The sequence below is a fragment of the Streptomyces sirii genome (assembly GCF_045690365.1).
GTDB classification, from domain to species: Bacteria; Actinomycetota; Actinomycetes; order Streptomycetales; family Streptomycetaceae; genus Streptomyces; species Streptomyces sirii.
The window spans coordinates 2,733,894-2,959,864 of record NZ_CP147982.1 but is presented as its reverse complement, the minus strand read 5'-3'; the positions used below and the strand labels follow the sequence as shown (position 1 = coordinate 2,959,864).

The following is a 225,971-nucleotide window of genomic DNA, read 5'->3' as shown; positions in this document are numbered from 1 at the left end:
GCGGCGCGCCGGGCGTCGTCGCCGGTCAGGACGGCGCCCGCGCCGAGCCAGGCGGCATCGCCGAGTTCGCTACGGGCCCGCCGGATCACGCTCAGCGCGTCCTTGCCGCTGAGGGAGACCTCGATCAACGGAAGATCTGCCTCCGCAAGTGCCATGACCGTACGGAAGGACGCCTCCGCATCCCTGCCCCGGATGATGGCGACCAGCCGGTCGGTCCGGAGCGCTTCGCTGAAGTCCATGGCGTTTCCTGCTTTCTCCGCTCCCCGCTGCGCGTGTGACGCGCGGGCGGGTCGTTCGGGCGCGCGGGTGGTGCCTTTGATTATTCCGGCCCGGTCGCCTGGGCGGACCGCTTCGGTCGGCACCTTGTCACCATTCCGCAAAAGCCCCGTCCTCGTCGCGCCACACCGGGTTCCGCCAGGCGTGCCCCCGCTCGTCCGCCGCCCGTACGGCGGCCTCGTCGACCTCCACGCCGAGCCCGGGGCGTTCGGTCCGCAGCAGCGACCCGCCGTGGAAGCGGAACGGCTCCGGATCCGCGACGTAGTCCAGCAGCTCGGCGCCCCGGTTGTAGTGGATCCCGATGGACTGCTCCTGGATGAGGAAGTTCGGTGTGGTGAAGGCGACTTGGAGGCAGGCGGCCAGTGCCACCGGGCCGAGCGGGCAGTGCGGGGCGAGCTGCGCCCCGTAGGCCTCCGCCAGCGCACCGATCCGGCGCAGCTCGGAGATCCCGCCCGCATGCGAGACATCGGGCTGGAGAATCGCGACGCCGGACTGCAGCGGAGCCAGGAACTCTCGCCTGGTGTAAAGACGTTCACCCAGTGCGAGGGGGATGTTGGAGGCATTGACGAGATCAGGGAGGGCCTGCATGTAGTCACCGAGCACCGGCTCCTCGACGAACATCGGTGCGGTATCGGCCAGCAGGGGGAGGAGCCTGCGGGCGTTGGCGGGGGAGACCCGGCCATGGAAGTCGAGGCCGAAGTCCCGTTCCTCACCGAGGACTTCGCGTGCGGTCTCGGCGCGCAGCAGGCATGCGCGCACCTCGGAGCGGGTCGCCACTGGGCTCATCCGGCCGCAGCCGTTCATCTTGACGGCCGTGAAGCCCGCCTCGATCTGCGCGGTGATCGCCTCCCGGACGGCCTGCGGTTCGTCGCCGCCGACCCATGCGTAGGCGCGGATCCGCTCCCGGACCGGCCCGCCCAGCAGCTGGTGGACGGGCACGCCGTGGCGCTTGCCCTTGATGTCCCACAGTGCCTGGTCCAGACCGGCGACGGCGGACGACAGCACCGGCCCGCCCCGATAGAAGCCGCCCTTGGTCATGACCTGCCAGTGGTCCTCGATACGCGCCGGATCCTGCCCCAGGAGGTACTCGGCCAGCACCTCCACGGCCGCGCGGACCGGCTCCGCCCGCCCCTCGACCACCGGCTCGCCCCAGCCGACGACGCCCTCATCGGTCTCCACCCGTACGAACATCCAGCGCGGCGGGGCGAGGAACGTCTCGATGCGGCTGATCTTCATGGACCGGACCGTCCTTTCGGCGTGCACGGCGTACGGCGGGACGTGGGTCCACGGCGGGCCCGTGCGCGATCTACTGCCCGCAGGGGGCGTCGCCGTAACGGGGAGGGTGCCCCGAGGGACTCCGGCGCGATCGCGGCGGCGACGCCACGCCCGGCCGGCCCTACGGATGCTCCCGCGCCGACTTGTCCAGCAGTTCGAGCATCGCCATGTACGCGCCGTCGACGTCCCGGTTCCGCACGGCTTCGACGACCGCGGCGTGCACCGCATGCGGATGCTCGAAGGCGCGATCGGCGGCCAACACCGCCCGGTCGCGCTCGACGAGCACGGGCACGATCACCCGGTGCATCTGCGCGTAGAAGCGATTGTTCGACGCGATCAGCATCGCCGTGTGGAAGGAGGCGTCGGCGCGTACGAGCAGCACCGGATCGTCGTCGGTCGCGGCCATCGCGCTCAGTGCGGCGTCCAGCGCGGCCAGATCGTCGTCGGTACGGCGCTCGGCGGCGAGCGCGGCCGCGGCGGGCTCGATGGAGCGGCGCAGTTCGAGCACGTCGGCGAAGAAGTCCGAGGACACCCCGGCAGCCAGCTTCCAGCGCAGCACGTCCGTGTCCAGGAGATTCCACTCCTCCCGGGGGCGGACGAAGGTGCCCCGTTCCTGATGGGTGCCGAGGAGCCCCTTGGTGGTCAGCACCTTGACCGCCTCACGCAGTACGGTCTGGCTGACGTCCAACTCCGCCATCAGCTCCGGCATGACCAGGGTCTCCCCCTCGCCGTAGGTGCCCTTGAGGATCCGCCCGGCGAGCGCCTCGACCGTCGCGCCGTGCGCTCCGTGGCCCGCGGCGGAGGCGGCCCGCTCCGACCGGCTCATGGTGCTGCTCCCTGCTCCCCCTGCCCCTGGTCGCGTGACCCCGCCTCCCCCCTGCCCCGAACCACCCGCCGCTGTCCCCCGACACCGGTCGTCAGGGCGTACCGAGCACCCCAATCCCACCTCGGTACGCCCTGACGTGTCCCGCGCCCCGGCTCAGGTCCCCCTGCCGCCGGAGTCGCCCGCGCCGGTGCCCGTGCTCCCGGAGCCGGCACCGGGGCTCCTTCGGGTGATGCTGGAGCTGGTACCGGGGCCGAACGAGCCGCGCCCGGCATGCGGGGCGCCCTGCATCCTCCGGCGTGCCACCAGCCGGCCGGCTGTCATGCCCGCTACCGGGTGCGCCTGCCCGCGGGCGAACTGTTCCGCTTCCTCCGGGTGCCGGGCGCGCCAGTACGGGTTGTCCTCCGGGAGACCGCCGCTGACCCGTCCGTACATCCCGAAGACCAGCAGCATCAGCCCGACCACGAAGCTGAACAGGACGTTCTGGATGCGGAAGGCGAGGAAGTTCGCGCCGGTGTCCAGCAGCGCCAGGTTCACGAACCCGCTCAGCAGGAAGAGGCCGCCGAGGACGATGTTGAGGGTCGAGGCGAAGTTCCCGCCGATCACCATGCCGGCGAAGAGGATCGCACCGACGACGATCGACAGCACGCTCAGGGAACCGTTGGTGTTCAGCCCCGAGACGGTGTCGCCGCCGGTGTCGAAGAAGCCGATGTGGTGGGTCAGCCCGAGGATGCCGAATGCGACCAGTACCAGGCCCATCAGCCCGGCGCCGATGCGGTAGACCTTGCTGAGCCCGTGATCCACGGGCAGATGCTCGTCGAGCCGGGCACGACGGTGCCCCTTGGCCCGGTGGAAGTGCCCCATGGGCCCGTGCAGGGTCTGGCCAGTAGCCCCAGTAGCCATGTCCGGCCTCCTTCGCGCAGATGTGCCGCCCTGGGCCGTACTCAATCTCCAGGATCCGCCCAAGGGCCGCTTCACGCCATCGCGCCTGGACGAACGCCTCCAGGCCGGGGCCACTCCTGGGCCGTACGACGGCACCCTCCGGGAGAGGCCGGCAGCCTCAGCCGCCGGTCCCTGTCGCGCCCCTGGTGTCCCGGATCTCCTGCACCACCCGGGCCGCCGTCTGCCGTACGGCTTCCGTCTCCGTCAGGAAGTGCCACCAGTCCGGGTGCCGCCCCTCCAGACCCGCGACCGCGCGATCGAGCCGGGCCACCGCGTCGTCCAGGGGGCGGGCATGCCGCGGGTCGGGCGTGCTCCGCCCGGCCATCGCCAGCCGCTGCGCGTCCCGGATGGCGAAGCGGGTCCGTTCGACCTCCTTCTGCCGGTCGAACGAGACCGCATCGAGCCGCTGCAGCCGGTCACCGGCCGCCGACACCGCCTCGTCGGTGGAGTCCAGCAGCGCCCGTACGGTCGCCAGCCGGCTCGTGGCGTCCGCCCAGCGCTGCTCGTCCCGCGCCTGCTGCGCCTCCCGCAGCTTGACCTCGGCCTGCTGTACGGCCTGCGTCGCCTGCTCCGGTACGTGCTGCAGGTCCTGCCAGCATGCCGCGCTGTAGCGCCGCCGCAGCTCGCTGAGGACCGGATCGACCTTCCCGGCGCGGGTGGTGATCGCCTGCGCCCGGGTCCGCAGCGACACCAGCCGTTTGTCGATCTCCGCGGCCTTCCCCGGCAACCGCTCGGCCTCGGCCCGTATGCCCTCGGACTTGCGCAGCACGTCGTCGGCGCGCCGGATGGTCTCCTGGACGCCATGCTGCCCGGCGCCCTGATTGAGCTTGGTCAGCTCCGGCCCGAGCGCCGCCAGCCGGGCCGCGAGATCGTCCGCACGCATGCCCTGGGCCCGGACCGCGTCCAGCGCATCGCTCGCCGCCAGCAGCGCCTGCCGCGCCCGCTCCACCGCGGGGGCCAGCTGCGCGAGCTGCGTCTCGGCGGACTGCAGCAGCGGCCCCAACCCCTGCGCGAACCGGTCGAGCTCGCCCTTGACCCGGTCCAGCTCCTCCTTGGCCCGCGTCAGATCGGCCCGCGCGCGTGCCATCGCGGCGCCGTCCAGATCATCACGGTCGAGATCATGGGAGTCGACCGCGGTGATATAGCCGTGGCTCACCTCGTCGATCCGCCGCCCGAAACCCTCGTAGTCCGCCGCGGCCCGCTGCGCCTGCGGGGAACTGTCCACCGCGGTGATCGTCTCTATGGAGATCCGCAGATCCCGGTGTGCGGTGTCCAGCTCGTAGAACGCCGACGCCGCGGCATCCTTCGCGGCCTGCGCATCGGCCCGCTGACTCTCCCCGCGCCCGAACCAGCGACGAGTCCCCCCGCCGGCGAACGCCATCGGAGCCATCGCGATCAACAACGGCAACGGCAGCAACGCGAGTGCCACCGCATCCCGGACCGGGCCCCCACGCGCGCGACGGCGTTCTCGCTGCTCATGCGGCTGCGTGTGTGTCGCCGTCACTTCCCTCTCCCGATCGGATCGCCCCAGGACGGATGCCATTCTCCCACTCACCGGAAACGAACACACCGGCCGGTAAGTTCGCACTTCGCGCACTGGTTTGCAGTTCAGCCCCGATGGCAAGGTAGTCTGTCGGCTCGGCCAGGGCGCATAGCTCAGCGGTAGAGCGCTGCTCTTACAAAGCAGATGTCGGCGGTTCAAATCCGTCTGTGCCCACTCCTTGCGTAGAACGACAAAGGCCCAGGTCATCCGGTGTGAAATCGGATTCCTGGGCCTTGATCATTTTCTGCTGCGGACGGGCCGCCTCCGGGTTACTCGAGGCTGGTCGAAGGCGGCCAAGGTCGACGGACAGGGGGCGCTGAGGGACCGCGCTGTCGGCCGTCACCGAGGTCGATCTGCGAGACTGGTAGCAGCATGCCGGCACCGCAGGGCTGATAGCGGCGGTTGGCATCAGCGTCGCCGCTCGTCGTGAACCGGGCCAGCCGGACGAGGACCGGGCGCCGCCTACGAGCGCTGTTCCGGCAGGCCATGAGAAGCAGTGAAGCGGTGCGTCTTCGCTGGCGAAACCCCACCGCATTCGGCCCTGGTATCCAGAGCGGCAAGACGGCTCGATCTCGCCATCATGTGGGAGGCATCCGATGCCATTCATCGACATCAAGGTGATCGCAGGAGTGTTCACGCCCGAAGAGAAGCAGAAGATGGTCGAAGGTGTCTCCGAGGCGTTGATCGCCATCGAGGGCGAGGCGCTGCGGCCGGTGACGCACGTCGTGATCACCGAGACACCCAGCGGCGAATGGGCAGTCGGCGGTAAGGCTCTGACGGCCGAAGACGTTAAGGCCAAGAGGGTCGGCTAGCCCAGCCGGCACGAGTCTTCGAGCTCCTGTCGATTGCCGGGCAGTAGTACATCCGTGACCTGGAGTGCCTACTCGGCGACATCACAGGCGACGACCGGCATGCTCAGCACCGACTCCTCCCTTCGGCCCGGCCGACACCACCAGCGACAGGTTCGAAGCCTGTTGTGCCCACAGTGGTGACCGTGAGGTCGGTGGCCCCCGACTCGTTTGAGTCGGGGGTCTCTTTCGTACCCGGGGGCGGTGGGGTGGTGGGGGCGGGGTGCTCCGGGGGCTGTTGATTGTGGTGTGGGGGTGTGTATCGTTCCCGGTATCTTGAAGTTTCAAGTAAGTGGTCACGTGGTGTCGTGGCGGGAGAACGGGAGCGGGTTCATGGCTGTACGGCGGCTCAATCACGCGGTGCTGTATGTCCGGGATGTGGCGAGGGCTGTTGATTTTTACGGTGGGGCGCTGGGGCTCACCGTGGATGTGGAGATACCGGGGCGGGCGGCCTTCCTCAGTGCGCCCGGCTCGCTCAACGATCACGACCTGGGGCTGTTCGCGGTGGGGGCGGATGCTCCGGGGCCGGAGGCTGGGCGGGTCGGGCTGTACCACCTGGCCTGGGAGGTCGGCACGCTCGGCGAACTGGCCGCGGCCGAGGCACGGCTGGGTGAGCGCGGTGCGCTGGTCGGCGCCACCGACCACCTCGTCTCCAAGTCCCTTTACGCCAAGGACCCGGACGGCAACGAGTTCGAGGTGATGTGGCGGGTTCCGCGGGAGGACTGGCCGGGGCCGGAGCAGGCGGACCGGCTGCGGCCGCTGGATCTGGCGGTGGCGCTGAAGCGCTGGGGGCCGGATCTGGTGACGGGCGCCGCGGCCGGCTCGGCCACGTGAGACGAGGAGGCGCGGCCCGCGCGCCGTGCCTCAGGAGCCCGGCGCCGGTGCCGGCTGCTCTGCCGCCTTCGCCCGGTCCGCCGCCTCCGCTCGCTGCGCCCAGCGCTTCTCCACGCCGCTCAGTCGCCAGTACGCCAGCGCCGCGGCCCACACCACGACGAACAGGCCGACGATGATGAAGCCGACGTTGTCGAGGTCGAGGGTGGAGATCCAGCCGGTCAGCGGGTCGTTGAGGGCGAGTTTGTCGTGCAGCACGGTCACCAGCTCGATCGTGCCGATGAAGAAGGCGACGGCGATCGACAGGCCGGTGATGGTGAGGTTGTAGTAGACCTTGCGCACCGGGTTGGAGAACGCCCACTGGTAGGCGAAGTTCATGAACGTGCCGTCGAGGGTGTCGAACAGGCTCATCCCGGCGGCGAACAGCAGCGGCAGGCACAGGATCGCGTACCACGGCAGGCCGGCCGCGGCGCCGCTGCCCGCCATCACCATCAGGGTCACCTCGGTCGCGGTGTCGAAGCCGAGCCCGAAGAGGAAGCCGAGCGGGAACATCTGGCCGGGGCGGGAGATCGACCGGGTGAAGCGCCCCAGGAAGCGGTTCATGAAGCCGCGTGAATCCAGGCGCTGCTCCAGCTCGGCCTCGTCGTACCGGCCGTCGCGCATACCGCGGAAGACCCGCCAGATCCCGGCCAGTGCGATGAGGTTGAGGGCCGCGATGAGGTAGAGGAACGTCCCCGAGACCGTGGTGCCGATGGTGCCGAGGATCTGGTGGGTGCCGGATTCGTCGTTGAGCAGGGTGCCGGCGAGCTGGGCGCCGCCGGCCACGAGGGCGGCCATCACGACCACCACGCTGGAGTGGCCGAGCGCGAACCAGAAGCCCACCGAGACCGGCCGCTTGCCGTCGGCCATCAGCTTGCGGGTGGTGTTGTCGATCGCGGCGATGTGGTCGGCGTCGAAGGCGTGCCGCATACCGAGGGTGTATGCGGTGACGCCGAGTCCGGCGCCGAAGACCTGGCTTCCGACGGAGTAGTGGTGCGGGACGACGAGCAGGAAGAGCACGCCGAAGGCGACGACGTGCAGACCGGCTATGACGGCCATCAGGCCGGCGGTACGGACGGTGTCCTGCCGGCGCCAGCGGAACGCGGCGGGGGCAGGGGTGTTCGGGGTATCGGTGGACAGGGCCATCCGGCGGTCACGCTCCAGCACCTCGTGGATCAGTTCGTGAGATGCCGTGGCCGGTCTCCTGGCTTACGGGTGCACGCGTCCGTCCCCGCCTTCCCGGCCGCGGGCTGCGGTCAGTGGCGCCGTACACGCCGTGCGCATACGGAAAGGGCTGGAAACTCCCCGATCACAGTGGCGAGGGCCGCTCCGGCCTGGGACCACAAGGTCCGGCACCGGTCTTCCCGATCACCACGGCTCGATCACTCTATCTGCCGAGGAGGACGGGCGGGGGTGCGGACCAGCGGCAGCGGCGGTCTCATGGGCGGTGGCCGCAGGGAGAGTCGGAGTGCCGGCAGGCCGGTATACGGGGGCGCCGGGTCATCACGGGGGTAGTCCGAGGATGGTCAGTAGTCCAAGGACGAGAGGAAGGCGTGCAGTTCGCGGTCGAAGAGCGCGGTGTTCTCCAGATTGACCATATGGGCAGCGCCCGGTATGCGGACTCTTCGGGCGCCGGGGACGGTCAGCGCTATGGCATGGGCGTTGGCGGAGATGTCCGTACTGTCGAGGTCGCCGTCGAAGACGACCGTCGGCACCCGGACCTCGCCCAGGCGGTCCGCGGCCCCGACCTCAAGGGGCATTCCGGCGCCCAGCCCGTCGGCATGCACCTCCACATTGGCCTCGGCCGAGGCGCGCATCCGCTCGCGGAACCCCGGGTGCACGGTGGATGGTTCGCGATGCGGACCGTCCACCCACATCCGCAGGAAGTGCTCGACATAGCGCTCCGCGCCGTCCGGTGCGCCGATGGCCGCCACCTGCTCCTTGATGTGCGCCAGGACGAAGGGGTCGGTGAAGGCGCGGCCGCTGATGCCGGGGGAGGCGAGCGCGAGGGCCGTCACCCGGTCCGGGTGGGCTATCGCGGCGTCGAGGGCGACCCGCGCACCGTGTGAGAGACCGACGAGTACGGCGCTGGGGGCGTCGAGCACGTCCAGGAGGGTGCACAGGTCGTCGTGGTTGGCGTAGTCCCCCTCCACCGTGGAGGACAGGCCGTGGCCGCGGAAGTCGTAGCGGATCGCGCGAAGGCCGGAGTTCACCAGCCAGGTGAACTGTTCGTCCCACATGTGCTGGTCGAGCATGCCGCCGTGCAGCAGTACCACCGCGGGGCCCGAGCCGGCCGTCTCGTAGAACAGCTCGCCGTCGTCGACCGGCACGAGGCCGTTGTCGACCTCGGACCAGTCGGTGATTGCTCGGGTCATGCTCCGGACCGTCCTTTGCGCGTGAGGTGCATGGAGTGGGTGGGGATTGGGATGGATTGGGCGGAGTGGGTGGGGTTGGTCGGGTGGGTGGAGTTTGCGTTGTGGGTGGTAGTAGTTGCGTGCTTGTTGCTTATGGATGCGGTGTCGCCGTCATTGTTACTTGTCGTTGATGTCGGCATTCTCCGATGGAACGTGTGAGCCGTTCGCCAGGTGCCGGAATTCCTCGCCGAGTCGGTCGAGTACGTGCAGGGTCGTGCGGACGTCCTCGGTGGGCAGGTCGGCCAGTCGTCGCCGCAGCTCCGTCGCCTCGAACTCCTGGATCCCGTGTATCGCCGCCGCGCCCTCGGCGGTGAGCTCGATCAGGGAGGAGCGGCGGTGTGCCGGGTTGGGTGCCGTCACGACCAGGCCCAGCTCCGCGGCGTGGTTCACCCAGCGCTGCACCGGCTGTCTGTCGAGCCCCATCGAGCGGGCCAACTGCGGCACGGTCCGGGGGCCTTCGCTGCGCAGGGCGTCCAGCAGTGCGTGTTCGCCGGCGGTCATGCCCGTGCCCGTCAGCTCGCGTTCCACCGCGCGGACGACCGTCCGATGCAGCGGCCAAAGGCGTCTGATGACGCCGTACAGCAGGTCTTCGGTCAGTGTGGGTCCGTCGGTGCCCTCCCTGTCGGCGTCCTGTGCGGCGGAACTGTGTGCTCCAGCGCCGTTTTCGCCGGTGCCAGGCGCTGCGACATCCCCCTCATTGACACTCATGATGTCATGATGACATCGATGATGTCGTTTGGGAAGGGGCTTGATGCGGAAAGGAGTTGATGGGAAGCAGGCAGTGATGGCGGAAGGCGTCGGCGAGGGAGAGCGGGAGAGCGGATGAAGGTCGGTCTGTTGCGTGCGGTCGGGGTGGCCACGGCGGTGTACGGGGTGGCGGTGACGGCGGTGCCCGATCTGCTGGCGCGGCCTTCGGGGCTGGTCGACGACGAGGGGAGGGTCGAGCGGGCCACCCGGATCTCGCTGCGTCCGCTGGCCTGGCGGGAGGTGGCGAGCGGGCTCTCCCTCGCGCTGGCGCCCGAGGGCCCGGCGCTGCGCACCGCCGCGTATATAAGGATCGCGGCGGATCTCGGGGACGCCGTCCTGGTCGGTGCGACGCTGCCGGGCCGGGATCGGAGAGTGAAGGCGGCCGCGGTGTCCGTGGGGTGGGGCGCGCTGTCGGTAGTCGGGCTGCTGGCCGGCGGGCGGCGGCAGGGGGTCAGTCGCCGGACGGGAGTGGGGCCTCTTCGGGGGCGAAGGAGATGAGGAGATCGGCGCGGTCGCGAGTGGCCGCCACGACACGGGCGTTCGTCTCGTCCGAGGAGTGCACGAACCGTACGGCATCGGTGCGTGGGCGCCCGAAGCGCTCATGGCGGTCGATCAGCCGGCGGATCCGCTCCGGGGTGTCCAGCTCCACGTACCAGACCTCGTCGAGCAGCGCGCGGACCCGTGGCCAGGGCGCGGAGTCGAGGAGGAGGTAGTTGCCCTCGGTGACGACGAGCGGGATATGCGGTGCCACGGCGATGCTGCCGGCGACCGGCTCCTCGATGTGGCGGTCGAAGGCCGGGGCGTAGACGGTGGTGTCCGCGTCCGGTGAGCGCAGGCGCGCCAGCAGTGCCTCGTACCCGGCGGGGTCGAAGGTGTCGGGCGCGCCCTTGCGGTCCGTGCGGCCGAGGCGGCGCAACTCCGCCTCGGCGAGATGGAAGCCGTCCATCGGGACGAGCGCCGCCTGCCCGGTCAGCTCCGCCACCAGATGGGCGGCGAGGGTGGACTTGCCGGCGCCCGGTGGGCCGGTGATGCCGAGGAGCCGGCGTCGTGCGGGCGTCGCAGAACCGGCGAGGCGGCGGGCGCGGGAGAGAAGGTGCCGGGGATCCATGATGGGTCCATCGTGCCTGATCGGCGTCCGGATGGCGGTGGATCGGCCCGGTTCCCTCCGCCTCTCAGTCGTGGTGCTCCATGTCGTTCAGTCGTAGTACTCCATGCCGTACTTCGCGCCGATCGCGTTGAGGCGGTCGAGATCGGGGTGGCCGTCCTTCATGACGACCGGCCCGGCCTCGAACATGTCCTCCACGAACTCCTCCCAGCCGCCCGGTGACGAGATCTGCAGGCAGCGGGCGGGCGGCTGGGAGGCGTTGCGCATGGCGTGCGGGACGCCGTGGGGGAGCAGGACGCACATGCCCGGGGTCAGGCGGTGTGTGGTGCCGTCGAAGTCGACCTCCATCTCGCCTTCGAGGACGTAGACGAACTCATCGGCGTGGTGGTGGACATGTGGCGGAATGTCGACGTCGAGCTGGTTCTCCAGGACGGCGAGCCGGCCCTCGGTGTCGCTCGTACGGGCCTTGACGCCGAATCCGGGAGGCAGGGGCACGCGGCCCGGGCGCCGTTCGCCGGGCTGCAGGACGAAGAATCGCTCCTTGGGCATGGTGATCGCCGGTCCTCTCCTGGTCGTTGCACAAGCAGTAAAACGGAATCGGAATCCGATTCCGTTTGAGGAGCGTAGCAGTAGCATCGACGATGTGGCAGCCTCTTCGACCTCCCCCACCCCGCAGCGCAGGCCGCGCGCCGATGCCGAGCGCAACCGCACCCGTGTGCTGGACGCCGCGCGGGAGGTGTTCCGCGTGCGCGGCGACGAGGCGCAGATGCCCGAGGTCGCCCGGGCGGCGGGGGTGGGTGTCGGAACGGTGTACCGGCACTTCCCCAGCAGGGCGGCCCTGATCGCCGCCGTGGGGGAGCAACGGCAGGCGGAGATCGTGGAGTTCGGGCGCACCCGGTGTCTGCCCAGCGCCGCGGCCGCCGAAGGGCTGGCCGCCTATGTCGAGCACATCGGGGAGGTGTTGGACGCCGAGCGGGGGCTGTCCGCGTCGATCGAGGCGGCGTTCGGTTCCACCGAGCCGACCGGGGAGGGCCGGACGCAGGCAGAGACGGTCGCGGGCCAACTGCTCGCCCGTGCCAAGGAAGAGGGCGCGGTGCGCGCGGACGCCGAGGTGGGCGACGTGGTGATGATCGTGTGCGGACTGGCTGCGGTGATCCGCCACGACGCCGGTGACTGGCGCCGCTACGTCCGCAACGCGTGTGCCGGGCTACGGCCCCAGGGCGCGCCCGGTGGAGCGGGGGCGGACCGGGTCTGAGGCCGGGCCGGGGCCGGGCGGGCTACCCGTCCGCGACGCCCAGCCGCCACAGCGAGGTGACCTCCGCCGCGCGGGCCTCATGGAGCGGATCGGAGGTGTCGCGGGCACGCGGATGGCGCGGGGCGATGTCGAGCCGGCCCAGGACCGTGAGGCCGGCCTCGGCGAAGGCGTCGAGGAGCTCGGCGTGCGGGCGCAGGCCGAGGTGTTCGGCCAGGTCGGAGAGGATCAGCCAGCCCTCGCCGTCCGGGGTCAGATGGTCGGCGAGGCCGTTGAGGAAGCCGTGCAGCATCGCGTTGCCGGGGTCGTACACCGCGCGCTCCACCGGGGAGGTCGGTTTCGCGGGCACCCACGGGGGGTTGCAGACGACCAGCGGGGCGCGGCCGGCCGGGAACAGGTCCGCCTCGACCACCTCCACCTGGCCGGCGACACCCAGGCGCTCGGTGTTCTCGCGGGCGCAGGCCAGCGCGCGCGGGTCCTGGTCGGTGGCCACCACACTGCGCACGCCGCGCCGGGCGAGCACCGCGGCCAGCACGCCGGTGCCGGTGCCGATGTCGAACGCCAGGTCCTGCGAGGGCAGTGGAGCCTCGGCGACCAGATCGACGTACTCACCGCGGGCCGGTGAGAAGACGCCGTAGTGCGGGTGGATGCGGTCGCCGCCGAGCGCCGGGACCTGCACGCCCTTCCTGCGCCATTCGTTGGCGCCGATCAGGGCGAGGAGTTCACGCAGCGACACCAGCGAGGCGGCGGGGGCCGGGCCCTCGGCGTCATCGGCGTCGGAGGCCGGCCCGGGAGCGGGCTCTCCGGGGCCGTATGCCCTGGTGCAGGCCTCGCGGACATCGGGGGCGCGGTGCAGCGGGACGGCGTGGCCGGCGTCGAGCGGGACCAGCAGCATGCCCAGGATGCGGGCGCGTTGGTTCTGCGCGGCGCGGTGCAGATGGAACGCCTGGGTGGCATCGGCGGGCGGCGCCTTGCGCGGGCGGCGGTCGATGCGGCGGGCCATCGCCGTCAGCAGCTGGCGGGCGTTGTGGAAGTCGCCCCGCCACAGCAGCGCGGTCCCCTCGCAGGCGAGTTTGTAGGCGTCGTCGGCCCGCGTCCGGTCGTCCGCGATGACGATCCGGCGGGGCGGCGGGGAGCCGTTCTCGGAACGCCAACGGGCGGAGCGGGGCCGGTCGGCCTCGGTCCATTCGACGACCGGTGGTGCGTTCACCGAAGTGTGCCTCGTGTGTGTGGTTCGGCCCGTCCCGTGGGGTGCCGCTGCGGCGCGGCGTCCGGCACGCTCCCGTGGAGGGCGCGGTGCGCGCGGGTGGCGGCGGGCGGGTGGTGTGACGGTCGACTTTACTCCGTATCGCCATCGGGCCTGGTCGCGCCCGTGCGTGGCACCCGGCACGAGGCCGGCGGCGCGGGCCGGGGTCAGTCGATGCCGAAGGCCTTCGCATAGCGCACCGTGCCGCGCGGGGGTATGGAGCCGTCCAGGGAGAGCGCCATGAAGGCCTCGTCCGGCCAGGGCTGCGGGGGCAGGATGCCGAAGCGCGCGGTGGCGGACACGAACCCGAAGCGCGGGTAGTACGGCGGGTGGCCCAGCACGATCGCGGTGCGCTCGCCGGCGGCCCGCGCGGCCTCCAGCAGGGCGCGGATCACCGCACTGCCCGCACCGCTCTTCTGATACCCGGGCAGCACCGCGCACGGGGCGAGCGCGACGGCGGGGACGGCGTCGATATGGCAGCGCGTCAGCAGGGCATGGGCGGCCGGGGTGCCGTCCGGCGCGTCGGCGACGTACGAGAGCCCGGGCAGCCAGGCGGCGGGGTCGCGGCGCAGGGCGTCGACGAGATCCGACTCCGCCGCCGTGTCGAAGGCGGCGAGATTGATCCGGCGGACGGACGGTATGTCCGCGGCGGTCTCGGGGCGGGGCTGCCAGGGGCGGACCGCGGCGGGCGCGGGCGCCGTCGTCCCCGCGCCGTTGCCGGGTGCGGCGCCGGAAGCGGGTGTCCCGCCGGAGCCCTCCGAGCCGCCGGAGCTCTTCGTGTCGTCGGTGTCGTTCGTACCGCTCATGTCGCCATGGTCGCAGCCGGGTCTGACATCCGGCCACGGCATTTCGGTACCGGCCCGTGCCTCCGCGCGCGGCGTTGGGTCAGTGCGCGGTACGCCGCTCCGGCCGCCGCATCAGGAACACCGCGGCCGACCCGGCGGCGAAGAGGGCGACGACGGAGAGCGCGGTGCTCACCCAGGACGTGCCGAGCCAGTGGCCGCCGAAGTAGCCGAGGCTCACGCTGTACGCCGCCCAGGCGAAGCCGGCCAGCGCGGACCAGGGGAGGAACTCGCGGACCGTACGGTGCGCGACGCCGGCGCCCAGGCTGACCACGGACCGGCCGGCGGGGGCGAAGCGGGCCAGTACGACGATGCCGCCCCCGCCCCGCGTCAGCGCCGTGCCGAGGCGCTTCTGCGCCGCCGTCAGACGGCGCGAGCGGCCGATGGCCCGGTCGAAGCGGTCGCCGCCGCGCCAGGCGAGCCGGTAGGCCACCATGTCGCCCAGTACCGAGGCGGTGGCCGCGCACAGCACCAGGGCGAGCAGCTCGGCCAGATGGGAGCCGCCGTGGACGGACGAGGCGACATCGACCGCGTCGGCCGCGGTTTCGGTGCCGGCGGCCGTGGTGGCCGCGGCGATCACCAGGACTCCGCTGGGCAGGATCGGGACGAAGACGTCGAGGACGATCGAGAGGCTGACGATCACGTACACCCAGGGGGTGCCGCTGAGCGACCCCAGGCTTTCCAACAACGTGCTTCTCCCGCTCCGGACCCCGCCGCGACGTCGCTCGGTGCGGCAGGGGCGGCTCTAGCGCCATACAGCGTACGCCCGGCCCTTCCGCCGGGCGGTGCGGGGTGGCGGTGCCGGCCCCCGCGAAGACGGCACGGCCCGTACGGCGCAGATGCCGTACGGGCCGTGCGGGACACGCCGAAATCAGGCGGCGGAAGGCTCCCGCTGAGCGCTCGGGGCCGCCTCCTGCTCGCGCCCGCCGAAGAAGACGCGGTCCAGCGCCCAGGCGCCGGGGCCGGTGAAGACGATCAGCAGGAAGGCCCAGCTGTACATCGCGGCGGACTCGCCGCCGTTCTGTATCGGCCACAGCGCGGTGGCCTGGTGGACGGAGAAGTACGCGTACGCCATCGAGCCGGAGCTGACCAGCGCCGCGGCGCGGGTGCCGAGGCCCAGCATCACCAGGATGCCGCCGGCCAGCTGTATGGCGGCGGCGTACCAGCCCGGCCAGGAGCCGGTGGGCACGGTGCCGCCCTGCCCCATCGCGCCGCCGAGAACGCCGAAGAGCGAGGACGCGCCGTGGCAGGCGAAGAGCAGCCCGGTGACGACGCGGAAGAGCGCGAGGGCGTGCGGTGTCGCTCTCTGGGTGAACGAGTTCATCGGTGCGGACATGTGGGGACTCCTACGGGTTCTGGGGACGAAGTGAACCGTGGAGGCAAAGGTTAGGGAACCCTAAAGGTACTTGCAAGTTCAAGCTTTGCTCATATGGGACCTTTGGACCGAAGCAGCCCTCTCCAAAACCGCCGCGTCCGATCCCGCGGGGCCGCCCCCGACCGCGGTCCGCAGCGCCGCCCGTGCCACCGCGTCCGTATCGGCCAAGGTGACCGAGCCCACCCCGGGGCGCGCCCCCGCGGCCGTCACCCAGTGCACGCCCTCCGTCGGCACCCCGATCGCGAACCGCCGCGGATGGCGCCGTCCATCGGCCTCGATCAGGTGGTACGGGCTCGGCGACACATCGAGCCCTCCGGTCTCGTAGCCGTCCGCGGAGTGCGGCCGGCAGCCGCCGTCGACCAGTAGCCGGGCCAGCAGCTCATCCGCGGTACGCCGCACGTCCGGCTCCGGCAGCCGTGCCTCGATCAGCGCCGCCGCCGTCACCTGCGACCCCGGGACGTCCGGGGAGTGTGCCGTGAAACCGGGCCCGTGGCCGTCCGCGGCGCCGGGCCTGACCACCATTCGGGGGCCGACCACCTCCAGCACCCCGGCCTCGATCAGTGCCGCCATCTCCGCTATCCGGCGCCGCGGCGGCCCGATGGACAGGAAGGCGTTGAGCGGGGTGTACCAGCGGTCCAGGTGGTCGCGGCGGGACGCGCCGGCCAGCCCGCCGTGGTCGACGATCTGCCGCAGCTCGTTGCGCAGATCCCGCAGCACGTCGAGGGCCGCCTTGACCGGCCCGGACACATTGTCCAGCCGGGCGTGTGCGACGTCCGCGTGCAGATGGTCCACCAGCCACTCCCGGAAGGCGGCCCGGTCGGCGAACGACCGCCCCGCGTGCGGCCGGGAGACCCGTTCCCAGTCCCAGCGCTCGGCGGGCGCGATACCGAAGGCGTCCAGCGCGGCGGCCTCCTCGGGGCTGCGGTGGGCGCTCCCCAGGAAGCGCTCCCGGAAGCGGTCGTGGAACGCGTCGTCCAACGGGCCGGCCGCCTCCCCCCGCGCCAGCAGCGCCTCGTAGTAGACCGTCTCCACTTCCTTGGCCACCAGGGGCCAGACCTCCGCCAGGAAGTCGGGCAGATCGCCGGACCCGGCGCGTTTGCGGAAGGCGGCGATCACGTCCGCGGTGAGCAGCAGCGGCAGATGGCGGCCGTGCGCGCCCTTCGCGTTGTCGCCGCGCGCGTGGTACGGAATGCCGCGCCGGGAGCCCGCGTACAGCCTGGGCTCGCGCCCGGACGGCAGATACCTCAGCGTGCCGTTCGCGCCCCGCGTGAACCGGCCGCCGCGCGCCGTCGTCAGCAGCGCCATGTGGTCGAAGAAGTTGAGCCCGAGACCGCGCAGCAGCACCGGGCGGCCCGGTACCAGCGCCGCCAGATCGGCGGTGAGGTCGGCGGGGTTGGCCGGCGGCAGATAGTGCAGGCCGTGCCCGGCGGCGTAGTCGGCGAGGTGCCGCTGTTCGGTGTCCGGGGCGGTCGGCAGATGGCCCTGGGTGAGCACGACGGCCCCCAGGCCGGCCAGTTCCCGGCCGTCGTCGAGGGTGAGGGACTGCGTGCCGTCGGCGGCCTCGGCCAGCCGCACCGCGCGGGCGGTGTGCGGCACGACGGTCACCTCCTCGGGTGCGGTGCGCACCGTGTGCCGGAACACCCACTCCAGATAACGGCCGTACAGCGCGCGCCCCGGATAGTCGTCCGGGCCGACCTCGCACCCCTCCCAGGCGTGCAGGCTCGGCCCCGTACGTATCGGACCCGCGCACTCGACGCTCTCGTCGGTGAACAGCGTCACCTGCGACGCCACGGTGTTCATCAGCAGCTCGGGCGGCTGGGCGGTGCGCCACACCTGGCCGGCGCCGGGCGGGGCGGGGTCGATCACATGGACGGTCAGGCGGGCGCCCGGGGCCAGTTCGGCGGCCGAGGCGCAGATCCGTTCCAGCACGCTCGTTCCGCGCGGCCCCGCGCCGACGATGGCGATGGCGGGGCGGTGGCGGTCGGCGATGCGGTCGGCGGCCAAGTGGGGTTCTCCCTGGGGCGGCGGGCGGCCGGCGCGCGGGCGCGGCCGCCCAGAAGTGCGGGCGACGAGCAGAGGTGCGCACCATCATCACCGCCCGACCCGCCGGCGCAGCACCCAGGTGGGCAGAGAATTCGGCCACATCAGCAGACCGGACGGCGGCCGGCTGACGGCCGATCAACCGGCTGCGGGTGCCGGGCCGCCCGGGTCATCCATGATTCGGGCGATCGGTACCGGGGACGGACCCGCCCGCATCACCGCTTTCTCCGCCGACGCGGGCATCGGCCGCCACCTCACGCCACACCGTGACCAGCCGGACGCTTCCACTGCGCTTCTCCCGGCGGGCCTGATCCAGCGCGATCCGCGCCGTTCGGCCGGCCAGCGTCAGCGTCATCAGCTGATTGCCGAACCAAGGGCCGCCCGTACGCCGCCATTTCACCGGCGGCCGCCCCAGCCGGCCGTGCCGGGCCACCAGCTTCCCCAGCCACCGGCCGGCCCGGCTCCAGCCGAACCGGAAGCCGGCCTGCAGCGAACCGGGGATGCTGTTGTGGACGGGGGAGCAGGTCAGCTGCAGCACCCGGCTCGTGGGCCGCCGCCCGGCCCCGCGCCAGTGCGGCTCCGCCACGTACGCGTGGTGCACGTCCCCGGACAGCACGCAGACCGTCGCCGGGGCGTGCGCGCCGGAGCCCGCCTCGGCGATCAGATCGGTGAGCGCGGCGAACGAACCGGGGAACGCCGCCCAGTGCTCCAGATCGGCCCGCTGGCGCAGGGACTCGCCGGCCCGGGCCCAGCGGGGCCCGCGTTCGCCGGCGCACAGCGCGGCGTTCCAGCCCTCCGCGGCGTGGATGAGATGCGGCAGCAGCCAGGGCAGTGAACTGCCCAGCAGCAGGTGGTCGTAGCCGCCGCGCCCGTCCAGCACCGCCTGGCGCAGCCATTCGCCCTCGGCCTTGTCGAGCATCGCGCGGCCGCCCTCGTCCAGGACGCGGGTGGCGCGGGTGTCGATCATGACCAGGCGCACCCGGCCGAAGTCGCGGCGGTAGCTCCAGCGGGCGCCCGCCGGATCGGCGTCCGCGCCGGCCGCGAACTCCCGCACCAGGTCCGTGCCGTCGTCCGCCGCCCGCACCCGGGCGTACAGCTCGTCGGCGGCCAGCTCCGCGGGCGGGAGATTGCCCAGATGCTGGTACACCCAGTACGACATCAGGCCGCCCAGGATGCGCTCGTGCCACCAGGAGGTCGCCCGCATCCGGCTCAGCCACGCGGCGGAGGTGTTCCAGTCGTCGATCACATCGTGATCGTCGAAGATCATGCAGCTGGGGACGGTGGACAGCAGCCAGCGCACCTCCGGGGCGAGCCAGGACTCGTAGTAGAGGTGGGTGTACTCCTCGTAGTCGGCGACCTGTTTCCACGGCGGCAGGCTGATGTCTCGGTGCTCGGCCAGCTTCCGCGCGGTCGCCTCGGAGGTCTGGTCGGCGTAGACCTGGTCGCCCAACAGCAGCAGCACGTCCGGGCGTTCGCGGGCGGGCTCGGCGGCCAGAGTGGCGGCGAGGGTGTCGAGCGCGTCCGGGCCGACCGGGTCGTGGGCGGCGGCGGGGGTCGCGGACCAGCGGCACGAGCCGAAGGCGAGGCTCAGCGGAGCCTGCCCGGAGGCCGAAAGGGTACGGATCGTGCTCGGCGGGAACCGGTCGTCGGGCAGCGGCCAGACCTGCCGCTCGTCCAGCAGGACCTGGTAGGGCGTCTCGCTGCCGGGCGTGAGGCCGGTCACCGGGACCAGCGCGTAGTGGTGGCCGGCCACCTGCCAGGTGCACTGCGCACCGGACGCCCCGCTGTTGCAGCGCACGTGCACCACGCACGGCCGGTCGGTCTCCACCCACACCGTCGCGCTGTCCGCGTCGACGTAGCGCAGCAGCGGCCCCAAGCGCAGTCCGGCCATCGGTGCCCTCCCGGTTGTCGTGGCTCAGAGGATAAGAGCACAACCGGGGCGGCGGTCCACCGGTACGGCGGCGCGCCCGCCGGCCGGCGGATTCCGGCCTGCGGACGCGCCGGGGCCTGCCGCCGGACGCCGCGGGGTCGGGAGTCCGGCGGCAGGCCCCGGACGATCGCTCTAGCGGGGGCGGCGGCTGGTCAGCAGCCGTCCAGGATCTTCTTCAGCGCGGCCTTCTCGGCGGAGTCCGCGGTCATGCCGTACTCGTGCTTGACCCACACCCACATCCGGGCGTACTCGCAGTGGTACGAGGCCTTCGGCGGCAGCCACTTCGCCGGGTCCTTGTCGCCCTTCTCCTGGTTGACGTTGTCGGTGACGGCTATCAGCTGGGAGTGCGTCAGGTCGTTGGCGAGCTCCTTGCGGCGCTCGGTGGTCCACTGCGCGGCGCCCGACTTCCAGGCCTCCGACAGCGGGACGACGTGATCGATGTCGAGGTCGGCCGGCTGGGTCCAGGTCGCGCCGTCGTAGGCCGAGACCCACTTGCCGCTCACCGCCGCACAGCCGCCGTCCTGCTGTACGTCCGTGCCGTCGCGCTTGAGCACCACCTCGCGGGTGTTGCAGTTGTTCCCCTGGTCGATCCAGTGCGGGAACTTGTCGCGGCTGTAGCCGTCCTGCGGGCCCTCGGCCTGCTCCTTGATCTGGGTGAGGTACGTCCGTGCGGTGGCCGCGTCCGGCGGGCTGGGCGGCGCGGCCTGGGCGGACTGGCAGCTCAGCGCCAGCGTGCAGACCAGAGCCGCGGCCGAACCCGCGGCGATGGTGACGCGACGCGCGTAGACCTTTGCCATCGAAACTCCCTTGAAGTGGGGGGAAGTTGCCGTGCGGTGCGGGCCCATGGTGGCGATGTGGGGTTTCCATGGGGTGGGCACCAGGTAACAGGGTGACGACATGCCCACGTCAGTTCAAGGGTTGACAGGGCGCCAGAAGTGCTCTCCGGCACTCCGGTTGACCCGCTCACGGGGGCCGCGAACCCCGTCGCCGTCTTACAGTGAGCGCGTGCTGATGCCGGTCAACATCACGCTCGGGGTGGTCCTCGCCGTCCTGCTGGTCGCCGCGGTGGCCGTCGCCGCGGTGGCGCACCTCGGCCATGCCCGGGCCATCGCCGTCGCCGGCCTGCGCGCGGCCGCCCAACTCGCCGCGGTCTCCGCCCTCATCGGCGTCGTGGTGCGCGCGCTTCCGTGGCTGCTGTGCTTCCTGGCGCTGATGTTCGCGGTAGCGGTACGGACCGCCGGCCGCCGGATCACCCGGAACCGCACCTGGTGGTGGGCCGCCGCGCCGATCGCCACCGGGGTCGCACCGGTCGTCGGTCTGCTGCTGGCGACCGGCCTGCTACCGCCGCGCGGCATCACCCTCATCCCCGTCACCGGCATCCTCATCGGCGGCGCGCTGACCGCCACCGTCCTGGGCGGGCGGCGGGCGCTGGACGAGCTGGAGACGCGGCGCGGGGAGTTCGAGGCCGGGCTCGCGCTCGGACTGCCGGACCGGGACGCGCGGATGGAGGTCGCCCGCCCGGCCGCATCCGACGCGCTGCTGCCGGGGCTCGACCAGACCCGGACCGTGGGATTGGTCACGCTCCCGGGCGCCTTCGTCGGCATGCTGCTGGGCGGCGCCTCCCCCGTCCAGGCGGGCGCGGTACAGCTGTTCGTGCTGGTGGCCCTGCTGGCGGTGCAGGCGGCGGCGTGCGCGGTGGTGCTGGAGCTGGTCGCGCGCGGACGCCTGCACCGCGTACCCTCGTCGGCAGCAGAAGGGGAGTAGCTCTCTGCCGGACCGTCGACATACTGCCCGCCCGTCGCCCGACGACGAGGTGAGCCGGCGCCCGGAGCGCGGTACGCATGCGTACGGCGCCAGCGAGACCTTCGGCCGCAGTGTTCGACGCTGCCGTGCCGAAGCGACCCCTTTCCCGGGCCCTCTGGCACGGCCCGACCGATAGAGGTATCCCACCCCGTGTTCAGTTTCGCCATCGCCGCCGTCGTCTTCGGCGTGATCTTCCTCGCCGAGCTGCCCGACAAGACCGCTCTGGCCGGCCTGATGCTCGGCACCCGCTACCGCGCCTCGTACGTCTTCGTCGGCGTCGCGGCCGCCTTCCTCGTTCATGTCGCACTCGCGATCGCCGCTGGCAGCGTGCTGACGCTGCTCCCGCACCGTGTGGTCCAGGCCGTGGTCGGGGTGCTCTTCCTGGCGGGCGCCGCCGTGCTGCTGTTCAAGAAGGACGACGGCGAGGAGGAGGTGAAGAAGCCCGCCGACCAGAGCTTCTGGAAGGTCGCCGGGGCGGGCTTCACCATGATCCTGGTCGCCGAGTTCGGCGATCTGACCCAGATCATGACCGCCAACCTCGCGGCCCGTTACGACGACCCCGTCTCGGTCGGCGTCGGCGCCGTACTCGCCCTGTGGACGGTGGCCGGTCTGGGCATCCTGGGTGGCCGCACCCTCATGAAGCACGTCCCGCTCAAGCTCATCACCAAGATCGCGGCGGCCGTGATGGCACTGCTGGCGGGGTTCAGCCTGTATGAGGCGATTGTGGGGTGAGGGGAGGGGGCTTCGCTGGTGAGGGGCCCTATTCCCGGGGTGGGGGCTTCCCCCGGGTGGGGGCTTCTCCCTGGGGTGGGGCGCTTTTCCGCGGGGGTCTTTTCCTGGGGGCTTTTCCCCGCCGCCCACCCCCCTTACGGGGGGTGGGCGGGTGTAGAGGAGAGGTCCGGGCGAGGCCCCGGCCAGGTTCGGGCGCGGGTCGTTCAGGCCAGGTCCGGGCGGGGTGGCCCGGGGCGCGTGGCGCTGTCCTGCGGGGCCGGGGACGTGACACCGCCCCCAGGGGGCGGCCTCGGCAGTGCTCAGCCCCCGATGTGTACCGCGATCACGCCGTCCGGCCCCGCCTCGACCCGGACCCGGGTGAGGTCGGGCACCTGCGCCGTGGGGGCGAACGCGGCGGCGCGCTCGCCGATGCCGATCACCCGCATACCGGCCGCCCGGCCGGCCTCGATGCCGGCCTCGGAGTCCTCGAAGACCAGGCAGTCCTCAGGGGCGAAGCCCAGCTCCGCGGCGCCCTTGAGGAACCCCTCCGGGTCGGGCTTGCTGGCGCTCACGCTCTCCGCCGTGATCCGCACGGCGGGCATGGGCAGCCCTGCCGCACCCATCCGGGCGTCGGAGAGCGGTATGTCGGCGGAGGTCACCAGGGCGTGCGGAAGCCCGGCCAGGGAGGCCATGAAGGCGGGTGCGCCGGGGACCGGCACCACGCCGTCCACGTCGGACGTCTCCTGGGCCAGCATCCGGCGGTTGTCCGCGAGGTTGAGCTCCATGGGGCGGTCCGGCAGCAGCGCCGCCATCGTGGCCCAGCCCTGCCTGCCGTGGACGACCTTGAGGACCTCGTCCGCGTCCAACCCCTGCTCGGCCGCCCAGCGGCGCCAGCAGCGCTCGACGACGGCCTCGGAGTTCACGATCGTGCTGTCCATGTCCAGCAGGAGGGCGCGGGCGGTGAGCGTGGTGGTTGCCGTCATCGGCGGGCTCCTGTGCGCAACGGGCGAACGGACGGTACGGGCCGTACGAACGAGAAGGGCAGACAAGAAGGACAAGTGGCCCCGCCCGCTGGTCAGGGAGTGCGGGCAGGACCACTTTGTTCTCCTACGATACAAAACGTTTCCGGGTGCCGACAACCGGCCCTGGTCAAAGACCGGTCAGGGCTGGTCAGAGCCCGGCCGGCACGGGGCGGCGCCCGGTGGCAGGCCGGGGCAGGGGCGCGGAGCCGGGGGCGGGGCGGGGCACGGCGCCTGGGTGGGTTCGAAGAGCCCCGCCCGGTCTACGGCTCCTGGGTGCGCGACTCCAGGGACGCCCGGGTCTGCGGGCCGTAGACGCCGTCCGGATCGCCTGCCACCTGGTACGTCTGCTGATAGCGCGACACGGCGTCCCGTACCTCCGCGTCGTACTCGCCGTCCTCCGGCCCCGAGTAGAAGGCCAGCTGCCGCAGCCGCCCCTGGAGCTCCGTCACTTCCGGGCCGCTGGAACCCTCGCGCAGTGCGATCGGCCCGGTGGGCGCCGGGCTGGGGGCGTGACTGTCGGGGGACTCCGTGACACTTCCGGAGGCCCGGGTGGGGGCGGGCGGAGGCGCTGTCGCGGTCCGGTGGCGCTGCACGGTGGCCTCCGGGGTGCCGGCGCCGGTCGCGCCCGATGAGGGAGAGGGGTGCGCGGCGGGCGAAGACGGGGTGCCGCTCGGCGTGCGGGTGGCTTCGCCGCCGGTGGGTAAGGCGGCGGTGGCGGAGGCCCGACCGCCGTCGGGGGGTGTCGCCCGGTCCCGGGTGCCGCCGGACAGTGCGTCGGAGCCGATCAGGACGGCGGTGGCGGCCGCTGCCGCGCCGGCGGTCATCAGTACGGCCGGCAGGGCGCGCCTGCGGCGGGGCGGGGCGGGGGCGGAGCGCCCGGAGGTGCTGTTCCCCGGTTCCTCGGGGGCCGAGCCGACCGTCCGGGACGACGGCCCGTGGCCGTGGCCCGCCCGGGGGGTCGGGAGCGCGGAGACGGGGTCGGCCGCGGACACCGGGGCGGGGGCGGCGGCGGGGAACCGTAGCGGGCTTCCGGCTATGTGGACGGCCGCGTCCTCGCCGGGTAAGCCGTCCAGGTGGTCGCCCCGGCCGCCCCAAGGGGCGCCGCCCCGGTCGTCGTGGCCCCCGGGGCCGCCGCCGTCCCCATGATCGCCGTCTTCCCCGTGGCAGTCATCGCCTCCGTCGTCCCCGTCCCCGTCCCTGTCGGGCAGTGACACGTACGGCCGTATGCGCAGCGGATCAAAGTCCTCCGCGTCGACCGCCGCGCACAGACAGGTCGGTCGGCCGTCGCTGCGTACCGGGGCGAAGCAGTGCGGGCACGTCGGTAATGCCGTCACGAGCGGTCCCCTCCCTGGAGGCCTCGAACCGGCAGCGATTATCCAGACGCCGCACCCGCCCGCGCAGGCGCTCGCGGACATCCGTCCGGCATGCCCCAGGCGTTCACCGTCGACGCCCCAGGTGGCCGCCGCCTCACACGGCACCGCGCGATCGCGGATGGTGATCACCGCTCGGCGGGCCATATCCGGCGGAAACACCCAGGATGGAATAAGCCCGACGGCGGCCCGCAACGGGCGCGGTCGCCGACGGCCGGGACGGCGTGGTCGCCGACGGCCCGGACGGGCGTGGGCGGCCCGCAACGGCCGTCCGGCACCGCGCCCCGCACTCCCGGTGCCGCACTGGAACCCCGGAACAGGAGGAGACGCCCCATGGCGCAGGACACCAGCGCGCCTGCCGTCCCCGGCGAGGGCCGGTCCCAGCGCACGATCCTCGTCGCGATCGGCGCGCTGTTGCTCGGCATGCTCATCGCGGCGCTCGACCAGACCATCGTCGCCACCGCGCTGCCCACGATCGTCAGCGACCTCGGCGGCCTGAACCACCTCTCCTGGGTGGTCACCGCCTACCTGCTGGCCTCGACGGCCGCCACGCCTCTGTGGGGCAAGCTCGGTGACCAGTACGGCCGCAAGAAGCTGTTCCAGACCGCCATCGTGATCTTCTTGATCGGCTCGGTGCTCTGCGGCATCGCCCAGAACATGGGCGAGCTGATCGCCTTCCGCGCGGTCCAGGGACTGGGCGGCGGTGGCTTGATCGTGCTGTCGATGGCGATCGTCGGGGACATCGTGCCGCCCCGCGAACGCGGCAAGTACCAGGGCCTGTTCGGTGCGGTCTTCGGCGGTACCAGCGTCCTCGGGCCGCTGCTCGGTGGGCTGTTCGTGGACCATCTCAGCTGGCGCTGGGTGTTCTACATCAACGTCCCCGTCGGCATCATCGCGCTCGCCGTGATCGCCGCCGTGCTGCACATCCCGCGCCACCGCACCCCGCACCGGATCGACTACCTGGGCACCGCCCTGATCGCCGCGGTCGCCGCCTGCTTCGTCCTGATGACCTCGCTCGGCGGCGTCACCTACCCCTGGGGCTCCTGGCAGATCATCGGCTTCGGCGTCCTCGGCGCCGTCCTCCTGGGGGCGTTCGTCCTCGTCGAGCGCCGGGCCGCCGAACCCGTGATCCCACTGCGCCTGTTCCGGCTCCGCACCTTCACGCTCACCGCGGTCATCGGCTTCGTCATCGGCTTCGCGATGTTCGGATCGATGACGTACCTGCCGACGTTCCTCCAGGTCGTACACGGTGTCTCACCGACCATGTCCGGTGTGCACATGCTGCCGATGGTGCTCGGGATGCTGCTGGCCTCCACCGGCTCCGGGCAGATCGTCAGCCGCACCGGCCGCTACAAGGTCTTCCCGATCGCCGGCACCGGCGTCGTGGCGATCGGCCTGCTGCTTCTGCACCAGCTCGACCCGGCCAGCAGCGACGCCGAGATGAGCGCCTGCTTCTTCGTCTTCGGCTTCGGGCTCGGCCTGGTCATGCAGGTGCTGGTGCTCATCGTGCAGAACGCCGTCCCGTACCAGGACCTGGGCGTCGCCACCTCCGGCGCCACGTTCTTCCGCTCCATCGGCGCCGCGTTCGGAGTCTCCATTTTCGGCTCGATCTTCGCCAACAACCTGGGGCCGCGGATCGCCGACGCCCTCGCCGGGCAGCAACTGCCGCCCGGCATGGACCCGTCGACCGTCGCCGCGGACCCGCGGACCGTCGCCCGGCTGCCGGCCGGCCAGGCGGCCGGTGTCCTGAACGCCTACTCCGTCTCGATCACCGACGTCTTCCTCTACGCGGTCCCGGTCGTCCTGGTGGCGTTCGCCCTGGCCTGGTTCCTCCGGGAGGAGCCGCTGCGCAGCAGCGTGACCGCCCCCGACACCAGCGAGGTGCTCTCCTCCAACCCCGTCGAGCGTTCCTCCCGCGACGAGTGCGCCCGCGCACTGTCCAAACTCGGCAGCATGGAGGGCCGCAAGGACGTCTACGAGAAGATCACCGCACGCGCCGGCCTGGACCTCAAACCGGCCGCGAGTTGGCTGCTCCTGCGCATCCACCGCTACGGATCGGTGGAACCGGGGCTGCTCGCCGAGCGCAGCACCGTCCCGCTCGGCGTGATCTCCGAGAGCGTCCGCCAGGTCGAGGGGCGCGGACTCGCCACCCGCGAAGGGCTGTTGCTGCTGCTCACCGACAGCGGACGGGACGTCGCCGACCGGCTTTCTGCGGCCCGTCAGGAGTCGCTCGCGCAGATGCTCGGCGACTGGTGGACCAGGGACCGGCCGACCGACCTCACCGAACTCGTCCAGGAGCTGACGGCGGAGCTGTGCGGCTCGGACGCGGAGGAGCCGCGCGACGGCGATGCCCGTGAGCCGGTGCCGCGTACGCCACCGCGCACACCGCGGCCACCGCGACCGCCGGACCTCGCGAGATAAGCCCGGTCCGGCGGCGCTCCGGCCGGCGGTCGACGCCTGGGGTCGACGCCTGGGGTGTCTTGGCGTGGCGGGCTCTAGTCCGCCGACGGGTCGCCGTCCAGCCGCTTCTCGAAGAAGATCTCCGCGTAGACGTCGTCGTGGTGGTACGGCGGGATCTCGGTGAAGCCGTGCCGCCGGTAGAGCGCGATGGCCTCGACCAGATCCAGCCGGGTGTCCAGCCGGATCCGCTCGGCGCCCAGCCGCGTCGCGGCCGTCTCGGCGGCCGTGAGCAGCCCGCCCGCGCCGCCCAGGCCGCGCGACGCGGGCCGTACGTACATCTGCTTGAGCTCCGCCGTGCGCGCGTCCAGCAGCCGCACCCCGGCGCAGCCCACCACCGCCCCGCCACGGCGGGCCACCAGCAGCACGCCGTGCGGCGGCATCAGATCGGCGCTGGGGTACTCCGCCAGCCCCTCCGCTATCTCCTCCGGCGTCGAGCGGCGGCCCTCGTGCAACTCGAAGTAGCGGTCCGCCACCTCGGTGTAGTACTCGCGCAGCAGCGCCGCGGCGGCCGGCGAGTCGACCGGCTCCGCGGCGACGGCCAAGGGGAGACGGAGGGCGGCGGCGTCACTCATGGCGCCATTGTGGCGGCCGGCGCGACCCGGCACGCAACGGATTTGCGGGACGCCGGGCCGCAGCCGACCCTCAGCCCTGCCTCAGGGCCGTAGCGATTGCTCGGCCCTTCCTCGGGCTTTCGTCGGCGCTCAGCCCTTCCTCGGCCCGGCCTGCTGCACCACCTCGAAGGACCACAGCGTGGAACCGGACGCGGCGGGCTTGGGCCGCTCGCCGCCCTCGGAGCCGCCGCCCTGGTGCGCGGCCTTCATCGGGCCCTCCATCCAGGCCTGGAAGGACTCCTCGTCCCGCCACCGGGTGTAGACGAGGTACTGGTCGGTGCCCTCTACGGGGCGCAGCAGCTCGAACCACTCGAAGCCGTCCGAGGAGTCCACCGTGCCCGCCCGCGACGCGAAGCGCTTCTCCAGGACCTCACGCTGCTCGGTGGGGACGGTCAGAACGTTGATCTTTACCACGCTAGGCACATGACACCTCTCACAAACCGGACGCCCAACTGGCGTCGTAATCTGGACCAAGTGCGTGCAGTCTCCTACATCAGACAGTCAAAGCGTCGTGAGGACGATTCCCAGGCCAGCCCCGAGGCCCAGCGGGAGAAGTGCGAGGCGCTGATCACGGCGAAGGGCTGGGACCTGGCGGGAAGCTTCGCGGACGTGGGCCGCTCCGGCTGGGATCCGAACGTGGAGCGCCCGGAGTTCGAAGAACTGATGACAGCCGTCCGGGCGGGGCACGTGGACGCCGTCGTGGTGTTCGCCCTCTCCCGGCTCACGCGTCAAGGCGCCTTCGAAAGCTACTTGTCACTTTTCACTGCCTCCAGCGGCATCTCCGGCATCACCCCTGACGACTACGGCCCGCTGATTGTCCAGCCGGTGGAGCGGGAAAGCGTCGCCCTCCAGGAGCCGGCAAGCTCAAAACGAGCAGCACCAAGGTGCACATCCCCATCGTCCAGACCGACGCCGGCGCATCATTCGTGGCCGAGGGCGAAGAGATCGCCCCGACGGACGCGACTCTGGGCGAACTGGATATCACCCCCGCCAAATGCGCGGGCCTGTCCATCGTCTCAAACGAACTCGCGGAGGACAGCGACCCGGACGCCCAGAAGCTTGTAGGCGACGGCCTGGCACGGTCCATCGCCCGCGTCCTGGACCGCTCGTTCTTCAACAGCCTGCCCGCGCCTGCGCCCAAGGGGTTGGAGGCTGTAGACGGCGTGGGCTATGTGGACGCCGGAACCAAGTTCACCAACCTGGACGCGTTCCAGGAGGCCATCAACCGCGCGGAGGACGTAGGAGCCACGATTACGGCGTTCGCAGCGAACCCCGTGGATGCGCTGACCCTGGCCCAACTCAAGCAGGCCAAGGACAGCAATGTCCCGCTTCTGGGCTCCGACCCGACCACGCCGACCCGGCGAACGGTCCTTGGCGTCCCGCTGTACGTCTCCAACGCCGTAACTGCCGGAACTGTGTGGGGCATCCCGCGTGACCGCGTGATGGTCGTGATGCGCCGGGACGTGACCCTGGACGTGTCCAAGCACGCCCGGTTCACCAGCGATCAGGTGGCCATCAAGGCCACCGTGCGCGTGGCGCACGCGTTCCCGCATCCGGCGGCGATCCAGCGAATCAGTCTCAGCAAGGCTTAATCGACTGACCCAGAGCACGGATTCTTCGTGCCTGCACGACTGTTAAGAGAGGGCGTCGAAGCCGCTACGGCTTCGACGCCCTCTCTTTTTATGGCTCGTGAACAGATGGTGACACCTGAGGGCGCAAAACCGTCCACTTGAGGCGCTGACCGAGGAAGCGGCGCTGTGAGAGCCATCTCGCATCCGCATCTCTTCAGAGGGAGTCGGCCCCGCCACGGGTTCGGCTCCCTCTCGCGTTGAGTTAGTGCCGACCGAGCGGAGAGTGACTAAGTGGAGGGCTTCGGGGCGGGAAAACTGTCCTGGAGTCCTTCTTTCTTATACCCGCGCATAAGAGAGAAGGAGCGGAGAGCAGTCTTTCCGCCCTCTGTGGCGGTGCGGGGCCGAGTCCTCTTAGCCGTCTTGTCACGGCCCCCAGTTAATGGATATGTAGGCGGGGCCACGGCCCCACTCTTCAGCGTTTGACGTGGAGGTGGGTGCGGTCCCTCGCCGTTGGCTCCTCCCGCGCGCGCCGTGTTCTCCTCCGGGAAGACGCGCGGGAGTTGAGCCGTGGTCCCGTAGCTCAGTGGGAGAGCGTCCGCCTGTCGAGCGGAGGGGTGCCGGTTCAATTCCGGCCGGGACCGCTTACCACAAAGGTCAGCAGTCCAGGTAGGCGACGTGAATCCAGACTCCGGTGGTGCCGCCCCAGGGGTCGCCCATGACCCATGAGCCTTCCTGGCCGTGGGCGTTGAGCTTCTGGCCCTTGTTGACGGTCCCCATCACCGGGTACTGAGGACCAGGCCCTGAGCGGTAGTTAACGCCGTTGTCATTGACGGTGCAGACAACAGCCTTGACTGCTACGGGCGCGGCAGTCGGCGCTGCTGTCGCGTTTGCGCTGCCGGCGAGCGTGAGCGTAGTGGCCATGACGGCGCTGACCGCCATGGCGGCAACGGTCCGGAACATCGACTTCTCCTCATAGAAGGACGGTAAGAGCATGGCAATCGCTCGGTGTCTGTCCGGTGAGAAGGAGTGTTAATGCGAACACCGCTAAGACGGGTGACGTCAGCGCTGACGTGTCCGAGTCTGCCGTTCGAGAGTCGGGGCAAGTCCGATCGATCCGCCATCGGAGCACGCTTCTAGGAGGGGCGATGGCCTGGTACAGCAGCGACCGGCGGTCCAGGCTTCCAAGTAACTGGCCCGTTGTACGTCTGTCGGTCCTGAAGCGGGACGGCTTCCAGTGCGTGGCCATCCTGCGGGACACCGGGGCGCGCTGTACGGCGCCGGCCACGGACGTGGACCACATCGTGCCGGGTGACGACCACGACCCGTCGAACCTTCAGTCTCTGTGCCGGTGGCATCACGCGCGGAAGTCCAGTGCGGAGGGCGCGGCGGCTCGGCGGAGGTGGGTATCCAGGCGGAGGCCAGAGCGTCCGCACCCTGGCGAGTTGTGACACGCCCGTTAGGCCCGGTTGAACGCCGGCCCCAACGGGCGGTAGTTCGGGGTTCGAGTTCCCCCGTTCTGGTTGTGCTATCTCAGCGCCGTTCAGGTCAAGGGGCGAGACAGGCGGCGCCCGGGATTTCGGAGGGGACACCGGGGCTGGCGGGGTCCACCAGGGACGTGACGTCACCCGCGGATTGAGTCACGCAGGTGATGAGGCCGACCGGGTCCGGAACAGCGCTGGCGGGTGACGCGAGCACGCCGAGGAAAGCGAGAGTGCCAAGTGTGACGGTGATGATTCGACGCATGAACTACCTTCCGGTGCAAGGGCGTTGACACGTTCTGGTTGCCCCCAACGTGGGCGCTGATGCGTGGTGTCACTCATGTGGGTTTAGCGGAACGCCTCAGTGCGCCGCCGTCATGGGCGAGAGGTCAAGCGCCTGTCAGACCTGGGGGTGGCCCCTCCGGTACTGCCGGAAGACCGAAGCGTGATAGCGGCTCGGATTCTGTACGGGTTCCAAGGTCCATCAAAACCACCTCATCGACACTTGGTAGCCGCCTGACCTGTGCAAACGCGCTTAAGGGGCTCTACAGAAGTCGACCTTAAGGTCCCCTAACGCGAGTTTCAGCCTGGCAGTCACGGCACTTGGCGGCGTCGGAGCCTGTACAGGGCTAGGCGCTTCCTCCTAAGCCGCCTCTACCTCAGCCATGAGAAGCCGCAATGTCAGGGAGTGCTTCTCGGGCGGCAATGCGTCCAGCGCACTCCTTGCGTACGCCGTACCGCCTGCCTTATCTCCAGATCGGGCGAGCATGAGCCCTCGGTGCATCTCCAGGTGCGTGGCGAAGCGTGGCAGTGTGGCGGGCAACTCCCGTCGCGCCGCTTCTTGCGCCGCCACCGCTGCGCCCTCGTCTCCGAGCCGCGCGGCCAGTAGCGAGACGAAGACGTTCATGCGCCACCACGGCACGGCGTAGTCCGAGGTCTGTTGGTATGACGCGGCTTTGTCGAAGACACGGCGCCCCTGGTCCATCAGCTTCCGCGCTGTCGCATCGTCGCCACGGATCGCCGCCGCGTGGGCCTTGCCCATGATGGCGTTGAGGAGTCCCAGCGAGGGCTTGTCGCTGATGGCCATTGCCTGATCGGCGAGTACGTCGGCGACTCCGAGGGAGGCCCCCTCGTACCCGAGTGCGATGGCGGCTCGGCCCCGGACCCATACCCGCGCCTGATCGTCCCCGGACTCGTCGGCGGCCTTGGCGGCCATGCGGTACCAATTCACGGCCTTGGAGCCGTCGGAGCCGGGAAATGTCTTGGCGTACAGGGTCATGAGACGGGAGGCGACAGACCAGAGATGTGGGTTGTCCAGTTGTTGCTGGACGGCAACCAGTTCACCGGAGACCCGACGCTGAATGTCAGCGGCGCCGAGACTCATGTACTCGGTCCCGTACGTGGCCAGCTTGCCTTCCCAGTCGTCTCCGGAAGGCCCGCCGGTGAGTCGGGCGCTGAATCCTGCGGCCAGCAGATCCGAGGCCACGAGAGGCGCTATGGCGGTTGCTGCCACGTCGGACAAGAATTTACGTCGCTTCACTTCACCCTCCAGCACGGCTAGGGGCACGTCGAGGACGGCCGAGAGGCACCGGAGGTAGAACGGCCCCGGCGTCACCTTGGAACGCTCCCAGCGGCTGATGTACTCCCGGTCCAGATTCGTGTCGAATGCATCGTTGATCGCCGACGCCAGCCGTCCCTGCGACCAGCCGCGCGCTTTCCGGAGGTCCGTGATCAGTTCCCCGATGGCCATGAATCCATAGTGCCCCTACGACTGCCACTGGTGGATCAACAAACCCCACTGACAGCTCACTTGCCCCTAGGGATGCCCCTACGGCGTGCCACTGGGCGGCGGGATGCTCCGAGCACCGACACGCGAGGGGACGGCGAGAAGCCATGAGCAACCCGATTCGGTACAGCCAACCGCCGGTAGAACTCCCACTGGACGCCTGGCTGTTGGATGGAACTCCGGCGCCCGGCTGCAAGGTCTGCGCCGCTCTGGACTTCCAGCGAAACCAAGCCCGGAAGCGGAACGATTGGGCTTCCGCCTGCGCTGCTGCCCGGGAGATCAGGAATCACCGCCGGGGGCACGGCGAGGCGTCGTGAACGACACCGAACCAGTCCCTCCGGCCCGAATACGCCGGCTCACTGCCCCGTGGCAGACGGCCGGAAGCCCCCGACCGGCATGCCTTCGAGCACGGGCAGACGTGCCCGGTCTGAGCTGACGGGCTCAGGCTGAGGCCCCGGTCCGCCCCTTCACTGGGGTGCCGCCCTGGGCGGTGAGGGCACCCGCTTCGGCCCCACGGCAGCCGAAGCACCCAGACGCCCGTCCCGACTGCTGGAAACCCTGGCAGGCCAGCAGTCGGGACGGGCTATCGACGAACCACAACAAGGAGGTACGCGCATGCACGACGTACGTGAGTTACTCACCCCTGCCGCGTTCGGGGGTGTCGTCGCGACGGTTCTCGACAACAACCCGGGCATGGACGAGGCTACGGCCGCCCGGATCAGCACGGAAGCGCTGAAGTTCGTCCACACGGCAGCCAGGTTCCCCACCGCGAAGATCACGCCGTCGAACGTGGTGGACGAGGGTTGGCACGCCCTGATCCTGCACACCGGGCCGTACGCCAAGCTGTGCGAGGGGCTGGGGCGCTTCGTGCACCACTACCCGGAGCGGCCCGACGCACAGCGCCACGACCCGCAGGCCCTCACGCGAACGGTGGCTCTGATCGAGGAAGCCGGGCATCGGGTGGACCGTGAGTTGTGGACCGGGCCGGCCGAAGCCTTGGTGGCTGTGGCGGCCAACTGCTCCCACACGCCGAAGCCGGGAGGCTGCGGGCCGATCAACCCCGGCAACTGCGCCACACACGGCGGTGATGGTGACTAGGCTCCCTGGACGCACGGCGGAAGGGTGAGGGGATGAACGCGGAAGAGGCCCAGCAGGTGGACGCCACGCTCCGGCGGCTCGGCATCCCGGGAGTTGTCGCCCCGGAGGATCCGGAGCACGCGGCGGGCACGTGGCGGGTGTACGACAGTGCCGATCCCGCGATCCGCAAGGACATCACCGCTGACGTCCTGGCAGCCGTCGTGGCGAAGTTCAGTGAAGCCAACCCGGAGCCGCCCGGGAAGCCTCAGACCGGTCCTACGCGGGGCTTCATCATCCCGCCCAACGAGGGCTGACCGAGGACTGATCGAGGACTGGGGAGGGCTGACAGCCAGCCCGAGCCGGACCGCCCGTGCGCTGTCCCGTAGCGCGCGGGCGGTCTCTATGTGCGTGCCTTGACAGCATTATTGATCTTCACGATGCTCATGACGACCATCGTGCCGCATGGTGCGAAATGGCGGTGGGCCAGGGCGGGTGATCCGTCGTGTTTCCGCTGGGCTTTCGCCGGATTCCGCCCGCCGCGTCAGCCCGTTGGCGGCGTGGGGACGCGTCGGCGTGCGCGGAGTGCGATCGCCGCTGCCGCGCCCACCGTCGCCGCCAGTAGCAAGAGGGCGCCGAAGAGCGTCAGGATCCAGGCCGGGATGCCGCCCACCTTCAGCAGTGCGTCGGTGTACCTGACCCGTTGGAACGGGGTGTCGTGGGCAGCGGGGCGGAGTTCGTGGTCGCCGGTGATGCGTTGCGGTTGCGGGAAGCTCTGGTCGATGGCGGTCAGAAAGGTGCCGCCGCTGCCGCCGAGGTCGCGCACCGCGCCCTGGGGCTTGATCCGGCCCGCGTAGAAAACTTCGGGCCGCGTCCCGCCGATCGCGCTGCGCGGTTCCATCCGGTGCGGCGCAAGGACGTAAAGGCCCAGTGACTGCGGTGTCTTGGCGAGACGGGAGAGCCGCATGGGGTAGACGAGTCGGTCGCTGGCGAAGGACAGGTGCAGCGGGTCGAGGGTGCCGGTCAGCGGGCGGTGCCGTTCCGCGGGGGCCAGGCGGATCGCCACGTACTCCCAGCGCTGTGTCACGTACGGGCGGAGTTCGGTCGCCAGGGACGAAGGGAGGTGGAAGCCCTGGGACGTGAGCCAGTCGCGCAGGGCGCGGGGGTCGGTGGCGGTCAGCCGGGCGACGTCGAAGGGGCCCAGGCGTTCGCGACCGACCACCCCGACTCCCGGGCCGCGCGCACCCGGTGGTGGGGCGCCGGCGCCGTCCGCGTCCTGGAACGGCCAGTCGCCGTTGCGCGGCCAGAAGTAGTGGCGCTGTTCGACGGCCGGCTCGGTCAGCGCGGAGAGCTGGTCGAACAGGTCCGGGTCGCCCAGCTCGACCGTGGCCCGGTGCGGTACCGGCATGATCCACGCGGCGTCCGGCGCGTTGCCGTCGACCGTCAGGCTCATCACGATCTGCTCGGTCCGGCCGTCCCAGCGCACTGCCGAGGTCTCCCGGTTCACCGCCATGGTGGTCTTCGGATCGTGCACCATGGCGCCGCACCCGCAGGCGTATGCGGGCCTGGCCAGCGACACCAGCTGTACGGCCAGCAGCACCAGCACCACCAGCAACACCCGCCGCCTACCGGTCCGCGCCATGGCGGCCGCGCCCGTCACCATGCCCATCGTCGTCCCCCGTTCACCGCACGCCGATCACTCGATCGGCGGCAGCGACACAGACGGCGAGGACGGTACGGGCGGTTCCTCTTAGGCGGCGGGTCTGGTCCCGTCCGGGGATCAGGTAGCCGAGCCCGCCGTGGCCGGCCGACGGGCCGCCGCACGCACGGCCCGGGCCTCGGCCTCGGTCTCGACGGCCGGCGGGGAGCCGGGCAGCGGCTTGCGCGCGCTCTCCGACATCAGCAGCACGGCGATGCCGCCGATCACGGCCGCCGCCATCATGTAGTAGGCGGGCATCATCTTGTTGCCGGTCGCGCCGATCAGGGCGGTCACCACCAGCGGTGTCGTACCGCCGAAGAGCGACACCGAGACGTTGAAGCCGATCGACAGCGAGCCGTAGCGCACCTTGGTCGGGAACAGCGCGGGCAGGGTGGCCGGCATCGTCGAGGTGAAGGCGACCAGCAGCAGTCCGAGCGCCCCCATGCCCAGCGCGATGGCGAGCAGCGACCCCTGGCGGATCAGCAGCAGGGCCGGCACGGACAGCACCAGGAAGCCCAGGCAGCCCGCGGCGATGACCGGCCGGCGGCCGAAGCGGTCGGAGAGCCGGCCGGCGAACGGCTGGACGCCCATCATCAGCACCATCACCGCGAGCACGACCAGCAGTCCGTGCGTCTCGTCGTACTTCAGCTCCGAGGTCAGATAGCTCGGCATGTACGACAGCAGCATGTAGTCGGTGACGTTGAAGACCAGGACCAGGCCGATGCACAGCAGCATCGCCCGCCACTGACCGAAGATCATCTCGCGGAGGCCGATCCGCTTCTCGGCGTCGCGGCGCGCCTTGTCCTTCGTCCGCGCCTCCTTCTCCAACTGGGCGAAGGCCGGGGTCTCTTCGAGCCGCATCCGCAGGTAGAGGCCGATGATGCCCATCGGGCCGGCGATCAGGAACGGGATGCGCCAGCCCCAGGAGTGCAGGTCCTCGGTGGACAGCAGCGCGGTCATCAGGGTGACCAGGCCGGCGCCGCCGACGTAACCGGCCAGCGTGCCGAACTCCAGCCAGCTGCCGAGGAATCCGCGCTTCTTGTCGGGCGCGTACTCCGCGATGAAGGTGGAGGCGCCCCCGTATTCACCGCCGGTGGAGAAGCCCTGTACCAGGCGAGCGACGAGGAGCAGGATGGGTGCGCCCACCCCGATGGTCGCGTACGACGGGATCAGGCCGATGGCGAAGGTGCCCACCGCCATCATGATCATGGTGATGGCGAGGACCTTCTGCCGGCCGATCCGGTCGCCGAGCGGCCCGAACACCATGCCGCCGATGGGGCGCACCAGGAACGCCGCCGCGAAGGCGCCGAACGTCGACAGCAGCTGCGCGGTCGGATTCCCGGACGGGAAGAAGACATGGCCCAGAGTGACGGCGATATAGCTGTAGACGCCGAAGTCGAACCACTCCATCGCGTTGCCGAGCGCTGCCGCCGAGACCGCACGCTTGACCATCGCGGGATCGACGACGGTCACCTCGCCCGACTCGCCCGGGACCTGCTTGTGCAGATCCGCTCTCCTCTCCGGCTGCGGATCGGATGTGGCGTCGGCGTGACCGCCGACGGGGTTGCGGGGGCCGGGTGCGACGGGGGACTGCGTCGGCACGTGTTCGCTCGCCTGCGCTCTCTTGGACGACTACATGACATCGCCCGCCGTGGAACGGCGGGACAGAGCCCGCCATGGAGCGACGGGCAAAGTTCGACCATAGGGGCAGACATGTTCATTACGGACAGTGTGCGGATGACCGCACAGTCGCCCGTATACCCGCTCCTTGCAGGGGAAACGCCCTTTCGTAGAGCAATTCGCGGGACGTAAGTCTGTGATCCATCTCGCGATGATCGGCTGCAACCATTGCCGCGTGGTGACCTGCCTCACGCGAGCGGCGACGGGGCTGCACAGAGGGCGGTGCGGCTGCGCGTGGGGAGGCGGTGCGGCGATACAGGGGGCGCCGTGGTGGCACACAGGACGGCCGGACCGTGCAAAACGGCGCGGCGGTACGAGGTACCGCCGCGCCGGTGTGGATCGTCGCGTTCCCTCAAGGATCAGCCATGCCGACCCCTCGCGCCACTCGGGCGGCACCGGCGACGCCTTTTGGAGCCCCGCCGCGGTCGTCCACGACGCCCCGCCGTGGCCCCGTCACGGCATCCAGGCGACGTACGACATGACCTGCCCCGAGGAGATCCTGAAGTCGGGGAGGTCCTTGGTGAAGGTGACCTCAAGGCCCATCAGCCCGCCGCTGCGCGGGTCGAGGATCACCATCTGACGGGTCGCGTTCGAGGCGCCGTCGGGACCGTCGTAGACATACGCCTGCCCGCGCCGGCCGAGCCGGTCGGTGACCGCGCCCGCCGGACGCAGTCCGCCCGCGTCGGCCAGCATCCGGACGATGGCGGCGGTCTCCCGTGGCCCCGGCGTCCACTCCTGGCGGAACGAGTCGAGTGCCAGCAGGAGTTGGGGCGTGGTGGCGGCGCCTCCCTCCCGCGCGGCTCCGCTCGCGCGGGAGGGACCCCCGGCTCCGCCGTAGAGCGACGCCAGATGTTCGCGCAGCGCCACGGGGTCCGTCGGCGGCCTCGTACGGGCGGCCAGCCCGCTGTGCTGCGCGGCCGAGCCCGCCGGATAGGTCTTGCGGTGCAGGACCTCGCCGTCGCTGACGGTCCGCCAGTGGCCGTTGGCGTCGTGGATCACCGGGCGGCCGGGGTGCCGCGGGTCGGTGGCCACGACCAGTTCCGAGCTGCTGCCGTCGGTGTTCCAACGGGTGATGCGCTCCTCGGGAACGGTAACGGGAGGCGCGGCATCCGGGCCGGACTCCATGCTCATGTACCAGGTCTGCAGATGGCTGCCCCGGCGCGGACCGTCCGCGGCACCGGCCGTCCGGGCCCTGGCCTCGGCCCTACGGGCGAGTGCGTCCAGTGAGACGGGTGTGGCGTCGGAGTGCGGCACGAGCGCCGCGGGCGCGGCGGCCGCGCGGCTGCTGCCGGCGTCGGAGAGGGTGAAGGCCAGGATGGCGAAGAGGGCGAGCACCGCGGCTTCGGCCCGCAGCACCAGGCGGCGCCCGGCCCGCCGGGTGCGCCTGCTGTGCAGCAGACGGTTGAGGTCGCGTTCGGCGCGGGCGTGCAGCGGGCGGTCCCGCCAGGGGCCTTCGTCGGCCCGTACGGGATCGGCCGCGCGCAGCAGGCCCAGTTCGTCACTCATTGCCGTCGCCTCCTGCTCGTACGGACACGGTCGTCCGGGTACGGTCGATCTCGGCACGCAGGCGGCGGCGTGCCCGGTGCAGTCGCATGGCCGCCGCGCTCTGACCGCAGCCGAGGGTCACCGCCAGCTCCTCGATGGTCAGTTCCTCCCAGGCCGTCAGCCGCAGCACCTCCTGGTCGCCGGGGGAGAGGCGGGCCAGCGCCTCGTGCACCCAGGAGCCGGGCCGCTCCGCGTCCGGACTGTCCACGGTCTGCCGCTGGTGCGCCGCCTCGTGGCTGCCGAGCCGGTGCAGCAGCCGCCGATAGCGGCTCAGGCCCCGCACCGTATTGGCCAGGCAGTTGCGAGCCACCCCGTACAGCCAGGGCAGCGGACTGTCCGGCAGCTCGGAGCGGCGTCTCCAGGCTATGGAGAAGACCTCCGAGACCACTTCCTCGACGTCGTGTGCCTGCCCGTCCAACCGCCGCGCCACAAAGCGGCTGACCGCCCAGTAGTACGCGCGGTAGGCCTCGGCGAAGGCGTCGTCCGTACTCATGAACCCTTGGTGTCCGGCATGCCCCCGATCTTCACACCCGCCTCGGGTGAAACTTCCCACCCTGTCGAAACGGCCCTGCGCGCCCGTGGGCGGTGAGGTTCGCGTCGGCTCCGGACACCTACGGGGCATGAAGCTCCCCGTGAAGTGGTTGACGACCACCGACCACAAGACGATCGGCACGCTCTATCTGGTCACCGCCTTCGCTTTCTTCTGCGTCGGCGGGCTGATGGCCCTGGTGATGCGTGCCGAGCTGGCCCGTCCCGGCCATCAGATCCTGTCGAACGAGCAGTTCAACCAGGCGTTCACCATGCATGGCACGATCATGCTGCTGATGTTCGCCACCCCGCTGTTCGCCGGTTTCGCGAACTGGATCATGCCGCTGCAGATCGGCGCGCCCGATGTCGCCTTTCCGCGGCTGAACATGTTCGCGTACTGGCTCTATCTCTTCGGCTCGCTGATCGCGGTCGGCGGTTTTCTGACACCGCAAGGGGCCGCCGATTTCGGCTGGTTCGCCTATGCGCCGCTCTCCGACGCCGTGCATTCCCCCGGAATCGGCGCCGATATGTGGATCATGGGTCTGGCCTTCTCCGGTTTCGGCACGATCCTCGGTTCGGTCAACTTCATCACGACGATCATCTGCATGCGGGCGCCCGGCATGACGATGTTCCGGATGCCGATCTTCACCTGGAACGTGCTGCTGACCGGTGTGCTGGTCCTGCTGGCCTTCCCGGTGCTGGCGGCGGCGCTGTTCGCGCTGGAGGCGGACCGGAAATTCGGTGCCCATGTATTCGATGCCGCTAATGGTGGCGCTCTGCTGTGGCAGCACCTCTTCTGGTTCTTCGGCCATCCCGAGGTGTACATCATCGCGCTGCCGTTCTTCGGCATCATTTCCGAGGTCATTCCGGTGTTCTCCCGGAAGCCGATGTTCGGTTACATCGGTCTGATCGCGGCGACGATTTCGATCGCCGGTCTGTCGGTCACGGTGTGGGCGCACCACATGTATGTGACGGGCGGCGTGCTGTTGCCGTTCTTCTCGTTCATGACGTTCCTGATCGCGGTGCCGACCGGTGTGAAGTTCTTCAACTGGATCGGCACGATGTGGAAGGGCTCGCTGTCCTTCGAGACGCCGATGCTCTGGGCGATCGGCTTCCTGATCACCTTCACCTTCGGTGGTCTGACCGGTGTCATCCTGGCCTCGCCGCCGATGGACTTCCACATCTCCGACTCGTACTTCGTGGTGGCGCACTTCCACTACGTCGTCTTCGGCACGGTCGTCTTCGCGATGTTCTGCGGCTTCCACTTCTGGTGGCCGAAGTTCACCGGCAAGATGCTGGACGAGCGGCTCGGCAAGATCACGTTCTGGACGCTGTTCATCGGCTTCCACGGCACGTTCCTCGTCCAGCACTGGCTCGGCGCGCAAGGCATGTTGCGCCGTATCCCCGACTACCTTGCTGCCGACGGTTTCACCGCCCTGAACACCGTCTCCAGCATTTTCTCCTTCGTCCTCGGACTCTCCCTCCTGCCGTTCCTCTACAACGTCTGGAAGACGGCGAAGTACGGCAAGAAGGTCGAGGTCGACGACCCGTGGGGCTACGGCCGCTCGCTGGAGTGGGCGACGTCCTGCCCGCCGCCGCGGCACAACTTCCTCACCCTGCCGCGTATTCGCTCCGAATCCCCGGCGTTCGACCTGCACCACCCGGAGGTCGCGCGTGAGATCACGGCCCTGGACGATTCCGAGGGCACGCACAGCACGGGAATCGGGGCCCGCGTATGAATGAGCCCGTGCAAGTGGAACGCGCCATCAATGAGATCGAGGGGTATCTCCTCTGGGAGGCGGAGAAGGACCGTGCCCGTACCCGTGCGGCTGCCTTCTGCGCCGGTCTGCCCTGGCTCACCGACACCCAGCGGCAGGAAGTGGAACTGCGCTATTGCCAGGACCAGCGCGACGCCTCGCGGGCCTATCTGGAGCGCATAGCGGTCCGCAGCGCCACTCTGCGGACCGAATACCAGAGTGTCTACCGGGCGCTCAGGCGTCGGCTGATCACCGGGTTCGTCAGCGGCACGCTGGCCGTGGCGGTGTTGGTGACCGTGGCGGCCGTCGGCCTGACCACGCGCTGAGCGGTCCCCGCGCGGATCCCTGCGGGGTTCCTGCATGGTTTCTGCGTAGTTCCTGCGGGGTCCTCGCGCGGTCCGCTCTCAGCCGGTGACGATGATCTGGGATGTGGGATCCGTGGTGTCACCGACCTGGTAGGTGGCGTTGAACGTCGAGCTGGTCGCACTGGTCGGGCAGCCGAAACCACCCACCACCTTCACCGGCACCGCCGCATTGGTGAAGGCCAGGGTGGACGGCGCGCCATTGGTCCAGGTGCCGTTCACCGTCGCCGCCGCGGTGGGAGCCGCGGTGACGGTGCAGGATGCCAGTCCGCTGGTCTTGAGGACGAACCCGCCGGAGGGAATGGTCAGCCCGGCGGTCGCCGGCGCCCCGTTCTGCATCGCCACACCCCATGTGCCGGACGTGCTGACGGTCGCGCTGACGCCCGGCATGCTCGTGGTGCAGGAGCTGTAGGTGGCCGGGGTCGTGGAACTGCTCACCGGCCCGGCTTCGTTGTGGTTGCCCGGCGCGGCGGGCACCTGCCCGTTGGAGGTCGAGACCGTACAGGTGACGGTCACCGAGCCGGCGGTGAAGGTGGCCTTGCCGCTGAGCGCGGCGGTGAAGTCGTGGCCTGCGGGGGTCACGGTCGTGGCGGCCTCAGCGGCTGCCGGTGTCGCGCCGGGCTGCGCCACGGCAGAGGCCGGAACGCCGATGGACAGTGCGGCTAACGCGGCGATCCCGGTGCCGGCGGCCTGCACTGCTCGCCTACGGGACGTGCGGCGCGCGTTGTGGGTTGTGGCACTTGTGGGGAGCGCGGGGAGTGCGGGGTGCGCGCGGTGCCCGGGGTGTGTGGGTGGCAGGACGGGCAGGTGGTGTGTGGGCTGCGTGGGTTGGGCGGGCTGCGTCATTGTCATCTTGAGGTTCCTTCCCGAGGGGGCGGGAGTGTGGGGTGGGGGAGCCGTGGTGTCAGGTTTCGGTCGTGTGGGGCTCGCCGACGACCGGCTGCCAGGCGAAGATCATCGAACCGCCGAGAATTCCGATGACCGTGCCGATCAGAAAGCCCCCGAGGTTGGACATCACCAGTGCGGCCGCCGCACACAAGACGGTCAGCACGCCCGCGATGCCCCGGTAATGCGGCGCGTACCACGCCGAGAGCCCCATCACGATCATCACCAGCCCCATCAGCACCGAGGGGATACCGGCGATGCCCTGTTGCAGCATGACTTTCAGTGGCGCCAGAGGGATGGCGCAGATTTCGGCGCCGGCGACAAGGGTCGTCAGGCCGCCCCAGAAGGGCCGCCCCGTCCGCCAGCGCCGCCAGGTCAGAAGCATTCCTTCTTGCCCTTGGAGATCTTCATGCTCAGGCCGGAGAGCTTGAACGTCCCCGCGTTGGTGGCCCAGGCGGTCTGCCGCAGCTTGCTGATGCTGACATCGTCGGCCTGTTGGGCGAAGAGGTCCTGCATCCCCTGGGCGCTGGCCGGCCCCTTGTCCAGGGTGGAGGCGTCCCGGCCGATCTCGATGTCGTTGAAGGACGCGTCGCCGGAGAGCTGAGTGGCGTCCACGAACAGATTGGCCGCTTCGACGGGCTTGCTGCCCGTACCGGCGTGGAGATTGAGCGAGATATCGCCGATGACCGGCAGATGCGTGACCACCGACTGACAGAGATTGCTCAGTTGTGCCGTCCTGATGGCGGTGACCGCGACCGGGAGGAGGTCCCCCCTGGCGTTGGCGTCGACGCTGCCGTACTGGGCGAATCCCTCGCCCTTGAGGCTGTCCGCGGACACCTTGAACTGCTGTCCCGATACGGCGAACGACGCCGCCAGTGCCCCGTTGGCCAGGGCGATGCCCAGGGCCGCCGTACCGGCGAGGGCCGGGACGGACAGCACGGCGAACCTCCGCCAGCTGATGCGTCCCGTGACAGGTCTGCCGTGTGCGTCCTTCATGGTGTGAGTCCCCTTCGAAGAGCGTGGAGCGCACTGTCGCAACACATGGGGGGAAGAGACGTGGAGGTGGTCGTGGTGCATCGCGGTACGGGGCGTGGTGCGCCGCGGTACCGCGTGGTGCTGAAGACGCGCGTGAGGTGCCGAACCGGACCGGCGTGTCCATGGGGGGAGTGGGAACGTGCGGCCCTACCCGGCGCGCAACCGCACCGTGCCCCAATGCGGTGAGTCCGGTGAAGTGAGTGAGCAGGGTGAACTGGACGATCTCAGTGATCTCAGTGATCTCAGTGAACTCAGCGGACTGAGCTAACCGCCAAGTATTACCGGCGAGTTGAGTTGAATGTAAGTCCGCCCATGGTGACTGGCAAGGTTGAGAGAGGAACGGTTTTGGACATACCGCTGCGCCCCATGGTCGGCGACGACCACCGAGCGCAGCGCATTCCAGAGGCGTCTGTCGGCTCGTCAGCGCCTCACCCGTAGCGAACCTGAAGCTCCTTCACGCCGTTGAGCCACGCCGAGCGCAGCCGTCGCGGATCACTGACCAGCGAGATATCGGGCATGGCGTCCGCGATGGCGTTGAAGATCAGGTTGATCTCCAGGACCGCCAGGGACTTGCCGAGACAGAAGTGCGGCCCGCCGCCCCCGAACCCCAGATGCAGATTGGGGTCACGAGTGATGTCGAAGACCTCTGGATCGTCGAAGACCTCGGGGTCGTTGTTGGCGGAGGAGTAGAAGAGCCCGACCCGCTGCCCCTTCTTGATCTTCGCCCCGCCCAGCTCGGTGTCCTGGGTGGCGGTGCGCTGGAAGGAGACCACCGGCGTCGCCCAGCGCACGATCTCCTCGGCCGCCGTCGCGGGGCGTTCGCGCTGGTAGAGCTCCCATTGGTCGGGGTGGGTGAGAAAGGCGTGCATGCCGTGCGTGATGGCGTTCCGGGTCGTCTCGTTGCCGGCGACCGCCAGCAGCAGTACGAAGAACCCGAATTCGTCGGAGCCGAGATTCCCCTCGTGCTCGGCCGCCACCAGTTGGCTGACGATGTCCTTGGCCGGGCATTCCTTGCGCGCGGCGGCGAGGTTCATCGCGTACGAGATCAGCTCCATCGCCGCGTTGGTGCCGACCTCTTCGGTGATGGCCAGTTCCGGGTCGTCATACGCGACCATCTTGTTCGACCAGTCGAAGATGCGGGCCCGGTCGTCCTGGGGGATGCCGATGAGCTCGGCGATGGCCTGGAGGGGCAGCTCGCAGGCGACGTCGGTGACGAAGTCCCCGGTGCCCTTCGCCCGCGCCTCGGCGACGATCCGGGTCGCCCGATGGCGCAGCGCCTCCTCCAGGGCGCGAATGGAGCGCGGCGCGAAGCCCCGCTGCACTATCTGGCGGACCCTGGTGTGTTCGGGCGGGTCCATGTTCAGCATGATCAACTTCTGTACGTCGATCTGGTCGCGGGTCATGGCCGAGTTGAAGCGGATGATCGACGTGTTGAGGTTCGCGGAGAAGATGTCCGGCTTGGTGGACACCTCCTTGACGTCCTGATGGCGGGTGACGACCCAGTAGCCGTCGTCGCCGAAGCCGGCGATGCCGTGCGGCTGGGCGTTCCACCACACGGGCGCGGTCTGCCGCAGCTGCGCGAACTCGGGGAGCGGAACGCGGGACTGGTAGACGTCGGGGTCGGTGAAGTCGAACCCCTCGGGCAGCGCTGGGCATGGCATCGGCGACTCCTGGTCCTTAATCCATCCGGGATTTCTGACGGCTCATCAGGTGTGGGGTCGCGGTGAAGGTAGTAACGAGTTCTATAAGTGGCAAGGGTCGTGGCGACTCCTGTTGCGGACAAGGGGCTTGCATGCCTCTTGCGCGCCGGAGGGTGGCTCATAAGACTGTTTGTGGAACTAGAACGCGTACTAGTTCTTCTTCCGTGGGTGCCGGGACGCCCGCGGGCGCGAGGAGAGGACGAGTCAGTCATGGCCGCGGAACCCGTCATCGTCGAAGCAGTACGCACTCCCATCGGCAAGCGCCAAGGCGCGCTCGCCAACCTCCACCCCGCCTACCTCCTGGGCGAGACCTACCGCGAACTCCTCGCCCGTACGGGCATCCAGCCCGACTGCGTCGAACAGATCGTCGGCGGCACCGTCACCCACGCCGGCGAACAGTCCATGAACCCGGCGCGCAACGCCTGGCTGGCCATGGGCCTCCCGTACGAGACCGCGGCGACCACCGTGGACTGCCAGTGCGGCTCCTCCCAGCAGGCCAACCACATGGTCGCCAACATGATCGCGGGTGGTGTCATCGACATCGGCATCGGCTGCGGCGTCGAAGCGATGTCCCGGGTGCCGCTCGGCAGCGGCTCCAAGCACGGCCCGGGCAAGCCCTGGCCCGACGAGTGGAACGTCGACCTGCCCAACCAGTTCGAGGCCGCCGAACGCATCGCCCGCAACCGGGGGCTGACCCGGGAGAACGTCGACGCGCTCGGTCTGATCTCGCAGGAGCGGGCCGCCGCTGCCTGGGCAGAGGAACGGTTCAAACGGGAGACGTTCGCTGTTCAGGTGCCCACCACGGAGGACGAACAGGCCGCCGGTCAGGGCATGTGGCGACTGGTCGACCGCGACGAGGGCCTGCGCGACACCAGTATGGAGGCGCTGAGCGGCCTCAAGCCCGTGATGCCGACCGCCGTCCACACGGCGGGCAACTCCTCGCAGATCTCCGACGGCGCGGCCGCGGTCATGTGGGCGTCGAAGCGGATGGCGCGCGCCCTCAAACTCAAGCCGCGGGCCCGCATCGTGGCCCAGGCGCTGGTGGGCGCCGATCCGCACTTCCACCTGGACGGCCCGATCGACGCCACCCGCGCCGTGCTCGGTAAGGCCGGTATGTCCCTCAAGGACATAGACCTGGTCGAGATCAACGAAGCCTTCGCCTCCGTGGTGCTCTCCTGGGCGCAGGTCTTCGAACAGGACCTGGAAAAAGTGAACGTCAACGGAGGCGCCATCGCGCTGGGGCACCCGGTCGGCGCCACCGGTGCTCGGCTGATCACCACCGCCCTCCATGAACTGGAGCGCAGAGACAAGGAATTCGCTCTCATCACGATGTGCGCGGGCGGGGCGCTGGCCACGGGGACGATCATTCAGCGGTTGTAGCGGTTGTGGCGGCCGCCAGGGGTTGTGGTGGCTGTGGCGGCCGCAGGGGCTGTGGCGGTTTGTGTTTTCCCCGCCGCCCACCCCCCTTACGGGGGGTGGGCGGGTGTAGTGAGGTCCCGCGCGCGATGGAACGGCGGGCCGTTCCCAACCTGCGGAAAACCACAGGTGAGTTGTGCGGGAAACCGCATTCTGCGTCGATCGGCATCTCCGTACCGTCGAAGACATGACGAACAACGCGCAGCAGCCTTCACCGCATTCACCTGCAGCTTCCGCTTCACCAGCTGCCTCAACCTCAGCCTCGGCCTCACCCTCATCAGCGCCCGGCGCATCGTGCCTGTCCGACGCGCCGCGCGGACCGAGCGGACGGCGTCGCGCCTCCCGCGGCCTGGCCGCCGGTGCCGCCCTTCTGCTCGCGGCGCTCACGACGGCTCCGGCCCTCGCGCCCTCCTCGGCTTACGCATCGCAGCCGACTGGGCAGGAGCAGACGAAGACAGCCGATGCAGGCGCGCTCACCAGTGTGGGGAGTACGGGCCATACGTCGGAGGAGTGGCGAACGGCCGTCAGCGGACAGAGAACCGCCCCCCTCACGACTCCTGCCACCGCCGCGTCCCGCACCGCGACCTGGCGCGGGACACTGCTCTCCATCACGCCTCTGGGCCGGCAGAGCAGAGCCGAGATCATCGCCCAGGCGCAAAAGGCGGGCCTGGACGCGGAGACCGCTCGGCACGGCGTCGCCGCCTACCGCCTCACCTACCGCACGATCACCCCCGGCGGCCGTCCCACCACCGCGTCCGGCCTGCTGGCGCTCCCCCTCGGCACCAGCCACCCTCACCTCCCGCCCGTGATCCACGCCCATGGCACCCTCGCCTACCGGGGTTACGCGCCCTCGGTCGCGGAAGGCCCCGACCGAGCGGTATCGGTGCTGTACGCCTCCGCCGGCCGCGCCGCCATCGCCCCCGACTACCTGGGCCTCGGCACGAGCCCCGGCCGCCACCCGTACATGGACGCCCGATCCGCGGCATCGGCTTCCCTGGACATGCTCCGGGCAGCCCATTCGGCCGCTCCGAAGCTAGGCACCACCCTCGAACGCACGGTGTCCGTCACCGGCTTTTCACAGGGCGGGCAGGTCGGCATGGAACTGGGCCGAGAGCTGGACCGAGGCGCTGACCCCCGATTCCGTCTCGGAACGCTCTCCCCGGCCGCTGGACCGTACGACCTCGACGGCAGTGAACTCCCCGGCATGTTCGACGGCCGAGTCGACCCGCGGTCCGCCGTCTTCTACGTCTCCTTCTTCCTCACCGCCCAGAACCGCCTCCACCCGCTCTACAACGATCCGAGTGAGGTGTTCCGAGCCCCCTACGCCGACCGCGTCGAGGACCTCTTCGACGGTGACCACCCGGCCGAAGACATCGCCGGCAAGCTGCCCGACCGCCTCGAAGACCTGCTGACCGACACCTGGTACAAGAAACTCCAGCACCCGTCCGGCGCCCTGCTGGAAGCCCTTCGTACCAACGACCGCACCTGCGACTGGCAGCCCGGCCGAGGCGTCCGGATAACCCTCTACTCCGCCACCGGCGATCGCGACGTACCGATAGCCAACACCCGCAGCTGCGCGCGGGAACTGGCGCGGCACGGCGCTCGGGTCACGGTCGTCGACCAGGGCGCAGATGCCGACCACTACACCTCGTTCCAGCGCTCGGAGCCGTCGATAGCCCGCTCTTTGCCCGTCTCCCGCTGAGCCCGGTTCCGCATTCCGCACGGCTCCCGGGCAGCCCGCGAAGCGGGGCACGGTCATACAGGTCAGGCGGCCCCTCGGGGTGGATCAGGGGTGAAGGCGACGGGGACGTCGAAGGCGGCCCGGCGGGTGGCGCGGCGCAGAGCTTTGAGGACCGTGCCGCCCAAGGTGAAGGTGAGGATCACGGTGACCAGGGCGCGGGGCAGGTCCCAGCCGAGGGAGGTGGCAAGGCAGTAGGCGATATAGCGGGCGAGGTTCTCCGCGAGCGGATCGCCCGGGACGAACGAGACCCCCGAAGCCATGCCGGCGATATAGGGCCACCCCTGGAGGTTCATGATGAGGCCGTAGAGGACCGCGGAGACCGCGCCGTAGGCGGCGAGCATGGCCAGCTCACGGCGGCCGCGCAGCCGGTCGGGCCCCGGCAGCAGGCCGGCGCCCATCGACACCCACCCCATCGTCAGCATCTGGAACGGCATCCATGGGCCGACTCCGCCGGTCAGCAGGGCCGACGCGAACATCGCCACGGAGCCCAGCACAAAGCCGAATCCGGGCCCGAGCACCCGGCCCGACAGCACCATCAGAAAGAACATCGGCTCGATTCCGGCCGTCCCCGCGCCCAGCGGGCGCATCGCGGCTCCGGCCGCGGCCAGTACGCCGAGCATGGCGATGGCTTTGGAGTCCAGGCCGGTGTCGGCGATGGTCGCGACGACCACGGCGAGCAGCAGCGGCAGCAGCGCGGCGAACAGCCAGGGCGCGTCCTTGGAATGGGCGAGGCCGGAGGCGGAATCGGCGAGCAGCGGCCATCCGAAAGCCATCACGCCGATGGCTGAGACAAGGATCAGTGCGGCGACGGACCGGGGGCCGAGCCGTACTGCCCGGGCCTGACGGCTCGTGCGGAGGCCGGAGCCGGCACCGGAGCGGGAGTCGGGGTCGGGGTCGGCGCCGGAGCGGGGGCGGCTGCCGTCAGGGTGCTGTGAGAGCGACGTCGAGGTCATGCGGTGGCCTCCAGGGCGTGGGCCACCTGAGGAACGGTCAGCCAGGGCAGTGGAGCGAGCACCTTGGCGACCTGCGGAGCAAAGGAGGGAGAGGAGACGACGATCTCGTCGGTGGGACCGTCGGCGACGACCTCACCGTCCGCGAGGATCACCACGCGGTGTGCCAGCTCGGCGGCGAGTTCCACGTCGTGAGTGGCCAGGATGATGGCGTGGCCGTCGGTGGTCAGGGTGCGCAGGACTTCGATCAGGCGGGCCTTGGCGGCGTAGTCCAGGCCGCGGGTGGGCTCGTCGAGGAGGAGCAGCGGAGGACGAGCGGTCAGTACGACGGCGAGGGCGAGCGCGAGGCGTTGGCCCTCGGACAGATCACGGGGGTGGGCGGAGTCCGGAACATCGGGCAGCAGCCGGGTCACCAGGGCCCGGCAGCTGCCGGCGGGGGCGGCCGCGTCCTGGTCGGCCATGGTGCACTCGGCGGCGACGGTGTCCGCGTAGAGGAGGTCGCGAGGTTCCTGGGGAACCAGCCCGACGTGCCGCAGAAGGGCGCGGGGGCTGGTGCGGTGAGGAGCGGCGCCGCCCACGCGGACCGTACCGGCGGACGGCTGGTGCATGCCGACGAGGGTGCCGAGGAGCGTGGACTTTCCCGCACCGTTGCGCCCCATCAGGGCAACGGTCTCGCCGGCCCGGACGTTCAGATCCACCCGATACAACGCGTCCATCTGGCCCCGGCGAACACCGAGCCCGGAAACCGCCGCGACGGCATTCGTCCCGGCACCTGGCGATGTGGCTCCGGGGGCCGGCGCCGGGCCCGGGGGCGAGGCCGGGGCCGGGACCGGGGACAGGGTGGACCGTGGGGAGCCCGAGCCTGTCCCTGGTGCCGGTGGGGTCACGCCCGTGAGGCGTTCGCGGAGGGTGGTGGCCTTGCGGCGGGCGTCGCGGACGGTGAGGGGCAGGGGCGACCAGTCAGCCAGGCGGCCGAGGGCGACTACCGGGGGGTGGACGGGGGAGATGGCCATGATGTCGGCGGGCGTTCCCATCACGGGGGCGGCGCCGGGGGACGGGAGGAGGATGACCTGGTCGGCGTATTGGACGACGCGCTCCAGGCGATGTTCGGCGAGCAGGACGGTCGTACCGAGGTCGTGGACCAGGCGCTGGAGTACGGAGAGCACCTCTTCGGCGGCGGCCGGGTCGAGGGCCGAGGTCGGCTCGTCGAGTACCAGGACCTTGGGGTGGGTGGTGAGGACCGAGCCGATCGCCACCCGTTGCATCTGGCCGCCAGAGAGGGTGGTGATGGCGCGGTCGCGCAGGTCGGCCAGGCCCAGCAGGTCCAGGGTTTCCTCGACGCGGCGGCGCATCACGTCGGGGGCGAGCCCGAGGGATTCCATACCGTAGGCGAGTTCGTCCTCGACGGTGTCGGTGACGAAGTGCGCCAGCGGGTCCTGGCCCACGGTGCCGACGACATCGGTGAGTTCGCGTGGCTTGTGGGTGCGGGTGTCGCGGCCGTCGACGGTGACGCGTCCGTGCAGGGTGCCGCCGGTGAAGTGGGGGACCAGTCCGCAGACGGCGTTCAGGACGGTGGACTTGCCGACGCCGGACGGGCCGACCAGGAGGCACAGTTCGCCTTCGGGGACGGTCAGGTCGATGCCCTGGACAGCGGGTGCCGCGGCGTCCCCGTAGGTGACCGAGACCTGCTCGAACCGGATCACTGGGTCGGCTCCTTCGTGTACGGAGGGGGATCGTCGGGGTGGCTGTGGCTGTGGCTGTGGCCTTCGCCGAGGCCGTGACTGCGGCTGCGGAGACGCCGAGGGTTGCCGCCGTCGTGGCCCGTGCCCGTACGGCCCGTATCGCGATCGCCTGTCCGGTCAGTACCCCGACCCGTACCCTGACCCCGACCCGTACCCCTACCCGTACCCCTACCCGAGCGTTCCCCGTGGCCGGTTCGGCTGCCGCGCTCCCCCATGCGCTCCGGCCGGGCGTCGCCGCGCCGCGCTCGTTCCGTCGGCCTCGGGATGGGGGCCACCACCGCGGGGAGCAGCCCCAGCAGTACGGATGCCGCCGGCCAGAGCGGAAGCACGGGGGTCGTGAGAGGGACGGCCGGTGGGTGGAGAGCAGCCGGTGCGTAGGTGTTCGCCCAGATCATCAGGGTGGCTACGGCGATGCCGGAGCCGGCGACGAGCCAGGCCCGCGGGCCCCAGCGTTCGGGGCGGTAGCGGGTGCGCAGGGAGCGGCGGCCGCCGAGCCACAGGCCGGCGAGGGCGGCGGCCAGCCCGGCGAGGAGCAGCGGCAGACCGTAGCCGGCCCCGGTGCCGCCGAGCAGGCCGTAGGTGCCGGCGCAGATGCCGAGCAGACCGCCGAGGGTGAGGGCGGAGGTGAGGCGACGTACGGCGCGAGGTACTTGGGCGCTGCGGCCGTAGCCGCGTGCGTCCATGGCCGCGGCCAGGGCCACCGAGCGCTCCAGCGCGCCTTCCAGTACCGGCACGCCGACCTGGAGCAGTGCCTTGAAGCCGCGGTCGGGGCGGCCGCGCAGCCGTCGGGCGGCGCGCAGCCGCTGGACGTCGGCGACCAGGTTCGGCGCGAACGTCATGGCGACGACGACCGCCACCCCCGCCTCGTACAGCGCGCCGGGCAGGGACTTCAGCAGCCGCGACGGGTTGGCCAGCGCGTTGGCGGCGCCCACGCAGATGAGGAGGGTGGCCAGCTTCAGCCCGTCGTAGAGCGCGAAGACCATGCCCTCCGCCGTGACCCGCCCGCCGATCCGGACGCCCTTCGCCCAGTCGGGCAGCGGCACTTCGGGCAGTGTGACGAGGGTGTGCGTACCGGGGATGGGGGAGCCGAGGACGAAGGCGAAGGCCAGCCGAACGGCGATCACGACCAGGCCGAGCTTGACGAACGCGCCGTAGGAGCGGGCCCAGGGCGCGTCCGTGCGCCGCGCCGCGACGACATAGCCGGCCACGCCCACCAGCAGCCCCAGCAGCAGCGGGTTGGCGGTGCGGGAGGCCGCGGTGGCCAGGCCGAGGGCCCACAGCCACCAGGCGCCGGCGTGCAGCGCGGTGGTACGGGTCGCCTGCGGGGCGCTCATCCGCGCCGGCGGCGCGCCTGCCACACGGCCGCCGCGCCCAGAACGACGACGGCCGCGACACCGCCGAGCAGCCCGGCGGACGGTCCGCCGTCAGCCCCGGAGCCGGCCCCCTCCACCCCGTTCGCACCCTGCCCGTCGGCGGACTTCTTCGGGTCGGCGGACTCCTTCGCCCCGCCCGATCCGCTCACCTGGTCCGCGCACCCCGTCTCCGGATAGCCGGCGATGGCGCACAGCAGCGCATTGGGGTCGTAGCGCAGCTGCCGGGCAACCGCGGCCAGCGCCTCGCCCGCCGACGCGTCCTCGGCCACCTGGGCGCACTCCGTCCGCGTCTGCGGCGGCCGCTCGCCACCCGGAGCGTCCGCCGCGGTACCGAAGTCGATGACGATGCCGATCCGCTTGCGGCCGTCCTTGGCGGGCGTCTCGCGGCAGATCGCGTCGAAGTCGGCGGCCGCACGCGGCTTGCCGGCCGCGGCCGAGTCGGCGCTGACGGTGAAGCGGAAGCCCTCGACCGCGCCATCGGCCGGGCGCACGGTGGCCGGCCCCTGGGTGGCGTAGGCCCAGGAGCCGCCGCGCTCGCCGTCCCAGAAGGACCAGTAGCGGTACTCCTGCGCGTGGGCCGGCCCGGCGGCCAGCCCGGTGACCGTGCCGGCCAGCAGCAGCGCGCCGGCGATCCGGGTGCGCCGCATCGGCTGCGGCAGCTGCCTCGGCCGCATCAGAGTTCGTTCTTCTTCTTACGGCCGCTCAGCAGGAAGCCGATGCCCGCGCCGAAGGCGAGCGCGACCCCGACGACCCACCAGACGTTGACGCCGCTGTCGCCGTCCTTGTGGTCCTCGGTGCCCTCGGCGGCCGGCGAGGCGATACCGGCCGGCTTGGGCCCGGTTGCGTTCAGCGCGGCCACCAGGTCGCTGCCCCCGAAGGAGCGCGGGTCGGTGCCGGTGGCGTGCGCGGCGAGCACCAGCTGGGCGTACGCGGCCGGGCCGTTCTCCTTCGCCCAGCCCGCGGCGTTCTTCTCCAGCCACTTCAGCGGCTTCCGGGCCGCGGCCCCGTGCGACCCGGCCGCGAGCGCCACCACGGCGTCCGCGGTGTTGCCGACATCGGGCTGCTTCTCCTGGCCCGGCATCGCGGAGAGCAGATGCTGTCCGTTCCGGTCGAGCTGGGCGACGAGGTAGGCGGCACCGCCGTCCGCGGCCGACGCCGCATCACTGGACTTCGCCGGCTTGCCGTCCTTGCAGGTCAGAGGCTTGACGGGGGTGTCCGCACCCTTCTTGGCCGGTGCGACGACAAAGCCCTTGCCCAGCGCACCGGTCGCGGCGGCCGCGGTGGCGTCCGCGTTCGGCGCCGCACCCTTGAGCTGGAAGGTGAACGCGCCGCGCTCGCCCTCCTTCACCGCGCAGCCCAGCTGGAAGGTGAGCAGTGCGTCGTAGGGGGTCTTGCCGCCCTTCTTCGACGTGACCGACTCCGGCTTCTCGCCGGCCGCCGTGAGCGCGCCGATGACGACGGAGGTGGAGTTGGCGTCGCTGGCCGAGCCGGCCATCGAGCTCCAGCCGCCGTCGTCGTTCTGCACCGTCTTCAGCCAGCTCACGGCCTTCTTCACGGTCTCACCGTGCCCGCCGAGCGCGGCCAGCGCCTGCACCGCGGCGGCCGTCTGGTTGGTGTCCCGCATGGTCTTCGCGTCACAGGGCTGCTTCGGCTCGGCGCGGAAGGCGGTGAACGAGCCGTCGGCGCACTGCTGCCCGACCAGCCAGTCCACGGCCGACGCCGCCGGCCGTACGCCGACGGTGTCCTGCGCCAGCAGCGCGAGCGACTGCCGCCAGACACCGTCGTACTGCGGGTCCTTGGTGCCGTACAGCCCGTCGGGCAGCTTCTCGGGGGACGCCGGCGGGGCGGCCGCGGGCTCCGCGAACGCGGCGGGGGCGGTGGCCGTGCCCAGCACCGCCACGGCCGCCAGCGCCAGGGCGGCGCGGCGTGCCAGGAAGGCGACGGGGTGCGTCGAAGGGGCCTGGGGAGCCATGGAAGCCATGGGGGCCATCGGGTCGGTGCCTCTCGGGTCGGGTCGCGGCGGTGGAACGCAGCCGCGCTCGGACGACCGCCGAACGCCGATCCTGCGATCGGGCGCGGTGGCACCGGGCTCAGCTCCGTATACCTCGACGGTGCCGCGCGCCGGACCGTCCGCGCGGGCGGCGGTTCCGGTGGCGGGAGCCTTGGTCGTGCCCCAACGGGTGCTCCGGCTCGTACGGCCACCAGCGCCGCGCACTGCGCGGGCCGACGGCCGTCCTCACGGTTGCGGGTCAGCGCCGGATTTCCACCGGCTTCCCCCGATCGGGTACGGATGAAGTTGTCCCGCACACCTTAACCGGCGCCCGGACGGGGCTCGCCCGCACGTACGAGCCGGGGAAGGCCGAAGGCGGCGAGGTGCGTCACACCTCCCTCGCGCTTCACACCGCCCGGTACGTCGCCGGATCGGAGCCCGGTACCCGCTCCACGCCCCCCTGCTTCACCAGGCGGCGCAGATGTGCCTCGGCCTCCGAGACGGCGATGTTCCGGGAGCCGTACGGGATCTGTTCCCACGGACGGTTCCACTCCATGGCCACGGCGAGCTGCCAGGGGGTGCGGGGTTCGCGGAGCAGTGCTCTCAGTCCGGAGAGCCGCTCTTCATGGTGGGCGATGAGCTCGCGCACGCGCCCCTCGGCGTCGGTGAAGGCGTGCTGGTGGGCGGGCAGTACCTCGGCGGGGGCGAGCCGGCCGACGCGTTCGAGGGAGGCGAGGTAGTCGCCCAGGGGGTCGGTGACCGTGCTGTCGTCCGGGTCCCCGTACAGGCCGATGTGCGGGGTGATGCCGGGGAGGAGGTGATCGCCGGAGAAGAGCCGGCCGAAGCCGTGCGCCCGCCCACCCGGATGCTCCTCCTCCAGGTGCAGGCACACATGCCCCGGTGTGTGCCCCGGTGTCCAGATGGCGCGCACCCGGCGTCCCGGCAGGTCGAGCAGTTCGCCGGGCTCGATCCCGCGGTCCGGTAGCGCGGCCCGTCGGCCGGGCAGCCTCCGGCCGCGCCCGCTGGTGCGCGCCTCCCGCAGCGGTGCCAGATGATCGTCCGGCGCGCCCGCGCCCGCGAGCTTGGCGATCAGGTAGTCGAGCCACTCGCCCGGCTCGGCCTCGCGGGTCCGGCGGACCACGGCGGTGTCCGCGGCGTGCATCGCGATCCAGGCGCCGGACGCCTGCCGCACCTTGGCGGAGAGGCCGTGGTGGTCGGGGTGGTGGTGGGTGATCAGGACGCCGTGGAGATCGGTGAGGGCGAAGCCGCAGGCGGCGACGCCCGCGACGAGGGAGTCCCAGGAGTCCGGGTCGTCCCAGCCGGTGTCGATGAGCACCGGTCCGCGGTCGGTCTCCAGGAGGTGGACGAGGGTGTGGCCGAGCGGGTTGTCCGGGATGGGGACGGCGATGCTCCACACCCCGCTCCGGTGGTCGATCACCTGCGTGGTCATCCCGGTCCCCTCTCGGTGTGGCATACACCCCGTCACCCCGCACCTGCCCTCTCACTATAACTAGAACTGGTTTCAAGGCGCTTGAAGTCGCCTTTGGTGGGCGGTGGTTGGGATGGTGGTGGGGATTCGGTCAGCGCCGTGGACTCCTCCAACTAGAACTGGTATCAGTTTCTGACGTGGTGAACCGAGCGGCACCGAGGCGATCGACTGACACGGCGTCACAAGTCGGCGCGGTGGTGCAGCACATGCCCCTCACGCGGTCCGCGTCGGTGCGCACCCACATCGGACAGGCGGCCAACCCGCAGGAGGCGGCAGCGATGAGCGACCTCGTCGAGCACGGAAAGCTCTACATAGGCGGACAGCTGGTCGATCCGGCCGGCCGGGACACGATCGAGGTCGTCTCACCGCACACCGAACAGGTCATCGGCCGCGTCCCGCACGCCTCGCGGGCCGATGTCGACCGTGCGGTGGCCGCGGCCCGTACGTCCTTCGAGTCCGGGGTGTGGGCGAACGCCCCGCTGGCGGACCGGATCGCGGTGGTGACCCGCATCAAGGACGCCTTCGCCGCGCGCAGCGAGGAGATCGCCAGGGTCATCAGCTCCGAGAACGGCACCCCGTTCACCTCCGGCGTCATGGTGCAGTCGCTGGCCTCGGTGCTGGCCTGGGACTCGGCGCTCACGGTGGCCCGCACCTTCGAGGGCGCGGACGGCGGCGCTCCGTTCGAGGAGCGGCGGGCCGGCGTGCTGGGGCCGATCCGCGTACGGCGGGAGCCGGTCGGGGTGGTCGCGGCCGTGGTGCCGTGGAACGTCCCGCAGTTCACCGCCGCGGCCAAGCTCGCCCCCGCCCTGCTGGCCGGCTGCTCGGCCGTGCTGAAGGTGTCACCGGAGACCCCGTTGGACGCGTACCTCCTCGCCGAGATCGCGTCCGAGGCCGGACTGCCGGAGGGTGTGCTGTCGATCCTGCCGGCGGACCGCGAGGTGAGCGAGTACCTGGTCGGGCACCCGGGAGTGGACAAGGTGTCGTTCACCGGATCGGTCGCGGCGGGCCGGCGGGTCATGGAGGTCGCGGCCCGCAACCTCAGCCGCGTCACACTGGAACTGGGCGGCAAGTCCGCGGCGGTGATCCTGCCGGACGCGGATCTGGACGCGGCGGTGGCCGGCATCGTGCCGTTCGCCTGGATGATCAACGGCCAGGCCTGTGTGGCCCAGACGCGGATCCTCGCGCCGCGCAGCCACTACGACGAGATCGCCGAGCGGTTCACCGCGGCCGCCTCCGCGCTCACCGTAGGCGACCCGCTGGATCCGGCCACGGAAGTGGGCCCGCTGGTCGCCCGCCGCCAGCAGCAGCGCTCGCTGGACTACATCGCGCTCGGCCAGCAGGAAGGCGCCAAGGTCCTGACCGGCGGCGGCCGGCCGAAGGGGCGGGACACGGGCTGGTACGTCGAGCCGACCCTCTTCGGCGAGGTCGCCAACTCGATGCGGATCGCCCGCGAGGAGATCTTCGGCCCGGTGATCTGCCTGCTGCCGTACGACGACGAGGCGGCGGCGGTGCGGATCGCCAACGACTCCGACTACGGGCTGTCCGGCTCGGTGTGGACCTCCGACGTCGACCGCGGCATCGACATCGCGCGGCAGGTGCGCACCGGTACGTACTCGGTGAACACCTTCAGCATCGACATGCTCGGCCCGTTCGGCGGCTACAAGAACTCCGGTATCGGGCGGGAGTTCGGCCCCGAGGGCTTCGGCGAGTACCTGGAGCACAAGATGATCCACCTGCCGGCGGGTGCCTGATGGGGGACCGCTGGCAGGTGGAGGTGGACCGGAGCGTCTGCATCGGGTCGGGGATGTGCGTCGGCGCGGCACCGGACGGCTTCCGGCTGGACACGGCCCGTCAAGCGCACCCCGTCGCGCCGGAGGCGGAGGCCGCCGAGAGTGTGCTGGCGGCGGCCGAGGGGTGCCCCGTGGAGGCGATCATCATCACCGTCGCCGGTAGCGGCGAGGCGGTCTTCCCGCCGGAGGAGTGAGCGGCTCGGGGTGGGGCGAGGGGCTTGGGGGCCTTAGGGGGTGGGGGCGGCGATCCCGTAGGGGTTCGATGGGCCCCCTACGGGCCAACTACCCGCGCGGACCGCGGGGCGAACCTCGACCGACCCGGCACGCCCCTACCGCGCCCCCTCCGGTGCCGTCAGGTCGATCAGGCGGCAGACCGTCTCGATGTCTATCTTCACCTGGGCGATCGAGGCCCGGCCCGACAGCCAGGTGATCAGTGCCGAGTGCCAGGTGTGCTCGATGACCCGTACCGCGGAGAGCTGCTCCGGAGTGGGCGGGGCGTCCAGCCCCATCGCGTCCAGGATGATCGCCGTCGTCAGCCGGGAGACGGTGTCCACCTCCGGGCTCACCGACCGGTCGGCGAAGGTCAGCGCGCGCACCATCGCATCCGCGAGGTGCGGTTCGCGCTGCAGCGCGCGGAACGCCCGCATCAGGGTCTGGGCGACCCGCGCGCCCGGATCCTGCTCCGACGGCGGGCGCTTGCGCAGCGTCTCGTGCATGTGCTGGAGCTGGTCCTGCATGGTGGCGACCAGCAGATGCACCTTGGAGGGGAAGTAGCGGTAGAGGGTGCCGAGCGCGACGCCCGAGGACTCGGCGACCTCGCGCATCTGCACGGCGTCGAAGCCGCCGCGGGACGCCAGCTTGGCGCTGGTGTGCAGGATGCGGCGACGCCGGGCCTCCTGACGCTCGGTCAGGGGAGGACTCGCGGGAAGCGCCGGCTTGGCCGCCTTGGATTCCGTAGTCATATTTCCCATTCCATGGCATTCCGTCCGCGATGCGGTGAGTGCCGGTGGTTCGATCGGCACAGCATGGCAGGGGGGCGGGTGGTGGCGCGAATCACCTGGTGCGGCTCTTTTCGCATCGGTCCTGGCCGGTAGATTCGAAGCTCGGTGAACTGATCAGTAGCCCGTCAGTTCTGTAACTTGTTCTAGATTACCGCCAGCGGTTACGCTCCGGCGAAAGTCCAGTGAGAAGGGGGCCGAGCGTGACCGCAGAGGCCGTCCAGGCAGCCGCGCCTCGCCCCGCAGAGGCCTCCTCGGCCTCCGCCCCGACGAACGACGGGCGTCCCCTGCGCATCGCGATGCTCACGTATAAGGGGAACCCGTTCTGCGGCGGACAGGGCGTCTATGTACGCCACCTCTCGCGCGAGCTGGCCCGCCTCGGCCACACCGTCGAGGTGATCGGCGCCCAGCCCTACCCCGTCCTCGACGACGGTGTGGAGCTGACCGAGCTGCCGAGCCTGGACCTCTACCGCCAGCCGGACCCGTTCCGCACGCCGGGGCGCGGTGAGTACCGCGACTGGATCGACGCCCTCGAAGTGGGCACGATGTGGACCGGCGGCTTCCCCGAACCGCTCACCTTCTCGCTGCGTGCCCGGCGCCATCTCGCCGCCCGCCGCGGCCAGTTCGACGTCGTCCACGACAACCAGACCCTCGGCTACGGCCTGCTCGGCGGCCCCGGTGTGCTCGGCGCCCCGCTGGTCACCACCATCCACCACCCCATCACCGTCGACCGGCGGCTCGACCTCGAAGCCGCCGACGGCTGGAAGCGCCGGGCCTCGGTCCGCCGCTGGTACGGCTTCACCCGGATGCAGAAGCGGGTCGCCCGGCGGCTGCCCTCCGTACTGACCGTCTCCGGCTCCTCCCGCCAGGAGATCGTCGACGACCTCGGGGTGAACCCCGGCCGCATCCACGTCGTCCACATCGGTGCCGACACCGACCTGTTCTCGCCGGATGCCGCCGTCCCGGAGGTGCCGGGCCGGATCGTCACCACCTCCAGTGCGGACGTCCCCCTCAAGGGGCTGATCCACCTCGTCGAGGCGCTCGCCAAGGTGCGCACCGAGAACCCCGACGCCCATCTGGTGGTCGTCGGCAAGCGCGCCGACGACGGGCCGGTCGCCGCCGCCATCGAGCGGCTCGGGCTCTCCGGCGCCATCGAGTTCGTCAAGGGCATCAGCGACGGCGAACTCGTCGATCTCGTCCGCGGCGCCCAGGTCGCCTGTGTCCCCTCCCTCTACGAGGGCTTCTCGTTGCCCGCGGCCGAGGCGATGGCCACCGGGACCCCGCTGCTGGCCACCACCGGCGGCGCGATCCCCGAGGTCGCCGGCCCCGACGGCGAGACCTGTCTCGCGGTGCCCCCCGGCGACGCCGACGCGCTCGCCGGCGGACTGCTCCGCCTCCTGGGCGACGAGGCGCTGCGCCGCCGGCTCGGCGCCGCCGGCCGGGAGCGGGTACTGGCCCGCTTCACCTGGCGGCAGGCCGCCATCGGCACCGCCGAGCGCTACCGCGAGGCGATCGCCCTCCAGGGCGCCGCCCGCACCCTGCGCACCTAACCCGCCCCACTGCCTTCAGCTGTTCGCAGCCACCACCACCAACCGCCGGACGAAAGCAGAACCCCGTGCTGACCGTCGACTTTTCCCGTTTCCCGCTCGCTCCGGGCGACCGCGTGCTCGACCTGGGCTGCGGCGCCGGCCGGCACGCCTTCGAGTGTTACCGGCGCGGCGCGCAGGTCGTCGCCCTCGACCAGAACGGTGAGGAGATCCGCGAGGTCGCCAAGTGGTTCGCGGCGATGGAGGAGGCGGGCGAGGCTCCGGCGGGCGCCTCCGCCACCGCCATGGAAGGCGATGCGCTGGCCCTGCCGTTCCCCGACGACAGCTTCGACGTCGTGATCATCTCCGAGGTGATGGAGCACATCCCGGACGACAAGGGGGTGCTCGCCGAGATGGTGCGCGTCCTGCGGCCCGGCGGCCGGATCGCCGTCACCGTGCCCCGCTACGGCCCCGAGAAGATCTGCTGGGCGCTCAGCGACGCCTACCACGAGGTCGAGGGTGGCCATATCCGCATCTACCGCGGCGACGAGCTGCTGGGCAAGATGCGTCAGGCAGGCCTGGAGCCCTACGGAACGCACCACGCCCACGGGCTCCACAGTCCCTACTGGTGGCTCAAGTGCGCCTTCGGGGTGGACAACGACAAGGCGCTGCCGGTGCAGGCGTACCACAAGCTGCTGGTCTGGGACATCATGAAGAAGCCGCTGGCCACCCGGCTCGCCGAGCGGGCGCTCAACCCCGTCATCGGCAAGAGCTTCGTCGTCTACGCCACCAAGCCGCATCTGCCCGAGGCGCCGGCCGCCGCCCCCGCCGAGCCCGCCCGCCGCTCGACCAAGTCCTCCGCCAAGTCCTCCGCCAAGTCCTCCGCCAAGGCCTCCGCCGGGGCCGCCAAGTGACGAGTCCCGGGCGTACCGAACGGCTCGTCCTGCCGGGGGTGCTCACCGCTGAACAGGCGGCCGCCACGGTCGCCGGCATCCTGGCGACCCAGCGCGAGGACGGCGCGATCCCCTGGTTCCGGGGCCACCACCTCGACCCGTGGGACCACACCGAGGCCGCCATGGCCCTGGACGCGGCCGGCGAACACGAGCGCGCCGAGGCCGCGTACGACTGGCTGGCGCGCCACCAGAACCCGGACGGTTCCTGGTATGCGGCCTACGCCGACGGTGATGCCGAAGCGCCCACCGACCGCGGCCGGGAGACCAACTTCTGCGCCTACATCGCGGTCGGCGTCTGGCACCACTTCCTGTCGACCGGCGACGAGACCTTCGTCGACCGCATGTGGCCCGCGGTCTCCGCGGCGATCTCCTACGTCCTGGAGCTCCAGCAGCCCGGCGGCGAGATCGGCTGGAAGCGCGAGGACGACGGCACCCCCGTCAACGACGCGCTGCTGACCGGCTCGTCCTCCATCTACCAGGCGCTGCGCTGCGCCCTCGCGCTCGCCGAGCAGCGCGAGGAGCCGCAGCCCGACTGGGAGCTGGCGGTCGGCCGGCTGGGCCATGCGATACGCAGCCACCCCGAGCGGTTCCTGGACAAGGGCCGCTACTCCATGGACTGGTACTACCCGATCCTGGGCGGCGCGGTCCGCGGCGAGGCGGCCCGGGAGCGCATCGACGCCTCCTGGGAGAGCTTCGTGGTCCCGGGGCTGGGTGTGCGCTGCGTACTGCCCAACCCCTGGGTCACCGGCGGCGAGAGCGCGGAGCTGGCGCTCGCCCTGTGGGCCATGGGGGAGTCCGAGCGGGCCGTGCAGATCCTCAAGTGGATACAGCATCTGCGCGCCGAGGACGGCATGTACTGGACCGGCTACGTCTTCGACGACGACGCGATCTGGCCGCGCGAACTCACCTCCTGGACGGCCGGTTCGCTGCTGCTCGCGGTCGCGGCAGTGGGCGGCGACGAGGCGACGACGTCGGTCTTCGGCGGCGAACGGCTGCCGACGGGGCTCGATCCGGACTGCTGCCGGTAGGCGCGGCGCGGCTTCGGCCGCGCGGCATCAGCGGCCCCGGCGCGCCGCGAATTAGGACACCCCGGGGCCGCGATGCGCACTACTGTGCGACGCATGGCTCTCCAAGGCTCCCTCACCCACGAGGAATACTGCGCCCAACTTCTCGCCGAGACCGCCGAGTTCCGCGAGATCCTCCGCGGCGCCGATCTGTCGGCGACCGTGCCGACCTGCCCCGACTGGACGCTCGCCGATCTCGCCCGGCATGTCGGGGGTGCGCATCGCTGGGTCGGCACCCTCGTCGCCACCCGCGCTTCCGAGAACGTCGACCCTGCGGACGTCCCCGAGAGCGCCGGGCCCGAGGGCGAGGACGCGGTGGCGCTGGACGCCTGGCTGACGGCGGGCGTCGAGCAGACCGTGGCCGCGCTGCGGGAAGCAGGCCCCGACGCCAAGGTGTGGAGCTGGACGACGGCCCACCACGCGGGGTTCTGGGCCCGCCGGATGGTCCACGAGACGGCCGTCCACCGCGCCGATGCCGCGCTCACCGCCGGCGTCCCCTTCGACCTTCCGGCGCCGGTCGCCGCGGACTGTCTGGAGGAGTGGCTGCAGATCGGCGAACTGCCGGCGGTGGTGGCCCGCTTCGCCGAGCGCGGGCGCAAGGCGTTCGGCCCCGGCCGGACGATCCACGTCCACGCCACCGACGCCCCGCCCGAGCTGAACGCCGAGTGGCTGCTCGATCTCACGGGGGAGGCGCCCTCCCACCGGCGCACCCACGAGAAGGCCGCGGTCGCGCTGCGCGGCAGCCTCACCGATGCCCTCCTGGTCCTCTATCGCAGGCTGCCCGCCGACAGCGACCGGGTGGAGGTGCTGGGCGAGCGGGCGGTGCTCGACCAGTGGCTGGAGTGGGCGAGCTTCGGGTGAGCGGCCGGGCCGGGTTCAGGAGTTCAGCTCGGCCAGCACCCGCAGGGTGTGCGGGTCCGGCGCGGTGACCAGCAGGTCGGTGACCGGGCCCGTGCGCCACAACTCCAGCCGCTCCGCGATCCGTTCACGCGGGCCGACCAGGGAGATCTCGTCGGCGAAGGCGTCCGGCACGGCGCGTACGGCGTCCTCCCTGCGGCCTTCGAGGAAGAGCCGCTGCACCCGCCGGGCCTCCTCCTCGAAGCCCATCCGCGCCATCAGGTCGGCGTGGAAGTTCTTGGCCGCGTGGCCCATTCCGCCGATGTAGAAGCCCAGCATCGCCTTGACCGGCAGCAGCCCCTCGGCGACGTCGTCGCAGACCACGGCGCGCGCCATCGGGGCGATGAGGAAGCCCTCGGGGGCGTGCGCCAGCGACGCCCGGTAGACGTCGGTGCGCTGCGGGGACCAGTACAGCGGCAGCCAGCCGTCCCCGATCCTGGCCGTCTGGGCGATGTTCTTGGGGCCCTCCGCGCCCAGCAGGACCGGCAGGTCGCCGCGCAGTGGATGGGTGATGGGCTTGAGCGGTTTGCCGAGGCCGGTGCCGTCCGCGCCCCGGTAGGGGTGGGAGTGGAAGAGCCCGTCCACCTCCACCGGCCCCTCACGGCGCAGGACTTGGCGGATCACCTCCACGTACTCCCGGGTGGCGGTCAGCGGGCTCTTGGGGAACGGCCGTCCGTACCACCCCTCGACGACCTGCGGCCCGGACAGCCCCAGGCCCAGCAGCACCCGTCCGCCCGAGAGGTGGTCGAGGGTCAGGGCGTGCATCGCGGTGGCGGTGGGGGTGCGGGCGGCCATCTGCGCGATGCCGGTACCCAGCCGGATACGGGAGGTGTGGGCGGCGATCCAGGTGAGCGCGGTGAAGGCGTCCGAGCCCCAGGCCTCCGCGGTCCACACCGAGTCGTAGCCCAGCCGCTCGGCCTCGCGGGCCAGTTCGAGGTGCCGGGGGTCGGGGCCACGTCCCCAGTAGCCCAGTGCCAGACCGAGTCGCATGCCGATCGCCTCTCTCCGACGGTGCCGCCGACCGCTCGCCGGCCTGCTTCTGACGCGGCGTCAGATACGGGTTTCCGGCGAACTGTACGGCGGCCTCGTGGGCAGTGCAACGGCCCCCCGCCCGCGAGGGGCGAGGGGCCGCGAAAGGACCGCTGCGCGTCCGGTCGTCCGCCGGGCTCTCGCCCGGCGGCCCGTCCGGTGTCAGCCGCGCTGGATGCCGGTGGTGTCCTGCAGGACGCCGCGCCGGCCGTCCTGGGTCTGCGCGATCAGGGCCTGACCGCGCTGCTCCACCGCGAGGTACCAGGTGCCGGGCGCCAGTTCGGCGATCGGCGCCGGGGCGCCGTCCTCGCCGTACAGCGGACGCGCGACGGGCACCGCGAACCAGAACGGCGCGAAGTCCGCCGGGCTCCCGGCCGCCGGGGTGGCGCCGGCCGGACCGCCGGCCGTGGCGTCGACCGGCGCCTGCTGGCCGTGGGTCTGGCCCGCCTGCGGCTGCTGGCCGCCCGGGTAGCCGTAGCCCTGGCTCGCCTGCTGCTGCTGCGCGCCGGGGTAGCCGTAACCCGGGGTGGGGCCGGCCCCGTACGGGGCGGCGGCCGGTGCCTTGGGGGCGGGCATCAGGGCGACCTTCAGCGCCGGGACGAGCGGCGTGGCTACCGCGCCGCCGGCCAGGATCAGCGCGGCGATCAGACCGAGGATCAGACCGGCGCCGGCGTTGTGGGAGTCGATGATGGTCCAGAACGCGGTCCACGCCGCGAAGATGCTGAGGGCGACGCCGAACTGCCCCAGGTCGAGCCCGGCGATCTTGCGCGGCTGCGGCAGCGCACGGCTGGCGACGATGATCGCTGCGCCGATCACACCGGCCAGGTACACGCTCATGAGGGTCGACAGCACGTCCCAGGCGTTGACGCTGCTGTAGCTCTGGGCCTCGCAGTACTTGGCGAGCGGGCCGGAGCAGTCCGGGCCGCCGGTGGAATCGAGGAACGAGGCGATGAACAGCAACACCGCTGCTCCGATCACCACGCCGTCGCCTCGAGTGAGGGAGCGGATGTTCACGTAAGGGTCCTTTGTCTCTTTCGTGGGTCTGGTCGTCGCTGTCGCGGTGCGAGGCACGGCGGTGGCCACCCATCGTAAAGGGGAACCTATCGCCGAATCCGGCGGGTCGTCGTGTTCGTTTCCGCGTGCTATCGGACGGTGCATCGGATCCGCACCGCGGGCCCGTATCGGCGGGTATCGGATCCGGCCGCGGCGGTCGCGGTCAGTGCGTCAGGAAGTCCGTAATGCCCTCGGTGATCCCGAGGGCCGCTTTCTGCCGCCACTTGGGATCGGTCAATTGCGCGGCGTCCTTCGGATCGCGCATATTGCCGCACTCGATGAACACCTTCGGCACCGTGGAGAGGTTGAGGCCGCCGAGGTCGGAGCGCACGTCGAGGCCCGTCCCGTCCCCGATGTAATTGGACGGATCGCTTCCGGTTACCGCCATGAACCGGCGGGCCAGCCCTTCGCCGAGCCGCCGCGAGGGCTTGACGATGTCGGAGGTGTCCGCCGAGCCGGCCGTGACGCGGGCGGGCAGGATCACGTGGAAGCCGCGGTTCCCGGCGCCCGAACCGTCGGCGTGCAGGGAGAGCGCGGCATCGGCGTGCGCCTTGTTCCCGATGGCCGCGCGCTCGTCCACGCACGGCCCGTACGGCCGGTCGCCGTCCTGGGTGAAGACGACCTTGGCGCCCCGGCGTTCGAGGAGCGTGCGGGCCCGGCGGGCGACGTCCAGGGTGAAGGACGCCTCCGGGTAGTCGTCGTTGGTGGCGGTACCGGTGGTGTCGCACTCCTTGCGCTCGTTGCCGATGTTCACCAACCGGGCGATCTCCCGGCCGTGGTCGCGGTTGTGCGGATTATGGCCGGGGTCGATCGCCACGGTCCTGCCCTTGAGGCTGCCGCGCGGCGGGCCGGCCGTGCCGGAGCCGTCACCCGGGGTGTGTCCCCGCCCGTCCGTGCCGTCGGGGGAGCCGCCGTGCCCCGCCGTGCCGGCGGCCGCCTCGTCGTCGGCGGACCGGCCCGGTGCGGGCTGCCCGGCTCGTGGCGGCTCGCCGCCCGACGACCGCCAGAACAGCCAGCCCCCGAGGCCGACGACCACCACCGCCACCAGCACCAGGAGCAGGGTGCCGCGCAGGCGGCGGGGCGGGGGGAAAGTGCTGCCGTTCGACACGTTCGCGATGGTAGCCCGCTCAGATTCCGGCGCCGGTGCGCCGCAGGACGTGCAGCGACCCGTGCGCGGAGATCTCGGTGAAGGCGCCGGACTCCAGCGCCCTGCGGTAGATGCGGTGCGGGGCCTGGCCGCCGTCCGCCGGGTCCGCGAAGACGTCGTGGATGACCAGCAGCCCGTCGGGCGCGATCTGCGGGGCCCAGCCCTCGTAGTCGGCACGGGCGTGCTCGTCGGTGTGCCCGCCGTCGACGAAGACCAGGCCGACCGGCGCCTGCCACAGGGCCGCGATCTGCGGCGACCGGCCCACCAGGGCGATCACCTGATCCTCCAGCCCGGCGGCGTGCAGGGTGCGGCGGAAGGTGGGCAGCGTGTCCATTCGGCCGACTTCGGGGTCGACGACGGAGGGGTCGTGGTACTCCCAGCCGGGCTGCTGCTCCTCGCTGCCCCGGTGGTGGTCGACGGTGACGGCCATCACCCCGGCGCCGCGCGCCGCGTCGGCGAGCAGGATGGTGGACCGGCCGCAATAGGTGCCGACCTCCACCAGGGGCAGCCCGAGCGCCGCCGCCTCGACCGCCGCGGCATACAGGGCGAGCCCCTCGTCCACGGGCATAAAGCCCTTCGCCGCCTCGAACGCGGCGAGGATCTCCGGTCGCGGAGCGGGCTGAGCCGTGGGAGCGGACATGGGCTTCCTCCAGGTGGTGCGGTCAGATGGCTCATCGTGCCGTACGAGGTGGGGCGGGTGGTGCGGGGGTCTGTTGTGGGGCTTATGAGGTATGGCATAGGGGCGTAAGGCGTATACGGATATCGGAACGGGGGCGCATTTCCCGCTGTCCGCTCTTCCGTCCGAGGGGCGCAGGTCCCGGCATCTGCCGTTTGACGCCCGTTCCCGTCGATTTTCGGCGGCCGTTTCGCCGATGCCCGAAAGCGGCGAATCCGTGTGGGCGCGGGGAGGCTGCCGGGGAAAGGCGAACCGGCCCGGTAGCGGAATTTCACCCGCCGTTTCCGGGCCCCGCTTCCGGGTCCGCTTCTCCGCTTCCGCAGGCTCACTCCCGGGCCGGCTGCCGGCTCCGCCCGACCCCGAATCCCGCCGCATCCGACCTTCCGTCAGATTGGAACGTGTTCTAATCTGCCCCGCATGGGCATCGGAATCACACAGGAGCACCGTGACCTTGCCGAGGCGGCGGGCGGCTGGGCCGCACGGGCCGTACCGCCCGAGGAGGTGCGCAAGCTGCTCGACGCCGCGCCCGGGCGCCACGGGCGGCCCGCCTACTGGGACGGGCTCGCGGCGCAAGGGCTGCTCGGACTCCATCTCCCCGAGGCCGACGGCGGAGGCGGCGGCGAACTGCTCGACCTCGCCGTCGTGTTGGAGCAACTGGGCCGCGCCGCGCTCCCCGGCCCGTATCTGCCCACCGTCCTCGCCGCCGAACTGCTGCACCGCGCCGGCGAGCACACTCTCGTACGGGCCCTTGTCGCCGGCGAACGGATCGCCGCCGTCGCGTTCGGTCCGGGCTCGCTCACCGCCGCTGAGGCCGCCGACGGCTACGTCCTGGACGGCACCGCGCCCCCGGTCCTCGCCGGCGCCGACGCCGATCTGATCCTGCTGGCGGGCGAAGGAGCCACCGGACCCGTCTGGTGCGCCGTCGACGCCGACGCGCTGGACGTACGTCCCCAGGAGAGCGCCGACCCGACCCGGCCGACCGCCGAGGTGCGTGCGGAGGAGGTGCGGGTGCCCGGCGAGCGGGTGCTGGCCGTCGACGGCGCCCTCGTCCGGGACCTGGCCGGGGTGCTGTTCGCCGCGGAGAGCTGCGGAACGGCGGCCTGGGCGCTGCACACCGCCGCCGCACACGCCGCCGTACGCGAGCAGTTCGGCCGTCCGATCGGTCAGTTCCAGGGGGTCAAACACCTCTGCGCCGACCTGCTCGTGCGCTGCGAGCAGGCCCGTGCCCTGGTCTGGGACGCGGCCCGGGCGCTGGACCAGACGCCCGAGGTCCGCGGACTGGTCGCGGCGCTGGCCACCGCCACCGCCCTGGACGCCGCCTTCAGCTGCGCCAAGGACTGCATCCAGATCCTCGGCGGCATCGGCTTCACCTGGGAGCACGACGCCCACCTCCACCTGCGGCGGGCGACCGCGGCCCGCCAGCTGCTGGGCGGCGGCGACACCCACCGGCTGCGCGCCGCCCGCTACGCCGCCGACGGCGCCCGCCGCGCGCTGCGCCTGGAACTCCCCGCCGAGGCGGACGAGTACCGCGCCGAGGCCCGTACGGTCGTCGACGGCGTACGCGGACTGGACCCCGCGGCGGTACGCCGGGCGCTGGCACCCACCGGCTATGCCGCGCCGCACCTCCCCGAGCCCTACGGCCTGGGCGCCGGGCCCCTCCGGCAGCTGGCGATCCAGCAGGAGTTGGCCGCCGCCGGGGTCAAGATCAGCGATCTGGGCATCGCCACCTGGGTGGTGCCCTCCCTGATCGCCCACGGCACCCGGGAGCAGCAGCAGCGCCTCATGCTGCCGACGCTGCGCGGAGAACTGCTGTGGTGCCAGCTGTTCTCCGAGCCGGAGGCCGGTTCCGACCTGGCGTCGCTGCGGACCCGCGCCGAGCGGGTGGACGGCGGCTGGCGGGTCAACGGCCAGAAGGTGTGGACCTCGGCGGCCCAGTGGTCGAGCCACGGGATCCTGCTCGCCCGCACCAACCCGGACGCGCCCAAGCACAAGGGGCTGACGTTCTTCCTCGTCGACATGGCGACCCCCGGCATCGAGATCCGGCCGCTGAAGGAGATCACCGGCGACGCGCTGTTCAACGAGGTCTACTTCGACGATGTGCTGCTGCCGGCCGACGCCGTGGTCGGCGAGGTCGACAACGGCTGGCGGGTGGCCCGCACCACCCTGGACAACGAACGCGTCCACATGGCCGACCAGTTGACCTTCGACACCGGTCTGGAGGCGCTCCTCGACCGCGCCGACGGACTGGACGCGTCGGTACACGTCCGGCTCGGCGCGCTGGCCGCCGAGGCGCACGCCCTGGGCTGCATCGGGCTGCGGACCACGCTCCAGCAGGTGTCGGGCCTGGAACCGGGCGCCGGCGCCAGCATCCGCAAGCTGGTGCAGACCCCGCACCAGCAGAAGGTCGCCGAACTGGCGCTGGAACTCCTCGGCCCGGCCGGCGCGGTGCGCGAGGGCGTTGGCGAGCGGGCGCTGCACGGCTTCTTGATGTCGCGCTGTCTGACCATCGCCGGCGGCACCACCCAGGTGCAGCGCAACGTCGTCGCGGAGCGGCTGCTCGGCCTGCCCCGCGACCCGGAGCCCCGTCCCCTCATGTGACGCACCGCAGCCCCTTCATCTGCCGCACCGCTACCTCTCCAGGAGGACACGTATGGCTGGCAAGGCGTACCTCGTCGGCGTCGGGATGACCAAGTTCGAGAAGCCCGAGACCCGCGAGTGGCAGTACTGGGACATGGCGAAGGAGGCGGGCGGCAAGGCGCTGGCCGACGCGGGGATCGGCTACGAGGCGGTCGAGCAGGTGCCGGTCGGCTACTGCTACCAGGCCTCGACGGCGGGCCAGCGCGCCGTGTACGAACTCGGCCTCACCGGCATCCCCGTCTACAACGTCAACAACAACTGCGCGACCGCCTCGACCGCGCTGATGATGGCGCGGCAGTTCGTCGAGGCGGGGATCAACGACTGCGTACTGGCGCTCGGCTTCGAGAAGATGCGCCGCGGTGCGCTGGGCGGCGGCGCGGACGGAACTGACTTCAGCACGTCCCCGGTGGCCCGCCACTACGGCGTGATGGCGGCCGCCCACGGCTTCGAGCGGACCCCGCCCACCGCCCAGATCTTCGGCAACGCGGCCCGTGAGCACATGGAGCGCTACGGCACCACGGCGGAGCAGCTCGCCGCGGTCGGCGCGAAGAACCACCGGCACTCCGCGCACAACCCCCACGCCCAGTTCCAGGACGTCTACACGGTCGAGGAGGTCCTCGCCGCCAAGACCATCCACCGTCCGCTGACCAAGCTCCAGTGCTCGCCGACCTCGGACGGGGCGGCTGCGGCGGTCGTCGCCTCCGAGCGGTTCGTCCGCGAACACGGGCTGGCCGACCGGGCGGTGGAGATCGCCGCACAGGCCATGACGACCGATACCGAGGACGGTTTCGCCTCCGGCTCCTGCATCGACGTGGTCGGCAAGCCGATGTCGCGCGCCGCGGCCCGGCAGGTGTACGCGGCCAGCGGCCTGGGCATCGAGGACGTCGACGTCATCGAGCTGCACGACTGCTTCTCGGTCAATGAGCTGCTGACGTATGAGGCGTTGGGCATGTGCGCGGACGGGGAGTCCGGGAAGCTGGTCGCCGAAGGCGCCACGACCTACGGCGGCCGCTGGGTGGTCAACCCCTCCGGCGGCCTGATCTCCAAGGGGCATCCGCTGGGCGCGACGGGCCTGGCCCAGGTCGCGGAGCTGGTCTGGCAACTCCGCGGCACGGCGGGCGAACGCCAGGTCCCCGGCGCGCGGGTGGGCCTGGCCCACAACATCGGGCTGGGCGGGGCGGCGGTGGTGACGCTGCTGCGGCGGTGAGGCCGGTGAGGCCGGTGGGGCGGCCCCGGACTCCGCCTCGCGACCTAGGTCCCCGGGTCCGGTGGTAGATGCACCGATATCCCGATGCGGGAGGCAAACGGCGAATGCGAGCATGGTCCGCATGCCCCCGATAGCCTCCCCCGCGACCCTGTCCGAAACTCCGCGCCGCACGGCCGCACCGGCCTGGCTGGTGATGCTCCTGGTCTGCGCCGGACAGTTCCTGGTCGTCCTGGACGTCTCCGTCGTGAACGTGGCGCTGCCCGCCGTACGGACCGGGCTGGGGCTGAGCGAGTTGGGCCTGCAGTGGATCGTCAACGCGTACGTCATCACCTTCGCCGGCTTCATGCTGCTCGGCGGCCGGGCCGCGGACCTCTTCGGCCGCAAGCGGGTGTTCGTCGTCGGGCTGGCGCTGTTCACCGTCGCCAGCCTGGGGGGCGGGCTGGCGCAGCAGCCGTGGCAGCTGATCACGGCGCGAGCGGTGCAGGGCATCGGTGCCGCCGTGCTCTCCCCGGCCACTCTCACGATTCTGACCACGTCGTTCCCGGCCGGTCCGGCCCGTACCCGGGCCATCGCCACCTGGACGGCGGTCGGCGCCGGCGGCGGCGCGGTGGGCGGTCTGGTCGGCGGGGTGCTCACCGAGTTCCTGTCGTGGCGCTGGGTGCTGCTGATCAATGTGCCGGTCGGGGCGCTGGTGCTGGTCGGTGCGGTGCTGTGGCTCACCGAGAGCCGGCAGGGCCTCGTGCGGCGGCTCGATGTGCCGGGCGCGCTGCTGGTGACCGGCGGGCTGGGGCTCGTGGCGTACGGGATCGTGCAGACCGAGACGGACGGCTGGACGTCGGCGTCCGCGCTGCTGCCGCTGGCCGCCGGGCTGGTCGTGCTCGCGGTCTTCCTCGCCGTCGAGGCACGGGCCAAGGCGCCGTTGATGCCGCTGGGGCTCTTCCGGCTGCGCCCGGTCTCCTCGGCGAATGCGGCAATGGTGCTGCTCGGCGGCGCGATGTTCTCGATGTGGTATTTCCTGTCGCTCTACATGCAGAACGTGCTGGGCTACCCGCCGCTGCAGGCCGGGCTGTCCTTCATTCCGCACTCGCTGAGCATCGTCCTCGGCTCCAAGATCGGGCCGCGGCTGATGAACCGGATGGGCGCCAAGACCCTGGCCGTCGCCGGTGCGGTGATCTCCGCGGCGGGCATGGCCTGGCAGGGCGCGATGGGCGTCGACGGCACGTACCTGGGCACGCTCCTCGGCCCCGGCATCCTGATGGCGCTGGGCGCGGGCCTGACGGCGACACCGGTCGCCGCCATCGCCACCTCCGGCGCCGACCCCGCCGACCAGGGCCTGGTCTCCGGCCTGATCAACACCTCCCGCCAAATGGGCGGTGCGCTGGGCCTGTCGATCCTGTCCACCGTCGCCGCCGCCCGCATCGAGTCCGGGCATGGTGCGAAGGCCCTGGCGGACGGCTACGGACTGGCCTTCCAGGTCGGCACGGTGGTCCTGCTGGGCGCCATCGCGCTGATGGTGATCGCCCTGCCCAGGCGCCGGACGGACACCGCCCACGGGCAGGGCTCCGCCCAGGAGTAGGCCCGCCTGAGGGACCGCCCCTTACAGCCACCCGTTCTGCCGGGCCGCCCGTACCGCCTCCATGCGGTTGCGGGTGCCGGTCTTGCCGATGGCCGCGGAGAGGTAGTTGCGGACGGTGGCCTGGGAGAGATGGAGCCTGCCGGCGATATCGGCGACCGTGGCGCCGTCCACCGCGGCGGTGAGGACATCGCGCTCGCGCTGGGTCAGCGGACTGGGACCGGCGCTCAGCGCGGCCGCGGCCAGGCCCGGATCGATCACCCGCTCTCCGGCGAGCACCCGGCGGATCGCCGCCGCCAGCTCCTCCACCGGGCCGTCCTTCACCAGGAAGCCGGACGCCCCGGCCTCCATGGCGCGCCGCAGATAGCCGGGCCGGCCGAAGGTCGTCACGATCAGCACCTTGCAGGACGGCAGCTGTGTGCGCAGGTCGGCCGCGGCGTCCAGGCCGCTGCGGCCGGGGAGTTCGATGTCCAGGAGGGCGATGTCGGGACGGGCGTCCAGGGCGGTGGTGACGATCTGGTCGCCCGCCGCCACCTGCGCCACGACCTCCATGTCCTCCTCCAGGTCGAGCAGCAGCGCCAGGGCGCCCCGCATCATCCCCTGGTCCTCGGCGAGGAGGACTCGTACCGGTCGTACGGGGGACTGCTGGTCCGGCGCGTCGGTCATACGCCAAGAGTAGCCAGCACCTGTCACGTCCTTGATCACCTCGGCGACTCCTCGACGTCCGGCATATCGGCCGCGCCGACCGGGAGTTCGGCCCTGACACGGAAGCCGCGTCGGCCGTCCGGGCCGCTGTGCAGGGTGCCGCCCGCCGCGGCCAGCCGCTCGGTGAGCCCCTTCAGGCCGGTGCCGCCTTCCAGGCCGCGGGCCGTGGCCGCGGCGGTGCCTACGGGACCACGGCCGTCGTCGGTGATCGTCAGCCGTACCCGCTCCTCGTCGGCGTGCACGTCGATCTCGCAGCGGGTGGCGCCGCTGTGCCGGACGGTGTTGGTGACACCCTCGCGGACCACCCAGCCCAGCAGCGCGCCGGTCTGCGAGGACAGCGGCGGCCCGGCCTGGCGTACGAAGGGTTCGATACCGGCGGCCTCCAGTGCCGAACGGGCCCGGTCCAGTTCCGTGGACAGGCTGCCCTCGCGATAGCCGCTGACCGCCTCGCGGATCTCGGTCAGCGCCTGCCGGCCGACCGCCTCGATGTCGGCGGCCTGGGCGAGCGCCGCGTCCAGATTGCGCGGTGCCAGTCGGCGGACGGCCTCGGCCTTGACCACCACCACGGACAGGGTGTGCCCCAGCAGGTCGTGCAGATCGCGGGAGAAGCGCAGCCGCTCCTTCTCCACGGCGCTCCGAGCGAGTTCCTGGCGGGTGGCGTTCAGTTCCTGGATGGTGTCGAACAGGCTCAGGACCGTGGCCGTCACCATGCCGGACAGGAACGTGCCGTATCCGATGCCGAACGATTCGGAGGGGTCGCCGTCGCGCCAGCCGGCCAGATATCCGGCCGCACCGCTGAGGGAGATCAGCCAGAGGGCGAGTTTCTTGCCCCGCAGGGCGCGGACCGTGCCGGAGGCCAGCGACAGCAGCGGGAAGAACAGGAACCAGTTGCCGCCGAACCCGAGCGCGATGGCGAAGGTGATGGCGGTCAGCACCCCCAGGGCGATGAGCGGATAGCGGGAGTCGCGACGCCTCGGGTTGAAGGAGGACCACACGACGCTGATGTAGAAGGAGTTGAAGGCGAGCAGTCCGAGGCCGGCCAGCCAGGGGTTGTCCGTCTTGCCCTGGATGATGTTGGAGAAGGCCCCCAGGCCCATCAGGAGCCAGGGCAGGAAGGCGCACTTCCCCGGCCCCCTGTCCGGCTTCGTGATCCCCGACCTCGCCGATGTCGTCCGCGTGGCGCACGCGCCGTCCGTGTCGTTCGCCTCGCCGGCGCGCGGCCCGTCCGTGTTCTGCTGCTGTGTCTGCTGCACTGTCGTTTCCCAGGTCCGCCGTCGTCGATCACACCGTTCGCGCGGCCCGACGGTATGCGTACACCGCGTAACCGCCGAAGAGTGCCAGCCAGGCGGCCAGTATCGCCACCGCGGCGAGGCTCGGAGCGCCGCCCTGGGTGACGCTCTGGCCCAGTTCGGAGAAGCGGTTGCCGGGCGTCCAGGAGGAGAGCGAGCGCAGCCAGCCGGGGAACAGCTCGGCAGGGAACCACAGACCGCCGATGATCGAGAGCAGCAGCATGCAGCCCGTGTTGACCACGCCGGTGGACTGCGCGGAGAGGCGGTAGCCGTTGCCGAGCCCGAGGAGGGTGAAGGGGGCGGTGCCCACCCACAGCAGCCCGGCGAGCGCCGCCCACTGCCAGGCGGGCATCCGGACGCCGTTGACCAGCGCGCCCACCAGCAGTACGGCGGCGATGGCGGGCAGCACCGTCACCGAGCCGGTCAGCCCCCGGCTCACCACCACGCGCAGCGGACTCAGCGGGGTGATCCGCAGCTGCCGGAGCCAGCCCAGCTGCTTGTCCTCGGCGACACCGGTGCCCGTGCCGATGGCCGCGCCCAGCGCGCCGTACGCGGCCATCCCGACCATCGAGGCGGTCTTCCACTCCGCGGACGCGCCGCCGGGGCCCGCCCCGATGTTGGTCATCAGCAGATACATCAGCACCGGCATCCCGATGCCGAAGATCACAAAGCCCTTGTCGCGCAGTGTGCGGCGGACTTCGAGACGGATGTAGTCGAACATCACGCGTTCTCCTTCAGGGACGGGGCGCCGGCTTCGGCGGAGGTGAGGGTGAGGAAGGCGTCCTCCAGGCTGGCGGGGGCGACCTGCAGGCCGCGGACGAGACCGTGTCCGGCCAGCGCCACGACCGTGGCGTCGGAGTCCGTCGTGCGCAGCAGCGCGCGGTCGCCCCGTATCTCCACGGCACTGACCCCGGGCAGTCCGGGCAGCGGTTCGGTCGCCGCACCCGCGAGGTCGAAGGAGACCAGCGACCCGCCGGCCCGCCGCCGGATCTCCTCACCGCTGCCGTCGGCGACCACCTTGCCGCCGTCGATCACCACGATCCGGTCGGCGTTGTCGTCCGCCTCCTCCAGATAGTGGGTGGAGAACACGATGGTGTTGCCGCGGCGGGCGTAGGCCCGCATGGAGCGCCAGAAGGCCCGGCGCGCCTCGACGTCCAGCGCCGCGGTCGGCTCGTCGAGCACCAGCAGCTCGGGGTTGCCGGCCAGCGCCATCGCGAAGCGGACCCGCTGGGCCTGCCCGCCGGACAGCCGGTCCACCCGCCGCCCGGCGAACTCCTCCAGGCCCGCGAGGTCCAGGGCCTCGGCGACGTCCAGCGGAGCGGGGTAGGTGGCGGCGACGAAGGCGATCAGTTCGCGGACCGTGACCCGCGGGATGGCCTTGCCGTCCTGGAGCATCGCGCCGACCTTGCCCGCCCGTACGGCGGTCTCCGGCGCGCCGCCGAACAGCGCCACCGTGCCCGAGCTCGGCGGCAGCAGGCCCAGCAGCATGTTGATGGTCGTGGACTTGCCGGCGCCGTTGCGCCCGAGCAGCGCCACGGTCTCGCCCGCGGTGATCTCCAGGTCGAGTCCGTCCACGGCGCGGACCGCGCCATAGCTCCGAGTCACTCCGCAGAAGGCGACGGCCGAGCCGCCGTCGGCCCTGCGCGCCGTGCGCAACCCCCCTGTCGCCTGCGCTGTTTCCGCCATCATGGCCCGCCCCTCCGGTCGGTTCACGGCTCGCTCCCCGTGGTGTTTCCCGTCCTGCTTCCTGCCTTCGACATTACGGAGAGTCGCCGGGCCGCGGCAGATGCGAATGTGTGTGATGCGTACTGACAAATGTCATGGTCCGTCGGCGGGATGCTGCCCGGACATCGATCTGACTGAGCGTCAGGGGTCTTCCGGGTGCCGGGAGGATCGGCTATACATGACGCCATCGGCTAGAACGCGTTCTAGATGTGTCCCGTGCGCAGTCGGAGCGCGGCCGCGCCGACCAGATACGACCCCGGCACGGTCGACGGTGCGGACGGCCGGGCCGGGGTCTTCACACCGTGGTGAAGGAGCAGCAGCCCCATGCCCATCGACGTCGCCAAGGCCACCTCCGCCGAGCCGCGGACCACCGAACTCGCCTGGGACCACAAGGACGTCCAGCTCTACCACCTCGGCATCGGCGCCGGCGCGGCCACACCACAGAAGCCGCACCCCGCCACCGACCCGGACGAGCTGCGCTACACCCTGGAGAGCGCACTGCACGTCCTGCCCAGCTTCGCCACCGTGGCGGGCGGCGGGATGGCGGTGGCCGGCGGCCTCTCCGCGCCCGGCATCGACGTCGACCTCGCGGCCGTCCTGCACGGCGGGCAGTCCGTCACCGTGCACCGCCCCCTCCCGGTGCGCGGCCGCGCCCGGCAGACCTCCTCCGTCCCGGCCGTCTACGACAAGGGCAAGGCCGCCGTGATCGTGCTGCGCTCGGAGGTCGCCGACGAGGAGGGGCCGCTGTGGACCTGCGACACGCAGATCTTCGTCCGGGGGGAAGGCGACTTCGGGGGCGAACGAGGAGCCTCCGCACGCCTCGAACTTCCCGAGCGCGCCCCGGATCTGAGCACCGAACGGCATATCCGCGAGGACCAGGCGCTGCTCTACCGCCTCTCCGGGGACTGGAATCCGCTGCACGCGGACCCGGAGTTCGCCAAGCTCGCCGGCTTCGACCGGCCGATCCTGCACGGGCTGTGCACCTACGGGGTCGCGCTCAAGGCGGTCGTCGACACGCTGCTCGACGGGGACGTGGCCAGGGTGCGCTCGTACGCCACCCGCTTCGCCGGAGTGGTGTTTCCGGGCGAGACGCTCCACATCCGGGCGTGGCGGGAGCCCGGCCGGATCCAGGCGTCGGTCACGGCGCCCGAACGGGACGACGCGGCGGTTCTGGCGGACACCGTGGTGGAGCACAGCTAGAGGTGTCTCCCCGAGCCCCCTACCCGACGCTTGAGAGGACGTGACATGCGCGCAGCCGTACAACACGAGACGGGTCAGGACAAGCTGGAGGTGCTCGACGACGTCGAGGCGGTGGGGTTCGGTCCCGGGAAGGTCAGGGTCCGCATCCGGGCGACCGGGCTGTGCCACTCCGACCTCTCGGCCATGAGTGGGGTGCTGCCGCAGCCCGCCCCCTTCGTTCCCGGGCACGAGGGAGCCGGGGAGATCCTCGACGTCGGCGACGGCGTCACCGGCCTCGGCCAGGGGGACCGGGTCCTGATGTGCTGGCTGCCCGCCTGCGGCGGCTGTCCGTCCTGCAAGCGCGGCCAGACCCACCTGTGCCTGGCCGGATTCCTGAACGCCGGTACGCCCAACTTCAAGCGCCCCGGTGGAGACGTGTTCGGCTTCGCCGGCACCGGCACCTTCGCCGAAGAGGTCGTGGTACCCGCCAACTGCGCGGTCCCGATCCCGGACGACGTCCCGTACGAGATCGCCGCGCTGATCGGCTGCGGTGTCACCACCGGGCTCGGCGCGGCCCTCAACACGGCCAAGGTGGAGGCCGCCTCCTCGGTGGCGGTCATCGGGTGCGGCGGCGTCGGCATCTCCACCATCCAGGGCGCGCGGGCCTGCGGCGCCTCCCAGATCATCGCCGTCGACCCGGTGCCGGCCCGCCGTGAGGCCGCGCTGCGCTTCGGCGCCACCGAGGCCGTCGCCCCCGAGGAACTCGCCGACGCCAAGGCCCGGATCACCGCGGGCGAGGGCTTCGACTACGTCTTCGAGGTGGTCGGCAAGTCCGCCACCGCCCGCACCGCCTACGAGACGACCCGGCGCGGCGGCACCCTGTGCGTGGTCGGCGCGGGCGCCATGGACGACACCTTCCAGGTCAACATGTTCGAGCTGTTCTTCGACGAGAAGCGGATCCTGCCGTCCCTGTACGGCGGCGCGGACGTACTGCGCTCCTACGAGCGGGCCATCGCCCTGTGGCGGGCCGGCCGGATCGATCTGGCCGGCCTGATCACCCACCGCGTCCAGCTCGCCGAGATCAACGACGCGCTCGACCAGATGCGTTCCGGGGCCGCACTGCGCACCTGCATAGAGATCTGACCGCGCGCCCGTAGGCCTGCCGCGCGCCCGTGGACCAGCCAGGCGCGCGTGGGCCGACCGGCGACTTGGGCACCCGGCAGGGGATGCCCGGAGAACCGATCGAGAGGACAGGAAGAGCGATGGCACAGCCACTTGAGGGCCTGACCGCGATCGTCACCGGCGCCGGCCGCGGCCTGGGCCGCGCCGAGGCCCTCGAACTCGCCCGGCTCGGCGCCCGCGTCGTGGTCAACGACTACGGGCAGCCGGGCCGCGACGGCTCGGGCGAGGCCTCCGCGGCGCCCGCCGAGGACGTCGCCGCCGAGATCCGGGCGGCGGGCGGCCAGGCGGTCGCCCACCTCGGCGACGTCGCCGACCACGAACAAGCCGGCGCGCTCGTGGGGTTGGCGGTCGCCACCTTCGGCCGGCTCGACATCCTGGTCAACAACGCGGGCATCCTCCGCGACCGGATGGTGTTCTCGATGACCGAGGACGAATGGGACGCGGTCATCCGCGTCCACCTCAAGGGCCACTTCAACACCACCCACTTCGCCGCGGTCCACTGGCGCGAACGCTCCAAGGCCGCCGGCGCCCCGCTGCACGGCCGGATCATCAACACCTCCTCGGAGGCGTTCCTCGCCGGCTCGGCGGGCCAGCCCAACTACGCCGCGGCCAAGGGGGGCATCGTCGGCCTGACGACCTCCACGGCGCTGGCGCTGGCCAAGTACGGCGTGACGGCCAACGCGATCTGCCCGCGTGCCCGCACCCGTATGACCGAGGACGTCTTCGCCGGCTTCGAGGAGCCGGAGGACGGCGGGCTCGACGCACTCGCCCCCGAGCATGTCGCTCCGCTCGTCGGCTATCTGGCCGCGCCGGCCGCGGCCGGGGTCAACGGTCAGCTGCTGGTCGTGCACGGCGGCATGGTCGCGATCGCCGAACGCCCGCGGATCGCCGCCAAGTTCGACACCGCCAAGGAGGTCTTCAGCTTCGAGGAGCTGGACGGGCTGCTGACGCCGTACTACGCGCAGCGCCCGCCGAACGAGACGTTCGCGGCGGCGGAGGTGCTGGGCCTCAAGCACGACTGACGGGCGGACCGGCGGACCAGATGGTCGGCCGGGCGGACGACCCGCCCAAACGGCCGCGGCCGCCGCCCGCCGGGAAGGTGGTGCGGCGGCCACGGCCGTTGTCGCGCGGCCGGCGGTCGGGATCCGCCGACGTGGACCTGTGCGTCCTGCGGCTAGGGCGTGTCCGATGGGTCATGGCCGGGTCCGCGGCGTCTGGCACGGCACCTCGCAGCGTTGCCGAAACGTCCCGATAGCTCCGCTATCAAGACGCTCCGGCGCCTTGCGATGCACCGCACCAGACGCCGCGGCCTATCCGACCCTGACCCATCGGACACCCCCTAGTTGTCCCGGCGGTGCCGGCCATGTGGGGTGGAGCCGGACTCCTCCGTGGCGGCCGGGCCACGGTGCCTGCCGGAGCTTGCGGCCTCGGCGGCCTGGGCGGATGCCTCCCGGGGGCGCGCCTGGGTCGTGTCGGTTCGGGCTTCGGACATGAAGAGAGTCACTCCGTCAGATCGCTTACGGCTTTACGCGTCGGGACCTCGCCCGACGGTCGCCGAGGCTGACCCCGAGCGGAACTGTCGGTGGCCGGTCAACCGGCTGCGTAGCCCCGGCCCGGAATTCTAACGGGGCGGGAAATCACGCTGCACCGGGTCTACCGTGCCGTGAGAGGTGCCTGTTGCAGGGGCACTGGCCTGCACATTCGAGGATGCGCGGGCGAGTGGTGCGGTTCCCCGTCGACGAGCTGCGGATGTGGGGATCTTGTGGAGTGGTTGTCGGTTTCCGCTGCATCCGGGACAATCCCCGCGCGGTTCCCGGCGCTTGCCCCGGAAGGGGAGCGCTCCGGCCGCACCGCCCCCTCCTGTTCCGCGGGTCCCATGGGACCCACCGCCCTCAGCGCCTGCATCAGGCCCCCGCGCCTCACCGGCTCCCCGCCCCCCACCGGCTCCAGCGGTATGGCCATCCGCGCCACCCCGCACGGCTCCGCGTCCGTCGCGTACGGCAGCAGCAGTTCGCCGCCCGCCGTCCACAGCCCGGTCCCCGCCAGCCATCCCTCCGGTGCGGGGAGTTGGCGCAGCCGCCGCCCCAATGGGCGCCAGATCCCCAGCCACGTACCGCTCGCCGCGTCCATCCGGAACGCCACCGCACAGCTCTCCGGCGCCAGCATCTGCCCCGGCTGGACGGCGAACGGGGTCACCGCCATGGTCCGCTCCGCTCCGCCTTGGCTCGGTTCGTGGCCCGCGGAGGCAAAGCCGGCGGGCCGCAGGCACTCCGGGAAGCGCACCGGCAGGCTGCTGCCCAGTACGCCCCAGCCCAGCCGGTCGTACCCGGGGGCGTCCGACCGTACGAGCAGCAGTCCGCTGTCCGGGTCGGCGAGCAGCAGGCGGTCGTTGCTGTGCTCGGTGATCTGCAGGAGCGGGCCGGTCTCGCCGCCCCGCCCCAGGTCGACCAGCACCGTCTTGGTCCGGCCGGCCAACTCCCGGTCCAGGGCGAGGAGCCGGCCGGATCGGTCCAGCCAGGCGCCGCCCGTACAGCGGCCCGGGATCTCGGCGATCCGCTCGGGTCCGCCCCCGCCGCCGTGCACCAGCCACAGCCCGGTGCGGTCCGCCCCGGGGGCCAGGGCGTAGCCGAGGGTCCCGTCGGGGGCGGGTGGTAGCAGGGTCAGTTCGGGCGCTTCCACGGTGCCCAGCAGAAGCTCACCGGTCCCCGGGCCCGTCGGGTAGAGCAGACAGAGCGCGAAGCGGTCGGCGACCCGGCGCAGGATCAGCACCCGGCCGTCCGTGAGGGGCAGCAGTTCGCTGTCCGGCTCCTCGGGCTGGCTGCCCGGCAGCGGTACGGCGTACGGCTCGGGCCCGCTCAGCGTCCAGCGCTCCGGGAACCAGCTCCCCGCGGCATCGTCGTGACGGGCGAGCCGGGCGGCGTACGAGCCGTCGGCGGCGATCGTCAGGGCGGCGCGGTGCGGGCTGTCCAGGGCGGTGGCGTCCTCGGTGGCACAGATCGTCATCGCTTCGGTCACCTCCAGTCGGCAACCGAAGCTAGTTTTCGCACTTGCGGACGATCATTGCGAGTTGCGGTACTTCACGCATAAGGGTGGCAGTTGTCCGGTTCGCCGGTGCCGGATGGGGTGGTTGTGCTTGCGGTTTCAACCGTGCATTAAGTTAGGTCTGCCTAACCCGGCCTTGTCCGGCCCTTCCCTTGGAGTACGTGATGTCCCTTCGCCGCCGCGGCAGCGCCGCGATAGCCCTCGCCGCCGCCGGCGCCCTGTCGCTCGCGGCCTGCGGTTCCTCCGGCGCGGGCGGAAAGGGCGGCGACGGGGCGGGATCGAAGGCCGTCGCCCAGGGTGGCAAGGACTTCGCCAAGGCCGCCGAGGAGACCGCGAAGATGGGCACCGACGCTGCACCGGGGCGCTTCCCGCGCACCATCGAGCACGCGATGGGCAGCGCGCGACTCAGGGCCGCGCCCAAGAGAGTGGTCGTCCTGGACGTCGGCGAACTCGACAACGTCGTCTCGCTGGGCGTCAGGCCGGTCGGCTACGCCCCGACCGAGGGCGACGAGGGCATCCCCGACTACCTCAAGAAGGCCGCCGGCCACCCCAAGAGCATCGGCACCGTCAACGGTCTCAACCTGGAGGTGGTCGACAAGCTCAAGCCCGACCTGATCCTGGGCAGCAAGCTGCGCGCCGAGAAGCAGTACCGGCAGCTCAGCAAGATCGCCCCGACCGTGTTCTCGATCCGCCCCGGCTTCACCTGGAAGCAGAACTACCTGCTGAACGCCGCGGCCCTGGACAAGACCGCCGAGGCCGAGGCCGAGCTGGCCGCGTACGAGACCAAGGCCCGCAAGCTCGGCGCGGACATCGGCCCCAAGAAGCCGACCGTCACCATGCTGCGCTACATGCCGCAGTTCACCCGGCTCTACGCCAAGCAGTCGTTCATCGGCACGATCCTGAAGGACGTCGGCCTGCCGCGGCCCGAGAACCAGCGGATCGACGACCTCGCCACCGAGGTCAGCCCGGAGAACATCGACCAGGCCGACGCGGACTGGATCTTCACCGGTGTCTATGGCGACCCCAAGGCCACCAAGCGGGAGAGCGCGGAGCACAACCCGCTGTGGAAGAACCTCAAGGCGGTCAAGGACGGTCACGCCAAGAACGTCCAGGACGAGACCTGGTATCTGGGCCTGGGCGTCACGGCGGCCGACCGCGTCCTGGACGATCTGCGGGGCTTCCTGTTCCGGTAGCCGCCGGCCGGGAGACCGCCTCGGGCCCGTCACCGCGTCCCCCGTCGCGCCGTTGGCCCCACCCCCTGTCACAGGCGGGGGGTAACCTTCCCTCCGTGCCCGTACTGTCTGAAGTCCTCACCGCGCTCGACGCCCTCTGGCCCCCCGAGCGGGCCGAAGGGTGGGACGCCGTCGGCACGGTCTGCGGAGATCCCGACGCCGAGGTCCGCCGTGTGCTGTTCGCCGTCGACCCGGTCCAGGAAGTCGCCGACGAGGCGGTGAAGCTCGGCGCCGACCTCCTCGTCACCCACCACCCGCTCTATCTGCGCGGCACGACGACGGTCGCGGCCTCGACCTTCAAGGGCAAGGTCGTGCACACCCTCATCAAGCACGACATCGCCCTGCACGTCGCGCACACCAATGCCGACACCGCCGACCCTGGTGTCTCCGACGCCCTGGCGGGCGCCCTGGATCTGCGCATCCTCGGCCCGCTGGTGCCGGATGCGAGCGACCCGGCGGGCCGGCGCGGCCTGGGCCGGATCTGCGAGCTGGCGCATCCGATGACGCTGGCCGAGTTCGCCTCGTACGCCGCGGCCCGGCTGCCGTCGACCGCGCAGGGCATCCGGGCGGCCGGCGACCCGGAGCGGGAGATCCGCACCGTCGCGGTCTCCGGCGGCTCCGGCGACAGCCTCTTCGAGGACGTGCGGGCGGCCGGTGTGGATGCCTTCCTCACCGCCGACCTGCGCCACCACCCGGCCTCCGAGGCCACCCAGCACACCCGAAACGGCCCGCTGGCGCTGCTCGACGCCGCCCACTGGGCCACCGAATGGCCGTGGTGCGAGCAGGCCGCGGCCCAGCTCGACGCGGTCTCCGACCGGCACGACTGGGGACTGCGCACGCATGTCTCCTGTACGGTCACCGACCCCTGGACCGCCCACGCGGCGTCCGCCCCTCTCTTCACCCCGACGCACACCACAGGAGCCCCACGCTGAACGCCGCGCCCGCCGACCAGATCCGCCTCCTGGACGTCCAGAACCTGGACGTCCGGCTCACCCAGCTCGCGCACCGGCGCAAGAACCTCCCCGAGCTGGCCGAGCTGCAGACCCTGGAGGCCGACCTCACCCAGCAGCGCGACCTGCTCGTCGCCGCGCAGACCGAGGAGAGCGACACCAGCCGCGAGCAGACCAAGGCCGAGCAGGACGTGGACCAGGTGCGCCAGCGCGCCGCCCGCGACCAGAAGCGGCTGGATTCCGGAGCCGTCACCTCCCCCAAGGACCTCGAAAGCCTCCAGCACGAGATCGCCTCCCTGGCGAAGCGTCAGAGCGACCTGGAGGACGTCGTCCTGGAGGTCATGGAGCGCCGCGAGGCCGCCCAGGAGCGGGTCGGCGAGCTGACCGACCGGGTGGCGGCCATCCAGGGCAAGGTCGACGACGCCGTCGCCCGCCGTGACGCCGCGACCGGCGAGATCGACGCCGAGGCCGGCACCGTCACCAAGGAGCGCGAGCTGACCGTCGCCGACATCCCGGCCGACCTCCTCAAGCTCTACGACCGCATCCGCACCAAGGAGGGCGGCGTCGGCGCGGCCCGCCTCTTCCAGCGCCGCTGCGAGGGCTGCCGCCTGGAGCTGAACATCACCGAGCTGAACGACGTGCGCACGGCCCCCGCCGACACCGTCGTACGGTGCGAGAACTGCAGCCGCATCCTGGTCCGTACGCCCGACTCGGGCCTGTAGGCCGTGGCGCGCACGCTGATCGTCGAGGCGGACGGCGGGTCCCGGGGCAACCCGGGGCCGGCCGGCTACGGCGCGGTCGTCCTCGACCCGGAGACGGGCGAGGCGCTCGCCGAGGCCGCCGAGTTCATCGGCACCGCGACCAACAACGTCGCCGAGTACAAAGGCCTGGTGGCCGGCCTCCGGGCGGCGCACGCGCTGGATCCGCAGGCGCGCATCCAGGTGCGGATGGACTCCAAGCTGGTCGTCGAGCAGATGTCCGGGCGCTGGCAGATCAAGCACCCGGACATGAAGCCGCTGGCCGCCGAGGCCAGGGCGGTCTTCCCGGCCGGCCAGGTCGCGTACGAATGGATCCCGCGCGCGCAGAACAAGCACGCCGACCGGCTCGCCAACGAGGCGATGGACGCCGGCAAGAACGGCAAGCAGTGGGAGCCCCGGGACTCCAGGGCGGCGCTCGCCACCACCACAGCGCCGGCCCGCAGTGCCGCGGCCCGGGCCGCCGACGAGGCGGCCGAGGCCGCGGACGAGGTGGAGGCCGCCGCCCCGCCGGCCGGTTGGGGCGCCCCCGACCTCGGCGTACCGGCGACCTTCGTGCTGCTGCGGCACGGCGAGACGGCACTCACGCCGCAGAAGCGGTTCTCCGGCAGCGGAGGAACCGACCCCGAGCTCTCCGCCGCCGGCCGTCGCCAGGCCGAGGCGGCCGCCGCCGCGCTCGCCGCACGCGGCACGGTCCAGGCCGTCGTCAGCTCCCCGCTGCGGCGCTGCCGGGAGACCGCGCAGGCGGTCGCGGACCGGCTCGGCCAGGAGGTCCGCATCGAAGAGGGCCTGCGCGAGACCGACTTCGGTGCCTGGGAGGGGCTGACCTTCGGCGAGGTGCGCGAGCGCTTCCCCGACGACCTCGACGCCTGGCTCGGCTCGTCCAAGGCGGCGCCCACGGGAGGCGGCGAGTCCTTCGCGACGGTCGCCCGCCGGGTCGCCGTCGCCCGCGACAAGCTGCTCGCCCGCTACGCCGGTAAGACGGTGCTGCTGGTCACGCATGTCACGCCGATCAAGACGCTGGTCCGGCTGGCGTTGGGCGCCCCGCCGGAGTCGCTGTTCCGTATGGAGCTCTCCGCGGCCTCGCTCTCCGCGGTCGCCTACTTCGCGGACGGCAACGCCTCGTTGCGGCTGCTGAACGACACCTCGCACCTGCGGTAGGCGGGGCGTGCGGTGACCGGCGCGTCCCGTGCGCGAGCGGTCCCCACGGACACCGGCAGACGGGCCCGGCGCATCGGCCATCCGATGCGCCGGGCCCGTTCGCGTCATCGGCGCAGCGGCCGTCAGACCGCCAGCGCCGCCGCCTCCAGGGCGAGCCGGCGCACCCGGTCCCAGTCCTTGGCGGCCAGCGCGTCGGCCGGCAGCATCCATGTGCCGCCCACACAGCCGACGTTGGGCAGCGCCAGATACGACGGAGCCGACGCCAGGCCGATCCCGCCGGTCGGGCAGAAGCGGGCCCGCGGGAGCGGTGCGGCCAGCGACTTCAGATAGGCCGTGCCGCCGGCCGCCTCGGCCGGGAAGAACTTCAGCTCGGTGACGCCCTCCTCCAGCAGCGTCACCACTTCCGACGCGGTCGAGACGCCGGGCAGGAACGGGATGCCCGAGTCCCGCATGGCGTGCAGCAGCCGCGGCGACCAGCCGGGGCTGACCAGGAACTGCGCGCCGACCGCACCTGCCGCGGCTACGTGCTCGGGGGTCAGCAGCGTGCCGGCGCCGACCACGGCCTGGGGCACCTCGCGGGCGATGGCCCGGATGGCGTCCAGCGCGGCGGGCGTCCGCAGGGTCACCTCGATGGCGGGCAGCCCGCCGGAGACCAGTGCCCGGGCGAGCGGAACGGCGTCGGCCGCGTCCTCCAGCACGACGACCGGGATGACGGGGGCGAGCCCGAGGACCGAGGGGGCGGTGGGCACGGGGGAGGAGGCGCTGGTCACGTCGCCCATACTGCGCCCCTGGAGCCACTCTCCGCAACGACTGTTGCACATGTTGCAACAGTCGTGGGTTCGTTCCGCTCCTCAGACGCCCGGCCGCCCCGCCACGGGTCCCACAGCTCCTACAGCTCCGTCACGATCACATCAATGGCCCACGCCGCGCCGCGCTTCGCCGGCGCCTTCGCCTCCACGACGTAACCCAGCCCGCGCAGCGCCTCCACCAGCTCCGCCGGATCCGCCGGCTCCAGCCCCGCGGACAGCAGGTCCCGCACCAGCCGCCCCTTGGTCGCCTTGTTGAAGTGGCTGACCACCGACCGCTTCTCCACACCGGCCACGATCTTCGACTGGAGCACCCGCACCGTCGCGGTCCGCCCGGCCACCTCGCCCTTGGGCTTCCACGCCGTGGCGTACGCCGCCGACCGCAGGTCCAGCACCAGCCCGTCCCCGGCCGCCTGCGGCATCACCTCCGCCATCGGCGCCCGCCAGTACGCGCCCAGCGCGCCCAGCCCCGGCAGCTTGACCCCCATCGAGCAGCGGTACGACGGAATCCGGTCACCGAGGCGCACGGCGCCCCACAGCCCCGAGAACACCAGCAGTGAGCGCTCGGCCAGCTTGCGCGCCCGCGCGTCCAGGGACCCGGCCCCCAGCGCGTCGTAGAGCACACCGGTGTAGATCTCCCCGGCCGGGCGCGTCCCCGCGGTCCGCAGCTCCGCGTTCTTGGCGATCTCGCTCCGGAGGCCGTCGCTCAGCCCGAGCACCTCCTGGGCCTTGCCCTCGTCCGCCGCGCACAGCTCGACCAGCTCCTCGAACACCGCCCGGCGCGCTCCGGTCAGGCCCGGCAGCGACAGCGCACCGATGTCCAGCGGCGCCCCGGCTCCGGGCGTGGCCTTCCCTTCGGACGGCGGCAACAGCACGAGCACGGTGTTCTCCTTCACGGCGGTACGGGTGGGGGTGCGGCCCCGGGAAAGCGTATGGCCTGCGGCGGGCGGAGGCGGAACCCACCCGCGGCCGACGCCGCCCCCTCCCGCCCGCGGAGGCGCTGCTCAGCCCGTGTACATCGCGCCAACGGCGCCTGGAGGCGCTGCTCAGCCCGTGTACACCGCGCCAACGGCGCTTGGAGGCGCTGCTCAGCCCGTGTACACCGCGCCAACGGCGCTTGGAGGCGCTGCTCAGCCCGTGTACACCGCGCCAACGGCGCCCGGCGGCCATACGCTCGGTTTCATGCCCCGTCGCCATATGCATGTGACCGACGCAGCGGAGGCCCCGCTGCGTGCCGCGCTGCGTGAGCTGCGCGGAAAGCTGGAGATCCCGGACCACTTCCCGCCCACGGCGCAGGCCGAGGCGGAGAGCGCCGCCCGTGCCCCGCGGATCCCGGCCGCCGACGGCGCGGTGGCGACCGAGCACACCCTGGAGGACGCGACCGACCTCCCCCTCTTCACCATCGACCCGCCCGGCTCCCTCGACCTCGACCAGGCGGTGTTCCTGTCCCGGCGCAGCGGCGGCGGCTTCCGCGTCCACTACGCCATCGCCGATGTGGCCTCCTTCGTGACCCCGGGCGGCGCCCTGGACGCCGAGGCCCACCACCGCGTGACGACCCTGTACTTCCCCGACGAGCGGGTTCCGCTGCACCCCTACGCGCTGAGCGAGGGCGCCGCCAGCCTGTTGCCCGACCAGGACCGCCCGGCCGTGCTGTGGCAGCTCGACCTCGACGCACAGGGCGCGCTGACCGCCACCTCGGTGCGCCGCGCCCTGGTCCGCTCCCGGGCCAAGCTGGACTACGCGGGCGTCCAGCGGGTCCTCGACGACAAGACGGCCGAGGAGCCGCTCGCCCTGCTCCGCGAGATCGGCCTGCTGCGCGAGGAGCTGGAGGTCGCCCGGGGCGCGATCTCCCTGCACGTCCCCGAGCAGGAGATCGTCGAGCGTGACGGCCACTACACCCTCGAATACCGCGCCCCGCTGCCGGTCTACGCCTGGAACGCGCAGATCTCCCTGCTCACCGGCATGGCCGCGGCCGAGCTGATGCTCGCCTCCGGGATCGGCGTGCTGCGCACCCTGCCCAAGGCCCCGGACGGCTCGGTCGCCCGGCTCCGCCTCACCGCCCGCGCCCTGGGCATCGACTGGCCGCACCACACCTCGTACGCGGCGCTGATCCGCACCCTCGACCCGCGCCGCGCCACCCACGCCGCGTTCCTCCAGGAGTGCACCGCCCTGCTGCGCGGCGCCGGCTACACCGTCTTCGACGGCACCCCGCCCACGGCCTCCGAGGTGCAGCACGCCGCCGTCGCCGCCCCCTACGCGCACGCCACCGCGCCGCTGCGGCGGCTGGTCGACCGCTACACCTCCGAGCTCTGCCTGGCCGCCTCGGCCGGCGAGGAACCGGCCGACTGGGTGCGCGGCGCGCTGCCGGCGCTGCCGGGCGAAATGGAGTCCGGCATCCAGCACGCCAACCGGGTCGAGCGGGCCTGTGTCGACCTCGTCGAGGCGGCGCTGCTGCGCGACCGGGTCGGTGAGACCTTCGAGGCGCTGGTCGTCGAGATCCAGGAGAAGGACCCCACCCAGGGCACCGTCCACCTCTACGACCCGGCCGTCATCGGCCCGGTCGACGCCGCCTCGAACGGCCCCGAGCTGCCCCTGGGCCACCACATCCGGGTCCGCCTCGCCGAGGCCGAACCGGGCCGCGAACCGGTCCGCTTCACTCCTGCGTGACAGCGGCTCGCTCCGGGGCCTTCCGGCGCCTGAGTCGGGCCTTCGCCGCGTCAGGCCGGGGTCGTCGTGGTCTTGGGGGCCTCTTCAGGGGCATCGGCTGTACCCGGCGCCCCCGGGCGCTCGCCGAGCGCCGCCACTTCCGCCATCGCCACCGCCGCCGCCACCTCCGCTCGTACGGCCGCGACCGCGCCCCGTGCGTCATCGGCATGGAACCGCACCGTCCGCACCGTCTCCCGCCGCCCCAGCAGCGTCGCGGTCTCGACCGGTTCGGCCAGTTCCACTGTGACCGACGTCTGCCCGCCGACCGCAAGCGCCACGACCCCGGTCCCACCCTCCTTGCCGAACCGCAGGTCATAGCGCACGGAGGCGATCCGCTCCAGCGGTATCCGCAGCTCCCGCCGCGCCCCCTCGCGCAGCCGCAGCTCACCGTCGCCCAGGACATGCGGCCGGGTGACCGCCGCCGCCTGGAACCCCAGCATCATCAGCACCGTGTAGACGTCGAGGACCAATATCACCTCACGTGCCACCGGCACACCGCCGAGCATCACGTGCAGCCCGACGGTCTCCACCACACACACGAACGTCAGCCCGTACACGAGCGCCGCCTGCGCACCCGCATAGGGCATCGCCCGGTCGCCGGGTGCCACCCCGATCCTTCGCCGCGCCACCCACCACCCCAGGCTCATCAGCCAGCGGCCCTCGTAGGCGGCCAGTGCGCGCAGCGCGCCGCCCCGGCTCACCGGGCACGCTCCGCCACCAGCCGGATCGCCTGCCGTACGGCCTCGGCCTGCGCGGGCGCGAAGTGCGCGTAGTACGCCGCTATGAAGCCGTCGTCCGTCCCCTCGCCGGCCGCCCGCTCCCAGTTCTCCCCGCCGACCTCGGCGAACATCGAGTCCGGAATGCAGTCGGCGAGCGCCTGCGCGGCCCGCGCCACCCGCGGGTCGTCCGGCGCGGCCTGTGCCAGCGCGTCCAGCAGCCCGTACACCTCGTACGTCCGCTCCATCGCCCCCGGCGCCGACGTGGCCTGCTCCAGCAGTTCCACCACCCGGCTGCCCTCCTTCCCTTCCCCCATCGACTCCATCAGCGCCAGCACCTCACGCTCCTTCGCCGCCATCGCGGGCTCCGGACCGGGGCGTGCTGCCGAGGTACGGGCCATCTCCCCGAAGACGGCCGCCAGTTCGTCCGATACGGGCCCCTCCGCCGGCAGCCCCCCGAACTGCTCCGCCTGCCGCCGCAGGGCGGCCAACCGGGCCCGCCGCTCGCGGATCTGCTCCTCCTGGCGGGCCAGATCCGCGTCCAGCTCGGCCAGCACCTCGTCCAGTTCGCGCCCGGAGTCGTCGGCGAGCACATCCCGTACCTCGTCCAGCCCGAGCCCCAGCTCCGTCAGCCGGCGCAGCCGGGCGAGCTCGACGGCGTCCCGCAACCCGTACTCCCGGTAGCCGTTGGCCCGGCGTTCGGGCTCGGCCAGCAGTCCGAGGTGGTGGTAGTGGCGCACGGCGCGCGTGCTGACGCCGATCAGACCTGCGAGCTCACCGATTCTCATGCGTCCAGTAGAAACGTTGCCGCTGCGACAAGGTCAAGGGCGGATCGGGAGGGCCGGCGGCCGGCGGGTGAGGGGCGGCTCGCGACCCCTCGACCTGTGGGTACCATGGTCGGCACGGCGGACGAGCCGGCCGGACGGCCGCGTGGGGGTCCTGACATCTTCGGATGCGCGGATCCTCCCGAGGAACGTCCGGGCTCCACAGGGCAGGGTGGTGGGTAACGCCCACCCGGGGTGACCCGCGGGACAGTGCCACAGAAAGAAAACCGCCCGGGCCGCAAGGCGCGGGTAAGGGTGAAACGGTGGTGTAAGAGACCACCAGCCTCCGAGGTGACTCGGAGGGCTAGGTAAACCCCACCCGGAGCAAGGTCAAGAGGGGGCATCGCTGATGCCCCTGCGCGGACGACCGAGGGCTGCCCGCCCGAGTCCGCGGGTAGACCGCACGAGGCTGCCGGCAACGGCAGCCCTAGATGGATGGCCGTCTCCCCCCGGCCCGCAAGGACCGGGGGCGACAGAACCCGGCGTACAGGCCGACTCGTCCGCCTTTCCCCCTCCGGCCGTATGCGCCGTAGCGCCGTGCCTCTTGTCCATGGCGTAATTCCACATGACCGTGCTCGGGCTCATGAGGGAAAGAATCACGAAATTCCGGCGCCACATCGCCAGGACAAGGGTGACTGCCGTTAAAAGGGCAGGCGCCCGCCGATGGTGGGTGCCTGTGAATATTTTGTGACCACGCCGTAAGAGATGTAACGGAAGTAGAGAAATAGTGGGCGAGGTCTCGAGATGGTGGCCCGGTCGCTCATTACGCCTGGCGCCATGCCGCAGAAAGCAGAAAAGGGGTGAGGGTGGTGTCGGTCACTGCGGGCCGACACCGCCCTCACCCCCCGGCGCTGCGTGCGCAGGCAGGCTCAGCCGCGGCAGTCGCCGACTTACTTGCCGAGCTCCTGGTCGAGGTTCTCGAAGGAGTCCGCCGCCTTCTCCAGGTACTGGGCCAGGCCGTCGAGACCCTCGTTGGTCTTCGACATGCCCTGCTTGAACTCGTCGAAGTCGTGGCCGAACTTCTTCGAGGCCGACCGGGTGACGAAGCCGCTCTCCAGCAGGCCGTCGATGTAGGACTTCAGGTCGTGAAGCTTCTCCTCGATGCGCTCCTTCTCGCGGTTCATCTTCTTCGCGGCGGCCCGCATGTCCTCATATGTGACATCAAGGTCCTTGGCCATGACGCTCCCCTTCCCTCCGTTTGACGACCGCGAGGTTCCCCCTCCCGGCATATACGCATGGCGCGCACCCGAGTTGGGCGCACGCCGTTGGGCACCTTAGTCGCTAACCCGCACAGGCGCATAAGCGCAGGCATGGTGTCCGTTTTAACTCTCCTAAATCGGGACGTTGTTGGGACATATCGCGGGTGCACGGCCGAGTTGCCGGGAGGATATTCTCGATCTCGTAGAGAGGCATTTCGAGGAGGAGTTAAGTGTGCGTTTGAAGCTGACTGTCGTTGACCCCTATACGAACGCCAGCAAAGACCTCGTCCTCGACGCCGACCCCGAGGCCCGAATTGACGCCGTCGCCCGGGAGTTGGCGGTCCGGATGCGGGGCGGGGTCGCGCCCGGACAATCCGGCCCCGTGCTCTACGTCGACAACTACCAAGTGGACCCCCACCACACCGTCACCACCTCTCCGCTGCGCGACGGCGTGGTGGTGAGCCTGGACGACCCCTCCGGCTCGTTGCCCGGCGAGCAGTCCGGTGTCATCGAGATCCGGGTGGCCGGCGGGCCCGACGCCGGTGCCGTGCACCGGTTCGGCATCGGCCGGTACGACATAGGCTCCGGCCAGGGCTGCCAACTGATCGTCGATGACCCGGAGTTGCCCCAGCGCGCGCTGACGCTCTACGTGGTCGCCCCGGACGACCTCCGCCTGACCGTGCACGCCGGTCTGCAGCCGGCCGGGCAGCAAGGCGGCCAGCCCGGCGCGGCGCCCGAGAGCGAGGGGCCCAAGTTCGAGGTGCGGGTCGATGGCAAGCCGCTCGAAGGGCAGCAGCTGCGCGTCGGCTCCCAGCTCACCATCGGCAACACCCTGCTCGACGTGGCCCCTTACACGCCCCCGGACGCGGCCCTGAAGTGGTCCGACGACGGCTCCGGGCTCGACTACAACCGCCCGCCGCGGCTGCGCCCGCCGGAACGCGTCACCAAGTTCCGTCTGCCGGCGCCCCCGAAGGAGTTCGAGGCCCGCCCGCTGCCCTGGCTGATGGCGCTGTCCCCGCTCGTCATGGCCGTCACCATGGCGTTCGCGATGGGGCGTACGACGTACCTGGCGATCGCGCTCTTCAGCCCGCTGATCATGCTCGGCAACTACTTCTGGGACAAGAAGCACGGCCGCAAGTCCCACGCCAAGCAGGTCCAGGAGTACGAGGAGCACAAGGCCCGGATCGAGCGCGACGCGCAGGAGGCGCTGGTACTGGAGCGCGGCGACCGCAACCTCGACCACCCGGACCCCGGCACCATCTGGGCCAACGCCACCGGCCCCCGTACTCGTCTGTGGGAACGCCGCCGCAGCGACGCCGACCACCTGCTGCTGCGGGTGGGCACCGGTCGGCTGCCCTCCGCCGTCGTCCTCGACGACCCCGAGCAGGACGACCACCGCCGCCAGGTCACCTGGGACATCGCCGACACCCCCGTGGCTCTGCACCTGGGCCGGCTCGGCGTGATCGGCTTCGCGGGCCCCGACGACAGCGCGCGCAGCCTGGCGCGATGGACGGTGACGCAGGCGGCCGCCCTGCACAGTCCGCTGGACGTGCAGTTCTACGTGCTCACCGAGGCGCACGCGCAAGGCAGTTGGGACTGGGTCCGCTGGCTGCCGCATGCCCGTCCGAGGGCGCAGGACGCCAACGTCCTCATCGGGAACGACGCCGAGACCGTCGGCGCCCGTATCGGTGAACTCACCCAGATCCTCGAGGCCCGGCAGAAGGCGGCCCAGGAGAACCGCGGTCAGGCGGGCTTCGCCGACCCCGACATCGTCGTCGTCTGGGACGGCACACGCCGACTGCGCTCGATGCCCGGCGTCGTACGGCTGCTCCAGGAAGGCCCGGCGGTATCGATGTACGCGATCTGCCTGGACGGGGAGGAGCGCTTCCTGCCGGGCGAGTGCAAGGGCATCGTGATCGCGGAGCCGCGCAATTCCCGGCACGCCGCGCACGAGAAGCAGGCCGGTGGCGGCGCGACCGACGCCATGGAGGTGCTGCGGCGGGCCGCCGAGGAGGAGCGGCGCATGAAGGAGGCCGAGGCCGGCACGTCGCGCCGCAGGAAGAAGCGGAACAAGTCGTCCGCGGCCGCCTCGCCGGAGATGACCAACACCGCCGCCGTGATGCTCGCCTTCCACAACCAGAGCGGCGACCCCGCGCGCGCGACGCCGACCGCTGGGGAGCGGTTCGACCCCTCCGTGCTGCGGCTGCGCGTGCAGCAGGAGGGCACGGCCAAGGTCCTTGGCATACGGCCCGACTTCGTCTCGCCGGACTGGTGCGCCCGGGTGGCCCGGGCCCTCGCCCCGCTGCGCGACATCAGCGGCGAGGCGACGGACAGCGCCCTGCCGGACGCCAGCCGGCTCCTCGACGTCATCGGGATGGAGCCGCCGACGGCCGGCGCGGTGGTCGGCCGCTGGCAGACCGGCGGGCAGTCCACGCTGGCGATGGTCGGCGAGTCGTACGACGGTCCCTTCGGCATCGACATCCGCAAGGACGGGCCGCACGGCCTCATCGCGGGTACGACGGGTTCCGGCAAGTCCGAGCTGCTGCAGACGATCGTCGCCGCGCTCGCGGTGGCGAACACACCGGAGAACATGACCTTCGTGCTCGTCGACTACAAGGGCGGCAGCGCGTTCAAGGACTGCGTCCACCTGCCGCACACCGTCGGCATGGTCACCGACCTCGACGCCCACCTCGTCGAGCGCGCCCTTGAGTCGCTCGGCGCCGAGCTGCACCGCCGCGAGCACATCCTGGCCCAGGTCGGTGCGAAGGACATCGAGGACTATCAGGACCTGGTGCGTCGTCATCCGGGTGTGGCGCCGCTGCCCCGACTGCTCCTGGTCATCGACGAGTTCGCGTCCATGGTCCGCGACATGCCGGACTTCGTCACCGGCCTGGTCAACATCGCACAGCGCGGCCGCTCCCTCGGCATCCACCTGATGCTGGCCACCCAGCGGCCGTCCGGCGTGGTCTCGCCGGAGATCCGGGCCAACACCAACCTTCGGATCGCCCTGCGGGTCACCGACGGCGGCGAGTCGACGGACGTCATCGACTCGCCCGAGGCCGGCAACATCTCCAAGAACAACCCGGGCCGCGCCTACGTGCGCACCGGCGCGGCCTCTCTCATCCCCTTCCAGTCCGGCCGCGTCGGCGGCCGCCGCCCCGGCACCGTGGACCCGATGGCCCTCGCCCCGTGGACCGGGGAGCTGGACTGGGCCGGCCTGGGCCGCCAGGCGCTGGCGAAGCCCGCGGCCGCCAAGAGCGAGGAAGAGGAGATCACCGACCTGAAGGTCCTGGTCGACGCCGTCCGGGAGGCCAACGCCCACCTGCAGATCCCGCGGCAGCACAGCCCGTGGCTGCCGGCCCTCGGGGAGACCGTGCTGCCGGAAGACCTGCCGTCCGTACAGGGCCAGGGCGCGCTGCCCCCGGCGCCGTACGGCATCGAGGACCTGCCGGCGAGCCAGTCCCGCCGCGCGGCCGCGATCGACTTCGCCACCTTCGGCCACCTGCTCGTCGCGGGGGCGCCGCGCAGTGGCCGCTCCCAGGTGCTGCGGACGATCGCGGGCTCCCTGGCCCGCACTCTGACCTGCGCCGACGTTCACCTGTACGGCATCGACTGCGGCAACGGCGCACTGAACGCGCTGACCAAGCTGCCGCACTGCGGCGCGGTGGTGGGCCGCAACCAGAACGAGCGGGCCACCCGCCTGGTCCGCCGGCTCTCGGCGGAGGCGAGCAGGCGGCAGGAGCTGCTCGCGCAGTACGGCTTCGCGGACATCGGCGAGCAGCGCGCCGGGGCGTCGCAGGACCAGCGGCTGCCGCACATCGTGCTGCTGCTCGACCGCTGGGAGGGCTGGGTCTCGTCCCTGGGCGAGCTGGAACACGGCGAGCTGACGGACGAGTTGCTGACCCTGATGCGCGAGGGCGCGAGCGTCGGCATCCACCTGGTGATCACGGGCGACCGGCAGCTCCTCACCGGCCGGATCTCCTCGTTGACGGAGGACAAGCTCGCCCTGCGCCTTTCGGACCGTACCGACTTCTCGATGCTCGGCCTCAACAGCCGCAAGGTGCCCGAGGAGATCGCGCCCGGCCGCGCGTTCCGTAACGAGACGGGTACGGAGATCCAGTTCGCGCTGCTGAGCGAGGATGCCACCGGGCAGGGCCAGAACGCGGCGATCGTGGCCATCGGAGAGGGGGCGGCCCACCGGGACGCCGCAGTGCCGCGGGCCCTGCGGCCGTTCCGGGTGGACTCGCTGCCCAGCCGCCTCTCCTTCAACCAGGCTTGGCAGTACGCCGACCCGGCGACGTCCGCCTCACGGCTGTGGGGCCTGGTGGGCGTCGGCGGTGACGACCTGACGGCCTTCGGTCCGGACCTGGCACAGGGCTTGCCGGGCTTCGTGATCGCGGGCCCGGCGAAGTCGGGTCGCTCGACCGTGCTGATGAACCTGGCGGCCACGTATGTGGGCCGCCGCGGCGCCCGCCTGGTCATCGCTGCCCCGCGAACCTCTCCGTTGCGCCAACTGAAGGGCCATAAGGGTGTGTTGGCGGTTTTCACCGGCAGCGACGTCGAGGAGGACGAGCTGAAGGAGGCCGTGGCCACGGCGTCTTTGGAGCGTCCGATCGTGGTCCTGATCGACGACGGCGAGCTCCTTGAGGACTGCGATGCGGAGGACGAGTTCAAGAGGCTGATAGCGACCGGCGCCGACCGCGGCATCGGCATCGTCATCGCCGGCGACGAGGACGACGTCTGCTCGGGCTTCAGCGGCTGGCAGGTCGACCTGAAGAAGTCCAAGCGCGGCCTGTTGCTGTCCCCGCAGGACTCGTCGAGCGGCGAACTGATCGGCGTACGCCTGAGCCGGAGCGCGGTGGGCGGTCCGGTGACCCCGGGCAAGGGCCTGCTGCACCTGGGGAGCGGGGAGGCGTTCACGGTGGCCGTGCCGGCGGGCTGAGGACGCTCGATCGAGCTTTACCGCCTGTCGAACCGCAGGTGCGCGGGCCGACAGGGGTCTCATACAGGATCAACCAAGGGGGAGGTCGAGCGCATTGAGCGACCTGCGAGTTTCTTACGATGAACTGTTGGAGATCAAGAAGAACTTCGCCAGGCTCAATCGCGAGTTCAATTCGTGCGGGGCCAACCAGGACGCCATGGCGGACGCCTACGGGAATGGCAACATCATCGGGGCCATGCAGGAGTTCGTCGACAACTGGGATGACCACCGAAAAGAGCTTGTGAAGCAGATGGAGGACGCCGAAAAGCGGGTCAAGGAAGTCATCAAGAAATTCAAAGAAGCCGACGGCGAGAAGGGGGAGTAAGGAATCATGGGTAGGCGTCCGGTCGATTGGTCTCCGCTCTCCGAGAGTGACCCGACTCCCGGTGACCCCTACGAGGTCCGGGAGGAAGCTCGGCGGCTCGACAACATCGCGGAGACCATCAGGGAGCAGGCACGGGCCCTCCGTGAGGTCGGTAAGTCCGAGAACCTCAAGGGCAAGTACAAGCAGAAGCTCACCGAGGGCTCGGAGGATCTCGCGGGAAGGCTCAGCAAGGTCGAGGGCCGGTACGAGAAGGTCGCCGGCCTGCTCCGGGAATGGGCGAAGGAGCTGGAATACGCCCAGGGGGAGACCCTGAAGGCGCGCAGCCAGGCGCAGCAGGACGAGAAGGACGAGGACGCTGTGGAGACGGCCAAGTCCCGTATGGACGAGGCCGTGGGTCACTATCTGAGGTTTGGCGCGAAAATCGGCGGCCAGATCGAGGACGCGCTCGATGACGACGTCGAGGACAGCCTCTGGGATGACGCGGTCGGTTGGGTGAAGGAGCATTCCGAGGGATTCAAGCTGTTCCTCGACATCCTCGGCTGGATCGGGACGGCGCTCGCCATCGTGTCGATGTTCATCCCCGGACTGAACATCCTGGTCGGGATCGGCCTCGCGATCGGCCTCGCGGTTGTCGCCGGTCGAATGATGCTGGTGGCCGCTGGAAAGGCAACCTGGATGGACGTGGCGTTCGACTGCATTGGTCTGCTGACGTTCGCCGCCGGTGGGATCGCGGTGAAGGGCCTGAAGGCAGCCGGTTCCAGCGTGCGTACCGCGGCCACCGCGAGTCGCACCGCGGGCCTCAAGGAAGGCCTTGCCGCCACCAAGGGCATGCGCAATCAGCTCGCCAACGGACTTGCCAACGCCGGGGACGACGCCTCGAAGGCGGCCATCAGGTCCGAGATGAACACCCTGCGGAAGCTGATATCCCGCGACGCCGGAAAGGTCGCGGGTGACACCGCCGATATCGGTACGTTGGGCAAGATCCTGAACCAGGGTGACGACGAGGCCATCGGCATCCTCCAGGGGATCCGATCGAACGCCGCCGCCCACGGGGATGCCGTGTCATCAGCGGCCGTCCACGGTGGACAGCTGGCATACGGCGGAGCGGTCGGCATGCAGTGGACCGGTCTCGCCGCGGACGTCGGCGACAAGGCGCTTGGCGACAACGACACGTTGAACGCCGTTGGCGAGCTGACCGGCGGCTGGCAGAAGCCCAGTTGGGACTCCTACAACGATCTCAAGGGCGAAACCTGGAAGGTGCCTGCCAGCTCGGCCTGGTAGTCGGCCCCCTTCGAAACGCGAGGAATGAACACCTTGGAAATCCCTAAGACGGCGGTCGGCGGCTACACGCTCCTGATGCCTCCGGGTTGGGATCGCATCCCACTGAGATCGAAGTCCGAGACGCAGGACGCGATCAAGGGGATAGTGGATCACGCTGTCACATACCTGGACCCGGCGACCCCCAAGGACAAGGTGACGCAAGCCCGGCTTGAGCTGCACAACCGGCTCAACCGAGCCGTCGCCGACGCCAGGCGTCGGAACGGTGTCGACGTCTACCTTCCCGTGGAGCCGATCCACGGATTCGTCGCGCCCGCGTCATTCCTGGTCTCCAAGGTCTTTCCGGGTTTCGCCGCGCAGACCTCGCCGAGCGAGATCATGAGCCATCTGACCAAGGACTTCGGGCCGTCGGAGGACATCGAGCTGGACGACGTGCCCGGGGTTCGTTGCCAGCGTTCCGTTCCCGCCAACCCGAAGGAGGAAGACTCGGTACCCAGCCGGCAAGTCAACTACGTGGTGCCGGTGCCGGATTCCGGGGAGGTGAGCGAATGGCTCATCGTCTCGTTCACCACACTCACGCCCGAGGGCACCCCGCAGGACTTTCTGGAAATCCTCACCGAACTTTTCGACGCCGTCATGACCACCTTCCGCTGGAGCACAGCATGAGCATTCCGTACGCACTCGACTTCACCGAAGACCCGGAAGGCTGGATTCCCGTCCCCATCCTCGAGGGGAGGGGCGCCGACCGGCAGCGGCGGAAGTGGGCGAAGAAGAGCGCCGAATTGCGCTGGGCCCTTGAGGATGAGGGGCCTCGCGACAAGTCGCAGGTGAAGGAGCTGGCGCGCATGCTTGAGGGCTTCTCCGAGCAGTTGCCGCAGAAGATCCCTATGCACTACATGTTCGTGTACGCTCCGGATCTCCGCAGGCACCTTGTGCCGTTCTTCTTCTACGGCGCCGGGTCGGAAGGGCCGCTGGAGCAGGTCCTGGACGCACTGGTGCAGCGCAACGAGCCCGGGGCCGCACAGGATCCCCAGATCGTGGATTTCACCACGGACAACCTCGGCAAGGGGCAGCGCTCCATCCGCCACTTCGTGCCGAAGGGCGGCGAAGCTCTCTGCATGTCGGTCAACTACGGGTGGCGCGTGGAGTCTTACGGCCTCGATCTGTCCATGCGCACGGTCAGTGACGACCTCGGCTGGGTGTCCGCGAATATCGACGCGTTCGACGCGTTCGCCCGCAGCCTGAAGGTGGTGCACCCGAACGACGTCGCAGTCGATTGATGGCGAGGCGATGAGGCCTCAAGGAGTGGGGCAGATCCCGGTTTCGGCTCGTGTGTTGACAGCTTCGGAGTGTCGAAGATTGTGCACGCGGCTTGTCTTTGAACTGTAAGCGGCGCACAGGAAGTAAGGGTAGTAAATGGCGCGCGAGGAAGGCGAGTTCGCCGTCGGCGAGGGAGTTGCTTCCGAGAAGCAATCCCGGGAAGTCCGATCAGTATTTCTGCGATGGCTGTTGTTCTACCTTGTGTGCTTGGCCGGAATCATCGGGCTCACGTGGTCGGCACCGGCGGTCCCGCTGGATCCGTGGATCAGGGGTGCGGTTCCTGTGGTGGGATGGCTCCTCTTGCCGCTCGCTTCGCTTATGGTGCCGATCTTCGGGATTCGGCGTGTCCCCCACATTCAGCGGAAGTTGGCGTGGCAGCTTGTGCTGCCACTTGTCACCGGATCCGTGCTGGCATTTGTGTCACAGGGAGCGGGCGAGGACGCGGCGTTGCAGGAGCGCGGCCGTTGGGCCAATGTCAAGGTCATAACGGTAGCGAATGACCATTCCAACAAGACCCGTCAGTGCACCTTGCAGAAGCTGAACGGGCAGAGGATAAAGCCGGATCTCAAGGAGAACTACGGCTGCGAGGACGGGGTTGAGCGAGGTGAGGTGTTGCGGGTTCGGTACGACCCCGAGGGGGTGGCCGGCCCGGAAGACGAGTCCTGGGAGCCGGGGTTCAATGGAGGCCTGATCGCCGTTCTGGCGACGCTGTTCGTGGCCTTTGGTATGTGGGGCTGTATGCGGATGTCCCGGGGCGAGCGCGAGTAGCCGCCGCACCGTGGCAGGTCTATGAGGCCCGTACGTACGCGGCCCGCAGATGGGCGGTCAGGCCTTGCGGGCGACGCCGGCGTAGAGCGGGGGGCCGGTGTAGCCCCAGGCGGTCGTTCCCGGGGCGGTGTGGTCCGGTCGCCATCGTTGGGCCACCTCGACGCCGGGGGCGATCAGCTCCAGGCCGTCGAAGAAGCGCAGGACCTCGTTCCTGCTGCGGGCGTCGGGGTGGGGCACCGTTGCCCGGAGGCTTCCCGGGACCTTCTCCAGGGCGGCGGGCGCGAAGCCGTCCGTGACGTAGGTCAGCGCCAGGAAACTGCCGGAGGGGAGCGCGCGCAGCAGCCGGCTGACGATGGCGTACGGATCGCGCCGCGCCGGAAGCCAGTGCAGTACGGCGATGAGGGTGAGTGCGACGGGCCGCCCCAGGTCGAGGGTCTCCCGTAACCGCCGGTTCTGGAGCAGTTCGTCCGGGTAGCACAGGTCCGCCTGGATGTAGGCGGTCCGGCCCTCGGGGTGGCTGGTGTGCAGGGCGCGGGAGTGCGCCAGCACGATGGGGTCGTTGTCGGCGTAGACGATCCGTGACCGCGGGGCGATGGCCTGGACGACCTCATGGAGAGTGGGTGAGGTCGGGATGCCCGTGCCGAGGTCGAGGAACTGCCGGACTCCGGCCTCGGCGGTCAGATAGCGGGCCGCCCGCCGCATGAAGGCCCGGTTCTGCCGGGCGATCACGGAGGCGTTGGGCAGGGCGGCGAGGGTCTGCTCGGCCGCGGCGCGGTCGGCCGGGTAGTTGGTCGTGCCGCCGAGGAGCACGTCGTACACGCGCGCCGCGTGCGGTCTGTCCGGATGGAGTTCGACCGGCGGCTCGGGGCGGGCCGTCATCCGGTCCTCCGGCTTCGGCATGCCCGGTGCTCCCTCCCCGCCCGATGTGCGGCGGTCCCCAACGTGGCTGTCACCGTAGCGCGTTGACCGGCGGCCGCACGTGGACCTTGTGAGGGGTGTGGTGCGTGTCTGGTGGCGGGGTGCGTCGTTCTTTTCATAAAAGCCCATCTCCCCACCTCCCTAAGGAGTTTTGATGCGACGAGTCCTCACTGCAGCCGCTACCGCCGCAGCCGCCCTGACGCTGGGTTCGGCCGGTGCCGCCCAGGCCGTCGAGGCGCCGCAGGTCCCCGACCTGGGCGGCGCGAGTGCCGTTGACCCCGGCGAGGTCGGTGGTTCGGTGAGCGGGGCCGCGCAGACGGCCGCGCAGACGGTCGCGCCGCTGACCAGCGATGTCGCCGGATCGGCCGGAGGGGTCCTGGGGGAGACGACGAAGACGGCCACGGCCGGCGGGGCGCTGATGGGTGGGCTGCCGACCAAGGCGGTGCCGGCCAAGGGACTGCCGACCAAGGGTCTGCCCCTGTCGACCGCCGGACTGTCCACGGACCAGCTGCCCACTGGCGGAGTGTCGACCGACAAGCTGCCCGCCGGCGGAGCCTCGACCGACAAGCTGCCCACCAGCGGACTGTCGACGGACAAGCTGCCCACCAAGGGCCTGCCGGTGTCGACGGACAAGCTGCCCACCAAGGGCCTGCCGCTGTCCACGGACAAGCTTCCGACCAAGGACCTGCCGGTGTCCACGGACCAGGTTCAGGCTGTGACCAAGGCCCTGCCCCTGAGGTGACGCGTCCTGCCGGGTTCTCCGGGCCCGCAGGCCGTCGGCCCCGCCCCGCCCCTCTTCGAGGGGGTGGGGCGGGGCCGTTTCGTCGCCGCTTGGGAGAAGGGGCATCAGGCGCCCCAATGCCACCCCGGCCTGAAATACGGCTCAAAACCCCTCAGTGGTGTGGGTGTGATACAGGCTCCACATGGGTAACACGCCTTCTTCGTAAGGGAGATGGGGGTGGTGTGGTGTGCCCCCTGATGTCCATCAATGGGGGAGAGCTGGATGTCCGACCTGGCGACCGTGTCCACCGAAATCGCTCCCTATCTCACCCTGGCCGCGAACAGCCTGGGCACCTCCGTGATCACCGCCGCCCAGCAGCGGATCGCCGAACGCACCGTGACGGCCGGCGAGGGCTTCTTCTGCCGGCTGCTGCGCCGTGGTGACGGCACGGACGGATCCCTCGGCGGGGACGCCGGCAGCGGCACGACCCATCCGCTGGACGCCGACCGTGCGGACGCCCTCGACGAACTGCTCGCGACGCTCACCGACCAGGAGCGCCGACTGCTGTCCGACGCGGTGACCGCATGGCTGCGGGCCCCGGCCGCCCGGCGCGACGCCGCCCACCTCCTGGACCACGTCGACCGGCTCGACCCGGCCACCGGCGGGTACACCGTGCACAACACCCCGACCGCGACCGGCCAGGGCTCCATCGCGGCCGTCGAGATCCACGGCGACATCCACATGGGAGGCAGCGAGCGCACCCGGGACGGCTCATGACCGGCCGCCTCGGTGACAACGGCGACGTCTACAACAACCCGACGGCGCACGGCGATCACTCCATCGCGGCCAATGACATCCGGAACGTGATCATCAAGTGGGTGATGCACCCCAGCGCACGCTGGCTGCCCCTGCTGCTGGCCTGCGCCGCCCTGGTGATCGCCGGAACCAACTGGCCGGACGGCCCGGCCCGGCAGTACACCCTGTGGGGCACGCTCGCCGCGCTGTCGCTCGGCACGGCCGCCGCCCGCGTCCTCGGCCGAAGGCCCCGCGACGCCCGCGTGGTCGGCGTCCTCTCGCTGGTCTCCGTGCTGGCCACCGTCGGTGGCTGGCTGGCGTTCCGACACGTCTCGACGCACGGGGAGATCGATGTGACCGGGCAGGTGCGTACGGAGGGCGGGCAGCCGCTGGACGGCGCCGGGCATCGCGCGCTCGCCCTACGGCTCGACGCGTCCGCGCTGGCGAAGCCCCGTAACGCCCTGCGGTTGACGCTGGCCATCGCCGACCACGAACCGGCCGGCCCGACCTGCCTTCCGGACACCAGCGCCACGCTTTCGCTGCTCACATCGGGCGCCGCGGCCCAGTCGAAGGAGATCCGCCCCGGCGGCACCGCCGAATTCTCGCTGGGCGCGGGGGTCCGCAGCGTACGCATCGACGTCCGGCTGCACACGGCACGCGGCTGCCGTATGGACGTCCATGCGACGGGCGCGGTGCTGTACGACGCATAGGCGCACAGACGCATAGACGCACAGACGCATAGACGCACAGACGCATAGACGAACAGACGCATAGACGGGGTGAAGGGGAGTGCGGCGTCAACGGGGAGTACGCCGTCAACGGGGAGTACGGGGTCAACGGGGAGGACGGGGAGACGATGCGAGCAGGAGTAGGAGCAGGAGCAGGAATGGCGGCAGGGCGTAGGGCCGCGGTGTGGTGGCGGCGCGGTAGGCGTGGGCGGCGGACGCTGCCGGGTGCGGTGCTGCTCGCCGGCGGCGCGCTGATCGCTACCGCCTGCGGTGCCTCCGGGCCGCCCTCGCTCTTCGAGTCCGGCAAGGTCTCGGTCGGTGCGAAGAACGACCAGCCGGGCACCGGCGTGGTCCACACCTACAAGTTCTCCGGCTTCGACATCACCGTCGCCCAGCAGATCCTCAAGGCCGTGGGCGCCGAACCGGACTTCGGGATCGTGCCGTCCGAGGACCGCAGCGCGGTGCTCACGGAGAAGAAGAAGGACCTGGTCGTCGCGACGTTCTCGATCACCGTCGAACGGATGAAGAAGCTGGACTTCGCGGGCCCGTACGCCTCCACCTACCAGGGCATCATGGTCCGCAAGGACGACCACCGCATCCGCAAGCCCGACGACCTCTTCGGCAAGCGGGTCTGCACCTGGCCCGGGACCACCTCGGTGACCACGCTGGAGGGCCCCCAGTACAGCCGGATCGCGGTCTACGAGCGGCCGGACGCCTCCAGTTGCATCGAGGACCTCAAGGTCAAGAAGGTGGCCGACGCGGTCTCCACCGACCAGATGATCCTCTACGGCTTCACGCAGGAGAACCCGGATCTCAAGGTCGTCCCCGACCTCACCTACGGGTCGGCCAACCACTACGGCATCGCCATGAACAAGGGCCACCGCAAGGACTGCCTGCGGTTGCGCGACGCGCTGCGGGACTACGTCGGCAGCAACAGCTGGAGCCACGACTTCTCGACCTCGCTGTGGTCGATACCGAAGTCCGACGCCACCTGGGAGACCGACTACAAGCCGCGCGTCGAGACCGTCGACGCCCTGTCCTGCCGGGATCAGCCCCGGACCTGACGCCCGTAGCGCAGCAGTACCACGCCGTTGCCGAAGATCCGGGTCTCTTCGAGCCGGAGGGCGGTCCTGGTGTCCGCGTCCGGGAACGGGGCTCTGCCGCGTCCGATGAGGACCGGATGGACGTAGATGCGGTACTCGTCGACGAGGTCGTGCCGCAGGAAGGACGCGGCGAGGTCGGCGCCGCCGAGCACCAGATCACCGCCCGGCCGGGCCTTGAGCTCCGCGACCTCCTCGACGACGACGTCCCGCGCCACGGTGGTGTTCCAGTCGGCCCGCTCCAGGGTCCGGGAGTACACGATCTTGGGCATCTCGCGCCAGATGGCGGCGAACTCGGCCACCGGACCGCTGTTTGCGGGGTCCGCGTCGGCGGTGGGCCAGTAGTCGGCCATCAGCTCATAGGTGATGCGTCCGCTGAGGAAGGCGCCCATGCCCCTGAGCTGCTCGTTGAGGTGGCGGTGCAGTTCGTCGTCGACCAGGTGCCAGTCGATCTCCCGGTTCGGTCCCTCGAAGTAGCCGTCGAGGGACACCGACATCATGAAGATGATCTTTCTCATCGTGCTGCTCGCCGTATCGTCGCCTTTTGCCAGGCGGCGGAGTTCCGCCCAGCCGTCTCGGTCGGGACGATACGCCCGGTGGCTCACGTCCTGGGGGAGGAGCAGGGGGACACCCAGGAGGCCGTACGGCACGCGGACGGTGAGTCCGGAGGTTCGCCGTACGGCCCCGGGGCTGCTCAGCTCGTCTGGGCCTTTTCGTAGAGGTTCTTGGCGTCGTCGCCGAAGTACGGGCCGAACATCGTGTTGGGCAGGAACTGGTAGCCGAAGCTGTTCACCGAGGACTGCAGGCCGGTGCCGGTCTTCTCGTCGAACGAGGTGAACCAGGGGCCGCCGCTGGAGCCGCCGGTCATGTTGCAGGACAGCCCGTGGTCGTTGGAGAACAGCGGGTCCTTGATGGTGTTGCCGCTGCAGTAGATCAGCTTGCTGCCGTCATACGGGGCGGCCGCCGGGTAGCCGAAGGCGTACATCGCCTTGTTGTAGCCGGAGTTGAAGGACAGGCCCTGGCCGCCGACGACATCGGTGAGCTTCTTGCCGTCGAGCGGGGCGACGACCGCCGCGCCGACGTCGTAGTTGATGTCCTCGCTGGCGGTCCACTGCGGGGTGGAGAGGGTCTTGGCGGCCGGCCACTTGCCGTACGGGGCCTGGCCGTCGTGGTAGCCGGGGACGAAGACCCAGTTGGTGTGCCAGTTGCCCTGCAGCTTCACACAGTGCCCGGCGGTGAGCACCGTGCTCTTGTTGCCGCTGGTGACCGCGTCGCCGGAGCAGGAGGCGTTGCGGCCCTGGTAGGTGAAGAACACCCGGCCGGTGGTCTTGGTGACCGCGCCGCCGTCGGTCCAGGGCCCGCCGGCCTGGGGGAGGACCCCGGGCAGCAGCGAGGCGAGCGAGGGCACCTTGGGGAGCCGGGGGAGGGTGGGCGCCACCTTCAGGGGCGCGCTGCGCGGGACCGCGGCGGTGCGGGCGCCCTTCGCGGGGGCGGCCAGGTCCAGGGGAGCGGCGGAGCGCATCCGGCTCGCGGTCCAGAAGGCGTCGGCGGTGGCCTGCGGGGCGGGGGAGCGGTGGGAGCCGGACGGGGTGGCGGCGCCGGCCGAGCCGGTGGGGAGCAGCAGGGCGAGCAGCGTACCGGCGGCCGTCAGGGCGCCGAGGGCGGCCCGGGACCTGCGCGCGGGGTGCGCCGCGGGTATGCCGTGAACTGCCGGTATGCCACGAACGGTTCGTCTCACGCGTAACTCCTTCTGCGGGGCCGCGCGAGGCGGGGCGCGCGCGGCCGCGGGGGAATGGGGCCGCGCGGGGCGGCCCGGCAGACGAGTGGTGCGGATCCGAGGTAAGCGTGCCACCGGAAGCGGCGGGAGGGCAGGGGGCGTACGGGGATCGATGCCGGCGGGCGGGTGCCGGCGGGCGGCCGCGCGGGGCCGGTCACGGCAGCGGCGGCCCCGGCCCGCACCCGCGGCGGCCCCGTGGGACGGGCACCTCAACCACGCCCGATATACGGCATGTTCGTCGCCAGCACCGTCGCGAACTGCACATTGGCCTCCAGCGGCAGCGCCGCCATGTGGACGACCGTACGGGCGACGTCCGCCGCGTCCATCACCGGCTCGACCGCGGTCTGGCCGTTCGCCTGAAGGATGCCGGTCTGCATCCGGCCGGTCATCTCGGTCGCCGCGTTGCCGACGTCGATCTGCCCGCAGGCGATCCGGTACGGGCGCCCGTCCAGGGACAACGACTTGGTCAGGCCGGTCATCGCATGCTTGGTGGCGGTGTACGCGACGGAGTGCGGCCGCGGCGTATGAGCGGAGATCGAGCCGTTGTTGATGATCCGTCCGCCCTGTGGGTCCTGGGCCTTCATGGCGCGGAAGGCGGCCTGGGCGCAGAGGAAGGAGCCGGTGAGGTTCACCTCGACCACCGAGCGCCAGTCGTCGTAGGACAGCTCCTCCAGCGGTACCGTCCGGCCGAAGGTGCCGGCGTTGTTGAAGAGCAGGTCGAGGTGGTTGAAGCGCTCCTGTACGGCCGCGAAGAGCGCATCGACCTGGTCGGGGCGGGTGACGTCGGTCGGCACCGTCATGACCGTGGGGCTGTTGACGTCGGTGAGGCCCACCAGGCGGGCGGTCTCCGCCAGCGCCTCGGCGCGCCGCCCGGCCAGTACCACCGACCAGTCCTCGGCGATCAGCGCATGGGCGACCGCCCGGCCGATGCCGGAACCGGCGCCGGTCACCACCGCCACCTTCCGGGACGCGGCCCCGCCCCGCCGTGCCTCCTGCGGCACCGATGCCGTCTGCGGGCTCTGCCCGGCCGGTGAGGAGGGTGCCGGCAGTGTGGGCCACGGCGCGGTGGCCGTCCCGCCCACCTGCCCGGCCCGTGCCGTCGGCGTTGCCTGTGCTGCCCGTGCCCGCTCTGTGTTCTGTGCCATGGCGGCAGCGTAAACGCCGTACGGGGAGCGGACCGGGCGACTCAGCCGCCGGGTTGGAAGCGCTGGAGGACGGCCGCCTTCGCGGCGGTGAACTCCGCCTCGGTCAGGATGCCGTCGCGGTGCAGTTCGCCCAGTTCCCGCAGCCGGCGCAGCAGCGCGTCATGGTCCTCGGCGGGGGCGGTGCCGGCCGTCTCCTGGGCGGGCGGGGCGAGTGCCGGGGCCGCGGCGGCCGCCGGCGCGCCGTCGCCCGACGGGTGCGGCAGCCGGGCGGCCACCGCCGCCGCCAGCAGTGCCGTCGTGCCGCTCTCCTTCTTGAAGCCCCACAGCTCGATCGAGTTGGGGTCGTGCTCCGGCTTGAGCCGCTCGGTCCCCCCGTGCGTACGGAAGCGGAGGTAGCCGGACTCCAGGCCCGCGGCGGCCCGCCACTCCACCGCCGCCAGGTCGGCCAGCGCGAAGTCCCGGGGGCCCCAATGCCGCTTGGTCTCGCTGGTGTTCCACCGCCATTCGATCTGCACCCGTTCGCCGTCGAAGGTGGCGAGGCCGTCCATCCCGGCGGCCGACAGGGGTACCGAGGGGCCGGGCAGCAGATAGCGGTCGCAGGGCCCGTCCGGTATCTGCTCCAGCATCAGGGCCTGGCGCACCGCGTCCACGAAGTACTCGGCGACCTCGACCCGCCCGGGGTCCACGGCGACCTGGTACGGGTTCGCGTCGTCCGGCAGGCCGCCGCCGGTGACCTGCAGCAGCGGGTCGGCGCCGTCCCGCAGCCGCAGTCGCAGCCGGCCGCCCTTGCGGGCCGGCTCGTAGGCGAGGCCGGCCAGCGCGGCCAGCGGCACCGTGAACTCGCCGAGGTCCTGACGCAGTTTGTGCACCCCGCGCTCGCGTCCCGGCACGATGCGCACGCTCTCGCCGTCGAAGCTCCAGGTGCCGTCCCGCACCATCAGTTCAGCCATGCAGCGCATCCTACGGAGGCCCGGCTGCGGGTGTCGGATGCCGTGATTGTCCGGCGTCGTCCGGTCCGGGCCCAACCATCATCCAGCTGTCATGCATGCGTCGTACACGGGACAGCGCCGCGCCGTCCCGGGCCACTCCAATCATGGGCGACAACCGCCGTCAGGGGAGGGCCAGATGACGCACCCAGCAGCGTACGAGCAGCAGATCCGCGCGGCCGGAGCGCTTCTCGCGTCCGCAGTGCAACCCACAGGGACGGGCGCCGCGGCACACGTCGGCCGGCGCCGCTTCCTCACCGCCACCGGGGCCGCCGCCGCCCTCGCCTTCGCGACCAACCTCCCGGGCGCGGGCGCGGCGTACGCCGCCGAGGCCGACACCCGCCAGATCACCGAGAACCCCTTCACCCTCGGCGTCGCCTCCGGTGACCCGCAGCCCGGCTCCGTCGTGCTGTGGACCCGCCTCGCACCGCGCCCGTACGAGCCGGGATGGGGGTCCCCCCGCTCGAACGCAGTCGAGAGTGGGGGAGGCATGCCGAACGCCAGAGTCGCCGTCCGCTGGGAAGTCGCCTACGACGAGCGCTTCACACGGCTGGCCGGCCGCGGCCGGGCCGACGCGCACCCGGAGTTCAACCACTCCGTGCACATCGAGCCCACCGGCCTCGCGCCCGACCGCGTCTACTACTACCGCTTCCGCGCCGGCAGCTGGATCAGCCCCGTCGGCCGCACCCGCACCGCGCCCGCCCGCGGCGCCCGGATCTCCGAGCTGAAGCTCGCCGCGGTCTCCTGCCAGGCCTACCACGACGGCTACTTCACGGCCTACCGGCACCTGGCGCAGGAGGACCTCGACGTGGTCTTCCACCTCGGCGACTACCTGTACGAGTACCCGGTCGGCGCGGCCGGCGGCGCCCGCAACTACACCGACCGTAAGCTGCCCGCGCTCTTCAACCGCGAGACGGTCACCCTGGAGGACTACCGGCTGCGCTACGCCCTCTACCGGTCGGACCCGGACCTCCAGGCCGCCCACGCCGCGCACCCCTTCATCGTCACCTGGGACGACCACGAGGTGGAGAACAACTACGCCTCCGACATCAGCGAGGACAACCTCCCGCCCGCCGAGTTCCTCGTCCGCCGGGCCGCCGCCTACCGCGCGTACTGGGAGAACCAGCCGCTGCGCCGACCGCAACGGCCCAACGGCCCCGACGCCCGGCTCTACCGGCGCCTGCAGTTCGGGCAGCTCGCCCAGTTCGACATCCTCGACACCCGCCAGTACCGCTCGGACCAGGCCTACGGGGACGGCTGGCACACGCCGGGCCCGGAGTCCGAGGACCCCAAGCGGACCCTCACCGGCGCCGCCCAGGAGCGCTGGCTGATCGACGGCTGGCGGCAGTCCACCGCCCGCTGGAACGTCGTGCCGCAGCAGGTCACCTTCTCCGAACGGCGCAACGCCACCGGTCCGGGCTACCAGGTCAGCATGGACGCCTGGGACGGCTACGCGGCGTCCCGCGCCCGGGTGCTGGCGGGCGCGGAGTCGGCCGGTGTGGACAACCTCGTCGTGCTCACCGGCGATGTGCACGTCCACTACGCCTTCGACATCAAGAAGGACTTCAAGGACCCCGACTCGCGCACCGCGGGGGTGGAGTTCGTCACCACCTCGATCGCCAGCGGCAAGGACGGCGCGGACAAGCCCGCCAACTGGGCCACCTATATGGCCGCCAACCCGCATATGAAGTTCTACAACGGCCGGCGCGGCTATGTGACCGTCACTCTGGACCAGGACACCGCCCGCGCCGACTACCGGACGGTGTCCGCCGTCACCACCCCCGGGGCGCCGGTGGCCACCGCAGCGTCCTTCGTCTCCGAGGCGGGCGATCCGGGCCTGAAGAGCGCCTGACGGGCCTTTGGCCGGCCGGCCGGGACGTTGGTCCTAGGTCGATGGGACCGCCCCGGAACCGGCCGGTATCGGCCGCGTGCATGACACCATGGTTCGGTCATCAACGACCCATGGAGACGCTCATGACAGAGCCCGGCCCCAGCACGGCCGAGAGCCAGGACTCGCCCGCCATAGCCGGGCGGGGCGCGGCGGCACCCGCCGCGCCCCGCCGCACCGGCCTCCTCGTCACCCTCGTCCTCGGCGGCCTCACGGCGCTCGCGCCGCTCTCCATGGACATGTACCTGCCGGCCCTGCCGCAGGTCACCGCCGCCCTGCACAGCCCGGCCGCCACCATCCAGCTCACCCTCACCACCTGCCTGGCGGGCATGGCGCTGGGCCAGATGATCGTCGGCCCGATGAGCGACAAGTGGGGGCGCCGCCGCCCGCTGCTGGCCGGCATGGTGATCTACGTCCTGGCCACCGCCCTGTGCGCGGTGGCCACCGACGTCGCCTTCCTCATCGCCTTCCGCCTGCTCCAGGGCCTGGCGGGCGCCGCCGGCATCGTCATCGCACGGGCGGTGGTGCGCGACCTCTACGACGGCGACGCGATGGCCCGCTTCTTCTCCACCCTCATGCTGATCTCCGGCGTGGCACCGGTCGTCGCCCCGCTCATCGGCGGCCAGATCCTCCAGATCACCGACTGGCGCGGTGTCTTCGTCGTCCTGACCGCGGTCGGCGCGGCGCTCACCCTCCTGGTCTGGCGCACGCTGCCGGAGACCCTGGCACCCGAGCGGCGGCACCCCGGCGGCCTCGGCCAGACCCTGCGCACCATGCGCGATCTGCTCGCCGACCGGGGCTTCGCCGGCTACCTGCTCGCCGGCGCCTTCGCCTTCGCCGCGCTCTTCGCGTACATCTCGGCCTCGCCGTTCGTCATCCAGGAGATCTACGGCGCCTCCCCGCAGACCTTCAGCCTGCTGTTCGGCCTGAACTCCGTCGGCCTGGTCCTCGCCGGCCAGATCAACGGAAAGGTGCTGGTCGGCCGGGTCAGCATGGAGAAGGTGCTGGGCTGCGGCCTGGTGCTGATCACCCTCGCCGCGAGCGGCCTGCTGCTGATGTCCGCCGGCGTCCTCGGCACGGTGGGCCTGGCCCCGATGGCCGCCGGCCTCTTCGTCCTGATGGCCGGTATGGGCCTGGTCCTGCCGAACGCCAACACCCTCGCCCTGCTGCGCACCCCGCACGCGGCCGGCTCCGCCTCCGCGCTGCTGGGCACCTCGACCTTCCTGCTGGGCTCGGTGGCCTCCCCGCTGGTGGGCGTCGCGGGCGAGCACACGGCCGTCCCGATGGCCCTCGTACAGCTGGTATGCGCCGTTTTGGCGCTCGTCGGGTTCCTGGGAATGTGCCGCCCGTGGCAGCGTAGGAAGGAGAGCACCCCGACCGAGGGCGAGAGGACCTGACCCTGAAGGCACCGAGACTCACCTACGGCACGCCGACCCAGGCGGGGCTGGACCCGGCCTGGGTGGAAAGGCTGGTCCGCGGTGTGCGCGCGCTGCCCGACGGGCGGCCGCCGTGGTGCCCGGGGGCCGTGGTGCTGGCCGGCCGCGGGCCGGTCGTGGTCGCCGAGGCCGCCGCGGGCTGGGCGCACCGCTACCGGGCCTACGACCCCGAGCTGGACCGGGGGCTGGATCTGCCCCGCGACCAGTGGGAGCCGATGCGGGCCGGCACCGTCTTCGACCTCGCCTCGCTCAGCAAGCTCTTCACCGCCATCGTCGCGATCCAGCAGGTCGAGCGCGGCCGCCTGGTGCTCAACGACCAGGTCAAGGCCCATCTGCCGGCCTTCGCCCCGGGCATCACCGTCCGCCAGCTGCTCACCCACACCTCCGGACTCGCCCCCGAGCTGCCCTTCTACGAGCGCCGGGACCGCGCCGCCCAGCTGGCGCTGCTGTGGCGGGAGGCGGCCGCCCCCACCGGCCGCCCCGACACCAGCTACCTCTACTCCGACGTCAACCTGATCTCCCTCCAGCTGATCCTGGAGCAGCTCACCGGACGGCGCCTGGACGCCCTGGTCCACGAGGGCATCACCGGCCCGCTGGGCATGTCCAGCACCTGCTACGGCCCGCTGGCGCCGCCCGGTGTGGCGGCGACGGAGGACCAGCGGCGTCCCTGGGCCAAGGCGGACCGCGGCATGATCCGCGGCGAGGTGCACGACGAGAACGCCTGGGCGCTGGGCGGGGTGGCCGGTCACGCGGGCCTGTTCTCCACCGCCCAGGACCTCGCCGTGCTGTGCCGCACGCTGCTCAACGGCGGCGCCTACGGCTCCACCCGGATCCTGGGCGCCGGCGCGGTCGCCGCGCTGCTCGACCCGCCCGGCCTCGGCTTCGGCATCGACCAGCCGTACTTCATGGGCGAGTTGGCGGGCCGGGGCGCGGCCGGGCACACCGGCTTCACCGGCACCAGCCTGGTCGTGGACCGCGCGACCGACACCTTCCTGATCCTGCTGGCGAACACCGTCCACCCCCGCCGCCGGATCGGCGGCAGCGCCCCGCGCGCCGCGGCCGCCACCCGCCTGGCCAGAGCCGTGGTGGGGGCCGTCTGAGGCACGGCGGGCGGGGGTCCGCCGCACCGTTCGGGCGTGGGGGAGCCCGCCCGGACCCGCCGTAGAATTCCTCCAATGCACGAGGAACTGCGCGCCGCACTGGCCGGCCTGCTCGACGGCCTGCCGCCCAAGCAGGCCGCGCAGGCGGTGGACCGCCTGATCGCCAACTACCGGGGACGCACCCCCACCGACGCCCCGGTCCTGCGCGACCGCGCGGACGTGGCCGCGTACGCCGCCTACCGCATGCCGGCCACCTTCGAAGCCGTACGGGCCGCGCTGGCCGCCTTCGCCTTGCGGGTCCCCGACTGGTCACCGGCCACGCATATCGACATCGGCGGCGGCACCGGCGCCGCGACCTGGGCCACCGCCGCCACCTGGGAAGGCCACCACAGCACCGTCTGGGACTGGGCCCAGCCCGCCCTCGACCTGGGGGCCGAACTGGCCGCCGGCGTCCTGCCGGACACCGACTGGCAGCGCCGGACCCTCGGCGAGGGCCTCACCCTCCCCGCCGGTACGGACCTCGTGACGGTCTCCTACGTGCTGGGCGAACTCCGCCCCGAGGACCGCCGCGCCGTCGTCGCCGCGGCCGCCGCCGCCAACAGCGTCGTCCTCATCGAGCCCGGCACGCCCGACGGCTACCTCCGCATCCGCGAGGCCCGCACCCAGCTCGTCGAGGCCGGCCTGCGGATCGTCGCCCCCTGCCCGCACAGCGACACCTGCCCCATCGTCCCCGGGGAAGACTGGTGCCACTTCTCCGCCCGGGTCAGCCGCTCCTCGCTGCACCGCCAGGTCAAGGGCGGCTCCCTGCCGTACGAGGACGAGAAGTTCGCCTACGTGGCCGCCACCCACCTCGACGCCGCCCCGGCCGCCGCCCGCATCGTCCGCAAGCCCCAGCTCCGCAAGGGCCAGGTCCTGCTGGAGCTGTGCACCGCGGACGACGGGCTGGAGCGCGCCACGGTCACCAAGCGGCACGGTGACCGCTACCGCGCGGCCCGCGACGCGGCGTGGGGCGACGACTGGGACCGCTCGTAGATCAGTCCTTCCGGGCCCGCTCCTGGAACTTGCGGAGCAGCTCGCGGCGCCGGTCCTGCGGATCCGGCTGCCCGTGACCACCACGGGCACCGCCGCCGGCGCCGCGCAGCGCACCGCGCGAGAGCTTGCTCCGGGTGCCTCCGACACCGAGCATTCCGCCCGCATTGCCCTTGCTCATGGGGATCCCCTCTCCTCGTCGACCACTTCCTGCGAGACGATGCGTCTCGCTTGATGTCCCTCACTATGGACCGAGACGATACGTCTCGTCAAGACGATACGTCTCGCCTCTTCCTCGCTAGACTCCGCACCATGGCCAACAAAAGCGCACCCGACGCCTCCCGCCGCAGCGAACGCTCCCGCCGCGCGATCTTCGACGCCGCCCTCACCCTCGTCGGCGAGGTCGGCTACGAGAAGCTCACGATCGAAGGCATCGCCTCCCGGGCCGGGGTCGGCAAGCAGACGATCTACCGCTGGTGGCCCTCCAAGGCCGCCGTCCTGCTCGACGCCTTCACCGCCGGCGTCGACGAGGACTACGAAAAGGGCCTGCCGAACACCGGTGACCTGGCCGCCGACCTGAAGTTCGTGCTGCGGGCGACCGTCGACGAGTTCAACGACCCGGCGTTCCAGGCCCCCTACCGCGCCCTCGCGGCGGCCGGCGCCGGCGACGAGGAGCTCTCCCGCTCCTTCGTCGGTCGGCTGCTGGAGCCCGGCACCCTCGTCTACGTCGAACGGCTGCGGGCCGCCCAGGAGGCGGGCCAGGTGGCCGACGACATCGATGTGCGGCTGGCCACCGAGATGCTGCTGAGTCCCTTCTCACAGCGCTGGTTGATGCGCACCGGCGAATTGACCCACGAGTTCGTCGACACCCTTGTCGACCAGGTACTGCGCGGTCTGCGACCCCGGGACTGAGTGCGCCGGGCGAACGGCGGACGAGGCAGGCGACCTGTCGCTGATGGGATGGATTGCCGGTATTCGCCCGTTCTCAGTTCACCCCGGATCCCCACACCGGTCACCCGAAGCGCAGGATGGTGGCAGCATTGATCCCAGACCACCGCTCGAAGTGAGGGGATAGATGGAACGCAAGAGCAGGTTCTCCCAGTGGCTGCGCCGGCCGAAGAGCGGATCGAACGGCGGCGATACGGACACGGGATCGGCGGCCGCGCGCGGCCGCGAGGACCTGCTGCTGGCCGCGGCCGACGCGGGCTTCCCCGTCGCCCCGGCAGCACACCCCTCCGGCTACGGCTGTTCCTGTGAACGCGTCGGCTGTCCCACCCCGGGCCGACATCCCATCTCCTTCGGCTGGCAGACCGTCGCCACCACCGACCGCGACATGGTCGCCGCCTGGGTCCGCACCCTCCCGCAGGCCAACTTCATCACCGCCACCGGCATCGCCCACGACGTGCTCGACGTCCCCGTCGAGGCGGGCCGCAGCGCCCTGGGGCGCCTGGAGGCGGCGGGCATCGAGGTAGGGCCGATCACGCTCAGCGGCGCCGGCTTCGGCGACGGCCGGATGCTGTTCTTCACCGCCACCCGCGGCACCCCGGACGACGAGGACGAGTGGTGGCCCTGCGAGCTGGACTGCCACCCCGAGACCCTGGAAGACCACCCGGGGCTGCGCTGGCACTGCCGCGGCAGCTACGTACTCCTGCCGCCCTCGGCGCTGCCCGGCGAGCAGCCCGCGGTGACCTGGCTGCGCGGCCCCGAGCTGCCGCTGCCCGACCCGCTGACGCTGCTGGAGTCGCTGACCGACGCCTGCGCCGAGTTCCACGACCGCACCGACCGCGAGCCCTACCACGAGACGGCGGCCTGGCCGATCGGCCGCTGACCCCCGCTCCGCACACCGAGGGGGCCGCCGGGATCACTCCGGCGGCCCCCTCGACGTCGGCTGCTTCTCGGCGCCCTACAGAGGCTTCACCGCGGTCTTGCCCTCGCGCCGGTTGAGGAAGACGACCTTCCCGCCGGACCCCTTGGCCGGCACCGTGACCGCCTGGGCCGAGACCGTGGTGAAGGCCATCCGGTTGGTCTTCTTCTGCGGGCCCTCGACGAGGCCCTGCAGACCCGCCGGCACCGTGATCACCGACCCCTCGGAGACCGTCTTCTGCTGGTGGTAGAAGGTCGAGAAGAACACCAGCGCACCGCCGTCGGTCGTCCGCAGCGCCACCGGCGGCGCTTCCGAGGCGGTGTCCTCCCACAGGATCCGCGCACCGAGCTGGTGGGAGTCCTTGGCGCGCCGCTCCCGCCAGCCGTCGGTGTTCGGCCCGGACGCGAAGGCGCCGCCCTTGCCGGTGTTGAGGTAGTCCGCGTAGCGGCGGCTCAGCTTGCCCGGGTCCACGGTCAGGCCCGACGTCGCGCCGGCGGGCACCGCCTCCGCGTAGCCGTTCTCGTCCGTCTTCAGCTCCGGCGCCTTGTTCCCGGGGAACTGCGCGAAGTACTGCGCGCGCCACTTCTCGCCGACGCCGTCGCGGCCGAACACCAGGAACCAGCGGGTGCTCTGGCCACTGGCGTCCTTACGGTTGCTGAGCGCGTCCGCGAGGAAGTACTTCGGCCAGCCCTTCTGCTTGGGCACGGTGAAGTGCGCGTCCTTGAACGTCAGCGCGGGGAAGCCCGGGTTGCCCTGCGGCCGCAGGGCCTGCGCGGCCTTTATCCCGGCCTGGTCGATGGCGAGCAGCGGGCCCGCCTCGAAGGAGGGATTCAGCTTCGGATCGAGCTGGCGGTTGGCCTTGTTGAAGCCGTCGGCGAAGCGGTCGAGCGCCTTGGCGCCCTCAGCCTTCGACACCGCCGGCAGCATCTCCCTCTCGCCGTGCACCGTCATGCACCCGCTCAGTATCAGCAGCGCCGTCGCTGCCGACATCAGAGTTACGGGCACCCGGAACGGCGACCTGCGTGTCATGGGGCTCGGGCTCCTTCGGGGCGACCGGGGCGGACTGGGCGGCCGCCGGGGTGGCACGATTCGGCGACACCCTACCCGGGGCGAGGAAGAACAGAAGCGTGGGGATCAGATACAGAGCCCACACCGTGACCTGGAGGACGGTCGGGTCCGGCTGGAAGTTGAAGACGCCCTTCAGCAGCGTGCCGTACCAGCTGTCGGCCGGGATCTGCTCGCTGATGTCGAACGCCTTGCTGCCCAGCCCCGGCAGGAACTCGGCCTCCTGCAGATCGTGGAAGCCGTATGCCAGCACGCCCGCCGCGACCACCACCAGCATCCCGCCGGTCCACGTGAAGAACTTCGCGAGGTTGATCCGGACCGCGCCGCGGTAGAACAGCCAGCCCATCAGGACGGCCGTCAGCAGCCCCAGCAGCGCCCCGACCAGCGGCCGTACGCCGTCGTTCGCGGACTGGGCGGCGGTCCAGACGAACAGCGCGGTCTCCAGGCCCTCCCGGCCCACCGACAGGAACGCGGTGACCACCAGCGCCACGGTGCCCATCTGCAGCGCCGCGTCCAACTTCCCGTGCAGCTCCTGCTTCAGATGCCGCGCGGTGCGCCGCATCCAGAAGACCATCCACGTCACCAGGCACACCGCGACGACGGACAGTGATCCGCCGAGCGCCTCCTGCGCCTTGAACGTCAGGGTCTGCGAGCCGAACTGCAGGGCGGCCCCGAACCCGAACGACAGCACCACGGCGAGCGCGATCCCGAGCCAGACCGGGCGCAGCGCCTCCCGCCTCCCGGTCTTGACCAGATAGGCGATCAGGATGCAGACGACGAGGCTGGCTTCCAGGCCCTCGCGCAGACCGATCAGGTAGTTGCCCAACACGTCGGGGCCTTCCCTTCCTTCATACGGTGGCAGTCTTCTGTGCGGCGCGGCAAAGTGGCGCCGGCGGCGTCAGGCGAAGAGCTCCCGGCCCCACCAGTCGTCGCCGTCGCGGACGCCCGGCGGCACCGCGAAGAGCGCGGAACCGACGTGCTGGATGTACTCGTTGAGGGCGTCGTTGGCCGCCAGCCTCCGCTGGAGGGGGATGAAGCCCTCGCGCACGTCGCGCTGGTAGGCGAGGAAGAACAGCCCCGCGTCGAGCCGGCCCAGGCCGTCGGTGCCGTCGGTGAAGGAGTAGCCGCGGCGCAGGATGCGCACGCCGTGGTTGGAGTCCGGGTGCGCGAGGCGTACGTGGGCGGTCGGCAGCATCGACTTCAGATGCGGCTCGTCCCGCTCGTTCTTCTTGCCGACCGCGGCGCCCTCGCCCTTGTTGCGGCCGAAGATGTCCTCCTGCTCCTGGAGCGAGGTGCGGTCCCAGGTCTCGATGTGCATCCGGATCCGGCGCGCGACGAGGTAGGAGCCGCCGGCCATCCAGCCGGCCGCGCCCTTCTCGTCGCCCTCGCCGACCCACACGTGCTTGGTCAGCGCGGCGCCGTCGGTGCCCGCGATGTTCCGGGTGCCGTCCTTGAAGCCCATCATGTTGCGCGGCGTCTGGGCCTCCGGCGTCGTGGAGGAGGTCTTGCCGAAGCCGAGCTGCGACCAGCGGATGGCTATCTTGCCGAAGCCGATCCGGGCCAGGTTGCGGATCGCGTGCACCGCGACCTGCGGGTCGTCCGCGCAGGCCTGGATGCACAGATCGCCGCCGCTGCGGGTCTTGTCGAGGTTGTCGCCGGGGAACTGCGGCAGCTCGGTCAGCGCCGCGGGCCGGCGGCCCTTGAGGCCGAAGCGGTCCTTGCCGTCCTTCTCGAACAGCGTCGGGCCGATGCCGAAGGTCAGGGTGAGCCGGGACGGCGGCAGGCCGAGCGCCTCGCCGGTGTCGTCCGGCGGCGCCTCCGCCAGCCCGCCGACCGCACCGTCGCCGACCGCGTCCCCGGCCGTCATCCGCGCCGCGGCCTTCGTCCAGTCCTTGAGCAGCGCGATCAGCTCGTCGCGGTCGTCGGTGGTGACGTCGAACGCGGCGAAGTGCAGCCGGTCCTGGACGGCGCTGGCGATACCGGCCTGGTGCTTGCCGTGGAAGGCGACCGCGGCACCCGCGGTCGCGTCCGCGGCGGCCGGCTGGACGTCGGCGCCGGCGCGCAGCGCCGCCGCCGTTCCGCCGGCCGCGACCGCGCCGAGCGCCAGTCCCGCGCCGCCCCAGCCCAGCAGCGAACGCCGGGAGGGCGCCCGCCCGTTGGCGGTCTGCTCGGCCGCGGCGTCGGTGACCGCGGTGTCGGTGGCGGCGGTGTCGGTGGCGGCGGTGTCCTCGGCGGCCCGCTCGTCCTGGGCGCCGGTGCTGTTGTCGTTTGTCATCGTGACCCCCTGTGGCCTGGCAGCGGACTACTTGGCGGCGGCCACGGCGGCGGCCAGCTTCGACAGCGGCTCGGCCAGCGCGTTGACGCCGTCGGAGAGTTCCTTGCGCTCGCCCTTGTCGACCGTGTCGTAGGAGACGAAGCCGTCGGCGGCCTTGTCGTCGCGGTGCGCCTCAAGCCGTGCGTCGATCGCCTTGAACTGCTTGTCCAGCTCCTTGGCGAGCGCCGGGTCGTTCTTGGCGGCGACCGGCTTCAGCAGCTGGTAGGTCTTCTCGGCGCCCTCGACGTTGGCCTGGAAGTCGACCAGGTCGGTGTGGCTGTAACGCTCCTCCTCACCGGTGACCTTGCCGGTGGCCACCTCGTCGAGCAGCTCCTTGGCGCCGTTGGCCATGCTGGTCGGGGTGATCTCGGCCTTGCCGACCCGCTTCTGCCAGTCCTTGAGGTCCGTCATGAGCTGGTCGGCGAGCTTCTTGTCGTCCCCGGAGATCTTCTTCTCCTCCCACAGGGACTTCTCCAGCTTGTGCCAGCCGGTCCACTTCTGGCCCTTCTCCAGGCCGTCCTCGCGCACATCGACCTTGGGGTCGATGTCGCCGAACGACTCGGCCACCGGCTCGGTGCGCTCCCAGCCGACCCGCGAGACGGCGTAGGTCTTCTTCGCCTCGTCCAGGTCGCCGGCCTTGACCGCGTCGGCGAACTTCTGCGCCTTCGGGATGGTCTGGTCGGCCTGCTCCTGGGCGTACTTGCGGTACGCGGCGACCGCGGCGTCCAGCTTGGGGTCGCGCTTGGCGGTGGTGGCCTTGCCGCTGGCGGTCACCTTCTGCCGGATCCCGTCGCCCTTCATGCCCGGCTTGCAGGCGATCTCGTACGAACCGGCCTTGATCTCGGCGGTGATCTCCGTGCTGGTGCCGGGGCCGATGTTCTCCCGCTCGGTCACGATGCGGTCGCCTGGCGCGTAGACGTACACCTCGGTGACCTTGGAGCCCTTGTTCTGCACCGCGAAGCGGACATGTCCGGCGGGGAACTCCTTGGCGGAGAGCTCGCAGCTGGAGTCGGTCGCGGTTACCTCGATCGTGCCCTTGCCGCCTCCCGCCTTGCCGTCGTTCTTGGCGGCGCAGCCGGCGACGGCGGTGACGGCCGCGACCGCGGCGATGGCGGCGACGGTGGAGGGGCGAAGGGCTCGCATTCGGGGCTCCCAGCGGGCTCGGATGTACGGAAACGACGTACGGGAAGGGTAGGCAGACGTTAGGGTCGCCACTAAGGCGGCCCTAACTTATCTGAGGCTTACCTTCTCCTGCCCACCCTGTCTAGTGATCCCGCTCTCATGAACAACGGCCCGATTACGGATTGATCCATGGCCAGTCACGGAACCGTCAAGGCGCGGTCAAGGTAAGGGTCATAGCTCGCGACGGGGCATGACCAGCGGAATTCCGGTCCGCGGATGCCCGATCACCTCCACCGGCTGCCGGTAGACCCGCGACAGCGGCGCGTCGGTGAAGACCTCCGCCGGCGGCCCCTGCGCGGCGATCAGTCCGTCGTGCGGCACCGCCGCCCGGTCCGCGTACGCCGCGGCCGGCCCCAGGTCGTGTCGACGACCCCGCCGACCGGGACCTCGTACGCGCCGATACCGGCGGAGAGCAGCGCGGCGAGGAGGAGTGCGAGCGCCAGGGCGGGGGCGAGGGCGCGGGAAGGGGTGAGCGCACGGCGCCGCGGGGCGGCGGGGGGCCGGGGGAGAGGTCCGCCGCCGCGCGCTCCGGACGCGGTCCGGTGGCCATCTCACCGGCTCCCGGGGTGGATCTGCGCGACGAGCGAGGCGAGCACCCGGTCCCGCCACCTGCGCCGGCCGCCGCCGCACCTCCCGCTGGAACGGCTCGGGCCCGGGGTGGCTACCCGGGCCCGTCCGGCGTCACGCGCTCAGCGGGAACTGCTCGCCCAACTCCCTGAAGACCGCGCTGTTCAGCCGGAACGCGCGCTTGCACTCGTCGACCACCCGCTGCTTCTCCAGGTCGTCCACCGGCAGCGCGTCCAGCAGCGTGCGGTACTCGCGCTTGAAGGCGGCGGGGTTGGCTATGTCCTCGAAGACGTAGAACCGCACCCCGTCGCCCTTGCGGGCGAAGCCCCAGGCCTTCTCGGCGGTGCCGCGGATGATCTGGCCGCCGGAGAGATCGCCGAGGTAGCGCGTGTAGTGGTGGGCGACATAGCCGGCCGGCCAGTCGCGGGCGCAGGCCGCCACGCGGTCGGCGTAGGCGGCGGTGGCCGGCAGCGGCTCCAGGCCGTCGCGCCAGGCGGACCCGCCGAGGTGGGCGAGATCGCGCTCCAGTTCGGCGGTGCGGGCCAGCTCCGGACGGATGAAGGGGCCCGCCACCGGGTTGTCGGCGAGCGCCTCGGAGGCGCCCTCCAGCGCGCGGTAGACGAACCACAGCTGCTCGGTGTAGCGCCGGTAGGCCGTGACGCCGAGCCGGCCGCCGAGGAGGTCGCTCATGAACGAGGAGTTCTCGGCCTCCGTGTGCTGCTCGTGGGACGCCGTGCGGATGACCGTCGAGAACGGCGTGGCGGGAGCGGACGGGGTCGGGCTGGTCGGGCTGGACGCTGCCAAGGCGGACCTCCGGGGACCGAGGATGGGGGTCTCCCCTGCTCGAACGAAGTTGAGAGCTTGGGGGAAGACGGGGGCAGGGACTGCGCAGAGCCGCTGACGCTTGGGCTCACCTAACTAGTTAGGCTTACCTAAGTCAACCTGTTCCCGACGTCCTGTCGGTAACCAGGCTACCCCTGTTCCCGACGCGCTGTCGGTAAAATGTGCCCCACGCCCCGGACGGCCCCGCGAGGCCGTGCCCCGCCGTCCGTGCCCTATGGAAGCCCGCCGCCGCTTACGGGAGCGTGAGGATCTCCGCCCCGGTCTCCGTCACGACCAGCGTGTGCTCGAACTGCGCGGTCCGCTTGCGGTCCTTGGTCACCACGGTCCAGCCGTCGTCCCACATGTCGTAGTCGTGCGTGCCCAGCGTCAGCATCGGCTCGATCGTGAAGGTCATGCCGGGCTTGATGTCGGTGGTGTGGTGCGGGCTGTCGTAGTGCGGAACGATCAGGCCGGAGTGGAAGGCGGAGTTGATGCCGTGACCGGTGAAGTCACGGACCACTCCGTAGCCGAAGCGCTTGGCGTACGACTCGATGACCCGGCCGATGATGTTGATCTGACGCCCCGGCCTGACCGCCTTGATCGCGCGCTGGAGCGCCTCGCGCGTGCGCTCCACCAGCAGCTTGGACTCCTCGTCCACGTCACCGCACAGGTAGGTGGCGTTGTTGTCGCCGTGCACGCCGTTGATGTACGCGGTGACGTCCAGGTTCACGATGTCGCCGTCCTTGAGGACGGTGGAGTCCGGGATGCCGTGGCAGATGACCTCGTTGAGCGAGGAGCACAGGGACTTGGGGAACCCGCGGTAGCCGAGGGTGGACGGGTAGGCGCCGTGGTCGCACATGAACTCGTGGGCGACCCGGTCGAGTTCGTCGGTCGTCACACCGGGCTCGATCAGCTTGGCGGCCTCCGCCATCGCCTGTGCGGCGATCCGGCCGGCGATCCGCATCCGCTCGATCGTTTCGGCGTCCTGCACCTCGGGCCCCGTGTAGGGCGTGGGCGCGTCCTTCCCGACGTACTCGGGGCGCGGAATCGAGGCGGGGACGGGGCGGGTGGGGGAGATCTTCCCCGGGGCAAGAAGCGACTGGCCAGACATGCCAGCGAGTGTATCCGCGGGCCGTCGGGCAGGATGGTGACACGGAACACCCACAGGAGGCGGCGATGGCGCTGTTCAAGAGACGGACGGTCGGTAAGCCGGGCGAGTGGTACTACTGCCTCCGGCACCAGACGGTCGAGGAGGGCCCGGAGTGCCGCGCCGCCGACCGCTTCGGCCCGTACGCCACCCGCGAGGAGGCCGCGCACGCCATGGAGACCGCCAGGGAGCGGAACCTGGAGTGGGAGACCGACCCGAAGTGGCACGACATGGACGGCGGGCGGGCGAAGGGCAAGGGCGGCGCGGGCGAGGACGCGTAGGAGATCGCCCGGACCGGCGCGGCGCCACCGGCGTCAGGCCGTGGCCGGGTCCGCGTCCGGGTCCTTGGCTGCGCCGCCGGTCAGGCCGTCGCCCCGCTCGCCGGAGCCCGCCCGCCGCTCCCGCATCCGCCGGGCGTGCTCATCAGTTCTGGCGTCGTACGCCATCAGCTTCGGCAGCCCGAGTGCCAGCAGCCCGACCCCCGCGAAGCACAGCAGCCCGCCCAGCGACACCGACGCCCGTACACCGGTCAGCGCCGCCATTCCGCCGACCCGGACCTGGCCCAGCTGCGGGCCCGCCGAGTAGGACAGCAGCTCGATCCCGGCCAGCCGGCCCCGCAGCGCGTCGGGGATGGTCTGGTTCCACAGCGCCGAGCGGAAGATGCCGCTGATCATGTCGCAGGCGCCGGCCAGCATCAGGAACAGCAGCACCAGCCAGACGTTGTGCAGCTGCCCGGCGACGGCGACCGCGAGCCCCCACCCGGCGGCCGCCAGCGCGATGGCGCGGCCCTGGCGGTGGACCCTCGACGTCCAGCCGCTGGTGACACTGACCAGGAACGACCCGGCGGGCAGCGCCGCGTACATCAGCCCCAGCGCCCAGGGAGCGTCCAGGTCGTCGGCGAGGAACGGGAAGATCGCCAGCGGGAAGGCGAACAGCATCGCGAGGACGTCGACGGCGTAGGTGCCCAGCAGCTCCTTGCGGCTCCAGGCGTAGCGCGCGCCCTCGGCGATCCCGCGCAGCGACGGCTTTTCGGCATCGTGCGAGGCGGGCTGCGGCGCCAGCTTCAGCGAGAGCAGCACGGAGATCGCGTAGGTGGCCGTGTCGATGGCGTACGACCAGGTCAGGCCGGCATAGGCGAGCAGCCCGCCGGCCAGCGCCGGCCCCGCGACGGCGCCGATCTGCCAGCGCAGCGCGTTGAGCGCGGCGGCCGCGGCGAGCTGGTCGTGCGGGACGATCCTCGGCACGATCGCGTCCAGTGCCGGCCGCTGGAGACCGGTCAGCGCGCTGCTCGCCGCCGCGCTCACGTACAGCGGCCACACCAGCGGCTCCGGCAGCAGGCTGTTGAGCAGCAGCAGCGCGGAGATCGCGCCGAGCGCGACCTCGGTCCAGACGATCAGCCGGCGGCGGTCCACGGCGTCCGCGAGCGCACCGCCGTAGAGGCCGAAGACGATGAGCGGGATCACCTCCACGGCGCCCAGCGCCCCGACCGCCAGGGTGGAGCCGGTCAGCTCCTTCAGCTGGAGCGGCAGCGCCACGAAGGTCAGAAAGCTGCCGAAGACCGTGACCGCGCCCGCACACCACATCAGCCGGAAGTCGCGCGAGGAGCGCCAGGGCGCCGGATCCGGCAGCAGGGCGGCGAAGCGCCCGCGGCGGCGGGGCGTGGAACGGGGTGCGGGTGGGGGATGGTCGTCCGAGGTCACGATGCACCATCGTCCGCACGGGCGGGGCGCGAGGCAAAGCATTTTGGGGCCACCGGGGGAAGGCCTCGGAACCCCGAGGGGAGGCTTCGGTGCCCTACCACCGCGGGGGCGGCGGCTCCGTCAGGGCGTCGGCGAGTCGGGCCAGCCGGTCGCGGAAGCGGCGGTGCCGGCGGGGCGCGGGCAGGCTGTTCTCGCCGGCGGCCGCGCTCACCAGATGCTGGACGGTGTCGAGGTCGAGGTCCGCGGGGGTACCGGTCCCGCCGTCGGGCGGGGCCGCGGGCGCGGCGAGCGCGTCGTGGGCCAGGGCGTGCAGATCGCGGTCGCCGCCGTCCAGCGCCAACACCGTCGCGCCGTTGCGACGGGCGTCGTGCACCCGCTCCAGCAGCCCGGCGCCCGGCTGCCCCGGCGTGACGACCAGCAGCGTCTCGCCCCGCCCGGCCGCCGCCAGCCGCCCGAGCCCCACCGCCAGGTGGGCCGGCGCCCCGCCGGGGACACGATGGCGCACCAGCGTCGGCGACAGCTCCGGCAGGCCCGACCAGGCGGCCTCGTCGTCCAGATGGGCGGCCAGATGCCAGGGCTCGTACGCGGCGCTGCCGACCAACAGCAGCCCCCCGCCGTGCGGCGCGACCGCGGCCCGCAGCGACCCGGCGAACCTGCGGGTGGCCTGGACCCACTCCGTCCCGGCGAGCACCTCACGCAACAGCGCGACCCGTACGGCATCCATGGCACGGCATCCTGCCCCAGGGCGGCACTTCCTGGTTTCGCTTTCAACGGCTTTCACCCGTACGGGACTTCAGGCACCTTCCCTCGTACGGCCTGTCGGGTCCACACCGGTCCGCGTCGGGCCCTCAGCCGCTTCGGTGGTCCCCCTGCGGCGGCGTCAGACCGGCCTCGGTGAGGAGTCGTCCGACCTCCCGTACCGACTCGCCGCTCAGTGGTAGTTGGGGGAACGCGGTGGTGCCGCGCTTGATCACGCCGAGGAGGTGGAGGGCCGCCTTGAAGGCGCCCAGTGCGGAGGAGCTGCGGCCCATCTCGCTCTCCGGGCCGGTGTCGACCATCGAGAACAGGGCGGCCAACCGCTCCTGTTCGGCGGCGGCCCGCTCCCAGTCGCCGGACCGGGCCGCGTCGTAGAGGCGTACATAGCCCGCCGGGTCGACGTTGCCGAGGCCGGGGACGATGCCGTCGGCGCCCGCCAGCAGGGCGGCGTCCGCGGTCAGTTCGGAGCCGGTGAGGATCGCGAAGCCGGGGGCGGGGCCGGTGCGGCGGCCGGTGCGGCCGCCGAGCGCCACGATCAGCCGGCGCAGCGAGCCCTCGTCGCCGCTGCTGTCCTTGAGCCCGGCCAGGGTGCCGTCCTCGGCCAGCTCGCGGACCAGGGCGGGCGCCAGCTTGCTGTGGACGGCCGTGGGGATGTCGTAGGCGAGCAGGGGGAGGTCCACGGCCGTGCGCAGGTGCCGGAAGTGGGCGGCGATCTCCCGGGGGTGGGTGCGGGTGTAGAAGGGCGCGGTGGCGACCAGGGCGTCGGCGCCCAGGCCGGCGGCGGTGCGGGCGTGGTCGAGGACCCGCGGGGTGGTGGTGTCGATGGCGCCGGCGAGCACCGGGACCCGGCCGTCCGCGGCCTTGAGCACCGCCTCCAGGGCGGTGGCGCGCTGGGCGTCGGTCAGGTAGGCGACCTCGCTGGTGGAGCCGAGGGCGAACAGCCCGTGCACTCCGCCGTCGATGAGGTGGTCGACCAGGTGTGCCAGGGAGACGGTGTCGACCTGGCCGCGCGGGTCGAGCGGGGTGCAGACCGGTGGGATGACGCCGTGGAGGGGGGTGGGCAGTGCCATGGGGGCTCCGGGTCTCCGATGTCGGACGGGTGATGACCGATGTCACCGGACATGGGACGTGGGATGTCCTATGTCGGAGCACAATAGACCCTGTTCACAGGCGGTCGGTCAAGGATGTGCGGTCCCGGGTGGGGCGGGTCGTACGGGGGTGCCCCCTGCTCCTTACGAGCTCGGGGGAGGGCCGGTGGCACGGCACGCGCGGTTGCGGGAGAGGGAGAGGGAGATTCCATGGCGCGAGGGACGATGTCCGAGGATGTGCAGGCGCAGATCAAGCAGTTGATCCTGCAGGGCGGGCTGGTGCCGGGCGACCCGCTGCCCACCGAGGCCGAACTCGTCGCCCTGCTCGACGTCAGCCGCAATTCGGTGCGCGAGGCGCTGAAGGCGCTGCAGGCCATGCGCATCGTGGAGATCCGGCACGGCTTCGGCACCTACGTCGGCCCGCTCACGCTGGAGCCGTTCGTCGAGGGCGTCGCCTTCCGCGCGGCGGTCCGCCACCATCAGGGCGAGCCGAGTCTGTACGAGCTGATGGAGGTCCGCGAGGCCCTGGAGGCGGGCCTGATCGGCACCGTCGCGCGCACGCTGCCCGCCGAGGACCTCACCGCCCTCAAGGGGCTGGTGCAGCGGATGGCGGAGGAGGCGCGCGGCGGCATGGTGCACAGCGACACCGACCGGGCGTTCCATCTCGCCCTCTACCGCTCCCTGGGCAACCATCTGCTGAGCGAGGTGCTGGACGCCTTCTGGGCGGCGCTGCGCCGGGTGCGCGAGGACCTGTCCGACGCCCGTCCGGACCCGGAGGTGACCTACCGTCAGCACCGGGAGATCGTCGACGCGCTGGAGGCCCGCGACGCGGACCGCGCCGTGGAGGCGATACACCGGCACTTCGACGGGATCCGGCACCGGCTCGCCGACTAGGGGGAGTCGGGGCCCGGCTGCCGAAGGGTACTGTCCCATTCATCCCGTTCACCGGGATTTCATGCGGTGTCGGGAGTGTCTTTGCCGACACGGAAAAGCGCCATGTGCGGTGCCTTGACGGCCAGTTGGGCACTCCCTATGGTCACCGCAGGACAGGGGACATCCTACGTCCTTGCCCATTGGGGGTGACCCATGGCGTACGAGAGCTCAGTGCCGTACCGGGCCGGGACCGAGGGGTACACGAGCTTCCGGATCCCCGCCGTGGTCCGGGCGCGCTCCGGGGCCCTCCTGGCCTTCGCCGAGGGCCGGGTCTCGTCGGCCGCCGACTGGGGCGATATCGACCTCGTGCTCAAACGGTCCCGGGACGGCGGCCGCACCTGGGGCCCGCTCCAGGTCGTCAGCCGCAACGGCGCCGGCACCGCGGGCAACCCCGCACCGGTCGTGCTCGCCGGCGGCCGGGTGCTGCTCCTCCAGGTCCACAGCGCCGCCGACGCCACCGAGGCCCGCATCCGCCGCGGTCGGGTCCCGCCCGCCGACGGCCGGCGGGTCTGGCTCCAGCACAGCGACGACGAGGGCGCGAGCTGGAGCGACCCCCGCGAGATCACCGACCAGGCCAAGCTGCCGCCGTGGCGCTGGTACGCGACCGGGCCCGGCCATGCGTTACGCCTGCGCCGAGCCCCCCGCGCCGGCCGGCTGCTGGTCCCCGCCAACCACTCCACCCCGCCCACGAGGCCCGGCGACGACGGCACCGAGGCCCGCTACAACGGCAGCCACGCCCTGCTCAGTGACGACGACGGCGCCACCTGGCGGATCGGCTACACCGACGGTGACACCGACCTCGGCGTGGCCCCCAACGAGACCTGTGCCGCCGAACTCCCCGACGGCAGCGTCTACCTGAACACCCGTACGGAAGCCGCCGCGGCCTGGCGCCGCGCCGATGCCGTCTCGACGGACGGCGGCGAACACCTCCTGGCGCCCTTCCGCCCGCAGGCCGGCCTCGCCGGACCGGTCTGCCAGGGCAGCACCCTGCACCTGGACGGTTCCGGCACCCTGCTCTTCGCCGGCCCCGCCCACCCGGCCGCCCGCGCCCTGATGACCGTACGCGCCAGCCGCGACGGCGGTCTGACCTGGCGGACCGCGCACACGGTCGGCGGGCTCCCGGCCGCCTACTCCGACCTCGTACGCCTCGACCGCGACAGCGTCGGACTGCTCTACGAGACCGGCGACTTCAGCGCGTACTCGACGATCACCTTCCGCCGCATCCCCGTGGAGGAGCCGACATGACCAGCAACCCCGTGCACCGCAGAACGGTCCTGGGCGGGGCGGCCGCCCTCGCAGCCGGTTTCGCGCTCGCCGGCTGCGGCGACGGCGACGACGGCCGACAACCCGAGGAACGCAAGAAGGGGCAGAAGATCGAGCTGACCTTCTGGTCCTGGGTGCCGGGCATCGACAAGCCCGTCGACCTGTGGAACCGCGAGAACCCCGAGGTCCAGGTCAAGGTCGAGAAGGTGTCGGCCGTCAACGGCGAGCAGTACGCGAAGATGCACGCCGCCATCAAGGCCGGCAACCCGCCCGACCTGGGCCAGATCGAGTTCCCGGTCGTCCCCAGCTTCCTGCTCGACAACGGGCTGCTGGACCTCGCCCCGCTCGGCGCCGCCCGCCACAAGGGCGAGTTCTTCGGCTGGCAGTGGCAGCAGTCCGTCTTCGGCAAGGGCCTCTACGCCATCCCGCAGGCGTCCGGGCCGATGGGCCTGTTCGTACGGCAGGACCTGTTCGACAAGTGGGGCGTACGGACTCCCGGGACATGGGACGAGTACGAGAGCGCCGCCAAGGCCGTCCGCAAGAAGGGCGCCTGGATCGAGACCTTCGCCCCCACCAACGGCAACCGCTTCGCCGGCCTCGCCTGGCAGGCCGGCGCCAAGTGGTACGCGGCCGACGGGGACACCTGGATCATCGGCATCGACGACGAACCCACCCGCAAGGTCGCCGACTACTGGGAAGCGCTCGTCAGGCAGAAGCTCGTCAAGACCATCCCGGACCGGCAGAACGCCTGGTACAAGGACCTCCAGACGGGAGCCATCGCCGCCTGGCTGGGCGCCAGTTGGGGCGATGCGCTGCTGTCCGGCAACGCGCCGGGCACCAAGGGCAAGTGGCGCGCCGCGCCGATGCCCCAGTGGAAGGCCGGCGAGAAGGTCTTCGCCAACTGGGGCGGCTCGACCACCGCGGTCTTCGCCAAGGCGCGCTACCCCAAGGACGCCCTGGACTTCGCGGTCTGGCTCAACACCGCCCCCGAGTCGATCGCGCTGCTGATCGACGGCGGCTACGGCTTCCCCAGCGCCAAGAAGGGCTACGCCACCGCCGACCTCGACGTCGACAAGCCCTTCTTCGGCGGCCAGGAGTACAGCCGGATCTTCGCGGACGCCGGTGCGCACGTCGACACCAGCTGGCGCTGGGGACCCGGCGTGGACACCCTCTACCAGCGGCTCGGCGACGCCTTCACCGACGCGCTGGCCGACGGCGGCTCCTTCCGCTCCGTGCTGAAGAAGGTGCAGGGCCAGACCCTCTCCGACCTCAAGGGCAAGGGCCTGAAGGTGGAGAGCGGCGGGTGAGCCGGGACACGCTCAGCAGGGCCGACCCGGTCGCCGTCAAGAGGCGGGCCCCACAGCGGCGCCCGCGCCGGGCCTCGCGGACCGAGGCCCGCAACGCCCGGGCCGCGGCCGGCTTCGTCCTGCCCTTCCTCGCCGTCTTCGCCCTCTGCTTCCTCGCCCCGATCGGCTACGCCCTCTACCAGAGCCTGCACCGGACCGAACGCACCGGACCGCTCGGCCTCGGCGGCCAGGAGCACGAGGCCTTCACCGGCCTCGACAACTACGCCCATGCGCTCTCCGACGACCGTTTCCTGACCGGCTTCGGCCGGGTGCTGCTCTTCGGCGCCGTGCAGATCCCGCTGATGATCGTGCTCGCCACGGCCCTCGCGCTGCTCCTGGAGAGCGCCTCCGCCCGCTGGGTGCCGTTCTTCCGCAGCGCCTTCTTCCTGCCGTACGGCGTGCCCGGCGTGATCGCCTCGATCCTCTGGGGATTCCTCTACGTCCCCGGCATCAGCCCGCTGGTGAAGATCGCCGACTCGCTCGGCCGGCAGGTCGACTTCCTCTCCCGCGACACCGTGCTGTGGGCCATCGCCAACATCGTCACCTGGCAGTTCACCGGCTACAACATGCTGGTGCTGATCGCCCAGCTCAAGGCCGTACCGGGCGAGCTGTACGAGGCGGCGCGGATCGACGGCGCGAGCGCCTGGCAGGTCGCCCGGCACATCAAGATCCCGCTGATCCGGCCGGCGCTGGTGCTCACCACCGTCTTCAGCATCATCGGCACCCTCCAGCTGTTCGCCGAGCCGATGGTGCTGCGCCCGCTGGCCTCCTCCATCGACTCCGGCTTCACCCCCAACCTGCACGCCTACAGCGAGGCGTTCGTCGGCAACAACCAGCATGTGGCGGCGGCGGAGGCGGTGCTGCTGGCACTGGTGGCGTGTGTGCTGTCCTTCGGCTTCCTGCGGCTGGTCGGCGGGCGCGCGAAGGAGCGCGGATGACCCGGCCGCCGGTCCGCTACCGGATCATCACCGCCTCGCTGCTGACCCTCGCCGCGATCTACTTCCTGGTGCCCGTCTACTGGCTGACCGTCTCCACCACCAAGAACAGCGCCGACCTCTTCGGCACCTTCGGCTTCTGGTTCTCCGACCATCCGCGGCCCCTGACCCACCTCGTCGACGTCCTCACCTACGACCACGGCATCTACGCCCGCTGGTTCGCCAACTCCCTGCTCTACGCCGGGATCGGCGCGGTCTGCGCCACCCTGCTGTCCGCCGCGGCCGGCTACGCACTGGCAAAGTTCCCCTTCCGCGGCCGGGAGGCGGTCTTCAACGTCGTGCTCGCCGGGGTGCTGATCCCCGGCACCGCGCTCGCCCTCCCGCTGTACTTCCTCTTCAGCGCGATGGGGCTGGCCAACACCTTCTGGGCGGTGCTGATCCCCAGCGTCGTCAGCCCCTTCGGCGTCTACCTCTGCCGGATCTACGCGGCCGCCGCCGTGCCCGACTCGCTCCTGGAGGCGGCGCGGATCGACGGCGCGGGCGAGGCGAGGATCTTCGGCGGGCTCGGGCTGCGGCTGATGACCCCCGCGCTGGTCACCGTCTTCCTCTTCCAGTTCGTGCACATCTGGAACAACTACTTCCTGCCGCTGGTGATGCTCTCCGACTCCGACCTCTATCCGATCCAGCTGGGCCTGACCTCCTGGACCGGCTACGCCGACCGCCAACCGGTGCTCTACCAGTACACGGTCGGCGGCGCGTTCTTGTCCGTGGTGCCGCTGATGGTGCTGATGACGGTGCTCCAGCGCTACTGGCGGACGGGGCTGACCGAGGGCAGCGTGAAGTCCTGACCACCGCGCGGGCGAGGCGGCACCGGCGGCCGTCACCCCGCACGGCGCAACGGCGTGACAGGATCGCTGTCATGACTACTTCCGACGCTGCGCAGTCCCCGAACGCCGCGACCCGTGCGAAGGCCGCCCTCCAGCGCGACCCCTGGGACCTCCCGGACGTCTCCGGCCTCGTGGTCGGAGTCCTCGGCGGCACCGGCGACCAGGGCCGCGGCCTGGCCTACCGGCTCGCCGTGGCCGGCCAGAAGGTGATCATCGGCTCCCGGGCCGCCGAGCGCGCCCGGACCGCCGCCGACGAGCTCGGGCTGGGCATCGAGGGCGCCGAGAACGCCGAATGCGCCCGCCGCAGCGACGTGGTGATCGTGGCCGTCCCCTGGGAGGGCCACGCCAAGACGCTCACGGCGCTGCGCGAGCCGCTGGCCGGCAAGCTCGTCGTCGACTGCGTCAATCCGCTGGGCTTCGACAAGAAGGGCGCCTACGCGCTCAAGCCGGAGGAGGGCAGCGCCGCCGAGCAGGCCGCCGCCCTGCTGCCCGAGTCCCGGGTCACCGCGGCCTTCCACCACCTGTCCGCGGTGCTGCTGCAGGACCCCGCGACCGAGCGGATCGACACCGATGTGATGGTGCTCGGCGAGTCCCGCGCCGACACCGACGTGGTGCAGGCGCTGGCCGCCCGGATCCCCGGGATGCGCGGGGTCTTCGCCGGCCGACTGCGAGGCGCCCACCAGGTCGAGTCGCTGGTCGCCAACCTGATCGCGGTCAACCGCCGCTACAAGGCGCACGCGGGGCTGCGGGTCACCGACGTCTGACGCCTTGCCGCGCGGGGGCGGGTGGGGCGGGCTCCGGCGGATCGGGGCATGGGGGACACTGGGAGGGATCGTGTGACCCCTCACCCAGGAGCCGACCCATGGCCCTCTTGCCCCCGCCCAGCCCGGCCCGGCGACTCGCCCTCATGGCCGTCGCCGTGTGCGTCCTCGCCGTCGCCGCGGCCGTCGTCTCCTTCGTGCAGGGCAGCTTCATCGGCATCGTCTGGGTCCTGCTTGCCGGCATCTCCAGCAACATGGCGTGGTTCTACGTGCGCAAGACCAAGCTGGAGCAGGCGCAGCGGACCCAGGCGGCCGGCTGAGACCCGGGTCAGGACCCCGACGGCAGCAGCTGCGGCTCGCCCTGCCAGAAGCGGAAGAACTCCTGGCCCAGGTAGCTGTCGAGCTGCGAGACGCCCAGGCCCCGCAGGATCGTGTCCACGAAGTCGAAGAACACGTGGTTGACCTCCGGGACCCACAGCAGCCCGAAGACCGCCAGCAGCCCGAACGGCGCGAACGGCTCCACCTGCCGCCGCAGCTTCAGCGGCAGCCACGGTTCGAGCACGCCGTAGCCGTCGAGGCCGGGCACCGGCACGAAGTTCAAGATCGCGGCCGTCACCTGGAGCAGCGCGAGGAACGCCAGCGCGAAACGGAAGGTGGCGGGTACGCCCGCCAGCCCGCCGAGCCAGAACGGCGCCGTGCACACCGCCGCGAACACCACGTTCGTCAGCGGTCCGGCCGCCGAGATCAGGCTGTGCCGCCAGCGGCCCCGGATCCGGCCGTGCTCGATGAACACCGCCCCGCCCGGCAGCCCGATCCCACCCATGATCACGAAGACCACCGGCAGCACGATGCTCAGCAGCGCATGGGTGTACTTCAGCGGGTTCAGCGTCAGATAGCCCTTGGCCTCGACCGAGATGTCGCCGCTGTGCAGGGCGGTGCGGGCGTGCGCGTACTCGTGCAGGCACAGCGAGACCACCCAGCCCGACACCACGAACAAGAAGACCGCGAAGCCGGTGTTCGCGGCGAGGGTGCCGCTCCACACGGCCCACCCCGACACCACCAGGACGGCGGCGAGCGCCAGGAAGACCGGGCTGACGCGGCGGTCGGCGCTCCGGATTGCTGTGGTCATGGTGCGGGCTCCCGAGAGTCTGATGAGGGGCGGCCACGACCGTAACCGGACCGGGGCGGCCGGCGCACGGGTCCCCCCGAGCGGCATCGCTTCCCGGCCCCTTCCCCGGGCCGCTGCCGGGGAAAACGAAAACCGGTGGCGAAGGAGTTCCGCCCTTGGACGACAATGGCGTGGTGCGCTACGGAATTCTCGGCACCACCCAGGCCGACCGGGCCGACGGCACCCCCGTCCCCCTCGGCGGCGCACGCCTGCGCGCGCTGCTCGCCGCCCTCGCGCTGCGCCCCGGCCGCGCGCTCTCCCCGGACGTGCTGATCGCCGACGTCTGGGGCGCCGACCCGCCCGCCGACACGGCCGGCGCGCTGCAGGCGCTGATCGGCCGGCTGCGCCGGGCCGTGGGACGCGCAGCCATCGCCTCGGTCGACGGGGGCTACCGGCTCTGCGCCGAGCCCGACGCCGTCGACCTGCACCGCTTCGAGCGGCTCACGGCGGACGGCGGCCGGGCGCTCGCCGACGCGGACCCGGCCCGGGCCGCCGCCCTGCTCGACGAGGCGTTGGCGCTCTGGCGCGGCCCGGCCCTCGCCGACCTTCCGGACGCGCGGGTGGAGGCGGCCCGCGCCGAGAGCCGCCGCCTGGACGCCCAGCGCACCCGCCTCGCCGCGGACCTCGCCCTCGGCCGCGCCGAACGGGCCCTGCCCACCCTCCTCGCGCTGTGCCAGGACCACCCCCTCGACGAGCCCCTCCAGGCCCTGCGGCTGCGTGCGCTGCGCGCCGCCGGCCGCACGGCCCAGGCCCTGGCCGCCTACGAGGAGATACGCACCGGCCTCGCCGACCGCCTCGGCGCCGACCCGGGCCCGGAGCTGCGCGCCCTGCACGCGGAGTTGCTGGCGCCCGGCCCGGAACCGGCCGCGACCCCGTCCGCCGCGCCTGCGGTGCCCGCCACGCCCGCCGCGGTCCGGCTCGACGCCGCCCCCGCCCGCCCCGGCAACCTCCGCGCCCGGCTCACCTCCTTCGTCGGCCGGGACGCCGATCTGGCGGCGATCCGGTCCGATCTGGCCGAGCACCGGCTGGTGACGCTGCTCGGGCCCGGTGGCGCCGGCAAGACCCGGCTGTCGCAGGAGGCCGCCGAGGCCGCCGCGGCGGCGCTGCCGGAGGCCTGGCCGCACGGGGTGTGGCTGGCGGAGCTGGCCCCGGTGGACGATCCGCAGACCGTGCCCGAGGCGGTGCTGACCGCACTCGGCGCCCGCGAGACCGTCGTCCGCGGCACCACCACCGAAGGGCTGCGCGCCGCCACCGACCCCACCGCCCTGGACCCGCTCGCCCGGCTCGCCGAGCACTGCACCGGCCGCCGGATGCTGCTGGTGCTCGACAACTGCGAGCATGTGATCGGCGCCGCCGCCGAACTCGCCGAGCGGCTGCTGGCCCACTGCCCCGGTGTGACGGTGCTGGCCACGAGCCGCGAGCCGCTGGCCGTAGGGGGCGAGGTGCTGCGGCCGGTCGAGCCGCTGCCCGACCCCGTCGCGTTGCGGCTGCTCGCCGACCGCGGGGCCGCCGCCCGCCCCGGTTTCCGGGTCGAGGCCGATGAGGAGACCGCGGCGGCCTGTGTCGAGATCTGCCGCCGGCTCGACGGGCTGCCGCTGGCCATCGAACTGGCCGCCGCCCGGCTGCGGCTGCTCTCCCCGCGGCAGCTGGCCGACCGGCTCGACGACCGCTTCCGCCTGCTGACCAGCGGCAGCCGTACCCTGCTGCCCCGGCAGCAGACGCTGCGCGCGGTGGTGGACTGGTCCTGGGACCTGACCGACGAGCCCGAGCGGGCGGTGCTGCGCCGGCTGTCGGTCTTCGCCGGCGGTTGCGATCTCGCCGCGGCCGAGGTGGTCTGCGCGGGCGACGGCGTGGACGCGTACGAGGTGGCCGGGCTGCTCGGCTCGCTGATCGACAAGTCGCTGGTGGTGGCGGCGCCGGCCGGCCGGGGCGGCGGGGAGCAGATGCGCTACCGGCTGCTGGAGACGGTGGGGGAGTACGCCGGTGAGCGGCTGGACGAGGCGGGGGAGCGAGCCGGGGCCGAGCGCCGGCACCTCGTCGCCTACCGCGAACTGGCCCGTACCAGCGACCCGTTGCTGCGCGGGCCCCGCCAGGGTCCCTGCATGGAGCGGCTGGAGCTGGAGCACGACAACCTGCGCACCGCGCTGCGCCGCGCCATCGCGGCCGGCGACGAGCACGAGGCGCTGTGCCTGGTGCTGTCCCTGTACTGGTTCTGGTCGCTGCGCGACCACCGCAGCGACGCCCGCCACTGGGCCACCGCGACGGCCGCGCTCGGCCCCAACCCATTCCTCCGCCCCGTCGAGCCGGCTCCCGAGCTGCACGAGACCCCCATCGACACACCGCCGCCGATGGCTCCCGAGCAGCTGACGGAGGCCCGCCGCGAGGTCCGCCTGGTCGCGCTCTCCAGCCTGGACAGCGACATCCAGGCCCTGCGCGACCCGTTGATGCAGGAGGAACTGGCCGGCGTCCTCGCCGCGTACCGGCCCGGCATGCCGCAGACCTGCCGGGTGCCCGGTGTGATGTGGCACTACGCGGTGCTGCTGACCGGGCAGATCGAGCAGCTGGCGGAGCTGGTCGACAGGGGGGTGCAGGCCTGCCGCGACCGGGGCTACGTCTGGGAGCTGGCGTACGTCCTGCAGCTGCGCGCCAAGATCTTCAACGACCATGAGGGCGGGCTGCCCCAGGCGTCCCGGGACGCCGACGAGGCGCTGCGGATCTTCCTTCAGGTGGGCGACGCCTGGGGCGCGGCCGAGGCGCTGTCGGGGCGCGCCGAGACCCATGAGAAGCGCGGCGCCTATGAGCTGGCGGCGAACGACTACCGGGCGGCGATGGTGCACGCCGAGGAGCTGGGCGCCCACGGCCAGACCCTGCTGATGCGCGGCCGGCTGGGCGCCGTACTGATCGAGGACGGCCAGGGCGAGGCCGGTGAGCGGATGCTGCGCGAGGTGCTGGCCGAGACCGTCAAGGGCAACAGCGGCCGGGACACCGAGCCGTTCGCGCGGCTGTCGCTGGCCATGCGGCTGTCCATGACGGGCCGGTTCCAGGAGGCGCGCGAGGAACTGCTCACGGTGCAGGAGCTGTTCCTTCCCCGGGCCCCGGACATGTTCGTCGGGGTCCTGGAGGCGTCGCTGATCGCGCTGGATCTGGAGGAGGGGAAGACCGAGGGGCTGCTGCCGAGGTTCCGCAAGGCCTTGGAGATGATGCAGGACCCCCTGACGCGGATGGTCTCCCCGGATCTGCCCGTGCTCCAACTCCTCGGCGGTGCACGGGTGTTGATGGCCGTGCACGGCGAGCGGGCGGGCCGGGACGCGGCGCGCCTGGTGGGGGCGTACGACGCGCTGCGGGCCGTCAGCCATGTCCCGGCGCTGATCATCCGCGACGACCGGGCCCGTACGGAGGCGGCGGCCCGGGCGCTGCTGGGCGATGGCGCCTATGACGCCGCATACACCGAAGGCGGTGGCCTCTCCCTCGAAGAGGCCACCGCCCTCATCTGACGCGAGCCGGGCGAATGGCCGTCCTACGGAGAAGGCCCCCGTAGGACGCGCGTCAGGTCTTCTTGCGGAACTTCGCCACCGCGAGCGGCATCGTGACCGCGGTGATGGCGACCGCCCAGGCGAGGGTGACCATCGTCGGGTGAGCCACCGCGCCCTGGCCGTTGATCAGCGCGCGGGCCGCGTCCGCCAGGTTGGAGAGCGGGCTGACGTCGGTGAACCCCTTCAGCCAGCCGGGCATGTCCTTGGTCGGCGCGAAGATCGACGAGCCGAACTCGAGCGGCATCAGCACCATCATCGCCACGCCCTGCACCGCCTGCGGGGTCTTCATGGCGAGCCCCAGCAGGATGAAGATCCACATCAGGGCGGCGCCGAAGACCGTGGACAGCACGATCGCGCCGACGAACTCCAGCACGCTGCCGCGGACTTCGAGGCCGATCAGGAAGCCCATGCCCAGCAGGATCGCGGTGGCGATCAGCATCCGGCCGATCTCGACCACGATCTTGGCTATCAGGACCGAGGACCGGGCTATCGGCATGGTCCGGAAGCGGTCCATCACGCCCTTGCGGAAGTCCTCGTTGACGCCCGTGCCCACCGCCATGGCGATGTTCAGGCCCATCATCGCCATCATGCCGGGCACCAGATACTGCACGTACTGCTGTTGGTTGCCCTTGCCGAACATCGCGCCGCCGAAGACGTACACGAACAGCAGGATGAAGATGACCGGCATCAGCAGGACGTCGAACATCGACTCGGGATCCTGCTTGATCTGCAGGGCGTTGCGCCGCACCAGCGCGCCGATGTGCCGCAGATTGGCCCGCAGGCCGATCCGGCCCTCGTCGGCGCCGGGCTTGGCGAGCGGCGCCGTGATCGTCGCGGCACTCATGCCGACACCTCCGCGTAACTCCGGTCCATGACGACTTCGGCGGTCTCCGAGGTCTTCTGGCCCGTGATGGCCAGGAACACCTCGTCCAGGCTGGGCAGATGGGTGGAGATCCCGGCGAGCGCGAAGCCCCGCTGGCCGAGCACGCTGACCACCGCGGTCAGCTGTTCGTCGCTGATGATCGGGACGTTGACCACACCCCCGTCGTGGTCGGCGGTCGCGCCCGCGATGCCGTCCAGACCGGCCTGCGCGATGGCGCCGACCATCCGGTCCAGCTCGCCGGGCTCCGACGGCCGGATCTGCAGCGTCCGCCCGCCGACCTTGGCCTTCAGCTCGTCGACCCGGCCCTCGGCGATCACCCGGCCGCGGTCGATGACCGTCAGCTCGTCGGCCAGCTGCTCGGCCTCCTCCATGTACTGGGTCGTCAGCAGCACCGTCGCGCCCTCGCGGACCATCCGCTGGACCTCCTCCCACACCTCGTTGCGGGTGCGGGGGTCCAGGCCGGTGGTCGGCTCGTCCAGATACAGCACGGCCGGACTGCCGATCATCGAGGCGGCGAGGTCCAGCCGGCGGCGCATACCGCCGGAGTACTTGGCCGCGGGCCGCTTGGCGGCCTCGGTCAGCGAGAACCGCTCCAGCATCTCGTCCGCGCGAGCGCGGGCGTCCTTGCGGGACAGATCGAGCAGCCGCCCGATCATGTAGAGGTTCTCCCAGCCGGAGAGCTTCTCGTCGACCGAGGCGTACTGCCCGGTCAGGCCGATCGTGCGGCGCAGCGCGCGGGGCTGGCGCACCACGTCGAAGCCGGCCACGACGGCGCTGCCGGCGTCCGGCACCAGGAGGGTGGACAGGCAGCGCACGAGCGTCGTCTTGCCGGCGCCGTTGGGGCCGAGCACGCCGAGCACGGTGCCTTCCTTCACGTCCAGGTCCACCCCGTCGACGGCCTTGACGTCGCCGAAGTGCTTGACCAGACCGCGCACCTCCACGGCGTTGCCGCCCCTGGTGGTTATCGTCTGTCGCGTCATGCCCTCAAAGATGGCAGCGGCCACTGACAACGCACCGACAGATCGCCGACACCGCGGACGGGCCACCGACAGCCCAACCGGCGGACCCAGCGGGGCACTACGGCGACGGTTGGCCGGAACGCGAGGTTCCGACCGCCGGGCCGATCTGCAGGGGGGAGGCGCCTAGGCCGTCTCTTCCGGATCTTGCCTGACCCGTGGCGTCTGACACGGCACCTCGCCGCGTTGTCGGGTCGCCCGAGTACGTCCAGTACGCGGGCGACCCTCCGCCTTGCGATGCACCGCGCCAGACGCCACGGGCTTAACCGGCAAGATCCGAAAGAGACGGCCTAGTGGAAGGTGTGCTCCTCGGCGGGGAACGTCCCGCCGACGACCTCCTGCGCGAACTCCTTCGCCGCGCCGCCGAGCAGCTCCCGCATGTTCAGGTACTGCTTGACGAACTTCGGCACCCGGCCCGCGGTCATGCCGGCCATGTCGGTCCACACCAGCACCTGCGCGTCGCACTCCAGGCCCGCGCCGATGCCGACGGTCGGGATGTGCAGGGAGCGGGTGACCTCCGCGGCCAGCTCGGCCGGGACGGCTTCCAGGACGACCGCGAACGCCCCCGCGTCCTGCACCGCCTTGGCGTCGCGCAGCAGCTGCTGCGCGGCCTCCTCGCCGCGGCCCTGTACGGGGTAGCCGCCGTAGGCGTTGACCGACTGCGGGGTCAGCCCGACGTGCGCCATCACCGGGATGCCCGACGAGACCAGCAGCTCCACCTGCTCCGCCGAGCGCTCACCGCCCTCCAGCTTGACGGCGCCGACGCCCGCCTCCTTCACCAGCCGGGTGGCGCTGCGCAGCGCCTGGACCGGCCCTTCCTGATACGAGCCGAACGGCAGATCGCCGACGACCAGGCTGCGCTTGGTGCCCCGGACGACCGCGGCGGACAGCAGGGTGATCTCGTCCATGGTGACCGGGACGGTGGACTCGTAGCCGAGGTGGCAGTTGCCCATCGAGTCGCCGACGAGCAGGACCGGGATCCCGGCCTCGTCGAAGACGGAGGCGGTCATCGCGTCGTAGGCGGTGAGCATCGGCCACTTCTCGCCGCGCTCCTTGGCGGCGGCGATGTCGCGGACGGTGATCCGGCGCGAGCCGGTACCTCCGTACAGCGACTTGCTGCGCTCCGAAGCGGGCTTCGCGGTGGACCCCGGGGTGGACCCGGCGGCCGGCTCGGGAGCAGGCGAAAGCTGCGTCATGGTGACGGCTCCTGTTCGTCATCTCGAGGCACCCTGACGGTGTCCCCGGACTCCCCACCATGCTGGCACGGCCCGCACGCAAAGGAAAAGGGAGGGGCGCGACAGGCTCCTGCCACCGGCCGGCCGCGCGCCGCGCCACTCCGGCCGACCCGCGCTTTACGATACGGAACGGCCCCGTATCGAAATGCGTTAGGGTGTCGCCATGGCCACCTCATCCACCCCATCCACCCCGGGGGAACCACCCGCCCGGCAGGTCCCCGAGCACATCCACCGCCGCCGCTGGGCGATCCTGTCCACGCTGATGCTCAGCCTGCTGATCGTGGTGCTGGACAACTCCATCCTCAACGTCGCCATGAAGACGATCGCCACGCCGGCGCCCACCGGCCTCGGCGCCACCCAGAGCGAGCTGGAGTGGGCGATCAACGCCTACACGCTGGTCTTCGCCGGGCTGCTGTTCACCTCCGGCCTGCTCGGCGACCGCCTCGGACGCAAGAAGGTGCTGCTCTTCGGCCTGGTGGTCTTCGGCGCCGGCTCGGTGCTCGCCGCGTTCGCCGGCACCCCCACCCAGCTGATCGTCTTCCGCGCCCTGATGGGCCTGGGCGGCGCGTTCGTGATGCCGGCCACCCTCGCCGTCCTGATGAACGTCTTCGAGCGCGACGAGCAGCCGAGGGCGATCGGCGTGTGGGCCGGCGGCGTGGGCCTGGCCATCGCCATCGGACCGATCGCCGGCGGTCTGCTGCTGGACCACTTCTGGTGGGGCTCGGTCTTCCTCGTCAACGTCCCCATCGTGCTGATCGCGCTGGTCGCGATGCTGATCCTGGTGCCCGACTCCAAGGACCCCAGCCCCGGAAAGCTGGACCCGTTCGGGGTGGTGCTGTCCGTCGTCGGCCTGGTCCTGCTGGTCTACGGGATCATCAAGGGCGGCCAGCTCGCCGACTTCACCGACCCCCAGGTGTTCGGCACGATCGCCGGCGGCCTCGCCGTGCTGGCGGTGTTCGTACTGCACCAGAAGCGCAGCGACCACCCATCCATCGACATCGGCTACTTCCGCAAGCCCGCCTTCTCCGCGGCCATCGCCGCCATCGCCCTGGTCTTCTTCGCGCTGATGGGCGTCACGTTCTTCATCGTCTTCTACGTCCAGAGCGTGCGCGGCTACACCCCCTTCCAGTCCGGCCTGCTGCTCCTCCCGCTGGCCGCGGCCCAGCTGATCTTCGCGCCGCGGGCCCGGCTGGCCGTGGACCGCTTCGGCGCCCGCGCGGTGTGCACCGCCAGCATGCTGACGGTGGCCGCCACCATGGCGGGCCTGCTGCTGATGGACACCGACACCCCGATGTGGGTCATGGAGGTGCTCTTCTTCCTCCAGGGCGCCGGTATGGCGCACATCATGCCGCCGGTCACCGTCGCGATCATGCAGTCGCTGCCGCGTGAGAAGGCCGGCTCCGGCTCGGCGCTCAACAACGTCTTCCGGCAGGTCGGCGGCACCCTCGGCGTCGCGGTCCTCGGCTCGCTGCTGTCCACGACCTACCGCGACGGCATCCAGCACAAGCTCGACGCCCTGCCCGGCGTGCCCGCCGGCGCCCGGCACGCGGCCGGCGAGTCCATCGAGGCCACCCTCGGCCTCGCGGACCGGATGGGCCCCGCGGGCCGGCCGCTGGTCACCGCCGCCCACGACGCCTTCGTCCACGCCATACACGTCACCGCGCTCGGCTCGGCCGCGGTCTCGGTGATCGGCGCCCTGGTCGTCCTGGCCTTCCTGCCGGGCAAAATGGGACCGGCGCCGCAGTCGGCGGAGCCGCAGGACGAGCGGAAGGCGGGCGCAGCGCGATGACCCGGGCGGCGCAGGACCCCGAGGCGACGGCGGCCGAGGCGGAACCGGGTCCGGCGACCGCCGGGCGGCGCGGCCGACCGCGCAGCGCCGAGGCCGACTCCGCCATCATCGAGGCGGTGCTGCGCCTGCTGGAGGACGGCGTCTCCATAGGCGAGTTGTCCATGGAGCGGATCGCCCGCGAGGCCGGCGTCGGCAAGGCCACGGTCTACCGCCGCTGGCCCGGCAAGAGCGCCCTGATGCTGGACGTCATGCGGTCGCTGGACGCCCAGAGCCCGCGGCTGCCGGGCGATTCGGTACGCGACGACCTGGTCTGCCTGCTGGAGTTCCTGCGCCGCCGCGGGCTGGCCAAGCGCAACTCGGCGCTGCTGCGCACCCTCGTCAGCCATGTCCAGGCCCAGCCCGAGCTGTGGGCCGAGTACCACGACACCGTCGTACGGGCCCGCCACGAGGCGCTGCTCGGCGTCCTGCGGCGCGGTGTGGCCAACGGCGAGATCCGCACCGACCGCGACCTGGAGACCATCGCCGACCTCTTCGTCGGCCCGATGCTGGCCCGCGCCATGCTCCATGAGCACAAGGAGCTGCCCGAAGGGCTCGCCGAGGACATCGTCGACATGGTCCTGGAGGGCGTACGGCCCGGTCCCCGGGCGGCGGCGGGCTGAAACCGGCCACCGGCCGCAGCGGTTGGCGCGCGGGGTGTCCGGCGCCGGCCGGGCGGCGCCGCGAACACCCCGTAAACACCCCGCGAACACTGCTCATATGACCGGATCATGCCCGTTGTGTCACAGCATCCGTCACGAACCCGCAGACCGGAACCCCGACCTGCCGCCGCGCCGTCCTCACATCCAAGAAGGCGCACCACGGATCTAAGAAAGTGCATTACGGCGATCGCCTAGGGTCGTGGACCACAGGCGACGTGCGCACCGGAGCAAGGCAGTGAGGACAGCTACATGGCGCAGGCATACATGACGGAGCCGGGACAGGGGCAGGAGCCCGAGCGGGCCGGTTCCCGGGCCGGACGCCTGCGGAACTGGTGGCGCCCCGAGGGGATGTGGCGGCGCGGCATCGTGCTCGCGGTACTCGCCGTACTGCTCGGGCTGCTGATGATTCTGCACGCCCGGATCCCCAACGCCGTGGGAAACCTGGGCAGTCTGCTGGAGACGTTCCTGCCGTGGCTGGGCCTGTGCGTCCCGCTGCTGCTGATCGCCGCGGTCCTGCGCCGCTCCGCGACGGCGCTGGTCGCCCTCGTCCTGCCGGTCTTCGCCTGGGTCAACCTCTTCGGCGGCCAGATCACCGACAAGGCGGGCACCGGCGGCAATCTCACCGTCGTCACCCACAACGTCGACGCCGGCAACCCCGACCCGGCGGCCACCGCCAGGGACATCGTGGCGTCGGGCGCCGACGTGGTGGCCCTGGAGGAGCTGACCGGCGAGGCGCTGCCCACCTACCGCCAGGGGCTGGCGAAGGCGTACCCGTACCACACGGTGCAGGGCACGGTCGGCCTGTGGAGCAAGCGCCCGCTGTCCGACGCCCGGCCGGTGGACATCAAGATGGGCTGGACCCGCGCGCTGCGCGCCACCGTCACCGCCGCCGACGGCCAGCGGTTCGGCGTCTATGTCGCACATCTGCCGTCGGTGCGGGTCAAGGTCGAGGCGGGCTTCACCGCCAACCAGCGCGACGGCAGCGCCGAGGCGCTGGGCGAGGCGATCGCCGCCGACCCGGTGCACAAGGTCATGCTGCTCGGCGACCTCAACGGGACCATGAACGACCGTTCGCTCGCCCCGGTCACCTCCCAGATGCGCTCCGCGCAGGGTGCGGCCGGCGACGGCTTCGGCTTCAGCTGGCCGGCGGGCTTCCCGATGGCCCGGATCGACCAGATCATGATGAAGGGCATGGATCCGGTCAAGGCGTGGGTCATGCCGTCGACCGGCAGCGACCACCTCCCGGTCGCCGCCTCGATCAAGATCTGACCGAGGCCGACGGGCCCGGTCGGCGCCGACCGGGCCCCTCGGCGGGCTCGCCGACGACCTGCCGAAACGTGGTCGTCACGCCCCGTTCCCGCTCCGGAATACTCGGGCTGAGAGACTTTGTTCCGTAAGAGAACTTAAAGCTCCCCTACGGACGTCCCCGGAAAGGTCTGGGTCTTTCATGCCCTTGGCTCTGCTCGCGCTCGCGATCTCGGCCTTCGGTATCGGCACCACGGAATTCGTGATGATGGGCCTGCTGCCCAATGTCGCGGACGATCTGGGCACCTCCGTGCCCACCGCCGGCTACCTCGTCTCCGCCTACGCCCTCGGCGTCGTGATCGGCGCCCCGCTGCTGACCGCCCTCGGCTCCCGCATCCCGCGCAAGCGGATGCTGGTGCTGCTGATGGCGGTCTTCACGGTCGGCAACCTGGCCTCCGCCATGGCCCCCGGCTTCGGCACGCTGATCGCCGGACGGCTGCTGGCCGGCCTCCCGCACGGCGCGTTCTTCGGCGTCGGCGCGGTGGTCGCCGCCCGGCTGGTGCGCGAGGGCCGCCAGGCCCGCGCGGTCGCCACCATGTTCCTCGGCCTGACCATCGCCAACATCGTCGGCGTCCCCGCCGCCACCCTCCTGGGCCAGCAGTTCGGCTGGCGCGCCACCTTCCTGATCGTCGCCGCCATCGGCCTGGTCGCGATGGCCGCCCTGGCCCGGCTGATCCCGCCGCTGCCGGCGCAGGAGCGCACCGGCCTGGGCCGCGAGCTGCGCGCCCTCGGCAGCCGCCAGGTCCTGCTCGGCCTGCTGACCACGGTCTTCGGCTTCGCCGGCATCTTCGCCGTCTACAGCTACCTGGCCTCGATGATGACCGAGGTCACCGGCTTCGCGGAGGGCTCGGTCCCGCTCGTGCTCGCCCTCTTCGGCATCGGCATGACGCTCGGCGCCCTCGCCGCGGGCCCCCTCACCGACCGCGCCCTGCGGCCGACCCTGTACGGCTCGCTGGCGGCGCTGGCCCTCGTCCTCGCCGCGTTCCACTTCACCGCCCAGGTCAAGTGGGCCGCCCTGGTCACCGTCGTCCTCATCGGCGCGGTCGGCTTCCTGACCACCACCCCCCTGCAAATGCTGGTCATGAACAAGGCCCAGCAGGCCCCGACGCTGGCCGCCGCCTCCAACCAGTCGGCCTTCAACCTGGCCAACGCGGGGGGCGCCTGGGTCGGCGGCCTGGCCCTGGCGGCCGACTGGGGCTGGACGTCCCCGACGCTGGTCGGCGCGGTGCTGGCCGCCGCCGGCCTGGCCGTCGCCGTCGTGGCGGGCCTGCTGGACCGGGAGGCCAAGGACGCGTCCCGCATCGTGGCGCGCAGTCAGGAGGCGGCCGCGAAGGCCGGTGCGGCCGCCCGGTAGGGCGGGTCCGCGAAGTCCCGTCGTCGCCCCGCCGGGTGCCGGGTGAGCGCCCGTCAGCTCCCTTCCCGCCAGCGGTTGGTGATCGGCAGACGGCGGTCCTTGCCGAAGCCCTTCGTGGAGATCTTCGGGCCCGGCGGGTACTGGCGGCGCTTGTACTCGGCGTGGTCGACCATCCGCAGGACGCGGGTGACCAGGGCCTCGTCGAAGCCCTGGGCGATGATCTCCTCGCGGCCCCGGTCGCGGTCGACGTAGAGCTCCAGGACGCGGTCGAGGACGTCGTAGTCCGGCAGCGAGTCGGTGTCGACCTGGCCGGGCCGGAGTTCGGCGCTCGGCGGCTTGGTGAGGGTGTTCTCCGGGATCGGCGGGGTCTGGCCGCGGTCGGCGGCGGCCTGGTTGCGCCAGCGGGCGAGCTGGTAGACGACGGACTTGTAGACGTCCTTGATGGGGCCGTAGCCGCCCACCGAGTCGCCGTAGAGCGTCGAATAGCCGCAGGCCAGCTCGGACTTGTTCCCGGGGGCGAGGACCAAGTGGCCCTCCTGGTTGGAGATGGCCATCAGGGTCGTACCGCGCAGCCGGGACTGGAGGTTCTCCTCGGCGAGGCCGGTGAGGGAGAGCGACTCCATGTACGCGTCGAACATCGGGCCGATCGGGACCGTGCGGAAGGACAGGCCCGTACGGCGGGCGAGTTCGGCGGCGTCGGTGCGGGAGTGGTCGGAGGAGTAGCGCGAGGGCATCGCCACGGCGTGGACATGGGCGGCGCCCAGCGCGTCGCAGGCGATCGCGGCGACCAGCGCGGAGTCGATCCCGCCGGAGAGGCCGAGCACGACGCTGTGGAAGCCGTTCTTGGCGACGTACGCGCGCAGGCCGACGACCAGTGCGGTGTAGACCTCTTCGAGGTCGCCGAGGCGCTCGGCCTGCCCGCCGGGGGTCTCGGCGGGGTAGGGCGCCAGCGGTTCGGGGGTCAGGACGAGGTGGTCGACGCGCAGACCGTCGTCCACGACACCGGAGGGGGCCTCGGACGCCGCGGCCGGCAGGTCGAGGTCGACCAGGACGCAGCCCTCCGCGAACTGCGGCGCCCGCGCGATCACCCCGCCGTCCTTGTCCACCACGATCGAGTCGCCGTCGAAGACCAGCTCGTCCTGGCCGCCGATCATCGCCAGATAGGCCGTGGTGCAGCCGGCCTCCTGGGCACGCTTGCGGACCAGCTCCAGGCGGGTGTCGTCCTTGTCCCGCTCGTACGGGGAGGCGTTGATGGACACCAGCAGCCCGGCCCCCGCGCTGCGGGTCGCCGGGACCCGGCCGCCGTCCTGCCACAGGTCCTCGCAGATGGCGAGCGCGACATCGACGCCGTGCACCCGTACGACGGGCAGCGTGTCACCGGGCACGAAGTAGCGGAACTCGTCGAAGACGCCGTAGTTGGGCAGGTGGTGCTTGGCGAAGGTGAGCGCCACCTCGCCGCCGTGCAGCACGGCCGCGGCGTTCTGGGGGGCGCCGGCGGGGCGTCCGTAGCGGGGCCCGTCCTGCTCGCCGCGGTCGAGGTAGCCGACGACGACGGGGAGGCCGCCCAGGCCCTCGTCGGCCAGCCGCCCGGCCAGCGTCCGCAGCGCGACGCGGCTCGCCTCGACGAACGACGGGCGCAGCGCGAGGTCCTCGACGGGGTAGCCGGTCAGCGCCATCTCGGGGAACGCGACGAGGTGCGCGCCCTGGTCGGCGGCGTGCCGGGTCCAGTGCACGATCGTCTCCGCGTTCTGGGCGAGATCGCCGACGCAGGAATCGATCTGATTGAGGGCGAGACGAAGTTGAGGCACCCCGCCAGTGTAATCGTCTTTCTGACGCAATGGGTGGCCCGCGGGGTCCGCGGGCCACCCTCCCGCAAGCTCTCAAGGAGCAGGGGGACCCCATCCGGTGACCGGACCGACGGCCTCGGCCGAGGGGGCGGGGCCGTCCGTCACTTCGGCAGCCGGTAGCCGAGGACCGTCATCATCCCGGACTCCGAGTGGTAGATGTTGTGGCAGTGCAGCATCCACAGGCCGGGGTTGTCGGCGTCGAAGTCGACGGCGAGCTTCTTGCCCGGCAGCATGATCGTGGTGTCTTTTCGGGGGCCGCCGTCGGGCAGCGCGAAGGTGTGCCCGTGCAGATGCATCGGGTGCCACATCTTGGTCTTGTTGCGGAAGACGATCCGCACCCGCTCCCCTTCTCGCACGCCGTACCGCTGCGACGGGGTGTACGGCTTCCCGTTGATCGCCCAGTTCCACTTCTCCATCGTGCCGGTGAGGTTCATCTTGATGGTGCGGTCGGGTTCGCGGTCGTCGAGCAGGCACGATTCGTCGCCCTTGAGGTCGCCCGCGCTGATCCCCCCGCTGCGCAGCTCCTTCGGGCGGATCTTGGGGTCGGGAGCCTCGCCGCTCCCGGTGCGCAGCAGGGCCTGCGCGGTCTGGTTGTTCTTGCCCGCGGAGAGCGCGGTGAGCGGGAAGACCCCGTCCTTGGCCGTGACCAGCACGTCGTAGCGCTCGGCCATGCCGATGAGCAGGCTGTCGGTCTTGTGGTGCGCCACCGGGAAGCCGTCGGTGTGCGTGACGGTCATCTGGTGGTCGCCGAGCGCGACCCGGTAGGCGGTGTCACCGCTGGCGTTGATGATCCGGATCCGGATGCGGTCGCCGGGCTTGGCGCGGAAGGTTTCGCGGTCGTCGCGCGTCTTGCCGTTGATCAGGTGGTACGGATGTTCGACGGTGCCCGAGAAGTCGTCGTCGTCCATCGGGGCCATGCCCTTCAGCATCCGGGACGCGGCGGCGCGGGAGCGTCGGTCGACCCGGTGTGCCATCTGCAGCTCGCCGTGGCCCATGGCGCCGCCGGGCTTGCCCTTGTTCAGCTCGGCCAGGATCGCGTCCGGGGTGACGCCGTCGACCCCGTCGATCCAGTCGTCGATCACGACGATCCACTCATGGTCGTAGGAGAGCGTCTCTTCGGGGTCGTCGACGATCAGCGGTGCGTACAGCCCGCGGTCCACCTGCACGCCGACGTGCGGATGGAGCCAGTGCGTACCGGGTGTGGAGGCCGTGAAGAGGTAGTCGAAGGAGTGGCCGCTCTTGACTTCCCGCTGGGTGATGCCGGGGACGCCGTCCATGTCGTTGCGCAGCTGCAGCCCGTGCCAGTGGATGGTGGTGGCCTGCGGCAGGCGGTTGCGGAGGTGCAGCGCGATCCGCTCACCTGCTTTGACCCGGATCACCCGGCCCGGCAGCCGGTCGCCGTACGCCCAGGTGTCGACGGTCACGCCGCCCAGGTCGAGCCGGGTCTCGGAGGCGGTCAGCGAGAAGGACCGTAGGGGGCCCGCGCCCCGCTCGCCCTCGACCTCGGCGACCTCCGAGCCGGAGGGGGAGACATAGCCGGACGGGGGGCGGTCGTCGCGGGGACCGGGTGCGCCCCCGCCGTGCCTGGTGTCCGGGGCGGTGGATGCGAGGGATCGGGGGGCCAGCAGCCCGCTTCCGGCGGCGGCGAGTCCCGCGCCGAGCACGGCGCGGCGGGAGTGCGTACGCATAGGGAAAGCACCTCGTGGCGATGTCGGGGTGAAGGGTGGTCTGTTCGGGGGCGCTGCCGCGGACTCCGGAGTGTCGGCGGCGGGCGCTCCTACACGCGCGGCACCGACAGTGGAGCGAGGAGTTTGGGACGCGGCGGCGCGGATATTGGCCACTGGCCGCGCGGCAGCCGGGTGAGCAGGGCCGTGCGGGTCGGGGAGGCTAGGGGGTCGGCGACCTGGGGGGTGAACCGCGGCAGGCAGCCGCAGCACGCGGCGGCCTCGCCCTGTTCCCGCATCGCGGACCTCCCGACGGAATGACCCATGGGCGGCCGCCCCGCGGACCGCCGCCACTGGAATCTACCCCCGAGGGGTATCGCTCTCCCAGCGCTGTCCGCCGAACGGAGTGCCGCCCGTGCCGCCCGCATATCCTTGGTCTTCCCGCGCACGGCGTGCCCGGGGGCACCCCCGGCGGTGGCCGGGGGAGTCGCGCCCGGCCCGTTCACCCGAACACCTGGATGTCCGTGACCCGCACCCGCCGCTCCGCCGCCCGCCGCAGGGTGGCCGCCACCCTGCTGCTGCTCGGCGCCGCCGCGTACACCGCGTGGGTGCTGGAGGTGGTGCTCGCCACCGGCCTCGACCCCGTGCAGGCGTACGTCAGCGAGCTGGCCGCGGCCGATCAGCCGCTCGGCGGGCTCTTCCGCGCCACCGACCTGGTCGCCGGTCTGCTGGTGCTGGCCGGTGCGGTGACCGCCCTGCCGGCGACCGAACGCAGACCCTGGGCGACGGCCGGCTGGGCCGCGCTGGCGCTCTTCGGCGCCGCCACCGCCGTCGACTCCCGGCTGCCGCTGAGCTGCGCGCCGACCAGCGACCCGGCGTGCGCGGCCCGGGAGACCGCCGGGCTGGTGCCGGCCACCCACACCGCGCACGCCCTCAGCAGCTCCTGCGCGATGCTCGGCGCGCTCGCCGCGCTGGTCCTGCTGACCTTCGCCGCCCGGCGCTACGACCGCTGGCCGCCGCTGGCCCGCTTCGGTCCCGCCCTGGTGCTCGCCGAACTGGCCGCCACCCTCTGGACGCTGGCCTCCGTCGCGGCGTTCAGCGCCGGCCGGGGCACCTGGGCCCTCGGCGCCGGCCAGCGGCTGCAGGTCCTGCTGGTCGCCCTGTACATCGCGCTGCTCGCGGTCTGCGTGGCCCGGTCCGGCCCCGCACGAGCGACGGAAGAACGGGCACCGGCACCACAGGCACCCGGAGAACCCGCGGCAGGACGAGGAGACCGATGAACCGACACCCGCGCCCGCTGCCCGCCCCCGGCCGCTTCCTGCGCGTCGACGGCGTCGCGCTGCACGTCCTGACCGAGGGGAGCGGCCCGGTCTGCGTGCTGAGCGGCGGACTGGGGATGGCCTGGTTCGACTGGGACGCGGTCGCCGCGCTGCTCGCCCCGTACCGCACCGTCGTCCGCTTCGACCGCCCCGGACTCGGCCTGAGCGCCCCGGCGCCCGCGGCGCCCACCGTCGCCGCGGAGGCGGACCGGGTCGCCCACCTCCTCGACGCGCTCGGCCACTTCGGCCCGGCCACCGTCGTCGGCCACTCGCTCGCCGGGTTCCACGCCGAGGCGTTCGCCCGGCTGCACCCGGACCGCTGCGCCGGGCTCGTCCTCGTCGACGGCAGCATCGAGGACGACCCTCGGCCCCGGCTGCCGCGCGCGGTGCGGACCGCCTGGGCGGGCGGCCTGGCCGGCGCGCTGTCCGCCGCCGGGCTGGCGCGCGCCCTGGGCCCCGCGACCCGCCGCCTCATAGGGCGCGCCGCGACCGTCGGCAGCCACCCGCCGCACCCGTGGGAGCGCGCCGGCTACCGCACCAGCCGGGTCGTGCGGGCCTGCGCCCTGGAGAACGCGACCTACCCCTACCAGGCCGCCGAGCTCGCGGCGCTGCGCACGGACCGTGTGCTGCCCGACCTGCCGGTGACCGTCCTGGCGGCGTACGACGGCAGCGAGACGGCCGGGCAGCTGCGCTGGCTGGAGCGGCAGCGGGCGCTCGCCGCGGAGCTGGGCGGCCGGTTCGCGGTCGCCGCGCCCGCCGGGCATCTGGTGATGGCCGACGTACCGGAGTCGGTGGCGCAGGCGGTGCTGGACCTGTCGGGGACGGGGCGCGACGCGACGGCGCCGTTCGCCTGAGCCCCGGCCGGGCGCAGGGCCCGAAAACGCAAGACATGGGGCCCTCAACAGCCGGTCAACGACATCTCCGGCCCGCTTCAAGATCGGGCCAAGCCCCCCGATTGCCCCAGCCGGCCGCGCTGAGCTGGCTCACCGTGGGAAGGATCGGGGCGAGGGTTACGGGACGGCGGTTCTGATTCAGGCCAAGGGTGCGTAATGTGACGGTAACCCCCTCACGTGATACTGGTGTGCCACGCACGATCTTCCCCGTGTGTGGACAGGCCGATTGACCTGCAAGGATTGGTGACCCATGGACAAGCAGCAGGAGTTTGTGCTCCGTACGCTCGAGGAGCGCGACATCCGCTTCGTACGGCTGTGGTTCACCGATGTCCTCGGGTTCCTCAAGTCCGTGGCGGTCGCGCCGGCCGAGCTGGAGCAGGCTTTCGACGAGGGCATCGGCTTCGACGGCTCGGCCATCGAGGGCTTCGCCCGCGTGTACGAGTCCGACATGATCGCCAAGCCGGACCCGGGCACCTTCCAGATCCTGCCCTGGCGCGCCGAGGCCCCCGGCACCGCCAGGATGTTCTGCGACATCCTGATGCCGGACGGGTCGCCGTCGTACGCCGACCCCCGTTACGTCCTCAAGCGCATCCTGGCCAAGACCTCCGACCTCGGGTTCACCTTCTACACCCACCCGGAGATCGAGTTCTTCCTGCTGAAGGACAAGCCCGTCGACGGCTCGCGGCCGATCCCCGGCGACTCCTCCGGCTACTTCGACCACACCCCGCAGAACGTCGGCATGGACTTCCGACGGCAGGCCATCACGATGCTGGAGTCGATGGGCATCTCGGTGGAGTTCAGCCACCACGAGGGCGCCCCCGGCCAGCAGGAGATCGATCTGCGCTACGCCGACGCGCTCTCGACCGCCGACAACATCATGACGTTCCGGCTGGTCATGAAGCAGGTGGCGCTGGAGCAGGGCGTCCAGGCGACGTTCATGCCCAAGCCGTTCTCGGAGTACCCGGGCTCCGGCATGCACACCCACCTCTCGCTCTTCGAGGGCGACCGCAACGCCTTCCACGAGTCCGGCTCGGAGTACCAGCTCTCCAAGGTGGGGCGCTCGTTCATCGCCGGACTGTTGCGGCACGCCGGGGAGATCTCCGCCGTCACCAACCAGTGGGTCAACTCCTACAAGCGCATCTGGGGCGGCACCAACCGCACCGCGGGCGCCGGCGGCGAGGCCCCCTCGTACATCTGCTGGGGCCACAACAACCGCTCCGCGCTGATCCGCGTGCCCATGTACAAGCCCGGCAAGATGGGCTCGACCCGGGTCGAGGTCCGCTCGATCGACTCCGGCGCCAACCCGTACCTGACCTACGCGGTGCTGCTCGCCGCCGGTCTCAAGGGCATCGAGGACGGCTACGAGCTGCCGGCCGGCGCCGACGACGACGTGTGGGCGCTGTCGGACTCGGAGCGCCGGGCGATGGGCATCGAGCCGCTGCCGCAGAACCTCGGCGAGGCCATCGAGCTGATGGAGCGCAGCGAACTGGTCGCCGAGACCCTCGGCGAGCACGTCTTCGACTTCTTCCTGCGCAACAAGAAGCAGGAGTGGGAGGAGTACAGGTCGGAGGTCACCGCCTTCGAGCTGCGCAAGATGCTGCCCGTGCTCTGAGCCACCGCGCCACCGAGAGGCCGCATCATGGCACTTCCCGCTCCTCAGGGACGGCGGAGCAGCACCTTCACCCGGCTGCTGAGGCACGGTTTCACCGACCCCTCGGCGGCCGGAGTGCTGCTCGACGTCCCCGAACTCGCCCCCGTACGCGACGACTCGGTCCTGCTCGAAGCGCTCGGGGCCACCGCGGACCCGGACCTCGCGCTGCGGGGCCTGGCCCGGCTGGCCGAGGCGCTTGCGCCGGACGAGCAGCAGACGCTGCTGAGCACCGTCGTCGCGGCCAAGCCGCTGCGCGACCGGCTGCTGGGGGTGATGGGCGCCTCCGAGGCGCTCGTCGACCACCTCGCCCGGCACCCGGAGGACTGGCAGTCGCTGGTCACCTACGAGTCGGTCGATCTGCACCCCACCACCCCCGAGTTCGAGCAGTCGCTCGCCGAGGGCATCTGGGGCGACCGGGGAGTCGGCCGCTCACGCGCGGACGCGCTGCGCGCCGCCTACCGCCGGGCCCTGCTGGGCATCGCCGCCCGCGACGTGTGCGGGACGACCGATGTCGCCGAGGCCGCGGCGGAGCTCGCGGACCTGGCCACCGCCACGGTCCGGGCCGCCCTGGAGATCAGTTACGAGGAGGCGCCCGGCGACGCCGCGGTCTGCCGGCTCGCGGTCATCGGCATGGGCAAATGCGGCGGCCGGGAGCTGAACTACGTCTCCGACGTCGATGTCATCTTCGTCGCCGAGGCCAAGGAGGGCGTCGACGAGGCCAAGGCGCTCCAGGCCGCGACCCGGCTCGCCGCCCGGATGATGCGGCTGTGCTCGGACAACACGATCGAGGGCACGATCTGGCCGGTGGACGCCAATCTGCGGCCCGAGGGCCGCAACGGCCCGCTGGTGCGCACGCTCAGCAGCCACCTCGCCTACTACCAGCGCTGGGCCAAGACCTGGGAGTTCCAGGCGCTGCTCAAGGCCCGCCCGATGGCCGGTGACCTGGGGCTCGGGCAGGAGTACGTCGACGCCCTGGCACCGATGGTGTGGGAGGTCGCCGAGCGGGAGAACTTCGTCTCCGACGTGCGCCAGATGCGCCGCCGGGTGGTCGAGAACATCCCCGCGGCGCAGGTCGAACGGGAGCTCAAGCTCGGCCCCGGCGGGTTGCGCGACGTGGAGTTCGCCGTCCAGCTGCTGCAGTTGGTGCACGGCCGCAGCGACGCCACGCTGCGCAGCGCCACCACCCTGGACGCCCTGGCGGCGCTGGCCGCCGGCGGCTATGTCGGACGCCAGGACGCCGCGGCCCTGGACGCCGCCTACCGTTTCTTGCGTACGTTGGAGCACCGCATCCAGCTCTTCCGGATGCGCCGTACCCATCTGATGCCCGAGGACGAGGCCGAACTCCGACGCCTGGCACGGTCGTTGGGGGTGCGGACCGAACCGGTCGACACCCTCCGCAAGGAGTGGAAGTGGCACGCCAGGGAGGTGCGCCGCCTGCATGAGAAGCTCTTCTACCGCCCTCTGCTCGACGCCGTCGCCCATCTGGAGCCCGGCGAGGCCCGGCTGTCCGCCAGGGCCGCCCGCCACCGCCTCGAAGCGCTCGGCTACGCCGACCCGGTGGGCGCGCTGCGGCATCTGGAGGCGCTGGCCTCCGGCGTGACCCGCAAGGCCGCCATCCAGCGGACGCTGCTGCCGGTGCTACTGGCCTGGTTCGCGGACTCCGCCGACCCGGACGCCGGACTGCTCAACTTCCGCAAGGTCTCCGACGCGCTCGGCAAGACGCCCTGGTACCTGCGGCTGCTGCGCGACGAGGGCGCCGCCGCCGAGAACCTCGCCCGGGTGCTCTCGGCCGGCCGGCTCGCCCCCGACCTGCTGCTGCGCGCCCCCGAGGCGGTCGCCCTGCTCGGCGCCCCCGACGGGCTCCAGGCCCGCACCCGGGCCGCGCTGGAGCAGGAGGTGCTGGCCGCGGTCGGCCGCGCGGACGGTGCGGAGGCGGCGGTCACGGCGGCCCGCGGGGTGCGCCGCCGGGAGCTGTTCCGCACGGCCGCGGCGGATGTGATCGGCGCCTACGGCACGGAGTTCAGCCCGGCCGACAAGGACCACGGCCACTCGGTCGACGCGGTCGGCTCCGCGCTCTTCGACCTCAACGCCGCCACCCTCGCCGGCGCGCTGCGCGCCGCGGTCCGCGAGCAGTGGGGCGACACCCTGCCCACCCGCTTCGCGGTGATCGGCATGGGCCGCTTCGGCGGCCACGAGCTGGGCTACGGCTCGGACGCCGATGTGCTGTTCGTCCACGAACCGCGCGAGGGCGCCGACGAGCAGGAGGCCGCCAAGGCCGCCCACGCCGTCGCCAACGAGATGCGCCGGCTGCTGGAACTCCCCTCGTCCGACCCGCCGTTGCCGATCGACGCCGACCTGCGCCCGGAGGGCAGGTCGGGTCCGCTGGTGCGCACCCTCGCCTCGTACGCGGCCTACTACCGGCGCTGGTCGTTGGTGTGGGAGGCACAGGCACTGCTGCGCGCCGAACCGGTCGCGGGCAACGCCGAGCTGGGGCAGCGGTTCGTCGAGCTGATCGATCCGCTGCGCTATCCGGCCGAGGGCCTGGGAGAGGACGCGGTCCGCGAGATCCGCAAGCTCAAGGCCCGGATGGAGGCCGAGCGGCTGCCCCGCGGCGCCGACCCGACCACCCACGCCAAGCTGGGGCGCGGCGGGCTCAGCGACGTCGAGTGGACCGTGCAGCTGCTGCAGATGCAGCACGGCTGGGAGATCCCCGGGCTGCGCACGACCCGTACCCGCGAGGCGCTGGCCGCCGCCCACGCCGCCGGGCTGATCGACACCGAGGACGCCCAGACCCTGGACGAGGCCTGGGTGCTGGCGGCGCGGGTGCGCAACGCGGTGATGCTGGTGCGGGCCCGCCCGGGGGACACCTTCCCCACCGACGGCCGGGAGTTGGCCGCCGTGGGCCGCTACCTCGGCTACGAGGAGGGACACGTCGGCGAGATGATCGACGACTACCGGCGGATCACCCGGCGGGCGCGCGGCGTGGTGGAGGAGATCTTCTACGGGGCCTGACGCTCCAGCAGCTCCCGGCAGTGCGCCAGGAATCCGGCCAGGGTCAGCTCGAAGGCCTGGTCGGCGCGGTCCGGGCCGGTGGCGTCCAGCGCCGCGGACAGCCGGGGTGCGCGGACGCCGTCGGCGACCTCCCACATGACCTTCGGCGCCGACATGTCGAGCGCCGAGCCGAGCACGATGTTGTCCAGTCCGCTGATCACCGGCATGACGGCGGACGGGGCGAAGCCGGCGTCCAGCAGCAGCTCGGCCACCCGTTCGTACTGGGCCAGCACCTTGGGCGCGCGGACCGGTGAGGTCATCAGCATCGTGATCGTGCGCGTCCACCATCCGCGCTGGTGAGGGGCACCGTAAAGATCAATTGGGCTCAACTGTCAGTCCTCCCGGGTAGGTTCGGGTGCATGACGACGGAAGCGGCGACGGGGAGTGCCGGGCACGCCCGGTACACCTTCCGTGTTCGCCTGTCGGTGACGGCCGGCAGGCACTCGAAGCCGAATGGGACCGGTGCCGCTGGGTCGCCACCGGCGAGAAGCTGACCTGCGGACCGGCTCGGCTCGACAAGATGCTGACCGACGCCCGCAGGATGACGCCGTGGCTGCGTGAGGGAAGCTCGGTTCCTCAGCAGCAGCTGATACGCGACTTCGGCAGGTCCCGATCCAAGGCCCTCAAGGACATCAAAGACCGGCTGCCGATGCGGCAGCGGGCCGGGATGCCGAAGTACAAGAAGAAGCGCGATGCCCTGCCGACTCTGAACTACACCCAGCGCGGATTTCGGTTGAAGGACGGGCGCCTGCACCTCGCGGGCGGGATCGTCGTACGCCCGGTGTGGTCGCGTGAGCTGCCCATGACGCCGTCCAGTGTGCGGGTGTACCGCGACAGTGTGGGGCATTGGTGGGCGAGCTTCGTCGTCCCCGCGCAGACCGAGACCCTGCCAACCACCGGCCGTGTGATCGGTATCGACTGGGGCGTCAAGGAGACCGCGACCACCACGTCCGACGAGTACGACCTTCCCCACGCGCGGCACGGGACGAAGGTTGCGGCGAAGCTGACGCGGTACGACCGCATGATGGCCCGGCGCAAGCCGAAGAAGGGCCACGCCGCCTCGAAGGGCTACCGCGAGGCGAAGAAGTTGCGGGCGAAGCTGCACAATAAGATCGCCTGCCAGCGGCAGGACACCGCCCGCAAGTGGGCGAAGAAGGTCGTGACCGGCCATGACGCTCTCGCCGTGGAGGACTTCCGCCCGAAGTTCCTCAGCCGTACCACCATGGCCCGCAAGGCCGCTGACGCGGCGATCGGCACCACGAAGAAGGCCCTGATCGAGATGGGCCGCAAGCACGGCCGGACCGTGCACCTGGTACACCCCGCGCATACCACCATGGACTGCGCGCAGTGCGGAGCGAGAACCAAGCACGCACTACCTCTTTCCGAGAGAACGTATACCTGCACCGCGTGCGGAGCCGTCTCGCCCAGAGACAAGAACTCCGCCCGCGTGATGCTCGTCCGGGCTGGTCTCGTACCCGGCTAGTGCTGATCGTGTAAGACCTGCCGGTCCGCCGGACCGCAGGCGACGTGAGCTAGGAATCCCCCTCGTTTACGAGGGGGAGGAGTCAACAGCATCCTCGCCTCCCAACTGGCCTTCCACAACGCGATCAACCGCTACGGACTGGCCATGGCCCGAGAAGGCGTGCTGCCCGCCGCCGTCGGCCGCGTCCACCCGCGCCACCGCTCCCCGTACCTGGCCGGCGCCGCGCAGAGCCTCCTCGCGATCCTCGTCGTCCTCGGCTTCGCGCTGGCCGGCGCCGACCCCTACCAGCAGCTGCTGCTGTGGATGAACACCCCCGGCATGCTGGGCCTGCTGGTGCTCCAGGCGATCACCGCGGTCGCCGTCCCCTGTTACTTCGGCGGCTTCGCCCACCGGGAAGGGGCGCTGCGCACCGTCATCGCCCCGATCGCCGCCGCCGTCCTGATGGCCGGCGCCCTCTGGCTGGTCATCGCCAAGATCGACCTGATGACCGGCGCGCCGCCGGCCACCAACACCGCCCTGGTCCTCACCGTCCCCGCCGCCTTCGCCCTCGGCCTCCTCGTCGCCCGCCGGGTCCGCCGCGGCCGCCCCGAGATCTACGCGGGCTTCGCGGCGGAACCGGACGGGGACGAGGACGAGGGGGACGAGCGGACGGCAACGGCCGTGCGGCGACCTGGCGAGGAGGCCGCACCGGCCCCCGACGAGCAGACGGCCGCCCGAACCCCGTAACCGTCCCAACCGGCCGCAACCGGCCGACCGCCGCACCACCACCCACCCCCCAGGAGCCCCCATGCCCGCCTCCGCGGCAGCATCGCCCCTCACCACCGCCGACACCGTCCTGACCGGTGCCCGGGTCCGCACCCTGGACCCGGCCCGCCCGTGGGCCGAGGCCGTCGCGATCAAGGGCGGGCGGATCGCCGCGGTCGGGGACGCGCGGGACGTACGGGACTGGCGCGGCGCCGCCACCGAGGTCGTCGACCTGGCCGGGGCGACTCTCACCCCCGGTCTGGTCGACGGCCACAGCCACCCCGTCTGGGGCGTCGAAATGGCCACCGGCCTCGACCTCTCCGACGTCCGCGACCTCGACGAACTGCGCACCTCGCTCGCCCGAGCCGCCCGCGCGCTCGGCCCCGGCGAGTGGCTCACCGGCTGGGGACTGGACCACAACGTCTTCGGCGGCCGCCCCGTCCACCGCGATCTGATCGAGGACGCGCTCGGCGGCGCCCCGGCCCTCCTCCGGCTCTACGACGGGCACTCGGTGCTGGCCGGCGGCCGGGCCCTGGCGGCCGCCGGGATCGACGGGCCGCGCGAGTTCGCCCAGCGCGCCAGCGTCGTCTGCGACCCCGACGGGCGCCCCACCGGGCACCTCGTCGAGCACGCCGCGATGGAGCTGCTGACGCCCGCCGTCCCGCGTGCCTCGGCCGCCGAGCGCCGCACCCGGCTGCTCGCCCTGCTCGACGAGATGGCCGCCGCCGGCCTCACCGGCGCCCACGTCATGGACCTGGAGAACGACGGCGTTCCCGAGCTGCTGTCCGGTATCGAGGCGGACGGCGGTGTCCTCCCCCTCCGGCTGCGGCTGGCGCCCTGGTGCATGCCCGGCATCGACAAGGAAGGCCTCGACCACCTCGTCGAGCTGCAGCGGCTGCGCGGCCGCCACTGGCGCGTCGGCGGCGTGAAGTTCTTCATGGACGGCACCGTCGAGGGCGGTACGGCCTGGCTGGAACACGCCGACTGCCACGGCCAGGGCACCGAGGCCTTCTGGCCGGACCCCGCCGCGTACACCCACGCCGTGCACCACCTCGCGCGGGCCGGTGTCCGCACCGCCACCCACGCCATCGGCGACGCCGCCGTACGGCACGTCCTGGACACCGTCGAGCTGCTCGGCGACGACGGCATGAGGGCCCGCTACCGGCACCGCATCGAGCACATCGAGACCGTGCCCGCCGAGCAGCTGCCGCGCTTCGCCCGCCTCGGCGTCGCCGCCTCCATGCAGCCCACCCACACCGCGTACACCCGCGCCGACCACACCGACGCCTGGTCCCGGCGGGTCGGTGAGGAGCGCGCCGGACGGGCCTGGCGCTGCCGCGACCTGCGGGACGCGGGCGCGGTGCTGGTGCTCGGCTCCGACTGGCCGATCGCCCACCACGACCCCCGCCAGGTCCTGGCCACCGCACGGCTGCGCCGCCCCGCAGGACGCCCGGACGTCGCGCCGGTCACCCCCGGCCAGGCGCTGACCGGCCTGATGGCACTGGAAGGGTGCACCTCACACGCCGCACTCGCGGTGGGCGAGGAGCACCAGGCCGGCCGCATCGCCCCCGGCTACCGCGCCGACCTCACCGCCCTGGCCGTCGACCCGGTCACCGCTCCCGCCGACGAGCTGGGCACGGCGGAAGTACGACTGACGATGACGGGCGGGCATATCACCCACCGCACCGCGGGCTGAGCCGGCGAGGCCCCCGGCCCACGACCTCAGGCCACCGCCGGTGCGAGCCGCGACAGCCGATGCGGCAGCGTCCGATACCAGATACCCGCCAGCGCGAACCCGAAGCCCAGGCACAGCACCCCGCCGACCGCGTCCAGCCAGAAGTGGTTGGCCGTGGAGACGATGACCAGCAGCGTCGTCGTCGGGTAGAGCAGCCCGAGCGCCTTGGCCCACACCGGCTTGGCCAGCAGCGCGATGATGATGCCGCACCACAGCGACCAGCCGATGTGCATCGACGGCATCGCCGCGTACTGGTTGGACATCGAGGCGAGGTTGCCGGAGGCCATCGAGCCCCAGGTGCCGTGGTCGATCAGGGTGTCGACGAAGCCGCCGTCCGGCATCAGCCGGGGCGGCGCCAGCGGGTAGAAGTAGTAGCCGACCAGGGCGACGCCGGTGGTGGCGAACAGCGCCAGCCGGGCCGCGGCATAGCGGCCGGGATGCCAGCGGTAGAGCCACACCAGCACGCCGATCGTCACGATGAAGTGCAGCGTCGCGTAGTAGTAGTTCATCGACACGATCAGCCAGGTCACCGAGTCCACCGCATGATTGACGGTGTGCTCGACGGCGATGCCCAGCGAGTGCTCCGCCTGCCAGATCCAGTCGGCGTTCTTCAGCGCCTTCGCCTTCTGCTCCGGCACCGCGTTGCGGATCATCGAGTAGGTCCAGTAACTGACCGCGATCAGCAGGACCTCGAACCAGAGCCGGGGTGTGCGTGGGGAGCGCAGACGGGCCAGCCGGCCCGCTTCCGCTGGTCGGTCCGTACGTTCCCCGGTGAGTGGCGGGGTGGTCGACGGGCCGTCCAGAATCCTCGTATTCGCTTCACCCATAGGCAGACAGTTTGCCAGAAAGGGACGTCTCGCCGATCATCCTTCGGTCGGGTATTCGATCGTTTGTATCGGTCTTGAGGGGGAGTCGGAACCCCCCTACTCCTGGGGGACGCCCCCCGTCAGGTGGCGCGCAGCGGCCTGGGGATCCGGGTGGTCTTCGGCGCCGAGGCGGTCGAGCCGCGGACCACCAGCTCGGGGTGGAAGACGAACTCGCTGTGCGGCGCCGGGGTGCCGCCGACCTCCTCCAGGAGCGCGCGCACCGCGGCCTGGCCCATCGCCGTGACCGGCTGCCGGATCGTGGTCAGCGGCGGGTCGGTGAAGGCGATGAGCGGGGAGTCGTCGAAGCCGACCACGGAGATCTCCCGCGGGACGTCCAGCCCGCACTGCCGGGCCGCGCGGATCGCGCCGAGCGCCATCATGTCGCTGGCGCAGACGATGGCGGTGGCGCCCCGCTCGATCAGCGCGCTCGCCGCGGCCTGCCCGCCCTCCAGGGTGTAGAGAGAGTGCTGGATGTACGGCTCCGCCTCGGCCGGGCCGATCTGCAGCCGCTCCTGCATGGCGCGCACAAAGCCCTCGATCTTGCGCTGGACGGGCACGAACCGCTTGGGGCCGAGCGCCAGCCCGATCCGCCGGTGGCCCAGCGCGCTGAGGTGGGTGACCGCCAGATCGACCGCGGCCCGGTCGTCGGGGGAGACGAACGGCGCCTGCACCTTGTCGGAGAAGCCGTTGATGAGCACGAAGGGCACGCCCTGGCCGCGCAGCTGCTCGTAGCGCTGCATATCGGCGGAGGTGTCGGCGTGCAGCCCGGAGACGAAGATGATGCCGGCCACCCCGCGGTCGACCAGCATCTCGGTCAGCTCGTCCTCCGTGGAGCCGCCCGGGGTCTGGGTGGCGAGGACCGGCGTATACCCCTGGCGGGTCAGCGCCTGGCCGATGACCTGGGCGAAGGCCGGGAAGATCGGGTTCTCCAGCTCCGGGGTGATCAGCCCGACCAGGCCCGCGCTGCGCTGCCGCAGCCGCACCGGGCGCTCGTAGCCCAGCACGTCGAGAGCGGCCAGCACGGACTGGCGGGTGGTGGCGGAGACACCGGGCTTCCCGTTGAGAACCCGGCTGACGGTGGCCTCGCTGACACCCGCCTGTGCTGCGATGTCGGCCAGCCGGGCGGTCATGGAGGGGACCTTACCGTCCGGCTGTCAGATTGCCCACCAGGTGCAGCTGTCACCGGGCAGCACGACCGACGCGCCGTTGACGGTCACCGGTGCGCTGGAGAGCAGCGGCGTTCCGGACGGCGGCAGTTCGACGTCGTGACCGAGCGTGTTGACCGTGCAGAGCAGGCCGGGGCGGGTGAAGGCCAGGACGCCCGCGGGGGCCGGCTGCCAGCTCAGCTCGCCGTCGCCCAGGCCCGGCAGCCGGCGCCGCAGGGCGAGGGCGGTGCGGTAGAGCTCCAGGGTGGAGGCGGGGTCGCCGGTCTGCGCCTGGACGGTGAGCCCGGCCCAGTCGGCGGGCTGCGGCAGCCAGCTGCCGCCGTCGCCGAAGCCGTACGGCGGCGCCTGGCCGGACCAGGGCATCGGCACCCGGCAGCCGTCCCGGAAGCCGTCCTGGCCGCTGGTCCCGGCGGCCTGGCCGCGGAAGAACGCCGGATCCTGGCGCGCCTCGTCGGGCAGGTCGACGACCTCGGGCAGGCCCAGCTCCTCGCCCTGGTAGAGGTACGCGGAGCCGGGCAGCGCCAGCATCAGCAGGGTGGCGGCGCGGGCGCGGTCCATGCTGCCGCCGAGGCGGGTGGTGTGCCGGACGACGTCGTGGTTGGACAGCACCCAGGTCGTCGGGGCGCCGACCGAGGCGGTGGCGGCGAGCGAGGCGTCGATGACCGAGCGCAGCGCGTCGCACTGCCAGGGGGCGTTGAGGAACTGGAAGTTGAAGGCCTGGTGGAGTTCGTCCGGGCGGACGTAGAGGGCCAGCCGCTCGGCGGTGGGGGCCCAGGCCTCGGCGACGCCGATCACCTGCTTGCCGTGGGTGTCGCCGTATCCGTCCAGCAGGCGGCGCCAGGTGCGGTGGATGGCGTGCACCCCGTCCTGGTCGAAGAACGGCAGCACCTGGTTGCCGATCAGTTTGGCCTGCTGGCCGTGGCCGATGTCGGGCAGGCCGGGGGCCTTGACCATGCCGTGGGCGACGTCGATGCGGAAGCCGTCCACGCCGAGGTCGAGCCAGAAGCGCATGATGGCCTCGAATTCGGCGTGCACGTCCGGGTTGTCCCAGTCCAGGTCGGGTTGCTCCGGGGCGAAGAGGTGCAGGTACCAGTCGCCGCGTTCGGTGCGGGTCCAGGCAGGGCCGCCGAAGACCGACTCCCAGTCGTTGGGCGGCAGCTCGCCGTTCTCCCCCTTGCCGGGGCGGAAGACATAGCGCTGCCGGGCGAGTTCGGGGTCCTCGAACCACGGGTGCCGGTCGGAGGTGTGGTTGGGGACGATGTCGACGATCACCCGCAGGTCCAGGTCGTGGGCGGTGCGCAGCAGGTCGTCGGCGTCCTGGAGGGAGCCGAAGAGCGGGTCGACGGCGCGGTAGTCGGCGACGTCGTAGCCGCCGTCGGCCTGCGGCGAGGCGTAGAACGGCGTCAGCCAGACGGCGTCCACGCCCAGGTCCTTGAGGTACGGCAGCCGTTCGCGGACCCCGCGCAGATCGCCGACCCCGTCGCCGTCGCTGTCGGCGAAGGAGCGGACGTATACCTGGTAGATGACGGCGTCGCGCCACCAGCTGGGACCTCGGCGCGGTCCGGCGGCCTGGGGGGCGGGGCTGGGGGAAGTGAGCTCCTGGGTCATCTGCCGTCCCTGTCGAGGTCAAGAGGCGTGTGGGGTGCCTTAGGGCCTGTCCCACCCTGATCCACCGGACAGGCCCTAACGGAGTCAACGCTCGGGCGGGCGCGGGGTGACGTGCCACGACCCCCTCAAGAGTCCCGTTCCGGACATCCCGCTGCAATCCCTTCCAGCAATCTTGCAGCAATTTGCCGCAAGGTCTTTCGATTTGTTTGCAGCGCTGTTACGTTCCTGACCGCCATCTGAGGCATTTCCCTAAGGAGTTCACATGCGGCGTGGCATAAGGGGCATCACAGCCAGCGCGCTGGTAGCGGGCCTGGCACTGGCGGCAACGGCATGCGGTGGCGGAGGTGACGGCGAAAGCGGCAGCAGCGGGGGCGAACTGTCGGGAACCGTTACCTTCTGGGACACCTCCAACGACGCCGAGAAGGCGACCTACCGCAAGCTTGCCGAGGGTTTCCAGAAGGAGCACCCGAAGGTCCACGTCGAGTATGTGAACGTCCCGTTCGGCGACGCCAACGCCAAGTTCAAGAACGCGGCCGGCGGCAACTCCGGCGCCCCCGACGTGATGCGCACCGAGGTCGCCTGGACCGCCGACTTCGCCAACCTCGGCTACCTCGCCCCGCTCGACGGCACCCCCGCCCTCGACAAGACCGACGACTACCTCCCCCAGGCCCTCGGCTCCACCAAGTTCAAGGGCAAGACCTACGCCGCACCTCAGGTGATCGACACCCTCGGCCTCTTCTACAACAAGAAGCTGCTCAAGGACGCCGGTGTCGAGGTGCCCAAGACCTTCGACGAGCTGGCCACCGCCGCCAAGAAGATCAAGTCCAAGACCGGCGCCACCGCCCTCTACCTGCGCGGCGACGACCCCTACTGGTTCCTGCCGTACCTCTACGGCGAGGGCGGCGACCTGGTCAACGCCCGCGACAAGGTCGTCGAGATCGACGACGGCTCCGGCGTCAAGGCCTTCAAGACGCTCAAGAGCCTGGTCGACTCCAAGGCCGCGGTCACCGACGCCACCGACGGCCAGGAGAACCAGCTCAAGGCCCTCAAGGACGGCACCGTCGCGATGGCGATCGACGGCCCCTGGGACATCGAGGGCGCCCGCGCCGGCAAGGCCTTCAAGGACAAGGACAACCTCGGCGTCGCCCCCGTACCCGGCGGCAGCAGGGCCCAGGGCTCCCCGCAGGGCGGCTGGAACCTCTCGGTCTACGCCGGCAGCAAGAACCTCCAGGCCTCCTACGCCTTTGTGAAGTACATGAGCTCGGCCAAGGTCCAGCAGCAGACCACCGAGGGGCTCAGCCTGCTGCCGACCCGCAAGTCCGTCTACGACGTACCGGCCGTCAAGAACAACGAGATGGTCAAGTTCTTCAAGCCGGCCGTCGACGGCGCCGTCCAGCGCCCCTGGATCGCCGAGGGCAACTCCCTCTTCGAGCCGATCAAGGTCCAGATGAACAAGGTGCTCACCGGCGCCGCCACGCCCGAGCAGGCCGCCAAGGCGACCGGCGACGCCTACCGGAAGCTGCTCAAGGACTACAAGTGACCCTTGCTGTACGGGTGCGCCGGACGCTCGGCACTCACTGGTACGCATGGACGATGGTCGCCCCGGTGGTACTCGTCATCGGGGTGATCATCGGCTATCCGCTGGTGCGCGGCGTCTTCCTGTCGCTCACCGACGCCAATGAGGCCAACGTCGAGCGGAACATCGGCGTCAACCACATCCCCGCGACCTACAAGTTCACCGGCCTGGACAACTACAAGGCGGTGCTCTCCGACGGCGTCTTCTGGGACCGCCTCGGCTGGACCGTCCTGTGGACCGTCGCCTGCGTGGGCATCACCTTCCTGATCGGCCTCACGCTCGCGAACATGCTCAACCGCACGCTGCGCGGCCGCACCTTCTACCGCCTCGCGCTGATCCTGCCCTGGGCCGTCCCCGCGTTCATCTCCGTCTTCACCTGGCGGATGCTCTACAACGAGAAGAACGGCATCCTCAACAAGCTGCTGGCCGGCGGCGGCATCGACGCCGTCCCCTGGCTCAACGACCCCACCTGGGCCAAGCTCTCGGTCATCGCCGTCAACGTCTGGCTGGGCGTGCCCTTCATGCTCGTCGCCCTGCTCGGCGGCCTGCAGTCCATCCCGGGCGAGCTCTACGAGGCCGCCGAGATGGACGGCGCCAATGCCTGGCAGCGCTTCCGCAGCATCACCCTGCCGGGGCTGCGGACCGTCAGCAGCACCGTCGTCCTGCTCTCCGCCATCTGGACCTTCAACATGTTCCCGGTGATCTTCCTGCTGACCCGGGGCGGCCCCGGCGACGCCACCGAAATCCTGGTGACCTACGCCTACCGGCTCTCCTTCGTCGACAGCCCCCGCAACTTCTCCGAGTCCGCGACCTGGGGCGTACTGATCCTGCTGCTGCTCTCGGCCGTCGCGGTCGTCTACCGCCGGGCACTGCGCAAGCAGGGAGAGGTGTGGTGAGCATGCGCAACAAGAGAAGCCCGCTGGCCTCGATCGGCCTGCACGCGGGCCTGATCGTCGCCGCCGTCGTGGCCGTCTTCCCGCCCCTCTGGCTGCTGATCACCTCCTTCAAACCGCGCAACGACGCCTTCTCCACCGGGCTCATATCCCACCCCACCCTCGCCAACTACACCCATGTACTGGCCGATACGCAGTTCCTGACCTGGTTCGGGAACTCGGTGGTGATCGTCGGGCTGACCACCGTCCTCGGCGTGTTCATCGCCGCCACCACCGGCTACGCCGTCAGCCGCTTCCGCTTCCCCGGGATGCGCCCGCTGATGTGGCTGCTGCTGATCACCCAGATGTTCCCGGTGGCGGTGCTGATCGTGCCGCTGTACAACCTGCTGGCGAGCCTCGGCCTGCTCAACCAGCCGGCCGGTCTGGTCGTCACCTACCTGACCATCGCCGTGCCGTTCTGCGCCTGGATGATGAAGGGCTTCTTCGACACCATCCCGGTGGAGATCGACGAATCGGGCCGGGTCGACGGCCTCAACCCGTTCGGCACCTTCTGGCAGCTCGTCCTGCCGCTGGCCCGCCCCGGCCTCGCCGTCACCGGCTTCTACACCTTCGTCACCGCCTGGGCCGAGGTCGCCTACGCCTCCGCCTTCATGACCGGCGAGGAGAACCTCACGCTCGCCGGCGGGCTGCAGACCTTCGTCAACCAGTACACCAACGACTGGGGTTCGATGACCGCCGCCGCCGTGATCATCGCGGTACCGGCCGCGCTCGTCTTCGCCTTCGCCCAGCGCCACCTCGTCGCCGGACTGACCGCCGGCACCACCAAGGGATGACATGACCCCACAGCACGACGTCACTCCTGACCACGCCCCTCCCGCCACCGGCTGGTGGCGCGACGCGGTGATCTACCAGGTCTATCCGCGCAGCTTCGCCGACGGCAACGGCGACGGCATGGGCGACCTGGCGGGCGTCCGCAGCCGGCTGCCGTACCTCAAGGAGCTGGGCGTGGACGCCGTCTGGCTGAGCCCGTTCTACGCCTCGCCGCAGGCCGACGCCGGCTACGACGTCGCCGACTACCGCGCCATCGACCCGATGTTCGGCACCCTCGCGGACGCCCGGGCGGTGATCGACGACGCCCATCGCCTCGGCCTGCGCACCATCGTCGACCTCGTCCCCAACCACTGCTCCGACCAGCACGAATGGTTCCGCCGCGGACTGGCCGAGGGCCCCGGCTCCACGGCCCGCGAGCGCTTCCACTTCCGCAAGGGCCGCGGCGAGAACGGCGAGGAGCCGCCCAACGACTGGGAGTCCCTCTTCGGCGGCCCGGCCTGGACCCGGGTCCCCGACGGCGAGTGGTACCTGCACCTCTTCGCCCCCGAGCAGCCCGACTTCAACTGGGACCACCCCGCCGTCCAGGACGAGTTCCGCTCCATCCTGCGCTTCTGGCTGGACCTGGGCGTCGACGGCTTCCGGGTGGACGTGGCCCACGGCCTGGTCAAGGCGCCCGGTCTGCCCGACATGGGCCGCGCCGACCAGCTCACCCTGCTCGGCACCCAGTCCCTGCCCTTCTTCGACCAGGACGGCGTGCACGCCATCTACCGCTCCTGGCGCACGGTCCTCGACGAGTACGCGGGCGAGCGGATAGCCGTCGCCGAGGCCTGGACCCCCACCGCCGAGCGCACCGCGCTCTACCTGCGCCCGGACGAGCTCCACCAGGCCTTCAACTTCCACTACCTGAACACCACGTGGGACGCGAAGGAGCTGCGGGGGGCCATCGACGCCTCACTGGACGCCATGCGTCCCGTCGGCGCCCCGACGACCTGGGTGCTGTCCAACCACGACGTCGTACGCCACCGCACCCGCCTCGGCGGCGGCCTGGACCGCGCCCGCGCGGCCACCCTGCTGATGCTGGCGCTGCCCGGCTCCGCGTACGTCTACCAGGGCGAGGAGCTGGGCCTGCCCGAGGTCGTCGACCTGCCCGACGAGGTCCGCCAGGACCCCTCCTTCTTCCGCGCCACCGGCCAGGACGGCCTCCGGGACGGCTGCCGGGTGCCCCTGCCCTGGAGCGGCGAGGCGCCGCCGTACGGCTTCGGCGACGGCGGCAGCTGGCTGCCGCAGCCCGCCGACTGGGCCGGGCTCACCGTCCAGGCGCAGACCGGCGACCCCGCCTCCACCCTGGAGCTCTACCGCACCGCCCTCGCCCTGCGGCGCACCCACCCCGGCCTCGGCGCCGGCGACGCGGTCGAGTGGCTCCAGGACGCCCCCGAAGGGGTACTGGCCTTCCGCCGCCCGGGCGGCCTGGTCTGCACGGTCAACATCACCGACTCCCCGGCCCGGCTGCCCGTCCCCGGCCGCCCCCTCCTGTCCTCGCGCACCGAACTCCCCGTACTGGACGGCGACTTCGTGCTCCCCGCCGACACCGCCATCTGGTGGGAGGAGTGACCCAGCCCCCCGAGCACGCCACCCCCCGGCTCGCCGACATCGCCGCCCAGGCGGAGGTCAGCGAGGCGACCGTCAGCCGGGTGCTGAACGGCAAGGCGGGGGTGGCGGCGGGCACCCGGCGCCGGGTGCTCGCCGCGCTCGACGTCCTCGGCTACGAGCGCCCGTTACGGCTGCACCGCCGCAGCGCGGGCCTGGTCGGCCTGGTCATCCCGGAGCTGACGAACCCGATCTTCCCGGCCTTCGCCCAGATCATCGAGCAGTCCCTGGCCGGCCACGGCTACACGCCGGTCCTGTGCACCCAGATGCCCGGCGGCGCCACGGAGGACGAACTCGTCGAGCAGCTGGAGGAGCGCGGTGTCACCGGCATCGTCTTCCTCTCCGGCCTGCACGCAGACACCCGCGCCGACCCCGCCCGCTACGCCCGCCTCACCTCCCGGGGCGTCCCGTTCGTCCTCATCAACGGCTACAACCCGCACATCGACGCGCCGTTCGTCTCACCCGACGACGGCGCGGCGGCCCGGATGGCGGTGCGCCACCTGGCCGAGCTGGGCCACGAGCGGATCGGGCTGGCCGTCGGCCCGTCCCGCTACGTCCCCTCCCGCCGCAAGGCCGAGGGCTTCGTGGCGGCGCTGGGCGAGTCGTTCGGCCTGTCGAGGGGGCAGGCCGAACGGTTCGTCCAGCACACCCTGTTCAGCGTCGAGGGCGGGGACGCGGCGGCCGCGGCCCTCCTCGACGAGGGCTGCACCGGCATCGTCTGCGGCAGCGACCTGATGGCACTGGGCGCCGTACGAGCGGCCCGCCGCCGGGGCCTGGACGTGCCCGCCCAGCTCTCCGTCGTCGGCTTCGACGACTCCCAGCTGATCGCCTTCACGGACCCGCCGCTGACCACGGTGCGCCAGCCGGTACAGGCGATGGCGACCGCCGCCGTGGGCGCCCTGATCGAGGAGATCCACGACCGTGCGCAGGGACGGCAGGACCCCGCCCGGCGCACCGAGTTCATCTTCCAGCCGGAGCTGGTCGTACGGGGATCGACGGGGCCGGTCCCGGGGTGACGGCTAGCCCTCCTGGGCGGCGTACGACACGAACGCCGCCCAGGCGTGGGCCGGAACGCTGAGCTGGGGCCCGCTCTTGTCCTTGGAGTCGCGGATGTGGATGGTGGTGGGGCAGGTGGCGATTTCTATGCAGTCGCCGGAGTCGTCGCCGCTGTAGCTGGACTTGTGCCAGGAGAGGGCGACTTCTACGCAGCTGTCGCCCGAGTCGCCGCTGTAGCTGCTCTTGAACCAGGTCAGTTCGGGGGTGCTCATAGCGCTCCTCGCATCTGCTTCAGCAGGCTCCCGGAGTCTTCGGGGGTGAGAGCCTGCGAAAGCAGTTTCGCATAGCGCATGTAGAGGGTGCTGATCGTCTGCGGGTCGGTGATGAACTGGCTGCTTTCCTGCCCCTCGCAGTAGCCGAACCACTGGTTGTCCGGTGTCTCCAGCAGCCGCATCGGTCCGTTCAGACCGGCATGCACGCCCCGGTTCAGAGGCATGACCTGCACGTCTACGTTCCGGAGCGCCATGCACTCCAGTACGTGGTCGATCAGTCCCCGGACGGTGTCCGCGCCGCCGGTCGGGCGCATGAAAACATGCTCGTCGATGACGAAGCTGAAGGTCGTGTTCGGCCGGTCCCGCAGCAGTTTCTGCCGCTCCAGACGGGCGGCCACCTGAATCTCGACCTCCTCCTCGGAGAGCAGCGGGACGCGGTTGTCGAACAGCGTCCGCGCATACGCCTCCGTCTGTAACAGCCCAGGTACGAGTCGGCACTCGTACGTATAGAGGCTGATCGCCTGCTTCTCCAGCTCCGCCCACTCGCGGAACCACCGGGCCAGCCCCGGCTGCTTCGACAGCCGCTTGGCGGCCTTCCGCAGGACTCCGTTCGCGCCGAGGACGTCCTCCGAGCGGTCGATGAACTTCCTCGACGGGAGGCGTCGGCCCTGCTCGACCGAGCCGATGTAGTGCGTCGAGTACCCGATCGCCGACGCCAAGGACTCCTGCGTGAATCCCGCGTTCTCACGGAACGCTTGATAGACGGCGCCGAAGGTCCGCAGACTGCCGGAGGGCTCGGGCCTGCCACTGTCGTAGTGGTCGGTGCTGCTGTCTTCCATGTCGGGTACTCCCGAGGTGAGCGGTACTGGCCCCGCAAGTCACCCATGGTTACGGCCCGTTACTCGATCCGTCCACGTACTCAGCTCGTACAGTTTCCGAAGTACGAGTGGAGTTTCTGGTGTACGAGCCTGCCGACCAGCAGCGTTGGCCCCATGCCAGCTCAAGCCACCGTCACCGCAGGTATGTTCGCGCAGCGCTTCAGCGCCACCCCGCGCGGGGGGCGCCTCGCCCGCTATCTCGCCGTTCAGCAACTCGACGTATGGGGCTTCCCGTACGGCGGGGAGGTCTCGGACAGCGTGGCCGTCATCGTCGGGGAGCTTGCCGCGAACGCGGCGACCCACGGACGGGTGCCCGGACGGGACTTCGAGCTGCGGCTCATGAGGGTGCCGGGCCCGTCCCGTCCGGGCACCCTGCGGATCGAGGTCGCCGACACCCGTACGGAGCGGCGGCCGCCGGCTCCCGGCACGCTCGTGCCGCCCGCGCCCGACTCCGAGACCGGCCGCGGTCTGGTACTCGTCGCCGCGCTGGCCACCTGCTGGACCGTGCTCGACCGGCTCTCGGTCGGCAAGATCGTCCGGGCGGATCTGGATCTCCCGGACAGATGAGGAGAGGGGAGGGGCAGTGAGAAGCGGAGCCGGGACGCGGCGGCTCAGGCGGCCGGGCGGCGGGCGTGGAAGATGCCCCAGCGCAGCAGGTTGCGGCGGGTGATGTCCGTCCAGAGGGGGAGGTTGGTCAGCAGCTCGTCGACGTAGGCCGGGCTGATGACCTCGCGCAGTTCGGCCGCGCGGTGGTGGACCTCCTCGTCGAGGCGCGCGTAGTGGGTGGCGATGTCGGCGGTGCGGTCCTCGTAGGTGGCCTTCAGGCCGAGGCCGGACAGCAGGTCCAGGTACCGGGACGGCGTCCCCAGGGCCGGCATGGAGAGCCGGGAGGTCGCGGGGCGCACGGCCTCCGGCGGGGTCTTCTCGTCCGCCATGATGTCCGAGAAGACCAGGGCGCCGCCCGGCCTGAGTACCCGTACGGCCTCGCTCAGCGCCCGCGGCCGGTCCTCCAGGTGGCAGAGCACCTCCAGGGACCACACCACGTCGAACCGCTCCGCCTCGTAGGGCAGGTCGCCCAGGGACCCGGTGACGACGTCGATCAGACCGTCCAGGCCGCGCCGGGCGTTGGCCGCGCGGTGGCGGCGGTTGTGTTGCTCACTGATGTCGAGGGCCACGACGCGGCAGCCGAAGCGTTCGGCGAGCGCGCGGGCGGAACCGCCGTATCCGGAGCCGAGGTCGAGGACGGTGGCGTGCGGGCCGAGCAGGTCGGCGACCTTGTCCGCCGCCTGCTGGACGGTACGGCGCGAGGCGTCGGCGATCGCCTCGTGCTCGTCGGTGTAGATGCCGACGTGGATGTCCTCGCCGCCCCAGACGGCGTCGTAGAAGGCGTCGACATCGGCGGTGTCGTAGTAGGTGCGGGTCTCGTCGTCGTGGTGCGGTGTGCTGCCGGTGTGGTTACCGGGGTTGTTGATCATGGTGGGGGGATTCCCCGTACACGCCGGAGCGATTCGCCCGTCTTGCAGGCATAGCTGACTATGCGCCAACTGGGTGCACGGGTCGACAGTGGGTGATGGTGCCGGTCCGACCGGCCGGGCGCGTAGGGCCCGTTGTGCGTGTGGACCTCCGGCCGGCCGGACCGTTACTTCGGGAACGTAACACCCTTGCAATGTCTTGCGTAAGGTCTTGCAACAAAGAATCGGTGCGGCTAGAACCATGACCCATGTCCTTCCTCCCCCGCCGGACCGCTCGGCGTATGGCCGTCGCCCTCGCCCTGACCTTCGGCGCGACGGGCTTGCTCGTCTCGTCCCCGCAGCAGCAGGCCCAGGCGTCCCCGCCCGTTGCCGGCCAGGCCCTCGCACAGTGGATCGACCGCGACACCGTGATCTGGAAGGGCGCCGAACGCGCCGACGCACAGCTGGAGTTCGGGGCGGGGGAGAGCGAGCCGGCCGGACGTCGCATCCGGCTGACGCCCGGGACGCTCAGCCCGGCCGAGCGCGCCGCCTATCCACACCTGACGGGGTATCCGGCCTTCACCGTCGACCCCCGCGACCAAGGCCTGGCCCGTACCGCGCTGCGTGGACGGCTCGTCGCCACCCAGCACACGGCGGACGGGCGGCGCGCCACGACCGGCGTGCAGATACCCGGCGTCCTGGACGACCTCTACGGCGCCCGCGCCCAACACGCCGCACTGGGGCCGGTCTTCCGCCACGGCCGCCCCACCCTCTCCGTATGGGCGCCCACCGCCCGCACCGTCTCCCTCGAACTCGACGGCCGCACGGTCCCGATGCGGCGCGACGACAGCAGCGGCGTCTGGCGTGCCCAGGGGCAGCGCGACTGGGTCGGCAAGCCGTACCGCTACCTCGTCACCGTCTGGGCGCCCAGCGTCGGCAAGACCGTCACCAACAAGGTCACCGACCCCTACTCCACCGCTCTGACCGCCGATTCGGGCCGCAGCCTCGTCGTCGACCTCGGTGACCCGAAACTCGCCCCCAAGGGCTGGGCGGGGCTGCGCAAGCCCGCCGCGGTGCCGCTGCGCCGGGCCCGCATCCAGGAGCTGCACCTGCGCGACTTCTCCGTCGAGGACCGCACCTCCCGCCACCCCGGCCAGTACCTCGCCTTCACCGACGCGCGGTCGGACGGCATGCGCCATCTGAAGTCCCTTGCCGCGGCCGGCACCTCCTACGTCCACCTGCTGCCGGTCTTCGACGGTGCGACCGTCCCGGAGAAGCGCGCCGACCAGGACCGGCCCGGCTGCGACCTGACCGCGTACGCCCCCGACTCCGATCGCCAGCAGGAGTGCCTCGCTCGGTCCGCCGCCCGCGACGCCTACAACTGGGGCTACGACCCCCTGCACTACACCGTCCCCGAAGGGTCGTACGCCGCTGCCCCGGAGGGCGCGGCCCGCACCGTCGAGTTCCGCCGCATGGTGCAGGGGCTGAACGGCGCCGGACTGCGCACCGTCATGGACGTCGTCTACAACCACACCGCCGCGAGCGGCCAGGACCCGCACTCCGTCCTCGACCGCATCGTCCCGGGCTACTACCAGCGGCTGCTCGACGACGGCGGTGTGGCCACCTCCACCTGCTGCTCCGGCACCGCGCCGGAGCACACCATGATGGGCAAGCTCGTGGTCGACTCCGTCGTCACCTGGGCGCGGCAGTACAAGATCGACGGCTTCCGCTTCGACCTCATGGGCCACCACCCCAAGGCCAACATCCTCGCCGTGCGCAAGGCCCTGGACGCGCTGACCCCGGCGAAGGACGGCGTCGACGGCAAACGGATCATCCTCTACGGCGAGGGCTGGAACTTCGGCGAGGCCGCGAACGACGCCCGGTTCGTCCAGGCCACGCAGCGGAACATGGCCGGCACCGGTATCGCCACCTTCAGCGACCGGGCCCGCGACGCGGTGCGCGGCGGCGGCCCCTTCGACGCCGACCCCCGGGTCCAGGGCTTCGCCTCGGGCCTGTACACCGACCCCAACTCCTCCCCGGAGAACGGCGATCCGGCCGCCCAGCGGGCCCGCCTCCTCCACTACCAGGACCTCATCAAGGTCGGCCTCACCGGCAACCTCGCCGACTACGCCTTCACCGACACCGCCGGCCGCCGCGTCAAGGGCTCCCAGATCGACTACAACGGCACCCCGGCCGGCTACGCGGCCGACCCGGGTGACGCCCTCGCCTACGCCGACGCGCACGACAACGAAACCCTCTACGACGCGCTGGCGTACAAACTGCCGCAGGCGACCAGCACCGCCGACCGCGCCCGTATGCAGGTCCTTGCGCTGGCCACCGCAGCCCTTTCGCAAGGCCCGGCCCTCTCCCAGGCCGGTTCGGACCTCCTGCGCTCGAAGTCCCTGGACCGCAACTCCTTCAACAGCGGCGACTGGTTCAACGCCCTGCACTGGAACTGCGCCGACGGCAACGGCTTCGGCCGCGGACTGCCCCCGGCCGCCGACAACAAGGACAAGTGGCCCTACGCCAGGCCCCCGCTGGCCGATCCCGCGCTCCGCCCCGGCTGCACCGAGATCACCGGCGCCTCCGCCGCCTACCGCGACCTGCTCCGCATCCACGCCACCGAACCGGCCTTCGGCCTGCCCACCACGGCGGCGGTCCAGCAGGCACTGTCCTTCCCGCTCTCCGGCAAGGACGAGACCCCCGGCGTCATCACCATGCGACTCGCCGACCTGGTGATCGTCTTCAACGCCACCCCCCACCAGCGGCACCAGACCGTCCCCACCCTCGCCGGCCGGCCCTACGCCCTGCACCCCGTCCAGGCCCACGGCGCGGACCGCACCACCGCCACCGCCTCCTACGCCCCCGCGTCGGGCACCTTCACCGTCCCCGCCCGCACCGTCGCGGTCTTCCGCCACACGCAGGAGTAGGGCGGGGCCGCCCGGCTCAGCCGGCCAGCCGCTTCTCCAGGAGGGTGACGCCGTACGGACTGCCGCCGCCGTTGTCCTCCTTGAACGGCTGCTCCCCGACCACCGTGTACCCGGCGGCCTCGTAGTACGTACGCAGCCGCGGATTGGACGAGACGCAGTCCAGCCGCGCCCACTGCCGCCCCGACTCCGAGATCCGCCGCTCGACGTGCGCCAGCATCGCCCGCCCGGTCCCGGCCGGCGCCCGTCCGCGGTCCACCATCAGCCGGTGCACATAGCCCGCCTCCGGCGGCTGTGGCCCCCACGCGGGCTCGTCCTCCCACCACAGCTCGAAGGCGCCCGCTATCTCCCCGCCGACCTCCGCGAGCCAGACCTCGCCCTCCGCGATCCGCCGCCGGAAGTGCGCCTCGTCCTTCCCGCCGGGCTTCCACTGGTCGATCCCCGACTTCTGCATCCAGCGAGCGGCGGAGTCGTACAGCGCGACCAGGGAGGCCAGATCGGCACCGACGCGGGCGAGTCGAAACGTGAGGGTGGTAATCATGGGGCGGATTCTGCCAGTTCGCTGCGCTTGGCTGGCTTCCCACGTGTTCGGCTTTCCCGCCGTGGTGGTTGTTCGCCGTTGCGCCTGCGGCGGGCGTTTGTTTGTCGGGTGCGGTGACAGCCCTACGGACTCCGTCCTACGGTCTGTCCCCTCCCGTGGGTGGGAGTGGGAAGGCCTGGTGGGGGCGGGCCGAATCCGTCGACTTCCTGGACACGAAGGCTGACGTGCACCCCCACCGGTTTTCTCCCACCCTCAACGGGAGGGGGCGGGTCGGAGGGGTAGGGGTGTGGGACGTAAAGCGCAGCAGTCCCACACCCCTACCCCTCCGGCCCGTCACCGGCAGCCGAACAGCCCCGCGCAGCGGCAACAGCTCGCCGCAGGCGCCACGGCGAGTAAGTCGAACACGTCGGCCGCAGCAAAGCGCAGCGGACAGGCCCGTCACCGGCAGCCGAACAGCCCCGCGCAGCGGCAACAGCCCGCCGCAGGCGCAACGGCGAGTAAGTCGAACACGTCGGCCGCAGCAAAGCGCAGCGGACAGGCCCGTCACCGGCAGCCGAACAGCCCCGCGCAGCGGCAACAGCCCGCCGCAGGCGCAACGGCGAGTAAGTCGAACACGTCGGCCGCAGCAAAGCGCAGCGGACGGGCCCGTCACCGGCAGCCGAACAGCCCCGCGCAGCGGACCCCGCCCGCCGCAGGCGCCACGGCGAGTAAGTCGAACACGTCGGCCGCAGCAAAGCGCAGCGGACAGGCCCGTCACCGGCAGCCGAACAGCCCCGCGCAGCGGACCCCGCCCGCCGCAGGCGCAACGGCGAGTAAGTCGAACACGTCGGCCGCAGCAAAGCGCAGCGGAGGGGCCCGCCGCAGGCGAACCACGCGAAACCACCACGGCGGGACAGCCGACAACGTGGGAAGCAAGCTAAGCGCAGCGGACGGGCGCGGGAAGGGACATCAGTCGCCCCACCAGATCCGCGAACATCCCGTCCGCCGGTTCGTCGGCCAGCATGTGGCGGACGACCTGGGCCATGCGTTCGTCGTATGCGGCGCTCACCGCGGCCAGCGCCGCGAAGTCGTGTACGAGCTGGCGTTCCAGTTCGGTCCGCGGGATGCTGCGCCGGTCCAGCCAGAGCAGTGCGGTGGTCTCGGCCAGCGAGACCCACGAGCGGACCACCAACTCCAGCCGGGGGGTGGGGTCGGGGACGCCGAGATGGGCGACGATCTGCTCGTACGCGGCCTGCCGGACGCCGTCTATCATCGCGCTCGCCCGGGTCGAGCCGACCGCCGGACCGCCGCGCATCAGCGCCGAGAAGCCGGGGCCGTGCACCTCGACGAAGTCGAAGAAACGCTCCATCACGCGCAACAGGCGGGCGCCGAGCGGGCCTTCGTGCGGCTCGACGAACCGGGCCGTCAGCTCCTCGGCGGCCCGCCGCAGCGCGGCCTCGTACAGCTGCTGCTTGCCCGGGAAGTAGTGGTAGACCAGCGGCCGCGAGATGCCGGCCGCCTCGGCGATCTCGTCGATCGACACGTCCTCGGGGGAACGGTGGCTGAACAGATCGAGGGCGACCGCGATCAGCTGATCGCGCCGCTCCTCGACGCCCATCCTGCGGCGTGCCCCGGTCGTCATGCGGACCAGCCTAACCATCCGGGGCGCGGCACGGAATCGCGTGCGGAGGCGAAGTCGTCACAGATCGAGCACAAGCCCCCCGCTCCGGGCCCGCGAGACGCAGATGAGCAGTGAGTCCGCGCGCTCGGCGTCGGTCAGCAGCTCGTCGCGGTGGTCGACCTCACCGGACAGCACCCGCTGCTGGCAGGTGCCGCAGAAGCCCTGCTCGCAGGAGTACGGGAGATCGGGCAGCGCCTGGTCGCGGATCGCCCGCAGCACGCTGGTGTCCGCGGCGACCGCGACCGTACGGCCGGTGCGGCGCAGTTCCACCTCGAACGGGGCGTTCTCGCCGGAGGGCGCGTCGGCGACCGGGGCGAACCGCTCGGTGTGCAGCGTCAGGCCCTCGGACACGGCCGGCAGCAGCGCCTCGACCGCCGCCATCAGCGGCTCGGGCCCGCAGCAGTAGACGGCCGCGTGCGGCGGCGCACCGGCGAGCACCGCCGCCAGGTCCGGCCGCCCGTCCTCGTCCTCGGCGACCAGCGTGACCCGGTCGGCGCCGGCCCCCGCCAGCTTCTCGATCTCCGCCAGGAACGGCATCGAGGCCCGCGACCGCCCGCCGTACACCAGCTGCCAGGGCACGCCCTCGCGCTCGGCCTGCCGGACCATCGGCAGGATCGGTGTGATGCCGATGCCGCCCGCGATGAAGACATAGGCGTGGCTGTCGTGGAGCGGGAAGCGGTTGCGCGGGCCGCGCGCCTGCACCACCGTCCCCTCGTGCAACAGCTCGTGCACCTCGCGCGAGCCGCCCCGGCCGTCCTCGATCAGCCGGGTGGCGATGGTGTACGCATCGGGCGTCGCGGGGTCCCCGCACAGCGAGTACTGGCGTACCGCCCCCGACGGCAGCACCAGGTCCAGATGCGCCCCGGGCTCCCACGCCGGCAGCTCCGCGCCCGCCAGCCGCAGCCGTACGACTCCCTCGGCCTCCGCGGTCCGCTCCACCACGGTGAGTTGCCGTACGCCCGAGCCCTGGCCGGCGGCGTCGCGGCCCCTCCCCGAGACGGGCTCGTCCAGCGCGGGCATCGGCCACAGCGGCGACTGCTTGACCCGCCGGCGCAGCGTCCTCCGGGCGACCAGCAGCGCCGCACCGGCTATCACGAACGTCCGCATACGGGGCATCTCAGGCGCCTCCGGTGGTGCGGGCCTCGGCCGCGGTCGCGGCGGGGGATCCGGCGAGGTAGGCGACGGCCTGCGTGGTGCTGCCGTGCTGTGAGGGGTGGTAGGCGCGGCTGAGGTACTGCGGGATGGAGCGCGCCATGGCTCCCGCGGTCGGCAGTACGCCCTGCCGGCCGGCGCGGAAGAACTCCCGGAAGCTGGCCCTGCCGTCGACCAGCGAGGGGTCGTTCTCCATGAAGAAGCGGGTGCCGCGCTGCCACAGGAACACCAGCGCGGTGAACGCCGTGGCCCAGGTGCGCACCCGCCGCCGGTAGCCGCCGTCCAGGTGCATGAAGAGGTCGAACGCCACCGACCGGTGCTCGACCTCCTCCGCGCCGTGCCAGCGCAGCAGGTCGAGCATCATGGGGTCGGCGCCCTTGGCGTCCAGCGCGTCGGCGTTGAGCACCCAGTCGCCCAGGAACGCGGTGTAGTGCTCGATGGCGGCGATCGTCGCGACCCGCTCCAGCAGCCACCACTTGCGGGCCCGGCCCGGCGGCAGGGTCCGGTCGCCGAGCAGCTTCTCGAAGAGCCAGTCCACCTGCGCCGTGTACGGGGTCGGGTCCAGCCCGCGCTCCTTCAGGTGGGGCAGCACCTCGTCGTGGGCCTGAGCGTGCATGGCCTCCTGCCCGATGAAGCCGATGACGTCCGCGCGCAGCCGCTCGTCGCGGATGTAGGGCAGGACCTGCTTGTACACCCGCACGAACCAGCGCTCGCCGGCCGGCAGCAGCAGATGCAGCACATTGATCGTGTGGGTGCTGTCCGGATCGCCGGGTATCCAGTGCAGCGGGGTGTCGGCCCAGTCGAAGGCGACGTTGCGGGGCTTCAGCGGGATGTGCTCGGACGCGACCGCCTGGGGCCGCAGCGAGGCCGTATTAGACATGGCGTCAATGTACTGACGGGTAAGGAATGCCGATACCCCTCGGACGGCGAAAGCTCGACCAATTTCCCGGCGGACGGCTTGCGGCGCATCCGCCGCCCGCCGGGACCGTCAGCCCAGCGCCCCGATCTTCTTGCCGTTCACCAGCCGGCCCGCCAGCTCCGCCCGCTCGCCCGCCTTCGCGGGCAGCGACAGCAGCCGGCCGGGCGCCTGGCCCCGCACCCCGCCGGTCACGCCGATCGACGCGATCTGCTCGCTGCCTGCCGCCAGCAGCCACCGCCGGCCGTCCGCGCCCTTCCACAGCACCCCGGCCAGCGCGCGGGGCGCCCGCGGGCCGCAGACCGTACCGCCCTCGGCGCGGGCCGCCACCACGCCCGGTGGATACGGCCGGCCGCCCGCGGCCGGCGTCTGGATCTGGGCCGTCGTCCGGCTGCCCGGGCCGCGCCAGGTCTCGGCGCGGGTGCACAGCCAGGCCGCTTCGCCCGCGCCGCCGGGGAGCGGCTGCCGGGCGAACTCCCAGGAGTTCACCGTGCGGACGCCCTGCCCGCGGACCGCGGCCAGCTGGCAGGCCGTCCTCGCCCAGGCCGTCTTGGCCTGCGGGGCTGCCACTTCACCCGGTTTGCGCGGGGTGCCGTACGTCAGCCGGGCCGGGGTCAGCTCGCCGAGATCGGTCAGGAGCCGGCCGCCCATCCGCAGCGCCGGCCAGGTCGTGCACTGCTCGGCGGGCCGGGGCGCGGGCACCGGGGCGGTCACCCCGTGCGCGTCGACGGGGGTGGCCTCGCCCGCCGCGTCCGGCTTCAGCAGGTCGACCAGCCGGGCCTGCTTCACCCAAGGGGCCGTCAGATAGCGGACGTTGCCCTCGGTGCGGTTGACCACCAGCGCGCTCGCCGAGTCGGCCGCCGCGCCGTCCGTGCGGGCGAAGTCCAGCGCCGCGCCCGTGCCCTCGGACTGCCCCTCGCCGTCCGCCGACTCGGCGTAGCGCACCACGCGCAGCCCGTCGTGGAAGAGCACCACCACCGCGTGGTCCACCACGCCGGCGAACAGCAGCTGGGCGGGCCCCGCGGCCGGGCCGGCCGGGGTGCCGGGCGTCGCCGAGACCGGCACCCCGGCCCCCGGCCTGGCCCATACGGCCAGTGCGCGGCGCAGCAGCGCCTTGTCGTGCACCCGGTCGCCGCGGGCCGGCCAGGCGGTGAAGTCCTGGCGGGCGGCGGTCTGCCAGGCGGACGCCGACGCCACGGTCAACTTGCCGGGGTCCAGGGCCGCTTCGGCCGCGACGCTGCGCGCGTACTCCGGGGCGGCCGCGCCGTCCGGGCCCCAGCCGTCGCCCGGCAGCCCCAGCAGCGCCCCGCACACCAGCACCGCCGCGCCCGCCGCCAGCACCGCGCGGCCGTGCTGCCGCCGCCGGATCAGATCCGTCGGCCGGGCCTGCAGCGCGCACGCGTCGAACTCCGGTGACTCCAGCAGCGACCGGTCCCGGCTGCCGGCCGGCGTCTCGGCCTGCTCCGCCTCGTCCAGCGCGTCACGCGGGTCCGCGACCCCGGCGGCCTCCAGCACCCGGCGCGCCTCGGGCGCGCTCAGCCGCTCCAGATCCCGCAGCACGAACGCCGCCCGGCCGGGACCGGACAGCGCCGCCAGCGCCTGGTCCAGGGCGAGTTCGTCCGCGCCGCCGGACCGCGGGAACAGGCTCAGGCCCCAGACCTGGGGGAGCAGGGGCGGCGGGGTGGGCAGCCGGCGGGCCCGCCCGGCGCCGATCGCGGCGCGCAGGACCCGCAGCCGCACGAAGGCGTAGCCGGGGTCGATCGCCGCTTCCGTGCCGGCCCGCTGGGTGGGCAGGCCGAGACCGCGGGTGGAGGCACGCTGGCGCGGCAGGGTGCGCTGGACCACGCCGTGCGCGGCCAGCACCCGGCGGCTGCGGCTCCGACCGGGCGGCAGGACGAGGTAGGCCAGCCGGACCAGCCGGGGGTAGTGCTCGACCAGCGCCGCCTCGGCCTGCTCGACGTCGATGACATCACCGAGGTCGGCGAGGCCGCTGAGGTCGGAGCGGTCCGGACGGGGGGAGGGCGCCTGCAGCTGCTGCTTCACGTTCGGTGAAACGAGTGAATCCTGCGATGGTCACCGATGTGACCGGGCGGCAGGACGCCCCCTAGGGGCCGCCGGACATGGCCGCGGCCACCGCGGTGGACCGACCGCGGTGGCCGCATGACCGCCGTGCCGGCGCCGCTACTGCTGCAGGTCGAACTCGCCGTCCCGCGCGCCGAGTACGAAGGCCCGCCACTCCGCCTCGGTGTAGCGCAGTACCACATCGGGGTCCATGGAGTTGCGCATGGCCACCGCACCGCGCTCCAGGAAGGCGATCTCCACCGCCTCCTCAGCGTCGCCCGGGGGGCGCTGCCAGGCGGCGTCGGTGATGTCGAGGGCGTAGAGCCACTCTTTCTCGGCTGCGGCACTCATACCGTGTTCCCCTCGCTCGTGGACCATTGCGGTCAGCGTACGCAATGGTCAGGTGAGCTTCCAGCGGCGGAACTCGGCCGTACCGCGTTCCCCGGACGCGGAGTTGGCGGCGCACTGGTGCAGTCCGGTGTCCTGCCGCGGGGCCGCTCCGGGGACGGCGACGGTGGCGATCTCACGCCAGGTCGCACCGCCGTCGGTGGAGCAGGATCCGGTGTACGTACCCGCGCGCGGGCCGTCGTCCGCGCCACGCCGCAGCCGCAGCAGCACCGGTGCGGTGACGCCGGCCAGGCGCCGGTAGGTGTCCAGGGCGCCGTCGCCGTCGGCGTCGTAGGACAGCACGACGCCGTTGCCGGGGGTCACCGAGAGGTTGAGGAAGCCGAGCCCGTCCGGCGAGCCCGGGGCGGGCGCGGGGGCGAGGCGATTGCGGACGATCAGGCCGGCGCGGGCCCAGGGACCGGTCGCGTCCTGCGCGGTCACCTCGACCGTCACCGACCCGCCCGCGGTCAGCGCGCCCGGCCGGACGACCGCGCCGAACTCGGCGGTGGCCCTCCACAGATCGGCGCCCGCGCCGTCGATCGCGAAGCGGTCGTCCAGCTGGCCGAAGACCGCGGCGTTCGTCGTCACCGTCTCCAGGCCTGCATCGAGTGGTCCGGCGACGAAGAGCGTGCCGTGCCGCTCGGCCCGCACCCGCGACTCGCCCCGGGGGCCGTACGCGACGCTCAGGCCGTAGGGCAGCGGCCGCAGCGGGGCGGTCGGCGGACCGGCCGGGGCGGTGACCCGCCAGCGGGCCCGGCCGGTGCCGCCGGGCGGGACGGACGGCAGGGACACCGGGCCCGAGGCGGAGGCGTCGAGGCCGTCCAGCGCGAAGTCGACCCGGCCGGTCGCCCGCAGCCCGTTGACGTTGCGCAGCGCCGCGGTGACCGTGGCGCGGCCGCCCGGCGGCAGCGCGCCGGGGGCGGCGGTGAGCGTGACCGTGCCCTGATACGGGGCCCTGGCCAGGGCGTCGTGGACCCGGCGCGCGGTGCGGTGGGCGTCGGCGGTGGGGCGCAGCGGATAGCTCTTGCGCTCGCGGGTCCAGGGCTCCTCGACGGCGTACCAGTCGAAGGTCCGGGGCGGCCGGTCCGCGGCCAGCGCGTCCGCCAGCTCGTCCAAGTACGCCTGCCACTGCGGGAGATGGACATCGGCGATCAGGCCGTGCCAGTCGCGGTTGGCGTAGTTGGCGAGCTTGCCGCCGTCGGCGCTGGGACGGTCCGCCCAGGTGGTGATCAGTGCGCGGGCGCTGTGCTCCAGCTGCGCCGCCTCCTCGTCGCCGGACGCCATCGCCTTCGCCTCCGCCAGCCACGGCCCGAGCAGGAACCGGCGGTGCGCGCCGGTGACCTCCTCGCTCAGCCGCATCAGCCGCAGCCACAGCCCGGACAGTGCGCCGAAGGTCGCCCGGTCCCTGCGCCGGTAGGCGTCCTGGAGCTGCCCGATCAGCTGCCAGGACCGGTTGGCCAGGGCCTGGCGGGCGGCGTCGGTGAGGTCGTGGCGGTAGGCGTCGCCGCCGCGCAGCGCGGGGCGCACGCGCAGCAGCGCGGCGAACGCGGCGTCGAACGCGGCCGGATCGAAGGCGGGGGAGTGGGTGGCGTACGTGGTGCCGGAGCGGGCGGCCAGGCTGGGGCGGGCGGCGAAGACCGAGTCGTGCGGACGGCCGTCCTGGCTGGCGATCTCGTACGCGCTGGTGCGCAGCGTGGCGAACGCGGCGCGGGCCGCGTCGTCGCGGGCGCCGTAGCGCAGGTCGGCATAGCCGTCGAACCACGCCTCCCGGTCCACCGGGTGCTCCCGCCACGCCAGTTCGCTGAACAGCTCGAAGGCCGCCGGATCGCGCTCGGCGGCCTCCGGCATGTACGCGGTGCCGACGAGCCGGCTGCCCGGCTTGTCACGCCAGGCGGTGAAGCGCTCGGCCCAGATGTGCGTCTTCGCGCCGAGGGTGGTGCGGCCGCCGAAGTTGGGGATGGAGCCGAAGGCGTACGGCACCCCGCCCCAGTCCCGCTCGCGGTCGGTGACCGTGTCCAGGTCGCTGAGGCCGTCCACGATCAGCATCCGGTCGTGGTCGACGGCGTCCAGCAGGTCCCGCCGCGGGTTGTCCTGCCAGCCCAGGATCACCCAGATGGCATCGGGACGGGCGGTGCGCAGGGCCCGTTCGACGGCGCGTGCGGCTTCCGGCACCGGTACGTCCCCCGGGTCGCCGCCCTCGTGCAGCAGATCCATCTTGAAGTGGTCGGCGGGGCCCAGGAGTTGCTCCTGGTGGCGGTAGAAGGCGGCGGCCACCGAGGCGAAGACCCGGCTGCGCGGGTCCAGCCAGTCGGGTCGGGCGAGGCCCGACCAGGTGCCCTGCGGCACGGTGCGGGCTCCGGGATTCCGGTCGGCGAAGCCGCCGGGGACGGTGCCGAAGTAGCCGGGCAGCACGGGACGCATGCCCAGCTCACGCAGCCGGTCGCAGATCCGCCGCCCCAACGCGGCTCGCCTGCCCAGGAGCCGGTGGCTCACCGGCCCGCCGTAGCCGCTCATGTTCTGCAGCAGCCACCACGGCTGGTGCGAGGGCGCCGGCAGCCAGCCGCGGGCCTCGGCGTCGGAGTAGCCGAAGTCGGTCAGCAGCCGGTGGTAGACGGCCTCGGCACCCGGGGTGACCAGCACCTCGTTCACCCCGTGCAGCGCCAGCACGTCGATCAGCCGCTCCCAGCGCGGCCAGTCCGCGTACGGGGCGGTGTAACCGTCGTGGGTGTCGTTGAGGGCGAAGCGGTGCGGCAGCGAGGTGGCGCGCTCGACGGGGGCGTCCGGGGCGGGCAGCACATCCGGCAGCTCCAGCTGGTCCCCGGCCCAGGACAGATGCGCCCGGCAGGTGTATTTCAGGTACCAGTTGACGCCGGTCAGCAGCGCCGCGGGCGTCGTCCCGGCGACGGTGATCCGGCCGGCCCGCCCGGTCACCCGGAAGCGGTCGGTGCCGCCGTCGGCGACGAGCGGCACCGGCTCGAACTGGTCGGCGTGGCCGGGCAGCAGACGCGCCAGTGCGGCCCGCACCGGCGCGACGTCGTAGGCGGCCGCCGGTGCCCGCCTGGCGCCCCGCCCTGGCCCGGCCCGCCCCGGCGCGGCCGCTCCGAGCACCGCCCCCGCGCTGATCGCCCCGGCGGTCCCCAACAGTGCGCGTCGTGACGGTGACGGTCGGCTCATGTGGTCCCCCACGGGTGGCAACAACGACGGTCCGTATCGTCCGCACGCTAGCGCTGCGCTGGGCTGGCTTCCCACGTTTTCGGCTTTCCCGCCATGGGGGTGTCTCGCCGTTTCGCCTGCGGCGGGCGTGGGTTGTCGGCTGCGGCGCCGTGGTGCCTAGTCACCGTTGCGCCTGGCGGCGGGCGTGGTGTGTCGGGTGCGGTGACAGCCCTACGGACTCCGTCCTACGGTCTGTCCCCTCCCGTGGGTGGGTGGAAAGGCGGCCCGGTGGGGGCGTGCCTAATTCGTCCACTGCCCGCGCGTACGGGCTTACGTCCACCCCCACCGTTCTTCTCCCACCCACTACGGGAGGGGGCGGGCCGGAGGGGTAGGGGTGTGGGACGTAAAGCGCAGCAGTCCCACACCCCTACCCCTCCGGCCCGTCACCGGCAGCCGAACAGCCCCGCGCAGCGGACCCCGCCCGCCGCAGGCGCAACGGCGAGTAAGTCGAACACGTCGGCCGCAGCAAAGCGCAGCGGAGGGGCCCGCCGCAGGCGCCACGGCGAGTAAGTCGAACACGTCGGCCGCAGCAAAGCGCAGCGGAGGGGCCCGCCGCAGGCGAACCACGCGAAACCCCCACGGCGGGACAGCCGAAAACGTGGGAAGCCAGCAAAACGCAGTGTTACGCGGAGGCTCACCCCCTAGCTCCCTGCGCTTCACGTGCCCGGCTGTCGGGCCGGGGAACAGTCTGGCGCGTAGAGAAGGGCCAGGTCATGACCGTGGCCCGCCGGTCTATCGCAGCCTCCCCACTCCCCATGGAGGGCTCCCATGAGCATGGCAACGACCGCGTCCACCACCCCCGGCACCGCTCCCGGACCCGCGGCGGTACCCGCCGCATCCGTCCCCGACTACACCGCGCAGATCGCCGACACCACCGAACAGATCCGCGCCGCGCAGCGGCTGCGCCACGAGGTCTTCGCCGGCGAGATGGGCGCGACCCTGCACTCCCCGCTGGCCGGCCACGACATCGACGCCGTCGACGAGCTGGCCGACCACCTCATCGTCACCCGCACCGCCACCGACGAGGTCGTCGGCACCTACCGCCTGCTGCCGCCCGGCCGCAGCCCGCGGCTGTACTCCGACGGCGAGTTCGACCTCGGGGCCCTGGAAGAGCTGCGCCCCTCGCTCATCGAGGCAGGCCGCTCCTGCGTCCACCCCGACCACCGCAGTGGTGCGGTGATGACCCAGATGTGGGCCGCCCTCGCCCGCTACACCCTGCTCTCCGGCCACCGCTACCTGGCCGGCTGCGCCTCCGTCCCGCTCTCCGACGGCGGCACCGCCGCCGCCCACGCCTGGGAGCTGGGCCGCACCCGGTACGCCGCACCGCCCGAGCTGCAGGTCACCCCGCACCACCCCTGGCACTCCACCGTCCCGGTGCCCGACCGCCCCGGCCTGGCCCAGCTGCCCCCGCTGCTCCGCGGCTACCTCCGCATCGGTGCCTTCATCTGCGGCGCGCCCGCCCACGACCCGGAGTTCGACGTCGCCGACTTCTTCGTCGTGCTGGACATGGAGCGGCTCGGCGACCGCTACCGGCGCTACTTCCTGGGGGAGCGGTGAACGGCCCCTGGGACGTCTGGTCCGACTGCACACCGGGCTGCGCGGCACACGCCCTGCCGCGGATCCCGGCGACCGGTGTCGCCCGGCGCTCGGCGGCGTTCGCGCACCGGGTGCGCCGGGCGCTCGCGGATGGCGAGCGGATGGCCGATCCGGTGCGGCTGCGGGCGCACGCCGGCGGGCTGCTCCACGCGCTGGGCATCCGCCTCGACAGCCCGGGGGAGGGCCCCGGCACCCTCACCTCCGGGGGCGGTCCCGGCACCCTCCTGGTCGTCAACCACATCTCCTGGCTCGACATCCCCGCCCTGCTCGCCGTCGAACCGGTCACCCTGCTCGCCAAGCGCGAGGTCGGCGGCTGGCCGGTGGTCGGCGGACTGGCCCGCAGAGCCGGTACGCACTTCATCGACCGGACGAGTCCCCGCGGGCTGCCCGGCGCCATAGGGGACCTGACCGGACTGCTCGCCTCCGGACGGTCGGTGGCGGTCTTCCCGCAGGCCACCACCTGGTGCACCGCCGATCAGGGCACCTTCCGCCGGGCCACCTTCCAGGCCGCGCTCGACGCGGGCGCACCGGTCCGGCCGGTGACCGTCGAGTACACCCAGCGGGAACTGCCCAGCACGGTCGCCGCGTTCTGCGGCGAGGACACCTTTCTCGGCTCGCTGCGCCGGGTGCTCGCCGCCCGCGCGCTGACGATACGCGTCACCGCGCATCCGGTGCTGACCACGGCGGGCGGGGAACCGGGCCTGGACCGCCGGGAGTTGGCGGCGCGTGCGGCACGGGCGGTGCTGGGCGGCCGGTCGCCGGCGGCGGCACCGGTACGGGGCGCGGCGGTGCGGCACACGGCGGTGGCGGCCGCGGACGTCCGGGATGCCCCGGCCCATGTTTGACCTGCTCGACCAGCTCGCCGAGCCACTCCAGGGCCTGCTGGACTCGCCCTGGCTGTGGCTGGTCGTGCTGCTGGTGTCCGGTCTCGACGCGCTGCTGCCGTTCATGCCGAGCGAGACCACGGTCCTCCTGGTCGCCGTGCTCATCGGCCCCGACCTGCCGCTGCTCGCCCTGCTGGCGGGGGTCGCGGCGGCCGGGGCGCTGGCCGGCGACTGCCTGGGCTACGCGGTGGGCCGGTACGCCGGCCCACGCGCCACCGCCCGGCTGCTCCGCGGCGAACGCGGTCGCGCCCGGCACGCCAGGGCCCGCGCGATGGTCGAGCGGCATGCGGCCCTGCTCGTCGTCGGCGGCCGCTTCGTGCCCGGTGGCCGCGTGGTCTCCGCCCTGTCCACCGGCAGCGTCCACTTCCCGCTGCGCCGCTTCGTGCTGCTGGACGCGGTGGGCGCGGGCGTCTGGGCGCTGTGCAGCGCGGCCCTCGGCGGCCTGGGCGGCGCGGCGCTCACCGACTCCCCGGCCGAGGCGATGCTGCTGGCCTCCGGAATCGGACTCCTGGTGGCGGCCGGTGTGGGGTGTCTGTACCGGCGCGGCCCGGGCGCCCTCCCGCCCCCGAAGGAGCGGGCCGGCGCCGGTTGCGGTTAGGGGGTGTCTCCCCGATCTTCGGGAGACACCCCCTGGCGCCGGTCTCAGGCGCTCGGCACGTACTTGTAGCCGACCCGGCGCACCGTCACGATCGACGCCCGGTGCCGGGCGCCCAACTTGCGGCGCAGCCGGGCGACATGGACATCGACGGTGCGGCCGTCGCCGACGTGGCCGTACCCCCACACCGTGGTCACCAGCTGGTCGCGGGTGTGCACCCGGTGCGGGTGGGCGACCAGATGCGCCAGCAGCTCGAATTCGAGGTACGTCAGATCCAGCGGCCGGCCCTGGACGTACGCGGTCCGCTGCTCGGGGTCGATCCGCACGATCTCGTCGCCGGTCGGCGCGACCGCGGGTTCGACGGCCGGCTGCGCGACGGTCTGCTCGGCGGGTACGAGGACCAGGTACCCGACCATCGGCGGCTGGCCGGGCAGGGCGGGCAGGCTGTGCTGGGGCGCCGGGATCCAGGTCGCGCCGGAGTCCAGCAGTTCGGCGACCGAGCGGACATCGTGCCGCGCCGCGCCGTTCGGGGCGGTGGCGGGTGAGGGCAGGGCCTCGTCGGGTGTCACCGCGCGCAGTCGGTGGCGATGAGGGTGCGGGGTGGTGCGGGGGGACTCGGGAGCCGTCGCGGAGTTGGCGGCCAGGGTACGGACGTTCGTCATCGGGAGTCAGCTCTTTCGCGCAGAGGGGCGTCGGGGACGTCGTGCGCGCGGGCAGGGCTGGGGACGCCGGTCAGCGGCGTCGATGAGGCGTGTGCGGGCCCGCGCTCAGTGTGCGCGGCAACACAGAAGGTCGAAGGCGTGAGCCTGCCGGGACGGCCAGAAGGGCTCGAGGTCGCTGCGACCCGTCGCGCTGTCTGTAAGGCTGGCCATGGCCTTATTGAACCAGACGGTCGGTGATCTGTCCCTCGTCCGGGTGCCAGTGTGACGTGATTCCGCCGCGCCCGGCCCGCGCGGGCGGCGGGACCGGGGGCGACGCGGATCCGACTCGGCTTCCTCGCCATGGAGTTGGGGAGCGGGGGGCCACGGGGGCCGATGGCCGAAAAGTGCTGGTCCCGGCTCAGGCGGTGGCGTCTCGTCCCGCTCCCGCCCGTATGCCGCACCCCAGCGCCACGCCGAGCGCTATCGCCGCCAGATGCCCGGCGTCGGTGAACGTCCGGCCGCGCCGGAGTACGGGGCGGATGCCCAGCGCCAGCAGCCCGGCGGTCGCCGCGGCCCGGGCGCCGCGGTGCGGGACGCTCGCGGCCAGGGCGCCCAGCGTGGCGTTGAAGCCGTAGCTGGCCCCGACGTCGACGGCCCGCGCGGTCGCGTCCGGCGGACTCGTACGGACCCGGCCGCGCAGCCCCGCGTATATCAGCAGGCTGGCGCCCGTGTGCCCGGCCGCGAACACCGCTGCCGCGCGCCCGGGGCCCCAGCGGGTCTCGGCCGTCCCCAGGGCGGCGAGCAGCGCGGCGGCGTACGGGATCGGCGGCGGCTCCTCGACGAGGCCCGCGCTGGTGGCCAGCGTCTCCCAGCGGCCGGCCCGCAGATTGGCCACATTGGTGGAGTGGCGGCGCAGCAGCTGTGTGCGCCGCTCTTCGGGCAGCCGCGCGGTGGCGTGTGCGCCGAGCTGTACGGCGCCGACGTAGAGCGGCGCGAGCCATGGCATGCGGAGGGTCATCTCAGGCCCCCGCCGGCAGCCGCTTGCGCCAGTCCAAGGGGGTGACCTCGACGACCCGGTCCGGATCGCCGTCCCAGCGCACCGACAGGCCCGCCTCGCCGAGCGCCGCGGCCACCGCCCGTCCGATTTCGGCGCGTTCGTCCGTGGGTGCCTGACTCGCCGGGGCCTCGCCCGTTGCCTCCTCGAAGTCCGCATAGGAGCCGTATCGGACCGCCAGCCCGTGGCCCTCCGCGGCCGACTCGGTGTCCTGGTGGTGGAAGAAGGCGAAGCCCCGGTCGCCCTCGGCGCGTTCGGCGGCTATCTCGCCGAGCCCGCAGCGGCTGCAGCAGGTGAAGTCCATCCGGGCCGTCAGCCCCTCGGCCCCCAGCGCGGCGAAGGCCTGCGCGACCCGGTCCGCGTCGGTGACCTCGGGCCAGTCGGCCTGCTCGGTCAGCCGCTCCTCCCACAGGCCGGCGACGATCCGCCGTGCCTCCTCCGGCGAGACCGGGGTGTCCGCGGGGTCGAAGGCGTCGCAGACGCCCTGCGCGACCTCGTGGAAGGTGCGGAAGCCGGACCGGATGCCCTTGCGAGCCTGCTCCTCGGCGGCCGCTCGGGTCTCCGGGGCCAGCCCGGGCGTGGAGAACAGGTCCGCGGGCTGCCAGTCCAGCGCCGTACGCCACGACTCCCCGCCGCGCGCCCAGTCCACGAAGGCCTCGGCGACCCGCTCGGCGTCGTCGGTCCCCGCGGAGAAGTGCCGCTCCGGTGCGCCGTCGCGGTGCTCCACCCGGAACGGTCCGTCGCCGTCCCGCCAGGTCTGCACGTACACCTGGTCCTCGGCCGGCAGCCGGTCGACGACGACGAAGTGGTCGCCGTCGCCGCCGATTCGCCGCAGCAGCCCTGCCAGCTCGGCTGCCGTGGGGCGTGAACGGTCCGCCCCGGTCTCGGTCTTGACGCTGATCGCAAGCATGTCCCCAGCCTGCCAGCCGCCACTGACAACCGGCCGCGGCCCGGCGCGAGGAGCCGCGCCGGGCACGCGAAAGGGCCGGGCCCCTCGGCCCGGCCCTCTCCTGCGCGTGCGTTCCGCCTGCCTCGACTCTGCCCGCGCAGCCTGCTCGCTCAGATCTGCTCGCGTCGCGCCAGTTCCGTGCAGCAGGTGTCCGCGATCAGCCGGGTGACCACGTACGGGTCGACGTTGGCGTTCGGCCGACGGTCCTCGATGTAGCCCTTCTTCTCCACCTCGACCTGCCACGGGATGCGCACCGAGGCGCCGCGGTCGGAGGCGCCGTAGCTGTACTCGTCCCACGGGGCGGTCTCGTGCGCGCCGGTCAGCCGGTCCTCGATGCCGGTGCCGTACTGGCGCACGTGCTCCAGCGGCTTGTCGCCCTCGCCCAGCGCCTCACAGGCGGTGATGATCGCGTCGTAGCCCTCGCGCATCGCACGGGTGGAGAAGTTGGTGTGCGCACCCGCGCCGTTCCAGTCGCCCTTGGCCGGCTTGGCCTCCAGCGACGCGGTGACGCCGTACTCCTCCGCCACGCGGTGCAGCAGCCAGCGCGCCACCCACATGTGGTCCGAGACCTCCAGCGGCGCCAGGGCGCCGACCTGGAACTCCCACTGGCCGGGCATGACCTCGGCGTTGATGCCGGACAGACCGAGGCCGGCCGCCAGGCACAGGTCGAGGTGCTTCTCGACGATCTCCCGGCCGAAGATCTCGCCCGCGCCGACACCGCAGTAGTAGCCGCCCTGGGGCGCCGGGAAGCCGCCCTCGGGGAAGCCCAGCGGACGGTCGCCCTTGAGGAAGGTGTACTCCTGCTCGATGCCGAAGATCGGCTCCTGGCCGGCGAACTTCTCCGCCACCGGGCGCAGCAGCGCGCGGGTGTTGGAGGGGTGCGGGGTCAGGTCGGTGTGCAGCACCTCGCACAGCACCAGCAGGTGGTCGCCGCCGCGGATCGGGTCCGGGCAGCTGAACACCGGCTCCAGGACGAGGTCCGAGGAGTGGCCCTCCGCCTGGTTGGTGCTGGACCCGTCGAAGCCCCAGCGCGGCAGCTTGGATCCATCCGCCAGGATCTTGGTCTTGGAACGGAGCTTGGCGGTCGGCTGGGTGCCGTCGATCCAGATGTACTCGGCCTTGATGGTCACGGGGTCCTCTTATACGGGTAGGTGCGGGTACGCGTGCGGGCGTACTGCCGCACACTCGCAACAGGCCGTTTCCCGTCCGTTGCCCATATGTGAACCGCAGGTTACTCAACCGGACATCTCGCGGTTCCGCGGATTTACGTCCGACTGTGCCCCGGTTTGCCCATTCCGATATGCCCTGCTTTGCCTCTCGCCGTGTGGTGCAAAGCTCAACCGAAGCACTTCAGCAGGCCCTGGAATCCCAGATGGTCGACGCGCCGCACCAGCTCCCGGCCGCTGATCCCCATCGCCTCCGCGGTACGCCCCACATGCCACTCGTGCGCGGCGAGCCGGTGCAGCACATGGCCGCGCCGGACCTGCTTGTCGGAGAGCCGGAACGTCTTGAGATAGGCGACCCGCCCCTTTCCGTCCGTGATCAGCTCGCCGATGTGCTGGGGGCGGTGCAGCGCGAAGGGCGGCAGGAAGCGCGACAGCCGGAAGCGCCCCATCCGGTACACCCGCCGGACGTCGTAGGACTCGTCGAGCAGTTCGCCCGCCATCAGGTCGGCGTGCTGCGCCTCCCACTCCCGGGCCCGGCGCTCGGCGGCGGATCGCAGCTCCCCGAGCGAGGTGATGTACTCCGCCGCGATCCGGGCGGTGAACTCCGGCACCGGTCCACCGTAGAGGGCGTACTGGTACATCAGCTCGCCGTAGAGGTCCTGCAGCAGGGACGGGTGCAGCGCCCGGTAGTCGTCCGGGTGCGGCACCACGAAGGCGGCGGCCAGCGCGTCGGCGACGTACACCAGCACACCGCACTGCCCCGGGTGGATCTCGAAGACCCGCAGTGCGTCATCGAGCCCGCGCACCCGCTCGCCCCGGTAGGCCCGCTCCGCACGTGGCGAGAGCCCGTCGCGCACCGCCCGCCGGGTCCACTCCTCCCACACGATCGACGGGCCGCCGAAGTGCAGCGCCAGATAGCCGTCGAGCGCCAGATGGAGCGGCAGGAAGCGCAGCCCGCCCGAAGGCCCGCCGGGCGAGCGCCCCTTCCCGGGCGCCGTGCCCCGCTTCTGGACGAGCCGGCGCGGAAAGTGCAGCGGCGCACAGTCCACCGGGCCGCGCCCGTCGCTCAGCTGCGAGCCGTACGCGGCCGCGGGCGATCCGTCGGAGGTCCAGTCGGCCACGAACCCATGCGGGATGTACGAGGTGTAGGAGGTGTTCCGGTCGGCCGCCACGGTCGCCGGGCCGTCCTCGTACAGCTCGCGGTGCAGCCGGAGATCGACGATCGGCTCGGCGCGCACCAACGGGACGAGCCGGACCGCGCCCCACACCTGGGCCGGCCGGGCGCGCAGCCCGCTCAGATCCAGCCCGCTCATGCCCAAGCCCCCTTCCGTCCCGGCTCTTCGCCCAGGAACCGCCGCACCCGGTCGTCCAGATGGGCCCGCAGCTCGGCCGGTCCCGTACGGCCCTCGGCGAACCGCGCCAGCGGTACCAGCGCCGGCAGATCCTCCGCGTCGCGCACCCCGGCCGTCGGCACCGAGGCGGACAGCCGCCGTACGGCGAAGTCCTCGGCGTCGTAGACCGGGTTGAGGTGCACCACGGAGGTGCGGTGCTCCGGATCGAGCCGGGTGCGCCACACCCGGAGCACCTCACCGGCCAGGCCGGGCGGCGCGTTGTCCCATCCGTCGGAGACGATCACCAGCCGCTCCGGCGCGTCCTCCAGCGCGTCCAGCAGCCGCATCCCCAGGGGGGTCGGCCCGTAGGGGAAGGCCAGCAGCGCGTCCCGCCGCCCCGAGGTCCACCGGGGCAGATACGTCTCCGCAAGCGCCTCCAGCAGGAAGTGGCAGGCCAGCGCGGTCGCCAGCGGGCGGTGCCGCTTCTGCCGCGAGCCGGTGGTGGAGAAGCTGTCGTCCAATACGGCCGCCACCCGGCCCCAGGTCCCGGCCTGCGCACCGGCCGTACGCCGCGCCGCCGCCCGCAGCGCACCGGTCAGCTCGACGCGCCGCGCGGCCCGGTCGCCCAGCGGCAGCCCGAGGACGTACGAGGCCAGCCGGGTCAGCGGCTGCCCGCCGAGATCGAGGTCCACCCGGGCACCCCGCGCACGGGCCGACTCCTGCGTGCGCAGCCGCTCCAGCCGCGTCATACGCGGTGCGATGCGCTCCAGGAAGACGCGGCGGTCGATGCCGTGCGCCGCCGCGAAGCCCTCGGCGACGGTGAACGGCAGCTCGTACACCGCGCCCTGCTCGTAGTGCGCCCGGCGCCAGGCGTCCAGCAGCGGGGTGGTGAAGTGCTTGCGGCGGTCCGGTGCGAAGAGGAAGTCGCCCAGCTCGCCACCGGTGTCCGCCGGGCCGTCCAGCGGCAGATGGGCATGGCGCGCCGCGCACTTGAGGCCGCCCCGGTACTTCACGGCGTCCAGGGCCGCATCCGGGCGCGCCGCGAACCAGTCGCGCATGATCGCGCGGGTGCGGCGGTTGTTGACCTTGGCGGTGCGCAGCGCGCGGAACAGGCGGTACACGCGCGGTGCGGGCAGCCGCGCCAGCCGGGCCGCGATCAGCCGCCCCTCGGTGCGTCGCTCCTGGGCCGTCGCCTCGCCCGCGGTCCGCAGCAGCTCCTGCACGATCAGCGCCGCGTTGTGGTCGTTGATGTCCAGCGCGAGCGAGGCGGCGTACAGGGGGCGGTAGTTGATGCGGACGTATGCGTGCAGGAAGTCCAGCGACAACTGCTGCGCACCGGCGTCGGAGTGGAATTCGCGCTGCCCGGTGGAGGTGATCGCGGCATTGACGAACAGCAGCACGTCCTCGGCCGCCACCAGATCCGAGCCGCTCGCCACCCCGTCCTCCCCCGTCCGTCGGATGCCGGCCGGGGAATGGGGGCACGAGCAGCGAATCGTTGCTTTGCAGAGCAGGTCCGGAAGTCGCACCGGAGTCCCGCGGCCGGCCCGTGCAACGTAACACCGCCCGCGCGTACGGGCATATGGATTACCCGCCGGGGCCACGGCCGCCGGATGCTCGTGCCGCGCCGCACCCCGCGGGACACTGGCCCCATGACGACCCTGCGCATCGGACTCCTCGGCACCGGCCCCTGGGCGCGCGGCGTCCACGCCCCCGCCCTCGCCGCGCACCCCGGCGTCGAGCTCACCGGTATCTGGGGGCGCAGACCGGAGGCCGCCGCCGCGCTGGCCCAGGCCCACGGCTCCCGCCCGTACGCCACCCCCGGAGAGCTGTTCGCCGCCTGCGACGCGGTGTCGATCGCCCTGCCGCCGTCCGTCCAGGCCCCGTTGGCGGTGCGCGCCGCCGAGGCCGGCTGCCATCTGCTGCTGGACAAGCCGGTCGCCACCTCCGTGCCCGAGGCGCGGGCCGCCGCCGACGCCGTCGACCGCGCCGGCGTCGCCTCGGTGGTCTTCTTCACCGCGCGCTTCGGCGAGGAGGAGGGCGAGTGGATCGCCGCCCAGGCGGCCGCCGGCGGCTGGTTCACCGCGCACGCCGACTGGCTCGCCCCGGTCTTCGTCGAGGACACCACCAGCCCGTACGCCCGCTCGCCCTGGCGCCGCGAGAAGGGCGGCCTGTGGGACATCGGCCCGCATGCGCTCTCCGTGCTCCTCGCGGTCCTCGGTGACGTGGAGGCGATCACCGCCGCCCGGGGCCCGGCCGACACCGTCCTGCTGGCGATGCGTCACAGCAGCGGGGCGGCCAGTTCGGCGACGGTGGGCCTCGCCGCCCCGGCCGCCGCGTCCGGCGTCGAGGTCACCCTCCGCGGCACCGCCGGCGTCGCCACCCTGCCGCGCCGCCGGCACGGCCCCGACGCGGCCTACCACCGTGCCGTCGACGCCCTGCTCGCCGCCGCCGGCACCGGCCTGCCGAACGCCTGCGACATCCACTTCGGGCTGCGGGTCACCGAGATCCTGGCCGCGGCGGAGGGGACACTGGCACCGCTCATGCCTCTGGGGGCATGACCACATGGCGGAATTGGTCATGGAGTGCATGAGCGATCGCGCTTAGCGTCAGAGGTGTCCGACGCACCGCCGCCGCACCGAGGAGCACCACCGCCATGCCGCCCGCCACCGGATTCACCAGCTACGTCGACACCATCCTGGCCGCCCTCGCCCAGGACCCCTCCCGGACCGTACTGACCGGCCCGGAGAGGGAGGGCGCCACCGGTAGACCGGGCGGGGAGGCCCGCCCCGAGGTCACCGCCGGCGCCTTACACGCCACCGTCCACCGGATGGCGGCCGTGCTGGCCGACCGCGGCATCGGCCGCGGCCGCACCGTCTCCGTCCTCAGCGGCAACCGCGCCGAGGCGCTCGCCGCCCGCTACGCCGTCAACCTCCTCGGCGCCCGCGTGGTCCTCCTCTACGACGGCATGGCCGCCGAGACCCTGGCCCGTGTCGTGGCGAGCGCCGAGACCGCCCTGCTCCTCGTCGACCCGGCGCTGCACGACACCGCACGCGACCTCCTCGCGCACACCGAGGGCCCGCTGCCCGAGGTCATGACCTTCGGTCCGGCGTCGTCCGACCTCGGCCCCGACCTGACGGCCGCCTGCGCCGCCCTGCCGGCCACCCCCGCCGTCCCGAGCGCCGCCCGCCCGGAGGACGACTGGTGCATCCGGCACACCGGGGGAACGACCGGCATCCCCAAGGGGGTCCGGATGGCGCACGCCCCGTACGCCGGGATGATCGCCCAGCAGTCGGCGGGCACCGGCGAGCGGCCCCGGTTCCTCGCCTGCACCTCGCTGTCCCACCTGGCGGGCGTGCTGAGCGATGTGACGCTCGCCGCCGGCGGCAGCGTCGTACTGCACCGCGCCTTCGACCCGGCCGCCGTCCTCGCCGCCGTCGCCCACGACCGCATCAGCCACCTGTGGTTGCTGCCCCCGCTGCTGTACCGCCTCCTGGACGACCCGGCCCTCCCCACGACCGACCTCGCCTCGCTGACCAGCATCGTCTACGGCGGCTGCATGGCCTCCCCGTCCCGGCTGATGGAGGCCGCCAAGGCCTTCGGCCCGGTGCTGTACGGGATGTACGGCATGTCCGAGGCGATGTCGATCACCACGGCCCTCCCCGCGGACCACACCCCGACCGGCCCCGACGGCCGGATCACCGTCGGCCGGGCGCTGCCCGGTGTCGAGCTGGCGATCCGCGACGCCGACGGGCGGGACCTGCCGGCGGGGGCGCAGGGCGAGGTCCACGTACGCTCCGCCGGCGTGATGACGGGCTACTGGAAGCAGCCCGAGCTGACCGCGCGGGCGCTGACCGGCGACGGCTGGCTGCGCACCGGCGACGTGGGCTGCCTGGACGACGACGGCCGGCTCTACCTCGTCGACCGGGTCAAGGACGTGATCATCGTCGTCGGGGGCCATGTCCACCCGGCGGAGGTCGAGGACCTGCTGCACACCCACCCGGCGGTCGCCCACTGCGCCGTCTACGGGGTGCGCACGGCCGACGAGGCGGAGCAGGTGCACGCCGCGGTCGTCCCCGCCCCGGCCCGCCGGGTGGACACCGCCGCTCTGCGCGCCTTCGTCACCGAGCACAAGGGCGCGCTCTACGCCCCCGTCGCCATCCGGGTGGTGGACGAGATCCCCCTCACCCCCGTCGGCAAGCCCGACAAGGCCCAGCTGCGGGCCGCCGTCGCCACGTCCTGAACCGGCCCGCCCCGGCGGTCCCGACGCGCCCCTGGCCAGAGGCCCCAAATCGCCCCTGGCCAGGGGCTTTTGTCAGTGGGGGCCAGTAGAATGGGAACCAGTCAGTGAGGGTTTTTCCACGCTCCAGGAGGTCGCCGATGGCCGCTGCCACACTCATGACGAAGCCTCTCCCGGCCCACCCGCTGCCCAAGAAGCCGCTGCCCGCCGGATGGCCGCGCGAGCGGTACGAATCCCACAACCGCCGCCTGAAGGCCATGCGTCTGGCCATAGCCCTGCTCGACACCGGCGTCTACCGCCCCGAGCAGGCCCACAACCGCAAGATCCGCAGCACCGCCGCGGAAATCGGGGTGCACAGCCCCTCCGACACGACCTGCCGCCTGGTCCGCGCCCTGATCTACGACAACTGCTGATCCACCCGGTGCGCGCCCTGGACGTCCTGGTCCACGGCCGCTGATCCACGGCAACCGTCGACGCACGGCAACCGTCGACGGGGTCCGGCGGGCGGCTCGGGGTTCACTCCCCGGGTCGCTCGCCCGGCGGCATTTCCGCCACCTCCGCCAGCGCCTCTTCCAGCCACTGCACCCAGAACGTCTCCAGCCCGATGCCGGCCCGCAGCACCATCCGCCGCAGCCGGTCCTCCGGCTCCGTCGCGGTGCCGAAGTCGCGTCCCTCGATCTCCTCGTACTCCGCCAACTGTCGTCGGTGCAGGGCGAGATGGCGGTGCAGCTCTTCGCCGAGGCCGGCGTCCCCCACCACCGCGGCCGCCCGCAGCCGCACCAGCAGCGCGTTGCGGACGGGCTTGGAGTCCTGCTCGCCGGACGCCCATGCGGTCAGCTCCGCACGTCCCGCCGGCAGCACCTCGAACTCCTTCTTCTGCCCCCGGGACGGCTGCTCGGACGGCAGCGCCCGGATGAACCCGGCCTGCTCCAGCTTGCCCAGCTCCCGGTAGATCTGCTGATGCGTGGCCGGCCAGAAGTAGCCGATCGACCGGTCGAACCGGCGGGTCAGCTCCAGCCCCGACGACGGCTTCTCAAGCAGGGCGGTGAGGATCGCGTGCGGGAGGGACATGGGGAAATCCTAGGCTCTGCCCCAGGGGCCCGGCCCTGGGGCGGACCCGGTTCCCCAGGTCCGCCCCGAGACCCGCCCCAGGGCGCGGTGGCAGGTCACAGCGCCGCCGCCAGCTCCGTCCCCTGCTTGATCGCGCGCTTGGCGTCCAGCTCGGCGGCGACGTCCGCCCCGCCGATCAGATGCACCGCCCGCCCCTGTGCCCGCAGCTCCTCGTACAGCTCCCGGCGCGGCTCCTGGCCGGTGCACAGTACGACCGTGTCCACGGCGAGCGTGGTGGCCGCGCCGCCGACCGTGAGGTGCAGCCCCTCGTCGTCGATCCGCTCGTACGTCGCCCCGGCGATCATCGTCACGCCCCGGTGCCGGAGCTCCGTACGGTGGATCCAGCCCGTGGTCTTGCCCAGACCGGCGCCGACCTTGGAGGTCTTGCGCTGGAGCAGATGCACCTGGCGGGGCGCCTTGGTCCGCTCGGGCGCCCGCAGCCCGCCGCGCTCGCCGTACGCCGTGTCCACACCCCAGGCGCGGAAGTACGTCTCCGGGTCCTGGCTCGCCCCCGCGCCGGCATCGGTCAGGAACTCCGCGACGTCGAAGCCGATCCCGCCCGCGCCGATGATCGCGACCCGCTCGCCCACCGGCGCGCCGGCGCGCAGCACATCGAGGTAGCTGACGACGCTCGGGTGGTCGATCCCCTCGATCTCCGGGACGCGCGGGGTGACACCCGTGGCGACCACCACCTCGTCGTAGGCGTCGAGATCGCCGGCCGAGACGGGGGAGTTCAGCCGAACGTGCACGCCCCGCAGTGCGAGCTGGGTACGGAAGTAGCGCAGCGTCTCGTCGAACTCCTCCTTGCCCGGCACCCGCTTGGCGATGTTCAGCTGCCCGCCGATCTCCGCCGCGGCGTCGAACAGCGTGACGTCGTGGCCGCGTTCGGCGGCGGACACCGCGCAGGCCAGCCCCGCCGGACCGGCGCCGACCACCGCGAGCCGCTTGCGCAGCCGGGTCGGCGCGAGCACCAGCTCGGTCTCGTGGCAGGCCCGCGGATTGACCAGGCAGGACGTGATCTGCCCGCTGAAGGTGTGGTCGAGGCAGGCCTGGTTGCAGCCGATGCAGGTGTTGATCTCCTCGGCCCGGCCCTCCTTCGCCTTGCCGACGAAGTCCGGATCGGCCAGGAACGGCCGGGCCAGCGAGACCATGTCGGCCCGGCCGTCGGCGAGCAACTCCTCGGCGACCTCAGGGGTGTTGATCCGGTTGCTGGTCACCAGCGGAACCGAGACCGTTCCCATCAGCCGCTTGGTCACCCAGGTGAAGGCGCCGCGCGGCACCGACGTCGCGATGGTCGGAATGCGGGCCTCGTGCCACCCGATCCCGGTGTTGATGATCGTCGCGCCCGCGGCCTCGATCTCCTTGGCGAGCGCGACCACCTCCTGAAGCGTCGAGCCGCCCGGGACCAGGTCCAGCATCGACAGCCGGTAGATCAGGATGAAGTCCGTCCCGACGCGCTCCCGGATGCGGCGCACGATCTCCAGCGGGAAGCGCACCCGGTTCTCGTACGAGCCGCCCCACCGGTCCGTGCGGTGGTTGGTGGCCCCGGCGATGAACTCGTTGATCAAATACCCTTCCGAGCCCATGACCTCGACGCCGTCGTACCCGGCGGACTTGGCAAGCTCCGCCGCCCGGACGTAGTCCTCGACGGTCTGCTCGACCTCGTCGTCGGTGAGCGCGTGCGGGGTGAAGGGGCTGATCGGCGCCTGGATCGCGCTCGGGGCGACCAGGTCGGCGTGGTAGGCGTACCGCCCGAAGTGCAGGATCTGCATCGCGATCCGCCCGCCCGCGGCGTGCACCGCCTCGGTCACGGTCCGGTGCTGCGCCGCCTCCTCCGGCGTGGTCAGCTTGGCCCCGCCCTCGTACGGCCGTCCCGCCTCGTTCGGTGCGATGCCCCCGGTCACCATCAGGCCGACGCCGCCCCGGGCGCGGGCGGCGTAGAAGGCGGCCATCCGCGCGAACCCGTTCTCGGCCTCCTCCAGGCCGATGTGCATCGACCCCATCAGCACCCGGTTGGGCAGCGTGGTGAACCCGAGGTCGAGCGGGCTCATCAGGTGCGGATACGGGGTCGTGGGGCTCATGGGTGGCCTCCTTGCGCGGCGGACGGTACGCACCGTTGTAGACCAGCCGTCCCTCGTTATGCAACAAGTTGCAAAAACTGTGAGCGAGGCGACTGGACGCCGGCGCCCCGCCCTTGCCGGCTGCATAAAGGGGCGGCGCCCGCCGGCCGGCTCCCTGGTTGCCCACAGCCGGCGCGGAAATACTGCTCCTGGGGAACCGGCCGGTCACCGGCCGGAGTCGGTGACGGCGGAGGGGGACGCGTGCGCGGGCATGACCAAGGCAGCCACAACGAGGTGAACGGGGTCGTCCACGGCCCCAGCGTGCAGGCCGGAACCGTCCACGGCGGCATCCACATCCGCGCCGCGGCGCCGGCCGTACCGCAGGTGCTCTGGCAGCTTCCGCCGGCCGTCGGGCTCACCGACCGCACGGCCGAGCTGACGCTCCTGGAGCGCCACCGCGCACAGGCCGCGCGGGAGGGGCACTCCTGTCTGGCCGCGGTCAGCGGACTGGGCGGGGTCGGCAAGACCGCCCTGGCCCTCGCCTGGCTGCACACCCTGCGCGCGGACTTCCCCGGAGGCCAGCTCTACGCCGACCTCGGTGCGCAGTCGCCGCACGGCCCGGCCGAGCCGGCGGAGGTGCTCAGCCGCTTTCTGCGCGCGCTGGGCGTGCCCCCGCAGGCGGTGCCGTCCGGTATCGCGGAACGCGCCGCGCTCTACCGCTCGTTGACCGCCGAACTGCGGATAGTGGTGCTGCTCGACGACGCCGCGACCGCCGCCCAGGTGCGCCCGCTGCTGCCGGGCGGGCCGAGCGTCACGCTGGTCACCAGCCGGCAGCGGCTGTCCGGGCTGACCCTCGAAGGCTGCCACCAGGTCCATCTGCAGCCGCTCGGCCTGGAGGCGGCGGTCGAGCTGCTGGCGGACACCCTGGCCGACGGCCGGGTGGCCGACCAGCCGGACGACGCCCGCACCCTGGCGGGCCTGTGCGCCGGTCTGCCGCTGGCGGTACGGGTCGTCGGCGCCCGGCTCGCCGCCCGCCCGCACCGGCCGATCACCACGATGGTCCGGGCGCTGACCGAGGAGCGGCGGCGGCTGGACGAGCTGGCCATCGACGGCGACCTCAGCGTGCGCGGTGTGCTGGACCTGTCGTACGAAGGCCTGCCGAGCGCGGCGGCCCGGCTCTACCGGCTGCTCGGCCTGCACCCGGGAAGGGAGTTCGGCAGCGCCGTGGCACGGGCCGTACTGGCCGGATCGGGCGCCCTGGAACCGAGACCGGGCCCGGAGCCCGCCCCGTGCCCGGAACCGGCCGACGCCCCGGAGCTGCTGGATGTGCTGCACGACGGGAATCTGCTGATCGACGTCGGCGAGGACCGCTACCGCTTCCACGACCTCGTACGGTTACACGCCGCCGCCAAGGCCTGCGAGGAGGAGACCCCGGCGGAGCGGACCGCGGCGTTACGGCGCATCGCGGAGCACTATCTGGCCACCGCCGCCCGCGTCGAGCAGATCACCGACCCGGGGCGGGACGGACTGCCGCGCACCTTCGGCCCGGGCCCCGTGGTCACCGAGGAGCTGGGGGAGGGGGCCGAGGCGGCACTCGACTGGCTGGAGCGGGAACTGGACAATCTGACGGCGGTGATCCGCCGCGCGCGGACCGCGGGCTTGGGGCCGGTCGGCTGGCAGCTCGCCGACGCCATGTGGCCGCTCTTCCCCCGGCGCAAGCACTACGACCACTGGCGCGCCGTCCACGCCGAGGGGCTCGCCGCGGCACAGGAGGCGGGGGACACCGCGGCCGAGTGCCGGATGCTCACCTCCGGGGGCCTGGGGGAGCTGGGCGCCGGCCGCTTCGACCGCGCGCTGGAGATGTTCGAGCGGGCGGCGCGGATCTTCGCCGCCCGCGGTGACGCACTGGGCGAGGCCCGGACGTTGAACTACCGCGGGCTGGCCCATCAGCGGGCCGGCCGGCCCGCCCGGGCCGCCGAGCTGTTCGCCCGGGCCGCCGTCGAGCTGCCCGCCTGCGGAGACGTCCGCGCCGGCGGGCTGGCCCGGCTCAACGCGGCCGATGTCGCCCTCGCCACCGGCCTGTTCGACCGGGCGGCCGCCGACGCCGACGCGGCGCGTACGACGCTGCTGGCCGCGGACGATCCGTACAACGCCGCGCGGGCGACCCTGCTGCTCGGCCGGGTCCTGCTCCGCCGCGGTGCGCCGGAGCCGGCGGCGGACCGGTTGTCCGAGGCGCTGGCCGTGCTGCGCGGCGTCGCCGCCGGCTATGAGACGGCCCGCGCCCTTGCGTCCCTGGCCGAGGCCGCCGAGCAGCTCGGACGACCGGACCTGGCCCGGCGGCGCTACCGGGAGGCGCTGGACCTCTATCTGTCGGTCGACCGCCCCGAGCCCGCCGCCGCGGTGCGCGCGCGGCTGGCGCTGCTGGGCGACGGCGCTCCGGACTGAACCCACGGCACCGGGCGCCGGATCACCCGCACCGCGGCGGAGGCCAGCCCCGCCACCGAGAGCCCCGCCACCAGCCAGGCGTGTGCCAGCGAGGCCCAGGTCTCCCAGCAGATCCCGGCCGAGCGCCGGGCGTCCAGCTCCAGCAGCGCACCGCCGGAGCCGTACGGCCCGCCGAGCCGCAGACCGCACCGCTCGCCGTCGCCGTACACGGCCACCACCGCGGCGCCCGGATGGCGCCCCGCCATGTCCTCGGCCGCCGCGGCGTCCGCGCCCGGCACGGCCAGTACGTCGGCGAGCCGTGGCCAGGGCCGTGGCGCCGGGGCCCTTACGCGCAGATGACGGTCCACGACCGGCCGCCCGGAGCCCGGCAGCAGCAGGCCGACCCGCACCCGGTGCACGGCTCCGTACGCCGCGCGGACGGACTCCGCGGCGGCGGCAGGCGCGGCGACCGCGACGGAGACGGCGACCGCGACGGAGACGGTGTCGGCACCGGCACCGGCACCGGTAGAGATATCGGCGACGGTCCCGGCCGGGGAACCCGCAAGCCCCGGCCCCGTCAGCACCAGCCGCAGCGTGCTCATGACGCCACCCCGCCCGGCGCGCTGCCGTAGCGCACCGTGAGCGGCAGCGCCGCCGGCTCCTGCCACAGCCGGGCGGCCGGTGCCCGCAGCCGAAGCTTGCGGTAGACCAGCGCCCGCATCCGCCGGGCGAAGCGCCCCGGCTCCGAGGTGATCCGGGCCGCGATCCGCGCATAGCGGTCGGCGCGGTGGGTGGCCGCGCCCCGGCGCAGCTGCCTGCGCAGCGGCCGGTCGGCGCGGAGCCGGGGCGCGAGGGAGTGCAGCTCCGCCATCGGCGAGCCGGGTGCCAGTTCCACCGCCGCGGCTCCCGCCGTGAGGATCCGCGCGCCGGTCATCGTCCCGTACAGCGACACCGAACCGTGGTCGCCGACGATGCAGTCGGCGGCGACGAGCGGTCCGCACCAGTCGGCGTACTGGCTGACCAGGCTGACACCGCGGCGCCCCAGCCCGGCGAACCAGCTGCGGATCTGCCACTCGCCATGGGCGTTCCAGACGTTCGGGTGCAGCAGGACCGCGATCCGGAACTCGTCCCGGGGAAGCTCGGCGACCAGCCGCTCCAGCAGCTCCCACTCCTGCCCCAGCAGGGAGTCGGGCCCCCAGGTGGAGCAGATGAGCACCAGCTCCTGGAGGGCGCCGGTGCCGAGCGCCTCCCGGTACAGGGCGCGGGAGGGCAGGCTCGCGGTGATGCGGTCGAAGCACGGGTCCCCGACGACCTCCGCGGCGGGCAGCGCCTCCGGGCACTCCCGGCCCAGCCGGCCGAGCTCCTCCTCATGGGCGAGCACGATCGCCGCGGGCACCACCACCCCGTCCCTGACCAGGCGTTGACGGCTCAGCCCGTACACCCCGCGGTCGGCCGCGACCGCCGGGAGCCCGCGCCGGCCGGCGGGCGCGGAGACCAGCTTGTTGTACCCGGCGCCGTGCGGGAGCACGATCACCGGGGCGTGCAGCTCGTGCAGACCGCCGTGGCTGGCGGCCAGTGCGAGGTCGAACCTGGTCTGGACGGCCTGGCTCCAGGGCAGTACCAGGCCCTTGATGTCCTCCAGGAAAGCGTCCACACCATGGCTGAAGACATCGGGCGCCGCGGTGAAGACCACCTGCACCCGGGGATCGCCGTCGAACAGCGCCACCGCCTCCAGCAGCCGCTGCCCCGCGGTGACCGTGTGCACCACCGCCAGTACGCTCCTGCGCACCCGGCGAGTGGCCCAGCGGTCGACATCCAGGCGCAGCGGCACATGCCGCCGGTCGATGTCCCCCCATGTCACACTCACGTGAACTCCCCCGTTCCCTACCTGAGTCGATCGGGTCCTGGTGAGGTGACTGCCCGCGGATCCTTGCAGCCGGGGTTGCAAAAACCTTGCAGGCGAACTGCAAGCCGCCGCTGACAGCTGCACGGGGCATGTGCGCCCCTCGCGCGACAGTGCGCCCCGGCCCGCACCCTCCGGCCGGTCCGGCCCGGCCGCAACAGTGAATCCGATGCACCGTGCACCTGCGCGGGAACTGCCGGGGCGGCAGGAAGCAGGAGAACCATCCGGGGGGCGATGGTGGAACTTCTGATGCTGGGACCTCTGGAGCTGTGGCACCAGGGCCGTCAGCACACACTCGGTTCACCCAAGGAGCGCTGTGTGCTGGCCACGCTCCTGTACGCGCAGGGGGACCCGGTCGCCGTCGACACCCTCGTCGCACACGTCTGGGAGGACGACGCCCTGCCCGGCACGCCCGTGGAGACACTGCACAGCTATCTGTCGCGACTGCGCTCCCGGCTGCGGCGCGCCGTCGGCGACCTGGCGCGGGTGGAGCGCCCCTCCCCGCGCCGCTACCGGCTGCGCGTCCACCACGCCGACGACGTCGACCTCGCCCGGCTCCAGCGGCTCCGTACGGACGCCCGTGCCGCGGCCCGGCGCGGTGAGCGGGAACTCGCCGTCGGACTGCTGCACACCGCCGAGGCCCTGTGGCGCGGGGAGCCGTTCGCCGAGTTCGGCGGCGACTGGGCGCTGGCGGCCCGCGCCCGGCTGACCGAGGACCACCGGCGGGTACGGGAGGAGCGCATCCGGCTGGAACTGGAGTTGGGCCGGCACGCCGACCTCATCGGCGAGCTGCACGAGATCGTCTCCCGCAGCCCGCTCGCCCAGCAGGCCGTCGCGGCCCTGATGCTGGCCCTCTACCGCTCGGGCCGGGAGGGCGAGGCGCTGACCCTCTACCGCGACACCGGTCGCCGGCTGAGCGAGGAGCTGGGCATCGATCCCGGGGCGGAACTACGGGAGTTGCAGCGCCGGATCCTCGCGCAGGACCCCACCCTCCTGTTAGCCGGCCCGGCCGCGTCCCCCGGGCCCGCCGCGGCATCCGCCGAGGGGCCGGACGGCCCGGGGAGCCCCGCGGCCGCCAGGGGCGGGGGCAGCACCCTCCCGCGCGACACCAGGGACTTCACCGGGCGCGGCAGCGAACTGCGCCTCCTGCTCGGCGGCCCGTCGCAGGACACCCACGGGACGGCCCTGCCGCTGACCGTCGTCCACGGCATGCCGGGAGTCGGCAAGTCGACACTGATCGTCCATGCCGCGCACCGGATGCGCCCGGACTACCCCGACGGGGGCTTCTATCTGGACCTGCGCGCCTACAGCGACCAGCCGCCCTACGAACCGGCCGAGGCGCTGGCGTCCCTGCTGCGCAGCGCCGGCGTGGCCGAGCCGCTGCCCGCCGGCCTCGACGAGCGGACCGCCCGCTGGCGGGAGTGGACCGCCCACCGCAGGGTGCTCGTCGTGCTCGACAACGCCCGGGACGCGGAGCAGGTGCTCCCGCTCCTCCCGGGCGCCGCGACCTGCTGTGCGATCGTGGCCAGCCGCAACCGCCTCACCGAGCTGGACGGCGCCACGCCCCTCCACCTGGACGTGCTGCCGGTCTCGGAGGCCTGTGCGCTCTTCGCCCGGATCGTGGGCGGCACCCGCGCCTCCGACACCGCCGCGCTGCGCCGCGTCGTCCAACTCTGCGGCTGCCATCCGCTGACCGTCCAGCTCCTCGCCAGCCGCTTCCGGCACCGGGACACCTGGGACCTGGAGTACGTCGCCCACCGCCTGGCCCACGCGACCGACCGCCTGGACGAGTTCGACGAGCGGGTGGCGGCCGTCTTCCGGCTCAGCTACGCCGATCTCGACGCCCCCGCACAGCGGCTCTTCCGGCATCTGGCGCTGCACCCCGGTCCCGACATCACCCTCGCGGCGGCGACCGCGCTGTGCGCCGCGCATCCGGCCGAGGTCCGCCAGGCGGCCGACCAGCTGCTGGACCGCCATCTGCTCGACGAACCGGTCCGGGACCGCTATCAACTGCACGACCTGGCCAGGGCGTTCGGCCGCCGGCTGGCCTGCCGCGAGGACTCCGGGCCGGCCCGCCGGGCCGCACTGGGCCGCCTCATGGCGTACTACCTGACCACCGCCGACCGCGCCGACCGGCTCGCCCACCCGCGCCGCCGCCGGCGCCCCATCGGCCCCGCACAGGTCTCGCCGTACGCATCGGACTTCACCGACACCGCCGCCGGCGCCCCGGCCGACGCGGCGTCGGTGTGGCTGAGCGTGGAGTGCGCCAACCTCCTGGCCGTGGCCCGGACGGCGGCCGGCGAGTTCCCGGCCTTCGCCGTCCTCTTCCCCCATGTGCTGGCCTACTCCCTGAGGCTGTGGGGAGCGCGGGACACCACCGCCGAACTCGCCGCCGCCGCGGAGCGCGCCCTGCGCTCCGGGGGCGACCGCCTGGCGCTCGCCCAGACCCTGGTGGAGCGCGCGGGCGTGCTGGCCCAGGAGAACCACGGCGAGGCGCTGCGCTGCGCGTCCGAGGCCCGGGTGCTCTTCGAGGAGCTGCACGACACCCACGGCCGCGCCGACGCCCTCTTCGAAACCGCCCGCGCCCATCTCGCCGCGGGCCGGGGCGAGATGTGCTTACGGGAGATGGACCGGGCCCTGGACCTCTACCGCCGGGCGGGCGACCGCTACGGCGTGGCCGAGAGCCTCAACGTGCAGGGCGCCGCGCTCATCTTCGGCGCCCGGTACACCGAGGCCATGCGGCGCTTCGAGGAGATGCTGGCGATCCACCGGGACCTCGACGACGCGCACGGCCAGGCGAAGGCGCTCAACAACATCGGCGAGATCTACTTCGCGGAGGGCGTGTACGACGAGGCCCGCCGCCATTACGAGCAGTCCCTCGTCCAGGTGCGCCGCTTCGGCGGGCGACAGGAATTCGCCATCCTCGACACCAATCTGGGCACGGTCTACCGCGTCACCGGACAGCCGGGCCTCGCCCGCGTCTGCTTCCGTCGCGCCCTGGCCAGCCACCGGGCCCGGGGCGACGCGGTCGGCGAGGTGAACGCGCTGACCAGCCTGGGCGCCGCCTGCGTGGAGTCCGGCCGCACGGACGAGGCCCTGGCGCACTTCCGCGCCGCCGAGGAGGTCTCGCGCCGTATCGACAGCCCCTACGAGCGGCACCGCGCGCTCCTCGGCATCGCCGACACCCTGCGCTCCTCCGGGCAGCCGGGCCCCGCCCTGGAGACCTACCGCGGCGGCCTGCACATCGCGCAGACCTTCGACTTTCCCCTGGGCTCCGCCCACGCCCTGGCGGGCATCGCCCGCACCCTGCTGCACGTACAGGACATCAACGCGGCCCGCCCGTACGCCGAGCGCGCGCTGGCCCTCTACCGCAAGCTCGGCGCGGCCACGGAGGCCGCGGACCTCGACCGGCTGCTGGCCCTGCCGACCGCCATCGGGTCCTGACGGCCGACCGCCGTCCCGCGCCTCACCACATCACCTGCTTGCCGGTGACCGCGCCGCTCGCCAACTGCTGACGGGGGGCCGGTGCCGCCTGCTCGCCGGCGGCCGCCGCGATGATCGCGGCCAGGAGGGACAGCGCCGCGAGGGTGGTGAAGGTGTAGCGCAGCTTGCTCAAGGTCTTTATGCAACTTCCACTGTGTCGCTGACAAGGTGCAATGCCCGCTGCTAATGGGCTAGCGGGTGAGGCTGAAGTTACATGGGAGACGCCCGAATGGCGGAGCCCTTCACTCGAAAGTGAAGGTGTGGATCTTGTGGAGGTGTGCACCAGAAGGGTGTTGAGGGGTCCGCGAGGCGGCGGCGAAGGGCTCTTGCGGTCTCCGAAGGGGCCTCGCAGGCCTTCGGTGGCGCCCCCGAGTGGCGCGCCGTCATCCCACCGCGACTATGCGGCACTCCATCGTGTGACTTGTCACAGACAACACCGCTGGTGTTATGGCAGCTTCAACTGCGCTCAACTGAGCTTCTTGACAGGGCAGTTATCGCACGAGCCGACCGAACGGCCGTACGTCCGGCCGAGGTTGGCCGGTGCGCTCGCGGAGAGGAACCCATGAGCACCTTGCACGCCACGACCCTGACGCTGGACCAGGTGGTCGACACCGCGCGCTACCCGCTGTCGGAACCGGAGAGCGACGAGGGGCGGGCCCTGGTCTCCCGCGCCCGGCGCGATCTGGAGACCCTCGGCTGCACCGTGCTGCCGGACTTCATCCACCCGGCGCTGCGCGAGGGGCTGCGCGAGGAGTGCTCCGCGCTCGCCCCCCGGGCGCACTTCGACGTGGAGACCGTCAACGTCTACAACATCGCCGTCGACACCGACCTGCCGGCGGACCACCCGGGCCGGACGGCCTTCGAACGGGGCAACGCCTTCGTGGCCCGGGACCGCATCCCCGCGGACTCGCTCATCAGCCGGCTCTACTCCGACCGGGCGTTCCAGCGGTTCATCGCCCGCTGCTTCCGGCTTCCGCAGCTGCATGAGCTGGCCGACCCGCTCTCCGGGCTCGTCCTCAACGTCGTCGAGCCCGGCAAGGAGCACCCCTGGCACTTCGACACCAACGAGTTCACCGTGAGCATGCTCACCCAGGACGCGCAGTCCGGCGGCGTCTTCGAGTACTGCCCGAACATCAGGTCCGCACAGGACGAGCGCTTCGACGACGTACGCGACGTCCTGCACGGCCGGGGCGAGCGGCTGGTACACCGCCTCCCCCTCCGGCCCGGCGACCTGCAGCTGTTCAAGGGCCGCTACGCACTGCACCGGGTCAGCCCCGTCCACGGCGAGGTCGCCCGCCACTCGGCGATCTTCGCCTACAGCGAGCGCCCCGGCGTCATCGGGAGCGTGGCCCGCACCCGGCAGCTCTTCGGCCGGGTGTGCCCCGAGCACCTGGCCGCCGAGGACCGGGCGGTGCGCAGCGACCGCCTGCTGGACTAGGGGGTGTCCGATGGGTCATGGCCGGGTCCGCGGCGTCTGGCACGGCACCTCGCGGCGTTGCCGAAACGTCCCGATAGCTCCGCTATCAAGACGCTCCGGCGCCTTGCGATGCACCGCACCAGACGCCGCGGCCTATCCGACCCTGACCCATCGGACACCCCCTAGGGGTGCCTCTCCCGGCCACCCCTAGGGGAGGCACCCCTCGCGGTCACCGGCGAGCGGTTCCGGTCGCGCGTCCGCCGCGACGTGCCAAAAGCAGTTCAAACGGCGCCGGTTCACCTCCTCCGAGGAGCAGGCTCTGTCAGGTCCCCTAGGGCGCACCCCTCGCCCCAGCCCCCGCACCCACCGACAACTCGAATCGAGACCGTACGTGACCAACAGTCAGGGCGCCGCACCCACCCCGACCACGCCCACCGCTCCGCCCGCCCCCGCCACCGGCGCCACGCCCACCTTCGCGCTGGAGGACAGCCTCCCGCGGGTGCCGCTGCCCTCCCTGGAGGAGAGCTGCGAGCGGTTTCTCGCCTGGTGCGCGCCGCTGCTGACCGCCGACGAACTGGCGGCGACCGAGGCCGAAGTGGGCGCCTACCTCCGCTCCGGCGGCCCCGGCCGGGTGCTCCAGGCGGCGCTGGAGGAGTACGACGCCACCGAGGGCGTCCACAGCTGGCTCGACACCTTCTGGCCGTACCGCTACCTGGGCCGCCGGGACCGCATCGCGCTCAACGCCAACTTCTTCTTCCTCTTCCAGGACGCCGCGCCGGCGCAGCCGCCGGCCGAGCCGCAGGTGGAGCGGGCCGCCGGCCTGATCGCCGCCGCCCTGCACTACAAGCACCAGCTGGACCAGGAGCTGCTCCCTCCCGTGGTCCAGCGCGGTGCGCCGCAGACCATGGAGCAGAACAAGTACCTGTTCTCCACCACCCGCATCCCCGGCGCGCAACAGGACACCGTCCGCGCCCCGTACACCCCCCAGTGGCCGGGCCCGTCCGACGCCCGGCACATCGTGGTCTTCTTCCGGGGCGGCATGGTCAAGCTGGACGTACTCGGCGCGGACGGCACGCCGTACGGCCTGGACGACCTGCGGGCGGGACTGCGCGCCGTACTCGACGGCGGCGAGCCGGCCGGCGCCGACGCCCCGGTCGGCCACCTCACCACCATGGCCCGCGCCGAGTGGGCCGCCGCCCGCGCGTCCCTGCTCGCGCACCACCCCCACAACGCCGACGCCCTGGACGACGTCGAGACCGCCCTCTTCTGCGTCTGCCTGGAGGACTTCGCCCCCGCCGACACCCAGGAGACCTGCGACGAGCTGCTCCACGGCGACCGCGGCAACCGCTGGTTCGACAAGGCCGTCTCCTTCGTCGTCTTCGCCGACGGCCGCGCGGGCATCAACGTCGAGCACTGCGAGCTGGACGGCACCACCATCCTCAGCTTCGTCGACGCCCTGCTGTCCACCCCGGCCGAGGAGCACTCCCGGGCGTCCGGCGCCCGCTCCCAGGGCCTGCCCGCCCTCCAGCCGATCACCTTCCGGCTGGACGACGCCCTGCGCGCCCAGGTGCGCTCCGCCGCCGACGCGTTCGCGCAGTACGGCGCGGACACCGCCACCCGCACCGTCTCCTTCGACGACTTCGGCGCCAGCACCGCCAAGTCCCTCGGCGTCTCCCCGGACGCCTTCGTCCAGCTCGCCTACCAACTCGCCCACCAGCGCGCCAAGGGACGCCTGGGCGCCACCTACGAGTCGATCGCCACCCGCCAGTGGCGCCGCGGCCGCACCGAGGCGATGCGCGTCGTCACCCCCGAGATCGTCGACTTCGTGGCCGCCATGGAGGACCCGGCGACCGACCCGGACACCCGCCGCGCCGCACTGCGCACCGCCGCTCGGGCACACATCACCCGCGCCAAGGAATGCCAGGCCGGCGACGCCCCCGAACAGCACCTGTGGGAACTGGAACTCATCCAGCGCCGCCGCGGCGCGGAACTCGGCGTCACCGAACAGCCCGCCCTCTACCGCACCCCCGGCTGGCTGACCCTGCGCGACGACTACCTCAGCACCAGCTCCGCCCCCTCCACCCACATCCAGTACTTCGGCTTCGGCTCCACCAGCAGCCGCTGCATCGGTGTCGCCTACGTCCTGCTCCCCGAGCGTTTCCACCTCTACCTGAGCACGCCGATGCCGGTCGCCGACCAGATGCACCGCTTCGCCGACCACCTCCGCGAGGCCGTCGACGAACTGCGCGACCTGCTGGCATCCGACCGTTCCACGAACTGACCGGCACCGCCCCGCACCCCGCACGGAGCCGACGGGCCGCCACCCCGCACCGGGGCGGCGGCCCCGCCGATCCGGCTACTTCAGCAGCCTGGACAGCCGCCGGTCCGCGAGGACCTTGCCGCCGGTCTGGCAGGTGGGGCAGTACTGCAGCGCCGAGTCGCTGAAGGACACCTCGCGGATCGTGTCGCCGCAGACCGGGCAGGGTTCCCCGGTCCGCCCGTGGACCCGAAGGCCGCTCTTCTTCGCCGCCTTGAGTTCCTCCGGCGCCAGTCCTCGGCACCGTTCGACCGCGTCGGTGAGCGTCGCGCCGATCACCTCGTACAGCCGGGCCACCTCCTCCTCACAGAGCCCGGAGGCCGGTTTGAACGGGGACAACCGCGCCGTGTGCAGGATCTCGTCGGAGTAGGCGTTCCCGATTCCGGCCAGCACGCTCTGATCACGCAGTACGCCCTTGATCTGGCGGCGTTCACCCTGCAGCGCGCCGGCGAACGACGCCGGGGTGAAGGCCGCGGAGAGGGGGTCGGGGCCGAGCCGCGCGATCCCGGGCACCTCCCGCGGATCGGTGACGACATACACCGCCAGGTGCTTCTGGCTCCCCGCCTCGGTCACGTCGAAGCCCGCACCGGGGGGTTCGGCGAGCCGCACCCGAAGCGCCAGCGGCCCCTTGCCGGGGCGCGGCGGAGCGGTCGGCACCCGGTCGCTCCAGCGCACCCAGCCCGCCCTGGCCAGGTGGACGACCAGATGCAGTTCGCCGGCCCGAAGATCCAGGAACTTGCCGTGCCGTCCCACACCGTCGAACGCCCGGCCCGCCAAGGCGCCGAGCGGCGGATCGTAGGTCTTGAGCGCATGGACGGAGACCAGGTGGGCACCGGCCACGGTCCGGCCGGCCAGGTGATCGTCCAGGAACCGGCCGAGCGCCTCCACCTCCGGCGATTCGGGCATAGCGCCATTGTGCCCCGAGGGAGGCCACCCGCCCGGAAACCCCGCCCACCGGCCCCGCGCGCCGCCCGCCGACCCTCACCGTCAGACCGCCGCGTCCCCGACCACCCCGGTGCCGCTCCGCCCTGACGAGTGGTTTCGCGGCCGAAAGCGTCTCCGCAGGCCCACCCGCACGTTACTTGTACCGCGATGCGCCTATCCGATCATGCGCACGGACGCCTCACACCCCCAGGAGACGCCAGTGACCCGTACCGCCCAGACCGGCCCCGAATCCCTGCTGCGCCGCACCCTCGCGGAGAAGCGCATCGCCCTGGTGGCATGGCGGCTGCTGGTGCTCCAGAACGCGGACCCCGCCGTCGCCGCCGGCGCCGCGCGGTTCTCGACCTACCGGGCGCACCCCTGGCGGCGGATGGAGCACACCATGGACAGCGGCGAGCGGCTGTTCTTCTCCGACCGCGAGGGCCTGCGCCGGGAGATCGCCCGGCTGGAGCGTACGCACCGCCGCATCGAGGGCACCGACGACCAGGGCCGGCCGTTCACGGCACTGGATCCGGCCGTGCGGGTGTGGGTGCTGGTGACGCTGTACGAGTCGATGACGGCGATGCGCGAGCTGTCCGGCGACCCCATGAGCCCCGCCGAACTCGACGGCCTGTACGCCGAGTTCCGCGCCGTGTGCGCCGAGTTCGGCCTGCCGGACGAGCTGTTCCCGAAGACCGCCGCGGACGTGCCGGCCTACATGGACCGCACCATCCGCGAACGCCTTGAGTACAGCGACGCCGTGCACGACCTGCTGTTCACGATGCTGCGCCAGGCCCCGGCACCCCGCCGTCTGGGACGCCTCGGGCCCGCCTGGCCGCTGCTGCGCCGCCTCATCGCCCGCTTCCTGACCGCCCTGACCCTCGCCGACCTGCCCCCCGCCTTCCGTGAGCGCTTCGACCTGCCCCGCACCCGCAGCGCCGCCGCGCTGTCCTGGACGCTGCACCACGGCATGCGCCGGGCCATGACGCGCCTGCCCGACCGGCTGCGCTACCGCATCCCCCCGACCGGCGCCCCCGCCGCCCGGCCGGCCGCCGCCCCGGCCGACGACGCTGGCGTGGACGGCCCGGCGACCGGCCGGGTGCCGCGGCCCCGACGCAACCGCGGGGGCGGCTCACCGCGGGCGCGGGCGGAGGCGTTCTTCCGGCAGGTCCTGGACCAGACCGGCGACGGGTACCTCACCTCCGCCGACCTGCAGGCCATGGCGCACAACGTCTGCTGGCAGCTCGAACTCGACGATGCGGCCGAGGCCGAGGTGTACGCCGGCTTCGACACCTGGTGGCAGCACATCCGCGCCACCATGGACACCGACGGCGACGACCGCGTCAGCCGGGCCGAGTTCACCGCCGCCATGGTCGCCGGCGTCGACCGCGACCCCGACTACCTGCACAAGGGCCTGCACACGGCGCTGCGCGCCCTCTTCCGCGCCGCGGACACCGACGGCAGCGGCCATGTGGGAGCCGACGAGTACCGCGTCCTGTTCGGCGGCTCCCGCGTCCATCCCGCCGAACTCAACGACGGCTTCCGCCAACTCGACGCCGACGGCGACGGCCGGATCACCGAGGACGAGTTCCTTCGCGCCTTCACCGACTACTTCACCGCCCGCACCGACACCACCGCCGGCGCCCAACTCCTGGGCCGCCCCTGACACCACGGCACCACGACGGCCGAGGTGGCCACCCCGCGAACGTGATGGCGGAGTTGTGGAATCCCGTACCGGCGCCCGCACCGTCGATTACCTTGCCCCTGTGGACCAGCTGATCTCCTCAGACCCGACGCACATAGGCCCGTACCGCCTGATCGCCCGCCTGGGCGCCGGCGGTATGGGCCTGGTCTATCTGGGCCGTTCCGAGGCCGGGCGGACCGTCGCGGTCAAGGTCGTCCAGGACGAGCACGCACAGCACCCGGAGTTCCGCCGGCGCTTCGCCCGTGAGGTGTCGGCCGCCCGTCGGGTCGGCGGCTCCTGGACGGCGGACGTGCTCGACGCCGACACCGAGGCCGCGGTGCCCTGGGTGGCGACCCAGTACATCCCGGGGCCCGACCTGACCACCGTGGTGGCGAACGACTTCGGGCCGCTGCCCGAGAACTCCGTACGGGTGCTGGCCAACCGCCTCGCCCTCGCCTTGCGGGCGGTCCACGAGGCGGGGCTGATCCACCGGGACCTCAAACCGTCCAATGTGCTGGTGACGGTCGACGGGCCGCGCGTGATCGACTTCGGTATCGCGCGGGCCATGGACACCCTCGCCGGGGACAGCCTGCACACCCGCACCGGCATGCTGATCGGCTCTCCCGGCTTCATGTCCCCCGAGCAGGTGCGCGGTCTCGAACTCACCCCCGCGAGCGATGTGTTCTGCCTGGGCGCCGTCCTCGTCTACGCCGCCACCGGACGCCTGCTCTTCGGTGCCTCGGAGACCGGGCTGAACGCCCACCTCTTCCGGATCGCCGAGGACGAGGCGGACCTGGCCGGCGTACCGGAGCCGCTGGTCGACCTCGTACGCGAGTGCCTCGACAAGGACCCGGCCAAGCGCCCCACCCTCCAGCAGGTCGCTGCCCGCACGGAGGCGGACACGGACGGCGAGTGGCTACCGGGCGCGGTACTGGCCCAACTCGGCCGCCACGCCGCCAAGTTGCTGGACTACGCACCTGAGACGGTCGTCGGCACCCCCGTCGCCGCGCCGGCCGACGCGCCGGCGCCTGCCGCGGACCCGCACACCCCACCCGGGCGGCCGCAACCGTCACCACCCCCACTCCCGGCCTACTCGCCCACGGCCCCGGCGCACCCCGTCACCCCGCAGGGTTTCGGACCACCTCCGGGCATGGCCCCCGACTCCGCGCTCCCGCACCCCAGACGCTGGTGGGGCCTGGCGGTGGTCGCTCTCGTGCAGCTCTTCGTGCTGCTCGACGCGACCTCCCTGCACATGGCGGTGCCGTCCATCATGGCGGACCTGCACATCCCCGCCGACGACCTGGGCCTGTTGTTCACCGGGTACGAAGTGGCCTTCGGCGCCCTGCTGTTGCTCGGCGGACATCTCGCGGACCTCATGGGCCGCAAACGGATGCTGATCATCGGTCTGGCCGGCTTCGCGGTGGCGGCCGCGATCGGCGGATCGGCCCCCACCACCGGCGCGCTGGTCGTGGCCCGCGCCCTGCAGGGTGCCTTCGCCGCACTGCTGTCGCCGGCCGCGCTGGCCCTGGTGTCGGTCAACTTCACCGAACCCAAGGCACGCGGCAGGGCCTTCGGGGTCTACGCCGCGTTCACCGCCGGCGGCTCGACGATGGGCCTGCTCACCGGCGGATGGCTGCTGGACAACCTCGGCTGGCGCTCCTGCCTGTACATCGACGTCCCCCTCGCCGTGCTCGCCGTGATCGGCGCGGCCACCCTGGTGCACGACCGCCCGACCCGCACCCGCCCCCGCCTGGACCCGCTGGGCCTGCTGCTCGGCTCCGGCGGAATCGTCGCCCTCGTCCACGGCTTCCAGGAGGCGGGCCCGCGCGGCTGGACGGACCTCCTGGTCCTGGCCCTGCTCGCACTCGGCACCGCTCTCCTCCTGTCCTTCGTCTGGTGGCAAACCAAGGCGCCCGACCCGCTCCTCCCGCCGTACGCCCTCACCGACCGCAACCGCGTCGGCTCCTTCCTCACCCTCTTCCTGACCGGCGCCGGCGCGCTCGCCCTCTTCCCGACCCTGATGGCGTACCTGGAGAACATCCGCGGCTACTCGCCGATCGCCACCACCACGGCCATGCTCCCCGCGGTCGCCGCGATCGTCATCGGCGCCACCCAGGTCTCCGCCCGCCTGCTGCACCGCGTACCCCCGCGCAACCTGATCGTGCCGGGCCTGCTCCTCACCGCCCTCGGCCTGCTCCTGCTGACCTTCCTTATGCCCGACACCGACTACACCGTCCTGGTCCTGCCCGCCATGCTCCTCGCCGGCTTCGGCCTCGGCATGGCCCTGCCGCCGCTCGTCTCCCTCGCGACGGCCGGCATCGCCGCCCCGGACTCCGGCGGGGGCGCGGCAGTGACCAACACGACCGACCAGCTGGGCGGAGCGCTCGGCGGCGCGCTGTTCAGCAGCATCCTCGCCTCGGCCATCGCCACCGGACTGCAGGCCGTCTCCGGCCTCCCACCGGCCTTCACCGAAGCGGCCCGCAGCGGCCAGGTCATCAACGCCCAGGGACTCCCGCCCCAGCTGGCCCACGTCATCAACAAGGCAACACTGACCGGCTACTCCACCACCCTCTGGTGCTCGATCGCCATCACCCTCCTCGCGATCCTGCCCGCGTCCCTCCTGATCAGCCCCACCGTCCCGGCGAGCCCCCAGCTCACCGGGCCACCCCTCCCGGCGTACGACCAGCGAGGCGCCGGCTGAGCTCGTGCGTCCTTGCGGGAGGAGGAGAACGGGCTGCGGCCGTATCCCGCAAAGCGGCGCAACGAAAACGGCCGTCGGCCGTGCCTTCCAAAGCGGGAAGAACACGACCGACGGCCTACAGACGGCCCAGGCCAGCGGAATGCCGCTCTGACCTGAGGCGATCTTAGATGTCGAAGTAGAGGTGGAGGAACGCTCTGACCTGCACATATATGCGCATGGCGGGTCGATCGGTGCACAACCGGTGCACTGGGGAAGCGTCAGGCGGATCCGCCGCGTCCCTTGAGACTTCGGCGATGTCTGACTGACAGCGCGCAGCCGCAATCCAACGGTCAGGGGTAGGAGGCGTATTCCTGCCCGCCATCGTGGTGCCGAATCACCGCCTCCTTGTGTAGATCACGCGCCGGATCCAGCCGCTGCTGGCATGGTGGTCGGTGGTTGTGCCTACAGTGCGTGTTACAGCTGAGACGAGTTCCGGGGGTTGTTGTTGTGCCGCGTGTGGTGGGGGTGCACGGGATCGGCAAGCAACTGTTAGGCGAGGGCACGCTGTTGAAGGAGTGGCAGCCTGCTATGGCCGATGGGTTGCGCCGCGCGGGGGCTGGCGATGCCGTGTCCGAGTCGGATGTGGCGATGGCGTTCTATGGGGACTTGTTCCGACCGGCCGGGCAGTATCTCGCGGTCGGGGATCCTCGTTTCACGGCCGCCGATGTGGGCGAGGGTTTCGAGCAGGAACTGCTGCTTGCCTGGTGGCGTGCGGCGGCCGACACCGATCCCGGAGTGGTGCCTCCTGGTGCGGACACTCTCGTTGCGACGCCGCGCTCGGTGCAGGCTGCGTTGCGGGCCCTGTCGGGGTCGCGGTTCTTCGCCGGTCTCGCCCTGCGCTCCATGGTCTTCGACTTGAAACAGGTCCACCGTTACCTCCTCGACGCCGAGTTGCGGACCCAAGCCCGTACTCGGGTGATCGATGCCATCGGGGAGGACACCCGGGTGGTGGTGGCGCACTCCCTGGGCTCGGTGGTCGCCTATGAGGCGCTGTGCGCCCTGCCCGGCCATCGGGTGCGGGCCTTGGTGACCCTGGGTTCTCCGCTGGGCATCCCGAACTTGATTTTCCATCGGCTGGAGCCTCGGCCGGTCGGGTTGGGTGGCTCGGTGCAGGGGGTGTGGCCGGGTGGGCAGGGCCTGGTGTGGACGAACATCGCTGATGAGGGCGATGTCGTCGCGTTGGTGAAGGATCTGCGCCCGGCGTTCGGTGAGGGACTGCGTTCGGCGCGGGTGCACAACGGTTCCCACGCGCATGATGCGACCGCGTATCTGACCGATGAGTTGTGCGGGCGGGCGATCGCGGAAGGGCTGGCATGACCGCTCTGCCCAGCGACGGTGCGGGTACGGAGGGGCCGCGCCGGTTCCTGATCGCCACCGCCGTCTCCAAGTACCCCAAATGCCCCCAGTGGGACCCGCCAGGGATGGTCGAGGCTCGTGAGCGCGTCATCGAGCTGTTCACCGGCGAGCTGGGCTACCAGCACCAGACCGGCCTCGGGCTCGACCCCACCGCCACCCAACTGACCGACCAGCTACGCGCGTTCTGCAAGTCCGAGGACCGTCGCGAGGACGACCTGCTTGCGGTCTACCTCTCCTGCCATGGCGAGATCCTCGACGACGGCGGCGGCGAGCACGTCCTGTTCACCGCGGACACCGACCCGGAGGACATCACCCACACCGCACTGCCCACCAAGCGCCTGGCACGGGTGATGTTGCGGGACACCAAGGTACGGCGGCTGATGCTGCTGCTGGACACCTGCTACTCCGGGCAGGGAGGTAACCAACTGGCCGCGGCCGCGCTGGAACGCATCGACCCGCAGTGGGGACAGACCACCGGATCGGGGCTGGTGGTGATCTCCTCCGCCCAGCCGCACCAGCAGGCCGAGGCCGGCGCCTTCCCCCGCCTACTCACCCAGGCCGTGGCCAGCCGGGCCACCGCCGGGCATGGCCCGGATACGCTGTCGGTGTCCGCTGTGGTGCAGCAGATGAACGACCACCCTGACAGGCCCGGGTACCAGCTCATCGGCCTGACCCCGATCGGGCTGACCGGGGAGCCGCCCGCCTTCTTCGCCAACCCGCGTCACAGCAAGCGGTTGACCGACGTGGACCTGGCCATCCAGCAGGCCGCCGAGTTCGACGAACAGGCGCGGCGCCGCGACACCGAGTTCACCACCCGCCTGCTGGTACGCGCCATGGGCTACCACGGCGATGCCGCCCAGGGTTGGTGGTTCTGCGGCCGCCACGCAGCCCTGGACCACCTCGCGAACTGGCTCCGCTCGCCCGGTACCGGCAGCGAATCGGCGTGCCGGGTCGTCACCGCGGGCCCCGGCTCGGGCAAGACGGCCGTACTCGGCCTGATCGCCGCCCTGGCCCATCCCGAGCGCCGCCGCACCGTCCCCATCGACTCCCTCAACCTCGCCCCCCAGATGATCCCCGAGCAAGGCGCGCTCGACGTCACCGTCTACGCCCAGAACCACACCGACACCGACGTGCTGCACGCACTGGCCGCCGCGGCCCGCGTGCACGCCGAAACCGTCGGCGAACTGCTCGAAGCCCTGGGCGCTCGGCAGGGCGAGCGGCCGTTCACCGTCCTCATCGACGCCCTGGACGAGGCCGCCACACCCGACACCCTGTGCTCACAGATCCTGCGCCCCCTGATCGACCACTCGGACGGCCGCATCCGCCTCCTGCTCGGCACCCGCCCGCACCTCCTGGACCGCCTCGGCATCACCGCCAAGCACCACTCCACCAGCGAGCAGGTCGTCGACCTCGACGACCCCCGCTACGCCGACCCCGAGGCGCTGCAGGCCTACACCGTCTACAACCTGCTCGACGCCCACCGCACCTCTCCCTACAGCCGGCACCCCGAAGCAGCGGCTCCGGTCGCCCAAGCGGTCGCCGCTGCCGCCGGAACGTCGTTCCTCGTCGCCCGCATCGTCGCCGGCACCCTCGCCGCAGCCGACGACGTCATCGCCGACCCGTCGGACCGGCAGTGGCAGAACCGCCTGCCCCGCCTGCCCGGACAGGCCATGCACGAGGACCTCACGCACCGCCTGGGCCCGGACGCGCAACGGGCCGCGGACCTCCTGCGACCCTTGGCCTTCGCCGAGGGCCAGGGTCTGCCCTGGGAAAACATCTGGGCCCCGCTGGCCTCCGCGATCTCCGGCCGCACCTACACCGACGACGAGCTGATGTGGCTGCGCGACACGGCCGGCTCCTACGTTGTGGAAGCCACCGACTCCGACCGCTCCGCCTACCGCCTCTATCACCAGTCCCTGGCCGAGCACCTGCGCGAAGGCATCGACCTGCAAGCCGTGCATGCAGCCTTCACCGACGTCCTGACCGACCGCGTGCCCTACCGCGCCGACACCACCCGCGACTGGTCCCGCGCACACCCCTACACCCTCAACTACCTCGCCACTCACGCCGCCGCAGCCGGACGCCTCGACGAGACCATCACCGACACCGAATACCTTGCCCATGCCACCCCCCGCGGCCTCACCCCACACTTGCATCACGCGTCCACCGAATCGGCCCGGCTGACGGCAGCGGTCTACCGCGCCTCCATCAGCATCCACGGAACCGCTACCCCGGCTGTCCGCCGGCAGGTACTCGCCCTGGATGCCGCGCGGGCCGGCGCCGACTCCTTGCAGCAGCAGTTGGCCGACCACATCCCGGAGGGGAACTGGGCACCCCGATGGGCAACGGGAAGCAACTTCTCCCCGGCGTTGCGCGACATCCTGACCGGCCACAAGGACAGGGTGAGAGCGGTGGCGTGTACCAGCCTGGGCACCAGGCCGGTCGCGGTGACCGGCGGTGACGACGGGACGGTGCGGGTGTGGGATCTGGCCGCGGGTACGGCCGTCGGCCAGCCCCTGACCGGGCATGACGGCAAGGTGCTCGCGGTGGCATGCACGAAGCTCGACAAAACCCCCGTCGCCGTGACAGGCGGCGATGATGGCACGGTGCGCGTATGGGACCTGGTCTCCGGCACCGCCCTGGGGCGCCCCCTGACCGGCCACGACGGCAAGGTGTTGGCGATCGCGTGTACGTACCGGGAGAGCGCGCCCATCGCGGTGACCGGCGGCAGTGACGGCACCGTAAGGGTGTGGGACCTGGCCTCCGGTACGCCCCTCGGCGATCCCCTGCCCGGCCACAGAGGCGAGGTGTTGGCGGTCGCGTGTACGTACCGGGATGGCGAGCCCATCGCGGTGACCGGCGGCAGTGACGGCACCGTACTCGCGTGGAATCTGGCCTCCGGAACACGCCTCGGTTCCCTAAGACGCCTCGGTGGCCTGACCAGTCACGACGGCAGGGTTTACACGGTGGCTTGCACGAACGTGAACGGCAGGCCGGTTGCGTTGACCGGCGGCGAGGACCACAAGGTGCGCGTGTGGGATCTGGCCTCCGGTACCTCCCTCGGCAAACCCCTGACCGGCCACGACGACTGGGTGCGAGCAGTGGCGTGGTCGGGCGATTCGGTCGCGGTGACCGGCAGCAACAGGACTGTACGCCTGTGGGATCTGCCCTCTCGTACCCGCATCGGACAGCCAATGGTCGGCCACAACGACTGGGTGAACGCGGTGGCCTGTACGAGGCTGGACGACACCCCTGTGGCAGTGACCGGCGGCGGTGAGGGCAAGGGGACGGTCCGGGTATGGGACCTCACCGCCGGCACTCCGCTCGGCAATCCACGCACCGGCCACGACGACTGGGTGTACGCCGTGGCGTGCACAAGCCTGAACGACAGACAGGTCGCGGTGACCGGCAGCAGCGACGCAACCGTACGGGCGTGGGATCTGACCTCCGGTACCCCTGTCGGCAGGCCCATGACCGGGCACGATGGAACGGTATACGCGGTGGCGTGCACGAGCCTGAATGGCAAACAGGTCGCGTTGACCGGCGGCGAGGACCACAAGGTGCGCGTGTGGGATCTGGCCTCCGGCACCCCCCTCGGCAAACCGCTGACCGGCCACGACGACTGGGTGCGAGCAGTGGCGTGCGTGAGCTGGCAGGGCAAGCCGCTCGCGGTGAGCGGCGGACAAGACGGGACGGTGCGAGGTTGGGATCTTGCCTCCCGTACGCCCCTCGGTCCTCCCAGGAAGGGTCACGAGGGCTGGGTGCGCGCGGTGGCGTGCGCGAGCTGGCAGGGCAGGCCGCTGGCGGTGACCGGCGGGAGCACAGTGGCCCGGTGGCCGCAGTGGCGTGCACCGTCCTGGACGGCACCCCGATCGCGGTTTCAAGCGGCGGTGAGCTCGATGGGACGGTACGGGCGTGGAATCTTCGTACAGGCGAGCCCGCCGGGCTCCTGGCGGCGAGCAGTCCCCAGGCCGTCGCCCTTACGACCGAGGGGGATCTCGTACTGAGCATGGGCGCCGATGTAGCGGTCTTCGGGCGACGCCCGCCGCGTGAGCCACGCTGATGTGGGTGCGGCTCTTCTTCCACAATGGTGGCGCACGGGCCCCGGGCTGCAATCGTCAAGGCACACGAGATCGTGAGCACCCTGTGGCAGTAGTGCCGCCTCTCACATTCAGTCTTGCGGATCCACCTCAGCACGCCGGGCTCGCCCCACCCGGCTGACAGCGCAGCAGTCGGCACGCAGTCCGCAGGCACCCACTCAAGTCCGTCGCACCCCGTCGCCCGCAATCGATAAAAGGCCAGGCAGGTGACCCGCACGGAAGTTCCCCGCAGGTCACCGACCTGGCCCGTTCCTTAGAGGCGAAGACGTCTTCTGAGAGGGCGCTGAGCGGCTCTGACGCAAGTGCGGGCCGCCACCTCCTCCGTCAGATGCCGAAGTACAGCTACACCAGGTCCTTGGCCAGGGCACATGGCTTCCGATGAGTGGGTTGGTGCACAACGGGTGCACCCGCCGCCAGGTCGCCGACATCGTCGACATCAGCTCGCTGAACGGCCGCAACGCTGACGACATGATGGCCGCGTACACCGCCACCAAGTTGATGGACGAGACCGCCACCCGGCGAAGAACTTGACCGCTGCGGTCAGCTCTTCGCGCGCCAGACGGTGCCCCGGCGTTCGTACTCCAGGATCATCTCGGAACGCAGCGCGGTCTCCGGGCCGTAGAGGCGCTCGGCGAGCCAGAGGGCCAGGTCGAGGCCCGAGGTGACGCCGCCGCAGGTGATCAGGTCCCCGTCGTCCACGACACGCCCGTACGTGAGCTTCCCGCCCTCCTTGGCGAGATCCTCGCGGGCAGCGAAATGCGTCGTGCACGGTCTGCCGCGGGTGATCTTCGCCGCCGACATGACCATGACGCCGGTGCATATCCCGCCCATGATCAGCCCGGGCCGCTCGGCCTTGGCCAGTGCGCGCGGCAGCACGCCGCGCTTGATCTCGTCATCGACCCCTGACCCCTTCCCGTAGCCCCCGCCCGGCACGAGCAGGACGTCCGCGTCCTCCGGGGCCCAGGGGTCGCGTACGTCGATGTGCATTCCGGACGACGTCCGTACGGTGCGGGGGCCGTCGGCGGTGACGAAGCTCTGCTTGATCCGGCGCTTGTCGGCGTCCGCGAGGGTGCCGAGCACCTCGATGGGGCCCGCGAAGTCCTGCTCCTCGACGGCGTCGAACAGAACTGTGTGCACGCGCAGTTCGCGGGTGCGCCCGCGCATTTGCTCGACGGCAGAAGCGGCGGTGGAGGAGGTGCCGAGGCCAAGCGCGGTCGCGGCCGTGGCCGCGGCGCCCGTACGGAGGATGTGTCGGCGCTGCATGTCGTGTGCTCCTTGGGTCGGTCGGTGTCGGGGGAGTGGCGGAGTGAGTTGGTCAGCGTTCAGCGTCAGGAATGCGCTGGTTCCCGGGCTGCGGAACGCGGGCCAGATGACTGTCCCCTCGGGCCGAAGGCGCGTGGAAGGGGATGTCCGGATGTGTGGGCTGCTTGTCCTTGAGGACGTACCGGCCGGGCGCCGAGACTGAGGAACGTGAAGACCGAGAGCGATGTGGTCGTGGTCGTGGGCGACGGAGTGGTGCTGCTCGATGTGGCCGGTCCGGTGCAGGTGCTGCACGGGACCGGCTACCGGGTACGGCTCGCCTCGCCCTCCGGACGTGCGGTGGTGAGCGACACGGGGATCCCGCTGGGGGTCGAACTGGCGCTGGAGGACGTCTCCGAGACCGTGGACACGGTGATGGTGCCGGGCTATCCGACGATGAAAGGCCACGGGCATCCGCCGGAGCTGGTCGCGCACGTACGCCGCCTCGGCACGGGCGCGCGGCGTACGACGTCGGCCTGCACCGGCGCGTATCTCCTTGCGGAGGCCGGGCTGCTCGACGGCCGGCGGGCCACGACGCACTGGGCCGAGTGCGAAGCGCTTGCGAGACGCTTCCCGCGGGTGCGGGTGGAGCCCGACGCCATCTACGTACGTGACGGGCCGGTCATCACCTCCGCCGGGGTGACGGCGGGCATCGACCTGGCACTGGCGCTGGTCGAGGAGGACCACGGCCCCGAGGTGGCGCGTACCGCGGCCAAGCATCTCGTCGTCTTCCTCCAACGCCCTGGCGGCCAGTCGCAGTTCAGCGTGCGCAGCGCGGTGACCCCGCCCCGCAACGCCGGGCTGCGGCGGGTACTGGATGCCGTGGTGGCCGACCCCGGCGGGAACCACACCCTCGCCGCCATGGCCGAGCGGCTCGCCGTCAGCGAACGGCACCTCACCCGGCTCTTCCGCCGCGAAGTCGGCGGCACCCCCGGGCAGTACGTGGAACGCGTCCGCGTGGAGGCGGCGCAGGCGATGCTCGAATCCTGCGACGCCGGTGTGAACACCATTGCCCGCACCTGCGGGTTCGGCACGGACGAGACGATGCGGCGGGTGTTCCTGCGCGTGCTCGGAGCGCCGCCCGCGGCGTACCGCGCGCGATTCCGCGCGACCTCCTCCGCCTAGCGGGTCCCGACGGACCTTGCCGGGCACGGGGCGCCCCTCCCGGAACCTTGCCAAGTGTCGACAGACCGAGGAGAGAACTGATGCCTGCACACCCGTCGCGTCGCGACGCGCTGGTCACCGGTGCCGCCGCGCTGTCAGCGCCGGCCATCACCACAGATGCCGCCGCTGACGACGACACCGACGCCACCCAGGGCCTGTCGTTCCCGGGCACGCCCCTGGTCCGTAAGGTCAGGACAACGGCGTCACCGACAGCCGCGTGGACACCGTCTGGGACGGTATCGCGCTGCACACCTCGCCCGGATTCGCGGCCTCCCCCGTCCACCGGCACCGCCGCCCGCCGGAGATCGGCATAGGGCAGCGCGGCATCCTCCTCGACATCGAAGGCGGCCCCGACGACCTGCCGCCCGGCTACGCCTCCCGCGTGCACGCCGTCCACCCCCGCCTCGGAGCGGCTCGCGCCCTCAGCGAAACCCTGGAGGCCCGCAGCCTCTCCGACCCGGCCACGGCCCCGCCGATGACCCTGCCGGGCGAGATCCTCCACCAGCTCCACCCCCCCCGAACTTCCCTACACCACCTGGCAGATGACTCTCGACGCGAGCCGCTGGGGCGACTGAGGGGATCCGTGCAGTAGTGAGCAGACAGCGCCGGCAGGGCGTCATCACAGAAAGGGAATCCTCCTATGACTGATCAGGCCGTTACTTTCATCAACGTCATCGAAATATCTGCCGACCAAGTCGACGAATTCATCGAGCAGTGGCGCGAACGCGTGGCCCTGATGAGTGCAGCGCCTGGGTTCCGCGACGTCCGGCTGCACCGCGCGCTGCTGCCGGACGCGCGATTCCAGCTCGTCAACATCGCACACTGGGACAGCGTCGAAGCATGCGAGGCCGCCGGCGCCAACCCCACCGTGCTCGCTTC

192 protein-coding genes, 2 tRNA genes, 1 other RNA gene, 5 pseudogenes and 2 riboswitches (2 of these 202 cut by a window edge) are annotated in these 225,971 nt (G+C 71.9%); of the genes and pseudogenes, 96 read left to right on the top strand and 104 right to left on the bottom strand.

Features of this window, described 5'->3' with window-relative positions; translation table 11 throughout:
- The 5 genes from WAB15_RS13340 to WAB15_RS13320 form a co-directional block, all read right to left on the bottom strand.
- A protein-coding gene (locus WAB15_RS13340; RefSeq protein WP_407286354.1) for a bifunctional 4-hydroxy-2-oxoglutarate aldolase/2-dehydro-3-deoxy-phosphogluconate aldolase crosses the window boundary here: on the bottom strand, nt 1-239 show its 5' portion. The gene continues 382 nt to the left of window position 1, outside the view; 239 of the gene's 621 nt are visible here — the first part of the coding sequence; its start codon is at nt 237-239; its stop codon lies beyond the left edge, outside the window.
- Between the two features lie 127 nt (nt 240-366).
- Nucleotides 367-1,512, bottom strand: a complete 1,146-nt coding sequence (gene dgoD / locus WAB15_RS13335; protein WP_407286353.1) for a galactonate dehydratase — start codon at nt 1,510-1,512, stop codon at nt 367-369.
- A gap of 160 nt (nt 1,513-1,672) precedes the next feature.
- Nucleotides 1,673-2,377 carry a FadR/GntR family transcriptional regulator gene (locus WAB15_RS13330; protein WP_407286352.1) on the bottom strand — a complete coding sequence of 235 codons (705 nt, stop codon included), beginning with the start codon at nt 2,375-2,377 and terminating at the stop codon, nt 1,673-1,675.
- Between the two features lie 153 nt (nt 2,378-2,530).
- A complete protein-coding gene (locus WAB15_RS13325; RefSeq protein WP_407286351.1) occupies nt 2,531-3,277 on the bottom strand; it encodes a DUF4383 domain-containing protein in 747 nt (248 codons plus the stop codon).
- Between the two features lie 157 nt (nt 3,278-3,434).
- Nucleotides 3,435-4,820, bottom strand: a complete 1,386-nt coding sequence (locus WAB15_RS13320) for a hypothetical protein (RefSeq protein WP_407286350.1) — start codon at nt 4,818-4,820, stop codon at nt 3,435-3,437.
- Nucleotides 4,821-4,961: 141 nt separating this feature from the next.
- On the opposite strand from WAB15_RS13320, the gene WAB15_RS13315 reads away from it, so the two are divergent.
- From WAB15_RS13315 to WAB15_RS13305, 3 genes are all read left to right on the top strand, one after another.
- Nucleotides 4,962-5,033, top strand: a tRNA-Val gene (locus WAB15_RS13315).
- 422 nt (nt 5,034-5,455) lie between these two features.
- Nucleotides 5,456-5,671 carry a 4-oxalocrotonate tautomerase family protein gene (locus WAB15_RS13310; RefSeq protein ID WP_407286349.1) on the top strand — a complete coding sequence of 72 codons (216 nt, stop codon included), beginning with the start codon at nt 5,456-5,458 and terminating at the stop codon, nt 5,669-5,671.
- Between the two features lie 369 nt (nt 5,672-6,040).
- Entirely contained in the window at nt 6,041-6,541 is a 501-nt protein-coding gene (locus tag WAB15_RS13305) for a VOC family protein (protein WP_399150744.1), read from the top strand.
- Between the two features lie 30 nt (nt 6,542-6,571).
- Here WAB15_RS13305 and WAB15_RS13300 read toward each other — a convergent pair whose 3' ends face one another.
- From WAB15_RS13300 to WAB15_RS13290, 3 genes are all read right to left on the bottom strand, one after another.
- Complete coding sequence (locus WAB15_RS13300) at nt 6,572-7,723, bottom strand: HoxN/HupN/NixA family nickel/cobalt transporter (RefSeq protein WP_407289219.1); 1,152 nt, start codon at nt 7,721-7,723, stop codon at nt 6,572-6,574.
- A gap of 30 nt (nt 7,724-7,753) precedes the next feature.
- Nucleotides 7,754-7,968: riboswitch (cobalamin riboswitch) on the bottom strand.
- 135 nt (nt 7,969-8,103) lie between these two features.
- Entirely contained in the window at nt 8,104-8,952 is an 849-nt protein-coding gene (locus WAB15_RS13295) for an alpha/beta fold hydrolase (RefSeq protein ID WP_407286348.1), read from the bottom strand.
- A 156-nt stretch (nt 8,953-9,108) separates the two neighbouring features.
- The gene (locus tag WAB15_RS13290) at nt 9,109-9,699 is read right to left on the bottom strand and encodes a MarR family winged helix-turn-helix transcriptional regulator (protein WP_407286347.1); all 591 of its coding nucleotides are present in this window, start codon (nt 9,697-9,699) and stop codon (nt 9,109-9,111) included.
- 114 nt (nt 9,700-9,813) lie between these two features.
- Here WAB15_RS13290 and WAB15_RS13285 point away from each other — a divergent pair, with 114 nt between their 5' ends.
- A complete protein-coding gene (locus WAB15_RS13285; RefSeq protein ID WP_399150747.1) occupies nt 9,814-10,236 on the top strand; it encodes a hypothetical protein in 423 nt (140 codons plus the stop codon).
- On the opposite strand, the gene WAB15_RS13280 is transcribed toward WAB15_RS13285, so the two are convergent.
- Both WAB15_RS13280 and WAB15_RS13275 read right to left on the bottom strand, forming a co-directional pair.
- Nucleotides 10,190-10,846: a nucleoside/nucleotide kinase family protein gene (locus tag WAB15_RS13280; RefSeq protein ID WP_407286346.1), complete on the bottom strand. Its 657-nt coding sequence runs from the start codon at nt 10,844-10,846 to the stop codon at nt 10,190-10,192. The two genes, WAB15_RS13285 and WAB15_RS13280, sit on opposite strands and share 47 nt — an antisense overlap.
- An 87-nt stretch (nt 10,847-10,933) precedes the next feature.
- Complete coding sequence (locus WAB15_RS13275; RefSeq protein WP_407286345.1) at nt 10,934-11,392, bottom strand: cupin domain-containing protein; 459 nt, start codon at nt 11,390-11,392, stop codon at nt 10,934-10,936.
- Between the two features lie 94 nt (nt 11,393-11,486).
- Here WAB15_RS13275 and WAB15_RS13270 point away from each other — a divergent pair, with 94 nt between their 5' ends.
- Nucleotides 11,487-12,098: a TetR/AcrR family transcriptional regulator gene (locus tag WAB15_RS13270; RefSeq protein WP_399150750.1), complete on the top strand. Its 612-nt coding sequence runs from the start codon at nt 11,487-11,489 to the stop codon at nt 12,096-12,098.
- A gap of 22 nt (nt 12,099-12,120) precedes the next feature.
- Here WAB15_RS13270 and WAB15_RS13265 read toward each other — a convergent pair whose 3' ends face one another.
- The 7 genes from WAB15_RS13265 to WAB15_RS13235 all read right to left on the bottom strand — a co-directional run bounded on the left by WAB15_RS13265 (nt 12,121) and on the right by WAB15_RS13235 (nt 20,325).
- Entirely contained in the window at nt 12,121-13,305 is a 1,185-nt protein-coding gene (locus WAB15_RS13265; protein ID WP_407286344.1) for a methyltransferase, read from the bottom strand.
- Nucleotides 13,306-13,508: 203 nt separating this feature from the next.
- Complete coding sequence (locus WAB15_RS13260; protein WP_407286343.1) at nt 13,509-14,147, bottom strand: GNAT family N-acetyltransferase; 639 nt, start codon at nt 14,145-14,147, stop codon at nt 13,509-13,511.
- A gap of 79 nt (nt 14,148-14,226) precedes the next feature.
- Complete coding sequence (locus WAB15_RS13255; RefSeq protein WP_407286342.1) at nt 14,227-14,871, bottom strand: DedA family protein; 645 nt, start codon at nt 14,869-14,871, stop codon at nt 14,227-14,229.
- Nucleotides 14,872-15,054: 183 nt separating this feature from the next.
- Nucleotides 15,055-15,519, bottom strand: coding sequence for a DoxX family protein (locus WAB15_RS13250; RefSeq protein ID WP_407286341.1), 465 nt, complete (start codon nt 15,517-15,519; stop codon nt 15,055-15,057).
- Nucleotides 15,520-15,597: 78 nt separating this feature from the next.
- Nucleotides 15,598-17,562 (bottom strand): FAD/NAD(P)-binding protein, encoded by a 1,965-nt coding sequence (locus tag WAB15_RS13245; RefSeq protein ID WP_407286340.1) that lies wholly within the window; start codon nt 17,560-17,562, stop codon nt 15,598-15,600.
- A gap of 205 nt (nt 17,563-17,767) precedes the next feature.
- Entirely contained in the window at nt 17,768-19,489 is a 1,722-nt protein-coding gene (locus tag WAB15_RS13240; RefSeq protein WP_407286339.1) for an alkaline phosphatase D family protein, read from the bottom strand.
- A 191-nt stretch (nt 19,490-19,680) separates the two neighbouring features.
- The gene (locus WAB15_RS13235) at nt 19,681-20,325 is read right to left on the bottom strand and encodes an HNH endonuclease family protein (protein ID WP_399150757.1); all 645 of its coding nucleotides are present in this window, start codon (nt 20,323-20,325) and stop codon (nt 19,681-19,683) included.
- A gap of 208 nt (nt 20,326-20,533) precedes the next feature.
- Between WAB15_RS13235 and WAB15_RS13230 the strand changes: the two genes are divergently transcribed.
- Together WAB15_RS13230 and WAB15_RS13225 are read left to right on the top strand one after the other, a co-directional pair.
- Entirely contained in the window at nt 20,534-21,292 is a 759-nt protein-coding gene (locus WAB15_RS13230; RefSeq protein ID WP_399150758.1) for an ABC transporter permease, read from the top strand.
- 189 nt (nt 21,293-21,481) lie between these two features.
- Complete coding sequence (locus WAB15_RS13225) at nt 21,482-22,063, top strand: TMEM165/GDT1 family protein (RefSeq protein WP_407286338.1); 582 nt, start codon at nt 21,482-21,484, stop codon at nt 22,061-22,063.
- A 299-nt stretch (nt 22,064-22,362) separates the two neighbouring features.
- Here the strand turns inward: WAB15_RS13225 and WAB15_RS13220 are convergent, their stop codons facing one another.
- Nucleotides 22,363-23,025, bottom strand: a complete 663-nt coding sequence (locus WAB15_RS13220) for an HAD-IA family hydrolase (protein WP_407286337.1) — start codon at nt 23,023-23,025, stop codon at nt 22,363-22,365.
- Between the two features lie 299 nt (nt 23,026-23,324).
- A complete protein-coding gene (locus tag WAB15_RS13215) occupies nt 23,325-24,398 on the bottom strand; it encodes a peptidoglycan-binding protein (RefSeq protein WP_407286336.1) in 1,074 nt (357 codons plus the stop codon).
- Nucleotides 24,399-24,767: 369 nt separating this feature from the next.
- On the opposite strand from WAB15_RS13215, the gene WAB15_RS13210 reads away from it, so the two are divergent.
- Nucleotides 24,768-26,855, top strand: a complete 2,088-nt coding sequence (locus WAB15_RS13210) for a DHA2 family efflux MFS transporter permease subunit (RefSeq protein WP_399150762.1) — start codon at nt 24,768-24,770, stop codon at nt 26,853-26,855.
- Nucleotides 26,856-26,929: 74 nt separating this feature from the next.
- Here the strand turns inward: WAB15_RS13210 and WAB15_RS13205 are convergent, their stop codons facing one another.
- Both WAB15_RS13205 and WAB15_RS13200 read right to left on the bottom strand, forming a co-directional pair.
- Nucleotides 26,930-27,466: a GNAT family N-acetyltransferase gene (locus WAB15_RS13205; RefSeq protein ID WP_399150763.1), complete on the bottom strand. Its 537-nt coding sequence runs from the start codon at nt 27,464-27,466 to the stop codon at nt 26,930-26,932.
- A 129-nt stretch (nt 27,467-27,595) separates the two neighbouring features.
- The gene (locus WAB15_RS13200; protein WP_407286335.1) at nt 27,596-27,928 is read right to left on the bottom strand and encodes an antibiotic biosynthesis monooxygenase family protein; all 333 of its coding nucleotides are present in this window, start codon (nt 27,926-27,928) and stop codon (nt 27,596-27,598) included.
- On the opposite strand from WAB15_RS13200, the pseudogene WAB15_RS13195 reads away from it, so the two are divergent.
- From WAB15_RS13195 to WAB15_RS13185, 3 genes and pseudogenes are all read left to right on the top strand, one after another.
- A pseudogene (locus WAB15_RS13195) lies at nt 27,929-28,237 on the top strand (recombinase family protein); the annotation flags it as partial.
- 146 nt (nt 28,238-28,383) lie between these two features.
- Nucleotides 28,384-29,097: pseudogene (locus WAB15_RS13190) on the top strand (phage major capsid protein); the annotation flags it as partial.
- A 548-nt stretch (nt 29,098-29,645) separates the two neighbouring features.
- A tRNA-Asp gene (locus tag WAB15_RS13185) sits at nt 29,646-29,717 on the top strand.
- A 13-nt stretch (nt 29,718-29,730) separates the two neighbouring features.
- On the opposite strand, the gene WAB15_RS13180 is transcribed toward WAB15_RS13185, so the two are convergent.
- Together WAB15_RS13180 and WAB15_RS13175 are read right to left on the bottom strand one after the other, a co-directional pair.
- Nucleotides 29,731-30,036 (bottom strand): SH3 domain-containing protein, encoded by a 306-nt coding sequence (locus tag WAB15_RS13180; RefSeq protein WP_407286334.1) that lies wholly within the window; start codon nt 30,034-30,036, stop codon nt 29,731-29,733.
- Nucleotides 30,037-31,197: 1,161 nt separating this feature from the next.
- Nucleotides 31,198-32,304 carry a helix-turn-helix domain-containing protein gene (locus WAB15_RS13175; protein WP_407286333.1) on the bottom strand — a complete coding sequence of 369 codons (1,107 nt, stop codon included), beginning with the start codon at nt 32,302-32,304 and terminating at the stop codon, nt 31,198-31,200.
- Between the two features lie 651 nt (nt 32,305-32,955).
- Between WAB15_RS13175 and WAB15_RS13170 the strand changes: the two genes are divergently transcribed.
- Together WAB15_RS13170 and WAB15_RS13165 are read left to right on the top strand one after the other, a co-directional pair.
- Nucleotides 32,956-33,438 (top strand): glycine-rich domain-containing protein, encoded by a 483-nt coding sequence (locus WAB15_RS13170; RefSeq protein WP_407286332.1) that lies wholly within the window; start codon nt 32,956-32,958, stop codon nt 33,436-33,438.
- Nucleotides 33,439-33,470: 32 nt separating this feature from the next.
- On the top strand, nt 33,471-33,731 hold the full coding sequence (locus WAB15_RS13165) for a hypothetical protein (protein WP_407286331.1): 261 nt from the start codon (nt 33,471-33,473) through the stop codon (nt 33,729-33,731).
- Nucleotides 33,732-33,958: 227 nt separating this feature from the next.
- Here the strand turns inward: WAB15_RS13165 and WAB15_RS13160 are convergent, their stop codons facing one another.
- The 4 genes from WAB15_RS13160 to WAB15_RS13145 form a co-directional block, all read right to left on the bottom strand.
- Complete coding sequence (locus WAB15_RS13160; protein WP_407289218.1) at nt 33,959-35,077, bottom strand: DUF2330 domain-containing protein; 1,119 nt, start codon at nt 35,075-35,077, stop codon at nt 33,959-33,961.
- 117 nt (nt 35,078-35,194) lie between these two features.
- Nucleotides 35,195-36,715: a glycine betaine/L-proline transporter ProP gene (proP, locus tag WAB15_RS13155; RefSeq protein WP_407286330.1), complete on the bottom strand. Its 1,521-nt coding sequence runs from the start codon at nt 36,713-36,715 to the stop codon at nt 35,195-35,197.
- A 531-nt stretch (nt 36,716-37,246) separates the two neighbouring features.
- A complete protein-coding gene (locus tag WAB15_RS13150; protein ID WP_407286329.1) occupies nt 37,247-38,299 on the bottom strand; it encodes a CU044_5270 family protein in 1,053 nt (350 codons plus the stop codon).
- A complete protein-coding gene (locus WAB15_RS13145) occupies nt 38,292-38,831 on the bottom strand; it encodes an RNA polymerase sigma factor (protein WP_407286328.1) in 540 nt (179 codons plus the stop codon). The genes WAB15_RS13150 and WAB15_RS13145 overlap by 8 nt, the downstream gene beginning before the upstream one ends.
- A 139-nt stretch (nt 38,832-38,970) precedes the next feature.
- Here WAB15_RS13145 and ctaD point away from each other — a divergent pair.
- Together ctaD and WAB15_RS13135 are read left to right on the top strand one after the other, a co-directional pair.
- Nucleotides 38,971-40,605, top strand: a pseudogene (gene ctaD / locus WAB15_RS13140) (cytochrome c oxidase subunit I); the annotation flags it as partial.
- An 8-nt stretch (nt 40,606-40,613) separates the two neighbouring features.
- Nucleotides 40,614-40,949, top strand: coding sequence for a hypothetical protein (locus WAB15_RS13135; RefSeq protein ID WP_407286327.1), 336 nt, complete (start codon nt 40,614-40,616; stop codon nt 40,947-40,949).
- Between the two features lie 78 nt (nt 40,950-41,027).
- On the opposite strand, the gene WAB15_RS13130 is transcribed toward WAB15_RS13135, so the two are convergent.
- The 4 genes from WAB15_RS13130 to WAB15_RS13115 all read right to left on the bottom strand — a co-directional run bounded on the left by WAB15_RS13130 (nt 41,028) and on the right by WAB15_RS13115 (nt 44,566).
- Complete coding sequence (locus WAB15_RS13130) at nt 41,028-41,681, bottom strand: hypothetical protein (RefSeq protein ID WP_407289217.1); 654 nt, start codon at nt 41,679-41,681, stop codon at nt 41,028-41,030.
- A 208-nt stretch (nt 41,682-41,889) separates the two neighbouring features.
- A complete protein-coding gene (locus WAB15_RS13125; RefSeq protein WP_407286326.1) occupies nt 41,890-42,255 on the bottom strand; it encodes a DUF6114 domain-containing protein in 366 nt (121 codons plus the stop codon).
- Nucleotides 42,246-42,866 (bottom strand): DUF6230 family protein, encoded by a 621-nt coding sequence (locus WAB15_RS13120; RefSeq protein WP_407286325.1) that lies wholly within the window; start codon nt 42,864-42,866, stop codon nt 42,246-42,248. The genes WAB15_RS13125 and WAB15_RS13120 overlap by 10 nt, the downstream gene beginning before the upstream one ends.
- A gap of 467 nt (nt 42,867-43,333) precedes the next feature.
- Nucleotides 43,334-44,566: a cytochrome P450 gene (locus WAB15_RS13115; protein ID WP_407286324.1), complete on the bottom strand. Its 1,233-nt coding sequence runs from the start codon at nt 44,564-44,566 to the stop codon at nt 43,334-43,336.
- Nucleotides 44,567-44,815: 249 nt separating this feature from the next.
- Between WAB15_RS13115 and WAB15_RS13110 the strand changes: the two genes are divergently transcribed.
- Together WAB15_RS13110 and WAB15_RS13105 are read left to right on the top strand one after the other, a co-directional pair.
- Nucleotides 44,816-45,985, top strand: a complete 1,170-nt coding sequence (locus tag WAB15_RS13110; RefSeq protein WP_393496831.1) for a steroid 3-ketoacyl-CoA thiolase — start codon at nt 44,816-44,818, stop codon at nt 45,983-45,985.
- A gap of 517 nt (nt 45,986-46,502) precedes the next feature.
- On the top strand, nt 46,503-47,723 hold the full coding sequence (locus tag WAB15_RS13105) for an alpha/beta hydrolase (RefSeq protein WP_407286323.1): 1,221 nt from the start codon (nt 46,503-46,505) through the stop codon (nt 47,721-47,723).
- Between the two features lie 62 nt (nt 47,724-47,785).
- Here WAB15_RS13105 and WAB15_RS13100 read toward each other — a convergent pair whose 3' ends face one another.
- From WAB15_RS13100 to WAB15_RS13075, 6 genes are all read right to left on the bottom strand, one after another.
- On the bottom strand, nt 47,786-48,715 hold the full coding sequence (locus WAB15_RS13100; protein WP_407286322.1) for an ECF transporter S component: 930 nt from the start codon (nt 48,713-48,715) through the stop codon (nt 47,786-47,788).
- The gene (locus WAB15_RS13095) at nt 48,712-50,415 is read right to left on the bottom strand and encodes an ABC transporter ATP-binding protein (RefSeq protein WP_407286321.1); all 1,704 of its coding nucleotides are present in this window, start codon (nt 50,413-50,415) and stop codon (nt 48,712-48,714) included. Before WAB15_RS13095 ends, WAB15_RS13100 begins: the two co-directional genes overlap by 4 nt.
- On the bottom strand, nt 50,412-51,788 hold the full coding sequence (locus WAB15_RS13090) for an energy-coupling factor transporter transmembrane component T (RefSeq protein WP_407286320.1): 1,377 nt from the start codon (nt 51,786-51,788) through the stop codon (nt 50,412-50,414). Before WAB15_RS13090 ends, WAB15_RS13095 begins: the two co-directional genes overlap by 4 nt.
- Nucleotides 51,785-52,474 carry an SCO2322 family protein gene (locus WAB15_RS13085; protein ID WP_407289216.1) on the bottom strand — a complete coding sequence of 230 codons (690 nt, stop codon included), beginning with the start codon at nt 52,472-52,474 and terminating at the stop codon, nt 51,785-51,787. The genes WAB15_RS13090 and WAB15_RS13085 overlap by 4 nt, the downstream gene beginning before the upstream one ends.
- A 26-nt stretch (nt 52,475-52,500) precedes the next feature.
- On the bottom strand, nt 52,501-53,817 hold the full coding sequence (locus tag WAB15_RS13080) for a prenyltransferase/squalene oxidase repeat-containing protein (protein ID WP_407286319.1): 1,317 nt from the start codon (nt 53,815-53,817) through the stop codon (nt 52,501-52,503).
- A 167-nt stretch (nt 53,818-53,984) separates the two neighbouring features.
- A riboswitch (cobalamin riboswitch) is annotated at nt 53,985-54,127 on the bottom strand.
- A 96-nt stretch (nt 54,128-54,223) separates the two neighbouring features.
- A complete protein-coding gene (locus tag WAB15_RS13075) occupies nt 54,224-55,267 on the bottom strand; it encodes an MBL fold metallo-hydrolase (RefSeq protein ID WP_407286318.1) in 1,044 nt (347 codons plus the stop codon).
- A 317-nt stretch (nt 55,268-55,584) separates the two neighbouring features.
- Here WAB15_RS13075 and WAB15_RS13070 point away from each other — a divergent pair, with 317 nt between their 5' ends.
- Both WAB15_RS13070 and WAB15_RS13065 read left to right on the top strand, forming a co-directional pair.
- Nucleotides 55,585-57,057 carry an aldehyde dehydrogenase gene (locus tag WAB15_RS13070; protein ID WP_407289215.1) on the top strand — a complete coding sequence of 491 codons (1,473 nt, stop codon included), beginning with the start codon at nt 55,585-55,587 and terminating at the stop codon, nt 57,055-57,057.
- The gene (locus WAB15_RS13065) at nt 57,057-57,290 is read left to right on the top strand and encodes a ferredoxin (RefSeq protein ID WP_407286317.1); all 234 of its coding nucleotides are present in this window, start codon (nt 57,057-57,059) and stop codon (nt 57,288-57,290) included. Before WAB15_RS13070 ends, WAB15_RS13065 begins: the two co-directional genes overlap by 1 nt.
- Before the next feature lie 135 nt (nt 57,291-57,425).
- On the opposite strand, the gene WAB15_RS13060 is transcribed toward WAB15_RS13065, so the two are convergent.
- Entirely contained in the window at nt 57,426-58,058 is a 633-nt protein-coding gene (locus WAB15_RS13060) for a TetR family transcriptional regulator (protein ID WP_399149842.1), read from the bottom strand.
- A gap of 239 nt (nt 58,059-58,297) precedes the next feature.
- Here WAB15_RS13060 and WAB15_RS13055 point away from each other — a divergent pair, with 239 nt between their 5' ends.
- From WAB15_RS13055 to WAB15_RS13040, 4 genes are all read left to right on the top strand, one after another.
- Nucleotides 58,298-59,644 (top strand): glycosyltransferase family 4 protein, encoded by a 1,347-nt coding sequence (locus tag WAB15_RS13055; protein WP_407286316.1) that lies wholly within the window; start codon nt 58,298-58,300, stop codon nt 59,642-59,644.
- A 65-nt stretch (nt 59,645-59,709) separates the two neighbouring features.
- Nucleotides 59,710-60,534: a class I SAM-dependent methyltransferase gene (locus WAB15_RS13050; RefSeq protein WP_407286315.1), complete on the top strand. Its 825-nt coding sequence runs from the start codon at nt 59,710-59,712 to the stop codon at nt 60,532-60,534.
- A complete protein-coding gene (locus tag WAB15_RS13045; protein ID WP_399149845.1) occupies nt 60,531-61,601 on the top strand; it encodes a prenyltransferase/squalene oxidase repeat-containing protein in 1,071 nt (356 codons plus the stop codon). The genes WAB15_RS13050 and WAB15_RS13045 overlap by 4 nt, the downstream gene beginning before the upstream one ends.
- A 93-nt stretch (nt 61,602-61,694) precedes the next feature.
- Entirely contained in the window at nt 61,695-62,498 is an 804-nt protein-coding gene (locus WAB15_RS13040) for a maleylpyruvate isomerase family mycothiol-dependent enzyme (RefSeq protein WP_407286314.1), read from the top strand.
- Nucleotides 62,499-62,513: 15 nt separating this feature from the next.
- On the opposite strand, the gene WAB15_RS13035 is transcribed toward WAB15_RS13040, so the two are convergent.
- The 4 genes from WAB15_RS13035 to WAB15_RS13020 form a co-directional block, all read right to left on the bottom strand.
- Entirely contained in the window at nt 62,514-63,524 is a 1,011-nt protein-coding gene (locus tag WAB15_RS13035; RefSeq protein WP_407286313.1) for an LLM class F420-dependent oxidoreductase, read from the bottom strand.
- A gap of 201 nt (nt 63,525-63,725) precedes the next feature.
- Nucleotides 63,726-64,577: a DUF5336 domain-containing protein gene (locus tag WAB15_RS13030; protein ID WP_407286312.1), complete on the bottom strand. Its 852-nt coding sequence runs from the start codon at nt 64,575-64,577 to the stop codon at nt 63,726-63,728.
- A 202-nt stretch (nt 64,578-64,779) separates the two neighbouring features.
- Nucleotides 64,780-65,724 carry an N-acetylmuramoyl-L-alanine amidase gene (locus tag WAB15_RS13025; RefSeq protein ID WP_407286311.1) on the bottom strand — a complete coding sequence of 315 codons (945 nt, stop codon included), beginning with the start codon at nt 65,722-65,724 and terminating at the stop codon, nt 64,780-64,782.
- Between the two features lie 19 nt (nt 65,725-65,743).
- Nucleotides 65,744-66,403, bottom strand: coding sequence for a class I SAM-dependent methyltransferase (locus tag WAB15_RS13020; protein WP_399149850.1), 660 nt, complete (start codon nt 66,401-66,403; stop codon nt 65,744-65,746).
- 453 nt (nt 66,404-66,856) lie between these two features.
- Between WAB15_RS13020 and WAB15_RS13015 the strand changes: the two genes are divergently transcribed.
- From WAB15_RS13015 to WAB15_RS13005, 3 genes are all read left to right on the top strand, one after another.
- Complete coding sequence (locus WAB15_RS13015) at nt 66,857-69,037, top strand: acyl-CoA dehydrogenase (protein WP_407286310.1); 2,181 nt, start codon at nt 66,857-66,859, stop codon at nt 69,035-69,037.
- Between the two features lie 52 nt (nt 69,038-69,089).
- Nucleotides 69,090-70,283: a lipid-transfer protein gene (locus WAB15_RS13010; RefSeq protein WP_407286309.1), complete on the top strand. Its 1,194-nt coding sequence runs from the start codon at nt 69,090-69,092 to the stop codon at nt 70,281-70,283.
- Between the two features lie 112 nt (nt 70,284-70,395).
- A complete protein-coding gene (locus tag WAB15_RS13005) occupies nt 70,396-71,859 on the top strand; it encodes an MFS transporter (RefSeq protein ID WP_407286308.1) in 1,464 nt (487 codons plus the stop codon).
- Nucleotides 71,860-71,880: 21 nt separating this feature from the next.
- Here WAB15_RS13005 and WAB15_RS13000 read toward each other — a convergent pair whose 3' ends face one another.
- The 5 genes from WAB15_RS13000 to WAB15_RS12980 form a co-directional block, all read right to left on the bottom strand.
- Complete coding sequence (locus WAB15_RS13000; protein WP_399149854.1) at nt 71,881-72,522, bottom strand: response regulator; 642 nt, start codon at nt 72,520-72,522, stop codon at nt 71,881-71,883.
- Nucleotides 72,523-72,557: 35 nt separating this feature from the next.
- On the bottom strand, nt 72,558-73,712 hold the full coding sequence (locus tag WAB15_RS12995) for a sensor histidine kinase (RefSeq protein WP_407289214.1): 1,155 nt from the start codon (nt 73,710-73,712) through the stop codon (nt 72,558-72,560).
- Nucleotides 73,713-73,842: 130 nt separating this feature from the next.
- On the bottom strand, nt 73,843-74,571 hold the full coding sequence (locus WAB15_RS12990) for an ABC transporter permease (protein WP_407286307.1): 729 nt from the start codon (nt 74,569-74,571) through the stop codon (nt 73,843-73,845).
- Nucleotides 74,571-75,536, bottom strand: coding sequence for an ABC transporter ATP-binding protein (locus WAB15_RS12985; RefSeq protein ID WP_407289213.1), 966 nt, complete (start codon nt 75,534-75,536; stop codon nt 74,571-74,573). The genes WAB15_RS12990 and WAB15_RS12985 overlap by 1 nt, the downstream gene beginning before the upstream one ends.
- Before the next feature lie 242 nt (nt 75,537-75,778).
- Nucleotides 75,779-75,919 carry a hypothetical protein gene (locus tag WAB15_RS12980; RefSeq protein WP_399149856.1) on the bottom strand — a complete coding sequence of 47 codons (141 nt, stop codon included), beginning with the start codon at nt 75,917-75,919 and terminating at the stop codon, nt 75,779-75,781.
- Here WAB15_RS12980 and WAB15_RS12975 point away from each other — a divergent pair.
- The 3 genes from WAB15_RS12975 to WAB15_RS12965 all read left to right on the top strand — a co-directional run bounded on the left by WAB15_RS12975 (nt 75,900) and on the right by WAB15_RS12965 (nt 78,958).
- Complete coding sequence (locus tag WAB15_RS12975; protein WP_407286306.1) at nt 75,900-76,775, top strand: MaoC/PaaZ C-terminal domain-containing protein; 876 nt, start codon at nt 75,900-75,902, stop codon at nt 76,773-76,775. The genes WAB15_RS12980 and WAB15_RS12975 overlap by 20 nt on opposite strands.
- Before the next feature lie 45 nt (nt 76,776-76,820).
- A complete protein-coding gene (locus tag WAB15_RS12970) occupies nt 76,821-77,897 on the top strand; it encodes a Zn-dependent alcohol dehydrogenase (protein ID WP_399149858.1) in 1,077 nt (358 codons plus the stop codon).
- A 119-nt stretch (nt 77,898-78,016) separates the two neighbouring features.
- Entirely contained in the window at nt 78,017-78,958 is a 942-nt protein-coding gene (locus WAB15_RS12965; RefSeq protein ID WP_407286305.1) for a 3-oxoacyl-ACP reductase, read from the top strand.
- A gap of 317 nt (nt 78,959-79,275) precedes the next feature.
- Here the strand turns inward: WAB15_RS12965 and WAB15_RS12960 are convergent, their stop codons facing one another.
- Entirely contained in the window at nt 79,276-79,428 is a 153-nt protein-coding gene (locus WAB15_RS12960) for a hypothetical protein (RefSeq protein WP_399149860.1), read from the bottom strand.
- Nucleotides 79,429-79,589: 161 nt separating this feature from the next.
- Nucleotides 79,590-80,939 (bottom strand): hypothetical protein, encoded by a 1,350-nt coding sequence (locus WAB15_RS12955; RefSeq protein ID WP_407286304.1) that lies wholly within the window; start codon nt 80,937-80,939, stop codon nt 79,590-79,592.
- A gap of 203 nt (nt 80,940-81,142) precedes the next feature.
- Here WAB15_RS12955 and WAB15_RS12950 point away from each other — a divergent pair, with 203 nt between their 5' ends.
- From WAB15_RS12950 to WAB15_RS12935, 4 genes are all read left to right on the top strand, one after another.
- On the top strand, nt 81,143-82,171 hold the full coding sequence (locus tag WAB15_RS12950) for an ABC transporter substrate-binding protein (protein ID WP_407286303.1): 1,029 nt from the start codon (nt 81,143-81,145) through the stop codon (nt 82,169-82,171).
- Nucleotides 82,172-82,266: 95 nt separating this feature from the next.
- Nucleotides 82,267-83,142, top strand: coding sequence for a Nif3-like dinuclear metal center hexameric protein (locus tag WAB15_RS12945; protein ID WP_407286302.1), 876 nt, complete (start codon nt 82,267-82,269; stop codon nt 83,140-83,142).
- Nucleotides 83,139-83,882, top strand: coding sequence for a zinc ribbon domain-containing protein (locus tag WAB15_RS12940; RefSeq protein WP_407289212.1), 744 nt, complete (start codon nt 83,139-83,141; stop codon nt 83,880-83,882). Before WAB15_RS12945 ends, WAB15_RS12940 begins: the two co-directional genes overlap by 4 nt.
- A gap of 3 nt (nt 83,883-83,885) precedes the next feature.
- Complete coding sequence (locus WAB15_RS12935; RefSeq protein WP_399149864.1) at nt 83,886-85,076, top strand: bifunctional RNase H/acid phosphatase; 1,191 nt, start codon at nt 83,886-83,888, stop codon at nt 85,074-85,076.
- 122 nt (nt 85,077-85,198) lie between these two features.
- Here the strand turns inward: WAB15_RS12935 and eda are convergent, their stop codons facing one another.
- Together eda and yaaA are read right to left on the bottom strand one after the other, a co-directional pair.
- Entirely contained in the window at nt 85,199-85,855 is a 657-nt protein-coding gene (gene eda, locus WAB15_RS12930) for a bifunctional 4-hydroxy-2-oxoglutarate aldolase/2-dehydro-3-deoxy-phosphogluconate aldolase (RefSeq protein WP_399149865.1), read from the bottom strand.
- A gap of 110 nt (nt 85,856-85,965) precedes the next feature.
- Entirely contained in the window at nt 85,966-86,763 is a 798-nt protein-coding gene (gene yaaA, locus WAB15_RS12925) for a peroxide stress protein YaaA (protein WP_399149943.1), read from the bottom strand.
- Nucleotides 86,764-87,064: 301 nt separating this feature from the next.
- Here yaaA and WAB15_RS12920 point away from each other — a divergent pair, with 301 nt between their 5' ends.
- Nucleotides 87,065-88,549: an RNB domain-containing ribonuclease gene (locus WAB15_RS12920; RefSeq protein ID WP_399149866.1), complete on the top strand. Its 1,485-nt coding sequence runs from the start codon at nt 87,065-87,067 to the stop codon at nt 88,547-88,549.
- A 50-nt stretch (nt 88,550-88,599) separates the two neighbouring features.
- Here WAB15_RS12920 and WAB15_RS12915 read toward each other — a convergent pair whose 3' ends face one another.
- Entirely contained in the window at nt 88,600-89,289 is a 690-nt protein-coding gene (locus tag WAB15_RS12915) for a hypothetical protein (protein WP_407286301.1), read from the bottom strand.
- Nucleotides 89,286-90,092 (bottom strand): MerR family transcriptional regulator, encoded by an 807-nt coding sequence (locus WAB15_RS12910; RefSeq protein ID WP_407286300.1) that lies wholly within the window; start codon nt 90,090-90,092, stop codon nt 89,286-89,288. The genes WAB15_RS12915 and WAB15_RS12910 overlap by 4 nt, the downstream gene beginning before the upstream one ends.
- Before the next feature lie 122 nt (nt 90,093-90,214).
- Here WAB15_RS12910 and rnpB point away from each other — a divergent pair.
- Nucleotides 90,215-90,631, top strand: an RNA gene (gene rnpB, locus WAB15_RS12905) — RNase P RNA component class A.
- 387 nt (nt 90,632-91,018) lie between these two features.
- On the opposite strand, the gene WAB15_RS12900 is transcribed toward rnpB, so the two are convergent.
- Nucleotides 91,019-91,306 carry a WXG100 family type VII secretion target gene (locus WAB15_RS12900; RefSeq protein WP_399149869.1) on the bottom strand — a complete coding sequence of 96 codons (288 nt, stop codon included), beginning with the start codon at nt 91,304-91,306 and terminating at the stop codon, nt 91,019-91,021.
- A gap of 253 nt (nt 91,307-91,559) precedes the next feature.
- Between WAB15_RS12900 and WAB15_RS12895 the strand changes: the two genes are divergently transcribed.
- From WAB15_RS12895 to WAB15_RS12870, 6 genes are all read left to right on the top strand, one after another.
- Nucleotides 91,560-96,269: an FtsK/SpoIIIE domain-containing protein gene (locus WAB15_RS12895; protein WP_407286299.1), complete on the top strand. Its 4,710-nt coding sequence runs from the start codon at nt 91,560-91,562 to the stop codon at nt 96,267-96,269.
- A 127-nt stretch (nt 96,270-96,396) separates the two neighbouring features.
- Entirely contained in the window at nt 96,397-96,633 is a 237-nt protein-coding gene (locus WAB15_RS12890) for a hypothetical protein (RefSeq protein WP_399149871.1), read from the top strand.
- Nucleotides 96,634-96,639: 6 nt separating this feature from the next.
- The gene (locus tag WAB15_RS12885) at nt 96,640-97,914 is read left to right on the top strand and encodes a hypothetical protein (protein ID WP_407286298.1); all 1,275 of its coding nucleotides are present in this window, start codon (nt 96,640-96,642) and stop codon (nt 97,912-97,914) included.
- Between the two features lie 24 nt (nt 97,915-97,938).
- Nucleotides 97,939-98,577: a hypothetical protein gene (locus WAB15_RS12880; RefSeq protein ID WP_399149873.1), complete on the top strand. Its 639-nt coding sequence runs from the start codon at nt 97,939-97,941 to the stop codon at nt 98,575-98,577.
- A complete protein-coding gene (locus tag WAB15_RS12875) occupies nt 98,574-99,191 on the top strand; it encodes a hypothetical protein (RefSeq protein WP_407286297.1) in 618 nt (205 codons plus the stop codon). The genes WAB15_RS12880 and WAB15_RS12875 overlap by 4 nt, the downstream gene beginning before the upstream one ends.
- A gap of 136 nt (nt 99,192-99,327) precedes the next feature.
- Nucleotides 99,328-99,999: a hypothetical protein gene (locus WAB15_RS12870; RefSeq protein WP_407286296.1), complete on the top strand. Its 672-nt coding sequence runs from the start codon at nt 99,328-99,330 to the stop codon at nt 99,997-99,999.
- Nucleotides 100,000-100,056: 57 nt separating this feature from the next.
- Here WAB15_RS12870 and WAB15_RS12865 read toward each other — a convergent pair whose 3' ends face one another.
- Nucleotides 100,057-100,899, bottom strand: coding sequence for an SAM-dependent methyltransferase (locus WAB15_RS12865; protein WP_407286295.1), 843 nt, complete (start codon nt 100,897-100,899; stop codon nt 100,057-100,059).
- Between the two features lie 172 nt (nt 100,900-101,071).
- Between WAB15_RS12865 and WAB15_RS12860 the strand changes: the two genes are divergently transcribed.
- The 4 genes from WAB15_RS12860 to WAB15_RS12845 all read left to right on the top strand — a co-directional run bounded on the left by WAB15_RS12860 (nt 101,072) and on the right by WAB15_RS12845 (nt 104,225).
- The gene (locus tag WAB15_RS12860; protein ID WP_399149877.1) at nt 101,072-101,659 is read left to right on the top strand and encodes a hypothetical protein; all 588 of its coding nucleotides are present in this window, start codon (nt 101,072-101,074) and stop codon (nt 101,657-101,659) included.
- Between the two features lie 261 nt (nt 101,660-101,920).
- Nucleotides 101,921-102,415, top strand: a complete 495-nt coding sequence (locus WAB15_RS12855; protein WP_407286294.1) for a hypothetical protein — start codon at nt 101,921-101,923, stop codon at nt 102,413-102,415.
- Nucleotides 102,412-103,143, top strand: a complete 732-nt coding sequence (locus WAB15_RS12850; RefSeq protein ID WP_407286293.1) for a hypothetical protein — start codon at nt 102,412-102,414, stop codon at nt 103,141-103,143. The genes WAB15_RS12855 and WAB15_RS12850 overlap by 4 nt, the downstream gene beginning before the upstream one ends.
- 176 nt (nt 103,144-103,319) lie before the next feature.
- Complete coding sequence (locus WAB15_RS12845; protein WP_407286292.1) at nt 103,320-104,225, top strand: transporter substrate-binding domain-containing protein; 906 nt, start codon at nt 103,320-103,322, stop codon at nt 104,223-104,225.
- On the opposite strand, the gene WAB15_RS12840 is transcribed toward WAB15_RS12845, so the two are convergent.
- From WAB15_RS12840 to WAB15_RS12825, 4 genes are all read right to left on the bottom strand, one after another.
- Entirely contained in the window at nt 104,210-104,779 is a 570-nt protein-coding gene (locus tag WAB15_RS12840; protein WP_407286291.1) for a dihydrofolate reductase family protein, read from the bottom strand. The two genes, WAB15_RS12845 and WAB15_RS12840, sit on opposite strands and share 16 nt — an antisense overlap.
- A gap of 176 nt (nt 104,780-104,955) precedes the next feature.
- A complete protein-coding gene (locus WAB15_RS12835) occupies nt 104,956-105,999 on the bottom strand; it encodes a trypsin-like serine peptidase (RefSeq protein WP_407286290.1) in 1,044 nt (347 codons plus the stop codon).
- A gap of 248 nt (nt 106,000-106,247) precedes the next feature.
- On the bottom strand, nt 106,248-107,183 hold the full coding sequence (locus WAB15_RS12830) for an SDR family oxidoreductase (RefSeq protein WP_407286289.1): 936 nt from the start codon (nt 107,181-107,183) through the stop codon (nt 106,248-106,250).
- A gap of 41 nt (nt 107,184-107,224) precedes the next feature.
- On the bottom strand, nt 107,225-108,133 hold the full coding sequence (locus WAB15_RS12825) for a DUF4429 domain-containing protein (RefSeq protein ID WP_407286288.1): 909 nt from the start codon (nt 108,131-108,133) through the stop codon (nt 107,225-107,227).
- A 175-nt stretch (nt 108,134-108,308) separates the two neighbouring features.
- On the opposite strand from WAB15_RS12825, the gene WAB15_RS12820 reads away from it, so the two are divergent.
- From WAB15_RS12820 to WAB15_RS12805, 4 genes are all read left to right on the top strand, one after another.
- Nucleotides 108,309-110,021 carry an alkaline phosphatase D family protein gene (locus WAB15_RS12820; RefSeq protein WP_399149885.1) on the top strand — a complete coding sequence of 571 codons (1,713 nt, stop codon included), beginning with the start codon at nt 108,309-108,311 and terminating at the stop codon, nt 110,019-110,021.
- 122 nt (nt 110,022-110,143) lie between these two features.
- The gene (locus tag WAB15_RS12815) at nt 110,144-111,454 is read left to right on the top strand and encodes a Bcr/CflA family multidrug efflux MFS transporter (protein ID WP_407286287.1); all 1,311 of its coding nucleotides are present in this window, start codon (nt 110,144-110,146) and stop codon (nt 111,452-111,454) included.
- Between the two features lie 62 nt (nt 111,455-111,516).
- Nucleotides 111,517-112,593 carry a serine hydrolase domain-containing protein gene (locus WAB15_RS12810; protein ID WP_399149887.1) on the top strand — a complete coding sequence of 359 codons (1,077 nt, stop codon included), beginning with the start codon at nt 111,517-111,519 and terminating at the stop codon, nt 112,591-112,593.
- A 75-nt stretch (nt 112,594-112,668) separates the two neighbouring features.
- A complete protein-coding gene (locus WAB15_RS12805; protein ID WP_407286286.1) occupies nt 112,669-113,625 on the top strand; it encodes a small ribosomal subunit Rsm22 family protein in 957 nt (318 codons plus the stop codon).
- A gap of 1 nt (nt 113,626) precedes the next feature.
- Here the strand turns inward: WAB15_RS12805 and WAB15_RS12800 are convergent, their stop codons facing one another.
- Complete coding sequence (locus WAB15_RS12800; protein ID WP_399149889.1) at nt 113,627-113,803, bottom strand: DUF6243 family protein; 177 nt, start codon at nt 113,801-113,803, stop codon at nt 113,627-113,629.
- Between the two features lie 131 nt (nt 113,804-113,934).
- Between WAB15_RS12800 and WAB15_RS12795 the strand changes: the two genes are divergently transcribed.
- Complete coding sequence (locus WAB15_RS12795) at nt 113,935-114,534, top strand: TetR/AcrR family transcriptional regulator (protein WP_407286285.1); 600 nt, start codon at nt 113,935-113,937, stop codon at nt 114,532-114,534.
- Between the two features lie 163 nt (nt 114,535-114,697).
- Nucleotides 114,698-115,450: a bifunctional DNA primase/polymerase gene (locus WAB15_RS12790; protein WP_399149891.1), complete on the top strand. Its 753-nt coding sequence runs from the start codon at nt 114,698-114,700 to the stop codon at nt 115,448-115,450.
- A gap of 75 nt (nt 115,451-115,525) precedes the next feature.
- Here the strand turns inward: WAB15_RS12790 and WAB15_RS12785 are convergent, their stop codons facing one another.
- The 7 genes and pseudogenes from WAB15_RS12785 to map all read right to left on the bottom strand — a co-directional run bounded on the left by WAB15_RS12785 (nt 115,526) and on the right by map (nt 122,547).
- Nucleotides 115,526-116,401 carry a hypothetical protein gene (locus tag WAB15_RS12785; protein ID WP_407286284.1) on the bottom strand — a complete coding sequence of 292 codons (876 nt, stop codon included), beginning with the start codon at nt 116,399-116,401 and terminating at the stop codon, nt 115,526-115,528.
- Complete coding sequence (efeU, locus tag WAB15_RS12780) at nt 116,388-117,380, bottom strand: iron uptake transporter permease EfeU (protein ID WP_399149893.1); 993 nt, start codon at nt 117,378-117,380, stop codon at nt 116,388-116,390. Before efeU ends, WAB15_RS12785 begins: the two co-directional genes overlap by 14 nt.
- Nucleotides 117,381-117,449: 69 nt before the next feature.
- On the bottom strand, nt 117,450-118,826 hold the full coding sequence (efeB, locus tag WAB15_RS12775) for an iron uptake transporter deferrochelatase/peroxidase subunit (protein ID WP_407286283.1): 1,377 nt from the start codon (nt 118,824-118,826) through the stop codon (nt 117,450-117,452).
- A gap of 27 nt (nt 118,827-118,853) precedes the next feature.
- Nucleotides 118,854-120,008, bottom strand: coding sequence for an iron uptake system protein EfeO (gene efeO, locus WAB15_RS12770; RefSeq protein WP_407286282.1), 1,155 nt, complete (start codon nt 120,006-120,008; stop codon nt 118,854-118,856).
- Nucleotides 120,009-120,218: 210 nt separating this feature from the next.
- Nucleotides 120,219-120,410: pseudogene (locus WAB15_RS12765) on the bottom strand (hemin ABC transporter ATP-binding protein); the annotation flags it as partial.
- 318 nt (nt 120,411-120,728) lie between these two features.
- The gene (locus WAB15_RS12760; RefSeq protein WP_399149897.1) at nt 120,729-121,418 is read right to left on the bottom strand and encodes a heme oxygenase (biliverdin-producing); all 690 of its coding nucleotides are present in this window, start codon (nt 121,416-121,418) and stop codon (nt 120,729-120,731) included.
- A gap of 271 nt (nt 121,419-121,689) precedes the next feature.
- Complete coding sequence (gene map, locus WAB15_RS12755) at nt 121,690-122,547, bottom strand: type I methionyl aminopeptidase (RefSeq protein ID WP_399149898.1); 858 nt, start codon at nt 122,545-122,547, stop codon at nt 121,690-121,692.
- A 65-nt stretch (nt 122,548-122,612) separates the two neighbouring features.
- Between map and WAB15_RS12750 the strand changes: the two genes are divergently transcribed.
- The gene (locus WAB15_RS12750) at nt 122,613-122,864 is read left to right on the top strand and encodes a hypothetical protein (RefSeq protein ID WP_399149899.1); all 252 of its coding nucleotides are present in this window, start codon (nt 122,613-122,615) and stop codon (nt 122,862-122,864) included.
- Nucleotides 122,865-122,897: 33 nt separating this feature from the next.
- Here WAB15_RS12750 and WAB15_RS12745 read toward each other — a convergent pair whose 3' ends face one another.
- From WAB15_RS12745 to WAB15_RS12735, 3 genes are all read right to left on the bottom strand, one after another.
- Complete coding sequence (locus WAB15_RS12745; RefSeq protein WP_407286281.1) at nt 122,898-124,283, bottom strand: MFS transporter; 1,386 nt, start codon at nt 124,281-124,283, stop codon at nt 122,898-122,900.
- Between the two features lie 94 nt (nt 124,284-124,377).
- Entirely contained in the window at nt 124,378-125,007 is a 630-nt protein-coding gene (locus WAB15_RS12740; protein WP_407286280.1) for a hypothetical protein, read from the bottom strand.
- Nucleotides 125,008-125,131: 124 nt separating this feature from the next.
- Complete coding sequence (locus tag WAB15_RS12735; RefSeq protein ID WP_399149902.1) at nt 125,132-126,109, bottom strand: dihydrodipicolinate synthase family protein; 978 nt, start codon at nt 126,107-126,109, stop codon at nt 125,132-125,134.
- 228 nt (nt 126,110-126,337) lie between these two features.
- Between WAB15_RS12735 and WAB15_RS12730 the strand changes: the two genes are divergently transcribed.
- The 7 genes from WAB15_RS12730 (at nt 126,338) to WAB15_RS12700 (ending at nt 132,572) form a co-directional block, all read left to right on the top strand.
- The gene (locus tag WAB15_RS12730; protein ID WP_407286279.1) at nt 126,338-127,021 is read left to right on the top strand and encodes a FadR/GntR family transcriptional regulator; all 684 of its coding nucleotides are present in this window, start codon (nt 126,338-126,340) and stop codon (nt 127,019-127,021) included.
- A 192-nt stretch (nt 127,022-127,213) separates the two neighbouring features.
- Nucleotides 127,214-128,305, top strand: coding sequence for an exo-alpha-sialidase (locus WAB15_RS12725; RefSeq protein WP_407286278.1), 1,092 nt, complete (start codon nt 127,214-127,216; stop codon nt 128,303-128,305).
- Entirely contained in the window at nt 128,302-129,630 is a 1,329-nt protein-coding gene (locus WAB15_RS12720; RefSeq protein WP_399149905.1) for an ABC transporter substrate-binding protein, read from the top strand. Before WAB15_RS12725 ends, WAB15_RS12720 begins: the two co-directional genes overlap by 4 nt.
- Entirely contained in the window at nt 129,627-130,607 is a 981-nt protein-coding gene (locus tag WAB15_RS12715; protein WP_407286277.1) for a carbohydrate ABC transporter permease, read from the top strand. Before WAB15_RS12720 ends, WAB15_RS12715 begins: the two co-directional genes overlap by 4 nt.
- Entirely contained in the window at nt 130,604-131,452 is an 849-nt protein-coding gene (locus WAB15_RS12710; RefSeq protein WP_407286276.1) for a carbohydrate ABC transporter permease, read from the top strand. Before WAB15_RS12715 ends, WAB15_RS12710 begins: the two co-directional genes overlap by 4 nt.
- 71 nt (nt 131,453-131,523) lie before the next feature.
- The gene (npdG, locus tag WAB15_RS12705; protein ID WP_407286275.1) at nt 131,524-132,255 is read left to right on the top strand and encodes an NADPH-dependent F420 reductase; all 732 of its coding nucleotides are present in this window, start codon (nt 131,524-131,526) and stop codon (nt 132,253-132,255) included.
- A gap of 98 nt (nt 132,256-132,353) precedes the next feature.
- Nucleotides 132,354-132,572, top strand: a complete 219-nt coding sequence (locus tag WAB15_RS12700) for a hypothetical protein (RefSeq protein ID WP_399149909.1) — start codon at nt 132,354-132,356, stop codon at nt 132,570-132,572.
- An 8-nt stretch (nt 132,573-132,580) separates the two neighbouring features.
- Here WAB15_RS12700 and WAB15_RS12695 read toward each other — a convergent pair whose 3' ends face one another.
- On the bottom strand, nt 132,581-133,381 hold the full coding sequence (locus WAB15_RS12695; protein WP_407286274.1) for a site-2 protease family protein: 801 nt from the start codon (nt 133,379-133,381) through the stop codon (nt 132,581-132,583).
- A 173-nt stretch (nt 133,382-133,554) separates the two neighbouring features.
- Here WAB15_RS12695 and WAB15_RS12690 point away from each other — a divergent pair, with 173 nt between their 5' ends.
- Nucleotides 133,555-136,914, top strand: a complete 3,360-nt coding sequence (locus WAB15_RS12690; protein WP_407289211.1) for an AfsR/SARP family transcriptional regulator — start codon at nt 133,555-133,557, stop codon at nt 136,912-136,914.
- A gap of 52 nt (nt 136,915-136,966) precedes the next feature.
- Here WAB15_RS12690 and WAB15_RS12685 read toward each other — a convergent pair whose 3' ends face one another.
- From WAB15_RS12685 to panB, 3 genes are all read right to left on the bottom strand, one after another.
- On the bottom strand, nt 136,967-137,797 hold the full coding sequence (locus WAB15_RS12685) for an ABC transporter permease (RefSeq protein WP_399149911.1): 831 nt from the start codon (nt 137,795-137,797) through the stop codon (nt 136,967-136,969).
- Entirely contained in the window at nt 137,794-138,816 is a 1,023-nt protein-coding gene (locus WAB15_RS12680; RefSeq protein ID WP_407286273.1) for an ATP-binding cassette domain-containing protein, read from the bottom strand. The genes WAB15_RS12685 and WAB15_RS12680 overlap by 4 nt, the downstream gene beginning before the upstream one ends.
- Nucleotides 138,817-139,142: 326 nt before the next feature.
- Nucleotides 139,143-140,048 (bottom strand): 3-methyl-2-oxobutanoate hydroxymethyltransferase, encoded by a 906-nt coding sequence (gene panB / locus WAB15_RS12675; RefSeq protein WP_407286272.1) that lies wholly within the window; start codon nt 140,046-140,048, stop codon nt 139,143-139,145.
- Between the two features lie 202 nt (nt 140,049-140,250).
- Here panB and WAB15_RS12670 point away from each other — a divergent pair, with 202 nt between their 5' ends.
- The 4 genes from WAB15_RS12670 (at nt 140,251) to WAB15_RS12655 (ending at nt 145,233) form a co-directional block, all read left to right on the top strand.
- Nucleotides 140,251-141,876, top strand: coding sequence for an MFS transporter (locus WAB15_RS12670; protein WP_399149914.1), 1,626 nt, complete (start codon nt 140,251-140,253; stop codon nt 141,874-141,876).
- Nucleotides 141,873-142,535, top strand: a complete 663-nt coding sequence (locus WAB15_RS12665; RefSeq protein ID WP_399149915.1) for a TetR/AcrR family transcriptional regulator — start codon at nt 141,873-141,875, stop codon at nt 142,533-142,535. Before WAB15_RS12670 ends, WAB15_RS12665 begins: the two co-directional genes overlap by 4 nt.
- 303 nt (nt 142,536-142,838) lie before the next feature.
- A complete protein-coding gene (locus WAB15_RS12660) occupies nt 142,839-143,843 on the top strand; it encodes an endonuclease/exonuclease/phosphatase family protein (protein ID WP_399149945.1) in 1,005 nt (334 codons plus the stop codon).
- A 178-nt stretch (nt 143,844-144,021) separates the two neighbouring features.
- Nucleotides 144,022-145,233 (top strand): MFS transporter, encoded by a 1,212-nt coding sequence (locus WAB15_RS12655; RefSeq protein ID WP_399149916.1) that lies wholly within the window; start codon nt 144,022-144,024, stop codon nt 145,231-145,233.
- A 53-nt stretch (nt 145,234-145,286) separates the two neighbouring features.
- Here WAB15_RS12655 and WAB15_RS12650 read toward each other — a convergent pair whose 3' ends face one another.
- From WAB15_RS12650 to WAB15_RS12640, 3 genes are all read right to left on the bottom strand, one after another.
- Nucleotides 145,287-147,041 carry an NAD+ synthase gene (locus WAB15_RS12650; protein WP_407286271.1) on the bottom strand — a complete coding sequence of 585 codons (1,755 nt, stop codon included), beginning with the start codon at nt 147,039-147,041 and terminating at the stop codon, nt 145,287-145,289.
- Nucleotides 147,042-147,181: 140 nt separating this feature from the next.
- The gene (locus WAB15_RS12645) at nt 147,182-148,768 is read right to left on the bottom strand and encodes a multicopper oxidase family protein (RefSeq protein ID WP_407286270.1); all 1,587 of its coding nucleotides are present in this window, start codon (nt 148,766-148,768) and stop codon (nt 147,182-147,184) included.
- 89 nt (nt 148,769-148,857) lie between these two features.
- Nucleotides 148,858-149,043: a hypothetical protein gene (locus tag WAB15_RS12640; protein WP_407286269.1), complete on the bottom strand. Its 186-nt coding sequence runs from the start codon at nt 149,041-149,043 to the stop codon at nt 148,858-148,860.
- 225 nt (nt 149,044-149,268) lie between these two features.
- On the opposite strand from WAB15_RS12640, the gene WAB15_RS12635 reads away from it, so the two are divergent.
- The 4 genes from WAB15_RS12635 (at nt 149,269) to WAB15_RS12620 (ending at nt 155,619) form a co-directional block, all read left to right on the top strand.
- Nucleotides 149,269-150,024 carry a DUF998 domain-containing protein gene (locus WAB15_RS12635; RefSeq protein WP_407286268.1) on the top strand — a complete coding sequence of 252 codons (756 nt, stop codon included), beginning with the start codon at nt 149,269-149,271 and terminating at the stop codon, nt 150,022-150,024.
- A complete protein-coding gene (locus tag WAB15_RS12630) occupies nt 150,021-150,917 on the top strand; it encodes an alpha/beta fold hydrolase (protein ID WP_407286267.1) in 897 nt (298 codons plus the stop codon). Before WAB15_RS12635 ends, WAB15_RS12630 begins: the two co-directional genes overlap by 4 nt.
- Nucleotides 150,918-151,206: 289 nt before the next feature.
- Complete coding sequence (glnA, locus tag WAB15_RS12625) at nt 151,207-152,568, top strand: type I glutamate--ammonia ligase (RefSeq protein ID WP_384437549.1); 1,362 nt, start codon at nt 151,207-151,209, stop codon at nt 152,566-152,568.
- Nucleotides 152,569-152,595: 27 nt separating this feature from the next.
- Entirely contained in the window at nt 152,596-155,619 is a 3,024-nt protein-coding gene (locus WAB15_RS12620) for a bifunctional [glutamine synthetase] adenylyltransferase/[glutamine synthetase]-adenylyl-L-tyrosine phosphorylase (protein ID WP_407286266.1), read from the top strand.
- Here the strand turns inward: WAB15_RS12620 and WAB15_RS12615 are convergent.
- Complete coding sequence (locus tag WAB15_RS12615) at nt 155,607-155,918, bottom strand: hypothetical protein (protein ID WP_407286265.1); 312 nt, start codon at nt 155,916-155,918, stop codon at nt 155,607-155,609. The two genes, WAB15_RS12620 and WAB15_RS12615, sit on opposite strands and share 13 nt — an antisense overlap.
- Before the next feature lie 99 nt (nt 155,919-156,017).
- Between WAB15_RS12615 and WAB15_RS12610 the strand changes: the two are divergent.
- The 3 genes and pseudogenes from WAB15_RS12610 to WAB15_RS12600 all read left to right on the top strand — a co-directional run.
- Nucleotides 156,018-157,172: pseudogene (locus tag WAB15_RS12610) on the top strand (RNA-guided endonuclease InsQ/TnpB family protein); the annotation flags it as partial.
- Between the two features lie 113 nt (nt 157,173-157,285).
- Entirely contained in the window at nt 157,286-157,867 is a 582-nt protein-coding gene (locus tag WAB15_RS12605) for a hypothetical protein (protein ID WP_407286264.1), read from the top strand.
- 61 nt (nt 157,868-157,928) lie between these two features.
- The gene (locus tag WAB15_RS12600) at nt 157,929-159,581 is read left to right on the top strand and encodes an amidohydrolase (protein WP_407286263.1); all 1,653 of its coding nucleotides are present in this window, start codon (nt 157,929-157,931) and stop codon (nt 159,579-159,581) included.
- A gap of 26 nt (nt 159,582-159,607) precedes the next feature.
- Here WAB15_RS12600 and WAB15_RS12595 read toward each other — a convergent pair whose 3' ends face one another.
- From WAB15_RS12595 to WAB15_RS12585, 3 genes are all read right to left on the bottom strand, one after another.
- Nucleotides 159,608-160,447: a phosphatase PAP2 family protein gene (locus WAB15_RS12595; protein ID WP_399149926.1), complete on the bottom strand. Its 840-nt coding sequence runs from the start codon at nt 160,445-160,447 to the stop codon at nt 159,608-159,610.
- A gap of 119 nt (nt 160,448-160,566) precedes the next feature.
- Nucleotides 160,567-161,616, bottom strand: a complete 1,050-nt coding sequence (locus WAB15_RS12590) for a LacI family DNA-binding transcriptional regulator (protein WP_393497057.1) — start codon at nt 161,614-161,616, stop codon at nt 160,567-160,569.
- Between the two features lie 24 nt (nt 161,617-161,640).
- Nucleotides 161,641-163,260, bottom strand: a complete 1,620-nt coding sequence (locus tag WAB15_RS12585; protein ID WP_399149927.1) for a glycoside hydrolase family 13 protein — start codon at nt 163,258-163,260, stop codon at nt 161,641-161,643.
- Between the two features lie 262 nt (nt 163,261-163,522).
- On the opposite strand from WAB15_RS12585, the gene WAB15_RS12580 reads away from it, so the two are divergent.
- From WAB15_RS12580 to WAB15_RS12560, 5 genes are read left to right on the top strand one after another with little or no spacing between them, the layout of a single operon-like run.
- Entirely contained in the window at nt 163,523-164,800 is a 1,278-nt protein-coding gene (locus tag WAB15_RS12580) for an extracellular solute-binding protein (protein WP_407286262.1), read from the top strand.
- Nucleotides 164,797-165,732: a carbohydrate ABC transporter permease gene (locus tag WAB15_RS12575; protein ID WP_407286261.1), complete on the top strand. Its 936-nt coding sequence runs from the start codon at nt 164,797-164,799 to the stop codon at nt 165,730-165,732. The genes WAB15_RS12580 and WAB15_RS12575 overlap by 4 nt, the downstream gene beginning before the upstream one ends.
- A 2-nt stretch (nt 165,733-165,734) precedes the next feature.
- Nucleotides 165,735-166,562: a sugar ABC transporter permease gene (locus WAB15_RS12570; protein WP_407286260.1), complete on the top strand. Its 828-nt coding sequence runs from the start codon at nt 165,735-165,737 to the stop codon at nt 166,560-166,562.
- A 1-nt stretch (nt 166,563) separates the two neighbouring features.
- Nucleotides 166,564-168,171, top strand: coding sequence for a glycoside hydrolase family 13 protein (locus WAB15_RS12565; RefSeq protein WP_407286259.1), 1,608 nt, complete (start codon nt 166,564-166,566; stop codon nt 168,169-168,171).
- On the top strand, nt 168,159-169,223 hold the full coding sequence (locus WAB15_RS12560; RefSeq protein WP_407286258.1) for a LacI family DNA-binding transcriptional regulator: 1,065 nt from the start codon (nt 168,159-168,161) through the stop codon (nt 169,221-169,223). Before WAB15_RS12565 ends, WAB15_RS12560 begins: the two co-directional genes overlap by 13 nt.
- Nucleotides 169,224-169,226: 3 nt before the next feature.
- Here the strand turns inward: WAB15_RS12560 and WAB15_RS12555 are convergent, their stop codons facing one another.
- A complete protein-coding gene (locus WAB15_RS12555; protein ID WP_407286257.1) occupies nt 169,227-169,475 on the bottom strand; it encodes a DUF397 domain-containing protein in 249 nt (82 codons plus the stop codon).
- Nucleotides 169,472-170,314, bottom strand: a complete 843-nt coding sequence (locus tag WAB15_RS12550; RefSeq protein ID WP_407286256.1) for a Scr1 family TA system antitoxin-like transcriptional regulator — start codon at nt 170,312-170,314, stop codon at nt 169,472-169,474. Before WAB15_RS12550 ends, WAB15_RS12555 begins: the two co-directional genes overlap by 4 nt.
- 153 nt (nt 170,315-170,467) lie before the next feature.
- On the opposite strand from WAB15_RS12550, the gene WAB15_RS12545 reads away from it, so the two are divergent.
- Entirely contained in the window at nt 170,468-170,920 is a 453-nt protein-coding gene (locus WAB15_RS12545) for an ATP-binding protein (RefSeq protein WP_407286255.1), read from the top strand.
- Nucleotides 170,921-170,964: 44 nt separating this feature from the next.
- On the opposite strand, the gene WAB15_RS12540 is transcribed toward WAB15_RS12545, so the two are convergent.
- Nucleotides 170,965-171,828 carry an SAM-dependent methyltransferase gene (locus WAB15_RS12540; RefSeq protein ID WP_407286254.1) on the bottom strand — a complete coding sequence of 288 codons (864 nt, stop codon included), beginning with the start codon at nt 171,826-171,828 and terminating at the stop codon, nt 170,965-170,967.
- A gap of 245 nt (nt 171,829-172,073) precedes the next feature.
- Between WAB15_RS12540 and pulA the strand changes: the two genes are divergently transcribed.
- On the top strand, nt 172,074-174,734 hold the full coding sequence (gene pulA / locus WAB15_RS12535) for a pullulanase-type alpha-1,6-glucosidase (RefSeq protein WP_407286253.1): 2,661 nt from the start codon (nt 172,074-172,076) through the stop codon (nt 174,732-174,734).
- Between the two features lie 16 nt (nt 174,735-174,750).
- Here the strand turns inward: pulA and WAB15_RS12530 are convergent, their stop codons facing one another.
- The 7 genes from WAB15_RS12530 to WAB15_RS12500 form a co-directional block, all read right to left on the bottom strand.
- Nucleotides 174,751-175,272: a GNAT family N-acetyltransferase gene (locus WAB15_RS12530; protein WP_407286252.1), complete on the bottom strand. Its 522-nt coding sequence runs from the start codon at nt 175,270-175,272 to the stop codon at nt 174,751-174,753.
- A 916-nt stretch (nt 175,273-176,188) separates the two neighbouring features.
- Nucleotides 176,189-176,893 carry a TetR/AcrR family transcriptional regulator gene (locus tag WAB15_RS12525; RefSeq protein ID WP_407286251.1) on the bottom strand — a complete coding sequence of 235 codons (705 nt, stop codon included), beginning with the start codon at nt 176,891-176,893 and terminating at the stop codon, nt 176,189-176,191.
- A gap of 57 nt (nt 176,894-176,950) precedes the next feature.
- Entirely contained in the window at nt 176,951-178,048 is a 1,098-nt protein-coding gene (locus WAB15_RS12520; protein ID WP_407286250.1) for a PDR/VanB family oxidoreductase, read from the bottom strand.
- A gap of 1 nt (nt 178,049) precedes the next feature.
- Nucleotides 178,050-178,964, bottom strand: coding sequence for a metal-dependent hydrolase (locus WAB15_RS12515; protein WP_399151194.1), 915 nt, complete (start codon nt 178,962-178,964; stop codon nt 178,050-178,052).
- 108 nt (nt 178,965-179,072) lie between these two features.
- Nucleotides 179,073-181,043, bottom strand: a complete 1,971-nt coding sequence (locus tag WAB15_RS12510) for a hypothetical protein (protein ID WP_407286249.1) — start codon at nt 181,041-181,043, stop codon at nt 179,073-179,075.
- Between the two features lie 138 nt (nt 181,044-181,181).
- Complete coding sequence (locus tag WAB15_RS12505) at nt 181,182-181,412, bottom strand: DUF397 domain-containing protein (protein ID WP_399151192.1); 231 nt, start codon at nt 181,410-181,412, stop codon at nt 181,182-181,184.
- 48 nt (nt 181,413-181,460) lie between these two features.
- Nucleotides 181,461-184,622 carry an alpha-N-acetylglucosaminidase TIM-barrel domain-containing protein gene (locus WAB15_RS12500; RefSeq protein ID WP_407286248.1) on the bottom strand — a complete coding sequence of 1,054 codons (3,162 nt, stop codon included), beginning with the start codon at nt 184,620-184,622 and terminating at the stop codon, nt 181,461-181,463.
- Nucleotides 184,623-185,429: 807 nt separating this feature from the next.
- On the opposite strand from WAB15_RS12500, the gene WAB15_RS12495 reads away from it, so the two are divergent.
- Genes WAB15_RS12495 through WAB15_RS12485 form a run of 3 tightly spaced genes read left to right on the top strand, consistent with a single transcriptional unit; the run spans nt 185,430 to nt 187,739 of the window.
- Complete coding sequence (locus WAB15_RS12495) at nt 185,430-186,218, top strand: GNAT family N-acetyltransferase (protein WP_407286247.1); 789 nt, start codon at nt 185,430-185,432, stop codon at nt 186,216-186,218.
- Nucleotides 186,215-187,102, top strand: a complete 888-nt coding sequence (locus tag WAB15_RS12490; protein WP_407286246.1) for a lysophospholipid acyltransferase family protein — start codon at nt 186,215-186,217, stop codon at nt 187,100-187,102. The genes WAB15_RS12495 and WAB15_RS12490 overlap by 4 nt, the downstream gene beginning before the upstream one ends.
- Complete coding sequence (locus WAB15_RS12485; protein ID WP_407286245.1) at nt 187,095-187,739, top strand: DedA family protein; 645 nt, start codon at nt 187,095-187,097, stop codon at nt 187,737-187,739. The genes WAB15_RS12490 and WAB15_RS12485 overlap by 8 nt, the downstream gene beginning before the upstream one ends.
- 44 nt (nt 187,740-187,783) lie before the next feature.
- Here WAB15_RS12485 and WAB15_RS12480 read toward each other — a convergent pair whose 3' ends face one another.
- The 6 genes from WAB15_RS12480 to WAB15_RS12455 form a co-directional block, all read right to left on the bottom strand.
- Nucleotides 187,784-188,398: a winged helix-turn-helix domain-containing protein gene (locus tag WAB15_RS12480; protein WP_407286244.1), complete on the bottom strand. Its 615-nt coding sequence runs from the start codon at nt 188,396-188,398 to the stop codon at nt 187,784-187,786.
- 397 nt (nt 188,399-188,795) lie between these two features.
- The gene (locus WAB15_RS12475) at nt 188,796-189,383 is read right to left on the bottom strand and encodes a rhomboid-like protein (protein ID WP_407286243.1); all 588 of its coding nucleotides are present in this window, start codon (nt 189,381-189,383) and stop codon (nt 188,796-188,798) included.
- Between the two features lie 13 nt (nt 189,384-189,396).
- Nucleotides 189,397-190,341, bottom strand: coding sequence for a DUF6891 domain-containing protein (locus WAB15_RS12470; RefSeq protein WP_407286242.1), 945 nt, complete (start codon nt 190,339-190,341; stop codon nt 189,397-189,399).
- 149 nt (nt 190,342-190,490) lie between these two features.
- Entirely contained in the window at nt 190,491-191,510 is a 1,020-nt protein-coding gene (gene glnII / locus WAB15_RS12465) for a glutamine synthetase (protein ID WP_399151109.1), read from the bottom strand.
- A gap of 206 nt (nt 191,511-191,716) precedes the next feature.
- Nucleotides 191,717-192,859: an ARPP-2 domain-containing protein gene (locus WAB15_RS12460; protein WP_399151110.1), complete on the bottom strand. Its 1,143-nt coding sequence runs from the start codon at nt 192,857-192,859 to the stop codon at nt 191,717-191,719.
- Nucleotides 192,856-194,313 (bottom strand): hypothetical protein, encoded by a 1,458-nt coding sequence (locus WAB15_RS12455; RefSeq protein WP_407286241.1) that lies wholly within the window; start codon nt 194,311-194,313, stop codon nt 192,856-192,858. Before WAB15_RS12455 ends, WAB15_RS12460 begins: the two co-directional genes overlap by 4 nt.
- A gap of 213 nt (nt 194,314-194,526) precedes the next feature.
- Here WAB15_RS12455 and WAB15_RS12450 point away from each other — a divergent pair, with 213 nt between their 5' ends.
- From WAB15_RS12450 to WAB15_RS12440, 3 genes are all read left to right on the top strand, one after another.
- On the top strand, nt 194,527-195,435 hold the full coding sequence (locus WAB15_RS12450) for a Gfo/Idh/MocA family protein (RefSeq protein ID WP_407286240.1): 909 nt from the start codon (nt 194,527-194,529) through the stop codon (nt 195,433-195,435).
- A 95-nt stretch (nt 195,436-195,530) separates the two neighbouring features.
- Nucleotides 195,531-197,117 (top strand): AMP-binding protein, encoded by a 1,587-nt coding sequence (locus WAB15_RS12445; protein ID WP_407286239.1) that lies wholly within the window; start codon nt 195,531-195,533, stop codon nt 197,115-197,117.
- A 137-nt stretch (nt 197,118-197,254) separates the two neighbouring features.
- Complete coding sequence (locus WAB15_RS12440; protein ID WP_384436558.1) at nt 197,255-197,527, top strand: hypothetical protein; 273 nt, start codon at nt 197,255-197,257, stop codon at nt 197,525-197,527.
- A gap of 103 nt (nt 197,528-197,630) precedes the next feature.
- On the opposite strand, the gene WAB15_RS12435 is transcribed toward WAB15_RS12440, so the two are convergent.
- Both WAB15_RS12435 and WAB15_RS12430 read right to left on the bottom strand, forming a co-directional pair.
- Nucleotides 197,631-198,185, bottom strand: coding sequence for a PadR family transcriptional regulator (locus WAB15_RS12435; protein ID WP_407286238.1), 555 nt, complete (start codon nt 198,183-198,185; stop codon nt 197,631-197,633).
- A gap of 95 nt (nt 198,186-198,280) precedes the next feature.
- Nucleotides 198,281-200,305, bottom strand: a complete 2,025-nt coding sequence (locus WAB15_RS12430) for an FAD-dependent oxidoreductase (protein WP_407286237.1) — start codon at nt 200,303-200,305, stop codon at nt 198,281-198,283.
- A gap of 240 nt (nt 200,306-200,545) precedes the next feature.
- On the opposite strand from WAB15_RS12430, the gene WAB15_RS12425 reads away from it, so the two are divergent.
- Nucleotides 200,546-202,729, top strand: coding sequence for an ATP-binding protein (locus WAB15_RS12425; protein ID WP_407286236.1), 2,184 nt, complete (start codon nt 200,546-200,548; stop codon nt 202,727-202,729).
- Here WAB15_RS12425 and WAB15_RS12420 read toward each other — a convergent pair.
- Together WAB15_RS12420 and WAB15_RS12415 are read right to left on the bottom strand one after the other, a co-directional pair.
- Nucleotides 202,648-203,310: a hypothetical protein gene (locus WAB15_RS12420; RefSeq protein ID WP_407286235.1), complete on the bottom strand. Its 663-nt coding sequence runs from the start codon at nt 203,308-203,310 to the stop codon at nt 202,648-202,650. The two genes, WAB15_RS12425 and WAB15_RS12420, sit on opposite strands and share 82 nt — an antisense overlap.
- On the bottom strand, nt 203,307-204,575 hold the full coding sequence (locus WAB15_RS12415) for a hypothetical protein (RefSeq protein WP_407286234.1): 1,269 nt from the start codon (nt 204,573-204,575) through the stop codon (nt 203,307-203,309). Before WAB15_RS12415 ends, WAB15_RS12420 begins: the two co-directional genes overlap by 4 nt.
- Nucleotides 204,576-204,860: 285 nt before the next feature.
- Between WAB15_RS12415 and WAB15_RS12410 the strand changes: the two genes are divergently transcribed.
- On the top strand, nt 204,861-208,055 hold the full coding sequence (locus WAB15_RS12410; RefSeq protein WP_407286233.1) for an AfsR/SARP family transcriptional regulator: 3,195 nt from the start codon (nt 204,861-204,863) through the stop codon (nt 208,053-208,055).
- A 22-nt stretch (nt 208,056-208,077) separates the two neighbouring features.
- Here the strand turns inward: WAB15_RS12410 and WAB15_RS12405 are convergent, their stop codons facing one another.
- Complete coding sequence (locus WAB15_RS12405; protein ID WP_399151120.1) at nt 208,078-208,227, bottom strand: hypothetical protein; 150 nt, start codon at nt 208,225-208,227, stop codon at nt 208,078-208,080.
- Nucleotides 208,228-208,656: 429 nt separating this feature from the next.
- Here WAB15_RS12405 and WAB15_RS12400 point away from each other — a divergent pair, with 429 nt between their 5' ends.
- The gene (locus WAB15_RS12400) at nt 208,657-209,532 is read left to right on the top strand and encodes an arpA protein (RefSeq protein ID WP_399151121.1); all 876 of its coding nucleotides are present in this window, start codon (nt 208,657-208,659) and stop codon (nt 209,530-209,532) included.
- A gap of 457 nt (nt 209,533-209,989) precedes the next feature.
- Nucleotides 209,990-211,792: a choline/carnitine O-acyltransferase gene (locus WAB15_RS12395; RefSeq protein WP_407289210.1), complete on the top strand. Its 1,803-nt coding sequence runs from the start codon at nt 209,990-209,992 to the stop codon at nt 211,790-211,792.
- Nucleotides 211,793-211,867: 75 nt separating this feature from the next.
- Here the strand turns inward: WAB15_RS12395 and WAB15_RS12390 are convergent, their stop codons facing one another.
- Entirely contained in the window at nt 211,868-212,734 is an 867-nt protein-coding gene (locus WAB15_RS12390; RefSeq protein WP_399150413.1) for an Fpg/Nei family DNA glycosylase, read from the bottom strand.
- A 238-nt stretch (nt 212,735-212,972) separates the two neighbouring features.
- Here WAB15_RS12390 and WAB15_RS12385 point away from each other — a divergent pair, with 238 nt between their 5' ends.
- From WAB15_RS12385 to WAB15_RS12365, 5 genes are all read left to right on the top strand, one after another.
- A complete protein-coding gene (locus tag WAB15_RS12385) occupies nt 212,973-214,415 on the top strand; it encodes an oxygenase MpaB family protein (RefSeq protein WP_407286232.1) in 1,443 nt (480 codons plus the stop codon).
- 100 nt (nt 214,416-214,515) lie between these two features.
- Nucleotides 214,516-217,134, top strand: coding sequence for an MDR family MFS transporter (locus WAB15_RS12380; RefSeq protein WP_407286231.1), 2,619 nt, complete (start codon nt 214,516-214,518; stop codon nt 217,132-217,134).
- A 486-nt stretch (nt 217,135-217,620) separates the two neighbouring features.
- Nucleotides 217,621-218,490 carry a hypothetical protein gene (locus WAB15_RS12375; RefSeq protein WP_407286230.1) on the top strand — a complete coding sequence of 290 codons (870 nt, stop codon included), beginning with the start codon at nt 217,621-217,623 and terminating at the stop codon, nt 218,488-218,490.
- A complete protein-coding gene (locus WAB15_RS12370; RefSeq protein WP_407286229.1) occupies nt 218,487-222,536 on the top strand; it encodes a caspase family protein in 4,050 nt (1,349 codons plus the stop codon). Before WAB15_RS12375 ends, WAB15_RS12370 begins: the two co-directional genes overlap by 4 nt.
- Before the next feature lie 471 nt (nt 222,537-223,007).
- Nucleotides 223,008-223,160 carry a hypothetical protein gene (locus WAB15_RS12365; RefSeq protein WP_407286228.1) on the top strand — a complete coding sequence of 51 codons (153 nt, stop codon included), beginning with the start codon at nt 223,008-223,010 and terminating at the stop codon, nt 223,158-223,160.
- Between the two features lie 9 nt (nt 223,161-223,169).
- Here the strand turns inward: WAB15_RS12365 and WAB15_RS12360 are convergent, their stop codons facing one another.
- Complete coding sequence (locus WAB15_RS12360) at nt 223,170-223,892, bottom strand: DJ-1/PfpI family protein (protein ID WP_407286227.1); 723 nt, start codon at nt 223,890-223,892, stop codon at nt 223,170-223,172.
- 207 nt (nt 223,893-224,099) lie between these two features.
- Between WAB15_RS12360 and WAB15_RS12355 the strand changes: the two genes are divergently transcribed.
- The 3 genes from WAB15_RS12355 to WAB15_RS12345 form a co-directional block, all read left to right on the top strand.
- Nucleotides 224,100-225,053 carry a GlxA family transcriptional regulator gene (locus WAB15_RS12355; RefSeq protein WP_262039708.1) on the top strand — a complete coding sequence of 318 codons (954 nt, stop codon included), beginning with the start codon at nt 224,100-224,102 and terminating at the stop codon, nt 225,051-225,053.
- 256 nt (nt 225,054-225,309) lie between these two features.
- On the top strand, nt 225,310-225,684 hold the full coding sequence (locus WAB15_RS12350; RefSeq protein WP_407286226.1) for a hypothetical protein: 375 nt from the start codon (nt 225,310-225,312) through the stop codon (nt 225,682-225,684).
- 48 nt (nt 225,685-225,732) lie between these two features.
- A protein-coding gene (locus tag WAB15_RS12345) for an antibiotic biosynthesis monooxygenase (RefSeq protein ID WP_164325700.1) crosses the window boundary here: on the top strand, nt 225,733-225,971 show its 5' portion. The gene runs 70 nt beyond the window's last position; only the first 239 of its 309 coding nucleotides appear in the window; it begins with the start codon at nt 225,733-225,735; the stop codon falls past the right edge of the window.

What these genes read in the sequence shown, in the direction of transcription:
- WAB15_RS12555 (WP_407286257.1), bottom strand. Translation starts at nt 169,475, where the DNA reads ATGAGCACCCCCGAACTGACCTGGTTCAAGAGCAGCTACAGCGGCGAC.
- WAB15_RS13290 (WP_407286347.1), bottom strand. Translation starts at nt 9,699, where the DNA reads ATGAGTGTCAATGAGGGGGATGTCGCAGCGCCTGGCACCGGCGAAAAC.
- WAB15_RS13010 (WP_407286309.1), top strand. Translation starts at nt 69,090, where the DNA reads ATGGCTGGCAAGGCGTACCTCGTCGGCGTCGGGATGACCAAGTTCGAG.
- WAB15_RS13205 (WP_399150763.1), bottom strand. Translation starts at nt 27,466, where the DNA reads ATGAGTGACGCCGCCGCCCTCCGTCTCCCCTTGGCCGTCGCCGCGGAG.
- WAB15_RS13260 (WP_407286343.1), bottom strand. Translation starts at nt 14,147, where the DNA reads ATGAGCGGTACGAACGACACCGACGACACGAAGAGCTCCGGCGGCTCG.
- WAB15_RS12685 (WP_399149911.1), bottom strand. Translation starts at nt 137,797, where the DNA reads ATGAGTGCCGCGACGATCACGGCGCCGCTCGCCAAGCCCGGCGCCGAC.
- npdG (WP_407286275.1), top strand. Translation starts at nt 131,524, where the DNA reads ATGACTACTTCCGACGCTGCGCAGTCCCCGAACGCCGCGACCCGTGCG.
- WAB15_RS12680 (WP_407286273.1), bottom strand. Translation starts at nt 138,816, where the DNA reads ATGACGCGACAGACGATAACCACCAGGGGCGGCAACGCCGTGGAGGTG.
- WAB15_RS13020 (WP_399149850.1), bottom strand. Translation starts at nt 66,403, where the DNA reads ATGTCCGCTCCCACGGCTCAGCCCGCTCCGCGACCGGAGATCCTCGCC.
- WAB15_RS13170 (WP_407286332.1), top strand. Translation starts at nt 32,956, where the DNA reads ATGCACGACGTACGTGAGTTACTCACCCCTGCCGCGTTCGGGGGTGTC.
- WAB15_RS13085 (WP_407289216.1), bottom strand. Translation starts at nt 52,474, where the DNA reads ATGCGGCGCACCCGGATCGCCGGCGCGCTGCTGCTGGCCGGCACGGTC.
- WAB15_RS12540 (WP_407286254.1), bottom strand. Translation starts at nt 171,828, where the DNA reads ATGATCAACAACCCCGGTAACCACACCGGCAGCACACCGCACCACGAC.
- WAB15_RS12615 (WP_407286265.1), bottom strand. Translation starts at nt 155,918, where the DNA reads ATGACCTCACCGGTCCGCGCGCCCAAGGTGCTGGCCCAGTACGAACGG.
- WAB15_RS12750 (WP_399149899.1), top strand. Translation starts at nt 122,613, where the DNA reads ATGGCGCTGTTCAAGAGACGGACGGTCGGTAAGCCGGGCGAGTGGTAC.
- WAB15_RS12920 (WP_399149866.1), top strand. Translation starts at nt 87,065, where the DNA reads ATGCCCCGTCGCCATATGCATGTGACCGACGCAGCGGAGGCCCCGCTG.
- WAB15_RS12665 (WP_399149915.1), top strand. Translation starts at nt 141,873, where the DNA reads ATGACCCGGGCGGCGCAGGACCCCGAGGCGACGGCGGCCGAGGCGGAA.
- WAB15_RS12670 (WP_399149914.1), top strand. Translation starts at nt 140,251, where the DNA reads ATGGCCACCTCATCCACCCCATCCACCCCGGGGGAACCACCCGCCCGG.
- WAB15_RS12590 (WP_393497057.1), bottom strand. Translation starts at nt 161,616, where the DNA reads ATGACCGCCCGGCTGGCCGACATCGCAGCACAGGCGGGTGTCAGCGAG.
- WAB15_RS12820 (WP_399149885.1), top strand. Translation starts at nt 108,309, where the DNA reads ATGACGCACCCAGCAGCGTACGAGCAGCAGATCCGCGCGGCCGGAGCG.
- WAB15_RS12975 (WP_407286306.1), top strand. Translation starts at nt 75,900, where the DNA reads ATGCCCATCGACGTCGCCAAGGCCACCTCCGCCGAGCCGCGGACCACC.
- WAB15_RS12735 (WP_399149902.1), bottom strand. Translation starts at nt 126,109, where the DNA reads ATGGCACTGCCCACCCCCCTCCACGGCGTCATCCCACCGGTCTGCACC.
- WAB15_RS12730 (WP_407286279.1), top strand. Translation starts at nt 126,338, where the DNA reads ATGGCGCGAGGGACGATGTCCGAGGATGTGCAGGCGCAGATCAAGCAG.
- WAB15_RS12585 (WP_399149927.1), bottom strand. Translation starts at nt 163,260, where the DNA reads ATGACCCAGGAGCTCACTTCCCCCAGCCCCGCCCCCCAGGCCGCCGGA.
- WAB15_RS13070 (WP_407289215.1), top strand. Translation starts at nt 55,585, where the DNA reads ATGAGCGACCTCGTCGAGCACGGAAAGCTCTACATAGGCGGACAGCTG.
- pulA (WP_407286253.1), top strand. Translation starts at nt 172,074, where the DNA reads ATGTCCTTCCTCCCCCGCCGGACCGCTCGGCGTATGGCCGTCGCCCTC.
- WAB15_RS12370 (WP_407286229.1), top strand. Translation starts at nt 218,487, where the DNA reads ATGACCGCTCTGCCCAGCGACGGTGCGGGTACGGAGGGGCCGCGCCGG.
- WAB15_RS13000 (WP_399149854.1), bottom strand. Translation starts at nt 72,522, where the DNA reads ATGACCGACGCGCCGGACCAGCAGTCCCCCGTACGACCGGTACGAGTC.
- WAB15_RS12485 (WP_407286245.1), top strand. Translation starts at nt 187,095, where the DNA reads ATGTTTGACCTGCTCGACCAGCTCGCCGAGCCACTCCAGGGCCTGCTG.
- efeO (WP_407286282.1), bottom strand. Translation starts at nt 120,008, where the DNA reads ATGCGAGCCCTTCGCCCCTCCACCGTCGCCGCCATCGCCGCGGTCGCG.
- WAB15_RS12805 (WP_407286286.1), top strand. Translation starts at nt 112,669, where the DNA reads ATGCACGAGGAACTGCGCGCCGCACTGGCCGGCCTGCTCGACGGCCTG.
- WAB15_RS13280 (WP_407286346.1), bottom strand. Translation starts at nt 10,846, where the DNA reads ATGGATCCCCGGCACCTTCTCTCCCGCGCCCGCCGCCTCGCCGGTTCT.
- WAB15_RS12495 (WP_407286247.1), top strand. Translation starts at nt 185,430, where the DNA reads ATGAGCATGGCAACGACCGCGTCCACCACCCCCGGCACCGCTCCCGGA.
- WAB15_RS12605 (WP_407286264.1), top strand. Translation starts at nt 157,286, where the DNA reads ATGGCCCGAGAAGGCGTGCTGCCCGCCGCCGTCGGCCGCGTCCACCCG.
- WAB15_RS12790 (WP_399149891.1), top strand. Translation starts at nt 114,698, where the DNA reads ATGGAACGCAAGAGCAGGTTCTCCCAGTGGCTGCGCCGGCCGAAGAGC.
- WAB15_RS12960 (WP_399149860.1), bottom strand. Translation starts at nt 79,428, where the DNA reads ATGTCCGAAGCCCGAACCGACACGACCCAGGCGCGCCCCCGGGAGGCA.
- WAB15_RS12900 (WP_399149869.1), bottom strand. Translation starts at nt 91,306, where the DNA reads ATGGCCAAGGACCTTGATGTCACATATGAGGACATGCGGGCCGCCGCG.
- eda (WP_399149865.1), bottom strand. Translation starts at nt 85,855, where the DNA reads ATGGGCGACGTGACCAGCGCCTCCTCCCCCGTGCCCACCGCCCCCTCG.
- WAB15_RS13080 (WP_407286319.1), bottom strand. Translation starts at nt 53,817, where the DNA reads ATGGCCCCCATGGCTTCCATGGCTCCCCAGGCCCCTTCGACGCACCCC.
- WAB15_RS12950 (WP_407286303.1), top strand. Translation starts at nt 81,143, where the DNA reads ATGTCCCTTCGCCGCCGCGGCAGCGCCGCGATAGCCCTCGCCGCCGCC.
- WAB15_RS12700 (WP_399149909.1), top strand. Translation starts at nt 132,354, where the DNA reads ATGGCCCTCTTGCCCCCGCCCAGCCCGGCCCGGCGACTCGCCCTCATG.
- WAB15_RS12825 (WP_407286288.1), bottom strand. Translation starts at nt 108,133, where the DNA reads ATGGCTGAACTGATGGTGCGGGACGGCACCTGGAGCTTCGACGGCGAG.
- glnA (WP_384437549.1), top strand. Translation starts at nt 151,207, where the DNA reads ATGGACAAGCAGCAGGAGTTTGTGCTCCGTACGCTCGAGGAGCGCGAC.
- WAB15_RS12480 (WP_407286244.1), bottom strand. Translation starts at nt 188,398, where the DNA reads ATGACGAACGTCCGTACCCTGGCCGCCAACTCCGCGACGGCTCCCGAG.
- WAB15_RS12460 (WP_399151110.1), bottom strand. Translation starts at nt 192,859, where the DNA reads ATGAGCGGGCTGGATCTGAGCGGGCTGCGCGCCCGGCCGGCCCAGGTG.
- dgoD (WP_407286353.1), bottom strand. Translation starts at nt 1,512, where the DNA reads ATGAAGATCAGCCGCATCGAGACGTTCCTCGCCCCGCCGCGCTGGATG.
- WAB15_RS13160 (WP_407289218.1), bottom strand. Translation starts at nt 35,077, where the DNA reads ATGGTGACGGGCGCGGCCGCCATGGCGCGGACCGGTAGGCGGCGGGTG.
- WAB15_RS13115 (WP_407286324.1), bottom strand. Translation starts at nt 44,566, where the DNA reads ATGCCATGCCCAGCGCTGCCCGAGGGGTTCGACTTCACCGACCCCGAC.
- WAB15_RS12965 (WP_407286305.1), top strand. Translation starts at nt 78,017, where the DNA reads ATGGCACAGCCACTTGAGGGCCTGACCGCGATCGTCACCGGCGCCGGC.
- WAB15_RS12525 (WP_407286251.1), bottom strand. Translation starts at nt 176,893, where the DNA reads ATGACGACCGGGGCACGCCGCAGGATGGGCGTCGAGGAGCGGCGCGAT.
- WAB15_RS13120 (WP_407286325.1), bottom strand. Translation starts at nt 42,866, where the DNA reads ATGAAGGACGCACACGGCAGACCTGTCACGGGACGCATCAGCTGGCGG.
- WAB15_RS13075 (WP_407286318.1), bottom strand. Translation starts at nt 55,267, where the DNA reads ATGACCACGCAGGTGATCGACCACCGGAGCGGGGTGTGGAGCATCGCC.
- WAB15_RS12845 (WP_407286292.1), top strand. Translation starts at nt 103,320, where the DNA reads ATGGCGGCAGGGCGTAGGGCCGCGGTGTGGTGGCGGCGCGGTAGGCGT.
- WAB15_RS12475 (WP_407286243.1), bottom strand. Translation starts at nt 189,383, where the DNA reads ATGCCATGGCTCGCGCCGCTCTACGTCGGCGCCGTACAGCTCGGCGCA.
- WAB15_RS13285 (WP_399150747.1), top strand. Translation starts at nt 9,814, where the DNA reads ATGAAGGTCGGTCTGTTGCGTGCGGTCGGGGTGGCCACGGCGGTGTAC.
- WAB15_RS13300 (WP_407289219.1), bottom strand. Translation starts at nt 7,723, where the DNA reads ATGGCCCTGTCCACCGATACCCCGAACACCCCTGCCCCCGCCGCGTTC.
- WAB15_RS13150 (WP_407286329.1), bottom strand. Translation starts at nt 38,299, where the DNA reads ATGAGTGACGAACTGGGCCTGCTGCGCGCGGCCGATCCCGTACGGGCC.
- panB (WP_407286272.1), bottom strand. Translation starts at nt 140,048, where the DNA reads ATGACGCAGCTTTCGCCTGCTCCCGAGCCGGCCGCCGGGTCCACCCCG.
- WAB15_RS13210 (WP_399150762.1), top strand. Translation starts at nt 24,768, where the DNA reads ATGGCGCAGGACACCAGCGCGCCTGCCGTCCCCGGCGAGGGCCGGTCC.
- WAB15_RS12420 (WP_407286235.1), bottom strand. Translation starts at nt 203,310, where the DNA reads ATGAGCACGCTGCGGCTGGTGCTGACGGGGCCGGGGCTTGCGGGTTCC.
- WAB15_RS12660 (WP_399149945.1), top strand. Translation starts at nt 142,839, where the DNA reads ATGACGGAGCCGGGACAGGGGCAGGAGCCCGAGCGGGCCGGTTCCCGG.
- WAB15_RS12860 (WP_399149877.1), top strand. Translation starts at nt 101,072, where the DNA reads ATGCGACGAGTCCTCACTGCAGCCGCTACCGCCGCAGCCGCCCTGACG.
- WAB15_RS12985 (WP_407289213.1), bottom strand. Translation starts at nt 75,536, where the DNA reads ATGGCGGAAACAGCGCAGGCGACAGGGGGGTTGCGCACGGCGCGCAGG.
- WAB15_RS13275 (WP_407286345.1), bottom strand. Translation starts at nt 11,392, where the DNA reads ATGCCCAAGGAGCGATTCTTCGTCCTGCAGCCCGGCGAACGGCGCCCG.
- WAB15_RS12505 (WP_399151192.1), bottom strand. Translation starts at nt 181,412, where the DNA reads ATGAGTGCCGCAGCCGAGAAAGAGTGGCTCTACGCCCTCGACATCACC.
- WAB15_RS12565 (WP_407286259.1), top strand. Translation starts at nt 166,564, where the DNA reads ATGACCCCACAGCACGACGTCACTCCTGACCACGCCCCTCCCGCCACC.
- WAB15_RS12875 (WP_407286297.1), top strand. Translation starts at nt 98,574, where the DNA reads ATGAGCATTCCGTACGCACTCGACTTCACCGAAGACCCGGAAGGCTGG.
- WAB15_RS12640 (WP_407286269.1), bottom strand. Translation starts at nt 149,043, where the DNA reads ATGCGGGAACAGGGCGAGGCCGCCGCGTGCTGCGGCTGCCTGCCGCGG.
- WAB15_RS12600 (WP_407286263.1), top strand. Translation starts at nt 157,929, where the DNA reads ATGCCCGCCTCCGCGGCAGCATCGCCCCTCACCACCGCCGACACCGTC.
- WAB15_RS12870 (WP_407286296.1), top strand. Translation starts at nt 99,328, where the DNA reads ATGGCGCGCGAGGAAGGCGAGTTCGCCGTCGGCGAGGGAGTTGCTTCC.
- WAB15_RS12855 (WP_407286294.1), top strand. Translation starts at nt 101,921, where the DNA reads ATGTCCGACCTGGCGACCGTGTCCACCGAAATCGCTCCCTATCTCACC.
- WAB15_RS13305 (WP_399150744.1), top strand. Translation starts at nt 6,041, where the DNA reads ATGGCTGTACGGCGGCTCAATCACGCGGTGCTGTATGTCCGGGATGTG.
- WAB15_RS13325 (WP_407286351.1), bottom strand. Translation starts at nt 3,277, where the DNA reads ATGGCTACTGGGGCTACTGGCCAGACCCTGCACGGGCCCATGGGGCAC.
- WAB15_RS13015 (WP_407286310.1), top strand. Translation starts at nt 66,857, where the DNA reads ATGGGCATCGGAATCACACAGGAGCACCGTGACCTTGCCGAGGCGGCG.
- WAB15_RS13295 (WP_407286348.1), bottom strand. Translation starts at nt 8,952, where the DNA reads ATGACCCGAGCAATCACCGACTGGTCCGAGGTCGACAACGGCCTCGTG.
- map (WP_399149898.1), bottom strand. Translation starts at nt 122,547, where the DNA reads ATGTCTGGCCAGTCGCTTCTTGCCCCGGGGAAGATCTCCCCCACCCGC.
- WAB15_RS13240 (WP_407286339.1), bottom strand. Translation starts at nt 19,489, where the DNA reads ATGGCCGGACTGCGCTTGGGGCCGCTGCTGCGCTACGTCGACGCGGAC.
- WAB15_RS13250 (WP_407286341.1), bottom strand. Translation starts at nt 15,519, where the DNA reads ATGTCCGCACCGATGAACTCGTTCACCCAGAGAGCGACACCGCACGCC.
- WAB15_RS12800 (WP_399149889.1), bottom strand. Translation starts at nt 113,803, where the DNA reads ATGAGCAAGGGCAATGCGGGCGGAATGCTCGGTGTCGGAGGCACCCGG.
- WAB15_RS13220 (WP_407286337.1), bottom strand. Translation starts at nt 23,025, where the DNA reads ATGACGGCAACCACCACGCTCACCGCCCGCGCCCTCCTGCTGGACATG.
- WAB15_RS13035 (WP_407286313.1), bottom strand. Translation starts at nt 63,524, where the DNA reads ATGCGACTCGGTCTGGCACTGGGCTACTGGGGACGTGGCCCCGACCCC.
- WAB15_RS12885 (WP_407286298.1), top strand. Translation starts at nt 96,640, where the DNA reads ATGGGTAGGCGTCCGGTCGATTGGTCTCCGCTCTCCGAGAGTGACCCG.
- WAB15_RS12720 (WP_399149905.1), top strand. Translation starts at nt 128,302, where the DNA reads ATGACCAGCAACCCCGTGCACCGCAGAACGGTCCTGGGCGGGGCGGCC.
- WAB15_RS12360 (WP_407286227.1), bottom strand. Translation starts at nt 223,892, where the DNA reads ATGCAGCGCCGACACATCCTCCGTACGGGCGCCGCGGCCACGGCCGCG.
- WAB15_RS12500 (WP_407286248.1), bottom strand. Translation starts at nt 184,622, where the DNA reads ATGAGCCGACCGTCACCGTCACGACGCGCACTGTTGGGGACCGCCGGG.
- WAB15_RS12865 (WP_407286295.1), bottom strand. Translation starts at nt 100,899, where the DNA reads ATGCCGAAGCCGGAGGACCGGATGACGGCCCGCCCCGAGCCGCCGGTC.
- WAB15_RS12470 (WP_407286242.1), bottom strand. Translation starts at nt 190,341, where the DNA reads ATGCTTGCGATCAGCGTCAAGACCGAGACCGGGGCGGACCGTTCACGC.
- WAB15_RS12695 (WP_407286274.1), bottom strand. Translation starts at nt 133,381, where the DNA reads ATGACCACAGCAATCCGGAGCGCCGACCGCCGCGTCAGCCCGGTCTTC.
- WAB15_RS13235 (WP_399150757.1), bottom strand. Translation starts at nt 20,325, where the DNA reads ATGGCAAAGGTCTACGCGCGTCGCGTCACCATCGCCGCGGGTTCGGCC.
- WAB15_RS12595 (WP_399149926.1), bottom strand. Translation starts at nt 160,447, where the DNA reads ATGGGTGAAGCGAATACGAGGATTCTGGACGGCCCGTCGACCACCCCG.
- WAB15_RS13040 (WP_407286314.1), top strand. Translation starts at nt 61,695, where the DNA reads ATGGCTCTCCAAGGCTCCCTCACCCACGAGGAATACTGCGCCCAACTT.
- WAB15_RS12400 (WP_399151121.1), top strand. Translation starts at nt 208,657, where the DNA reads ATGAGCACCTTGCACGCCACGACCCTGACGCTGGACCAGGTGGTCGAC.
- WAB15_RS12520 (WP_407286250.1), bottom strand. Translation starts at nt 178,048, where the DNA reads ATGCCCCGTATGCGGACGTTCGTGATAGCCGGTGCGGCGCTGCTGGTC.
- WAB15_RS12710 (WP_407286276.1), top strand. Translation starts at nt 130,604, where the DNA reads ATGACCCGGCCGCCGGTCCGCTACCGGATCATCACCGCCTCGCTGCTG.
- WAB15_RS12450 (WP_407286240.1), top strand. Translation starts at nt 194,527, where the DNA reads ATGACGACCCTGCGCATCGGACTCCTCGGCACCGGCCCCTGGGCGCGC.
- WAB15_RS13165 (WP_407286331.1), top strand. Translation starts at nt 33,471, where the DNA reads ATGAACGCGGAAGAGGCCCAGCAGGTGGACGCCACGCTCCGGCGGCTC.
- WAB15_RS12365 (WP_407286228.1), top strand. Translation starts at nt 223,008, where the DNA reads ATGAGTGGGTTGGTGCACAACGGGTGCACCCGCCGCCAGGTCGCCGAC.
- WAB15_RS12840 (WP_407286291.1), bottom strand. Translation starts at nt 104,779, where the DNA reads ATGAGAAAGATCATCTTCATGATGTCGGTGTCCCTCGACGGCTACTTC.
- WAB15_RS12795 (WP_407286285.1), top strand. Translation starts at nt 113,935, where the DNA reads ATGGCCAACAAAAGCGCACCCGACGCCTCCCGCCGCAGCGAACGCTCC.
- WAB15_RS12725 (WP_407286278.1), top strand. Translation starts at nt 127,214, where the DNA reads ATGGCGTACGAGAGCTCAGTGCCGTACCGGGCCGGGACCGAGGGGTAC.
- WAB15_RS12515 (WP_399151194.1), bottom strand. Translation starts at nt 178,964, where the DNA reads ATGTCTAATACGGCCTCGCTGCGGCCCCAGGCGGTCGCGTCCGAGCAC.
- WAB15_RS13125 (WP_407286326.1), bottom strand. Translation starts at nt 42,255, where the DNA reads ATGCTTCTGACCTGGCGGCGCTGGCGGACGGGGCGGCCCTTCTGGGGC.
- WAB15_RS12620 (WP_407286266.1), top strand. Translation starts at nt 152,596, where the DNA reads ATGGCACTTCCCGCTCCTCAGGGACGGCGGAGCAGCACCTTCACCCGG.
- WAB15_RS12410 (WP_407286233.1), top strand. Translation starts at nt 204,861, where the DNA reads ATGCTGGGACCTCTGGAGCTGTGGCACCAGGGCCGTCAGCACACACTC.
- WAB15_RS12630 (WP_407286267.1), top strand. Translation starts at nt 150,021, where the DNA reads ATGAACCGACACCCGCGCCCGCTGCCCGCCCCCGGCCGCTTCCTGCGC.
- WAB15_RS13180 (WP_407286334.1), bottom strand. Translation starts at nt 30,036, where the DNA reads ATGTTCCGGACCGTTGCCGCCATGGCGGTCAGCGCCGTCATGGCCACT.
- efeB (WP_407286283.1), bottom strand. Translation starts at nt 118,826, where the DNA reads ATGACAAACGACAACAGCACCGGCGCCCAGGACGAGCGGGCCGCCGAG.
- WAB15_RS13330 (WP_407286352.1), bottom strand. Translation starts at nt 2,377, where the DNA reads ATGAGCCGGTCGGAGCGGGCCGCCTCCGCCGCGGGCCACGGAGCGCAC.
- WAB15_RS12655 (WP_399149916.1), top strand. Translation starts at nt 144,022, where the DNA reads ATGCCCTTGGCTCTGCTCGCGCTCGCGATCTCGGCCTTCGGTATCGGC.
- WAB15_RS12850 (WP_407286293.1), top strand. Translation starts at nt 102,412, where the DNA reads ATGACCGGCCGCCTCGGTGACAACGGCGACGTCTACAACAACCCGACG.
- WAB15_RS13005 (WP_407286308.1), top strand. Translation starts at nt 70,396, where the DNA reads ATGGTCCGCATGCCCCCGATAGCCTCCCCCGCGACCCTGTCCGAAACT.
- WAB15_RS13110 (WP_393496831.1), top strand. Translation starts at nt 44,816, where the DNA reads ATGGCCGCGGAACCCGTCATCGTCGAAGCAGTACGCACTCCCATCGGC.
- WAB15_RS12550 (WP_407286256.1), bottom strand. Translation starts at nt 170,314, where the DNA reads ATGGAAGACAGCAGCACCGACCACTACGACAGTGGCAGGCCCGAGCCC.
- WAB15_RS12880 (WP_399149873.1), top strand. Translation starts at nt 97,939, where the DNA reads ATGAACACCTTGGAAATCCCTAAGACGGCGGTCGGCGGCTACACGCTC.
- WAB15_RS13310 (WP_407286349.1), top strand. Translation starts at nt 5,456, where the DNA reads ATGCCATTCATCGACATCAAGGTGATCGCAGGAGTGTTCACGCCCGAA.
- WAB15_RS12740 (WP_407286280.1), bottom strand. Translation starts at nt 125,007, where the DNA reads ATGGATGCCGTACGGGTCGCGCTGTTGCGTGAGGTGCTCGCCGGGACG.
- WAB15_RS13100 (WP_407286322.1), bottom strand. Translation starts at nt 48,715, where the DNA reads ATGACCTCGACGTCGCTCTCACAGCACCCTGACGGCAGCCGCCCCCGC.
- WAB15_RS12570 (WP_407286260.1), top strand. Translation starts at nt 165,735, where the DNA reads ATGCGCAACAAGAGAAGCCCGCTGGCCTCGATCGGCCTGCACGCGGGC.
- WAB15_RS12430 (WP_407286237.1), bottom strand. Translation starts at nt 200,305, where the DNA reads ATGAGCCCCACGACCCCGTATCCGCACCTGATGAGCCCGCTCGACCTC.
- WAB15_RS12390 (WP_399150413.1), bottom strand. Translation starts at nt 212,734, where the DNA reads ATGCCCGAATCGCCGGAGGTGGAGGCGCTCGGCCGGTTCCTGGACGAT.
- WAB15_RS13060 (WP_399149842.1), bottom strand. Translation starts at nt 58,058, where the DNA reads ATGACTACGGAATCCAAGGCGGCCAAGCCGGCGCTTCCCGCGAGTCCT.
- WAB15_RS12955 (WP_407286304.1), bottom strand. Translation starts at nt 80,939, where the DNA reads ATGACGATCTGTGCCACCGAGGACGCCACCGCCCTGGACAGCCCGCAC.
- WAB15_RS12440 (WP_384436558.1), top strand. Translation starts at nt 197,255, where the DNA reads ATGGCCGCTGCCACACTCATGACGAAGCCTCTCCCGGCCCACCCGCTG.
- WAB15_RS13065 (WP_407286317.1), top strand. Translation starts at nt 57,057, where the DNA reads ATGGGGGACCGCTGGCAGGTGGAGGTGGACCGGAGCGTCTGCATCGGG.
- WAB15_RS12830 (WP_407286289.1), bottom strand. Translation starts at nt 107,183, where the DNA reads ATGGCACAGAACACAGAGCGGGCACGGGCAGCACAGGCAACGCCGACG.
- WAB15_RS13090 (WP_407286320.1), bottom strand. Translation starts at nt 51,788, where the DNA reads ATGAGCGCCCCGCAGGCGACCCGTACCACCGCGCTGCACGCCGGCGCC.
- WAB15_RS12435 (WP_407286238.1), bottom strand. Translation starts at nt 198,185, where the DNA reads ATGTCCCTCCCGCACGCGATCCTCACCGCCCTGCTTGAGAAGCCGTCG.
- WAB15_RS12815 (WP_407286287.1), top strand. Translation starts at nt 110,144, where the DNA reads ATGACAGAGCCCGGCCCCAGCACGGCCGAGAGCCAGGACTCGCCCGCC.
- WAB15_RS12910 (WP_407286300.1), bottom strand. Translation starts at nt 90,092, where the DNA reads ATGAGAATCGGTGAGCTCGCAGGTCTGATCGGCGTCAGCACGCGCGCC.
- WAB15_RS12970 (WP_399149858.1), top strand. Translation starts at nt 76,821, where the DNA reads ATGCGCGCAGCCGTACAACACGAGACGGGTCAGGACAAGCTGGAGGTG.
- WAB15_RS12645 (WP_407286270.1), bottom strand. Translation starts at nt 148,768, where the DNA reads ATGCGTACGCACTCCCGCCGCGCCGTGCTCGGCGCGGGACTCGCCGCC.
- WAB15_RS12445 (WP_407286239.1), top strand. Translation starts at nt 195,531, where the DNA reads ATGCCGCCCGCCACCGGATTCACCAGCTACGTCGACACCATCCTGGCC.
- WAB15_RS12580 (WP_407286262.1), top strand. Translation starts at nt 163,523, where the DNA reads ATGCGGCGTGGCATAAGGGGCATCACAGCCAGCGCGCTGGTAGCGGGC.
- WAB15_RS12530 (WP_407286252.1), bottom strand. Translation starts at nt 175,272, where the DNA reads ATGATTACCACCCTCACGTTTCGACTCGCCCGCGTCGGTGCCGATCTG.
- WAB15_RS13145 (WP_407286328.1), bottom strand. Translation starts at nt 38,831, where the DNA reads ATGAGTACGGACGACGCCTTCGCCGAGGCCTACCGCGCGTACTACTGG.
- WAB15_RS12545 (WP_407286255.1), top strand. Translation starts at nt 170,468, where the DNA reads ATGCCAGCTCAAGCCACCGTCACCGCAGGTATGTTCGCGCAGCGCTTC.
- WAB15_RS12990 (WP_407286307.1), bottom strand. Translation starts at nt 74,571, where the DNA reads ATGTTCGACTACATCCGTCTCGAAGTCCGCCGCACACTGCGCGACAAG.
- WAB15_RS13175 (WP_407286333.1), bottom strand. Translation starts at nt 32,304, where the DNA reads ATGGCCATCGGGGAACTGATCACGGACCTCCGGAAAGCGCGCGGCTGG.